The following is a 227,955-nucleotide window of genomic DNA, read 5'->3' on the forward strand; positions in this document are numbered from 1 at the left end:
CCTCCGGCTCCGTGGCCGAGTTCGTCCGCAAGCGGATCGAGGGCGCCGACACCGCCATCGAGCTGAGCGGCAGCAACCTGGGCCTGCACGAGGCGATCAGGACCGTCCGCAAGGGGGGCAGGGTCGTGGCCGGCGGCTTCTACCAGGGCGAAGGCATGGGGCTGCGGCTGGGCGAGGAGTTCCACCACAACCAGGTGCAGCTCGTCTCCTCCCAGATCGGCGGCGTCGCCTCCTGGCTCGCCCACCGCTGGGACGTCGAACGCCTGCAGCGCACGTTCATGGATCTCGTCCACACGGGCGAGGTGGACGTGTCCGGCCTCATCAGCCACGTCGTGCCCGTCGGCAGCGCCCCGGAGGCCTTCGACCTGCTCGACCAGCACCCGTCCGAGGTGCTCCAGCTCGTCTTCGCCTTCGAGGGGGAGACACCGCAAGAGGCGTCAAAGGAGGAGTCACAGTGAAGCTCGCGGCACAGGAGCAGTTGCTGCCCGGCCGTTCCCTGCAGGAGAAGTTCGCGTTCGCGACCGAGGCCGGGTTCGACGCGATCGAGCTGCGCGGCAAGGGGGACTTCCACTTCGCCAACCGCCTGACCGAGCTCAAGCGGGCGCTGGCCGACGGCGTGGTCATGCCGACGGTGTGCGTGGACATGCCGCACTTCATCGGCGACTTCGACCCCGCCAAGCGCACGGACGCGATCCAGCAGCTCAGATCGCAGCTCACGGTCATCGCCGAGCTCGGCGGCATCGGGGTGATGACGCCCGCCTCCTGGGGACAGTTCTCGCGCAGGCTGCCGCCGTTCGAGCCGCCGCGCAGCGCGGAGGAGGACCGCGAGGTGCTCACCGAGGCGCTGGGGGTGCTCGGCGAGCACGCGCAGCGCAACGGCGTGCTGATCATGCTGGAGCCGCTCAACCGCTACGAGAACCACATGGTCAACACGCTCGCAGACGCGGTGTCGTACTGCTCGATGGACTCCATCAAGGTCGTCGGCGACACCTATCACATGAACATCGAGGAGGACGATCCCTGCCGCTCGCTGATCGAGGCGGCCCCCTACCTCGCGCACATGCAGATCAGCGAGTCCAACCGGAACGAGCCCGGGACCGGTCATCTCGACTGGGGCGCGCAGCTGGCCACGCTCGACGCCCTCGGCTATGACGGCTATCTGGCGCTCGAATGCCGCCTGCGCGGTGAGCCGGAGATCGTCCTGCCGCAGACGGCCGCGTTCATCAGGAAGTTCCTATGATCCTCCGCGACGCCGTGCGGGTGCTGGTGGCCAACTGGGACGGCAGCTACACGGTTCCCTCACGGCGTCTCTACCCGCATCAGTGGAGCTGGGACTCCGCCTTCGTCGCGATCGGCAACGCCCGCTGGTCCCCGCGCCGGGCCAGGTCGGAGCTGCTGGCCCTGTTCGGTTCGCAGTGGCGCGACGGCAGGGTGCCGCACATCGCGTTCAATCCCAGGGTGCCCGAGGGCGCCTACTTCCCCGGCCCCGAGTTCTGGCAGTCACGGGCCCCGTCCGGCTCGGCGACCTCCGGCATCGTGCAGCCGCCGGTGCACGCCCTGGCCGCCTGGCGGGTGTACCTGGCCGAGCCGGACCCGACCTTCCTGCGCCGGCTCTATCCCCGGCTGGTGGCGCAGCAGCAATACCTGCGCAACGCGCGGCGCTCTCCCGAGGGGCTGATCTCGATCGTGCACCCGTGGGAGTCGGGCATGGACAACAGCCCGGCCTGGGACGTTCCGCTGGCCGCCGTCGACGCGGGGACCGTCGCGGTCGAGCGCCGGGATCTGGACACCGTCAGCGCCGACGAGCGGCCCACCGACCTGGACTACGAGCGCTACATCGCACTCGCCCGCGACTACCGCGACACCGGCTACCGCCGGGCCGGCGCGTTCTGCGTCGAGGACCCGCTGTTCAACGCCGCGTACGGCGTGGCGGAGCTGACGCTGGCGGAGATCGCGAAGGTGTGCGGCGGCGACCCGGAGCCGCACCTGCGCGAGGCCGCCGCGGTCACCGCGGCCATGGTCGAGCACCTCTACGACGACGGCCTGTTCCATGCCCGCGACGTGCTCACCGGCTGCCCGATCCGCTCCAACAGCGCCGCCGGGCTGGTGCCGCTCATGCTGCCCGACCTGCCGCGCGACCTCGTCAACGCGCTGATCGGCACGGCGCTGGACCGGTTCGGGCTGAAGGACGGCGTGCTGCCCAGCTTCGCGCCCGCCGCGCCGGAGTTCGACCCGGCGCGTTACTGGCGCGGGCCGAGCTGGATCAACCTGACCTGGCTGGTCTGGCAGGGCCTGCGGGAGCGCCGCCCGGACCTGGCGGCCCCGCTGGCCGACGGCATGATCAGGGCGGTCACCGAGTCCGGCTTCCGCGAGTACTTCGACCCGTTCACCCTGCAGGGCCACGGCTGCCGCGACTTCAGCTGGTCAGCTGCGCTCATCCTCGACGTGGTCGCGGAGCACGGCCTGGACGGTATGCCTCCTACGGGCGGCGAGATCGGCCAGGAGCTGGGGGGCCTCGGCGAAGCCGACGACATCGGTGATCAGGTGCTCGCGTAGCAGGTCACCCCGCCGCCTGAGCAGCGCGATCGTCTCGTACGACAGCCGCTCCCGGTCCCAGGCGTGGGCCAGCCCGCGCGGCACCCGGCCGATCTGGGCGCAGCGCAGCGACAGGCCGTTGTGGTGGAACTCCTCACCCAGCCGCACCTCGTCGGCGCCGTCGGTGTAGAAGGCCAGGTCGATCACCGTGCCCTGCGGCCTGAGCAGCTTCAGCGCCAGTGCGAGGGCGCGGGGCCTGCCACGGCACTGGAAGACCACGTCGGCGCCGCGGTCGCTCGGCGCGTGCCGCCAGCGTCGCTTCAGCTCGACGGCCGGGTCCTCGCCGACGGCCAGGGTCCCGGCGCCGAGCGCCTCGGCGATGTCCAGCCTGGCCGGGGTCTCGTCCACGACCACGACCTCCGCCGCACCGTACGCGATGGCGAAGGAGGCGGTCAGCAGGCCGACCACGCCCGCGCCGACGACGGCCACGCGCCGCCCGCGTACCCCGTCGCCGAGGTCCGCGACACCGGATCCGTGCAGGTCGGTGGCCGCGTGCAGCAGCCCGTTCGCGCAGATCGGCCCCATGTGGGCGACGAAGACGCCGAGCATCGGGTCGAGGTCGCCGGGCAGCTCCACGAACCGGTCGTTCATCGGGTCGGCCACGTAACCGGTGCGGTGCCCGTAGGCCATCGCGACCAGCGCGCCCTCGCGCACCGCCCGGGTGCGCGTCTCGACCACCCGGCCCACCTGCATGTACCCGATGCCGCGCACCGGATAGCCGATCGACGGGGTGCCCTCGGCGAACAGCCCGAGCGCCGGATCCCAGGTCGCGGCCAGGTAAGGGTTGCTGCCCTTGACGTAGGTGAGCTCGGTGCCCGCCGAGATCCCGCTGTGCGTGGTGACCACCCGGAACCCGCCCTCGGGCACGGCGCCGAGCTTCTCCTCGACCAGCCTGACCTCGCCAGGCGCCTCTATGCTCAGCACCTCACCCATCGAGCGTCGTCACCGGCTTCCGTGACGCCGCGGACCGCGCCAGGGCGAGCGCGAGCCGGTGGGTCTTCAGCGCCTCCCGGTACGGCACGCGCACATCGGCCTCCTTGCCCTGTACGGCGTCGATGAAGGTCCGATCCACCCGTACCTTCGCCGCGCCGCCGTCCTGCACCGTGGTCTCGCCGTCCACCAGCAGCCGGTCCTCGCTCAGGTCGAGCGAGACGCCCTCGGCATGCACCTCCAGCCCCGCCCGGTGCTTGCGCGCCAGCAGGCTGGTCGCGGCGAGCAGCCCCGCCGCGCCGCCCGCGAACCGCAGCACCGCCGCCGTGGCCCGGTCGACCTCGCCGTCCGTGTCGTTGTCGGCCGGTACGGCATGCACCATCGTCACCTCGCCCACCAGGACTCTGGCCAGGTCGAGGACGTGGATGGCCTGCTCGACCAGCTGGCCGCCCGACATTTCAGGCTTCAGCCACCAGCCGACCGGGGGCACCTTGTCCAGCCAGTGGCCCAGCGCCAGCCGTACCGGACGGTCGCCCAGTACTTCGCGTGCCTGGTCAACGATGTCCAGGTAACGCCAATGGTGTCCGACGGCCGAGGGCAGGCCCCGGCGATCGATTTCATCGGCGATCTTTTCCGCTGTCGTGAGGTCAAGTGAAAGCGGCTTTTCTACAAAAATCGGCAGATTGCATGCTAGAACCTCCTTTTCCGGGTTACCGTGCGCAAAAGGAGGCACACAGACATAGACCGCGTCCAAACCGCCGGCATCCAGAAGGTCGGCATGGCTGTGGTAGGCAGGGGAGCCGTGCCGTGCGGCCAGAGCCCCGGCCCTTCGGGGATCTGTGTCGGCGATTCCCGCGATCACCACGTCGGAGAAACCGGACAGGACATCCGCGTGGCGAGCGGCGACATTTCCGGCACCGATGATGCCGACCCGCGTGATGGGGAACACAGACCGGCTTATCCCACATTTACGGAGAATGAAACAAACATGTTCGAAGATGCATCGTCGGGGCAGATGTCGCCAACCTGACCAGATGAGATCGGGGCTAACCGTATGGAGACAGATCTGCGCGCCTTGGCCAGGGTCCAGGACTGGTACGGACCCCACTCGAGCGTCGCAGCCGAGTGGCCGGTAGAGGCGCTTCTCCGGGCCAAGGGACGGACGACGATCAGCGTCATCTTGCCCGCTCGCGACGAGGAGCGGACGGTCGGCGAGATCGTCACCGTGCTCCGTCGAGACCTCGTCGAGCGGGTGCCGCTCGTGGACGAGATCATCGTGGTCGATTCGAACTCCACCGACGCGACCGCCGCCAGAGCGGCCGCGGCGGGGGCCCGGGTGGTGGCGCAGAGCGCCGTTCTCTCGCATCTGCCGCCGCTGAGCGGCAAGGGAGAGGCGCTGTGGAAGGGGCTGGCGGCCTCCAGCGGGGATCTGATCGTGTTCGTGGACGCCGACCTGCGTAATTTCGGCTCGCACTTCGTCTCCGGGTTGCTCGGGCCGCTGCTCGCCGACAACTCCATCCAGTTCGTCAAGGCCGCCTACGAGCGGCCCTTCACCGGCGCGGACGGGGCGGTGTGGCGCGGCGGGGGCGGGCGGGTGACCGAGCTGGTCGCCAGGCCGCTGATCAACATGTTCTGGCCGGAGCTGGCCGGTTTCGTCCAGCCGCTCGGTGGGGAGTACGCCGCCCGCCGCGAGGCGCTGGAACGGGTCCCGTTCGTCACCGAGTACGGGGTGGAGTTCGGGCTGCTGGTGGACCTCCTGGAGCTGGTCGGGCTGGACGCGATGGCCCAGGTGGACCTGGGCGTGCGGGCGCACGGGCACCAGGCCATGCCCGCCCTCGGCCGGATGGCCGGCCAGATCATGCTCACCGCGTGGTCGCGGCTGGAGCGCCAGGGCCGCGTGCTGTCCGCCACGTCCCCCGACCACCGGCTGCTGCAGTTCGGGCTGGACGGGCAGGTCGACCTGGTGGACATGTCCGTGGCGGAGCGCCCGCCGCTGGCCTCCCTCGCCGTCGAGGACGTGGCATGAACGTCCTGGTGAACGCCGGCCCCTGGCTGCGGGTGCCGCCCCCGGGTTACGGCGGGATCGAGAACGTGGTGGCCACGCTGGTCCCCGCCCTGCGCGAGCGCGGGGTGCGGGTGGTCCTGGCCTCCGTGGGATCGAGCACGCTCGAGGTGGACGAGCTGATCAGCGTCTTCGACGAGGGCCAGTTCGCCGAGCTGCAGAAGCCGTACAACCAGGTGATGGGCCTCGCGCACGCGCACCAGGCCCGCGTGGCGCTCGAAATCGGCCGCCGCGACGACCTCGACCTCGTCCACGACCACCTTGAGGTGGTCGGCCCGGCCGTGCTGTCCGCGCTCGGCGGCCCGCCGGTCCTGCACACCCTGCACTGGGACCTGCGCAAGCACCCCGCCTTCTACGGGGCCTTCCCGCGGTCGATCGCGGTCAACGGCGTCTCGAACTCCCAGCTCGCCCGCGCGCCCGACGCGCTGCGCGCCGCCTCGCTCGGCGCCATCCACCTGGCCACCCCGCTCGCCGACCGCGACGTGCGTGCCGAACGCGGCGAGCACCTCATCGCGATGGGCCGCGTCTGCGGGCTCAAGGGCACACACGTGGCCGCCAGGCTCTGCCAGAAGCTCGGCCTCCCGCTGGTCCTCGCGGGCCCGGTGAGCGGCCTGAACACCCCCGCCGAGCTGGACGCCGTCGCCCAGGACCCGGACCATCCGCTGAACGGCCACCCCGACGTCCGCTACCACGTGCACGCGGTCACCCCCTACCTCGACGGCGACCTGGTCAGATGGGTCGGCTCCGTGGGGGGCGAGACCCGCGACCACCTTTACGCCTCGGCCCGCGCCGCGCTGTTCCCCATCCAGTGGGACGAGCCCGGCGGCACCGCCGTCGTCGAGGCCCTCGCCCTGGGCGTGCCGCCGGTGGGGCTGCGCCGCGGCTGCCTGCCCGAGATCATCGACCACGGCCGGACCGGGTTCCTCGCCGATACCGAGGAGGAGCTGGCCGAGTGGGTGCTGCGGGTGGAGGAGATCGACCCCGAGGAGTGCCGCAGGGAGGCCCGCCGCCGCTTCTCACCGGCCGTCATGGCCGAGCGCTACCTGGAGCTTTACGAGGAGGTCCGCGCGCGGAGGTAAGGAGGTGCGCAGGGGTCAGGAGAACCCGCGCGGCAGCACGGTGACGGGGCACGACGACGCCCGCAGCACCTTCATCGCCAGCTCCCCGAGGAACACCCGGTGCGGCTGCGCGTCCTCGCTGGCCGCGCAGACCAGCAGCTCGCCCGACAGCCACTCAATCGCCTCCAGCGCCGCGGTCACGTCGTGCCCCTCGGCGATCTCCGTCTCGGCCTCGATCCCGCTCGACTCCCATGCCAGTCGTACGGCCAGCGCCAGGTCGTCCCCGAGCCGGCCCGGATCGTCCGTACGCAGGTCGAGCGTGATGAGCCGGAGCGGCACGCCGAGCCGGAGCGCGGCCTGCGCGACCCGCTCGACGGCCTCGTCACACTGCGGGCGGTGGACGTAGGCGAGCGTCAGCCGCGAGGGCTCGGCCGGCGCCCGGTAGCCGGCGGGCGTCAGCATCACCGCCTCGGACGACAGGTGGAGCAGGCTGTCGGACGTCGCCCCGATCGAGATGCGCCCGGCCTGCCCGCCGCCCGCCGAGCCGACCACGATCAGATCGGCCTTGATCCGGCCGGCCAGCACCGACAGCCCGCGACCCGCGCCTCTGCTCTCGAACGCGATGTACTCGGCCGGCACCCCGCCGAGCTCCTCCGCCGCGTGCGCCAGGCCGGCCTGCGCCTCGACCGCCAACCCCGGGCTGCCCGGCGGGTAGATGGCGGCCACCGTGAGCTCGCCACCGGTGACTCGGGTGATCGCGGCACCCAGGGCGAGAGCGTCGCGTCCCCCTGACTCGCCGGTATAGCCGACGACCACGTGCTCTCCGATCACGACTACCTCCCTACCCGCTCCCAACTGGGACCACGCGAGCCTGCCGGACCTCTCCCGAGGGCCTTCGGCTCAAGGTCGGGCGATCTTCCGGACCTTTGGCCTTTAGGGGGAGGCGGCGAGTGGTGATCGTTCGTAGGGTTATGTCCATTGCCCGTTCACGGATTGGACACCTGTTGTACCGCGACATCGTCGACTTCGCCCTCTCCACGCCCGCGTGGCTGCACGTTCTCGCCGAGGAGGGCACCGACGCCGGGCTGTTCCTCTTCGCGGCGCTGTTCGCGTTGTGCTGGTGGCGGGCGAGGAACGCGCCGGCGCGCGAGCTGGCCATCACGATCGCCGGACCCGCCGGTGTGGTGTGCGCGTACGTCCTCAGCGAGGTCGTGAAGACCTTCGTCAGGGAGGACCGGCCGTGCCGGGGCGGGATCCCGACGATCGCCGAATGCCCGCCCCCGAGCGACTGGTCGTTCCCGAGCAACCACTCCGTCATCGCCGCCGGCGCCGCCGGGGCGCTCATCCTGGCCTGGCGCGCTCTGGCCTGGGTGGTGCTCCCGCTGGCGGCGGTCATGGCGTTCTCGCGGGTGTTCGTCGGCGTGCACTACCCGCACGACGTCGCCGCGGGTTTCCTCATCGGCTTGGCGCTGGCTCCGCTGTTCACGCTGCTGCTGGTGGGGGCCGTCACGCCGATGGTACGGCTGGCGCGAAGCCGTCTGTCGCCGCAACGAGCCGACTGACGATGCCCGGCTCGGTGGCGGCGTGCCCGGCGTCGTCCACCACCTCGAACCGCGCCTCCGGCCACGCCCTGTGCAGGTCCCAGGCGGTGGCCATGGGCGTGCACACGTCGTAGCGGCCCTGCACGATGACGGCGGGGATGTGGCGGACGCGGTCCACGTTCGCGATCAGCTGCCCGGCTTCGAACCAGCCCAGATGCGTGAAGTAGTGGTTCTCGATCCGCGCGAACGCCAGCGCCATCTTCTCCTCGCCGAACTCGGCGACCAGCTCGGGATCGGGCCGCAACGTGACCGTGCCGCCCTCCCACCGCGCCCACGCCTTGGCCGCGGCCAGCCGCGCCTCGGGATCGTCGCCCTCCAGCCGGGCGCGGAAGGCGGCGATCAGATCGCCGCGCTCCTCGACGGGGATCGGCGCGACGAACGACTCCCACAGGTCGGGGAAGAGCCGGGACGTGCCCTCCTGGTAGAACCAGCCCAGTTCCTCGGGGCGGAGGGTGAAGATGCCGCGCAGCACCAGCTCGGTGGTCCTGTCCGGATGCGTCTGCGCGTACGCCAGGGCCAGCGAGCTGCCCCACGACCCGCCGAACACCTGCCACCTGTCGATGCCCAGGTGCTCGCGCAGCCGTTCCATGTCGGCGACCAGATGCCAGGTGGTGTTGGCCTCCAGCGAGACGCCCGGGTCGCTGGCATGCGGCAGGCTACGACCGCAGTTGCGCTGGTCGAACAGGACGATGCGATACGCCTCCGGGTTCCACTGGCGGCGGTGCTTGGCGCTGCACCCGCCGCCGGGGCCGCCGTGGAGCATGACGGCGGGCTTGCCGTCCGGGTTGCCGCAGACCTCCCAGTAGATCTGGTTACCGTCGCCCACGTCGAGCAGGCCCGAGTCGTAGGGCTCGATGGCGGGATACAGGGTTCTCATGCGCGCTCCTGTGGTTGATTCTTTCCGGAACTTAGCCGATGGGGCCTGCTCTCGCCTGGTGCCGATCACCGAAGATTAGGGTGAGCGTATGGAGCTGGTGACGATTGATGACATCCGGGACGCGGCTCAGCGCATCAAGCCGGTCGCGGTGCGGACCCCGCTGGTGCCCATGGGGGAGGTCTGGGTCAAGCCGGAGAGCCTGCAGCGGGTCGGGTCGTTCAAGATCCGTGGTGCCTACAACGCCGTCGCGTCGCTGCGGCCCGACGGGGTCGTCACCCACTCCTCCGGCAATCACGGCCAGGCGCTGGCGTACGCGGCCAAGCAGTTCGGAGTGCCGTGCGTCGTCGTGGTGCCCGAGGGGACGCCCGAGGTCAAGGCGGCGGCGATCAAGGGGCACGGCGCCGAGCTGGTCGTCGTACCGCCCGAGCAGCGGATCGTCGCGGCCCTCAAGCTGGCCGAGGAGCGGGAGCTCACCATGGTCCCGCCGTACGACCATCCGGCGGTGATCGCCGGGCAGGGCACCATCGGGCTGGAGATCGTCGCGGACCTGCCCGACGTCGAGGTGGTGGTGGTGCCGGTCAGCGGCGGCGGGCTCGCCTCGGGCATCGCCGCGGCCGTCAAGGCGCTGCGGCCGGAGGCGACCGTGCTGGGCGTCGAACCCGAGCTCGCCGCCGACGCGGCCGAGAGCCTGGCGGCCGGCCGCGTGGTGTCCTGGGAGCCGGCCCGGACCTTCCGTACGATCGCCGACGGGTTGCGGGCCGATCTGTCGGAGCTGACGTTCGCGCACCTGCGGGAGCACCTCGACGGCATCGTCACCGTGTCGGAGGACGAGATCCGCCACGCCATGGGCGACCTGGCCCGCTCGGCCCGCCTGGTGGCCGAGCCGAGCGGGGCGGTCACGACGGCGGCCTACCTGTCGGGCCGCGTCCCCGAGGGCCGGACGGTCCTGGTGCTGTCCGGCGGCAACGTCAACCCGGACCTGTTGCGCCAGGTGATCTAGGAGTCCACTCGTGGCGGGCGAGGTCGTCTAGGAAGTCCACTCATGGCGGGCGAGGAACGACCGGTCTCCGGTGGCGTACTCCTGGAAAGCCCGCTGCACCTCCGCCAGCTCGGCCACCATCGTCCGCGCCAGCGCCTCCTCCTTGTACTCCAGCTCGTAGCCGGGGGAGACCTGGATGAAGTGGCGCCCGAAGTTCACCAGCGTGACGAACGGGTTCTGCGGCGACATGGTGGCCAGCACGTCGTGCACCAGCCCGAGGTCCGGATCGTGGACGATCATCCCGTCACCGGTGTGGAGCTGCATGCCCTCGTAGACGCCGAGCGGCGCTACGTTGTGCACGAGATCGCGCTGCGGGTCGTAGCAGACGAGCCCATGGGCCCGCGCGACGGTGAACACCTGGGCCGACATCTCGTCCATGGTGTCGAGGTCCATCGTCACCAGCACATGTCCCGGATAGACCGTGACCACGCCGGGCAGCTCCTTGGCCACCTCAGGCACCTCGCCCGCGACGGGTTCGGTCTTCTTGACCGCCAGGTAGGCGGCCCGCGCCTGATCCCTGCTGATCGGCGCGGACTCGTCCCAGACCATCAACTCAACGCTCACCCGTTCATCTTGTCGGATTGAGCAGCAGTTGGTGGCACTCACCCCCGCACAAGCGGGAACGCCCACCTTCATGACCGCGTCTAGCGCGGCTTCTCGGACTCCGGAACCAGCTCGGCCGTGCAGTGAGCGCATCGGCGCGCCTCGAGGGGGATGTCACTCAGACATTCCGGGCACTGCCGGGTCGTCGCGGCCTCGTGTCTGTCGAACAGGGTGGTCAGCCGGTTCATCGGCAGCACGATCAGCCAGTAGACCACCGCCGCGATGATCAGGAAGGTGAGCAGGTGGTTGAGGAAGTCGCCGTACTTGAACTGGCTCCCGTTGACGGTGAAGGAGTATTCGGCGAAGTTCGGCTGCCTCCCCCCGGTGACCGCCCCGATCAGCGGGGTGACCAGGTCGACGACCAGCGCTTGCACGAGTCCGCTGAAGGTCGCCCCGACGATCACCGCGATCGCCAGCTCGACGATGTTGCCGCGTAACAGGAACTTCTTGAAACCGCCCATGGCTGGGCTAACTGACCAGCAAGCTGGCCGCCAAACCTGGCGTGGCCAGGCTGAGATATAGCCAGAATGAAGCGGGAGCTAGATGTGGTCGAAATCTCCGGCTTTGATTGCTTCCCGGAAGCTGTCCCATTCTGTCCGAGTAAAAGACAGAATGGGACTTTCTGTAGCTTTGCTGTCCCGCACGAGCACCCTGTCGCCTTGGTTTGCGACTTCGACGCAGTTGCCGTTGTTGCACGAGTACCAAGTCGCCTGCTTGGGAGGGCTCATGCGGCATCACCTGCAAGATCGCCAACGGACGCGGTATCAGGCTATCCTAACTCGCCAATCCGGGCATATTTGACTATTGAGTCAAATGGGTTAAAAGAGAATGCATTTCCGTTGCTGGTGCCTCGCAGGTCAGCTCGTCCGCTTGATCCTGTCGGTGAAGTTCAGCCACTCTTCACCAGTGAATTTCAGGATGGGGCTGTCCTGCAGCTTCGTGTCGCGCACTCCGATGTGATCGCCGGGAAGTAGGGCCACTCCGACGCAGCTGCCGTTGTTGCAGTGCGAAGAGGTCTTCCACTCGCTTGTCATCATGCCTCCCGATGGATGTTGACACCCCATTTACGGGGCTTCGCAGGGGGAATAGGTAGGCGATGGTGGGATGCCGAAGATCAGCAGCGCATGGCCTTCTAGCGTTGCCTGCGTTGCCTTCATGGTACGTGACAGCGGCAATTGCCAGTGGCGTTTTGTCGAGTTCAACCCGATTGAGAGGCAAAGTATCGTGCTTGGGTGTTTATGAGCTTGGAGGACTCTGGGGGAGGGAGCGCCATCGCGCGAAGGTGGTCGAGGACTTCTCGGAATCGAAGCAACTGGCTGGGCTTCTCCTGAAAGAGGTGTCCGGCGATCGTCTCCATGAAGACGGTGTCCGAAAGGTGTGCCCCCTCGTCGAACTCCAGCAGCATGAACGCACTGTCGAAGCCCATATGCGCGCCCACCGTAAAGGGAAGCACCTGGATCGTGACATGCGGTAGCTCGGCCGCTTCGCCCAGGCGCTCCAACTGCTCCTTCATGACGTTCGGGCCGCCGATATGGCGGTGGAGCGCGGACTCGTCGAGCAGTACCCAGTAGCGTGGAGCCCCAACCCGGTGCAGCAGGTCCTGTCGCTTCATGCGGATCTCAACCTGCCGCTGGAGAAGGGCGTTATCGATCAGCGGAACGAAGCCTTTGATCACGGCCCTGGCATAGGCGTCCGTCTGGAGCAGGCCCGGAATGGTGGTCGTCTCGTATTCGGAGATCTTGATCGCCTCGTTCTCCAAGCCGATCACCGGCTCAACGTCAATGCCTTCTCCCTGCTGCCACCAGGCCTGCTCGCGCGCACCACGGGCAAGCTCCATCAGCTCGGTCGCGTTGGATACGCCGTAGAGATTGCACAGGTCGCGGACGTCGCGCAGGCTTGCTCGCCGTTGAGCGGTCTCGATACGGCTGATCTTGGCTGGAGAGCAAAGTAGGTGTCCGGCTACATCGGCGATGCTCATGCTGGTCTGGTGGCGCAACTCGCGCAACCGTTTGGCCAGCTGTCTTTGGCGCAGAGTCGGGTTTGCCATGATCCTCCGCCCACCTGCCGGCGCAGAAAGCGATCACTATCGAGGAGACATCGGACGTCACACAAAAGGCTCAGCAAACTGAGGGCCCTGCCTAAGAAGCTCGGCTTCCATGAGGCCGGCTCATCACCTCGCCTCCTGCGTGCCCTCGTACCAAGATCCTACGGTTCGGACGTTGCTAATGGCATTTTAGTAAGGCAAGCGTCACTGTCACGCTTCATTGGCAATTGCCATATGCACATGGCGATGGCAAAGAATGGGGTATATCACGAAAGAAGCGAAGGAAGGGGCAATGGTCGGATGAGAGTGGTTTTGCCCGGTCCGAGAGGAGGGGGCTCACGACGAAGCTGGACCGGTGTAGCCGCACCGGCCCAGCCGCACGATCACCCGCTGCTGTCAGAGCAAAAGGACGATCCACCATGTATCTTAGCAACAGAGCCGTCATTAGGACGGAGCGTAATCCCGTCCGGCGAACGATGGATACCTTGCTCGGCGTCCTTGACGCCTGGGCGTTCGCCGGGCTGGACGCCAGGGCCAGGGCTCAGGGTTGGCAGGTGCGACGACCCGTGCCCCTCGTGAGGGTCTACCGCAATGCCGCCTTCGACCACTACGTCTGCTGCGCTGCCTGCGCTGGTGAGGGCGAGAGCCGATCTCGAGTCTGCGGCGACTGCCTGGGGTCGGGAAGAACGCGGCGATGATGAGCCTTGGTCTGCTCGACGAGCTGAACCGTGCCACCACCCCCATATCACGGCCGAATCCCTTGGTCGTGCTCTGGTGGTGGCGGTATGAGGTCGCGACGGTCATCTGCCTGCCACTCCTCGCGTACCTGATCGTGGCCTCGTTCTGCCCCATCTCCCTGGCGGTCGTAGCCGTGCCCGCCGTGATCGTCCTCTGGCCGCCCGCGCGGTCAGGGGCGTGGGGGCGGATCCGGTGCGTGGTCACCGCGCACCGGATCCGCGTGGGACTCGTCGAGGCGTACGTCGTCAACAGGAGAGGCAAGATCCCGGTCATCGTGTGGTGCGCGCCGGCGCCGTTCGGGGAGCGCGTCTGGCTGTGGTGCCGGGCCGGGACCACGCCTGCCGCCATCGACCAGGGTCGTGAGGTCATCGCGGCCGCCTGCTGGGCCACCGAGGTGGTCGTCCGGCCGCACGCCGGCAGTCCGCACTGGGTGCTGCTCGAAGTCATCCGGCGGGGCCGTTCCTTCCGAACCCTGCCCGAGAAGGCGCGGCATGCCCGAGGCATGCTGTGAACGTGGGTCGCTCCTGATACCGCGCCGTCAGGGGCGGCCCACCGGCGGAAAGCGTGTTAAGCCGTCTGGGGGGAAGGACCTGTGATCAGCCAGGGCCGGATGCCTCCTTCGAGGCTGGGCTTGTCCGGCGAGGCGAGGGAACGGAACATGGGGAAAGACGGCAAGGGAGCCTCGATGATCGAAATCTGGCCGGGAGACCCCTATCCTCTCGGTGCGACATATGACGGGGCCGGCACCAATTTTTCGCTCTATACGGAGGTCGCGGACAAGGTCGAACTGTGCCTGTTCGACGAGGCCAACGTCGAGTCCAGGGTGCCGCTGACCGAGGTCGACGGGTTCATCTGGCACGGCTATCTGCCGGGCATAGGTCCGGGCCAGCGCTACGGCTATCGGGTCCACGGGCCCTACGAGCCGGCGCGCGGGTTGCGGTGCAATCCGGCCAAGCTGCTGCTCGACCCGTACGCGATGGCGATCGAGGGTGGTGTCACCTGGAACGAGGCGGTGTACGGCTACCCTTTCGGGCAGCCCGACGCACGCAATGACGCCGACTCGGCGCCTTATGTCCACCGCTCTATCGTGATAAATCCGTTCTTCGGGTGGGGGCACGACCGGCCGCCCGCCACGCCGTACCACGACACCGTGATCTACGAGGCGCACGTGCGCGGCCTGACGATCAGCAACCCGAAGATCCCCGAGCACCTGCGCGGCACCTACGCCGCGCTCGGCCACCCGGAGATCATCGACCACCTCACCAAGCTCGGCGTGACGGCGCTCGAACTGATGCCCGTCCACCAGTACGTCACCGACGACCTCCTGGAGCAGCGCGGGCTGTCCAACTACTGGGGCTACAACTCGATCGGCTTCTTCGCGCCGCACAACCGCTACTCCAGCCAGGGGCAGCGGGGAGGTCAGGTGCTGGAGTTCAAGGCCATGGTGCGGGCGCTGCACGAGGCGGGGATCGAGGTCATCCTCGACGTCGTCTACAACCACACGGCCGAGGGCAACCACCTCGGGCCGACGCTGTCCCTCAGAGGCATCGACAACCCCGACTACTACCGGCTGGTCGACGGCGACAAGCGTTACTACCTGGACACCACGGGCACCGGCAACAGCCTGCTCATGCGCTCGCCCCACGCGCTTCAGATGATCATGGACTCGCTCCGCTACTGGGTCATCGAGATGCACGTCGACGGGTTCCGCTTCGACCTGGCCTCGACCCTGGCCCGTGAGCTGCACGAGGTCGACCGGCTGAGCTCCTTCTTCGACCTGGTCCAGCAGGACCCGGTGCTGTCGCAGGTCAAGCTCATCGCCGAGCCGTGGGACCTCGGGCCGGGCGGCTACCAGGTCGGCAACTTCCCCTCACGATGGACCGAGTGGAACGGCCGCTACCGCGACACCATCCGCGACCTGTGGCGCGGGCAGCCCGCGACGCTGCCCGAGTTCGGCTCCAGGTTCACCGGCTCCAGCGACCTCTACCTGGACGACAGCCGCCGTCCCGCCGCCTCGATCAACTTCGTCACCTGTCACGACGGTTTCACCCTCCAGGACCTGGTCTCGTACGACGTCAAGCACAACGAGGCCAACAAGGAGGGCAACCGCGACGGCACCGACGACAACCGGTCCTGGAACTGCGGCGCGGAGGGCCCGGCGGGCCTGGCCATCGAGTCGCTGCGCGAGCAGCAGAAGCGCAACTTCCTGACCACGCTCTTCCTGTCGCAGGGCGTGCCGATGCTGTCCCACGGCGACGAGCTGGGCCGCACCCAGCACGGCAACAACAACGGCTACTGCCAGGACAACGAGCTGACCTGGGTCGACTGGTCCGACGTCAGGGAGAACTGGCTGCTGCTGGAGTTCACGCAGCGGCTGGCCGCGCTGCGCAAGAAGCATCCGGTCTTCCGGCGCAGGCGCTTCTTCTACGGCAAGCCGGTGCGCGGCCTGAACGACATCGCCTGGCTCACGCCGTCGGGGGAGGAGATGACCGACAGCGATTGGAACGTCGGCTACGCCAAGTCGCTGGCCGTCTTCCTCAACGGCGAGGCCATCACCGAGCCCGACCGGCGCGGGCGGCCGATCAGGGATGACTCGTTCCTGCTGCTGTTCAACGCCCACCACGACATGATCACGTTCACGGTCCCCAAGGACTACGGCGAGATGTGGCAGACCGAGATCGACACCGCCATGCCGATCATCCTCGACGTCCGGATGTGCCGAGCCGGGGAAGGGGTCGCGGTGCCTGGTCGCAGCGTACGGGTGCTCCGTCGTGTCTAGGCCGGTCTCGACCTATCGGGTCCAGCTGACGCCCGACTTCGGGTTCGCCCAGGTGGGGAAGATCGCCGCGTATCTGCGGGATCTGGGGGTCAGCCATGTGTACCTGTCGCCGATCCTGCAAGCGACGCCCGGCTCGCTGCACGGCTACGACGTCACGGACCACTCCCGGATCAGGGCCGAGTTCGGCGGCGCCAAGGGGTTTCGCGAGATGGCCGAGCAGCTGGCCGCACAGGATCTCGGCATCGTCCTAGACATCGTGCCCAACCACATGAACACGACCAACGCCCAGCTCTGGTCCGTACTCGCCGAAGGGTCCGCCTCCCCGTACGCCGCCTGGTTCGACATCGACTGGGACGGCGGGAAGGTGGCGCTGCCGGTGCTCGGCGACGGCGTCGAGCCGGTGGTCGACGGCGACGTGCTGCGCTACCACGAGCACGTGTTCCCCCACCCCGGGCACTACCGGCTGGTCGACTGGCGTCAGGGGCCGGGCTACCGGCGCTTCTTCGACGTGTCGACGCTGATCGGGCTGCGGGTCGAGGACCCGGCGGTGCTCTTCGCCACGCACGAGGTGATCTTCTGGCTGCTCGACGAGGGCCTGGTCGACGGGCTGCGCGTCGACCATCCGGACGGGCTGGCCGATCCGCGCGGCTACCTCGAACACCTGCGCGCCAGGTCCGGCGGCGCCTGGACGGTCGTGGAGAAGATCCTGATCGGCGACGAGCGGCTGCCCGAGGACTGGGACTGCGAGGGCACCACCGGCTACGAGGTGCTGAACCGGGTCAACGGCCTGTTCGTCGACCCGGCCGGTGAGGCGCCGCTGGTCGAGCTGTTCACCCGGCTCACCGGCCTGCCCGGCGATTTCCGGCCGGTGGTGGCGGAGGCCAAGCGCGAGGTCATCGAGCTGTTCTTCGGCGCCGAGGTGCGCCGGCTGGCCCGCGCCGCCGGGTGCCCGCCGTCCGCCGTCGCCGAGCTGCTCGCGGCGATGCCGGTGTACCGGGCGTACGTGGTGCCGGGCGAGCCGCCGCCCCCCGCATCGGTGGAGATCGTCGAGCGCGCCGCCGACGCGTGCTCACCCGCCGTGCAACCGTTCGTCCAGCAGGTCCTGTACGGTCCGGCCGACGTGATCACGCGTTTCCAGCAGACCTGCGGGCCGGTGATGGCCAAGGGGGTCGAGGACACGGCGCTGTACCGGTGGTTCCCCCTGGCGTGTCTGAACGAGGTCGGCGGCGATCCGGACCTGTTCGGCGTCTCCGTGACGGACTTCCACGCGTTCTGCCGTGATCTGCGGCCGTACACGATGACCACGCTGTCCACGCACGACACCAAGCGGTCGGAGGACGTACGCGCCCGGCTGTCCGTACTGTCGGAACTGCCCAGTGAGTGGGCGGACGCGGTGGCGGAATGGTCGGCGGCGGTGAGCTTCGATCCGCGGCTCGACTACCTGGCCTGGCAGAACCTGATGGCGGCCTGGCCGATCTCCGCCGAACGGTTCGCCGAATACCTGCTCAAGGCGGCGCGGGAGGCGAAGACCTCCATCTCCTGGATAAATCCGGACCCGGGGTACGAACAGCGGCTTCGCGACTTCGCGGCCGCGGCCGTGAAGCTGCCGGTGGGCGAGTTCACCGAGCGCATCGACGCCTTCGCCATGGCCAACTCGCTCGGGGCCAAGCTCGTCCAGCTGATGATGCCGGGGGTGCCGGACGTCTACCAGGGCAATGAGATGACCGATTTCTCGCTGGTCGACCCGGACAACCGGCGGCCGGTGGCGTTCGGGCGGTCGCCGGTGTCGCGCTGGGACGCGGCCAAGCTCGCGGTGACGACCCAGGCGCTGCGGCTGCGCCGCCGGCTCGATCCTGCGGCACCGTACACACCGCTCCTGGCGGAAGGGGAGGCGGCGGAGCACGCGATCGCCTTCGCCCGCGGTGACGACCCGCCGCGCGCGGTCGCGGTCGCCACGCGGCTGCCCGTCCGCCTCGCCCGCCGCGCCTCTGGAGTACGGACCGCGGACGCGCAGACCCCGGATGTACGGGCTGGGGAGCGGGAGATGCGCCTCGGCTGGGGCGGCACCACGCTGACCCTCCCGACCGGCACCTGGCGCGAACTGCTGACCGGCGGCGTCTACACCGGCCGCGTTCCCCTCGCTCACCTGCTCGCCCGATACCCCGTCGCGCTGCTGGAGAGACATGATCTTTGAGGTGTGGGCTCCGAATGCCACGACCGTGGAGGTCGACCTGGACGGCGTCCTCGACGGACGCCGCGCGATGACCGCCGGTGAGGGCGGCTGGTGGGCGGCCGATCTACCCGAGGCCGGGCATGGGACCCGTTACCGGTACGTACTCGACGGCGAAGGCCCCTACCCCGACCCCCGCTCCCGCCGCCAGCCCGATGGCGTCTTCGGGCCCAGCGCCGTCTACGACCACGCGCGCTACACGTGGGCCGACCACGAGTGGACCGGCCGTGACCTGCGCGGCTCGGTGATCTACGAGCTGCACATCGGCACCTTCACCCAGGCCGGCACGTTCGAGGCGGCCATCGAGAAGCTGCCGCATCTCGTCGAGCTGTGCGTGGACTTCGTGGAGGTCATGCCGGTGGCCCCGGTGCCCGGGGGGCGCAACTGGGGCTATGACGGGGTGGACCTGTACGCGGTCAACGAGACGTACGGCGGCCCCGACGGGCTCAAGTCGTTCGTCGACGCCTGCCATCGCGCCGGCATCGGCGTGCTGCTCGACGTCGTCTACAACCACCTGGGGCCGTCGGGCAACTTCCTGCACCCCTTCGGGCCCTACTTCGCCGGATTCACCGGGAGCTACTGGGGCGAGGCGGTCAATCTCGACGGGCCGGGATCCGACGAGGTACGCCGCTACTTCATCGAGAACGCCCTGCAGTGGCTGCGCGACTATCACATCGACGGCCTGCGGCTCGACGCCGTGCACGCGCTGCACGACAAGCGCGCCACGCACCTGCTGGCCGAGCTGTCGGACCAGGTGGACGCGCTGTCCTGCGCGGTGGGCAGGCCGCTGTCGCTCATCGCCGAATCCGACCTCAACGACCCGTCCATGGTCCGCTCCCTCGACGCGGGCGGGCTGGGAATGACCGCGCAGTGGGACGACGACGTCCACCACGCGCTGCACTGCGCGGTGAGCGGCGAGAGCCACGGCTACTACGCCGACTTCACCGACCTGTCCTCGCTGGCCAAGGCGCTGACCCGGGGTGTCGTACACGATGGCGGCTGGTCGAGCTTCCGCGGCCGTACGCATGGGGCGCCGTTCGCCGGGGTGCCCGGCCACCGGCTCGTCGCCTGCCTGCAGAACCACGACCAGATCGGCAACCGGCCGCTGGGCGACCGGCTGCCCGTCTCCGCGCTCAAACTCGGCGCCGGGCTGCTGCTGACCTCGCCGTTCACCCCGATGCTGTTCATGGGGGAGGAGTGGGGGGCCGGCACGCCGTTCCTGTTCTTCTCCGACCACGTCGACCCGCAGTTGCGGGAGAGCGAAGGCGGGCGCAGGGAGCAGGAGTTCGACGGCTTCGGATACGCCTGGGACGCTCCCGACCCGTCGCGTGAGGAGACGTTCCTGCGCTCCAAGCTCGACTGGGACGAGGTGAAACAGGAGGTCCACTGGTCGCTGCTCTGCTGGTACCGCGACCTGATCGCCCTGCGCAAGGCGCTGCCCGAGCTGTCCGACCCGCATTTCGGCAGCGTCCGGGTGGAGTTCGATCCGGACGGGAAGTGGCTGGTGATGTGGCGGGGCTCGGTCTGCGTCACGGTCAACTTCGGTGCGGACTCGGTGACGTTGCCGGTGTCGGTGGGGGCGGCTCTGCTGGCGTCTGATGAGCCGGTCGCCGGGGGTGGAGATGGGGTTTGGCTGCCTGGGCAGAGCATGGCGATCTTCAGGTCTCCCAGTGGCCAGAAGAGTGGATCTGGATCACCTGCCTGACCATCCTGAAGAGCGGATCTGGATCACTCGGCTGGGCCTTCAGAGGAGTGGGGGTGGGCCACCTGACTGGCCCTTCAGGGGGCGGGTGTGGGTCACCCGTCTTGGTTTTCGGCGGCGGGCCTGGGTCGCTCGTCTGCACCTCCAGAGGAGCGGACTTGGATCATCGTTCTGAACATCGCTGGTCGGTTTGGCATTAGTCCGGCGGCCTGCAGGAGCTCAACGGATGCCGGATGGCGATGGCGGATGTCGGGTGTTCTTTGCCCATAGCCCCAGCTCCATCTGCCAAAACTTATCCCCAGAACGCCGTTCGCCTCCACGCCTCCACCTCCCGATCGCCGATCCTGGTGCCCCACAGCACCCCCGGAGGCTCAAATGAAGATCACTCTCCCCCTGCCTGCCCGTCTGACGTCCCACTTCGTCATCCCCGTCGAGCGCATCCCTTTCGACATCGAGTCGTTCGTGCCATGGCGGGTCGGCAGGCCGTACAGACGGGCGGTGAGCGCGGCCCTGGGCAGCCCGCTCCTGACCATCACCCATCACCGCTCCCCCTGGAGACCGGCCGGTGTCACGCTCGCGATCGAGGAGCGCCACCTGCTCCGCCGAGCCCAGCAGCACGTCGTGGTCTCCTCGACAGCACCTCCGCACGCGCTGCCCACCAGCATCCAGGTGGCCCGCGCGGCGGCGCGCGCGGTGGCGCAGGAGTGCGAGGGGCTGGTCATAGATCCGCTGACCGGCATCACACTGCTCACCTGCGATCGACACACCGACACCCCGACCACTCCCTCGCCCCAACACGGCTTCAGCGGCTTCCAACCGACATCTGGTCCGGCGCCTGGGCGGACCTCTAATCCGGTGCACGGGCCGGTAGCTGGTTCGATGCCCGGGCGAGTAGCCGACCCGACCTCTAGTCCAACCTCTGGCCCGACCCCCGGTCCGGCGCCTGGGCGGGTGGCGGGCCCGACCTCTGGCCAGGTGTCTGGTCCGGTGTCCGGATCGGCCTCTGGGCCGCTCCCCGAATCGGTCTCTAGGCTGGTATCTGGGCCGGTGTCCGAGCCGGTAGCCGGACCGACGCCCGGCTCGGTATCCAGGTCGGTGTCCGGACCGATCTCTGGATCGGCGTCCGGGTCGGTCTCTGAGTTGGCATCTGGGCCGGTATCCAGGTCGGCCTATAGGTCGCTGTCCGGATCGGCTTTCGGGTCCGTCGTCGGCGGACCGGGGTCCCGGGCGGTCGGTGGTCGGCGAGGAGACGACCCGGCTGCCTTTCCGGCAATCGGCGAGTCGCCCGTGTTCCGGCTGGCCGACGACTGGCTGGGCTGGGACGTGCAGGTGCACGGGGACGCCACCTGCCCGCCGTGGGATCCGGCTGACACCGGCGCCTGCGACTGTCTGCGCGTCACCTCCCGGGGACTGCGTCGCTTCGCCCTGCCCGAGATCACCTTGGACGGCGCAGCCTGCGCCCACAGCCTGTGCGCCACGAGTCTGCTCCGCAGAGTGGCACACCACCTCGTCACCGATCACCTGGCCTTCGTCGCGACCCACCCGGACGCCACCGAGCGCTCGATCGACGACCACGTACAAATAGCGACCTCAGCCGGGCACGGCGGCTCGCCATTCACCGTCCACCTCACCCCCTGCGACACCGACCCGACCAGCCACGGCCGCATCGGCCGCATCGGCCGGCTCAAGGTCGCCCCGGTTCCAGGCGCGGGCCAGGTCGCCTACCTCAGGGCCGACCCACCCCCTGGCACAGGCCAGGTCACCCACCTCAAGGTGGGCCCACCGTCGACCTTCGTCGGCTCCCTCAACGACTGGCTGTGCGCCACCCACCGCACCGCCCACGACATGCCGGCCGTCATCGGCTGCGATCTGACAGACCCGTCCCCAGCTCTCGTGGCATAAACCGGCCCACACCTCTCAGGAGGAACCCCGGCATGCGACGTGTCGGCCGTCACCGGCGGCGACCAGACGGACTCGTCCCCACCCTGTGGTGTGGCATAAACCGGCCCACAGGAACCCCGGCATGCGACGTGTGGGCGGTTATCAGCAGTGACCAGATGGACCCGACTCTCAGCCCCTGGCTGTGTGAACCGGCCCACACCCCAACCGGCCCACACCCAACCGGCTCACACCCCAACCGGCCCACACCCCCAGGAGGAACCCCATATGGTCGCCATTCGTAGAACCCATGTGGACGCTTTCGAAGACGTTGACCGTAAATTACGTGAGTCACGCGAGCAGATTCGCCGATTCGACCACCTGACCACCCGGCGGCAGGCGACAGCCGACCAGATCCGGGAGGTCACCAAGGTGACCGACTGGCTGGAGACACAACTGGCCAAAGAGCAGCACGACGTCGCCCGCCTGGAAGGCAGGCTCGGCGGCTTCCTGGCCGTACTCGCGACCCCAGTCGCGGGCTCCAAGGAGGACCGGCTGGCCAGGGAACGAGCCGAAGCCGAGGCCGCATGGGAGCGGCTGCACGGCCAGCGGAGGCGGCTCGACGATCTGACCGCCGACCTGGAGGACACCGACCGCGAGCTGGCCTCGATCGCGGGGGCACACCAGGCGTACGAGAAACTGCTGGCCGACAAGGAGCGGCTCCTGATCGGGCTGGGCAACGAACGCGGTCAGAAGCTGCTCGGCACATCGAAGAAGCTGGCCGACACGCAAGCCGACATCAGGGAACACCTTGAAGCCTGGCAAGCAGGCAAGGCCGCGGGCGAGGCGCTGGGCATCGTCCTGGCGCTGCTGAACAAGGCGCGCGGCGCGTCGACCTGGGACATGCTCGGCGGCGGTGTGCTGGCCGACGTGATCGAACACGGCCACCTGTCGAGCGCGGACCAGGCAGCCTGGCACGCCCAGCGAGCGCTCGACGTCTTCTCCCGCGAACTGGCGGACATCGGGTGGGTCGCCGAACTCCAGATGCCCAAGGTGGACACGCGGTGGTTCGTGGACTCGTTCTTCGACAACATCATCACTGACGCGCTCCAACACCAGCGCATCAACAAGACGCGCGACGCGGTGGCCTCGATCTCCCAATGGGTCGTCGAGACCGTACAGGCATTGGCCGGTCGCACCACGCAACTGGAAGCCCAGCACAGAGCACTGCTGGCGACGCGAGAGCAACTCCTCGCCGGCTGACCCTCTGGCAAGGGCCGGGGGATGGCCGGAGGGGCGAGGTTCGTCAGGTGCGGTCAGCTGATGGCTTCGGCGGCTGTCAGTGCCTCGGTGATGGCGGCCGGGATGTCCAGTACGGGGAAGATGACGTGGCGGATCACCCGGAGACGGTCCACGACCAGGATCAGGCGCTTGAGCCGCAGGGCCTGGCCGGCGCGGAAGGTGGGCAGGCGGAGAGCCGCCGCCAGGCGCAGGTCCATGTCCGAGAGCAGGGGGAACGGGATGTCTTCCGCGGCGGCGAAGGCGGCCTGCTCGTCGGGGCGTTGCGTGCTCACCCCATGGATGGCGATGTCATGGGCGGCGAACTCGGGATGCCTGTCGCGGAAGATACGGTTCTCGAGCGTGCAGCCCACTGCTCCGGGGACTTGATCCCAGCCGGGCGGTAGCGGCGCGGGCAGGCCCGTCGACGGGTACGCGAACAGAACCGTCGCCCGCGCGTCCGCCACGACATCGAGCGACGCCGTTCGCTCGCCGGGGTCGGTCTGGTCGGTGGTGAGTGGTGGACGGCTGATGAGGGCGGGCAGTCGCAGTGGATCCGGGATGTGGGTGCCCAGCAGGGCGTGTACGCGGGCGGCTTCCGGGCTTCGCGGGGCCGCCACCCCCGTGAGAGTGCCGTCGCCGAGGAGCCAGCGGTCCGCCCAGTCCTGCATCGTGATCAGCATAGGCGCCAGTGCCCAGCCCGCGTCCGTGAGCACGTACTCGTACCGCACCGGCCCGCTCTGATAGGGCTCACGAGTCAGCACCCCGTGCTCCACCAGGTGCTTGAGCCGTTCCGTGAGGACTTTGCGGGAAATGCCCAACTCGCCCAGCAGGTCGTCGAACCGGCGGTGGCCGCGGGTCACCTCGCGGACGATGAGCAGGCTCCACCAGTCGCCCATCACGGCGGCCGCCTGGGCGATCGAGCAGTCGGCGTCCTGCGAGCGCAGCTCTCTGATCATTCCCCGACTTTACCGTCAAGTGAGTCTCTGATAGAAACTTAGTCAGTTCCCAAAGGAGACTCATGAGCGTGGCATGGGCGACTCTGAGACGGTCGTGGTTGGTGACCAAGCGGGCCTACCCATGGTCATACTTCATCGGCACCCTGTTGCTGGGTGTCTTCACCATCGGGCTGGCCTACTTGGGGCTGCGGGCCGTGGCGGGCGGGGGGATATCCGCGGAGTTCCGCGGAAAGGCGGGCACCGGCGACTATCTCGGGTACATCGCCGTGGGCGCCGGCGCGTACATGTTCGTCGTCCACGGCATCCTCTGGACCGGCAAGGCGATGATCCAGGAGCAGCGCGAGGGCACCATGGGCGCGCTGCTCGTGGCTCCGGCGCGGCGCCTGCCGTACCTGCTGGGGTTCTCGGCGTTCGCCTTCACCGCGGTGGCGGTCGAGGTGGCGGTGTTGTTCGCGTGGGCGGCCTCGACCCGCTCAGACAGCCGCATGCCGTACGCAAGAGGATCAACCTGATCGCCGGCGGCGAGCGGATGGTCTACGCACGGATGACCGGCCGGGAGAATCTCTGGTACTTCGGCCAGCTCTACGACATCCCCACAAAGGTCCTCAAGCCGCGCATCGAAGAGCTGCTCGCACTCGTCGGTCTGACGAACGCCGCCGCCACCCGTGTCGAACAGTACTCGCGCGGCATGACCCAGCGCCTGTCCATCGCCCGGGGCCTGATCAACGACCCCGACTACCTGCTGCTCGACGAGCCCACGCTGGGTCTCGACGCGCCGATCGCCCGTGACCTGCGCAGGGTCGTCGCCGGGCTGGCCGAGCGGGGCAAGGGCGTCCTCCTCACCAGCCACTACCTGGCCGAGGTCGAGCAGCTCTGCGAGCACGTGTACGTGATCGGCGACGGCCGCCACCTCGCGGCGGGCTCGCCGGCCGAGCTGATGGCCCAGACCGGTTGCCACCGGACGGTCCGGGTCACGGTCACGAACCTGTCGCCACAGATCGAGGCCGCCGTACGGGCCTTCGACAGCCGCGTACGGCTTGCACCGGGCGGGGTGATCGAGCTGAACCATCCGGACGACCTGACCGGGGCGCTGACCACGGCGATCATCGAGGCGGGCGGCGCGCTCGGCGGGCTGGAGATCGTCGAGCCGTCCCTCGAGGACGCGATCCTCGCGCTGAGCGACCGCTCCCTGAAGGTGGTCGCGTGATCGCGCCGCACCCGAGTTGGTCGCCGTGCCGCACGGGGATGGGCGTGACGTCGACATGGTGCCGTCCCCGGATGGGCGCCACCCCGCCGTGGACCCGCGCGGAGGTGGGTGCGGCTCAGTCGTGGGCGGGTGTGGAGCGGGGTGCGGCTCCGGCGTGGTGCCGGACGGAGACCGGCGCCGGCTGTACGGCCTGCGCGCTCGTCGACCGCACCAGCCGGTGGCAGGTGATGACGTGAGGCACGCGGTGAAGGTCATGCGGGCCGAGGCGCTCAAGCAGCATCGCCAGATCTTCGGCAGCAAGCTGGTCCTGTTCTCGATGCTGGTTTGGCCGTTGCTGAAGCTCGCAGAGACCTACTACACGCTCCGGCCGCTGGCCGCGACGCCGGGCATCGCCGAACGCTGGCCGCTCGCCGCCGATCCGGAGCGGCTGCTCGCCTTCCTGGCCACGGGCGCGCTCGGGTTCACGTTCTTCTTCTCGCTGGTGCAGTCGGCCTGGCACTTCTCCTTCGAGCGCCAGACCGGCACGCTGGAGCTCCTCTTCCTGTCACCCGCGAACCGGCTGGTCGTGGTCATCGCCAACGGGTTCGCCGCGCTGGTGCAGAACGCCTGGCTGTTCGCCTGTTTCGCGGTGGCCATGTTCACGCTGCTGGACGTGGTGAACGTGGCCCACCCCGCCATGTACGCGGTGGTCTTCCTGGCCATGCTGGTGCCCGCGGTCGCGTGGGGCGCGTTCCTGAACAGCCTGCTGATCTTCTCCAGGGACGCCGCCTTCCTCTACACGCTGCTGGACGATCCGATGTGGTTCGCCAGCGGGGTGCGGCTGCCGGTGTTCGCGCTGCCCGGCTGGATCCGGGCCGTCGGCTCGGTGCTCCCGCTCACCGGCAGCCTGGCGGTCGTACGTGGTGCGCTGCTCGACGGGCAGGGCCTCGGCGACCTGGCCGGAGAGCTGGCGGGGCTGGCCGTACTGTCCGGAGCCCTGCTGCTCGCGGCGGTCGTCGCGCTCCGGCTGGGAGAGGCACGAGCCCAGCGAACCGGCCAGCTACGCCTCTTCTGAGGTGAACTGGGGCGCCCTGTCAGCGGCTGAGCACCTGCCGGAGCACCCGTTCGAGGGTGGTCGCGGGATCCGGGTCGGCGTACGGCGAGCGCCAGGCGACGTAGCCGTCGGGCCGGATCAGCACGGCGCCACCCCTGTCCACGCCGTACCTCTCCGCCCAGCAGCCTTCGACGTCCATCAGCTCCTCGTCCACCAGCACGCGCGTGAGCTGGATGCGCAGCCGCTCCTTGATCAGCCGCCCCGCGTCCATCCAGGACTGCCCCCCGGGACCGGCGATCAGCACGAAACCGGATCCGAACAGGTCGATGGTCGAGATCAGCTGCCCGTCCCAGTCGAGCGGCACGTGCGGGGCGCGGCTGCCCGGACGCCCGGTCGGTATGCGCGGATCCTCAAGGATCGACCCGTCGTCATCGGGCTCCTCCAGGATCGCCGTCGAGTGGTAGCGGTATCCGATCATGGCGGCCATGGGGTCTTCGAGCGGTTCCGGGTGCTCGGTACGCATCGCGGGAGGCATCCGGTAGCCGAGGTTCGCGAGCTGGGCGTCGGCCGTCAGCGTGCCGATGGGACGGCGTTCGGCGTCGTAGGTGTCGAGGAAATCCGGCCCTGCCTGCCCGGTCGCCACCAGCCAGAGCCGCCACGCGATGTCGCAGCCGTCCTGGAGCGCCGTGCTGCCGCCCTGCCCGCCGGTGGGCGGCATCGTGTGGGCCGCGTCGCCGGCCAGGAACACCCGCCCGCAGCGGTATTGGTCGGCCAGGACGTGCGCCATGGCGAAGGTGGTCTTGTCGAGCACCCGTACGTCGAGGTCGGGCACGCCGGTCGCCACCCGTATCAGCTCGACGCAGCGCTCCTCGGTGAAGTCGTCCTCGCTCTCACCCTTGGCGGGGTCGTAATTGATGCCCAACACATGCATGCCCACGCCCGTGCCGGTCACGATGGCGCCGGTGAAGACCTCGTTCTGCAGGTACCAGAGCGTGACCTCGCGCTCCCGTACCAGCTCCGTCAGGTCGGCATCGAACATGATCGAGCACATCAGCCCCAGCTCGCCCTTACCCGAAGTGGGGATGCCGAGCTGGGCACGGAGCGGGCTGCGGGAGCCGTCCGCGGCGACCACGTAGTCGGCCCGTACGACACTGTCGACGCCGTCGGCCCGGATGACCGCCGTGACCCCCTCGGCGTCCTGCTCCAGTGAGACCAGCTCGGTGGAGAAGCGCAGGTCGGCCCCCAGCTCCTCGGCCTTGGCCCGCAACACCCGCTCGACCTCCGCCTGCGGGGCGCCCACCTGGGGGACGGGCGTGATGTCGGCGAGGAAGGCGAAGTCGTCCTTGTCGCCGGTCACGATCATGTGCGGGTTCGGGTCGGTCAGGTTCGCCGCGATCGCGATGCGCACGCTGTCACCGATGCCCTGCCAGATGTCCCGCAGCGACTGCTCGACCCCGGGCACCGGCCGCAGTAACTCGACGGCTCTGGGGCCCATCCCGAACGCCTTGGGCTGGACCGACGTACTGGGGTGCCGCTCGACCAGCATGACGGGCACGCCACGCCACGCCAGCAGCGCGGCCGCGCTCAGTCCGGCATAACCGCCGCCGACGACAAGAACGGGTACTCGTTCGTGCACTCAACCCACCTCCTGGAACGCGTAGTATCGCGTTGTTGCCGAGCAACACGATATGTCGCGTGTGTGGACGGGTCAAGACATATCTCGAAATGTACTAAGGGCGGGTGCGGCGACGACTGGGAGGTTCGTCACACGACCGTCTCGATCACTGTGACGGTCCGGCGTGGCTGCGTCCTGGCGAACGGCATGATCGGGATGTCGCCCGCGGCCCCCGGATGGCACCCCGCGCCGTTGACGTGCGTGAGCGCGAAGCCTCTTACGCGGGGGGTGTTGTAGGAGTAGCCGTTGGCGCCCGCGGCGTTGGTCTGGTCGCCCGCCGTGTTGGTCGGGCTCCACGAGATCATCCCGAACGGCAGGACGGCGCCGGGATAGGTGTTGCCGCCGTTGGCCGATCCGATCAGCGGATCGACGTGGCGTACGGGATCGGTGACCTTGGCGGGGGAGGAGGTTGCGGCTGCCGGGACGGCGAGGGCCGTGCTGAGCACGGTGCCGATGATCGCGGCGGCGAGCCACGAACGGGGAGAGAACACCTCGTGATCACACCGGCTCACACTAACCGAGCCATGAACGCGCACGTAAGCCCGGAAGTCCGGACAGACAATCCCGGGTGGGTCAGGGGCCGCCTTGCCGGCCGACCCCAGCCACGGCCACCGGTCAGGACAGGTGGCGTTCGAGAGACTCGATCTTGCTGGTCATGCCGTCGGTGACGCCGGCCCTGAGGTCGGCCTTCAGCACCAGGCTGACCCGCGGCGCCACCTCGGCCACCGCGTCCACCGCCCGCTTGACCACCGACATGACCTCGTCCCACTCACCTTCGATGGTGGTGAACATGGCATCCGTCCGGTTGGGCAGCCCGCTCTCCCGCACCACCCTGACGGCGCGCGCGACCGGCTCGGCGACCCCCTCGCCGACGCCCAGCGGCGTGATCGAGAACGCGACGATCAACTCAGTGTCCTCTCAGCTCACAGCTCACTGGCGCACCAGGTCACAGCGCGGGCCACGATGCCGATCGAACAGACGTCGTGGCCCGCACTGGACTCAGGAGTGCTCGTGGTCTTCCTCTTCCTCTTCCTCGCTGGGGCCGTCGGAGGGCTCGACGCCCAGGACGGCCTCGCGCGGCTCGATCTCGTCGATGTGGTCGACGAGCTGCAGGACGTGGTCCGGCTCGATCAGCCACTGCAGGGCCGACGCGCCGGTGTCGTCGGAGTTGACGAGCTCCACCTGCTCGGCCCGCTCTTCCTCGGTGAGGTCGGCGTCGGGGTGGCGGATTTCGGCCAGCGCCGCGGCCTGCAGCGCGTCCACGTCGAGCACCTCGACGGTCAGCTCGACCGTCAGGCGCAGGAACTTCTCGTTATCACTCATGGCGAAGATGCTAGGGCAGCTTCCACTCGACAGGACCGGCGCCTTGCTGAACGAGGAGCTCATTGGCGCGGCTGAACGGCCGGGAGCCGAAGAATCCGTTGCGCGCCGACAGCGGAGACGGGTGCGCGGACTCGATGCGCGGCACGCTGCCGAGCATCGGCGCCAGGTTGCGCGCGTCGCGGCCCCACAGGATCGCGACCATCGGCTTGTCGCGGGCCACCAGCGCGCGGATGGCCTGCTCGGTGACCTCTTCCCAGCCCTTGCCCCGGTGGGAGGCGGGCTTGCCGGGCATCACGGTGAGCACCCTGTTGAGCAGGAGTACGCCCTGGTCGGCCCAGGGGGTCAGGTCGCCGTTGGACGGTCGCGGCAGCCCGAGGTCGGTCTCCATCTCCTTGTAGATGTTGAGCAGGCTGCCGGGCAGCGGCCGCACATCGGCGGCGACGGAGAACGACAGCCCGATGGGGTGACCGGGCGTGGGGTAGGGGTCCTGGCCCACGATCAGCACCTTGACCTCGTCGAAGGGCTGGTTGAAGGCGCGCAGTACATTGGCGCCCGCGGGGAGGTATTGCCGGCCTTCGGCGATCTCATTGCGGAGGAACTCGCCCATGTGGGAGATGCGCTCGGAGACGGGCTCCAGCGCACTGGCCCATCCGGCTTCGACGACTTCGTTCAAGGGACGACTGGCCATGGCTGTTGAGCTTAGCCAGGTCTGGTACGGCTTGCGGTCCGAATCCGGTGGGCCGCCGTACCAGAATGATCACAGCGTGGGCTTGCCCCGCTGGAACAGCCAGTGGTCGAAGAGCGTGCCGAGATCCCGGCCCGAGACCCGCTGGGCCAGGGCGGTGAAGGCGGCGGTGTCGGCGTTGCCGTACTTGTGATCGTTGACCCAGGTCCTGAGGATGGTGAAGAACACGCGGTCGCCGACCGCGCCGCGCAGGACGTGCAGCGTCATCGCGCCGCGCGAGTAGACGGGGTCCCCGAAGAGGCTGGCCGCGCCGCCCGGGTCGGCGGTGGGCGTCTGCCAGAACTTGTCCTCCGGGGCACGGCTGTAGGCCTCGTCGAAGGAGTCCTGGAGCTTCTTGGTGCCCAGCTTGTCCTGCCAGAGCCATTCGGCGTAGGTGGCGAAGCCCTCGTTGAGCCAGATGTCCTTCCAGCGCGTCGGCGTCACGGCGTCGCCGAACCACTGGTGGGCGAGCTCGTGGGAGAGCAGCGGCTCGCTCGGCACTTGGGGGAAGATGGGGCGGGTCTGCGTCTCCAGCGAGTAGCCGACGTCCGACGCGCGGTCGATGATGCCACCGGTCGAGGAGAACGGGTAGGGGCCGAAGAGCGAGCCGAAGTAGTCAAGGATGGGTTTGTGGCGCTTCGCGAAGTCCCCGGCTTTCGCAGCGTTCCGCGGGTCCACGGCGGTGATTACGCGGAAATTTCCGATCTTGGTGTCGGAAAGTTCGAACTTTCCGATGGTGACGGTCGAGAGGTAGCTGGCCATGGGCTCCCTCTCGTTCCACACGTACGTCGTGCGGCCCCCCTGGGACGTCCGCGACACCAGGTCGCCGTTCGCCACCGCGACCCGCGTGCTCGGCACGGTCACCGTGAAGCGGTACGTGGCTTTGTCCGTCATGTGGTGATTGCCGGGATACCAGGACATGGCCCCTTGAGGCTCGTTGGCGTTGAACACCCCGTCATCCGTACGGATCCAGCCGTCGTGTGAGCCGTCCGGGTCGACGACGTACGTCGGCTTGCCGTCGTAGCGGACCACGACGGAGAAGGGGCGCCCGGAGGCCAGCCCGCCGGGCGGGGTGACCACGAGCTCAGGACCGCTGCGCCGGAACGAGGCCGCCGCGCCGTTCACCACCACGGACCGCACGGTCAGGGTGTCGACGAGATCCAGGTCGAAGCGGCTCAGCTCCTGCGTGGCCCGGGCGGTGATCGTCGCCACGCCGCTCAGCCGGTTGGGTCCCGGATCGTAGCTCAGCGCGAGGTCGTAGTGCGCGGCGTCGTAGCCCCCGTTGCCCTGCTGGGGGAAGTACGGATCACCCGCGCCCTCGGCGCCGGCGCCCGCACCGGCGGAGCCGGGGCCAAGAGCGATGAAGGTGGCGACCGCCGCCGCGAGGAGCTTCATGAGTGAATTTTAGGGGCCGTCGGAGAGAGCGTGACGGGCGCCCGCCTGCCCCCCTCGGCAGGCGGGCGCCCATGCCCCCGCACCTGGCCGGCACATGTGGAGCTACTTCACCGAACCGGCCATCATGCCCTGCACGAAGTAGCGCTGGAAGGCGAAGAAGAGGACCAGCGGGATGATCAACGACAGGAAGGCGCCCGACGAGAGGATGTCGACGTTCGACCCGAACTGCCGCATTTGAGACTGGAGCGCCTTGGTCATCGGCTGGTTGTCCGTGTCGGCGAAGACCAGCGCGATGAGCATGTCGTTCCACACCCACAGGAACTGGAAGATGCCGAGCGAGGCGATCGCCGGCTTGCCGAGCGGGAACACCACCCGCACGAAGATCTTCACCTCCGACGCCCCGTCCATCCGCGCCGCCTCCAGCAGGGAGGCCGGGATGCCGACGAAGAAGTTCCGGAGCAGGAAGATCGCGAACGGCAGCCCGAACGCCACGTGGAACAGCACCACGCCGGGGATCGTGCCGAAGATGCCGACGCCGCCGTAGAAGATGGCGACCGGGATCAGCGCGATCTGGATCGGCACGATGAGCAGCCCGACCACGATCAGGAACGACAGGTCACGGCCCGGGAAGTCCATCCACGCGAACGCGTAGGCGGCCATCGCGGCGATCCCGATCACCAGGACCGTGGTCGGCACCGTGATGAACACGGTGTTCCAGAAGGAGGAGGTGAAGCCGCTGGCCAGGAGGTTCTTGTAGTTCTCGATGGTCAGCTCGGCGGGCTTGGTGAAGACGGTCCACCAGCCCTCGGCGCCGTTGACCGCCGGGGAGCGCAGCGAGACGACCATCAGGCCGAGCGTCGGGACCAGCCAGAACAGGCCCAGCAGCACCATCACGACCTGGACGGCGCCGCCGCCGAGACGGTCGACGATGCGCGTGATCACATTCCGGCGGGGCGCGCCCGCATGGACCTCGGCAGGAGCCGAGGCGGTTGCCGTCGTCATGTGTCCTCCCTTCTGAACCGGCGGATATTCATGATCATGAAGGGGAGGACCAGGATGAGCAGGAAGATGGCGAGCGCGCTGCCCAGCCCCTGGTTGTTCCCACCGCCGAACGAGACCCGCCACATCTCCAGCGCGACCACGTTCGACTGCGGCTGGACCGATGGCGGCGCGATGATGAAGACCAGGTCGAACACCTTCAAGGTATTGATGATCATCGTCACGAAGACGACGAGCAGCACCGGCGACAGCAGCGGCACGGTGATCCGGCGGAACACCTGCCACTCCGTGGCGCCGTCGATGCGGGCCGCCTCCAGCGAGTCACGCGGGATGGCCGCCAGCCCGGCCGCGATCAGCACCATGGCGAACCCGGCCCACACCCAGACGAACGCGCCGATGATCGCGGGGGTGATGAGCGTCGGGCCGAGCCAGGTCAGGCCGTGGTAGGACGCCTCGAAGTTCGACTGCGGCAGCCGTACGACATAGGAACCCGCGGCCAGCCCGTCGAAGCGGAAGGAGCCGTCGTCGGCCGTCGTGGCGGTGCCGGCCACCTGGCCGTCCTTGACCGCCTCCACGGTCATGCCGGGCAGGCCCTTCTCGGTGGCGTCGGGCGTGCCGTTCTTGCCGCCGCCGCCCGGGGTGAAGTCGAACCACACCGTTCCGGACAGGGCGTTGCCCGGCGGCGCGGCCTTGGCGGGCTGGGCGGCGCTCGGCATGATGTTCGGCTTGATGCCGACGATCGGGATGAGCACCGGCTGGCCCGACTGGACGGGCTGCTTGGTGACGATCGCGCCCTTGTCCGCCACGACGCCCGACTGGTCGCCCTCGCGGGGTCGCGCGTCCGGGTAGCCCTGGGAGGAGGAGAACGTGTCGTGCACCGTGGTCAGGATGGCGTTGGCGACGCCCTTGCCCGGGTCCTCGTCGTACACGAGCCGGAAGATCACGCCCGCGGCCATCAGCGAGACCGCCATCGGCATGAAGACGATCAGCTTGAACGCGGTCGCCCACTTGATGCGCTCGGTGAGCACCGCGAAGATCAGGCCCAGCGTCGTCACCACGATCGGGGCGACGACCACCCAGATCAGGTTGTTCCTGATCGTGGTGAGCATGCCCGAGTCGGTGAAGATCGTGGCGTAGTTGCCCAGGCCCACGAATCCGCTGCCGGTCGCGTCGAACAGGCTGCGGAAGATCGAGTAGACGATGGGGTAGACCACCCAGATTCCCAGCAGCAGGGCCGCTGGGAGAAGGAAGGCGATCGCGACCGTCGGCGAAGGGCCGAGGCGTCGTTGCGTGCGGGGGGTTTCAGCCGGTCCGGAGGCGGGCCCGCGCGAGGTGTCGTCCTCGCGCGGGGCCTTCGGGCCGTCCACCTTTTCGGTCACGGCCTTACCTCTTACTTCCAGGCCTTCTTGGCCTCATCTTCGAGCTTGGTCTGCGCGCCCTTGATGTCGCTCGGGTTGCGCAGGAAGTCCTGCAGCACCTTCCACTCGCCCTTGCCGTCGGTACCGCCGAAGGCGCTGGGCGCCAGGTCGGACATGTCATAACGGACGGCGTCACCGGCGGAGATGATCGTCTGCCCGAGCTGCTTGGTCAGCGGGTCCGGGTAGTTGTCGGGGGAGACGTTCTTGTTCGGCGACAGGTAACCGGGCAGCTTGGCCCAGATCTCGCCACCCTCCTTGGAGGCGAGGAACTGCAGCAGCGCCATGGCCCCGGGGGTGTCCTTCATCGCGACCGCCACGTCGCCGCCCAGCACGACCGGAGCGGTGTCACCGGCCTTGGGGAACGGGAAGATCTTGGCATCCTCGCCGACCTTGGCGCCGTCCTGCGTCGCCTGGGTGGCGACGAAGTCGGCCTCGATGACCATGGCCGCCTTCTTCTGGCCGAACACCTTGGTCACGCAGGTCGGGAAGTCGGTCTGCAGCGCGCCGGAGCTGCCGTCGAGGACGAACTCCTTCTTGCCCACGATCTGCTGGATCTTCTGCAGAGCCGTGGCGACGCTGGCGTCCGTCCACGGGATCTCGTGCTTGGAGAGCTTGTCGTAGTTGTCCGGACCCGCGCTCGACAGGTAGACGTTCTCGAACAGGTCGGTCAGCGTCCAGCCGGAGGCGCCGCAGAGGGAGAACGGCGCCGTGCCGGAGTCGGCGATCGTCTGGGATGCCTTGACCAGCTCGTCCCAGTTCGTCGGCGGCTGCACGCCCGCGTCCTCGAACGCCGGCGCGCGGTACCAGACCAGCGACTTGTGCGCGGCCTTGATCAGCACACCGTAGGGCTTGCCGTCGGCGGAGCCCAGTTCCTTCCAGTACGGCGTGTAGTTGTTGTCGATCTCCTGGGTGACCTCGGCGGTCAGCGGCTTCAGCGCGTTCTGCTTGGAGTACTGCTGCACCAGGCCCGGCTGCGGCAGGACCGCCACGTCGGGCGGGCTGCCGCCCTGGATGCGCGGGCCGAGGTAGGCACCGGTGTCCTCACCGGTGGAGGCATAGGTGACCGTGGCGCCGGTCTTGTCGGAGAAGGCCTTGAGCACCTTCTCGAAGTTCTTCTGCTCCTCGCCGGTCCACTTGGCGGCGATCTCGAGCTTGACGCCCTGGAGTGTCTTGCCCCCGCCACTCGCCGACGCGGAACCCGACGTTGTGGGCTGGGTGGTCGTCGGCGCGTTTCCGCACGCGGCGACCGCTACCGCGAGCCCTGCCAGGATCGCTGCTGCTCTGGCTTTTCGCATGGCTGCCTCACTGTGTTCTGATGATCTCTTGCAGTTCGGACTTCATGGAGGCCGCGACGTCGTCGGCGGACTCGGTGTAGGGAGGGCTCAGCGCCTTGGCGACCGAGCTGGCGATCACCAGGCTGAGCTGGTTGTAGTTCGCGCTGACCGGCCGCGGCTTGGCGGCGAGGATGCTCTCCTTGAGTACGGGCAGATAGGGGAAGCGCTTGATCAGGGCCGGGTCGTCATAGAGCTCGGTCCACACCGGCGGGAACGAGCCGTCGGTGAGCACCCGCCGCTCGTTCTCCAGGCCCGTGAAGTAGCGGATGAACTCCTGAGCGGTGTGCTGATGCTTGGAGTAGGCGCTGACGGCCAGGTTGACCCCGCCGAGCGTGCTCGACCCCGGGCCGTTGAGCCCGGGAAGCCTGGTCACCGCGAACTTGCTGCCGAGCTTGGCCGTCGCCGGCCCGTACGCGTGGGGCCAGTTGCGGGCGAAGGCCAGCCGCCCTTCCTGGAAGGCCAGGCGGGACTCCTCCTCCTTGTACGACAGCGACTCCTTGGGGATCCAGCCCTCGCGCAGGCCCTGGATGAGGAAGTCCAGGGCGATCCTGGCCTTGGCCGGGTCGAGGGTCACCTCCGTGCCGTCGGGGCTGAGTATCTGCCCGCCCGCCGACTGCACGGCCTCGGAGAAGTTCACGGTCAGCCCCTCGTACGCGAGGAACTGCCCGGCGTAACCCCCGATGTCCCGCTTTTTCGTGACCTCTAGGGCTTTTTCGCGAAGCTCCGCCCAGGTGCGCGGCGGTTTCTTGATCAGGTCCGTTCGGTAGTAGAGGAGGCCGGCATTGCTCGTGTACGGCACCGCCCACAGCTTGTTCTTGTAGACCGCCGTGTCCACGACGGGCGGCAGGAGCCTGTCGAGCGGGAAGAGCCCGCGCTCCAGGGGGATGATCCAGCCGTTCTCCGCGAACTCGGCGGTCCACACCACGTCCAGCCCGAGCACGTCGTAGCGGTTGCTCCGGGCCTGGAGATTGGCCACCATCTGCGCGCGCTGCTCGTCGGCGGCCTCGGGGAGTTCGAGGAGCGTCACCTTCTCGGCCGGGTGGGCCTGGTTCCAGCGATCCAGCAGGGGTTGCAGGTACGCCGTCGTGTCGCGTCCGGTGGCGAAGGTGATCGGGCCGGTGCCGCCCGTGCCGGTATCGCCGCCGACCTCGTCGCCCGTCGCCGCACAACCGGCCGCCAGGGAGACGGCCAGCATGATCGGCAACGAGCGAAGCACCCGATGACCTCCCGGTTCAGAAAGGATTACATTCGTGTTAGGTAGATGCATTTATGTTATGCACACATGTAATCTGGCGGTCAACGGAGTAGCGCGTAACGCATCCGTAACACAAGGGGGAGGTGGGGCTTGCGGTTGCACCTGCTGGCGCTCCTGGCCAAGGAACCTGCCCATGGATACGAGCTCAAACAGGCCCTTGAGCAGACCTTCGGCAGCGCCTATCCCTCCCCCAACATCGGCCAGATCTATGTGACGCTCGGCAGGCTGGAGAAGGACGGCCTGGTCAGAGCCGTCGACGTGGAGCAGTCCAACCGGCCGAACAAGAAGGTCTACTACCTGACGGCCAAGGGCCGCGACGTGCTCACCACCTGGGTGGACGAGCCGACCGAGGGCCCGCGGGTGCGCGACGAGTTCTTCATGAAGCTCGTGCTGGCCCCGCTCACCGGCATCGCCGACCGGATGGCCCTCATCAACCGGCAGCGCCGGCACTATCTTTCGCTCATGAGCGACCTCAACGACCTCCTCTCCCGCACGGCACCCGCCGACAGCGTGGCGGTCCTGCTCATCGAGGGGGCCATGCTGCACCTGCAGGCCGACCTCGACTGGCTGGCACGGTGTCAGGAGGATCTGGCATGAGCGTGATCAAGACCGTCAACCTGGTGAAGATCTACTCCGACGGCGCGGTGCCCGTACCGGCCGTACGAGGGGTGGATCTGCAGGTGGAGCCCGGCGAGTTCGTCGCGATCATGGGGCCGTCAGGGTCGGGCAAGTCGACGCTGGTGCACATGCTCGGCGGGCTGGACACCCGCACCAGCGGCGAGATCTGGCTCGACGAGAAGCGCGTCGACACGCTCTCGGAGAGCGCCTGGGCGCTGCTGCGGCGCAAGAAGGTCGGCTTCGTCTTCCAGTTCTTCAACCTGGTCGCCAACATGACCGTGGCCGACAACGTGGAGCTGCCCGCGCTACTGGCCGGGGCCTCGCCCAGAGACGCCCGCGAACGCCGCCAGAGCCTGCTGGGCGCCCTCAACCTCACCGAACGCGCCGACGCCGCGCCCGGCCAGCTCTCCGGCGGCGAGCAGCAGCGGGTCGCGCTGGCCCGCGCGCTGGCCAACCAGCCGAGCGTGCTGCTGGCCGACGAGCCGACCGGCAACCTCGACAGCCGCAACACCCGCGACGTGCTCCGGCTGCTCAGCGACGTGCACAAGGATGGCCAGACCATCGTCATGGTCACCCACGACGCCCGCGTGGCCGCCCTCGCGGACCGCCTGGTGTCGCTGTTCGACGGCGCGATCGTCGACGACGGCCGGATCGCCCGCAGGCGTACGGGGACGGCCGGCGAGGTGATCGACCTCCGATGAGCTCAGCGAAATGAGCACGGCCAGGGCGGGCAGCCGGTGGATCAGGGCCGACCTGCGGGCCAGGCGGGGCCAGGCGCTGCTCACCGTGCTCGCCGTGGCCGGGATCGTGGCCGCGCTGATCACCGCCGTCACCCTGCTGGAGGACGGCACCAACCCGTGGCGCAGCCTGTTCGCCCAGACCGACGGCGCCCACGTGTGGTTCTACACCAAGGACAGCCCCCAGGTCGCGCTGGGCGGCATCGACGGCGTCACCCAGACCGCGGGCCCCTACAGGTCCGCGCCCGTCACCGTGGTCCAGGACGGCAAGAAGGAGCCCGCGGCGCTGCGCGCGATGCCCACCACGCCGCCCCGGGTGGCGCACCCGGTCGTGGCCGAGGGCCGCTGGCTCGACCCCGCCCAGTCCGACGGCGTGGTGGTCGAGCGCTCCTTCGCCAGGGCGCTGCGGCTCAAGCTCGGCGACGCCTTCTCCATCATCGCGCTGAGCGGTGAGCGCCACACCCTGTACGTACGCGGCATCGCCGACTCCGCCGAACAGGGCTTCTACCCCGAGTGGACGCCCGGCCTGGCCTGGGTGCTGCCTGCGACGCTCGATCGGATCGAGCCCATGCTCGGCCGCAGCGAGTGGGTGACCGGCCTGCGCCTGGCCGACCCCGACGCCACCCAGGTGGTCTCCCAGCGCGTCGTGGTCATGCTGGAGGACCAGCTGCAGCGCGTCTACACCTGGCGCGAGGTACGCGCCGCGATGGAGCTCGACAACCGGCTGCTCGGCACGCTGCTGGCGCTGTTCGGCGTGGTCGGGCTGGTCGCCGCCGCCCTGGCGCTGGCCAACGCGGCCGGCGGGCGGGTGCTCGGCCAGCTGCGCGACCTGGCCACGCTCAAGTCGATGGGCTTCACCAGGGGCCAGCTCGCCCTGCTGCTCCTGGTCGAGCACGGCGCCCTCGGCCTGCTCGGCGTCGGCGTCGGCACGCTCGCCGGATGGGCGGTGACGGTGGCGGTGCTCGGCACGACCTCCGTCGCGCCCGTGCCCGTGCTGGCCATCGTCGGCGGCACTGCGCTGACCGTGCTCGCCGCGGTCGGAGTGCCGGCCTGGCGCGGCGGGCGCACCCCGCCCATCCCCGGTGCCCCCGCGGCGCCGCCGCGCGGCCACCTGTCCCGTCTGGCCAGGCTGGGCCTGCTCGTACGGCTGCCACCCGCGCTCGTCCTCGGCACCCGCGACGCCTTCACCAGGCGGCTGCCCGCGTTCCTGACCGCGTTCGGCCTGGCCGTGCCGATGATGATGATCACGATCGGGCTCGGCGTCTGGGCCACGCTCGACAACTTCCTCAGCCACCCCGAGCAGGTCGGCCAGCACGCCAGCCTGTACGTCCGGCCGGGCAAGCTGGAGGCGGCCGACGCCCAGCGCATCGCCGAGTCCGACAGGGCCGTCCAGAGCGTCTACGCGGGCACCGACGTCAACGCCCTGGCCCCCGGCGCGGCCCGCTCGGTCAGGGTGCGGGCCATCGGCAGCTCGGCCGACCCCTACCCGTTCCCGGTCGTCGAAGGCCGCATGTACGGCCAGCCCGGCGAGGCCGTCGCGGGGCAGGGGCTGCTCAACCTGCTCGGCGCCAGGATCGGTGACCGGATCCGGCTGACCGTCGGCGGCTCGCCGCTGATCGTGCGGATCGTCGGCCGCACGGTGGAGCCGGACCTCGACGGCGAGGTGCTGTCCGTGGGGCTCGACAGCCTGGCGGCCAAGGACTCCGTGCCCCCCGAGTTCTATGCCCTCGCGCTGCGCCAGGGCGCCGATCCGGGCGAGGTGCGCGACAGGCTGCTGGCGACCTCGGGGGAGAGTCTCGACGTGCAGCGGGTGGTCAACCCGGCCGACCGGCTGTCGGTCATCCGGGTGGTGATCGTGGCGCTGATCGCGGTGCTGGCGCTGATCGGCCTGGCGAACCTGCTCACGGCCAGCGCCCTGGGGCTGCGCGACCACGCGTTCGATCTGGCCGTGCTCAAGGCGATGGGGCTGACCCCGCGGCAGGTGATGGCCACCCTGGTGACGGGCACCGGGCTGCTGGTCGTGCTGGGCATCGTGGCCGGCACGGCGGCCGGGGCCTCGGTCGTGACCGGGCTGATCGACCTCCAGGGCTACACCAGCGGGGTCGGGGCGGGCATCGGCCGCCCGCCCTCGGTCCTCACGCTGATCGTCGCCGTGCTGGTCGCCGTGGGCGCGGCGCTCGCGGTCGCGCTCATCCCGGCCCGCCGCGCGGCCCGCGCCCAGGTGCCCGTCACCTCACGCTGAAACGACCTCTTTGTCCTTGATCTCAGGGTCCCCCAGGCCCTTCAGCGCGAACCAGTAGAACCCGTGGCTCGGCAGCGTGAGCAGGTAAGGCAGCTCGCCGATCTTCGGGAAGTGCACTCCGCCCCGCGCCTCCACCGGCGTCATGCCCGTGAAGCGGCGCAGGTCGAGCTCCACCGGCTGGGGATACTTCGACAGGTTGTTCACGCACAGCATGACGTCGTCGCCGTACTCGCGGACGTAGGTGAGCACGCTGTTGTTGGAGGACCACATTTCGGTGTAGGCGCCGAGGCCGAACACCGGGTGGCTGCGGCGGATCTCCAGCATCTTGCGGGTGAAGTGGAGCAGCGAACCCTCGCTGCGCTGCTGCGCCTCCACATTGACCGCCTGGAAGCCGTAGATCGGGTCCATGACCGCGGGCAGGTAGAGACGCCCTGGATCGGCGGAGGAGAAGCCAGCGTTGCGGTCGGGGCTCCACTGCATCGGCGTGCGCACCGCGTCGCGGTCCTCCAGCCAGATGTTGTCGCCCATGCCGATCTCGTCGCCGTAGTACATGACCGGCGAGCCCGGCAGGCTCAGCAGCAGGGCCGTGAACAGCTCGATCCGGTCCCTGTCGTTGTCCAGCAGCGGCGCGAGCCGGCGGCGGATGCCCAGGTAGGCCCGCATGCGCGGGTCCTTGGCGTACTCGCTGTGCATGTAGTCGCGCTCTTCCTCGGTCACCGTCTCGAGCGTGAGCTCGTCGTGGTTGCGCAGGAAGATGCCCCACTGGGCCGTGTCGGGCAGCTTGGGGGTGCGCGACATGATCTCCGAGATGGGCTCGCGCGTCTCCTTCTTGACCGCCATGTAGATACGCGGCATGAGCGGGAAGTGGAAGGCCATGTGGCACTCGTCGCCGCCCACGGTGGGGTCGCCGAAGTATTCGACGACGTCCTCGGGCCAGCCGTTCGCCTCGGCCAGCAGCACCCGGTCGGGGTAGAGGCGGTCGACCTCGGCGCGGACCTTCTTCAGGTACGCGTGCGTCTCGGGCAGCCCCGCGCACGCCGTGCCCTCCCGCTCGAACAGGTAGGGCACCGCGTCCAGCCGGAAGCCGTCGATGCCGAGGTCCAGCCAGAACCGCAGCACCTCCAGCATGGCCTCCTGAACGGCCGGGTTGTCATAGTTCAGGTCCGGCTGGTGGTGGAAGAAGCGATGCCAGTAGTACTGCTTGCGCACCGGGTCGTAGGTCCAGTTGGACTCCTCCGCGCCGATGAAGATGATCGGGGCGTCGGGAAAGCCGGTGGGCTCGTCGGACCACACGTAGAAGTCGCCGTACGGCCCTTCCGGGTCGTGCCGCGACGCCTGGAACCAGGGATGACGGTCACTCGTGTGGTTCATCACCAGGTCGGTGATGATCCGCAGCCCGCGCTCGTGCGCCGACTCGATCAGATGGACGAAATCCCCGAGGTCCCCGAAGTCCGGAAGGATCTTCATATAGTCGGAAATGTCATACCCGCCATCGCGCAGCGGCGACTCGTACAAGGGCAGCAGCCAGAGGCAGTCGACGCCCAGCCATTCCAGATAGCCGAGCTTCTCCGTGAGACCACGCAGGTCTCCGGTGCCGTCGCCGTTGGAGTCCTTGAACCCTCGGACAAGAACTTCGTAGAACACCGCCCGCTTGTACCAGGAGGGGTCTTCCGAGACGAACGCCTCGGAAATCGGCTCCGGAGTTGGGGATGCGTTGATCATATGTCGCTCACAGAAGGAGATGTGGGCAGGACGGAGTCACCGGTTTCCCCGGCGCTAACTAGCTGGTGACCGCGCCGCCTGAGGTCGTCATCCCTGCGAACCTCATGCCCTGAACGGACCGGATTTGTGACCCGGTGCCCGCTTGTGCGGCGCTTACGGGCCGAACACTACCAGCCCGTTGGCTTTCCGGAACCCGCTTGTGCTGTGCTCGATGTAATACCCATGAGATCACTGTGTAACCGTGATGTTACCGAGAGTTCATCAGAAAGGGGACGACACATCGCCGAGATCGTTCTCGAAGTCGCTCAGCCAGAGCCCGAAAAGCACCAGCCCCCGGACCCAGAACCGGTCGTTCCACCCGCTGAACCGGGTCAGCGCGTCGGGGCCGCCCGCGATGACCATGTGCAGCTCATCCGACAGCAGCTCGGGCACCCGCGCGGCGACCGTCTCCAGCATGCGGTGCGCGTACGCCCGCGCGGGAGCGGCCGTGGACCGCAGCGGGACCCGCAGCAACGGCTGCTTGACCACGTTCGTGGACGGCAGGGCCGCCACCCTCGGGTTGGCGGCGTGCAGCACCTCGCGGTAGAAGCGGCCCTTGTCTTTTCGGGCCACCCCTACCGACAGCGCCGCGTCGAAGAAGTCGGGGTGGATGAACGGCGCCGCGAACGACGCCTCGGGCCCGACCAGATTGACCGCCGAGCGGGCGATGCCCCGCACGGTGCGCGTGTGCAGCACCGACAGCGGCAGCTCGGCCCGGTGCCCGTGCAGCATGGAGGTCGCTGCGGCGAACTGCTCGCGCACCGCCTCCTCCATCCAGGCGCCGGCCGCCGCCGACAGGAACGGCTGTGACGGGGCGCCGAGGGTGAGCGACTTCAGCACCGCGGCCGACCGCTCGGCCTGCGAGGTGGCCTCCAGCGCGGCCACGCTCACCATGAAGTTCTTCAGCAGCGGGCCGCCGGCCAGGCCGTCGACCAGCACCCGGCCCGCCCGGTGCACCTCCTTGGCGAACGGGGCGTACCAGGCGTGGTGCGGCGTCAGGTATTCGAGCCGGCGCGCCACCTCGCACGCGTCGCCGGGGTAGGCGTCGGCGGACTGGGTGATCACCCGGTGCGAGATGCCCAGCTCACGGGTGATCGAGCGGGCGAAGGCGATGTCGGTGTCGGTGCCCTCGTCAGGGCTGGTCGTCCAGGACTCCACGTCGAAGCCGCGCGCCCGGGCCACGCTGGCCAGCAGCCGCGAGTCGTAGCCGCCGCTGACCGGCACCAGCAGCTTGCGCCCGTCATAGTCCTTGTAGACCTCGTGCAGCAGCTCGACGATCTCGTGGGCGCTGATCCACGTCTCGTACGGCTCGCGGCGCAGCCAGCGCGGCAGCCCGCGCTCGGTGGCCAGCCGCTCGCCGTCGAACACCAGCGCGCTCGACCCCGGCAGCCGCTTGATCCGCTGGTAGGGCGTCGCCTCGCCGAGCGGGAAGGTCACCTGGATGATCGAGGCCCAGGCCGACCAGTCGATCTCGATCGGGACCAGCGACAGCAACGGCTGGATCAGGGACGAGAAATAGATCGCGTCGCCGTGCCGTACGTAATAGACGTCGACCAGCCCGAGCGCGCCCGCGTGCAGCGTGACCCGCGGGCCGTCGCCGATCAGCCCCGGCACCTCGTACGTCTCGGCGATGGACATCCAGCCGTCGAGAGCCGCGGGCCTGCGCTCACCCCAGGAGAACGCGAACGAGCCCCCGGCGCGGTGGTAGGGCGGCAGCGGCGTCGAGCTGAACAGCGCCGCCTCGGCCGTCTGGAGCGCCGGCCTGACCCGAGGACCCGCGGCGGCGAGCTTGCCGAGTATGACGGTGTCGATCCGGCCGAGACCGCCGCAGACATAGGGTCGCACGTTGAACTGCACCGGATCTCATCCCTTCGAGCTGCTTCCCGCAAAAGAGTATCCTTTGCCGGGCTAGGAATCGGAGGTCTCGGTGAGCACTGAGCTGGAGAGCACTAGGCGAGCGCTGCGTGAGGCGATCGCCCAGGCCGAGCACGCGGCCGAGCTGGCCAGGCTGCTGGACGCGGCCCAGGCGCGGCTCGTGGAGGCCGAGCACCACGCCGCTGAGGCCAAGGCGCTCGCCGAGCGGCTCACCGACGCGGAGGAGCGGCTGGAGAGCGAGCGCGCCGCCGCGGAGAAGCTCCGCAAGGAGCTGGCCGAGCAGCGCTTCCAGGCCGAGGTGGCCAACTGGAAGCTCTCCTCGATCAAGGTGGCCCGCTGGAACCGGCTCGGCGACGCGATCAGGAGCGGAAAGAGCAACCCGGTCCGCCTGGCCAGAGGTCTCAAGGGCGCCGCCAAGCCGGTCAAACGACCCACCGCGCCCAAGCGCAAGCCGGTCGCCGCCGCGGCTCAGGGCAAGGACGAGCGGCCGGGCGCCGCCTACCAGGCCACCACATCGGTGCGTACGCTCAACGGCGCCTCGTTCAAGCTCAAGCCGTTCCGCGTGCCCACCGGGCCCAACACCCGCCCGCACATCACCGCCGCGGTGATCGCCGACCCGCACACCGAGGCGCTGCTGCGCTATGAGTGGCGGCAGACGACCGGCTTCACGCCGCGCGACTTCGCCAGGGTGCTGCCGCTGGAGGTGCCGCACCTGCTCGTGGTCGAGTCGGTCACCCAGGGTCCGTGGGCCGAGGAGATCACCGGCGAGCCGGGCGAGGGGCTCAAGGCCCTGCTGGCCTGGTGCGCCGAGCGGGGCATCCGCACGGTGTTCTGGCACACGCAGGGCGACGTGGCCCCCTACACGGCCGCCGCCGAGCTGTTCGAGCACCGCTTCACCAACGACCTCACCGTGGGCTGGCCGCGCCTGCACTTCGGGGTGCAGCCTCGGGTGCACAACCCGATCCCGCTCTCGGGCGGCCGCATCGACCGGGTGCTCACGCTGGACCAGCTGCTGCCCGAGCACCTGAGCTACCCCGACGTGCTGACCTCCTACCGCTGGCCCGCCGCCGTCGACTGCCCGCCCGGCACCCCGCAGTGGGTGCTGGCCGAGCTCGCGGCCTGCAACACCTCGATCGGCACCGAGCCCGACGCGCGCCGCGCGCACGTGGCCCTGCGCCGCGCCCACGCCACCGGCACGATGTCCGAGCGGACCGACGAGCTGCTGGAGGCCGTCGGCCTGCCCGCCGTACGCGCCACGCTCAACGTCTCGGTGCTGCTGCCCGTGCCCGACTCGGCGCTGCTGGAGCACGCGCTGGCCCAGGTGGCCAGGCAGTCGGGGGTCACGCAGGTGGTGGTGTTCGCCTGGCGCGGGGCCGAGCAGCGCGTCCGCGAGGTCCTGACGGGCGTCGACGTGGTCTTCCGCGACCTCGACCCGGCCGCCAGCACGGGCGCCATGCTCGACCACGGTCTCGACCTGTGCGAGGCCGACCTGGTCGCGGTGATGGACCCGCGCGACGTCTACGGCGCCCACTATCTGACCGACCTGCGCAGGGCGTTCCTGTTCAGCACGGCCGACATCGTCGGCAAGGCCGCCTTCTACGCCCACCTCCGCAAGCCGCAGGCGACACTGCTCAAGCAGCCGGACGCCGAATACTCCTACCTGCCGGAGATCGCCGGCGCCACGCTGCTGGCCCGCCGCAACACGCTCCGCGAGCTCGGCTTCGCCGACCTCACCGATGGGTGGGACGAGGTGCTGATGCGGCAGTGCCGGACGGACGGGATCAAGGTGTTCTCGGCAGACCGGTTCGGTTATGTGCGGGTACGCGAGGAGGACCGGTGGCTGCTGGGGGCCGCCCAACTGGTCGAGTACGGCTCGGCCGAGCCGCACGCGCTCATCTAGCGCGGTGTGTCCACTCCTCCGAAGGGACCCCGCCTTCTTCTGCTCCCCGGAGGGGTGTCCCTCTCGAGGAACGTCAGCCACGACGGGCCGTCGTCTTCCGCTCCCCCGGAGGGGGTATCTCCCCGAGCGACGTCAGCCATGACAGACCGTCACAGGATTGAGACGGTCGTGGGACGGGAGACCACTGTGGCCACCTTCCAGGGCGGTCGCCCCGTGACGCCCGAGCAGCTTGCCGAGGTGCTGGGGGAGCCGCCGGTGCCGGAGGGGACGTGGGAGCGGGAGGCGGTCTACGTCTCGGCCGCCGCGCTCCGTCGCGGCGTGCCCCCCGCCTCACTGGCGGCGCGCGTCTCCGGCGAGGTGCTGGACAACGGCTTTCTGCGGATCGTGGTGGACGTACCGGGAGTACTGGTGGACTCCGTGGAGCCGCTCGACGTACCGGAGGACCTCTGGCCGGATTTCCCCCGCACGTGGGCGAACCCCGGCTTCGTCGTGCGCTACGGCCACGCCCGGGCGGCCGCCGTCCAGCGGTGGGCGCGCGACCTGGACGTCCCGGCCGGTCCCTTCCACCCGGAGCTGCTCGCCGACCCGCGTGACCGGGCCGTGCTCCGCGTGCTGGCCGAGCTGCCGGGTCGGCGGCTGAGCCGGTCTCCGGGGTGGGAGCCCTATCTGGTACGGCTGGCGACGGCGTACCACGACGCCTATGAGCTGGCCCCCCCCGTACCCGTGGGAGACGATCCACCCGCACCGGTGCACACGGCGCGCGTCCGGCTGGCGGCGGCGGTGCTCAAGGTGCTGCCGGGGCCGGAGCGTCTGTGATTGGCAAAATATCCGGCCAAATGGCGAAAAATCGTAAAAATATCCCTCTTGGACCTTGATCGCGTCTCGATACGTGGGCAGCGGGTCCGGGCGGTTCGACGGTTCCGATAGCCTCGTTCGGGTGAGTCGATTCGTCCATCCCGCCGGGGACCGGCACGCAGAGATGCTGCCCCACGAGCGCCCGCCGCTGGCGCCCGCCGACCTCAACCGGATCAATCCCGCGATCTGGCCGCGAACGTCGAGCCGGACCGATGGCGCGCTCACGATCGGCGGCGTGGACGTCCGCGATCTGGCCCGCGACCACGGCACGCCTCTCTACGTGTTCGACGAGGACGACGTGCGCTCGCGCATGCGCGACTACGCCACGGCCTTCGCGGGCTCCGAGGTCCACTACGCCGGCAAGGCGTTCCTGTGCAAGGAGATCGTCCGCTGGCTCCAGGCCGAGGGCCTCGGCCTGGACGTGGCCAGCGGCGGCGAGCTGGCGGTGGCGCTCAGCGTCGGCTTCCCGGCCGCGCGCATCACGCTGCACGGCAACAACAAGTCGGCCGCCGAGCTGTCCAGGGCGCTGGAGGCGGGCGTCGGGCACATCGTCGTCGACTCCTACGAGGAGATCGCCCGGCTCGGATTCCTCGCCGAGAAGCACGGCACGCGGCCCAAGGTCATGATCCGGGTGACGACCGGGGTCGAGGCGCACACGCACGAGTTCATCGCCACCGCGCACGACGACCAGAAGTTCGGCCTGTCGCTCAACACCGGAGCCGCCGCCGAGGCCGTACGCCGCATCCTCGCGCTGCCCGCGCTGGAGCTCGTCGGGCTCCACTCGCACATCGGCTCGCAGATCGTCGACACGGCCGGGTTCGAGGTGGCGGCGCGCCGCCTGGCCACGCTGCTCGTGCAGATCAAGGACGAGCACGACGTGGTGCTGCCCGAGCTCGACCTGGGCGGCGGCTACGGCATCGCCTACGTCGAGGGCGACGAGGCCCCCGACATCAAGGAGATCGCCGACGGCCTGCGCGAGATCGTCACCAAGGTCTGCACCGACGCCGGGCTGCCGGTGCCGAGGCTGACCGTGGAGCCCGGCCGCACCATCGTCGGGCCCGGCGGGATCAGCCTCTACGAGGTCGGGACCGTCAAGGACGTCGAGGGGCTGCGCACGTACGTGAGCGTCGACGGCGGCATGAGCGACAACGTGCGCACCGCGCTCTACGGGGCCGAATACACCGCCGTGCTGGCCAGCCGCGAGAGCTCCGCCGAGCCCATGCTCAGCCGCCTGGTCGGCAAGCACTGCGAGAGCGGCGACATCATCGTGCGCGACTGCTTCCTGCCCGCCGACCTCGCGCCGGGCGACCTGATCGCCGTGGCGGCCACCGGGGCCTACTGCCGGTCGCTGGCCAGCAACTACAACTACCTGCCCAAGCCCGCCGTGGTGTCCGTCACCGACGGCGAGGCGCGCGTCATCGTGCGGGGCGAGACCGAGGACGACCTGTTGAGGGGGCAGTTGTGAAACCGCTGAAAGTGGCCCTGCTGGGCTGCGGGGTGGTGGGTTCGCAGGTCATCCGGCTGATCCACGAGCAGGGCGACGACCTGGCCGCACGCATCGGGGCGCCGCTGGAGCTGGCCGGTGTGGCCGTACGCCGGCTGGGCCGCAAGCGCGACGTCGAGGTGGCCCCCGAGCTCCTGACCACCGACGCCGAGTCGCTGGTCACCCGCGACGACGTCGACATCGTGATCGAGGTCATCGGTGGCATCGAGCCCGCCCGCTCGCTGATCGTGTCCGCCCTGTCCAAGGGCAAGTCGGTCGTCACCGCCAACAAGGCCCTGCTCGCCGAGGACGGCGCGACCCTGCACGAGGCCGCCCGCGCGGGCGGCGGCGACCTCTACTTCGAGGCCAGCGTGGCCGGAGCCATCCCGCTGCTGCGCCCGCTGCGCGAATCACTCGCCGGCGACCACGTCAAACAGGTCCTCGGCATCGTCAACGGCACCACCAACTACATCCTCGACAAGATGGACTCCACGGGCGCCTCGTTCACCGACGCCCTGGAGGAGGCCCAGACGCTCGGCTACGCCGAAGCCGACCCCACGGCCGACATCGAGGGCTTCGACGCCGCCGCCAAGGCCGCGATCCTGGCCGGCCTGGCCTTCCACAGCCGGGTGACGGCGGAAGAGGTGCACCGCGAGGGCATCACCGAGATCACCGCCACCGACGTGGCCTCGGCCAAGGCCATGGGCTACGTCATCAAGCTGCTGGCCATCTGCGCCCGCTCCGACGACGGCCGCTCGGTCGGGGTCCGCGTGCACCCGGCGATGATCCCCCGGACGCACCCGCTGGCCGGGGTGGGGGAGGCGTACAACGCGGTCTTCGTGGAGGCGGCGTCGGCGGGACAGCTCATGTTCTACGGCAAGGGCGCGGGCGGCGCACCGACGGCCTCGGCGGTGCTGGGCGACCTGGTGGCGGTGGCCCGCAACCGCCTGGCGGGCACGCGCGGCCCCTCGGAGTCCACGTACGCGGACCTGCCCGTGCACCACATGGGGGAGACCGTGACGCGCTGCCACGTGGCGCTGGACGTGGCGGACAAGCCGGGCGTGCTGGCCCGGGTGGCGGACCTGTTCGCCAAGCACGACGTGTCGATCCAGACGGTACGCCAGGAGGGCCACGGGGACGACGCCCAACTCGTCATCGTCACCCACCGGGCAACGGACGCGGCGCTGACGGCCACCATGGAGGGGCTGCGCGACCTCGACATCGTGCGGGCGGTGGCCAGCGTGATGCGGGTCGAGGGCGACCTCTGACAAGCATGGTCCTCCCCTTGGGGCGCTTCGCGCTCTGAGGGTCGGGCTGTGTTCTGCCTCCGACCGTGCCCTTCTCCGATCTCTCCAAGCACTCCAAACGAGTCGCCGACGCGCTCGACCGAGTGCACCGGTTGCACATCAAGCGCCGCGACGGCGAAGACCTGTACATCACCACCGCGCAGCACGATCGGGAGCGGGAGGAGACGGCCGACGTCGTGTCTCGCCTGCTTGCCGCACTGGTCGCGAGCGATGAGGGGGCTCGGGCAGTCGAACGTTCTCTACCGGTGGTCTTCCCGTGGGTCCGCCATCTTTCGGTTGGCGAGCGTCAGGAATTCGTCCGTGACATCGTCGACGCCACTCGCGACGTCGTCGATCTCGACGTACATGCCACGTTGCATCGAATTACGGCTGAATGGCGGGCGACTGCCCGAATCCTGGCCGATCCGGCTTTGGCCGCACAGGCGGCCCAGCCCTTGCCCGATGAGGAGCACGGCGAGGTATTCGCACCGTGAGCCCGGTGCTCGCAACCCGCCGTCCCAAGCAGGGCCGATGAGGTCGAGCATCACGAAGTCCCATGGCAGGAGCAAACAGCCCACAACATCTCCGAGGTTTCCCGCGTCGGACTGACTATGACCTCACTCACCGAACGCACGAGCCACCCGAGAACCCGCCGATACCAGACCTGGACCAGCGCCGCCTCCCTGGCCGCCTGCCTGACGGTCGTCCTCGGCGGAGGCGTCGCCAACGCGGCCACCGTGGACAGTGCGGCGGCACAGGCCCCCGCCACCATCGCGGTGAACGCCGCCGACCGGATCGACTGGGCGTCCGTGGTGGAGCCGGCTCTGAACTGCCCCAAACCGGAGCCGCACGCCGCCTGGTACGTCGTGCGCGCTCGCGTGGCGGCCGTCGGCGACCTTACCCGTGATGGCAAGCGTGAGACCGTCGTCGTGTCGTCGTGCCCGAGCTCGACGTCGAGCAATCCCTTGATCGCCTTTGTCTACGACGGAGCCTCCAAGCCCTCGGCTCCGCGCTTGCTCGGGAAACTCGGCAAGAACCGCTACTTCAGGACCCTGAAGGTCGCGATCCGGGGCGGGAGTGTGCACCTGCACGGCAAGGCGATCAGCGACCGGGCCCCCAGATGCTGTCCAGACCTGATCGTCGGCCAGACCTACAGGTGGGACGGCACGCGGTTCCGCAGGACGGCGGACAAGGCGCACCGCACCACGTGACCACTCGACCTGGCCTGCGACCCCTACAAGCCGATCTCACGGACCGGTCGCAGCAGATCGGAACGTCAACCCGAGGTTCCAGGACCCGCCGACTGGTCAGCATCGTCACGGGAGTTGATGCCGGCCTCTCATCGCAGGTCAGAGGGAGATGATCTCCTCACCGAACCTCCACACGAGTTCCTGGCGGATGCGGACGAGGCTGGCGGCGGCCTCGCCCGCCACTGCGCGCTCTACGGCCGTGAGGACCGCCCCCCGTACTGCCCGCCGCTGCGCGTACGGCGGTGACCCTCACGTCCGGGGCACGACTCCGCTGCTGAGGGCGTCGAACAGGCGTTCCAGGCGGGCCCGGTGGTCGTCCGCGACGGTGCCGGCCGGGTCTCCGGCGATCAGGCGCCGGGCGGTCTCCACCAGCACGACGGTGTAGCCGGCGATGAAGAAGGCGGCGAGCAAGGATGCGTCGCCGTCGAAGGCCGGATCGTGTTCGAGCTCGCCGGCGAGGGTCCGCTGGAGGTCGGAGGCGATCTCTCTGGCGCGGGCGACCAGCGCGGGCGAGGCCGCGACGGTCCGGAAGAAGGGGACGGACCCGTCCTTAAGACCGGACAGGGCGTGCCGCTCCTCTAGGAGGCGGAACGCCGTATCGCGCAGGGATTGGAGCACTCCGGCGTCCGGGGCGCGGTCGCGCACCGCTGAGCGCAGGAGCCCGACGGCGTCGACCTCGCGGTCCAGGAGGAGGTCCTCCTTGCGCGGGAAGTGCTTGAAGACCGTCACGGAGGAGACCCCGGCCTCCCGTGCGACCTCGGTGACCGTGACCGTGTCGAATCCGCGTTCAAGGAACAGCCGGGTCGCGACCTCTGAGATCTTCGCGCGCGTCTGCGGCCCGCCTCGCGCTCCGGTCCTGGGCATCCAGTCCCACTTTCTTGTGTCACTTAATTTAGTCAGATAATCTAGTGGTGTGTCCATCGAACAGACCACCGTCATTGTCGCCGGAGCGGGTCCCTGCGGGCCGCGCCACCCCCGCCGCGTCCCGTACGGGGGAGGGGAGGTGACCGGCCCGCACGAGCGGCCGGATCGCCCCGTGCTGGATCGCTCCACAGGCGCGGGTCTCCATGAATGAGATGGCGGCCGGCCGACCCGGTCGTACTCCCCGGTCGCTGCGCGAAGCGTGGGTCGCGTTGGCGGGGCTGTCGGCGGTGTTCCTCTTCGAGATGCTGGACAACTCGATCCTGAACGTCGCCCTGCCCGTGATCGGACGCGAGCTGCACGCCTCGACGACCGCGTTGCAGTGGGTGACGGGCGCCTATGCGGTCGTGTTCGGCGGGTTGATGTTGGCGTTCGGCGCGATCGCCGATCGGTTCGGCCGGCGCCGGATCATGCTGGTCGGGCTGGTCCTGCTCGGCGGGGCGAGCCTGGCGACCGCCGTGGTCACCAGCGCCGAGCAGCTGATCGCCGTCCGGGCGACGATGGGGGCCGCCGCGGCGATGACGACCCCGGGGTCGATGGCGCTGGCGTTCCGGCTGTTCGACGAGGACGGCCCGCGCGTGCGCGCGCTGACCCTCATCTCGACCGTCGGCCTGGTCGGGCTCGCGGTCGGGCCGACGGCGGGCGGCGTGGTGCTGGCGATCGCGCCCTGGCAGGTCCTGCTGCTGGTGAACGCGCCGATCGCCGTGCTCGCGTTCCTCGGCGTACGGTCCGGCATCGCCCCCGACGACCCGGCCGGCCTCCACCGCGACCCCCTCGACGTTCCCGGGATGCTGCTGGGTACGGCGACGATCGTGCTCGCGCTCCTCGCGCCGACGCTGTTCGTGGACGAGGGCGCCGGATCCTGGGCGCCCTGGGTGACCACCGCCGTGGCCGCCGTGTCGGCGATCTGCTTCGTTCTGCGCGAGCGCCTGGCCCGCCATCCGCTGCTCGACCTGAGGCTCCTCGCCCTCCCCCTGGTCTCCAGCGGTCTGGCCTTCAAGGCGGCCACCGGGCTGGCGACCGCCGGACTCGGTTACATGGTGACGCTCCAGCTGCAGCTCGACTGGGGCTGGCCGCCCGCACTGGCCGCCGTCGGGATGCTGCCGCAGGTCGTTGTCCTCATCGCCGGCAGCGCGTTCGTCAACCCGTTCGTGGAGCGCGTCGGCCTGGACCGGGCCACCTGGATCAGCTCAGCGGCGGTCGTGTCCGGCCTCGCCGTCTACGGCCTGCTCGGCCGGTTCGGTTACCTGTGGGTCGCGATCGCGCTCGTCCTCGTGGCGGCCGGGATGCGCGTGGTCGGCGTCGTCGCCGGGTTCAATGTGGTCCGCGGCCTGCCCGAGAACCGGACCACCATCGGCACCGCGCTCGTCGACACCGCCACCGAGGTCACCTCCGGCACCGGCATCGCGGTCACCGGCACCATCCTCGCCGTCCTGTTCACCGGAGACATCGCCACCTCCCACTGGAGCCCGCGGCAGACCGGCGAGTTCCACCGGGCCGTCACCCTCGCGGGCCTCACCCTCACTGTCGTCGCGGCGGCCCTCGTCGGCTGGGGGATCGCCCGCTCCCGGAACGCCGCCGGCGACCAGGCGGCCACTCCCATCGACGACACCGTCCCCCAGGACGCCTGACACCCCCCGCGCCATCATCACTGGCCACAGGGCACTTGGGAGAGCTGAACAGCGCTCCCTTCCCTGGCGAATCTTCCTCTCCCCGAACCGATCCCCCGAACCGATGTCAAGGAGCACACATGACGATCACCCTCCGACCCGGGAGCACCGTGGTGTTCACCGGCGATTCGATCACCGACTGCCGGCGGCTGGAGAGCGAGGACGGCCTCGGGTTCGGCTACCCGCTGCGCATCGCGGGCGAGTGGGGCCTGCGGCATCCGGACCGCCCCGTGACCTGGCTGAACACCGGGATCGGCGGCAACAAGGTGATGGACCTCGAAGCCCGCTGGCAGGCGGACGTGCTCGACGCGCGCCCGGATGTGGTGTCGATCCTCATCGGGATCAACGACATGGGCTGGCACACGCTGGACCCGGAGGGGTATGTGATCCCCGTGGAGGAGTTCGAAGCGGGTTATGACCGTCTGCTCGCGCCCCTCTCCGAGGCGGGCACCGAGCTGATCCTCATCGAACCGTTCCTCCTGCCGGTCCACAGCGTCGTCGAGGCCGGTGTCGCGCGCGTGCTCATCGGAGAGGAAGAGCGAAAGGAATGGCGCGCCGACCTGGACCCGAAGATCCAGGTCGTGCGGGAACTCGCCGGCAAGCACGGCGCCCAGCTGGTTCCCGCCGACGGCATGTTCGCCGAGCTCGCTGCGACGACCGGGCCGGAGTACTGGGCCGCGGACGGCGTGCACCCGACACCGGCCGGTCACGCCGCCCTCGCGGCGGCCTGGCTGCGCCTGGTCTCGTGACCGGGCGCCCACGGTCCCAACGTTCTACGCCGCCCAATTGCCTACTCTGGCAGAGCCGTTCCGTGTCGAGCTGACTGGCCCCGAGGGCCAAACCTGGGCATGGGGCCCAGAAGACGCCGTGCAACGGGTTCAGGGCAGTGCCCTCGACTTCTGCCTTCGAGTCACCCAACGCAGGTCCCGAGCCGAGACCGACCTCACGGCAGTCGGCGAGGACGCCCAGAAGTGGCTTGACATCGCTCGCGCTTTCCTCTGATGAGGCCCCTGAGCGCCTCCGCCGGCCGGCTGGCGTGGTGGCAGTTGATCAAGCGGATGAACTGCGGAAGTAGTGCCCCTTCTCGAGGTCGTCGATGAGTCCGGGCTGGGTCGGCTGCCACCCCAGTAGCTCGCGGGTCAGCGTGCTCGAGGCCGGGCTGTCGGCCGCGAGGAAACCGGCCAGCCAGCTGAAGTGCTCGCCCGCGCTCTCCGGCGAGATGGCGGCCACTGGGATGCCGAGCTGCCGGCCGATCACTTCGGCCACGGTGCGGATCGGCACGCCCTCATCGGCGACAGGGTGCAGCGCCGATCCCGCCGGGGCCTGCTCCAGCGCCAGGCGGAACAGGTGGGCGGCGTCGAGCCGGTGTACGGCGGGCCAGCGGTTGGACCCATCGCCGATGTAGCCGGAGACGCCCTTGGCACGGGCGATGCCGACCAGCGTCGCCATGAAGCCGTAATCTCCTTCGCCGTGCACCGTCGGCGGTAGCCGCACGACCGACGAGCGCACGCCGCGGGAAGCGAGGGCGAGCGTCAGCTGCGCGGTTACCTGACGAGCATGCGGACCGCTGCCCGGCTGCGCCGTATCCGATGCGGGACCACGCCCGTCCTGCTCGGTCGCCACCTGCCCTGGTGCCAGTCCGAGCAGCCCCGAGGCGAGGACGAACGGTCGCTCAGAACCCGCGAGTGCCTCGCCCATGGTCTCGACGGCCCGACGGTCCGCGTCGACGGCGCCCTGGAAGTCTCCAGAGAAGGCGAGGTCGTGCTTGAACGCGAGGTGGATCACGCCGTCCGACGCGTCGGACGCACTCCGCAGGCCGTCGAGATCATCGAGTGTGCCGCGGTGCACCTGCGCCCCGGCCGCGGTGAGGGCGGCGGCCGAGGCGTCCGAGCGGGCCAGCCCGGTGACCTGATGGCCCGCGCCGATGAGCTCGGGAACGACGGCGGAGCCGATCCAGCCGGACGCGCCGGTGACGAAAACGCGCATGAGAAAACCCCCAGGTAAGTCGGCCGTACTGAGTGTGCGGCTGATGTCAGTTGCTGTCATCACCATAGCAAGCATGTCAGTCGCTGTCATCAAGGTACGATCGGTACATGGGGCGATGGGAGCCGAACGCGCGCGGCCGGCTGGTGCAAGCGGCAATGGAGCTCTACGGCGAACGCGGCTACGAACAGACCACGGTGGCCGAGATCGCCAACCGGGCGGGGCTCACGGAGCGTACGTTCTTCCGGCACTTCGCCGACAAGCGCGAGGTGCTGTTCTGGGGCGGAGGCGCGCTGCAAGAGCTCCTCGTGAGCTCCGTAGCCGAGGCCCCTGCTTCCACAGCGCCGATCGACGCCGTCGCCGCAGCCTTTGAGGCCGCCGCCGCCCAGCTTCAGGAGCGCCGCGAACACTCCCGGCAGCGCCAGGCCATCATCGCCGCGAACGCGGAGCTTCGTGAGCGTGAGCTGATCAAACTCGAGTCGTTCGCCTCGGCGCTCGCCGACGCCTTGCGACTGCGCGGCGTCGCGGACACGGCCGCGAGCCTGGCCGCCGAGGCGGGGATCGCGGTCTTCAAGATCGCGTTCGTGCATTGGCTCGCCACCGGCCAGCCGGACTTCCCGCAACTCATCCGAGAATCGTTCGACGAGTTGAAGGCCGTGGCCGCGGGCAAATGAGTGCGCCTGGGTCCACCGCCTGCGGTGGCGCCGGACGGCAGCCTCCCAGACGGATTCGCCGCACAGTGCCGACAGGTCTGGGCCAACCTGGCGGCTGCGCTGGCTCATCACGGGTTGGGCCTGTCCGACCTGGTCAAGGTGACCATGTTCCTGTCAGACAGGGCGTATCGGGAGGAGAACTCCGCCATCCGGCAGGAGGTACTCGGCGGCCACGCCCCCGCTCTGACGGTCATCATCACCGGCATCTACGACGAAGCGTGGCTGTTGGAAGTCGAGGCTGTCGCTGCGCGGTAGATGCCATCGCCAATCCCTCGCTTGCGCCCCGCCATCGGTTACATCGGTGTCTGATGGAGCAGGACGACCCGTCGGCCTTCGGGGCCTCTAATGCCTGGAGAGGGGCAGTCGGACGGGTGGCGGAAGCGGCGCCGGGGCCGGGCTCGCCTGGAACGACTGGATCATCAGGGCTGCGAAGCGGCGCGACGCCGCCACTCTCATCTCGGGTGATTCGGCGCGGATGCCGTCGTTCGCCATGAGCGCCAGGCTGATGTCCTCCAGGACGAAATCTCTCCGCAAGAGGCCTCCTTCCTTCGCGCGCCGCACCAGTTCGAGCAGTTGACGCAGCGTGCGAGCGTGGTCCGCGGCGAAGTCGGCCGCTTGGGGGAGCCGCGAGGTGAATGCGCGGCCGAAGCCTCGGTCGAGGGCGTTCGCCTCCATGAGCCGCTCGATCACCAGGCTGAACCCGCGCCAGGGGTCGCGCGCCGCCATACCCTCCTCCACGATCGCCGAGCAAGAGGCCATCTGCTCGGCGAAGGCCTCGGCCAGCAGCGCTTCCTTGGTCTGGAAGTGCCGGTAGACGGTCGCGATACCGACCTCGGCGCGCCGGGCGATCTCCCGGATCGGCACGTCCAGGCCCTCGGCGGCGAAGGCCGCGCGGGCGACCGCGAGGATGCGTTCGCGGTTGTCGCGGGCGTCCGAGCGGAGCTTCGTTATCACTTGGGCCGTCATCGCTCTCACTTTAGCTAAACGGAGAGGGTGCTCCGTTACGGTCGGCGCATGAGAGCAATTCAATTCACCGAGTACGGCCCGCCCGGCGTTGTGCACGTCGCCGAGGTGGAGGCGCCGCACGCCGGACCGGGCGAGATCCGCATCGCCGTACGGGCCTCCGGGATCTCGCCCGGGGAGACGTACGTCCGCTCCGGGGCGCTGCGTGACATGATGCCCACGACATTCCCGTATCGGACCGGATTCGACGCCGCGGGTGTGGTGGACGAGGTCGGCGACGGCGTCACGGGCGTGAGCATCGGCGACGAGGTGTTCGGCATGGCCGACACGGTCGGGCGCGGTGCCAATGCCGACTTCGCGGTCCTGGCCGCCTGGGCGCCCAAACCGGCCGCGTGGAGCTGGGAGGAAGCGGGCGGCGCCGCAGGCAGTGTCGAGACGGCCACCCGGGTCCTCGACCGGCTCGCGGTCGGTGCCGGCCACACCGTGCTCGTGCAGGGCGCGGCCGGTGCGGTGGGCACCGTCGCCGTCCAGCTCGCGGTCGCCCGCGGCGCCACCGTCATCGGTACGGCGAGCGAGCACAACCACGACTTCCTGCGCTCCCTCGGCGCGGAGCCGACGACGTACGGGACGGGGCTCATCGAACGGGTCCGCGCGCTGGCTCCGGCCGGGGTGGACGCGGTGTTCGACTGCGCCGGAGGGGCGCTGCCAGACCTCATCGCCATCGCCGGTGACACGGCGCGCGTGGTGACGATCGCCGACTTCACCGCGGCGGCCCACGGCGTGCACATGTCGCACAGCGCACCGGCCGAGGAGACGGGTGCGGCCGTGGGAGCCCCCGCCGACCCGCAGGCGGTGCACGGCCTCGCGATCGCGGTCACCCTCGCCGACGAGGGTCGGCTGCGGGTGCCGGTCGCGGCGGCGTTCCCGCTCGCCGAGGCCGCGGCCGCGCACGAACTGAGCGAAAGCCGCCACGCCCGCGGAAAGATCGTGCTGGTGCACTGACTTGTGAAGATCGTGCTGGGGAGCTGATCGGACGCCCGTGGCCGTTCTCGGCAACCGGCCACGGGCCCGATGGGTATCCGGCCCCACGGCGGCGGTGCGCCTGCTCGCAATCCGGCAAATAGTCCACAACCGATCCGAACTCTCACTAAGGTGATCAAGTCAAAGATCAAGGAGGACCTGGTGAAGCAGACGATCGCGCGGCGGATCGGCCGTTCCATGCTGGTGGTGGCGCTGGCGGGAGGTGTCGTGCCGGTTGCCGTCGCGTCTCCGGCGCTCGCCGCGCGGAAGGCGACGCTGGGGCCGTACGGGTACGGCAATCTGAAGCTTGGTATGACCGCCTCCAAGGCCAAGGCGACCGGTCGGATCGTCCACAAATCGGTCGGGGACTCCGCCAGATGTACGGGCTGGGACCTCAAGGAGAACCCGTACGGCAACTACCGGGTGGGGATGTACATCTCCAAGAAGCACGGCGTGTCCATGATCGTCGCGCCCCCTGGCCTGAAGACGCCTCAGGGCATCAGACTCGGCTCCAGCAAGGCGCAGTTGAAGGCCGCCTATCCCGGTCTGCGGCGTGGTCCGGGTGGGTATCCGACCGCTACCGTGCCGGGCAACAAGGCGGCGTTCTACATGTTCTATGTGTCGGACAACAAGGTATCCGGCCTGAGCCTGGTTCTGGCCGAGCAGGACTGCGTCAGGTACTAGCCGCGTCCTTCGCCGAGCAAATGGAGGCGATCGTCCGCTCTATCCTGGGCTTCCGTTTCGGCTGAACGGTCACGGAAGATCGAGGGACCCTTGAAGCAGCGGACTTTCCTCGCCGCCCGCATCGACCAGTGGTCACGCGAGCATCCCAGGATGCTGGATCTGACATTGGCCGGTTTGATGTGGCTGGTTCTCGGCCTGCCGAGTGCTCTTGCGGGGCTGCCGGCCTTTCTCGTCGGCACCGCGGCCATCCTCCCTCTCGCCGTACGGCGGCGCTTTCCGACCGCGGTTCTCGCCTGGCCGGTCGCGGCCTTCGCCGTGCAGCTCATGGTGGTGCCGATTCCGTTGCCGGCCAACGTCGCGCAGGCGATCGTCGTCTATACCGTTGCCGCACACGTCGCGTCCCTGCCGGTCCGCCTGCTCGCCCTCGGTGCCGCGCTCGGCGGCAGCGTGCTCGCCGGCTTCCGGTGGAGCGTCCCCCCTGAATACCTGACAAACGTCCTCAAGAACGCTGTGTTCCTGGGGATCCTGTTTGTGCTGGTCTGGGTCATCGGTAATCTCGTCCGCGGCCGTCAGGCCAACATGCGCGCTGCGTGAGGCGAGTGCCCGGCTCGAGGAGAGCCGGTTGCAACGCGAGCGGTTCGTCGCGCAGCGGAAACGTGTGGTCGCGGCACGGGAGATTCACGACATCCTCGCCCACTCGCTCACCGTCGTGATCGTGCAGGCCGACGGCGCCGAGTACGCCCCGCGGTGGCGAGCAGGCACACGCCGGCGGTGGTGGCGATCGTGAGCGGCCAGGTTCGCAGGCCGAGCCGGCCCATGCCGAGCCGGCGCCATCCGTCTCTGGAGTATCCCTCTCGCGTGACGACGAGCATCATCGCCAGGACGACGAGCAAGGGCGATAAGGCGAGGACGAGCCCATCGGCGATATTGGCGGTGCCCAGCGAGATCGTGAGCGCCAGGACAATGAAAACGATCGAAGTGGCGCGATCGGAGAGCCGTTCGTACACGGGCAGACCTTCCTTCGGGGAGTTGGCCTGGCCCAGTGTTCAAGAACGCGTCACCGCCGCCATCCACCCGCGGTCCGAATTTCGATCCGGCCTTCCCCCCACGGGACTAGCACCTCAGGTCGGCCCACACCACGCGATGGCCCGCTGAATTGACGAACGTCCCCCAGTTTCCGCCGGACAGTTCCCGCACAATGTGAATGCCTCGCCCCGACTCGGTCTCCAGAGACGGGCACGGGGGAGCATGCGGTTCGGACGCGAACGCGCCCGGGTCGGTGACCTCAATGCGCAGAAAGCCGGGGCCGCGACTGGCGATTACCGTGACCCATTCGCGGTGTACGCCGCCCTCCACGTGAGTGCAGGCGTTCGTGACCAGCTCGCTGACGACCTGTTGTGCGTCAAGCAGTACGGGATGACCGGTCGTGAGCCACCACGTAACGGCGGCCCGGGCCTGCTTGGGAGCCTTGTCGCCACGGCGTAGCCTGGTCGCTCCGATGAGCGTTACCGCCTCTGTTCGCATGAGCATGAAATCCCCGAGTTTGTCCTGTTGCTACGTTTGTCGCCCGCACACAAGATCGCTTTTCTGGCGTATGAGCCAGCCTCAATTCACGCGGATGTCTCTCGAAAGTCACCTCTCACGGTGGCAGCGAACGGCTACGTTAAGTGAGAGATCGGCGGGACAATCACCGCACAGATTGGGCGCATGTTGTGTGTGTCGGCCTGTGTGATTTTGTGGCGACAGAACGGCGGAGGTGCTTGGTGAGCGTTGATGAATGGGACCCGGACGCTGGACCGCTGGCTCGGTTCGGATACGAGTTGCGGAAATTCCGTATCGACAAAGGGATCACCATCGACCAACTCGCGAACAGGGTCGGTTTCAGTCCGAGCCTCGTCGGTAGCGTCGAGCGGGCCGCCAGAAACCCGAGCAAGGACTTCACCGAGCGTTGTGAGGAGGCGCTGGGCCTGTCCGGCGAACTTCTCGCCCGCTGGCCGAGCATAAGCCGGGAACGAAGCCCCAAATGGTTCCGGCCGTGGCTGGAGATCGAGCAGGGTGCCACGGCCTTGCGGACGTGGGAGCCGCTTATCGTCCCCGGGTTGCTTCAAACCACCGATTACGCGCGCGCCATTTTCAACGGTAAGCCAGGTACAACACCCGAGCAGGTGGAAGAGGCGCTGGCAGCGAGAATGGAGCGGCAAGCCATCCTTGCACGCTCGAAACCGCCGATGTTCCGGGCTGTTCTGGATGAAGGAATCCTGTACCGTCCAGTTGGAGGCGAGACGGTGACTCGCCTCCAGTTCGAACACCTCATCGTATTGGCTGAAAGCACGCGAATCACCATTCAAGTGCTTCCCTACTCCGCCCTGTCCACCACTGGCCTCCTTGGTGGGTTCATGCTGGCGCAAGGCAACGGAATGCCGGACGCCGCCTATCTTGAGTCGGCTGGACAAGGCCAAGTGCGAGACGCCCCGGACGAGGTTGCCGCGCTTAGCGTTAGGTATGACGCGATATGCGCGGAGGCGCTTCCCCAGCATGTGTCGCTCAAGGTGATCAAAGAGAGACTGGTGACAGCATGGAGCTGAACGAGGAACTGAGGACCGCTGTGTGGCGTAAGTCCTCATTCTCCGGTGACAACGGCGGAAACTGCATCGAGGTCGCTCCGCTGAGCGGTGGCCGGGTCGCGATGCGGGACACCGAGCGTCCCGACCTGGAGCCGTGGGTGGTCAGTGGTTCAGTCTGGGCCGCCTTCGGCAAGGGCTGGCGAAACGGCGAATTCGACTTTTAGCAGACCTTTCTAAACGGCTGGTCGGGCAGGTAGCGGTTCCATTCGGCCTCGGTCAATGATCGTCCGGCCCGTACGCACACTGCCTTCATCAGGGGTTCCATCGCCATGGGCAGCCGGGTCAGACGGCCCGCCCTGCCCATGGCCCGAAGTTCGGTGGAGTCGGCGGAGAAGGCGATCGATCGCGCGTCGTCCGGAAGCTGGATCTCGGGCCCGATCCGCCGGCTCAGTCGTACGTCCCAGACGGTCAGCGACTTCTGCTGGGACGCGAACGCGAACAGCCGGTCGTCGGCGGAGAACGCGGCGGTCCACGCCGCCTGCCCTGCCCGCAGCCAGTCGCCGACCTGCGCGCCCGTGCTCGTGTCCCATATGCCCACCTTGCCGGCGAAGTTCGCCGCGACCAGCTTGAGATCGGCGCTGAACCAGACCTCCTCCGCCGTACCGGAGAACAGGAGCCTCGGCCCGAACGCTCGCCCGGACTCGAGGTCGACCAGGCGCAGCAGGCTCGCGTCCAGGCCGATGAGACGTCCGTCAGGGGCTACCGTCCAGCCGAGCAGGCGTGGCCTGGTCACCTGCTTGAGGCGTCGGCCGCCGGGGACCTGCCAGAGCGTGAAGGTCTTCTCGCCGGCCGTCCAGAGCCCGGCCGGGGCCAGGAGCGCACCGTCCGAACCGTCGGGAATGGGGATTTTCGCCAGCTCGCGCCGGGTGGCGGTGTCCCAGACGGTGACGTCGTCGCTGCGTTTGATCGCCAGCCGCCCGCCGTCCCGGCTGAAGGAGAGGTCGGCGTCGTAGCTCTGGAACGCCCCTGCCTCGAAGTCCCTGCCGTTCAGCGTGATCTTGGTGGAGTCCAGCGTGTGGGTGGCGAGGAGCCTGCCATCGGCGCTGAACTGTACCTCGTCCAGGACGTCTTCCCCGGTGAAGTACGGCCGGAGCGTGACGACCGTGTCCTCGCTCAGGTAACGCAGCCCGGTCGGGCCGAAGGCGACCGCGGACACCGAGGCCACCATGTCGCGTTCGAGCATCAGCGGTTCGTCGGCGTTCAGGCGGTAGAGCCTGATCGTCGAGCCGAACCCCGCGAGCACCTTGCCGTCCGGGCTGAACACCGGCACCGCCATGCTCTCCCAGTCCGAGATCGTGGTGATCTCCTTGCGAGAACGGGTGTCGAAGACGATGAGGTCGGTGTTGCCGCCGACGGCGAGCATCCGTCCGTCGCGGCTGAACGCCGAGAAGGGGAGGCAGCCGGAGCAGATGCCGGGAAATCCTGGCTGTTCCTTACCTGACGGGAGCGCCCAGCGCTGGTTTCCGGCCACGGCGTAGTCGCCGCCCGGGTGGATCGCGGCCCTGGCGAGCGTGGGCAGCATGGTCGTCTTTCCGGTACGCGGGTTGTAGACGGTCTTCCCCTGCCCCCAGTCGATGATGAGCAGGCCGCCGCTGAAGCTGAGCTCCAGGTCGCCCATGTCGGAGGCGGGCATGTGCAAGCCCAGGGGCTTGCCGCCGGCCAGGTCCCAGAGCCTGACGCTCTTGCTGTCGCCGACGGCCAGCAGCCGCCCGTCCTCGCTGACCGCGGCCTGGCGCAGGGGCGTGGCGGTCAGGCCGAGTCCGGTGAAGCCGCCTGTCCGCCTGCCGGACGACACGTCCCACACCCTGACCTCGTCGGGGCTGACGCTGATCAGCGACCGGCCGTCGGCGGTGAGGGCGCGCACCACATCGGGGCCGGTGTCCGGGTCGCGAAAGGCGGCGCCGCCCTGGTCGGCGACCGAGGCGAACAGGCTCGACCGGGCCTCGGCCGTAGGGGACAGGCGCCCGGCCGTGGCGCTGAGCAGCATGCCCAGCACAGGGTCCGCGCCTCTCACGGTGTCGGCCAGTCCGGCCAGTCGCGCGGACTCGGCCGTGTCGCGCTGCTCGGCGAGCCTGACGCTCTGTAGTACGGCCAGACCTCCCGCTATCAGGGCCAGCGCAAGGAGCACGGCCAGGCCGAGGGACAGGAACCGGGTCCTGCGAGATCGGCGCCTGGCGAGCGCGGCGGCCGCCGAGAGGAAGTCCCGTTCGCCGGGCGTGAGAGTGATGTTCCGGCGCTCGGCCGCGGCCCAGCGCAGCGCGTCGTCCAGCGAGCTGCCGTGGAACAGGTCGGCGTCCCGGCGCCCGTGCTCCTGCCAGCGTTCGGCGGCCGTCCAGATCTGGCGGTGCACGACCAGGCCGTCCCGGTTCGTGGCGATCCAGGCGCGCAGCCGGGGCCAGGCCAGGGGGAGGGCCGGGCGCAGCAGCCGTACCGGATCCCCTTTCGAGACCAGGTACGTGAACGCGTCCAGCACTCGCTCGATGCCGTCAGGGAGCTCTGACCTGCGGAGTTCGCGCAGCGCCAGCTCGTCCTTGGCCGTCACCGTGACCAGCCGCAGGAACAGCTCGGGGACCAGCTCCTTGTCGGCCGGGGACAGCGCGGCGTAGGCGTCCTCGGCGATGACACCGAGCGCGGGGTCGTCGGCGGCGACCCCGACCCGCTCGCCGTCGGCGGCGGCGATCCCGATCCGCCGGCCGTCGCCGGCGCCCAGGGCCAGCAGCCGCGGGGTGTCGAGGACGCCGTCGCCGTTGACCAGGCCGAGCAGCAGTTCGCGCGCGGTGGGGCGGTCGGCCGGTTCCTTGGCCAGCGCCGCGCCCACCAGATGGCGCAGCGAGTCGGGCAGCACGGCCAGGTCGGGTTCGTGGGAGAGCACCCGGTGCATGACCGCGCCCAGGGCCCCCGCGGTGAACGGGTCCTCGCCGGTGGCGGCGTACAGGATGACCGCGCCCCAGGCGAACACGTCCGCGGCCGGCCCCGCCCGCTGTCCCGAGAACACCTCCGGCGCCATGTAGTTGGGCGTGCCCGCCACCACTCCCGAGGCGGTGAGCGACATCTCCAGCGTGCGGGCCACCCCGAAGTCGATCACCCGGGGCCCGTCGGGGCCGAGCAGCACGTTGTCGGGCTTGAGGTCACGGTGTACGACGCCCGCGTCATGGATGGCGGTCAGCGCGGTGGCGATCGCCGTGGCCAGCCGGTGCAGGTCGTCGCCACGGAACACGCGCCCGGCCTTGCGCAGGCTCGGGCCTTCGACGTACTCGCTGACGATGTACGGCCTGGACCCTTCGAGATGGACGCCGAGCACTCTGGCGGTACAGAACGAGGCCACCCGCTGCGTCGCGACCGCTTCCTTGGCCATGCGACCGCGCAGCTCGGCCTGGTTGGCCGGGTCACCGTGCAGCACCTTGACCGCGACCCTGACGCCCGCCGGATCGTAGGCCTCGTAGACGATCCCCTGGCCGCCTGCCCCGATCCGGGCGGCCAGCCAGTATTCGCCGAGCCGCTGCGGGTCCCCGTCGACCAACGTGCTTCCCATGTCCGGTTGGACTACGGGTCCGACCGGATGGTTGCGGGGCGGCTTGACTTAAACCCGTGTTCAGGTAGGAGCCTGTTCGCTATGACGGAACACAGCGAAGAAGTGCTCGACAGCCCGACCGACTGGGTGGCCGACCACATCCGCCGATACGTGGAGACGGACGGCCGGGACGGCCACATGTACCAGGAATGGCCGACGCTGCTGCTCAGCACCCGCGGCCGGAAGTCCGGCAAGTTGCGCCGGACGGCCTTGATCTACGGGCAGGACGGTGACCGTTACCTGCTGGTGGCCTCCAACGGCGGGTCCGACAGCCATCCGGCGTGGTATCTCAACCTGGTCGCCGATCCCGAGGTGACGGTGCAGGTGCTCGCGGACGTTTTCACCGCCCGAGCCCGTACGGTCACCGGTGCCGAGAGGCCGTCGCTGTGGCGGATCATGGCGTCGGTGTTCCCGCTCTATGACGATTACCAGAGCAAGGCCGAGCGAGAGATCCCCTTGGTGATCCTGGAGCGCTGAGCATCGACCCCCTCGCGGAGGCTTACGCCGGTCTGGCCAGCCGGGCGAAGGACAGGACGACGACGGTCGACAGGAGCCAGCCCAGCATGCTGGCCAGGTTCAGCAGCGTAGAAGTAAGGGTGCCCGCTGAGCTGCGCGTCTCGGCGTACCAGGTGGCGCGCTGGCCCAGCGAGAGGAGCGGGATGACAGTGTCCACCGTGTAGAAGACGGGGTCGAAGCAGCGTACCTGGCCGTCGCCGCATGGCCCGGGCCGGGCGGCGAGCCGGGCCGGCGTCGCGGTGCCGTCCGTCGCCGCCGCCGTCCCGTTCACGGTGACCAGGCGGCCGTCGACCGCGTACACGTTGCCGCGGGGGTCGGTGGCGCGCAGCGTCTGCTGGACCGCGGGAGTCAGCATCATGACGCCGACCAGGGCGAGCAGGGCGCCCAATAACCACAAGGTACGCCCCGGACGGTAGCCGTAGCCGACGGTGACCCCGTACAGAAGATCCCGTACGTCGCGAAGCCGGCGGCGCGGTGAGCGACCGCCCGGTGGCCGCTCCTGCCTGGCCCGCTTGCGCTGCTCGATGAGCAGGCGCTCGGCCTCGGCGGGATGGCCGTGCTGGCGGAACACCCTGGCCGCCTGCTCGTACGGTCCCGCGTCGAACGGCACCATGGCGCGCAGCCAGTCGCGACGCGTCCGCCAGTCCCAGGGGCCGTCGAACCGGTCGTACACGAATCCGGCGATCGCCGAACGCCGCGGCCACCTGGCCGGGTCGTCGGCGAGCACGGTGGTGACCGCGCCCGTCAGATCCACCGATGCCGGGACGTCCTTCCAGCGCAGGTGCATGCCGCCGCGGACCGTCGCCGACACCGCCTCGATCCCCTCGGTGAAGGTGCCGTCCGCGCAGTCGAGCCGCCCTTCCACGACGCACCGGTTCAACGACACGCGGCCGTGGGCGGTGAACCCGCCGGTGAGCTGTATGGACCCTCTGACCACCACCCGCTGGAGCGAGAGCGCCTCGCCATCGGGGTTGTGCAGCCGGGCTCCGTGGGCGTCGATGAGGTCGCCGACGGTCGCCGAGCGGAACCGCAGCCTGCCACCCGTGGTCTCCACGTCCCGCAGATCCACCGCGCTGTCGACGACCACGCCCCCCGCTGAGATGAGCGAGCCGTTCTCTGGCCCGCTCCACCGGGTTCCCCGGAGGATGAGGGATCCCTTGATGTGGGCCCCAGACAGCTTCAGCATGCCCTGGACCGCCACTCCCTCTTCGAAGACGAGATTCGACCGCAGCTCGGCATTCGTCAGATCGAGGGCGCGCCCGCCGGCGACGGCGAACTCGCACCCCTTACGGATCTGGATGGTGCTGAAGGACCCCATGGACAGATCCACGCCGCCGCCGAACCGGCACTCGCCTTCGACGCTGAGATCTCCGCCCACGAAAAGGCCCGGACCGTTGATCGCGGTCCCGCCGCCGCGCAGGCTGGAGTAGCCCGCACCTGTGACCGTTTCGCCGGGTTCGAAGTCGGCGTTGCGGATGAGGAACTTACCGGCGACCTTGGCGTTGCGCATGGTGAGGCGGCCGCCGATCAGCGGACGGCGGCCCGTCTGGTCGTCGATGAGGAAGACGCTGCCGCCGATCTGGGCATCACCCAGATCCAGGGCCAGCCCGCGATCCGGCCGGGTCAGCCGGGCGCCGGTCAGGTCCAGCGAGCCCGCCAGCTCGATGCCGAGGAGCCGCATCCCGCCGCGCGCCTCGAACCCGTGCAACAACCGGATCGTCCCGCCGACCCGCATCCGGTCCGCCTGTACGGCCCGCATGTCGGCGTCGATGACAGTGTCCAAGCAGATCAGACGGCCGCCGATCTCCGACTCGCACAACCACACCGCCGCACTGCAGGAGGTGCTGGCCGAGGTCCACAGGCCGCCGCTGATCCGCGACCTCGACAGGTCCACATCGCGCCGCACCCGCAGCCCGTTGGCGAGAATGCCGGGCACCCTGCAGCCGTCCAGCACCAGCAGATGCAGTTCGGCGCCGTCCAGGGCGAGCGGACGGTCGAACACGCAGTTCACGAAGCGCAGCGGAAAGGGCACCTGCATGCCGCTCAGGTCGAGGTCACCGGCGATCCTCGCCCCCTCGATGGCCAACCCACGCGGGTCGATGTCCGCGCTGCCCCGCCGGCACAGCTCACGTAGCAGGCGGCTCTGGACGACGAACTCCTCGCCGTCCTGCGCGCGAAGGACCTGACCGGTGGCACAGGCCCGGAATAAGGCTGCCTCATCAAGCATGTGATGAGCCTATTGAGCTTCTTCAAAGGCCCGGTCCAAACGGCCGATGCGTCTGTTGCGGTGATTGCTGCCTTCGTCGCTTGGACTTCGCTGCCCCGGCCGGGCTGAACCGTCCCGTGATTCGTGTGGGCATCTGTCACTGGGATTCTCAGGGCCAGGACAGGGTGTTATATGCATCGCATACTGGGGCGATGGAGTCCTGGGAGTTCGGTCGGACGGTGCGTCGCTGGCGTGACCGGGTGGAGCCGGAAGTGGTAGGGCTGCCGACGAGCAGCCGGCGCCGCGCAACCGGCCTGCGGCGAGAGGAACTGGCTGGGCTCTCCGGCATCTCGACTGACTACCTGACCCGGCTCGAGCAGGGACGGGCGACGTCCCCCTCCCCTCAGGTGGTCGAGGCGTTGGCCCAGGCACTGAGGCTCTCCGACACCGACCGCGCACTCCTCTTCGAGCTCGCCGGCCATCGAACTCCTGGTCGAGGTGTCGTGCCGGCGCGGCTCACCGCCAGCGTGCAGCGCCTCCTCGACCGGCTGGCGGACACTCCGGTGGCCGTCTACGACGCGACCTGGACTCTCCTGGCCGCCAACGCCCCTTACGACGCGCTCATGGGCCTGACGACGGGGTGGCACGGCGTTGAGCGCAACGCGCTCTGGCGCAACTTCGTCGGTCCCGGCAATCGAGTCGTTCACTCGCCGCGGGAAGAGGCGGAGCTCCTGGCGGGACAGGTGGCCGACCTACGTCGCACGGCCGCACGGTACCCGGCAGACCGTCAACTACGCGCGCTGATTCAGCAGCTCATCGCCCACAGCCCACACTTCGCCGAACTCTGGGAGCGTGATGATCCTGGGCCGGACCAGGAGCCGTCCAAGCGCAAGCTGGTCGACCACCCTGCGGTCGGACCGATCAACCTCGACTGCGATGTCCTCTTCGTCGCCACCGATGACGTGAGACTCATGGTCTATACCGCCGAGCCCGGCACCGAGGATGCCGAGCGCCTGGCTCTCGCCGTCGTCCTGGGCAACCAGCAGTTGGTCGAGTAGATACGACGGCGGCCCAGGCCGGCTGATGCTGGCTCTGGCAGTCCTACGAAAACCGGACGACTGGTTGGCCCGAGGCGACTGCCCAAGGCTTGTGGGATGATTCAAGAGAACCCGCACAGCACGTCGCCCGACCGGGCGTGGATCATCACTGGGCCGACGTCTGGCATCGGCCGGCGTACCGCTTTGGAGATGGCCGATTACGGCACTGTCGTGCTCGTCGGCCGAGACCGGGGGCGGCTCGGCGGGGTCGAACGGGAGATTTCTGCGATGGGCGGCCGGGCAGCCTCGGTCGTCGCTGACTTCTCCGACATCGCGAGCGTACGGCGCGCGGCCTCGGAAATCGTCGCCCTCGGCCTGCCGATCGCCGGCTTGCTCAACAACGCCGGCATCATGCCGCTTGAGACCCGTACAACGTCGCACGGTTGGGACCTGACGTACACCACCAACCACCTCGGCCCCTTCGCGTTCACCGAGGCGCTGCTCCCTCATCTGCCGGACGGCACCCACGTGGTGTTCGTATGTTCCGCCGTCGAGGACCCCGAGCGTCGGCCCGCCGTCGTTGCCGGCTTCCGTGGCAGTCGCTACATCTCCGCCGAGGCCAGCGCTCGTGGCGAGTGGGAACCGGGCGGGGCGTCGCGACCCGGTCTGGATGCCTACGCGACCTCGAAGCAAGGCAACCTCGCCACGGTCCTGACGTTCGCACGTGAGACCCCCCGGCTGCGCTTCAGCGCGGTCGAGCCAGGCTTCAGCCCTGGCAGCGGCCTCGGACGGGACGCGGGCACCGTGGCTGTGTTCGTGTCGAGGTACGTCCTGTCGCCGATCGCCCCCCTCGTCAAGTACTGGAGTACCCCGAAGCGAGCCGCTCGGATGATCACTCGAGTCCTCACCGACGCCACGGCTGTCACCGGCGTCTATTACGACGAGAACGGCAAGCCGATGGTCGGCTCAGTTCAGGTGAACGACCCTCAGTTCAGCGACCGGGTCGTCGCCGAGACGCGTGCTCTGCTCGCCACCGTCCCGACCGCCGAGTGACACTGGAAGCGCTCGTGTGCCAGCACCTGACCGTTGCCCGGGTAACTACACCCCGGATTGTGATGAGCCTGCAAAGCGCCCGTATAGAGGTTCGAGATCGCGCAGGAATCGGACTTCGGTTATTTCGCTGTCCATCCACTCCGGCCCACGGGGCGGGGAGCTCGAGGGGCGGCAGCCCCTCGACGGGGTTTGGGGCGCAGCCCCAATAGACACAGTCTGAGCCCTGAAGGCGCGAAGCGCCTCCCATCGGCGAAGGCGATGCAGTTTGGGGTCAGCTGTCGGGGAAAGCCAGGTTGCGGACCCGGCGGACGGCGCGTTTGAGTACCGTGCGGTCCTGGGCCCTGGACAGGCGGACCGCCTCGCGGCGCCACGACTCGGCCTTCTCGCGCCACCGTTCCGCGTCCCTGCGGCCCTTGCCCGCCTCCCTGCGGAGCTGGGCGAGTTCGGCCTGCATGAGGGCGGTGCGTTTGCGCAGGCGGGTGAGCTCCTTCTCGTACTGGGCCGTGACGCGGTCCAGCTCCGGGACGGGGCGGCGGCGTGGCGGGTAGATCGGGGGGCGGCGGGTGAAGCCCCAGGTGTCGCCGTCCACCCATTCCAGGCCGAAGACCTCGTCCAGGATGGTGTCCAGGTGCTCGCCGGGGCGGGCCACCAGGGTGGCGCGGGCGAGGGCGGCGGTGCGTTCGAGTCTGGCCACGGTGACGCCCTGGTCGGTTTCGTCGAGGGCGACGCAGAGGGCGCCGCCGTCGTGCTCTTCCAGGTGGCCGACCAGGCGTTCAAGGGTGTCGCGAGCCGGGACCCAGCCGGGCGGGATGAGGAGGCGGAACGGTGACACGACACCGGAAAGGTCCGAGGCCAGCCGTACCCGGGGGTCGTGTTCGAAGGTGGCGTGGATGAGGCGGAGGTCTAGGTCGGGGTCGCGGAGCGGGGAGCGGCGGTCGTCGCCCAGCGCCGACCAGGGGCCGGTGATGGTGATCGCGACGTCCGGCACCGAGCCGGCCAGCAGGGCGTCGACCGTCGCGCGGACGTCCTCGTAGCCCGCCGCGGGGACGACTGCGTCCACGTACGGGACGAGCCACTGCCGGCCCGGGTCCGTGCGCAGGTAGCGCCGGTACGGTACGCGGTCCGCCACGTAAGGGTCGTTGTACCGCTTCAACGACAGGAAATCACGCATGGCCGTCGGCAGCCCGATGTGCCACGCGCGCGAGTCCGGGTCCGGTACGTACACCGCGCCCGCCTGCGTGAGCCGGTAGCCGAGCTCCGTGTCCTCCGCCAGCACCAGGGAGGTGTCCAGGCCGCCGATCGAGCGCAGCAGCGAGGCGGGGTAGGAGGCGGTGGCGCCCACGTGGATGCGGGTGGCCAGGGAGTTGGGGGCGGTGCGCAGGCCGTCGTGGTCGAGGATGATCTTCTCGGCCCAGTCGTGGCGGTGCGGGGAGAGGGGGAACAGCTTGTCCTCGTGCCCGTCCTCCAGCGCCTGGCGCACCTCGCCGGGGGTGGGCAGCACGTCGCCGGCGGTGAAGTCGATCCAGCCCAGCACGACCAGGTACGGCGCCAGGTGGTGCCAGCGGAGCTGGGCCTCGACGTGGTGGCGATGGGGCACCATGTCGGCGTCCAGCACGAAGACGATCTCGCCCGTGGCGGCGTCGACGCCGGTCTGGACGGCCCAGGCCCGGCCCCAGCCGCCGGGCGGGCTGGTGATGAGGCGGGTACGCGCCGGGACGAGCTCGGGCAGGCGCACCGGCACCGCGCTGCCGTCGTCCACGACGATGACGTCCATGAGCTCGGCCGGGTAGCTCTGCGCCGACAGCGCGGCCAGCGTGAGGTCGAGGGTCTCCTGGCGGTCGTGGGCCGGGATGACGACCGTGACGGTCAGCTCGGGTGTCCACTGGCCGAGGAGGGGCGGGGTGAGCACCCCGTAGTCGTTGCGGCGGATGCGAGGGACTGGCGAGCCACCCGAGGCCCCGGCCCCATCCGGCCGGGGCATGTGCCCGCCGGCAGCGGTAGGAGGAGTCACGGTAGTTCCATGAGGGTGCTGGGGTGGAAGCCGCGCCACTGGTTCCTGTTGCGCTGCAGGAACGTGCCGATCGGCTCTTGCCAGGTGTGGTTGGCGGCGGGGCCGCGGCGCAGGATGTAGCCGAGCCCGTGCGTACGGTAGATCTGCCCGCCGGCCGCCTGCAGCGCCTCCTGGAACTGGGTGTCGACCGACCGGCGCAGCGGCCGGAAACCGCCCACCGCCTGGAACGCCGAGCGCTCCACCAGGATCGTGCCGCCCGCGACGAAGCTGGTGATCTGCTCGGTGATCTGCCTGCGGTGCACGGTGACGTCGATCGACGACAGGTAGACGAACTCCGGCACGGTGCCCACCACCTGGGCCCCCGAGTAGGAGTGCGCGAGCAGCAGGTCGGTCAGGAAGTCGGGGCCGTACCAGTCGTCGTCGTCCATCTTCAGCAGGAACGAGCCCGAGGCCCGCGCCGCCGCGTCATTGAGCACCTCGCCGAACACCGCCTGGTGGTCTGCCTCCAGGACGGTCAGCGGGCCGTCGAAGGCGGCGATGGCCGCGGCCACGTCCGGATGGCCCTGGGGCACGCCGTGCAGGGCGAGGATCACTTCGAGCTGGGCGCCGCGCTGCCGGGCGACCTGGTCGAGCGCGAACCCGACCATGTCGGTGCGGCGGGTGGCCAGCAGTACCGAGGTCAGCGGGGGAGCGGGGGCGGGGGCGCCGAGCTGCTCCCAGCGGGCCGCGACGCCATGGGTGCGCAGCGCCTCGCGGCGTAGCCGGATGCTGTGCTCCTCGCGGCGGAGCTCGTCGGAGAGGTCGGGGTCGGCCGTCAGCAGCCGGGCGAGCTCGTCGCCGAGTGCGCCCGCCCAGCGCGGCACCGTGTCCGCGATCAGCGGCACGCCGGCCGCGGCCAGGCCCGTGAGCACGCGGACGGCGGCGAGGGGGCCGCTGTGGGCGTGATGCCAGTCGATCTCCACGCCGCGCAGCTGCCTGAGCCTGCCCACGTCGGCGTCCGTGACACCGCCCGACTCGGCGAACGCCGTCACCACCTTCCCGTCGAGCACGACCGACCAGCGGCCGTCGCGCTCCACCAGGGACGCCAGGCCGCGTGACGGGGTGGTGACGAAGCCCTGCGGGTTCACCAGCCGCTCGTCGACCGGCGGGATCATGGACGGCTGACCGAGCACGTCGGGGTCGGCCAGGGACAGCCCGGCGCCGCCGGGACGGCCGAGCTGCTCCCAGCTCGCGGACCGTGCGGTCGGCCGCTCGATCGGCGTCTGCGACCCGGACCAGCCGGCCACGGCCGTGTCGCCCGTGCCCTCCTCGGATCCGGCAGCTGATCCGGAAGCCGTTCCGGAAGCTGTTTCGGAGGCGGCGCGTGTGCCCGAAGCGGCGAGTGTTCCGGAAGCGTCGACAGTGCGGAGCACGACGTCGCTGCCCGGCGCGCCGACCCGTTCCGGCACCGGCCCGGTCACCTCGGCGGGTGTCGCGTTCGGATCACCGGGGCGCCAGGCCGCCGCGCCGACGCCCGCGATCGCCGCCGCCGGTGCCGTGATGACGTCGAGCCGGTGCCCGGCGAACGCCCGGGCCGTCGCGGTCACCGTACGGCCGGCGGGCGTGGGCGCCGAGAACCGCGCGTCCACCACCCACACCCGGTCCTTCGGCCGGTAGACCCGCAGATCCGTGAGCGAGCGCCAGCGGTGCGCGGGCGTCGGGGTGGGCACGGGGGCCGGGTGGGAGGCGGGCGTGTCGAGCACGGCCACGACCACCCGCCGGGCCTCCGGCAGCAGCTTGTGCAGTGTGGCGGCCCGGCGCAGGTCTGCGGGGGTACGGGCGAGCACGAGCACCTCGTGCACCCGTTCCGTGTCCGCCGACGGCTCCAGCAGGTCCCGGTCCAGGTCCACGGCGGTGATGTCGTGCTCGACCCCGGCGAGGAAGACCCGTGCCTCGGGCATCTCGGCCAGCAGCTCGCGGATCATCCGGCGCTCCGCAGGTGCCTGATGAGCGAGGTCAGCGGTCCGGTGGCGGTGGTGTCGGGGGCGGGATCGGCCGACAGCCGGTCCACCTCGGCCGACAGCCGGTCGATCTCGGCCCGCAGCTCCTTCACCTCGGCCTGCCGCTTGCCGGCCAGCGCCCGCCACTTGGCGGGGTCTCCGGCCAGCGGCTCGGCCTGGTCCTCCGTGGCGAAGCCGTACTCGGCCCCGCTCACCCAGACCGACCCGAACATCTCGTCCACCAGGTCGTCGGTCTCCCCGTGGAACAGGGCCGCGCGGGAGAAGGCCGCGGTGCGCTCCAGCCTGGCGGTCACGACCCCGGTCTCGGCCTCGGCGAGCGCGGCGCAGACGAGTCCCAGCGTGTCCTGCTCCGCCAGCCGTACGAGCCGGGACAGCGTGTCGGCGCCCAGCACCCAGCCGGACGGGAGCGTCAGCAGGAACGGGGCGGGGGCGGCCGAGTCGGGGGCGGCCGTCACGAACGTGACGCGCGGCTCGTTCCGGTAGAGATTGTGGATGAGGCGCAGGTCGAGCAGCGGGTCGTCGAGGCTGTCGCGGCGCTCGTCGGTCAGCTTGTCCCAGGGGCCGACGATCGCCACGGCCGTGTCGGTGATCGTGCCGGCCAGCGCGGAGTCCACGCCGGCGCGCGTCTCCTCGTAGCCGGTCGCCGCCACGACGATCTGGACGTACGGCACGAGCCAGCGGCGTCGCGGATGGCCGCGCAGCCAGCGCAGATCGGGGATCAGATCGCCGAGGAACGACCAGTTGTGCCGGTGTACGTCCTTCTCGCGGCGCATCACGGTGGACTGCCCGACGTGCCAGGCACGCGCCTGCTCGTCGGGGATGAACACCGCCCCGGCCTGGGCCAGCCGGTAGCCCAGCTCGGTGTCCTCGGCCATGTTCAGGGTGCGGTCGACGCCGCCCGCGTCGCGCAGCAGGTCGGCGCGTACCGAGGAGGAGGCGCCGGTGTGCAGCAGGTACGCGCTCGAACCCGCGTCCTTGAGCATCCTGGTCGACTCCAGGGTCACGCGGGTGTACTCGGTCCGGGTGCCCTCCTCGCCCAGCGCCGCCACGAACCGGGTGTCGCCGATCACCACGGCGTGGTCGATGAGGTGGTGCCAGCGCATGTGCGCTTCCAGGTGGTCCGGAGCCAGGACCATGTCCGCGTCGAGCCAGTGGATCACGTCGCCGGTGGCGGCGAGCCGGCCGGTCTCCCGGGCCGCGCCGCGTCCCCAGCCTTCGCTCACCCGGACGACCCGGACTCCGGGCAGGTCGATGGGCGGCTGGCTGCCGTCGTCGGCGACGACGACCTCGACCAGTCGGGCCGGATAGGTCTGCTCGGCCAGCGCGGCCACGGTCCGGGCGAGGGCCGGCGCGCAGTTGTAGGCGGGGATCACCACGGAAACGGTCAGCGCGGGCTGCCAGGCGCCGATGGCCGGCGGCTCCAGAGTTCCCCAGTCGTTGTGCCTGATCCGCGTCATACCGGGTCCTTGGCCAGCGCGCGGACCTCCTCGCGCAGCTCCTCCACCTCTCGCGCCCGCGTCATGGCGTTGACCCGGTCCTCGCCCAGCGAGGCCAGGATCGCGCCGAGGTCCTCTTCGCGCCGCGTGGCCGACTGCTCGATGGCCTCGGTCAGGCGGTCCAGCCGCGTCTCGATCCGCTTGAGCGCGGTGGCGGTCTTGGCCAGCTCGGCCTCGTGCTTCTTGGCTCGCAGGTCGATGCGCTGGGCCTTGCCGTCGAGGCGTCGTACGGTCAGCACGAGCACGGCGAGCCCGGCCAGCGTGACGGCGAACGCCCCCGAGGCGGCGGCGGCGCCGAGCGTGAGCAGATCGGTGAGGACGAGCAGCACGAGCACGGCGACGGCCAGAACTCCGAGGATTGCGGCGGTCGCTGCCAGTCGGCGGGGCGAGAACATCCGCGCATACCTTTCGTAGTCATGACGTATCAGGTGGCAATGGGATATTGACACCTTAATAAACATTCGCCACTACCGTGCCATAGCTTCCTGGACAAAAACTGGGAGGATCCTGCTAGTTCAGCTCACATCGCCGTCCTCACCGGCATCCACATCTAAGGTGAACTCAACATCTCAGATGGTGTCAGACCGGCGTAAGGTAGGCGCCGACTGAGTCCTCGTCGGTCAAGGAGCACCATGTCCGTCACCCCCTGCGGCTTCGCGCGTACGCCGGAGAAGGGGCTCGCCCGCCTGCATTGGAGTGAGGGCCGCCCCGCCGCGCTGCCCGGGGCCTTCACCGGGTGGGCCGTCGACGGCCATGAGCCCGACGTGCCGTCGCTGCGCCCGCTGCGTGGCCTGGAGATCGAGTGGCCCGATCACGAGGTGCCGCTCGCCGGGCTGGTCCGGCTGGCGGCGGCGGGCGTGCCGCTGACCGCCGACGACGCCCCCGCGTGGGTCCCCGCGGAGCTGGCGGCGCTGCTCACCGACCGCGACTGGCTCGCTCACACCGGGACCGGCCCGAGGTCGCTGGCCGACTTACGCCGCGAGGAGCACAGCGTCCGGCTGCGCCGCCTGACCCACCGCCTGCCGCCCTCGCGTACGCCCCGGATCAGCGTGGTCATGTCCACCAGGCGCCCGGCGCTGGTCGCCGGGGCGCTCGCGCAGATGGCCCGGCAGCGCGACACCGACATCGAGGTGCTGCTGGGCCTGCACGGTGTCCCCTTCGAGCAGGTACGGCAGGCGGTCGAGAGCTGCCCCCTACCCGTGACCTGGGTCGAGGCCCCGGCCACGACGCCCTTCGGCGAGGTGCTGAACGAGGCCGCGGCCCTGGCGGCCGGCGACTACGTGGCCAAGTGGGACGACGACGACTGGTACGGCCCCGACCACCTCGCCGACCTGATCATGGCGGCGTCCTATTCGGGGGCCGACATCGTCGGCACGACGGCCGAATTCTTTTACCTGGAGCCGTTGCACGCCACGATCAGGCGCACCACGTTCGCCAGTGGCGCCGCTTATCCGAGCGAGGTCTCCAGCGATCATGTGGCAGGTGGCACGATTCTCGCCTCCAGAACGATATTTCAGGACTTAGGCGGATTTCCGGCCCAGCCGCGGGCGGTGGACCGGGACTTCCTCAAGGCCGCCCAGGCGGCCGGGGCGAGCATCTACCGCACCCACGGCCTCGGCTACGTGCTCCGGCGCACGCTGAGCGACCAGCACACCTGGCAACTCCCGCTCGCCCACTTCCTGAAGGTCGCCACGAACCAGTGGCGCGGCTTCCGCCCGAGCCTGCTGCTGGAAGCGGCATGAGCGCTGAGCCTGTTCCTGGGAGTGGCACGAGTGCCAAGTCTGCTTCTGGAAGCGGCACGAGGGTTCGCGGCAACGATTACCGGATGCTCGAACCGCCGGAGACCTACACGCCCAGGCTGCGGGTCAGCGTGGTCGTGCCCGCGTACGGCGGCCAGGACAAGCTCGACCTGGCGCTGGCCGGGCTCGCCCGGCAGACCTACCCCGCCGGGCTGATCGAGGTCATCGTCGTCGACAACGGCAGCTCCCCGCCCCTGCGGCTGCCGGCCGAACGCCCAGAAGGCACCCGGCTGATCGTCTGCCACGAGCCGGGCCGGGCCGCCGCGCGCAACGCCGGGCTCGCCGAGGCCACCGGCGACGTGATCCACTGGCTCGACTCCGACGTCGTGCTCACTCCCGGCTCGATCGAGGCGCACATGCGCTGGCACCATGCCGCGCCCTATCTGGCCGTGACCAGCTACATCAGGTTCACCGAGGCGCCGATTCCCGCCGAGCTGCCCGACGACCTGGAGAAGGCCTTCGAGCCGGCCGAGCCGCACGCCTGGATCATCGACCTCATCGAGCGGACGAACGGCCTCACCGACAACACTCAGCGCCCCTTCAGCCTGCACGTCGGCGGCGCGACCTCGGTCAACGCCCGGCTGGTCGCCGCCGCCGGGACGATGGACGACGAGCTGATCCTCGGTCAGGACACGGAGATGGGTTACCGGCTCTACCAGGCCGGGGCCGTGTTCGTACCGGAGCCCAAGGCCCGCGCCTACCATCTCGGGCCGACCATGCGGATGCGTGACCAGCGGCCCATCGACCGCGTGAGCTACGCGTTCGTCGCCGACCGCATCCCCGCCTACCGGTGGCTCCGCTCGCACCCCTCCCGCCAGTGGAAGGTCCCGTACGTCGCCATCGTCGTCGACGGCACCGCCGGCTACGACCAGGTACGCGCCACGGTCGACGCCCTGCTGGCGGGCACCCTGCTGGACCTGTCCATCGTCGTGGTCGGTCCCTGGGACTCCCTCGGGCGCGAGCGCCGGGCCCCGCTGAAGGACCCCGACCTCGACCTGATGCTGGTCCACGGCCACTATCTGCACGAGGGCCGGGTACGGCTCGCGGTCTCCGGCGAGGTCGACCCGGGCGTGCCGTACGTGCTGCGGCTGCCCGCCGACTGGGTGCCGGGGGAGGACAGCGTGGCCAGGCTGCTCGACCTGGCCCGCGCCGAAGGGCTGGGGCTGGTGAACGTGCTGCTCCACGAGTCCAAGGACGGCGTCGTGGCCGCCCGCCTGGAGCGCGCCTCCTCCTTCGCCCGTGCGCGGATCGTCGTACGCCCGGGCGAGGAGCTCGACGACGCGGTGGACGACGTGGCGGGCGTCGCGTGGGTGGAGGGCGAGACGTACGGGTTCGCCGAGGAGGCGGCGGAGCTGCTCGGCCGCCGCAGCGCCTACCGGGCCAGGCTCAAGGCGGAGGCCGACGCGGCGCGGCTGGCCAAGGAGGCCGAACGGCTGCGCGCGCAGGTGACCAAGTGGCGCGACGAGGCGGGGCGCTGGCGCAAGAGCGCGGTCGAGCTGCGGCGCGACGTCAGCACGCTGCGCCGTCAGCTGGCCGCCGCCAACCGCGCCCAGCAGAGCATGCGGGTCCTGCTGGCCACCACGGTCAAGCGCGCTCTGGGCAAGAGGCTGCGCGGCTAGCGTCCTGGGCGAGCGGCTGCGCGGCGAGCCGGGCGGGCGAGCCGCTCCCCGCTTGGCTGGGACTCCTGGCTCAGCTGGGCCGGAGCGCCGACTTGAGACGGCCCAGGAGGGTCCGTTCCTCGGTGGCGGGAACCGTGACGATCGGCGGTAGCGGCGCGGCGGGCTTCTGAGGCGCCGCCTTCTGGGCCGTGGTCTTCTCGCCTGCGGGTTTCGGTTGCGGGGCCGGGGGCCAGTAGCGGTCTGGGTCCTCGTGCCGTACGCCGTGCGTGGTCTGGATGATCTCGTCGAGATCGTCGCCCGGGGCGGCGAGCAGCAGGGCGCGGCCCAGGGCGGAGGTGCGTTCGAGGCGGGCCGTGCGGCCGTCGGGCAGGTCCACGACGAGCACGCCCGTCAGGTCCTTCTGCACCGTCTCGATCATCCGCTCCAGCGTCACCTTGTGCAGCGCCACCTCGACCGGTCCCCGGTAGCGGAACGGCGCGGGCGCCGGCGTCGGGGCCGCCTCGTCGATCAGCCGGATCCGGTCGTCGTGGGCGAACAGGTCGCGCATCAGCCGCATCTCGAAGAGCGGGTCACTGAGCACGGCCCGCCGCCCGTCGTGCAGCCGCGCCCACGGACCCACCAGCGTCACCACGACGTCCTGAAGCCTGCCGTCGAGCGCCGCCGCAACCGCCTGCCGTACGACCGCTTCCGAGGTGTCCGTGACGTCCAGGACGATCTCGACGTACGGCACGAGCCAGCGGCGGCCCTGGTCCTTGCGCAGGTCGCGGCGGAGCGGAATCCGGTGCGCCAGGTACGGCTCGACGGCTCGCACGGCGCGGTCCCGGTCACGGTGCTGAGCGGGCAGCCCGAGATGTACGGCCTGTGCTTCCATGTCCGGGATGAACACGACACCGTGCATGGCCAGCCGGTAGGCGAACTCGGTATCCTCTCCGCGCACGACGGTCGGGTCGAGGCCGCCCACGGCGTGGAAGACCTCCCGGGGAAGGGCGAAGGTCGGCCCTGTGCACACGTGGTAGGGATTGCGGCTCTTGCGGAGCCTGTCGGTCTTGGCGATCGTCGCCTCGGTGGAGCTCGACACGCCGGACGCCAGGTCGAACACGTCCCCCAGGTGTCCCGCCCGGAAGACCTGCTCGGCGGTGAGCGTCGGCACCTGGACGAAGCGCTTCATCCCGATCGTGACGAGATAGTCGGTCACGTGGTGCCAGCGGGCCAGGGCCTCGATGTGCTCGCGGCAGGCCACCATGTCGGCGTCGAGGCGCTGGATGATCTCGCCGTCGGCGGCCTTGGCGCCGGTGTTGACGGCGTTCGAGATGCCCCAGCCGGTCGTCACCGGGACGATCCGGGTGTTGACCGGCCGCAGTTCCGGCAGCCGGATCGGCGGCTCGCTGCCGTCGTCCACGACCAGGACCTCCATGAGATGGTCCGGGTACGTCTGAGCGGCCAGCGCGGCCAGCGTCAGCTCCAGATGGGGCCCGCCGTGCGCGGGTATCACCACGCTCACGGACAGGGCCGGTGACCAGGTGCCGAGCTCCGGCGGCGACAGCGGAGAATAGTCGTTCTGCGTCATGGCAGGACGCGCGTTCATGGTGGTGACCCCCCTGCCCGGGGACCTTACCGGGAGATGCTGAGAATTTCCTGAATTATGGGTTGTTGCAGCCACTGCTCGGCGGCCCGGGACTCGACTCCGTGAACACCGCCGGGACCCCGTACACTCGGTGCCCAAGACCGCAGGTAGGGAGTCAATATGAGCAGGTCGTGGCGTGGCCTCATCGAGGAGTACCGAGAGCGTCTTCCGGTCACCACGAAGACGCCCGTCATCACGCTGCTGGAGGGCGGCACGCCGCTGGTGCCCGCGCACCGCGTCTCCGCGCTGACCGGGTGTGACGTCTACCTCAAGGTGGAGGGCGCCAACCCGACGGGCAGCTTCAAGGACCGCGGCATGACCATGGCCATCAGCAAGGCCGTCGAAGAGGGTGCCAAGGCGGTCATCTGCGCCTCCACCGGCAACACTTCGGCCTCGGCCGCCGCCTACGCCGTACGCGCCGGGCTCACCTGCGCCGTGCTGGTGCCGCGCGGCAAGATCGCGATGGGCAAGCTGGCCCAGGCGCTCGTCCACGGGGCCACGCTGCTCCAGGTCGAGGGCTCGTTCGACGATTGCCTGGAGATGACCCGCAAGCTGTCGTCCAGCTACCCGATCGCGCTGGTCAACTCGGTCAACCCGTTCCGGCTGCAGGGCCAGAAGACGGCCGCGTTCGAGATCGTCGACACGCTCGGCGACGCGCCCGACATCCACTGCATCCCGGTGGGCAACGCGGGCAACATCTCGGCCTACTGGATGGGCTACCGCGAATACGCCGCCGACGGGATCGCCACCAAGGCACCGCGCATGTTCGGCTTCCAGGCCAGCGGCGCGGCACCCATCGTCAACGGCGGGCCCGTCGCCCACCCGCACACGATCGCCACCGCCATCCGCATCGGCAACCCCGCCTCCTGGCAGCTCGCCACGGCGGCGCGCGACGAGTCCGGGGGCGCCATCGAGTCGGTCACGGACCGGCAGATCGCGGCCGCGTACAAACTGCTGGCCCAGGAGGAGGGCGTCTTCGTCGAGCTCGCCTCGGCGGCCAGCGTCGCCGGTCTCCTTCAGGCGCACGCGCAGGGGCTCATCGCGCCCGGGCAGCGCATCGTCTGCACGGTCACGGGCAACGGCCTCAAGGACCCTGACTGGGCGATCGCCGGCGCGCCGGCCCCGGTCACCATCCCCATCGACGTCCACGCCGCCGCGGCCGCCCTCAACCTGGGCTAGGCACTCCGGGGCTCTCGTACGGAGCATTCGGGCGCATGCCGGACTGTGCGGTGTGCGCCTCTGCTTTGCCATACGGGGATGCATTGCCGTACGGATGCTTTGCCGTACGGAAAACAGGCCCGTCGCCGCTGAAGGCGGCGGGGGAAAGATCAGGCGAATGAGCACCGTTGACATCCGTGTGCCTGCCACGTCGGCGAACCTGGGCCCCGGCTTCGACACCCTGGGCCTGGCCTTGGGCCTGTACGACGAGGTCCGGGCCACGCTGACCGGTGAGCGGGGCGTCCACGTCACCGTCGAAGGACAGGGCGAGGGTGAGCTCGACCTCGGCGAAGGACACCTGGTCATCAAGGCCATGCGCAGGACGTTCGACCGCATGGGGGCCGCCCAGCCCGAGGGCATCCGGCTGCACTGCCTCAACCGCATCCCGCACGCCCGCGGCCTGGGCTCGTCCTCGGCCGCGATCTGCGCGGGCATCCTGGCCGCCCGAGCGCTGGCCCGGCCCGACGAATCGGAAAGCTCGCGTACGGACTCCGCACCGCGTACGGAAACCGGCGACGGAGGGCCGCACGCGGCCGGATTCTCCGACGGATACGGCCTTACCGACGACGAGGTGTTCGCGCTGGCCACCGAGATGGAAGGGCATCCGGACAATGTCGCGCCATGCCTGGCCGGAGGCTTGACGATTGCGTGGACCGACCACTCCGGATCACCGCGTATGGTGAAACTGCTCCCGGATGTGCGCATCCAGCCTGTCGTGTTCGTTCCGGCGACGCGCCTGGCCACGGAGACCGCACGGGGGTTGTTGCCGAAGGACGTGCCCCACAAGGACGCCTCTTTCAACGCCGGCAGGGCTGCGCTGCTGATCGCGGCGCTGACCCAGCGGCCGGAGCGCGGGCTGTTGCTCGCCGCCACCGAAGACCGACTTCACCAGAAATACCGTGCGCCTGCGATGCGGGCCAGTGCGGATCTGGTAGAACGTCTCCGTGCAGTGGGCGTGCCTGCGGTCGTTTCGGGAGCAGGTCCCACAGTTCTTGCGTTTTCGACACCGGATTCGCAGGATTTGATCGCGCCAGAAGTGGGTAATGACTGGCACATCCAGCTTATGGACGTCGACCCAGTTGGTGCGAACGTTCAGTTCCCCGAGACACGCTGATGCCTCTTTAGACCTTCAGGGAATAGCCGTGTGCGCTGGTGATGTTAGGCTGATAGCCGCACCAGATGCCCCCTTGTTGGGTGCGTGCTTGTCAGCCACACATCGCTGCATCATGCTGCACGTCGCGAGGCGTGTGCAGCGCGGCTGTCTCCCCGGAATCCGTTGCCTCCGGTTGGCCCACACCCGGTTGGCCCAACGTGAGGCGGCGACGACGGGGGTCTGCGCGTTCGAATCACCTCGACATCTGGCTGGCGACAGCAATCTGAGGGGTGTCATCCACGCGTCACTGTCCTGTGGCCGCTTGGACGCGCCTCTCCCCAAGAGTGGCGGTCGTCCCCAGCGGCGGCCGAAGATCGCAACGTGCACCCCGACCCGGTCTGTCCCGCCGGATCGCAAGCACCTCCGGGACGCCCGGCAGAACAAAACCGGCGCCCGACCCCTGGGAAGGACCTTTAGTTGAGCGACACCACCGAACTCCTCTCCGACGCACCAGGCTCACCTGCGCAGCCCGCGTCCGGCGACACCCCCACCCGCGCCGCGGCTAAGCCGCGCGCGCGTCGCTCCGGCACCGGCCTGTCCGCCAAGGTGCTGCCCGAGCTGCAGAAAATGGCCGCTGAGCTGGGCATCAGCGGCACCGGGCGCATGCGGAAGAGCCAGCTCATCGCGGCCATCCAGGAGAAGCAGGGTGGCGGCACCGGAGAAGGCGCACCCGCTGCCGTAGCCGAGGCCCCGGCCGCCGCCGACGCGGCGCCCGCCGCGGAGCGGCCCACCAGGGCACGCCGGGAACGTTCCCGCCCCAAGACCGTTGAAGAGCCCGTCGCGCAGGCTCCCGAGCCGGTGGCCGCGGCCCCCGAGCCCGTGGCCGCCGCCCCGGCAGAGCCGGTCGTGGAGCAGGCCCAGCCCGTCGACACCCAGCTCGACCCGCGTGGCGACCGTGGTGAGAGCCGCCGTGAGCGGCGCACCAGAGGCGAGCGCCGTGACCGTGGCGACCGTGGCGGCAGCGACCGTACCGGCAACGACCGCGGTGAGGGCGGCCGTGGCGAGAGTGGCCGTGACGGCCGCGACAGCCGCGATGTTCGCGACAGCCGTGACTCTCGTGATGTTCGTGACCGCGACTCTCGTGATGTTCGTGACGGCCGCGATGGCCGTGACAACCGTGACAACGGTCGTGACGGTGGCCGTGATGGCGGTCGCGTGGACCAGCGTGAGCGTGTCGCCGACGGCGGCCGCGGCGGTGACCCGCGTGGCGGCAACGACCAGCGCGGTGACCAGCGCGGCGACCCCCGCAACGATCAGCGGGGCGACTCGCGCAACGATCCGCGCGGTGGCGGCGACGACGACGACCGCGGCGGTCGTGGCAGGCGGGGCCGGTTCAGGGAGCGCAACCGCGGCCGTGGCCGTGAGCGCTTCGAGAGCAACGAGCCCGTGATCGGCGACGACGACGTACTCATCCCGATCGCCGGCATCCTCGACATCCTCGACAACTACGCGTTCGTCAGGACGAGCGGCTACCTGCCCGGCAGCAACGACGTCTACGTCTCGCTCGCCCAGATCCGCCGCAACGGCCTGCGCAAGGGCGACGTCATCACCGGCGCCGTCCGGCAGCCGCGCGACGGCGAGCGCCGCGAGAAGTTCAACGCCCTGGTCCGCCTCGACACCGTCAACGGCATGGACCCGGAGCAGGCCCGCAACCGGCCCGACTTCAACAAGCTCACGCCGCTCTACCCGCAGGACCGCCTGCGCCTCGAGACCGAGCCGAACATCCTCACCACGCGGATCATCGACCTCGTCTCGCCGATCGGCAAGGGCCAGCGCGGCCTCATCGTCTCGCCGCCCAAGGCCGGTAAGACGATGGTCCTCCAGGCGATCGCCAACGCGATCACCCGCAACAACACCGAGTGCCACCTGATGGTCGTGCTGGTGGACGAGCGGCCTGAAGAGGTCACCGACATGCAGCGGTCGGTCAAGGGCGAGGTCATCCACTCGACCTTCGACCGTCCCGCCGAAGACCACACCACGGTCGCCGAACTCGCCATCGAGCGGGCCAAGCGCCTGGTGGAGCTGGGCCACGACGTGGTCGTGCTGCTCGACTCGATCACCCGCCTCGGGCGCGCCTACAACCTCGCGGCTCCCGCGAGCGGGCGCATCCTGTCGGGTGGTGTCGACTCGACCGCGCTCTACCCGCCCAAGCGCTTCTTCGGCGCCGCCCGCAACATCGAGAACGGCGGCTCGCTGACGATCCTCGCCACGGCCCTGGTCGAGACCGGGTCCAAGATGGACGAGGTCATCTTCGAGGAGTTCAAGGGCACCGGCAACATGGAGCTCAAGCTCAGCCGCTCCCTGGCCGACAAGCGCATCTTCCCCGCGGTGGACGTCGACGCGTCCAGCACCCGTAAGGAAGAGATCCTCATGGCCAAGGACGAGCTCCAGATCGTCTGGAAGCTGCGCCGGGTGCTCCACGCGCTCGACATGCAGCAGGCGCTGGAGCTGCTCCTGGAGAAGATGAAGGAGACCAAGTCCAACGCCGAGTTCCTCCTGCAGGTCCAGAAGACCACGGTGAGCAACGACCGCGACTGACGCTGGTAGAGGGGGCGGCGGAGTTCTTCTCTGCCGCCCCCTTTTCTCTTGTACGGCCTGCATCCCGGGCCTGACGTGGGGTCGAGTGCCTCTGGGGACACGGCCGCCGCCTTCCACGGGGCGGCCGGCCACGACGGACTTCCGCTAGGCCGGAGGGGCGCCCTCCGGAGGGTCACCTGCCACGCCGGACCGTCTTCGTCCTCTCCCCTGGAGGGGATATACCTCGTTGGGGACCTCGGCCACGATGGACCGTCCTTTTCCTCCCCCGGAGGGGGTAGACCTGCAAAGGACCCCAGCCACCCACCGACCGTCACAGGGACCGAGGCGGTCGTGTGACGGACCACCCGGGGAAACCAATGGGGTCGCCCCACCAGAGGCACAGCCGCTGACCCATAGCGGGCGGCCCCGCTGTGACGAGGACGAGACGTTGGGATCGGCCACTGGGGTTAACCCCACCTCAGGACGGAAGTCCGCCACATTCTCTGCGGCCGGTTGGACGGGCACCCTTGATGGCATGGTTACTGTGCCGTTGAGGGAGCGCGTGCCGTGGGGGCCCCGGGGGCCCATTGGCGTTGTGGTGGATCCGACCACGTGGCGGGCCGTGCCCTACATGCTGGTCAGTCTGGCCTTCGGGGTCGGCTGGTTCGCCGTGCTGGCCGTGGCGGTGCCGTTCTCCGTCGCGTTGGTGATCCTGTGGGTGGGCATCCCGCTGGTGCTGCTGACCATGTTCACGTGGCGCGGAGCGGCGATGCTGGAGCGCCGGGTGCTGTGGGCCGCGCTGGGCGTACGGATCGCCGATCCCTACCGCACCCGGCCCGAGCGGGGGATCGGCGCCCATGTGGGGTGGTTGTTCAAGGATCCGGCCACCTGGAAGGACCTCGGCTATCTGCTGCTGCTGTTCCCGCTGAGCCTGGTGGAGTTCGTGGTGTCCGCCGTGTCATGGGTGGGGACCATCACGCTGATCGCCGCGCCCTTCTGCTACGCGCAGGGTGAGGCGCTGCGGTTCGGTGACGTTCTGGTCATCGACAGCTGGCCGGGGACGGTGCTCGGCACGATCTTCGGCTTCTGCATGCTGGCCGTGACCGCCTATGCCGTACGCGGGATGGCCTGGCTGCACGGCACGCTGGCCGTGGTGCTGCTCAGCGGGAGCGAGGAGGAGCGGCTGCGGGCCAGCAGGGCCAGAGGCATCGACGCGGCCGAGGCGGAGCGCCGCAGGATCGAACGCGACCTGCACGACGGCGCCCAGCAGCGGCTGCTGTCCGTCGCGGTGGACCTCGGCCGGGCGCAGGCCAAGCTCGACCACGCCCCGGAAGAGGCCAGGCTGCTGATCGCCCAGGCGCACAGCGGCACGAAGGCCGCGATCGCCGAGCTACGCGACCTGGCCAGGGGCATCCATCCGGCCATCCTGAGCGACCGGGGGCTCGACGCGGCGCTGTCCGGGCTGGCCGCCCGCGCGCCGGTGCACGTGGACGTGGTGGTCGAGCTCGACACGACCGACGAGCGGCCGCCCCCGGCCGTGGAGAGCATCGCCTACTTCATCGTGGCCGAGGCCCTGGCCAACATGGCCAAACACTCGGCCGCCACCGAGGCGTCCGTGCGGGTGGCCAAGGAAAACCGGCAGGTGCTCGTCGACGTGTGGGACAACGGCATCGGCGGCGCCCTGGTCAGCGCGGGCGGCGGCCTGGCGGGGTTAGCCGACCGGGCGGCCACCATAGACGGGGTGCTCGTCCTGCACAGTCCCGTCGGCGGTCCCACCCTCGTGCGCGCGGAGTTGCCCTGTGAGTGGTAGGCATTGCACATGCGCGTGGTCATCGCCGAGGATTCCGTACTGCTCCGCGAGGGGCTGGCCCGGCTGCTCGCCGACGGAGGCATCGAGACCGTCGCGGCGGTCTCCGATGGGCCGTCCCTGATCACCGCGGTCAAGGAGCATGGGCCCGACCTGGCGATCGTCGACGTCCGGATGCCGCCGAGCCACACCGACGAGGGCCTGCGCGCCGCGTTGAAGCTACGGGCGACGCGGCCGGACTTCCCGATCCTGGTGCTGTCGCAATACGTCGAGGAACGCTACGCCGGCGAGCTCATCGGCCCGGCCGTCGGCTACCTGCTGAAGGAGCGGGTGGCCGACGTGGCCGAGTTCCTGGAGGCCGTGCGGCAGGTGGCGGCGGGCGGCACGGTCATCGATCCCGAGGTGGTGATGCAGCTCCTCAGCAGGCAGCGGCGTGGCGCCCCGCTCGACACGCTCTCCCGGCGCGAGCGCGAGGTGCTGGCGCTGATGGCCGAGGGCCGCTCCAACACGGCCATCGCCGCCCGGCTGGTCGTCACCGAAGGGGCCGTGGAGAAGCACATCTCCGGGATCTTCGCCAAGCTGGCCCTCGGGCCGGCGCCCGAGGACCATCGGCGAGTGCTCGCCGTGCTCACCTATCTGGGCCGGTGACTATCTGACCGCCTACCTGACGTCCACGAACTCCTGCGGCGACAGCGCGCTGCGGGTCTTGCTCGTGCCGGGCGCCTTGACGCGGAAGTAGCCGTCCTTCTTCATGGTGAAGGAGCCGGCGTACTTGCCGGTCGAGTTCGTCTTCACGAAGCGCAGCAGCTTGTACGTCTTGGTGCCCTTGGTCTTGAAGTAGACCTCCAGCTTCTTCTTCGGGTACGCCTTGGAGCCGCGATAGACCTTGCCGGAGACCGTGGCGGAGGCGCCCTGGCGTACCATGGCCGGGGCCTTGATCGTGACCCTGACCTTGGCCTTCTTCGAGGCGCCGCCCGCCGGGGCGACGACGGTGAAGGAGCTGACGCCCTTGAGCGACTGGCCGCCGCGGTTGGCGTACACCTCCAGCGTCCAGTCGCCCGGAGGCGTGTCGTCGCTGAAGAAGGTGCTGCCGCGGTAATAGCCGTCGGAGCCGCGCTCCAGGTCGCCCAGGTCGTACGACTCGTTGGACTCCTCGCTGATGAGTTTGGCGGAGACCGAGTCCGCATCGGTCACCGAAGCCTTCACCGAGACCTTGACGTCCTTGCCCTTGACCAGGTGCACCGGGTTGGGCGTGACGCCGCCGCTGGTGATGCCCTGCTTGCCGGAGACATTGAGGACGAAGGCGTTGCTCCCGGTGCCCGAGGCACGCGGGACACTGACGTTCAGCTTCCACTCGCCGGCGGGGTCGTCCCTGCCGATGCCGAACCTGCCGGTGATCGTCGTCTCCGTGGCCTTGGTCGCCGGAGACGGCCGGAAGTCGAAGTCCACGTCCCGTCCCGACTTACCGGGGGGAGTGATGCTGCCGGTGACGGCCGCCGTGACGGTCGCCGGGTCCTTCAGCCTGAGGGTGACGCTGACCTCGATGTCCCGGTCGACCGGGATGAACGCGTCCGACGTGGCAGCCCCGTTGAAGTCGCTTCCAGCACTGGCCGCTTGCGCGGCCGAGAGGTTCACGCATCCGAGGAGAAGCGCGGCCCCCGTAGCGGTCGCGAGTAGCGACCGCAGCCTCTTCTTCATCTGATCGCATTCCTTTTGGGATAAAAGTAATGGTTTGTGCGCGGGAGCCTAGTGTGACGAGAGTGAGTCCGCTATAAGGTTCCGGGAATGCCCGGTGGCCTGGGACGGTTACAGCATCTGGCACACTGGTAGCTGACCCGCAGCGGTTCCGGCTCCCGCCCGCGTTTGATCGCGACTTCTGGCGACCCGGCGACCGCACCTCGAAAGGACAGCAATGAAGCCCGACATCCACCCCGCCTACAACGTGACCCAGGTGTCCTGCACCTGCGGCAACACGTTCACCACCCGCAGCACCGCCAAGAACGGCGTCATCCACGCCGACGTGTGCTCGGCCTGCCACCCGTTCTACACGGGCAAGCAGAAGATCCTCGACACCGGCGGCCGGGTCGCGCGCTTCGAGAAGCGCTTCGGCAAGAAGTCCTCGGGCAACTAGCTTCACCGACGCCGACCCGGACGCACTCACGTGCGCCGGGTCGGCGTTCTTGGTGAAGAGACCGTTACACCCCAGACGAAGGACGCACGGTGAATCTCGACGAGTTGCTCAAGGAGTATTCCGAGCTGGAGCTGCAGCTCGCCGATCCCGCCGTGCACGCCGACCAGAACAAGGCCCGCACTCTCGGCAGGCGCTACCGGCAGCTGACCCCGATCGTGGGCACCTACCGGGAGCTGACGTCGGCCCGCGAGGACCTGGTCGCGGCCAAGGAGCTGGCGGGCGAGGACGAGGGCTTCGCCGCGGAGGCGGCCGAGATCGAGGAGCGCATCCCGCGCCTCGAGGAGCGGCTCAAACACCTGCTCATCCCGCGTGATCCCAACGATGACAAGGACATCATCATGGAGATCAAGGCGGGCGAGGGCGGTGAGGAGTCCGCGCTGTTCGCCGGCGACCTGCTCCGGATGTATCTGCGTTACGCGGAGCGGCTCGGCTGGAAGACCGAGATCATCGACACCCAGCACTCCGACCTGGGCGGCTACAAAGACGTCACGGTCGCGATCAAGGCCAAGGGTGACGAGGGCGTGTGGTCCAGGCTCAAGTTCGAGGGCGGCGTACACCGTGTGCAGCGGGTGCCCGTCACCGAGTCGCAGGGCCGTATCCACACCAGCGCCGCGGGCGTGCTCATCTACCCCGAGGCCGAGGACGTCGAGGTCCAGATCGACCCCAACGAGCTGCGCATCGACGTCTACCGCTCCAGCGGCCCCGGCGGCCAGAGCGTCAACACCACCGACTCCGCGGTCCGGATCACCCACCTGCCCACGGGCACCGTCGTCTCCTGCCAGAACGAGAAGAGCCAGCTCCAGAACAAGGAGTCGGCGCTGCGCATCCTGCGCGCCCGGCTGCTGGCCATCGCCCAGGAGCAGGCCGAGGCCGCCGCGCAGGCCGAACGCAAGTCGCAGGTGCGCACGGTCGACCGTTCCGAGCGGGTTCGCACCTACAACTTCCCGGAAAACCGCATCTCCGACCACCGAGTCGGCTTCAAGGCGTATAACCTCGACCAAGTTCTCGACGGCGAGCTCACCGCCGTCACCCAGGCCCTCATCGACGCCGAAATGGCGGAGAAGCTCGCACAACACTCATGACATTTCTGCTGGACGAAATCGCCCTCGCCACCGCACGGCTGGCCGAGGCAGGTGTGCCCTCACCGCGTACGGACGCGGAGGAGATCGCGGCATTCGTCCACTCCGTGCGCAGGAGTGAGCTGCACACGGTCAAGGACGCCGACTTCGACGCGCTCTTCTGGGAGGGCGTCGCCAGGCGCGAGGCCCGCGAGCCGCTGCAGCACATCACCGGCCACGCCTATTTCCGCTACCTGGAGCTCGCGGTCGGGCCCGGCGTGTTCGTACCACGGCCCGAGACCGAGGTCATGGCGGGCTGGGCCATCGAGACGCTGCGCGCGATGGACGTCGCCGCCCCGCTGGTCGTCGACCTCGGCACCGGCTCGGGCGCGATCGCGCTGTCGATCGCCCAGGAGGTCGCGCTCTCCGAGGTGCACGCCGTCGAGGTCGACCCCGGCGCGTACGGCTGGGCCAAGCGCAACATCTCCGAACACGGTCAGGGCCGCACCCACCTGCACCCGGACGACCTGGCGGAAGCCCTGCCCGAGCTCAACGGCAAGGTCGACCTGGTCATCTCCAACCCGCCCTACATCCCGCCGGGCGCGATCCCACGTGACCCCGAGGTACGCGACTACGACCCCTCGCGGGCCCTCTACGGCACCGGGGACGACGGTCTGGGCGAGGTACGCGCCGTCGAACGGACCGCGCGCCGCCTGCTGCGCCCCGGTGGCTGGGTCTCCGTCGAACACGCCGACGAGCAGGGCAGGGCCGTCTACCTGACGTTCCCCGAGGACAACGGCTGGCGGGACGTACGGCTGCGGCAGGACCTGACCCGCAGGGACCGCTTCGTCACGGCCAGACTCGGCCAGGACTAGGATGCACGCGAGCGGCGCGGCCTTCTCCTGACGGCGAGAGGTCGCGAAGCGACCGAATGAGGAAGGGGGAGCCTCGAGAGCGCCGCTCCCCGCCGAGCGGAGCGAGGCGATAAGACCGTGGGAAGACGCTTTGACTGCACGGACATGGAGCAGCGGGCCGAGGGCCTGACGGAGGCCGCCTCCGCCGTACGCCGCGGCGAGCTGGTGGTACTGCCGACCGACACGGTCTACGGGATAGGCGCCGACGCCTTCACACCCGCGGCGATCACCGCCCTCCTTGAGGCGAAGGGACGTGGCCGCGACATGCCGCCGCCGGTCCTCGTCGGCACCGTCAGGGCGGCCAACGCCCTGGTCGACGACCTGGGACCGTACGGTCAGGACCTCATCGACGCCTTCTGGCCCGGCCCGCTCACGCTCGTCTGCAAGGCCAACCGGGCGCTGTCCTGGGACCTGGGCGAGACCAAGGGCACGGTCGCGCTGCGCATGCCCCTCCACCCGGTCGCGCTCGATCTGCTGAAGGAGACCGGCCCGATGGCCGTCTCCAGCGCCAACCGCTCGGGCGCCCCGGCGGCCGTCACGGCGGCGGAGGCCGAGGAGCAGCTGGGCGAGTCGGTCGCGGTCTACCTGGACGGCGGCAAGACGACGGACAACACGCCGTCCACGATCCTCGACCTGACCACGGCGGTGCCGCGGATGCTCAGGCGGGGGGCGATCCCGGTGGAGAAACTACGCGGCATCATCGGCTACGTCGCCACGGACGACTGACCCCCTGGTCTGTCGGCTTGGTCTGTCCGCGCGGCCCGTCCATAGGTGTCGTTCGCCTGGTTTGTCCGGCGGGTCCGCACGGCCGAATCAGGCCTGTTGGTCTGGTCGGTCCGGCTGCGCGGCCCGGTCCGTCTGTCCGTCTGTTCGTCTGCCTGGTTTGTCTGGCGGGCCTGTTCGGTCTGCCCACCTGGCCGCCCGGTCCGTGCGCCCCGCCCGGCAGTACGCCTGCTCGCGCCACCCTGTCGGTCCGGCCAGGCCTATCCGGCCTGTCTGGTCTGCTCGTCCGGCCGGTTGGTGCATTCGTTCGTACGGTCGGCGTTCGTACGGTCAGCGATCGGCGTGTACGGCTTGGGAGAGACGGCTGACGTATACCGTCTGATTATCCCGGCTGCGGCGATGCCATCAGGCCCTTACGGTGAAGTCCGGAGCGGCGAGACGTCCGGGAGTGACCCATGGGCAAGTTCGACGGCATGGATCCCAAGCTGGTCCGCGATCTGCTGGCCGAGGTCAAGCGCGCGGTCACGCAGATGCGGTCGGTCGAGGGCCGTGTCGGGCAGGTCATGAGCGGGGCGGGTCTGGCCACCCAGACCACTCATCGGCCGGTCCAGGTGGCCGACGCCGCCGAGGTGATGGTCCGCGACGTGACGGCCCGGCTCGGGCTGCTGGAGAAGAAGGCCGATCACCCGCGGGTGGGGGATCAGGCCAAGGATGCCGCGCCGACGGTGGGCAGTGACGCCAAGGACGGCGACGAGCCCAAGAAGGACCGAGGCGACGAGCGGTCCAAGTACGAGAACCCGCGCGTCGACGACGGCACCCCTGCCGACAAGCCGGACGCCAAGACGGGCGAGGACAAGCCGGACGCGAAGACGGGCGAGGACAAGCCCGATGCCAAGGCGTGCGATGACGACAAACCGGATGCCAAGACCGGTGAGGACAAGCCCGACGCCAAGACGGGTGACGACAAACCGGATGCCGACGTCACCACGCCCGACACCGGTGACGAGCCCAAGGACGACGACATCGCCAGCAGGCGAGATCGCGGCGCCGACTCCGACAGCGGGATCATCGACACCCCGGCCAAGGACCATCCCGACGACTCCGACCCGCACAAACCGCGGGTCATCGTGGTCGACGGCGTCAAGGTGCTTCAGGTGCCCATCGATCCGCCCACGGCCGAAGAGTTGCGGGCGCTGCTTGACGACATCGAGAAGGTACAGCCCGCCGAGATGCCCTCGGTCTCCGGCGACGCGTCCACACACAGCACGCACGGCACGCACGGCACGGACGTCAACACCTGGGCCAACGACGGCAGCGACGTGGTGTCCATCGACGCCAAGCCGCTGGATCCCGGCGCGGTGTCGGCGGTGGCGGACCACGCGCGCGACATCCAGCCGGCCGAGATGCCGAGGGTGGAGGTCCCGCCGGGCGAGTACGGCACGGGCGAGTGGGCACCCAGGCACATCAGCCCAGACGGCCAGCCGGGGACGATCGACCCCGGCAACATAGCCGCATCCACGGGCCACACCCCAACAACGGGGGATATAGCCTCCGTAACCGGCACGCCGTCCATAGACGACATATCGGATTCGACAGCGGACACGGCCGCGACGGCCCAGACGGCCGACTCCGCCCCGACGACCCCGACCACGGATTCCACCGCGACTACCGACTCCACCGCGAGGGCGGACTCACCCACGGCTACGACCGACACCGGCGAGTGCCAGGCGACGGACACGGGAACGCGCTCGACCGGCGACGGGTCGGTTGTCAGGCCGACGGATCCGCCGGGTCAGCAGGTTCCGGATCACAGGGCGGGTGATGCGACGCCGACCAACCCCTCAGGCCAGCGGGCCACGGATGTCTCGATGCCCACTGTCGGTGAACCGGTCGTGATTCCGCCTACCGAGCCGTCAGTGGATCAGGGCGGCTCCACCACGCCGCCCGCCACCGACGGCGCGACGCCCCCGTCCGCCGACACCTCCACCCGCGACACCACCGCTACGACCGTCTACGCGGCGCAAGGGGCCGATGCCGGTAAGTGGGCCGGCGACGGCAGTGACGTCGTCTCCATCGACGTGAAGCCGCTGGACCCCGAGGTGCTCAGGACTCTGGTCGAACACGCCCGTGACGTTCAGCCCATGGACATGCCGGGCGTGCAGGTCCCGCAGGGCGAGTACGGCAAGGGCGAGTGGGCGCTCAGAGACATTCAGCCAGATGGGCCTCCCGGCACGATCGAGCCGGGGACCCACGAGAGGAGCGTGTGATGTACCTGGACCCGCCCGCCCCTCAACCCCGCCAACCGGGCGAGAACCCGCCCGTCAACGGCAACGGAAACCCCCTGGAAGCCCACCCAAGGGCCTGGGAGTTCAATCCCGAGTACCAGCGCCTGGTAACCGCCTGGCAGACCGTCCTACCCCTGCTGGAGAGCCTCACAACGGCCCTTGACAAGGCGTACCAGCTTGCGAAGAGCCCGCAGACGTGGGATGCCCCCGTGGGCACCCGTTACGTCGAGGACATCGGCGCGTGGCGCTCCAGGCTCGCCCTCTACCGCCAGGCCGTGCTCACGTCGATCAGCGAGGAGGCCGCCGACACGCCTCGCTGGGTGCCCAGCGCGATCGGCGCTCCCCACGCGTTCTCCTGACCGCCCGATCGGCCGCCCGGCTGACCGGTCCACTTACCGCTGCACCGTTCGCTCCACTGGGCCGCTGAGGCCATCGCCCGACTGGCCACCCTCAGCGGCCGCTCGGCTGGCCGCCTCATCTTGGGCGGCTGTCCCAACGGTTCCCCGGGTGTTTCGTCACACGACCGTCTCAATCTCTGTGAGGGAGTGTGGTGATTGGGGTTCCTAGGAGAGGTGTCCTCTGCGGGGATGCGGAGGATGTGCGGTTCGTGGTGTTTGGGGGCCTGCGAGGGGGGTCCCCTGCCAGGGAGCTGAAGAGGTCGGTCTGGGGGTCCCTCGGAAGGAGATGCCGACGTTTGGGCAGTGGAAGAAAACGGTCCGTCGTGGTTGTGATCCCCGTCAGGGAGACGAAGAACGGGTGCCCGGCGAACGCTCGCAGACGTCCCACTGGCCGCCCCCTGACTACCGGACCCCCTGGGGCCATGGGAAAAACGGACAAAGCGCCGTACAGTGGGAGAATGGGTGTACCGCCCTACTACGGTCCCGACTTCGGGCGGCTCCAGCGGCAGGACCCCGAGCTGGCTCAGGTGCTGCTCGACGAGCTGGAACGGGTCCGCGGCGGTCTCCAGCTGATCGCGAGCGAGAACCTCACCTCCCCGGCGGTCCTCGCCGCCCTGGGGTCCACCCTCACCAACAAGTACGCCGAAGGCTACCCCGGCAATCGCTACTACGGCGGCTGCGAGGTCGTCGATCGGGCGGAGCGGCTGGCGATCGAGCGGGCGCGCAGGCTGTTCGGTGCCGAGCACGCCAACGTGCAGCCCCACTCGGGAGCCTCCGCCAACCTCGCGGCGTACGCGGCCCTGCTGCAGCCCGGCGACACCATGCTGGCCATGGACCTGTTGCACGGCGGTCATCTCACCCATGGCTCGAAGGTGAACTTCTCGGGAAGATGGTTCGACGTCGTGTCGTACGGGGTGCGGCGTGACACCGAACTCATCGACTACGACGAAGTGCGGGACCTCGCGCTGCGGCATCAGCCGAAGGTGATCGTCTGCGGTGCCACCTCCTACGCCCGGCTGATCGACTTCGCCGTCTTCCGCGGCATCGCGGACGAGGTGGGTGCCTGGCTGCTCGCCGACGTGGCGCATCCGATCGGGCTGATGGCGGGTGGCGCCATCCCGTCCGCCGTGCCGTACGCGGACGTGGTCACGTACACCACGCACAAGGCGCTGCGCGGACCGCGCGGGGGCGGCATCCTCTGTACGGCGGAGCTCGCCGCGCGGATCGACCGGGCGGTGTACCCGTTCATCCAGAGCGGCCCCCTCATGCACGCCGTGGCGGCCAAGGCGGTGGCGTTCGGCGAGGCGCTGCGGCCCGAGTTCGGCGAGTACGCCAAGCAGGTGGTCGCCAATGCCCAAGCCCTGTGCGACTCGCTGGCGGCCGAGGGGATGCGGCCGGTGTCGGGTGGCACGGAGACGCATCTGATGCTCATCGACCTGCGCGAACTGGGCGTGTCGGGCGCCGAGGCCGAGCGGCGGTGCGCCGCGGCGGGGATCACGCTGAACCGCAACGTGATCCCGTACGATCCGGAGTCTCCGGCCGTGACGTCCGGGATTCGTGTCGGCACGCCGTGCCTGACCACTCAGGGGATGGGGCCCCAGGAGTTGAAGGAAGTGGGGGCCCTGCTCGTGCGTGCCGTACGCCATCCCGGCACTGCGGCCGAGGTCAAGGGCCAGGTGACAGCCTTGTTGACGGGCTTCCAGCCATATGACAGCCAATATTAAGAGCCAAAATTAAGCTGGTGTGTGTCGATTTCCGGTCACAGCCGGTCGGAGCATCCAGGAAACTAGGTCCGTGCGCGAATACCTGTTCATGGCGCTCATTGCGGCAGCGGTGACGTATCTGCTGGTCCCGCTGGTGCGCCGCTTCGCCATCCGTATCGGCGCCATGCCCGAGGTCCGCGAACGCGATGTGCACACCACGCCGACGCCGAGACTGGGCGGTCTGGCCATGTACGGCGGGCTGGTCGTCGGGCTGCTGGTGGCCAGCGAGCTGACCAACACCGGCAAGGTGCTGAGCGAGGCAGAGGGCAACCCGGTGCTGGCGTTGATCATCTCGGGCGGGCTCATCACGTTGACGGGGTTCCTCGACGACTGGTGGGGCATGGACGCCTTCATCAAGCTGGCCGGCCAGATCGCGGCCGCCGGCGTGCTCGTCTGGTTCGGCCTGCGGCTCACCTACATCCCGCTGCCGAAGGACTGGGGCGGCTCCACCAGCCTCGACTACACGCTGAGCACCATCATCACGATCATGGTCGTGGTGGTGGCGATCAACGCGGTCAACTTCGTCGACGGCCTCGACGGCCTGGCGGCGGGCATCGTCTGCATCGCGGGCATGGCCACCTGGGCCTACTCGATCTTCCTCAAACAGAGCATCAGCGGCGACCGCATCGCCACCACGGCGGCCATCGCCGCCATCCTCATCGGCTGCTGCCTGGGATTCCTGCCGCACAACTTCCATCCCGCGAAGATCTTCATGGGCGACACCGGGGCGATGCTCATCGGGCTCGTGCTCGCCTCCTCGATCGTCACCGTGACGCCGGTCGACCCGTCGGTCATCGAGGGCATGAACCGGGTGCCGGTGCTGCTGCCGCTGCTCGTGCCCGCCGCGGTGCTGGTGCTCCCGCTCATCGACCTGATCACCGCCGTCGTGCGGCGCACCTCGCACGGCATGTCGCCGTTCGCGCCCGACCGCGGTCACCTGCACCATCGCCTGCTCGACATCGGCCACTCCCACCGCCGCACCGTGCTGATCATGTACGCGTGGACGTTCCTGTTCGCGTTCGGCATCGTCGCGCTGTCCACGATCGGCGTGCCCATCCTGCTGTTCCCGGTGGTCATCCTGCTCGCGCTCGGCGTGCTGGTCCTGATGGCCGCGCCGCGCTGGCGGGGCAGGGGCGGTCTCCACTCCCGCGGCAGGTCCGACGACGACGGCCCGCCCACCGGCCCCATGCCGCCGATCGTGCCGGAAGCCGAGGTCAGGCGGCAGGCTCCGCCCCCCATGGGCCCGCCGCCCGGCCCGTCGCAGGAGCGCGCGAGCGCCGCGGCGAAGCCGGTCATTCCTGCCGTTCCAGGCCGTTCATGATCGCGAACTAGAAACGGCAGGTAAAAGCGGTCTTCAGTGAGCTTGTGATATCTTTCACGAGCAGGGGCCCCCAATGCGCCGGCTTTGGGGGTAGCAAACGCTCGCTTGATAACATGCTTACTGGAGCACCGATGCAGGCCAACGACGTGCGCGTACTCAAGAGTGCCGCGATCCCCACCCTCGCGGTTGGGGTGGTCGCCGTGGTCGTGGCCCTGCTCCTGTCGGGAGCAAAGGGAGCGCTGGGCGCCGCCATCGGCACTGCGCTCGTCGGTGTCTTCTTCAGCATCAGCGTGGTGGCCGTCTCCTACGCGGCCCGAGTTTCCCCGCAACTGATGGCCATCGTCGCGATGGTGAGCTATCTCGTCAAAGTCATCGCCATCATGGCGATGCTGGCGGCCTTCGGCGACACTACGGCGTGGAACTCCAAGGCTTTCGCCTGGTCCGTCGTGGTGGGCACGCTCGTCTGGACCGCCTTCGAGGTCCGGGCGTTCATGAAGACAAAAATGCTTTATGTCGACCCTGAAGCCAAGGTCCCGGGGAACGGTGGCCCATGAGGCTGGTAAAGGGATGGGGTCCGATATGACTAGTCCTCTACTTGCCTGCTATCGTCGGCCCCGCGATGAGCGAACAGGAACGCCGACCGGAAGACGACGGTCAGGACTTCGCCAACGCCGCATGGTCGATCCCCAGCTACCTGCTCGCCGGGATGGCGATCTACGGCGGCGGCGGCTGGTTGCTGGACCGTTGGCTCGACACGTCCGCGTTCTTCCCTATAGGCGTCGTCCTGGGGATCGTACTGTCCGTGTACCTGGTCTACCGCAAGTACGGTCGCTAGCCGCACGGCGCGACCACTTCGCTGAGGAAACCCTTGTGATCCGCTACGACGTTGAAGGGAACGCCGCGTGAGTGCGCTGACGGTCCTCGCCGACGATCAGTTCAAGGCGCCGTCGCCTGATGAACTGTTCACTTTCGCCCCCATCATTCCCGGGGTGGACTGGTTCACCAAGCCGGTTCTTCTCGCGATCCTCAGCTCGATCGTCGTGATCGGCTTCTGCTGGGCGGCCTTCGCCAATCCGAAGATCGTGCCACGGGGCGTCCAGAACGTTGCCGAATACGGCTACATGTTCGTCCGCGACCAGGTCGCCCGGCCCTTCCTGGGCAAGGACGCCGACCGGTGGATGGGCCTGCTGCTGACGCTGTTCTTCATGGTCTTCCTGTGGAACATCATGGGCGTCATCCCGCTGCTCCAGTTCCCCGTGGCCTCGCACATCGCCTTCCCGGCCGTGCTCGCGATCTCGATCTACGTGCTGAAGGTCTACCTGGGCGTCAAGCACCAGGGCGCGATCGGCTACTTCAAGAACATGATGTTCCCGCCGGGACTGCCCAAGCCGATCTACGTGCTGCTGTCGCCGATCGAGTTCCTGTCGAACATGATCATCGCGCCGTTCACGCACGCGGTCCGACTGTTCGCGAACATGTTCGCCGGCCACATGCTCCTCGCATTCTTCAGCATGGTGGGCTTCTGGTTCCTGTTCGAGAAGCTGACCCCGCTGGGCGCCCCCGTCGGCGTCATCGGTGTGATCATGACCATCATCTTCACCGGCTTCGAGATCTTCATCCAGTTCCTGCAGGCGTTCCTGTTCGCCATGCTGGCGTCGATGTACATCGGCGGAGCACTTCACGCAGAGCACTGAGAACTACCCCATACCGGAATATCCATGACCGGTGGAGACACCGCTTCACCGGCCGTCCAGTAAAGGAATACAGCAATGAGCGTTCTCGCTGAGGTCTCCGGCAACGTCACCGCCATCGGTTACGGTCTCGCCGCCATCGGCCCCGGCATCGGCGTCGGCATCATCTTCGGTCAGGGCGTGCAGGCCATCGCGCGTCAGCCCGAGGCCTACGGCCTGATCCGCCAGAACATGCTCCTCGGCTTCGTCCTCACCGAGGCCCTCGCCCTGCTCGGTCTGGTCGCGCCGTTCATCTTCCAGAACATCTGACGGCCAGAAGAATCCCTGACGAAAGGCTGCATCCATGAACAAGGCAGCTACGCTCCTCGCCGCGGAGGAGGGTGCCAATCCCCTCATCCCGCACACATTCGAGCTCGTCGTCGGTATCTTCTCGTTCTTCGTCGTCCTCTTCGTAGTCGGTAGGCTGCTCGTCCCCCGCATCCAGAAGACGCTGGCCGAGCGGACCGAAGCTATCGAAGGCGGCATAAAGAGAGCGGAAGACGCTCAGGCCGAGGCCCTCAACCTGCAGAAGCAGTACCGCGAACAGCTGGCCGAGGCCAGGCAGGAAGCGGCTCGTCTCCGTGAGGAGGCTCGCGAGCAGGCCGCGGAGATCCGTGCGGAGCTCCGCGAGGAGGCGCAGGCCGAGGCCCGCCGTCTCGTCGAGGCGGCGCACGCCCAGATCGAGGCGGACCGGCAGGCGGCGTTCGCCCAGCTCCGTACCGAGATCGGCCGTCTGTCGACCGACCTGGCCGGCCGCATCGTCGGTGAGTCCCTTGAGGACGAGGCCCGGCAGAGCCGCGTCATCGACCGGTTCCTCGACGAGCTGGAGCGCTCGGACGCACAGGCGGTGCGGTGAGCAGCCAGATGAGGGGCCTCAGCAAGGACTCGCTCGCCGTGGTCGAGGAGCGGTTCAACGCTGTGGCGGGCTCGGCGGACCTGGGCCGGCTGGCCGAGGACCTCAACGCGATCGCGGACCTGGTGGACCGCGAGCACGGACTGCGCCGGGCCCTGTCGGACCCGGCCAGGCCCGGCGCTCAGAAGGCGCAGGTCATCCGGAATCTGCTCGAGGGCAAGGTCAGCGCGGCCGCGCTCGCCACGGTCGAGGCCGCGGTCGAGGTCAAGTGGTCGCGCGCCGGAGACCTGGCAGACGTGCTCGAACGGCTCGGCGTCGTCGCCGCGGCCGCGGAGGCCGAGGCGCAGGGCAAGCTGGACGACGTGGAGGACGAGCTCTTCCGCTTCGGTCGGATCGTCGCCGCCAACCCCGATCTCCGCCGGGGCCTCACCGACGCGGCCGCTCCAGAGGAGGGCAAGCGGCAGCTGCTGCAGGACCTGCTCGGTAGCCGTGTCGCCCCCACCAGCCTGCGTCTGATCACGCAAGTGGTCGTACATCCTCGTGGGCGTAGCCTGGAGGCAGGCCTCGAGGAGTTCAGCCGGCTGGTGGCGCAGCAGCGCCAGCGCCTCGTCGCGACGGTGCGCACCGCGGTCGAGCTGACCGAGGAGCAGAAGCAGCGCCTCACGGCGTGGCTGCGCGCCTCTTACGGTCGCGACGTGCACATCAACGTCGAAGTGGATCCCCGAGTGCTCGGTGGTTTCTCGGTCCGCATCGGCGACGAGATCATCGACACCACCATTGTGGGACGAATCGAAGAAGTCCGCCGCCGGTTGGCCGGCTAGGGCGATAGAGGAGACAGAGAAGAGATGGCGGAGCTTACGATCCGGCCGGACGAGATCCGGGACGCGCTTGAGCGCTTCGTCCAGGCGTACGAACCGGAAGGCGCCGCGCGCGAGGAGATCGGGACCGTCGTCGACTGTGGCGACGGCATCGCCCATGTCTCCGGCCTTCCCTCGGCGATGGCGAACGAGCTGCTCGAGTTCGAGGACGGCACGCGCGGCCTGGCACTCAACCTCGACACCCGCGAGATCGGTGTCGTGGTCCTGGGCGACTTCAGCAGTATCGAGGAGGGCCAGACGGTCCGCCGGACGGGCGAGGTCCTGTCCGTGCCCGTCGGTGACGGCTTCCTCGGCCGCGTGGTCGACCCCCTCGGCAACCCGCTCGACGGCAAGGGCGCCATCGAGTCCGAGGGCCTGCGCGCCCTCGAGCTCCAGGCCCCGTCGGTCGTCCAGCGGCAGCCGGTGAAGCAGCCGCTGCAGACCGGCATCAAGGCGATCGACGCCATGACGCCGATCGGCCGTGGCCAGCGCCAGCTGATCATCGGTGACCGTGGCACCGGCAAGACCGCGATCGCCGTGGACACCATCATCAACCAGCGCGACAACTGGGCGTCCGGTGACCCGGACAAGCAGGTGCGCTGCGTCTACGTCGCGGTCGGCCAGAAGGGCTCGACGATCGCCCAGGTGCGGGCTCGTCTCGAGGAGGCGGGCGCGCTCGAGTACACCACGATTGTCGCCGCTCCGGCGTCCGACCCCGCGGGCTACAAGTACATTTCGCCCTACACCGGTTCCGCCATCGGGCAGCACTGGATGTACCAGGGCAAGCACGTTCTCATCGTCTTCGACGACCTGACCAAGCAGGCCGACGCCTACCGCGCGGTCTCGCTGCTGCTGCGCCGTCCGCCGGGCCGTGAGGCCTTCCCGGGCGACGTCTTCTACCTCCACTCCCGCCTGCTGGAGCGCTGCGCCAAGCTCTCCAACGACATGGGCGCGGGGTCGATGACCGGTCTGCCGATCATCGAGACGAAGGGCAACGACGTCTCGGCGTTCATCCCGACCAACGTCATCTCCATCACCGACGGGCAGTGCTTCCTGGAGACCGACTACTTCAACGCCGGTATCCGCCCCGCCATCAACGTCGGTATCTCGGTCTCGCGAGTCGGTGGCTCGGCGCAGATCAAGGCGATGCGGAAGGTCGCGGGCACGCTGCGTCTGTCGCTGTCGCAGTATCGCGACCTGGAGGCCTTCGCGGCCTTCGCGTCCGACCTCGACGCGGCGTCCAAGGCTCAGCTGGAGCGCGGTCAGCGCCTGACCGAGCTGCTCAAGCAGGCCCAATACTCGCCGTTCTCGGTCGAGCGCGAGGTCGTGTCGGTCTGGGCCGGCACCACCGGTGAGCTCGACGAGGTGCCGGTCGAGGACATCCGCCGCTTCGAGTCGGAGTTCCTGGACTACCTGCAGAGCAAGCACAAGGGCGTCTTCGACAGCATCCGCGAGACCAACGATCTGCTGGACGACACGGTGACCGTCCTCAAGGACGCCATCACGGAGTTCAAGAAGTCCTTCACCACCTTCTCCGGCGACCTCCTGATTCAGGACGAGCCGGTCGCGCCGCTCGAAGAGGGCGAGGTCGGCCAGGAGAAGATTCGCAAGGTCGTCCGCTCGGCGGAGAAGAAGTAGCCCATGGGTGCCCAGCTAAGGCTGCTGCGGCGGCGGATCAAGTCGGTCAAGTCGACCGCCAAGATCACCCGCGCTCAGGAGCTCATCGCCTCTTCGCGGATTGTGAAGGCGCAGATGCGGATGCAGGCGGCGCTGCCGTACGAGCGTGAGATCACTCGCGCCGTCACCGGCGTCGTCAGCAACGCGTCGAGCGTCGACCATCCGCTGACCGTGGCGAAGGACAATCCCACCAAGGCGGGCGTGCTCGTCGTCACCAGCGACAGCGGGTTCTGCGGCGGCTTCAACGCCAACGTCCTGCGCGAGGCCGAGGCCCTGCGCGGACTGCTGAAGAGCCGCGGGCTCGAGGTCATCCCGTTCGTCACCGGCCGTAAGGGTGTCACCTGGCACTCCTTCCGCAACCGGACGATGGGCGGGCAGTGGGTCGGCTTCTCCAGGAAGCCCGCCTACAGCGACGCCAAGGAGATCGCCGAGCTGCTGATCGAGTCGTTCAAGGACGAGAACGGGATCGACGAGATCCACATCGTCTCGACCGAGTTCGTCTCGATGCTCACGCAGAACGTCGTGGTCAAGCGCATTCTGCCGCTGGAGGTCGAGGAGACCGAGGCGAGCGAGAGCGACGCGATCCCGCCCTACTTCGAGTTCGAGCCCACCGCGGCCGACGTACTCGAGTCGCTGCTGCCGCGTTACGTGGAGTCCCGCATCTTCACGGCGCTGCTGGAGTCGGCGGCTTCAGAGGAGGCCGCGCGTCGCCGCGCGATGAAGTCCGCCACGGACAACGCCAACGAGCTGATCCGCGTGTTCACCATGCAGATGAACCAGGCTCGTCAGGCGGAGATCACCCAGGAAATCAGCGAGATCGTCGGTGGCGCCAACGCGCTCGCTGACGCCGCAGCGGGGAAAGAGTGAAATGACTGCAGAGGCTGTTGAGACCGTTGAGACCCCCGCGGCCGGTGTCGGCCGCGTGGCTCGGGTCACAGGGCCCGTCGTCGACGTGGAGTTCCCCGTCGAGGCGATGCCCGACATCTACAATGCGCTTACCATCGACGTCACCCTCGGTGGCGACACCAAGCTGCTGACCCTCGAGGTCGCCCAGCACCTCGGTGACAACATCGTCCGGGCCATCTCCATGCAGCCCACCGACGGCGTGGTCCGGGGTGCGGCCGTCACCGACACCGGCTTGCCGATCTCGGTGCCCGTCGGCGACGTCGTCAAGGGTCACGTGTGGAACACGCTCGGCGAGTCGCTGGACGTGCCGACCGCTTCTCTCAAGATCGACGAGAAGTGGGGCATCCACCGGCCGTCGCCGCCGTTCGACCAGCTCGAGTCGCGCACCGAGCTGCTCGTCACGGGCATCAAGGTCATCGACCTGCTCACGCCGTACGTACAGGGTGGCAAGATCGGCCTGTTCGGCGGCGCGGGTGTGGGCAAGACCGTCCTCATCCAGGAGATGATCCGCCGGGTCGCCCGCAACTTCGGTGGCACCTCGGTGTTCGCCGGCGTCGGCGAGCGCACCCGTGAGGGCAACGACCTCTGGCTGGAGATGGAGGAGGCGGACGTCCTCAAGGACACCGCGCTCGTCTTCGGTCAGATGGACGAGCCGCCGGGCACCCGTCTGCGGGTCGCCCTGTCGGCGCTGACGATGGCGGAGTACTTCCGCGACGTGCAGAAGCAGGACGTGCTGCTCTTCATCGACAACATCTTCCGCTTCACGCAGGCCGGCTCCGAGGTGTCCACCCTCCTCGGCCGTATGCCGTCGGCCGTGGGTTACCAGCCCACGCTGGCCGACGAGATGGGTGTGCTCCAGGAGCGCATCACCTCGACGCGTGGTCACTCGATCACCTCCATGCAGGCGATCTACGTGCCCGCCGACGACATCACCGACCCGGCCCCGCACAACGCGTTCGCGCACCTCGACGCGCAGACCGTGCTCTCCCGGCCGATCTCGGAGAAGGGCATCTACCCCGCGGTGGACCCGCTCGACTCCAACTCCCGCATCCTCGACCCGCAGATCGTGGGCGAGGAGCACTACGCGGTGGCCCAGGAGACCAAGCGGATCCTGCAGAAGTACCGCGAGCTCCAGGACATCATCGCCATCCTCGGTATCGACGAACTGTCGGAAGAGGACAAGGTCACCGTCCAGCGGGCCCGCCGTATCGAGCGGTTCCTGTCGCACCCGATGTACGCCGCCGAGGCGTTCACCGGCCAGCCCGGCGAGAACGTGCCGCTGGAGGAGACCATCCGCTCCTTCAAGGGCCTGTGCGCGGGCGAGTACGACCACCTGCCCGAGCAGGCGTTCTTCATGGTGGGCGGCATCGACCAGGCCATCGCCAAGGCCAAGGAACTCGAGCGCTGATCGCCCGCGGTGGGGGTAGGGCGCGAGCCGTACCCCCACTCCTGTCCGGAAAGGAGCCTACGTGGCGAAGCTACGAGTAGGCGTTGTCTCGCCCGAGCGTGAGATCTGGTCGGGCGAGGCCGACATGGTGATTGCCAAGACCGTGGACGGCGAGATCGGTATTATGCCGCAACACGCACCTGTGCTCGGCGTCCTCGTCGAGGGCGGCGTGCTGCGCGTGAAGCGGGAGGGCAAGGGCGACCTGGTCGCGGCGGTCCACGGCGGATTCATCTCCGTGGCCGACGACGAGGTGTCCGTGCTCGCCGAGGTCGCCGAGCTCGGCTCGGAGGTCGACATCGCGGCAGCCCGTGACGCTCTCGAACGGGCGCAGGCCTCCATCGAGGCCGACCAGGCGGACGCCGACGCGGCCGTCGAGGCCAAGCGTGCCAAGGCCCGGCTGCGCGCGGCCGGCGAAGAGGTCTAGTTCTTTGAGGTCTAGTTCTTTGATGCGGGTTTGATGCAAGGGGGCGGCTTGGTAGCGACGGTTCTCATCTGTGTGCTGCTGGTCGCCGTCCTGGTGGTGTTGCGCGGGCTCCTGGTGGTGCGCTCCCGGGGGAGCGTGCCCTGCCGCCTGCGTGTGGGCGACCACGGCTGGCAGCGCGGGGTAGCCCGCTACGCCGACGGGGAGCTCCATTGGATCCCGCTCATAGGTCTGCGACTCAGGCCCCGCCACGCGATCGCGAGGCGGGGCCTTGTCGTTTCCTCGCGGCGGGAGCTGGACAGTGGTTTCTACGCCGTGGACTGTTCGGGGACTACGCGGGACATCTCGCTGGCGATGAGTGCGGACGCCTTGACCGGATTTCTCGCCTGGCTTGAGTCCGCGCCGCCGAGCGCTTATCTGGACGTCGCCTAGACCCCGTTCGTGACGGTCTGTGGTGGCTGGGGTCCTTCTGGGAGTTACCCCCTTCGGGGCATCGGGCTAGCGGGTGCCGCCTGGTTTCCAGAGGATCTCGTTGCCCGCGTGGGCGACCCTGCACAGGATGAACAGCAGGTCTGACAGGCGGTTGAGGTATCTGGCCGTCAGCGGGTTCATGTCCTCGTGCGCTTCCAGGGCCGCCCATGTCGTACGTTCGGCGCGCCGGACGGTGACCCTGGCCACGTGCAGCCCGGCTATCGACGGGTCGCCGCCGGGGAGGATGAAGCTGCGCAGCGGCTTGAGCTGCTCGTTGAACTCATCGCACCGCGCCTCCAGCCAGTCGATGTAGGACTGCTCGACCCTCAGCGGCGGGAACTCCGGGTTGTCCTTGACCGGTGTCGCCATGTCGGCACCCACGTCGAAGAGCTCGTTCTGGACGCGGATCAGCACTGCCGTCAGCTCCATCGGCAGTGTGCCGTGCGACAGGGCCAGGCCCAGGTGCGCGTTCGCCTCCTCCACATCCGCGTAGGCCGCCAGGCGGAGGTCGGTCTTGGCGGCGCGGCTCATGTCGCTCAGAGCGGTCGTGCCGTCGTCTCCGGTGCGGGTGTAGATCCGGGAGAGGACGACCGGCTTGTCCTTGTCGGCACGCGTCATGAGGTCAGCGTAATGACAAAAGTCACTCGAAACGGACGCGGGGCGCATACGGCGTCGGTGATTTCCACGACTACCAGCGCTGATCGCCACCCGCGACGATGGCTTGCATGATGAAGGAGAGAATCTGATGCTCGAGATCAGCGAGCTGCGCAAGCGCTTCGCCGGGGGGCCGGACGCGCCGGAGGGCAAGGTGGCCCTCGACGGGATCAGCTTCGCCGTACGGCCGGGCGAGATGTTCGGGTTCGTCGGCGCGAACGGCGCCGGCAAGACGACCACCATGCGGATCGTCATGGGTGTGCTGCAGCCCGACGAGGGCTCGGTCAGCTGGCAGGGCCGGCCGCTGGAGTACATCGGCCGGCGGCGGTTCGGCTACATGCCCGAGGAGCGGGGGCTGTACCAGAAGATGCGGGTCGCCGAGCAGGTCGAGTACTTCGGCCGGTTGCACGGCATGGGCGCCGCGGCGGCCAGGACGGCGGCCGGCGACCTGCTGGAGCGGCTGGGCCTGACCGAGCGCCGGGGTGACGCGGTAGAGGCGCTGTCGCTGGGCAACCAGCAGCGCGTGCAGCTAGCGGTGGCGCTGGTGCACGATCCCGAGGTGCTGGTGCTCGACGAGCCGTTCTCCGGGCTCGACCCGATCGCGGTGGACGCGCTGGCCACGGTGTTGCAGGAGCGGTGCCGCGGGGGCGTGCCGGTGATCTTCTCCAGCCATCAGCTGGAGCTGGTGGAGCGGCTGTGCGACTCGGTCGGCATCGTGTCGGCGGGCCGGATGGTGGCCAGCGGCACGGTCGGCGACCTGCGGGCGGCGGAGAACCGTACGCTCCGCGTCGTGGTGCGCGACCCGGCGCCCGGGTGGGCCGACGGCCTGCCCGGCACCGTCACCGTCACCGGCGACCGGCACGTGCTGCTCACCACCGACGGCGACGACCAGGAGATCCTGCGCCGCGCCATGAAGGCCGGGCAGGTCGAACACTTCGGTGCCGAGCAGCCGACCCTGACCGAGATCTTCAAGGAGGCCGTGGCGTGAACAGCGTGATCCTGGTGGCGCGGCGCGAGATCACCACCCATATCCGGACGAAGGCATTCGTCATCGGACTGCTCATCACCGCCGTGCTGGTAGGGGCGGTGGCGTTCGCGCCGAAGATCCTGGGCGGCCCCGACTCGTACAAGATCGGCGCCGTGAACTCCCAGGAACTGCCGCTCAAGGCGGCCGCGCCGGACGCGGAGTTCGAGTGGCGCACGTTCCCCGACGAGGCGGCGGCCAAGAAGGCGGTGCTCGACGGCGATGTGGACGCGGCGCTGGTGAACAACACCAAGGTGCTCACCGACGGCGAGATCGACTCCCAGCTCGGTGTGCTGCTGCAGAGCACCAACCGAGAGCTCAAGCTGGGCGCCGCGGGCGTGTCGATCCCACCGCTCCAGATGGTGTCCGTGGGCGCCGACACCCGCTACCAGTCCGCTAGGACCGGGATCGCCGTGGTGCTCGTCCTCGTGCTCTTCATGCTGATCATCGGACAGGTCATGATGGTCGCCATGGGAGTGGTGGAGGAGAAGGGCAGCCGGATCGTGGAGATCCTGCTCACCTCGGTCCGGCCGTGGCAGCTGCTCGCCGGCAAGATCATCGGCCTGGGCGCGCTCGGCCTGATCAACCTCGTCACGATCCTGGTGGTCGGCGTGTCGGCCTCGGTCGTTTCGGGCATCGCGGTGGACTTCCCGCCGGGCCTGCCGGGGATCGTGGCGGGAGTGCTGCTCTGGTTCGTGCTCGGCTACGCCTTCTTCGCCACGCTCGCCGCCGCGCTCAGCTCGCTGGTCTCCCGCCAGGAGGAGGTGAGCAACGTGATGTCGCCCCTGACCATGCTGATCATGGTGACCTACTTCGGGGCCTTCTACGCCACCACCGACCCCACCGGGACACTGGCCAAGGTCGCCTCGCTCGTCCCGCCGTTCTCCTCGATGGTCATGCCGGTGCGGATGGCCGCCGCCGACGTGCCGCTCTGGGAGATCGGGCTGTCGACGGTGCTGATGCTGCTCGCCGTGGCGGGGGTGCTGTCCTTCGGCGCGAAGGTGTACGAGCGGGCGGTGCTGCGGACCGGGGCCAGGATCAAGCTCGGCGACGTGCTACGCGCGAAATAGATGGACCCGAAACAGGTGGACGCGAAATAGATGGATGCGATCAGGCGGGCGCGGCGCATCTCCCTGTGCGTGCTGAACTCCATGATCGTGATGACGTGGGTCGGCGTCGCCCTGGCGACCCTCGGCGGCCTCGCCATGGGCACGCTCTCCTGGCTGCGCATCGTGCCCGCGATGATCGCCTTGATCGTCTTCACCTGGCTCTTCCTGCGCATCACCCGCGCCGTCCTGGAGCGCCGCTACCTCACGAGAGAGGTGGTGGCGGCCGGCGCTCTCGCCGTCCTCGCCGCGGCGTTGGGGGGCGCCGACCCGTTCGGATGGGGCTTCGGGCTGCTGGCCTGGGTGTCCGTGGCGCTGATCAATATCCGCGTGTGGGCGGCCGTGGGCCTGGCAGTGGGTACGGCCGTGGTCGGCACCGGGCTGGGCGTCGTCACCCTCCTCATGGGACAACCCCTCCAGTCGATCCTCGTTCCGTACGACGATGGGGCGGTCTTCGCCCTGGGATTCGTCTACGCGATCATGTGCGCCCTGCTGCCGCCGTCCAACCGGTTCTGGGCGTGGATTTACACGCTGGCCGTACAGGCTCACGAGGGCAGGGAGGCGCACACCCGGCTGGCGGTCGCGGAGGAGCGGCTGCGCTTCGCCAGGGACCTGCACGATCTCGTGGGGCACCAGCTCTCGGCCATCGCGGTCAAGACCGAGCTGGCCGTACGGCTGTCGGCCGCCGACACCGTCGCCGCGAAGGCGGAGATGGTGGCGGTGAACACACTGACCAGGACGGCGCTGCGGGAGCTGCGCCAGGCGGTGCGCGGCTACCGCGAACTTGACCTGAGCGCCGAGCTGAATAGCGTGAAGGGCGTGCTCGAAGCGGCCGGCGTCCGCTGCGAGCTCCGATTGCCCTACCGTGATCCGCCCGGCGGCGTGGCGCCCGTGTTCGCCTACGCGGTCCGCGAGGCGGCGACGAACGTGCTCAAGCACAGCACGGCCTCGTTCTGCGAGATCACGCTCCGCTTCACCGAGGAGGAGGCGGAGCTGAGCGTACGCAACGACGGGGTGGTCCGCCATCAGGTGTCCGACGTGGGCAGCGGCCTGACGGGCATGGGGGAGCGGCTGGCGGACATCGGCGGCAAGGTGACGGCCCGTCCCACAGGCGATGGGGAGTTCCTTCTGCGAGCGGTTGTGTCACTTCCGCTCCGTGGGTAGGGGGAACGGTGCCGGGTTCAGCTCGGCGGACGCCCTGCGGAAGGGTATGAATACGCCGCGTGAGGTGTGCGGCGTGACTGAGGAGGTGGCATGCGCGTCCCGGGCAATCCCAAGGCCCAGGTGGTGCGGATCGGAGCGCGGCTCGACGCGGGCACGTCGGCGGGGGTGCGGGAACGTCTGCACGACGCGGTCGACTCCGGCGAGGGCGACCTGATCCTCGACCTCTCCGAGCTGGAGATGATCGACGCCACCGGCCTCGGAGTGCTCGTGGGCACGCATCGGCGCGCGCTCAGCGTGGAACGCCACCTCGTTCTTCGGGGGGTGCCGCCGCGGGTCATGCGGGTCCTGGCGGTGACCCGGCTGAATCGGGTCCTGCGTGTAGAGGTTCAGGCAGCCGCGGTGGCCTGAAGCGGCGCCCGGCGGTGTTCGGGAGTGCGCCGGGATGTCGCGAAATATAGGGGCGGGCAGCGATCAGCCGCTGCTCGCCCTCTTTTTCCCGGCCATACTCCCACACGCGGTAGTAGTTTCCCGAACGCAGATATCGCCTCTTTAGCGTGGGGATTATCGCCTTACCACATCGCCATATAAACACGAACCGTAATCAGTGCCTCACGGCGAACCGAGGGATCTGCCGAAGATGTGTACGGCCACACCGACCAGTTCGTCGATGGACGGCGGCTCGTCCGACAGCAGCCATTCGATGAGCAGCTCTTGCAGCGCTCCAATAACCCCGAGCGCCACCAGACGCCGATTCGGCTCCGCGGGCAGCGGGAATTCCGCCGACGCCTCCTCGACAAGACGGGCGAAGGACTCGACGGCCCGCTGCCGGGAAGCGGTCAGAACGTCGCCCGACCTGCGTACCTCAAGGTGCATGATGCGGGCGCGACGCCAGTCCGCCGTGGCGAACTCGATATACGCGCGAATCCCGGCCCGCACCCTGTCGTTCAGGGTCGCAGGCGCCTCTTGTAACGCCTTGGCCACAACGGCGAGGCTTTCCTCCACGCACCGCTCGTGCAGCGCCTGAAGAAGTTCCTCACGGCCGCCGAAACATTCGTAGAAGGCGCGGTTCGAGATCCGGGCCTCCGAGCACAGCCTTTCGATGGTCGTCGCCACGAAACCTGGCTTCGCGTATAGCGTGTAGGCGGCTGTCATCAGCCGCTCGCGTCTGTCCGCCAGCCTTTGCTCAGCCGACATTCCCCGGTAAGACCGGTTCACATTCCACCCGTCCAACATGATCGTGGCCCCCAGAGCACACAATTATGGACGGATGATCCGTTTTGGGAAAGAGCATATACTTTATCTCTTACGTCGGCCGTGCAAGAACGTGACAAGCCTGATCAGCCGCTCAAGCTCAGCGGGCCCTCTGCTGAACGAGGTCAGGTTCATGCCGGGCATCGCGAAGCGTTGGCGGCTGATCGCTTTGGGCCTGGCGAACTCCCGCAATCCGTCGGCTCCATGGATGCGGCCGAAGCCCGAATCGCCGATTCCGCCGAACGGCAGCGCGGGCACTCCGGCGAACGAGATGACCGAGTTGACGGCCGTCATTCCGGTACGCATCAGCCGCGCCAGCTCGGTCGCCCGGCGCGCGTTGCGCGAGAACACGGTGCTGGCCAGCCCGTATGCCGAGGCGTTGGCCAGCTCCAGCGCCTCCCGCGCGTCGCGGGTGCGCCGTACGGTGATGGTCGGGCCGAACGTCTCCTCGCGCACCGCGGGGGAGTCCTCCGGCACGTCCTCGACGATCACCGGGTCGACGTACGGAGCGCGCACCGAGTCGGGACCACCTGTCACGACTTTTCCGGACTTGGTGGCGTGGTCGATGTGGCGCCGGATGATGTCCAGCTGGCCCGGCATGGTGATCGGCCCATAGTCCTCCCCGGCTTTGACCGTGGCGACCCGGGCCGACAGCTCGCGCATGAAAGGTTCATAGACCGCGTCCACGACGTACACCCGCTCGACACCCACGCACGTCTGCCCGGCGTTGGACATCGCCCCCCACAGGCAGGCGTCGGCGGCGGCCTTCAGGTCGGCGTCGGCGTCGACGATGAACGCGTCCTTGCCGCCGCACTCGGCCACGATCGGCGTCAGGTTCTCGGCGCAGGCCGCCATGACCCGCTTGGCCGTGGCAGTAGAGCCGGTGAACGCCACCTTCTTGACCCGCGAGTCTTTCGCCAGCAGCGCGCCCGTCTCCCCGAGCCCGGTCACGGTCTGGAACACCGGCTGCTCCGGCACCGACTCGGCGAACAGCTCCGCCAGCCGTACGCCGACGCCGGGAGTGAGCTCGCTGGGCTTGAACACGACCGCGTTGCCGGCCGCGAGCGCGTACGCGATCGAGCCCATCGGCGTGAAGACCGGGTAGTTCCACGGCCCGATCACGCCGACCACGCCCAGCGGCAGGTATTCGAGCGTGGCGGCCAGGTTGAGGCCGATCATCCCGGTCGAGACGCGGCGCCGCCCCAGGACCTTGGCCGCGTTGCGGGCCGCCCAGTCGAGGTGCGTGATCGCCAGCACCAACTCCAGCGTGGCGTCGCCGACCGGCTTGCCCGTCTCCTCGTGCACGAGCCCGGCCAGCTCCTTGAGGTGCTGGGTGAGCACGGCCTTGTAGTCGAGCAGGCGGCGCCTGCGCTCGGCGGGGGTCAGCCCGGCCCACCAGGTCGCGGCCTGCTCGGCCCGGCCGACGGCCGCGCGCACGCCGTCGGCGGACTGCTTCGGGTGACTTCCGACGACCTCGCCGGTCGCCGGGTTCAACGAGTCGAACGTCAGCGTGGTCATGGCGTCACCCTAGACCGGTAAGCCATCACTTACCAGCTCAGGGCGTCTCCCGCCACATGCCCCACATGGGCGGCCCGTCGGGGAGCCGGAACTCTTCGGTGAGGTGGAATCCGTACTTCTCGTAGAGGGGCACGTTGGACTCCTTGCTGCTCTCCAGGTAGACGGGCAGCCCGGCGCACCTGGCCAGACCGGCCCGCAGTAGCGCCCCGCCCACGCCGCCGCCCCGCACTTCGGGCAGCGTGCCGATCTGCGCCAGGTACCAGTGCGGCTCGGCGGGCCGGTGCGCGGCGAGCGTCTCCTCCAGCGCCATGCCGTAGGACACCCGCTCGCCCATGGCCTCGACGAAACCGGGGAGGCCGGCCTCGTCCGGCTGGTGACCTGGCGGATCCCAGAGCGCGGCCCCCACCATCGCGCCCTCGGCGTCGTAGGCGACCTCGGTGATCGCGTGACTGTAGCGGGCGAGTGTGGTGAACATCAGCGCCGTGCCCGGATCGTCCGGCAACAGCCACCTGATCACCGGGTCGTCGTGGAACGCCCTGGCCAGCACCTCGCCGGCCAGTTCGGTGACGTCCGGGTCCGCGACGAGTGCGAGGTCCATGGCTCAGCCCTCCGCCAGCCAGTTTCCGTGGAAGCCGGTCGGGACCCGCTGGGGCAGCCGGATCGACGCCACGTCCGACAGGTCGGTCGCGTCGAGCACCAGCAGCTCGGAGCTGCCGCCCGTGGTGACCACGGACAGCAGCCAGCCCTCGTCCTCGGCCCGTGCCCCCTCGGCCGCCACGAACACCGCCTCGCCCGTGTCGTCGCCGGTCTGCCTGACCTGCGCCGACCCGGTCCGGTGGTCGTACTTGACGATGGAGTCGCGGCCCACCGTGTAGAGGTAGCGGCTCGCGCGGCCGAGCAGGGAGTCGTTGAACGTGGGGAACTCGACGCCCCGATCGTCCCGCGCCTCCTCCTTGACCGAGCCGGTCGCCGGGTCGAGCGTCCACTGGTGCAGTGCCGCGGCGACACTCGTGGCCGCGTGCCTGGCCGGGTCGCCGGTGTTGCCGATGCGCGCCCAGACCTGGGTGAAGGACTCCCGCGAGTAGCGGGCGCCGTTGAGCACGATCCGGCCGTCCGCGTCCTCCCATGCGTTGCCGACGTGGAAGACGTAGCACGGGTCGACCTCGAACCACTGGGTCGGGCCGCCCTGCCTGGGCGTCACGCCGATCCGCGCGCCGTATCCGTCGTCCCAGGCGTACGGCATGCCGCCCGCGCGCCCGGCCTCGAACACGAAGGGCAGGTCGAGCCAGAGCAGGTAGTGCTCGGTGACGGAGAAGTCGTGCATCATCGTCGACTTCGGCACCTCGATCTCCCGGCTCTCCACCAGCTCGCCGCCCGCCGACAGGCGGTGGTAGGTGAGGTACGGCGGCGCGTAGCCGTAGCCGAAGAAGTGCAGCTCGCCGGTGGCCGGGTCCTCCTTGGGATGCGCGGTCATGGCCGTGGTCAGCCGCCCGCCGAAGTCGCACGGGCCGACCGTGGCCAGCTCCGGCGTCATCTCGTACGGCAGGCCGTTCTCGACGAGCGCGAAGATCCGGTCGGCGTGCCTGATCACCGAGGTGTTGGCCGTGACCGCGGCCAGGTCGACGCCGCGCTCGCCGATGAAGGTCGCGTCATCGGTGAACTTCTTGGTGCGGACCCACCGGTTTCGGTACCACTCCGCCCGGCCCCGGTCGATCCGTACGCCGTGCAGCATCCCGGCGCCGCCGAACCAGTGGCCGGGATCGTCGCCCGGCTTTGGATTGGGTCCGTTGCGGAAATATCGCCCGGTCAACTCGGCGGGCAGGGCGCCGGAGATGGGGAGGTCATACGCCTCGGTCTCGTCGGATACGGGGGCGAGGTTGCCGCTCAGGTAGAAGGGCGTCGTCATATCACGCTCCAATCTTGATAGGTCAAAACTAGAATGTCTAGTCGTGACATGTCAACACAGGAACGTCGCTGGTGTTCAGAAGAGCGTGGGGTTCTCCGGTTCGATCCCGCGCAGCGCGTCGTAGTCGAGCGTGACGCAGTGAATGCCTCGGTCGGCGGCCAGCACGCGGGCCTGGGGCTTGATCTCCTGGGCGGCGAAGACGCCGCGGACCGGGGTCAGCAGCGGGTCGCGGTTGAGCAGCTCCAGATAGCGGGTCAGCTGCTCGACGCCGTCGATCTCGCCGCGGCGCTTGATCTCGACCGCCACCGTCGCGCCGAGCGCGTCGCGGCAGAGGATGTCGACCGGGCCGATCGCCGTCATGTACTCGCGGCGGACCAGCGTGTAGCCGGCGCCCAGGGTCGTGATGTGCTCGGCGAGCAACTCCTGAAGGTGCGCCTCGACGCCGTCCTTGATCAGACCGGGGTCGACGCCGAGCTCGTGGCTGGAGTCGTGGAGGACCTCGGCCATCGTCAGGACCAGCTTCTCGCCGGACTTGCCGTGGGTGACGGTCCAGGTCTCGCCGTCCTCCTTGAGCTTGCACGGCGGGTTCATCCAGTTGAGCGGCTTGAAAGCCCGGTCGTCGGCGTGGATGGACACGCTGCCGTCCGCCTTGATGAGAATGAGCCTCGGCGCCATCGGCAGGTGAGCCGTGAGCCGTCCGATGTAATCCACGCTGCATCGCGCGATGACCAGCCGCATGACGGCCAACCCTACCGGCTCTGGAAAACTGGACGCATGGCGTTCGCGATGGTGGGAGTGGCCGCCCCCGGCCCAAGGGGTGCGGGGGCCGGCGAGATGTCCGTACGGGCGGAGCCATTCGTACGGGCGGAGCCATTCGTACGGGCGGAGCCATGAGCCCGCGCCGCGCCCGCCGCAGGGAGTCGTCCCGCCCGCTCGGCCTGCCCGGAGGCATGGAGCGGGTCGAGGAATGGCCGGACGGTGACTGGAAAGTACGCATGCTCACCGGCTCCTCCTCGACCAAGGACTACCGCTGCCCCGGCTGCGACCAGGAGATCCGCGGCGGCCAGCCGCACCTGGTGGCCTGGCCGAGCTGGAGCGGCGGCGACGACGAGCGCCGTCACTGGCATCCGGCGTGCTGGCGAAAGAGACTGGATCGCGGCCCCGGCCGCAGCCGCTACTGAGCGGCCCGCCCCCCCCCCCCGCCCCCCCCCCGGGCCCGCCAGCGGCGGCCCCGCCCCCCCCCCCCCGCCCCCCGCGGGGGCCCCGCCCCCCCCCCCGCGACCAGCCCCCCAGGGGCAAGATCACACTGAAGGGACCGACCTTGGAGATTCGCGCGGCGACGGTGCTGCCCGCCCGGCGAGAGCCGATCGAGTTGCACACGGCCGACGGCCAGACCCTGGTCGGGGAGCTGGCCCTGCCCCTCGACCGGCCCCCCGTGGCGACGCTGGTCACCTTCCACCCGCTGCCCACGCACGGCGGGTTCATGGACAGCCACGTCTTCAAGAAGGCCGCCAACCGCCTGCCCGCCTTGGCCGACGTGGCCGTGCTGCGCTTCAACACGCGCGGCACCTCCTCCGAGCGCGGCACCTCCTCCGGCACCTTCGACGGAGGGGAGGGGGAGCGGTTCGATGTGGCGGCGGCGCTGGAGTACGCCGAATACCACGACCTGCCGCACGTGTGGGCGGTCGGCTGGTCGTTCGGCACCGAGCTGACGCTGAAGTGGGCCCGCGACCCGCTCGTGGAGGGCGCCATCCTCCTCTCACCGCCGCTGCACCGGGCCACGGACGAGGACCTGGACGCGTGGGCCGAATTCGGCCGGCCGCTGGTGGCGCTGGTGCCGGAGTTCGACGACTACCTGCGGCCCGAGGAGGCCAGGCGGCGGTTCGCGCGGGTGCCGCAGGCCGAGGTCATCGGGGTCGACGGGGCCAAGCACCTGTGGGTGGGTGAGCCGTACGTACGCGTCGTGCTGGACCAGATCGTCAGCCGGGTGAACCCGGCCGCGGCTCCGCTGCCCGTCGACGCCTGAGGTTGGCGATTATTTTCGGACATCGTGTAGTTCTTGATGAAATCCGCCGAAAGATCTAGACGAATCGTCTATCCCGGGTGACAATCCGATCGTCAATTGAAGATCGCAGAGACGCCGGGCGGGCCTGACCTGCGTGGCGTCTCTGGCTCGGCAGCGGCGAGGGTGGATGCGCGTAGTTCGTGGTCTGGTCGTGGTGATGTTGGCGGGGGCGGTAGTGGCAGGCCCCCTTGATCATCTGGACGCCGTCGCCAGCGCGCGACACGAGAGCACGGACACCACCCTTCGAGAACAGAGCACGCACGGGGTCCCCGAGGAGAGGTCCGCTCTCGCGCTGGCCCGCCGGGACAGCCGGCCGGTCGAGGTGGAGGCGATGCGCACCGAGACGCGCCAGGTCTTCGCCCAGCCGGGCGGCACCCTCCTCATGGAGCAGTACGCGCGGCCGGTACGCGTCCGCCAGGCGGGCGGCTGGGTGGCCGCGGACCCGGCACTCCGGTTTCAGCCGGACGGGACGATCGCCCCGGTCGCCACATCGGTGGACCTCCGGTTCTCCGGCGGGGGCGGCGCGCCGCTCGCCCGGATGGCCCGCGGCGGCAAGGCACTGGAACTCAACTGGCCGGGGCAGCTGCCCAAGCCGACGCTGAGCGGTGACACCGCGACCTACGCCGAAGTGCTCCCCGGCGTGGACCTCCAGGTGAAGGCGGACGTCGACGGCTTCTCGCATCTCCTGGTGGTCAAGTCGCGGGCGGCGGCCGAGAACAAGGTCCTGACCGAGCTGAGCTTCCCGATCTCGACCACCGGCCTGTCGATGAAGTCCACCGAGGGCGGCAACCTCGAAGCCAACGACGCGAACGGCGGCACGATCTTCACCGCCTCGCCGCCGATGATGTGGGACTCCTCCGGATCCTCGGCCGCGCGCACGTCGGCCGCAGGGGAGGGCTCACCTGCGGAGGCCCGGCACGAGGTGATGGGCCTGCGGCTCGTGGGCAAGAAGCTGATGCTCAAGCCGCACCGCGGCATGATCGAGGACCCGGCGACCCGCTATCCCGTCTACCTGGACCCGTTCTTCTCGGCGGCCCGGGGCGCGTGGACCTCCGTGTGGAGCAACAACCCCACCTCCAACTTCCTGAACGCCAACGACGTCGCCAGGGCGGGACACGTCCCCGGGCAGACCAACCGCTCGTTCTTCCAGATGAGCACCGGCACGGCCATCCACGGCAAGCAGATCCTCAAGGCGACGCTGCGGACGTACGAGACGTGGTCCTACTCGTGCACCAAGCGGCCGGTCGAAGCCTGGTCCACCGGTGCGATCAGCAAGACCACCACCTGGAAGGTCCAGCCGGCGTGGAACAGGATGCTGTCCACCGTGAACGTGGCGAAGGGCTGGGGATCGGCCTGCCTGCCGGGCGGTGTGGAGTTCGACGTCACGTCCATGGCGGCCGAGGCGGCCACGAAGAAGTGGTCCACGATGACGATCGGGCTCCGGGCCACGGACGAGGCGGACAACTACGGCTGGAAGAAGTTCAAGAACAACCCCAGCCTGGTGATCGAGTACAACTCGCTGCCGTCCGTTCCTGTCGCGGCGGACGTGTGGTCCGACCCGGGAGGCGGCTGCGTCTCCGGCGACGCGCGGCCGGTCATCGGCGGCGCGACGCCGAAGCTGTGGGCCAAGCTGCGTGACGTCGACAACTCGGTCAAGGGCCGGTTCGAGTGGTCGACCGCGGCCGGGGTGAAGGTCGGCGAGTACGTCACCGGGCTGCAGAGCACGGGCAGCGCCTTCTACGCGCAGGTTCCCGCGGGCGCCTACGCCGACGGCTCGGTGATCCGCTGGCGGGTCCGCGCCGAGGACGGCAAGGCCACCAGTGAGTGGGGCCCCTGGTGCGAGGCCACGGTCGACGCCTCCGCCCCCGGCAAGGAGCCGGGCGTGACGTCGCCGCAGTACCCCGAAGGCGGCTGGAACGACGGCGTCGGCCGGGCCGGCTCCTTCACCTTCACCCCCAACGGCGTCTCCGACGTCGCCACCTACGTCTACGGGCTCGACACCACGCCGAAGGCGGAGGTCGCGGCCGGTCAGGCGGACGGTACGGCGACCATCCAGCTGACCCCGCGGCACGACGGCCCCAACGTGCTGTCGGTACGCAGCAAGGACCGCGCCGGACAGCAGGGCCCGATCCGTACCTACCTGTTCAACGTCAACGCGGGCACCGGCCCCGACGGCCACTGGGCACTCGACGAGGGCCAGGGCACTGTGGCCGCCGACCGTACGAGCGCCCACCACGCCACCCTGTCCGGCCAGGCCACCTGGACGACCGGCAAGACCGGACTGGGCCTGCGGCTCGACGGGACGAGCGGCCAGGCGCAGACCAACGGCCCCGCCGTGTCCACCCAGCGCAACTTCACCGTCACCGCCTGGGCGCGGCTGACCAGCACGAACGCCACCGCGACCGCGGTCAGCCAGGGCGGTAGCCGGGCCGGTGGCTTCGCGCTGCAGTACTCCAAGGCCGACGACCGCTGGGCGCTGAGCCGTACCGTCGCGGACGCCGACGGGGCGCAGAACGTGCGCGCGCTGTCTGCGGCGGCGCCGAGACTCGGCGAGTGGACCCACCTCACCGGCGTCTACGACGCGGCGGCCAGGGACCTGTCCCTGTACGTCAACGGACGGCTGGAGTCGACGGTCCCGTTCACCCAGCCGTGGGACGCGACCGGGGCGCTTGCCATCGGCAGGGGGACGGTCAACGGGGCGGCGGCCGAATTCTGGCCCGGCGACCTCGACGAGGTCCGGGTCTACGGGCGGGCCATGTTCGCCGACGAGGTCGCCGACCTGGTGAACAGCGCCGCGACGCTGGTCGGGCACTGGAAGCTGGACGAGGAGTCCGGCACCACCGCCGCCGACTCCTCCGGCAAGGGCTCGGCCGCGATGCTGGCCGGCGCCGCGAACTGGGGTGAGGGCTGGCTGGACGGCGCGCTGGGGCTCGACGGGGTCACCGGCCACGCGCAGGCCGGCGCGCCCGCCGTCAACACCAAGGCCGGGTTCACCGTCGCGGTCTGGACGCAGCTCGACTACCTGCCCACCCGCGACGCCGCCGCGGTCTCCCAGTCCGGCAGCCGGGCCAGCGGCTTCCAGCTCGGCTTCGACAAGGAGCAGGGACGGTGGGTGCTCGGCATGGCCGCCGCCGACACCGACGCCGCCGCGCTGGTGCGCACGCGGTCCGACGCCGTACCCGCGCCGATGGAGTGGACCCATGTGGCCGGGGTCTATGACCCGCTGCAGGGCGAGCTGCGCGTCTACGTCAACGGCCGCCTGTCGACCAGCACCATCACCGACCACGTAAGCGCGTGGAACGCCACCGGCCCGCTCCAGCTGGGACGGGCCAAGACCGCGGGCGTCTTCGCCGGCTACTGGCCGGGGACCGTGGACGACGTCCGCACCTATGACGGTGTGCTCAACGCCGAACAAATCTCCCAACTAGCCGCCCAGTAACCCCCCATATAGACCGGGAGAGGTCGAAATGGATCAACCGAGCGAGTTAGACCTGCCTGAAGCCCACTGGAATCGTTTACAGCAACCTGCGAAACGGTCGTCGTGGCCCCGCCGGCTGGCGGCCACACTGACCGTGGTCATGGTCTCGACGCTGGTGTCGGGGATGCCCGCCCAGGCCGCGACCCGTTCCGCGCCGAACGTGCAGAAAGAGACGCCGGTAAGCGGGAAGAAGGTCCCGGTGCTGCCGGCGCTGGCTGATCCGGCGCAGAAACAGGCGTGGAAGGCGCCGCCTGGCACGACCTGGCCCAAGGCGCAGACGGTCGAGCTGACCACGACCGGCGACGCGCAGGCCAGATCGCTCGGCGCCGACACCTTCCCGATCCGCCTGGCCGCCCCCAAGTCCGGTACGAAAACAGCCAAGGCGGCCGCGTCTCCCACCCCCGCCCGCGTCGAGCTGCTGGACCCCGCCCAGACCCAGCGGGCCGGCCTGCTCGGCCTGGCCCTGCGGGTGTCACCAGGGCAGGGACTGACTGCCAAGAGCGGGAAGACCCGCCTGGCCATCGACTACTCGGGCTTCCGCTACGCCTCCGGCGGCGACTACGGCGCCCGGCTGCGGCTCGTCCGGCTGGACGAGTGCGTACTGACCGCCACCGCGACCGGCTGCCCGCAGCCGCAGCCGGTGCCGGGCGACAACGACACCAAGGCGGGCACGCTGACCGCCGACGTGGACATGCCGGCGATGTACGCGCTGGCGGCGGCCCCTTCGGGCTCGTCGGGCGACCACGGGTCCACCTCGCTCGCCCCCTCGGCGCAGTGGAGCGTCGGCGCCCAGTCCGGCGACTTCAGCTGGGGTTACGAGCTGCGCGCGCCGCCCGCGCTGGGCGGCGACGAGCCGGACCTGTCGATCGACTACTCCTCCCAGAGCGTGGACGGCCGCACCGCCTCCACCAACAACCAGCCCTCCTGGGCCGGTGAGGGCTTCGAGCTGAACCCCAGCGGCTACGTCGAACGCCGCTACAAGTCCTGCATGATCGACGGCAAGAAGACCGGCGACCTGTGCTGGGACCAGGACAACGCGACGCTCTCCCTCGGCAACTCGGCCGTCGAGCTGGTCAAGGACGCCACCACCAAGCAGTGGCGGCCCAAGCGCGACGACGGCACCCGGATCGAATACCTCACCGGAGCGGTGAACGGCGACAACAACGGTGAGTACTGGCGCGTCACGACCGAAGACGGCACCCAGTTCACCTTCGGCCTGAACCGCCTGCCCGGCTGGGCCACCGGCAAGCCGGAGACGAAGTCGGTCCAGACCGTCCCGGTGTTCGGCAACAACAGCGGCGAGCCCTGCTACTCCAGCACCCCGGCCAACGCCTGGTGCCAGCAGGCCTACCGGTGGAACCTGGACTACGCGGTGGACACCCACGGCAACGCCACCACCTACTGGTACGCCCTGGAGAACAACTACTACGGCCGCAACATGAAGCCCGAGCTGGGCACGCTGTACGCGCGCAGCGGCTACCTCACCCGCATCGACTACGGCTACCTGCAGAACGAGCTGTTCACCAAGGCGCCCGCGGCCCGCGTGGTCTTCGACGTGGCCGAGCGCTGCCTGCCCAGCGGGACGATCACCTGCGCCGCCGACCAGCTCAAGAAGGAGACCGCGAGCAGCTGGCCGGACGTCCCGTTTGACCAGATCTGCGACTCCGGCGTGAAGTGCACCGACCGCCTGTCGCCGACCTTCTTCACGCGCAAGCGGCTGGCCAAGGTCACCACCCAGGTGGTCAACACCGACACCGCCAAGTGCGGGGGCGCGCAGTACTGCCCGGTGGACTCCTGGACGCTGACGCACCAGTTCCCCGCCACGGGTGACGGCCTCAGCCCGTCGCTTTGGCTGGCGTCGATCCAGCAGAGCGGCCATGTGGGCGGCACGATCACGCTGCCCAAGATCACCTTCACCGGTGTCCAGCTGCCCAACAGGGTGGACGCCAACGAGGGCCGCGCCCCGCTGGTCAAGTGGCGCGTACAGGCCGTCAACAACGAGAGCGGCGGCGAGCTGCGCGTCAACTACGCCCCGGCCGACTGCAAGCCGGGCGATCTGCCGGCCGCCGACAAGAACACCAGGCGTTGCTTCCCGCAGCGCTGGGCCCCGCAGAACGAGGCCGAGGTCACCGACTGGTTCCACAAGTACGTGGTGACGCAGACGGTGGAGGCCGACCGGGTCGCGGGCTCGCCGAACGTGGTCACCGACTACGAGTATCTGGACGGCGGCGCCTGGCGCTACGCCGAGAACATCCTCGTCAAGCCCGAGCACCGCACGTGGTCGGACTGGCGCGGGTTCGGCCGGGTACGGGTGCGCGAGGGCGACGGCCAGGACACCAAGCGCACGCTCACGGAGTTCAGGTACTTCCGCGGCATGGACGGCGACCGTCAGGCCGACGGCTCCAAGCGCAGCGCGCAGGTCGTGGACACCGAGGGCGGCAAGCTGGACGACCTCGACCAGCTTGCCGGGTTCGAGCGCGAGGAGATCCTCTACGACGGCGACGGCGGGTCCATCCTGACCGCGACCGCCGAGGAACCGTGGTCACTCAAGACCGCCGAGTCCACGCAGGGCGGCGTCACCAAGACCGCGTACGCGGTCGAGCCCAAGTCGATGATCACCCGCACCGCGTTGAGCGGCGGCAAGTGGCGGCGCACCGGCGAGGAGCGCGCGTACGACGCCAAGGGCCTGCTGACGCAGGTGGAGGAGAAGGGGGACCTGGCCAGCGCCGACGACGACCAGTGCACCCGCTACACCTACGCCCGCAACGACACGGCCTGGATGATCGACTACACCAGCAGGATCCAGAAGGTCGCCGCCGGCTGCGGCACCGGCGTGTCCGCGCTGGCCGCCGGTGACGTGATCTCCGACCAGCGGGTCCAGTACGACGGCAAGGCGTACGGCCAGGCACCGAGCAAGGGCGACGTGACCGCGGTCCAGCTCGCCACCGGTGACGGCACGACGACCACCGACAGCACCCACACCTACGACACCTACGGCCGCGAGACCAGCGAGACCGACGCGGTCGGCACCAAGTCCGTGACCACCTACACCCCGGCCGCGGGCGCCCCCGCGACGGAGATCAAGGAGACCAACCAGCTCGGCCACGTCGACCGCACCCTGCTCGAACCGGCCTGGGGCGAGCCCGTCGCCGAGATCGACGCGAACAACCGCCGCATCGACATGGAGCACGACGCGCTCGGCCGCCTGATCAAGGTCTGGCAGCCCGACCGGAGCAAGGCGTCCGGCCAGTCGCCGAACACCGAATACTCCTACCTGATGCGCAACGACGGCCCCAGCGTCGTCACCACGAAGACGCTGCGCGCGGACGGCGGCTACACCACCAGCCACGAGCTGTACGACGGCCTGATGCGCGAGCGCCAGACCCAGGAGCCCGCGCCGCGCGACGACCAGACGCAGGACCCCGCGCTGCGTGACGGGCGCACGATCACCGACACCGTCTACAACTCGCTCGGCGAGGCGGCCAAGTCCAACACCGGCTACTTCGCCACCGGAACGCCGTCCACCGAGCTGCTCGCGGTGGCCGACGCCGACGTGCCGACCCAGGTCGTGTCGTCCTTCGACGGCGCGGGCGACGTCAACGCCCAGGTCCTCAAGGCGAAGGGCGTGGAGAAGTACCGGGTCAGCGCCACGCAGGAGGGCGACCGGATCCACGTGACGCCGCCGCCGGGTGGCACCGCGACGACCCGCATCGGCGATGCCGACGACCGCCTCATCGAGCTGCGCCAGTACAAGGGCGCGACCCCGACCGGCGAGTACGAGTCCACCAAGTACACCTACGACCCGGCCGGACAGCTGTCCACCGTGACCGACCCCGCGGGCAACGTGTGGCGCCACCACTACGACCTGCGCGGACGGGAGATCAAGACCGAGGACCCCGACAAGGGCGTCACCTCGATGACCTACAACGACGCCGACGAGCTGGTCACCACCACCGACGCCCGCGGCAAGACCCTCTGGTACGGCTACGACGAGCTGGGCCGCAAGAAGGAGCTGCGTGACGGCTCCGCGACCGGTCCGCTGCTCGCCGAGTGGAAGTACGACGAGCTGGCCAAGGGGCACATGAACGCCAGCATCCGCTACGCGGGCGGGCAGGCGTACAAGGCGGAGATCAACGCCATCGACACGAGCTACCGCTCGCTGCGCCAGACCGTCACCGTCCCCGAGCGGGAGGGCAAGCTGGCCGGTTCGTACGTGCTCAACACCCGCTACACGCTCGACGACCAGGTCCAGTCCGTCAGCTTCCCCGCAGGTGGCGGCCTGGCGGAGGAGTCGGTCGTCTACTCCTACGACGAGCTGAGCCAGCCGACCAAGGTCACCGGCCTGTCGTCGTACGTGACCGCGACCCGTTACTCCAAGCTGGGCGAGACCCTGCAGTACGAGCTGGGCACCGGAGGCAAGAAGACCTGGCTCACCTACACCCACGACGAGGCCACCCGCAGGCTGACCAGGATGCGGCTGGACAGGGAGAGCGCGGCGGCCACCGATCTCGACCTCAACTACACCTACGACGCCGTGGGCAACGTCACCAAGATCGCCGATCGGGCGGGCGGCCAGGACACGCAGTGCTTCAAGTATGACCATCTGCGCCGCATGACCTCGGCGTGGACGGCCACCGACGACTGCGCCAGCGGCACCCCGCAGTCGGACAAGATCGGCGGTGTGGCCCCCTATGCGACCAGCTACACCTACGACGCCACCGGCAACCGGACCAAGGAGACCAAGCACGCCTGGGGCGGCGCGGCCGAATCCGTCCGCACCTCCACCTACCCGGCGGCCGGCGGCAAGCAGCCGCACGCGCTCCAGAGCGTCGGGGCGGACGTGTTCGCCTACGACGAGGCGGGCAACACCACCAGGCGCAAGGTCGGCAACTCGGACCAGAGCCTGGTCTGGGACGCCGAGGGCAACCTGGAGTCGGTGACAGAGGCGGGCAAGACGACCTCGTTCGTGTACGACGCGGACGGCGAGCGGCTGCTCCGCAAGACCACGACCGACGCCACCCTGTACGTCGACGACATGGAACTGCGCTTCGACTTCGCCAAGGACGCGGTCGAGCAGACCCGCTACTACACCATCAACGACCAGCCCATCGCGGTCCGCACGCCGGACAACCAGGTCTACTTCCTGGCCAACGACCACCAGGGCACCGGTCAGGCCGCGGTCAACGCCGGCACCGGCGAGCTGGCCATCAGGAGGATGACGCCGTTCGGCGAGGACCGGGGATCGCCACCACCGTGGTGGCCCGGCCAGCGCGGCTTCGTCGGTGGCGGCAACGATCCGACGACCGGGCTGGTCCACCTCGGGGCCCGCGAGTACGACCCGAAGAACGGCCGCTTCATGTCGGTCGACCCCATCATCGACGAGGAGGACCCGCAGCAGCTCAACGCCTACGCCTACGCCAACAACAGCCCCGTCACCATGAGCGACCCCGACGGGCAGCTGTTCTGGATCGCCGTCGGCATCGCGGCCAGGATCGCGGCGCGGATCATCGCCAGGAAGCTGGCCCAGGCCGCGGCCAGGCGAGCGGCACTCGCGGCGGCACGGGCGGCGGCCAGACGCGCGGCCATCGCGGCGGCCAAGCGCCGCGCGGCGGCGCTGGCCAGGAAGAAGGCCCTGGAGCTGGCCAAGAAGAAGGCCGCGGCGGCGGCCAAGAAGAAGGCGCTGGCGGCGGCCAGGAAGAAGGCGGCCGAGAAGGCCAAGAAGGCCGCGGCGGCGGCGGCGAGACGACGGGCCGCGGCGGCGGCGAAACGGCAGGCCAGAAGGGAGGCCGCGGAAGCGGCGGCGAAGAGGCGGGCCGCGGCGGCGGCCAGGGCGCGAAACCACCGGGCCGGCCGGCTCCCGCGCGGGATCCAGCAGGCGCGGCAGCGTCCGGCGCACCGGCCGACCAGCCAACGGGCGGTACAGCGGCAGTCGCCGCCCAGGGCGAGCCGGCAGCCGGCACAGCCAAGACCGAGCCAGGTCTATCGCAACGACGGCACCACCCAGCCGACCCAGTCCTACACCGTCTACGGCAACGGCCGGATGTACCCCGAAGGCCGGCCGCCGACGAACCTCCCGGCGCGCGGCGGCTCCGGACAGGCAGAGAAACAGCTCTGGCGGAATGAGGAGATCGAGTTGACCAGGAGGTCCGGCGCGATCGCCGAACTGGGCGCCCGAAGCCAGAAGATCGTGGACAACGTCATCGACACGATCGACACCATCCTGGGCGGCTTGGGTTAGCACTCTGTTCAGCCGATGATGGACCGGCGCGGGGCTCTCGCAGCTCCGCGCCGGTGGCGTTCCCGGACCCCGGTCCATAGAATCTTGTTCGGTTCCGAGGCGGGGAGGCCCCCATGGGCGCGTTCGATCTCAGCGGTAAGCAGGCTCTGGTCACCGGCGCGTCGAAGGGGATCGGGCGGGCCATCGCGCTGGCCTACGCCGAGGCGGGGGCCGACGTGGCGCTCGTGTCCCGCTCGGCCGACTCTCTGGCCGAGGTCGCCAAGGAGGTCGAGGCGCTGGGCCGGCGCGCCGTCGTCCTGCCCGCCGACCTCACCGACCGCGACGCGGCCGTGGGCGCCGTGGCGGGGGCGATCGACGGGCTTGGCCACCTCGACATCGTCGTCAACAACGCCGGTGGGTCGAACTTCCTCGTCGAGTTCAAGGATCTGCGGCTGTCCGGCTGGGACAAGATCATCCGGCTCAACCTCGACTCGACCATGGCCGTCTGTCACGCGGTGGCGCCCCACCTGCTGGGCCGGGGCGCCGGCTCGGTCATCAACGTGGCGTCGGTGGCGGCGCTGGGCGCGCCCTTCCTCGCCTCCTACGCGGCGGCGAAGGCGGGGGTGGTGGCGCTGACCAAGACCCTGGCCGTGGAATGGGCGCGGGCCGGGGTGCGGGTCAACGCCCTGTGCCCGGGGTGGACGGCCACCGGCCTGAATCGGAACCTGTGGGAAGATGCCGCGGCGAACGAGGCGACGGTGTCCAGTGTCCCGATGCGCCGTTGGGGGACAGTGGAGGAAATGGCCCATCCAGCAGTTTTCCTGGCTAGTCCGGCTTCTGCCTATATGACGGGTCAGGTGCTGTTCATCGATGGGGGCGCGACGGCCATCGGGTAGGGCGGCGATGGTCAAGAAAGCGCACGTCACGGCGCTCAGCCGGGGAAGCGGACGAGCGTTTCCCTGGAGGGGCCCTGGCCGTGTATGGCGGGTGGGGCCGGCCACTGCCAGCCGTAAAAAAGACTGGTATTACAGAAAGCGGTCAGCACGGCGGCGAATATCGGCATAAGCCGTGCAGTGATTGTCGGGGCGAAGAGGTCTACCGTATCGTCCGTGCAGCTTTACACGAGATCAGCCGGTACGGGACTCCCGGTCGTACTGCTTCACGCCTTTCCGCTCTCGTCGGCCATGTGGCTGGCGCAACGGGAGGGGTTGGCCAGGTCATGCCGGGTGATCACGCCTGACCTGCGCGGCTTCGGGGGGTCGCGGCTGGGGGAGGAAGAGCCGTCGGTCGAGGTGATGGCCGACGACGTCGCCAGGTTGCTCGACGGAGAGGGGATCGACCGGGCGGTCGTCGGCGGCCTGTCCATGGGCGGCTACGTGACGATGGCGTTCTGCCGTCGCCATCCCGACCGGGTGCTGGGCGTGATACTCGCCGACACCAAGGCGAGCCCGGATCCCGAGCCCGCCCGCGCGAACAGGGAGCGCATCGCCCAGGCGGTCCTGTCCGACGGCAGCGCGGTGCTCGTGTCCGAGGTGCTGCCCGCACTGATCGGGCCCACCACCAAGGAGCGCCGGGCCATGGTGTTCGGGCGGGTCAAGGGGCTCGTGCAGTCGGCTCCGCCCGGCGCGGTGGCGTGGGCGCAGCGGGCCATGGCCGGGCGGCCCGACTCCTTCGACACTCTGGCCGCGCTGAAGGTGCCGCTGCTGGTCGTGGTGGGGGAGGAGGACGAGCTGGCGACCGTGGCCGACGCGGAGGCGATGGCGCGGGCCGTACCCGATGGCCGGCTGGAGATCATCCCGAAGGCCGGGCACCTGTCGGCGGTCGAGCAGCCGGAGGCGTTCAACGCGGCCGTGGCGGAGTTCCTCGACACCGAACTCGGCGGCGCCACCCGACCTCGCTGACGGCCCGCACCGCGTCCGACGCCCGCACCGCGTCCGACGGCCCGCACTGCGTCCGACGGCCCGCACTGCGTCCGACGGCCCGGCCTGTGTCCGTCGGCCCGCAGCGGGCCGACGGGCGGTCAGGCGCGGGCTTGGCGGGGGAGGACGAACTCGCGGATGATCAGCGCGATGGCGGCCGCGACCGGGATGGCCACCAGCGCGCCCACGATGCCGAGCAGCGCGCCGCCGAACAGGGCGGCGATCACCGTGACCGCGGGCGCCACGTCCACGGAGCGCTTCATGACGCGCGGGTAGATCAGGTAGTTCTCGACCTGCTGGTAGATCACGAAGAACACCGCGCACGCGATCCCCACGGGCAGCGACTGGAGCAGCCCGACCCCCGTCACCAGCACCGCTCCGATGGTGGCGCCGACGAGCGGGATCAGGTCCGTGAGCGCGACCACCAGCGCCAGCGCCAGCGCGTACTTCACGCCCACGATCGACAGGAAGATCCAGGTCAGCACGCCCGCGATGACCGAGATGAGGACGTTGCCCGCGACATAGCCGCCGATGCCGTCGAGAATCTGCTCGGTGATCTCACCGGTCCGCTCCCGCCGGGAGGCCGGGACCAGCTTGAGCATGTACGACTTGATGGTGTGCAGGGAGCCCAGGAAGTAGAGCATGAGCACCAGCAGCGTCACCGTGGTGAACACGCCGTCCAGCACCACCAGCCCCGCCCCCACGACCCCGCTGGCCAGCGAGGGCCCCAGCTCGCTGGTGACGAACGTGGCCAGCTTCGGCAGGATCTGGTAGTCGGCGTCGAGCTGCCGGAGCGTCGGATGGTTGCTGAGCTCGGTCACGTAGCCGGGCACGGCCGCGATGAACTCGGCCAGCTGCTTGCTCACCGGCGGCACCACGGCCAGCCCGAACAGCGCGAACGCCACGATCACCCCGGCGAACACGATCGAGATCGCTCCCCGCCTGGCCAGCCCGCGCCGCTGCAACGCTTCCACGGCCGGGTTCAGCCCGACCGCCAGGAACATCGCCACCACGATCAGGACGATCACGCTCAACGAGCTGACGACCATCTGCGCGATCGCGATCGCGGTCAGCACGCCCAGCCCGCCGATCAGCCCGAACGTGAACGGCCCCCGGGACAGCGGCAGCGCGTACGGCGGGGGCTTGGCGACGTCCGCCACGGCAGGGGATTCGGCTTCTGCTGACACGGGGGACTCCTGGGGATTGCGACAAACCACGGCGGTCATGGACACATGCCGTCCGGAACAACAAAGAGAGCCTAGCGACCCCAAGGTCACCAGGCTCTCTTCAGCCGTCAGCCCACCCCCGTGTAGTCGGTCGTGTGACGGCTACTCCTGCCACCACTCCGCGTCGTCCTCGCCCTTGGCCTCCGCCTTGGCGGCGGCCGGTGCGGGCTGGGCGGCGGGCTTGTCGCCGACCGGTGCCGGTGCCGCGATCGCCGGCTTCGGCGGAGCCGCCGTGACGGCGGGCTCGGGCTCCATGCCCGGCAGAGCGGCGCCACCGAGCAGCTGGCGCAGCTGCGCCAGGTGGCTGGTGATGCTGTCGCGCTGGCGGGTGAGCTCGTCGACCTGGCGCTGCATCGCGCTGCGCGTGCGCTCGGCGTCGTTCTTCGCCTCGGTCACTATGGTGTCGGCGCTGGACTTGGCCTCGGCGACGATCGTCTCGGAGCTCTTGCGGGCGTTGGCGACCAGCTGCTTGGCGTGCAGGTCGGCCTCGCGCCTGGTCTGGTCGGCCTGCTGGGTGGCCTTCGTGGCCCGCGACTCGGCCGTGGCCGCGCGCTGCTCGGCCTCGGCGACCAGCTTCTGGGTGTTGGCCTGCGCGGTGGCGTGGCGCTCGGCCTCCTGGCGCTCGGCCTCCTCGCGCCGCGACGCGAGCTGGATCTCGAACTCCGCCTCGTCCTGCGCCCGCTTGGCCTCGGACTCCTCCAGCACCCGCTGAGCCTGCGCCCGCATCTCGTCGGCCTGCCGCTTCGCGGTGGTCAGCACCTCGTCGCGCTCGCGCTTGGTCGAGGCCCGCAGCTGCGCCACTTCGCGCTCGGTCGTCGTGCGCAGCTTGGCGATCTCACGCTCGGCGTCGGCGCGCTTCTCCGCCACCTCGTGGTCGGCGGTGGCCCGCAGCTTGGCGACCTCGCGCTCCGTGGTGTTGGTCAGCTCGTCGGCCAGACGGCGAGCGGTCGAGCGGGTCTCCTCCGCGTCGCGCTCGGCGCTGGTGCGCATCTCGTCGCTCTCACGCGTCGCCTGCGCCCGCTTGTCGGCGGCCTCGGCCTCGGCGGCGGCCCGTACGTCGGCGGCCTCGACCTTGGCGGCGGCCTTGATCTCGTTGGCCTCGGACCGCGCGGCCTGGACGAGCTCGGTGGCCTGCTCTTCGGCCAGGCGCAGCAGTTGCTCGATGCGGGCGCCGAGACCGGAATAGGTCGGGCGCTCCTGCTCCTGCAACTGGCGCTGGGAGTCGGATAGATCGCGCTGCAGGGACGTCACCTGCTCGCGGGACTGGCGGAGCTCACCGTCGAGCTGCTTCAGATGATCGTGGACCTGATGGCGGTCATAACCACGCAGCACGACGTCGAACTCGCGTGCTGGGGCATCCTCGAAGAAATTGTTGAGCTGGGCGTCGATGTCGGACTGCATGGAGGCTCGATCCTGGGTTGTCGAGACGGCTACACGGGCCGGACGGGGGGTTCGGGACAGCCGAGCCAGGAGCCTGTGCCTCGCGGCAGGCGCCTTGTCCGGTGGAAAGCCAGCGTACTCCGCCAGTGCCGCCTGAGAAGCCCCGTCCGACTATCTGCGTGACTAGTTACATACGAGCAGTTTTGGGGTTTGCTGGGGACTCGGCGGCCTGTACGAGCTCAGTGAGCATTCCTCCCACGTCCTTGGGGTGCACAAACGCGATCTCCGACCCCATCGAGCCGTGTCGCGGGCGCTCATCGAGCAGCCGCACGCCCTTGCCCGCCAACCGATCCATCGTCTCGGCCACGTCCGGCACGCCGAACGCCACGTGATGCACCCCCTCGCCCCTCTTCGCCAGGAACTTTCCCACCGGCGTGTCAGGGGACAACGGCTCCAGCAACTGAATGTAGGAGCTCCCACCGGCGCCATCGGCGATGTGGAGCATGGCCTCCCGGACCCCCTGCTCCTCGTTCACCTCGCGCGCCACGACGGTCAGCTCGAACGTGTCCGAGAATAGCGCGATCTTGGCGTCGAGGTCGTGACAGGCGATACCGATGTGGTCGATCCGCATGAACATGTGTGGCCTGCCTCCATAGCGAGCTTGCACCTACTCGTGGGTATGGTGTCAAAGAACCCCTCACGTGCACAGGAGGCCGTCGCCATGTCTGGGTCCGTCATCGTAGCCGGAGCTCGTACGCCGATCGGCAGACTGCTCGGTGCCCTCTCCGGGCTGCCCGCCGTGGAGCTCGGGGGCATCGCCATCAAGGCCGCCCTGGAACGCGCCGGCGTGTCGCCGGAGGACGTCGAATACGTGATCATGGGCCAGGTGCTCCAGGCGGGCGCCGGCCAGATCCCCTCCCGCCAGGCCGCGGTCAAGGCGGGCATCCCCATGACCGTCCCCTCGCTCACCATCAACAAGGTCTGCCTGTCGGGGCTCGACGCCATCGCCCTGGCCGACCAGCTCATCCGCGCGGGCGAGTTCGACATTGTGGTGGCGGGCGGCATGGAGTCGATGACGAACGCGCCGCACCTGCTGCCGGGCATGCGCAAGGGCGTCAAGTACGGCGGCGCCGAAGTGCTCGACTCGATGGCGCACGACGGGCTGTTCTGCTCCTTCGACCAGTGCGCGATGGGCGAGTCCACCGAGCGCTACAACGCCCGGCTGGGCATCGGCCGCGAGGAGCAGGACGAGGTCTCCGCCCGCTCGCACCAGCTGGCCGCCGCGGCCACGAAGAACGGCGTGTTCGAGGACGAGATCGTGCCGGTGGAGATCCCGCAGCGGCGTGGCGAGCCGGTGGTGGTCAAGGAGGACGAGGGCGTTCGCGGCGACACCACCGTGGAGACGCTGGCCCGGCTGCGGCCGGCGTTCGCCGCCGACGGCACGATCACGGCCGGTTCGGCCTCGCAGATCTCCGACGGCGCCTGCGCCGTGGTCGTGATGTCCAAGGCCAAGGCCGAGGAGCTGGGGCTGCCCTGGCTCGCGGAGATCGGCAGGCACGGCAACGTGGCGGGGCCCGACACCTCGCTGCAGTCGCAGCCGGCCAACGCCATCAAGCAGGCCCTGGCCAAGCAGGGCCTGAGCGTCGGCGACCTCGACCTGGTGGAGATCAACGAGGCGTTCGCCAGCGTGGTGCTCCAGTCGGCCAAGGAGCTGGGCCTGCCCCTCGACCGGGTCAACGTCAACGGCGGCGGCATCGCGCTCGGCCACCCGATCGGCGCCTCGGGCGCCCGCATCGTGCTCACGCTGGCCCACGAGCTGAAGCGCCGGGGCGGCGGCCTGGGCGCGGCCGGGCTGTGCGGCGGCGGCGGTCAGGGCGACGCGCTCATCATCCGCGTACCCGCCTAGACGCGTCCTTCGCATACGCGGAAGGGGTGAGAGCTCGGCTCTCACCCCTTCGGCTTACGGAGGTAGGTAGGCCCGGCCGCGAGGGAGGTTGCGGCCGGGCTTCTTGGCGGTGGTCATGAGGAGAGGAATCTGGCGAACACCGAGCGGTGACGACGCTCGGCCTTCTGTCCCTTCAGCGCCTCGCGTACCCGGCGGTGCTCAGCCGCGGCCTCGCGCAGCTCGTCCGCGTGGTTCTTCATGACGACGTATTCGAGTTCGGCGTTCATCCGAATGCTCCCGTGTTCTTTCGGTTCTCTTCCCTGGCACTTTCAAGATTGCTCCTAAGGCCCCTGCCGCCACATCGGGCGGATGCCCTATCTGTGGTCTTAGGGCGACATGAGGAGATACCTAGGGCGCCGGTCGGAGGACCTAAGGCACTTAGGGCTGGTCGGCGAACTTCACCGTCACCTTGGTGAACCCGAGCGACTTGAGCATCCCTTCGAGCATGGCCTTGGTGTTGGTGTCGGCGCGCGCCCGCAGGTCGCTGGCCGCCGCGGCTTCGGCGATCTTGGTCTCGGCCAGGACGTACAGCTCTCGCTGGTCGTCCGGAGACGACGACAGGAAGCCCTGTACGCGGTCCAGCAGCCCGCGCTGCTGGGCGAAGACGTAGGAACGCCGGTTGTCGAGGTTCGGCTTCTCCAGTTGCGCGCGGGGCAGGCGGATCGTGGCCTCCTTACGGTCCTTCGAGACCGTCACGCCGTTGGCCGCCATGGCGGAGAAGTCGACATAGGCGTCCACGTTGCCCGCTCCCACGAACAGCGTGCGGCTGCCCTTGATGGCGTCGGGCAGGAAGCGGGCGTCCTTCTCCAGGTCGACCACGACCTGGAAGTTTCCGGTCGCCGCCTCGAACCGGCTCAGGTCCTTGATGGACTGCAGGAGCACCGGCTGGCTGCGGTCGATGGTCTGCTCACCGAACGGGTTGAGCCAGGTCCAGGCCAGGCGGCCGCCGACCACGAGCAGAACCGTCACGACCAGGAATCCGGCCAGATATCGCCACCTGCGGCGCCGCTGCGGGGTGACCGCCGGGGGCGCCGTTTGGGAAGTCGTCATGCCGGTTGACTACCCGACGATCGATCATCATTGCCAGCTTTTAGGTGACATCTCCGATCCCCAGTCGGCAGACCCCTCATCGTCGCTGGGGTTCGGATAGACCGGATAGACCTGTGGCGAGCCCGTCGAGGCCGCCACCGGAGCCGCTGCGGCCCCCGCGGGCCCGCCGCCGAAATGGGTGCTCGACAGCTTGCACGCCTGGAAGTCGCTGAAGAACATGCGCAGCCACTCGCGCCGCTGGTGCTCGCTCAGCCCGGAGAACCAGGCCGCCGCGTACTGGTGCTCCGGCAGCGGCCCGCCCGGCAGCGGCTCGCCGCGGAGCCAGGCCACCACGATCTCGCGGTAGCCGCCGGCGGGCGTGTCGGGGCACTTGGCGGCCAGCGACTCGACGTACTCGTACACGGCCTCGTCGGCGAAGCCCGCCGACAGGTCCGGCACGTGGATCTGCGCGAGCCCCGCGGATGGCTGCAGGGGCTCTTCCAGCGGCCGTTGTTCGACCCGGGTGAACCCGGCGGGCGTGCCCGCCAGCCTCGAAGCGATCTTGGTGAAGGCCGCGCCCAGCTCGGTCAGGCCCGCGCGCATGCCCGGATGCAGGCAGACCGTGATCGGCCAGTCCTGGCAGCTGTAGGCGATCCCCTGGGCGGCGGCGGGCTTGGTCGCGCCCAGCAGCCGGGCCACCCCCGTGCCCGCGGCGAGCACGGCCAGCAGCGCGCACGCCAGCACCAGGGCCTGCCTGGTCACCACCGCCGCCCAGCCGAGCAGCAGCGCCGCCGCGATGCCCAGCAACCAGACCGTCTGGTCGAGGAACGCCGTGCCGCCGAGCCCCTGGAACAGGTCGTACGGCTCGCCCGTGCCGGGCGCCAGCTTGTCGGCCCAGCCCCGGCCGCCGGCCAGCCAGCTGAACAGCCCGTAGCAGGCCAGCCCGGCCAGCGGCGGCGTGTAGGCCCTGGGCAGCAGCCAGCCCGTGATCCACCCGATCACCGAGTAGAGGGCCAGCCCGGCCATGCCCACGCCGAGTCCGGCCAGGCTCAGCCGCCCCGACTGCTCGGTGAGCACTGTCTTGATGGCCAGCACCAGCACGGTCGCGCTGAACGAGCCCAGCACCACCACGACGATCGCCAGCGGGGCCTTCAGCGCCCGCCAGGTCGTCAGTGAGCGGCCGCGCAGCGCTCTGCGCTTGCGCATCGCCACCCACGCGGCGAAGGCGGCGGCCACGGGCCCGGTCAGCCGGAGCGAACCGATGACCGCGGCCACGATATTTTCCCACGCGTCTACGCCAGGAATCAGGACGCTCCACGCCGCGAGCAAGCCGAGCGCAAGGAGCACGGCAACCGTGACGGCCGCGCTCTGCTTCAACTCCTCACGTGAAACGCCCGCGTGCTCACGCACCCGTTTTTCCATTGAAGATCACCAAGCACCCCCCGTGCTCCGTGTCGGCGCGGCGGAAGCGATTCGGTTCAGGCCGGTCCCCACGGCGAGTGAACTTGGCTTCCGCGTCACCATCGATGCGAGAACCATAACGGAGCGTGATGATTGACGTCCGGATTCTTGGTCAAGCCGTGAGTCCGATCGCTCTCCGTAACCATACTAATCAGGACGAGCGGCGCGCTACCGTAGCGCTGTGTCGCAGCCCAAGCCGCTCAATCTGCCGTTCGATCCCATCGACCGCGCCGCGGAGACCTGGCGCGCTCACTTCGGGGCCTCCTCCGCCATGGCCGCCGTCACTTCGATCATGAGAGCCCACCAGATCCTGCTGTCGCAACTCGACTCGCTCCTCAAGCCGTACGAGCTGACCTTCGCCAGGTACGAGGCCCTGGTGCTGCTGACCTTCAGCAGGGCCGGCGCCCTTCCGCTGTGGAAGATCGGCGAGCGGCTCATGGTGCATCCGACGAGTGTGACCAACACCATCGACCGGCTGGAGAGGTCGGGATTCGTCTGCCGGATGCCCAATCCGCAGGACGGCCGCGGGGTGCTCGCCGAGATCACCGACGCGGGACGTGAGGTCGTACAACGGGCCACGGCCGATCTGATGGCGGCGGACTTCGGTCTCACCATGTACGGCGAGGACGAGCTGCGGCAGCTCTTTGACCGGCTGCGCACGCTGAGGGTGGCGGCGGGTGACTTCTCCGCGGCGTCCATGCGGCAAGATGAGGAGCATGGCGGACTTCTCTAGGCCTGGGTCGCTCTACGGAGCCGTTGATCTGGGCGCGCGAAAGCAGGCACTCGAGGCACAGTCCCGGCGGGAGGCCGGGGGTCCCCAGGCGGCCGCGTCAGGCTCGATCGTCGACGTGACCGAGGAGACGTTCACTACCGAGGTCATCGACCGCTCGATGAGCGTGCCGGTCGTCCTCGACCTCTGGTCTCCACGTGCTCCCGGCAGTGCCCAGCTCAGCCCGGTGCTGGAGAAAGTGGTCGGCGACATGGGCGGCCGGGTGATCCTGGCCAAGGTCAACGTCGACGGCAGCCCGCAGATCGCGCAGGCGCTGCGGGTGCAGGCGGTGCCCACCGTGCTGGCCATCTTCCAGGGACAGGCGGTCACCGGCTTCCAGCAGGTGCTGCCCGAGCAGGAGGTGCGCCGCTGGCTCGACGAGCTGATGGGCGCCGTCGAGCAGTTCTACCAGGCCAACCCCGACGCCCGGCCGGCGGAGGTGGGGGAGCAGCAGGACGAGCCCGCGGGCCCGCCCGCCGACCCCGACGTGCTGGCCGCCGAGGAGGCCGTCGACAAGGGCGACCTCGACGCCGCCGAGGCCGCCTACCAGCGGTTGCTGGCCCGCTCGCCGGCCAACGAGGACGCGAAGATGGGGCTGGCGGGCGTCGGCCTGATCAAGCGGACGGCCGACGTCGACCCGGCCGACGTGCAGCGTCGCCTGCAGGACCCGGCCGACATCGACGCCCAGCTGCTCGCGGCCGACCTGGAGATGCTGTCGGGCGCGATCGACGAGGCGTTCGACCGGATCATCGGCGTGGTCAAGCGCACCTCGGGTGACGACCGGGACAAGGCCCGGCGCCACCTGCTCGGCCTGTTCGACGCGCTACCCGCCGAAGACCCATCTTTGGCCAAGGCACGTAGAGCTTTGTCCAACGCGCTGTTCTAACCTGGACATATGCGGGTCGTCACGATCTCGGCGACATACGGCACGGCCGGTAGCCACATAGGCCCGGCCGTGGCCGAACGCCTGGGCGTGCCCTTCGTCGACCGGGCCATCCCCAGCGCCGTCGCCGAGGAGCTCGGCTGCACGCTGGAGGAGGCGCTGGCCCACGACGACCGGGCCGAACACGGCCTCGGCAGGCTGCTGTCCGGCGCGATGCGGCTGCCGACGGTCACCTTCGGCGGCGTCGACATGTACGTCCCCGGCGCGATGCCGATCGCGCAGGAGGAGTTCGTCCGCCGTACCGAACGCCTGCTCGTGGACACGGCGCGGGACCGGGGCGGGGTCTTCCTGGGCAGGGCGGGGGCCCTCGTGCTCGCCGACCATCCCGGCGCGCTGCACGTCCGGCTCGACGCTCCGCTGAAACGCCGGGTGCGGCAGACCGCCACGCTGGGCGAGCTCAGCGAGCGCGAGGCGCGCAAGATCGTCGAGGACAACGACCGCGCGCGCACGGCGTACGTACGCCACTTCTACCGGGCGGATCCGGGGGATTCGTCCCTATATCACCTTGTTATTGATAGTACGAGCATTCCTGTGGCGACGTGCGTAGATTTGATCGCGACGGCGGCCGAGGCACTGGACTGACCGAACCCGCCCTACCATGGGATAACTTCTTGGTCAGTCCCGAAGGAGCAATTGACGTGGCGACCGTCCCTAGTGTCTCGTACTCCATCACCGTGCGGCTTGAGGTGCCCGCAGGCGGCAAGGCCGTCAGCCAGCTCACCCACGCCGTAGAGTCGGCGGGTGGTGTGGTCACCGCGCTCGACGTCACCAACGCGGGCCACGAGAAGCTGCGCATCGACGTCACCTGCGCGGCCAGGGACACCGACCACGCGCAGGCGATCGTCGACCAGCTCGAATCCGTCGACGGCGTGGTCATCCACAAGGTCTCCGACCGCACCTTCCTCATGCACCTCGGCGGCAAGATCGAGATGGTGTCGAAGGTGCCGCTGCGCAACCGCGACGAGCTGTCCATGGCCTACACCCCCGGTGTGGCGCGCGTGTCGATGGCCATCGCGCGCAACAAGGAGGACGCGCGGCGCCTGACCATCAAGCGCAACACGGTCGCCGTCGTCACCGACGGCTCCGCCGTGCTCGGCCTGGGCAACATCGGCCCGGAGGCGGCGCTGCCGGTCATGGAGGGCAAGGCGGCCCTGTTCAAACGCTTCGCGGGCATCGACGCCTGGCCGATCTGCCTCGACACGCAGGACGTCGACGAGATCGTCCGCACGGTCCAGGTCATCGCGCCGGGCTTCGGCGGCATCAACCTCGAGGACATCGGCGCGCCGCGCTGCTTCGAGGTCGAGCGGCGGCTGCGCGAGCTGCTCGACATCCCGGTCTTCCACGACGACCAGCACGGCACCGCCATCTGCGTGCTGGCCGCGCTCACCAACGCGCTGCGCGTGGTGGGCAAGCCCATCGAGGGCGTCAAGATCGCTATGGCGGGCGCGGGCGCGGCGGGCAACGCGGTGCTGCGCCTGCTGCTCGCGGCGGGCGCGCGCAACGTCGTGGTCTGCGACTACCTCGGCGCCGTGCACAAGGGCCGCGACGACCTCGACGAGTCGCTCCGCTGGATCGCCGACCACACCAACGCCGAAGGCTACTCGGGCGACCTGCGCGGGGCGGTCAAGGGCGCCGACGTGTTCATCGGGGTGTCCGCGCCGGGCATCCTGACCGGCGACGACATCGCCACGATGGCCGACGGCGCGGTGGTGTTCGCCCTGGCCAACCCGGAGCCCGAGGTGTCGCCCGACGACGCCCGCGAGCACGCGGCCGTGGTGGCGACCGGACGCTCCGACTATCCCAACCAGATCAACAACGTGCTGGCGTTCCCGGGCGTGTTCCGCGGCCTGCTCGACGCCCAGGCGACCGAGGTGAGCCAGGAGATGCTGCTGGCCGCGGCGCACGCGCTCGCGGCCGTGGTGTCTCCGGAGGAGCTCGGACCCAACTACATCGTGCCGAGCGTGTTCCACCCGGACGTGGCGACGGCGGTGGCCGCCGCCGTCCGCGACTCGGCGGGCGGCCGGGCGAGGGGCTTTACAGAAGCCTAATAAAGATCATTTTCTTTTACGGCAAGCCGCTCCCACCGCCACCCGCCGACCGGGGTTGAGGGCCTCCAGGAAGACGGCCGCTGACCGGTGCGTGGCCGGGCGCCGTTACGGCGTCCTCTGGGCCGGTGGCGGCACTTTCGGGATCGCCGGGATGATGCGGTAGTCCGCCCGGAGGGTGAGGTTGGGGGTCGGCCCGGAGGGTGAGGCTGGGCGTCGGCCGCGCTGTCGCCCGCGGGGTCGGTGACTGGGCCCTGGCGCCCGCCTCGTCGAAGACGTTCAGCGGCCGGCTAACTTCGTGACGTCATGAAGGGTCTTCCCTTCTGATCGCGCTGTGGGCGGCCATGGCCAGGACCAGGGTCGCGTTGATCAGGACCGCGGTCATCACTCCTTGCAGGATCGTGCCCATGGCGGCCGTCGCTATCGCGCTCATGATCGGGATGCCCATGGTGATGCCGACCTGCTGCGTCATGGTGGCGAGGCCCGTGGCCAGGCCCTGCTCCGAGCCGGGCAGGCCCGAGGTGGCGGTCACCATGAACGCGACGATCGCCAGCATGTTGCCGATGCCGCCGACGAAGGTGGCCACCAGGAGGAGCCAGATCCAGCCCGCCTCCGGGCCGAGCAGAGCCAGCGCCGCCGTCGCCGCGGCCTGCACCGCGAAGCCGGTCGCCAGTGTCCTGCGGTTGCCGAGGCGGGACAGCACGCGCGGGGCCGCGAGCCCGCCGAGTACCGTGCCGAGCCCGAGCACGCCGAACGCCAGCCCCGTGGCCAGGGGCGAGTAGCCGAGGACCTTCTGCAGGTAGAGGGTCATGAGGAAGACCAGCGAGGTCTCCGTGGCGAACGCGACCAACCCCGCCAGGTTCCCCCACTTCACCGAGGCCCTGGCCAGGATCGTCACCGGCACCAGCGGTGCCTGCGCCCGCCGTTCGACGAACCAGAATGCGAGCAGCAGCCCCGCCCCCGCCAGCAGCCCGCCAATCGCGGCCGGGTCGGCGAAGCCGTGTTCACCCGCGCGGGTGAGCCCGTACACCAGGGCCAGCAGGCCCGTGGTCACCGTCACCGCGCCCGGCAGGTCCATCTTGGGCCGGTCCGCGAGGCGGCTCTCGGCGGGCAGGGCCGGGGCGGCGGCCAGGACGGCGAGCGCGACCGGCACGTTCACGAAGAACGCCCACCGCCAGCTCAGCAGATCGGTCAGCAGCCCGCCCAGGATCGCGCCGGAGGTGAAACCTGCCGACATCAGTGCCCCGTTCAGCCCCAGCGCCCGCGCCCGCAGCGGCCCTTCGGGAAACGAGGTGGTCATCAGCGCCAGGGCGGCCGGGGTGACGGCGGCGGTGGCCAGCCCTTGGGCCACCCGGGCGACCAGGAGCATGCCGTGCGAGGTGGCCAGCCCGCCGGCCAGCGAGGAGAGCCCGAGCAGCGCCATCCCGCCCAGGAACAACCGGCGCCGCCCGAACAGGTCCGCGATCCGCCCGAACAGCAACGTGAACCCGGCTGCCGCGAGCGCGAACGCGGTCGCCACCCACTGCAGGTCGGCCAGTTCGAACCCGAGTCCGGCGCCGATCACCGGCAGGGCGACGTTCAGGATGGAGAAGTCGACGGCGAGCATGAACTGGGAGCCGAGCAACAGCACCAGGACCAGCCGCTGCCGCCCGGTCATCCGGACGGCCTGCAAGGTCACGGTCATGTCATCCCCCTAATGGGTCTCTAGTTCCGTTAAGATGAGGATGACGCTAGCACGCTAAGGAGCCTTAATGGAACAGGATTCCCGTTTGGCGGGAACGGTGCGCCCCGGCGGCCGCACGGCCCGGGTCCGGGCGGCGGTTCTGGAAGCGACCCAGGACGAGCTGGTGCTCCACGGCTTCCACGGCCTCAGCATGGACGCGGTGGCCGCCCGGGCGGGCGTCGGGAAGACCACGGTCTACCGCCGCTGGGCCGGTGCGGCGGGCTTGGTGGCCGATCTCATGACGGAGCTGGCCGACCAGTCCGCCGCGCACGCGGACACCGGCAGCATCGAGGAGGATCTGCGGGCCAACGCCCTGAGTGTCCTGGCCGCCATCACGGACGAACGCCTGGGCGCCACGCTGCAGGCCGTCATCGCGGCGGCCACCTGCGACAAGGAGGCGGCGGCCGCCCTGAGCACCTTCTACGAGCGCCGGATCAGGGAGTGGGGCAAATCTGTCGACCTGGCGATCCGGCGCGGCGAGCTCCCGGAGGGCACGGACGGCCACGAGGTCATCCGGGCGATCTCGGCCCCCCTCTACTACCGCCTGCTGGTCACCAAGGAGCCGGTGGACAAGGCGACGGCCGAACGGTCGGCGACGCGCGCTCTGGTGGCGGCTCGCAACGGGGCGTTCATCGATTGACGACCTTGCCGGTCGCCTCGCAGTAGTTGATCAGGCGCGGGATCAGGTCCGTGCGGGATCAGGTCGTCCGGGGTCGGGTTGTATGGGGGTCAAGTCGTACGGGATCAGAAGGACCCGCGTGGCCAGATGGAGCTGTACCACCAGAAGACCGCGCCGGTGAGGAGCAGTCCACCCGCCGTCGCGAGTTTGGCGAGCAGGTCGGTCGGCGGGCCCGTGCGGGGAAGATGGCGGCCCGTCCGGGGGAGGTGGCGGCCCGTACGGGGGAGGTGGCGGCTCTGGTGCCCGGGGCAGGTGTTCCGTACCCGGGTCGAGTCGATCAGCGTGTCGGGGTGGCCGGCGGTGACCGAGAACGCCTCGATCTCCATGCTGTGGCCCCGGCCGACGTGGATCTTCCTGGTCACCGACTTGCGGGCGGGGATGGAGCCGGTGGCGACGCTGGCCGAGTCGGCCTTGAGGTCGAAGCGGGCCAGCTGCCGGGTCTGGTTGCGCAACGTGACCAGCGTCTGCCCGCTCCTGCAGTCGGGCCGCCCGGCGGACATCGTGAACGGGTCGCCGGGATCGGACGCCCCCGCCCAGGCCCCCACCGTCGCGGGGAGGAGCAACCACGCGCCGAGCGGCAGGAGGGCGAGCGTGCGACGGTTCGCGATGCGCATTAGCTCCTCCCGAGCCCGCAGGATGGCGATCTTTGGTACCTATAGTGCCCGTATGACTACAGAAAGTAACATCCAGGTGGTGGGGGAGCGAGATGTGGGGTTGACCCTTCATGATGGAGGTATGGCGGAAGCGATCTACGTCGGCGGTTTACTGGTGGCGACGCCGCTTCTCGACGACCCCAACTTCCGTCGTAGCGTCGTGCTGATCCTCGAACACGACCTCGACGGCGGCACTCTCGGCGTAGTGCTGAACAGGCCGAGCGACATCTCGGTGACGCAGGTGCTGCCGGTGTGGGACCCGCTGGTGACCGGGCCGCCCGTGCTGTTCGAGGGTGGTCCGGTGCAGACCGACAGCGCGCTGGCGCTGGCCGCGGTGCCGAGCGGCGAGGAGCCGCTGGGCTGGCGCAGGCTGCACGCGGGCACGCCCGCCGTCTCCCGCCTGGGCACCGTCGACCTGGACGCGCCGCCCGAGATCCTGCAGGGCGAGATCGCGCAGATGCGGATCTTCGCCGGTTACGCCGGCTGGACGTCCGGGCAACTGGCGAGCGAGATCGCCGAAGGAGCCTGGTACGTCGTCGACTCGGAGGTGGGCGACACCTTCCACACCGACCCCGGCTCCCTGTGGCGGAACGTCCTGCGGCGGCAACCGGGCGAACTGGCCTTCGTGGCGACCTGCCCGGACGACCCGACGCTGAACTAGCCGCACTGACGACGGACGTTCGCCGCGCGGGTCATCCCCCTATGGGGCCCCTGCCATGACGGACCGTCTACTTCCTCGCTCCGGGAGGAGTGTCCCCCGAAGGGCCCCGAGCCGCGACGGGCCGCCGAGGGAACCCGTGCGATCACCAGACGTCCGTGGTCGGTGCGGCTACACGTCCCAGCCGGGGCGGAAGGCGTTCTGGGCGAGTTCGAGGGTCTTCTCCATGCGGTCCACGAGTATCCGCATGTCCGGTACGTCCGGCTGCGGGCAGTCGAACCCGACCCGGAGCGTCGACATCGCGAACGCGACGATAAGGTGCGTACGCTGATCCGTGGTCACGTCGACGCCGCTACGGGCGGCGATCTCGACGGCCAGGCGGCGCTCCGTCTCCGAGCCTCTGGCGACGGACAGGCCCACCAGGCGCGGATTCTCCTCCAGAAGCCGCCGCAACTTCAGGAATCTCGCCGTGTCCTCGGGTGTTGAGTCCTCCATGTCGTGCGCGACCGCGCGCACCGCGTGGATCATCGAGGTGAACGGGGGTTCGTCGGCGGGGCGGCTCCGCAGCGTCTCCTGCATGATCTCCTCGCCCTGGTCGTGGTACCACAGCACGAGATGGTCCTTGCTGGTGAAGTAGCGGAAGAACGTCCGCGGGGAGATCTCGACCGACCCCGCGATCTGGTCCACGGTGGTCGAGTCGTACCCTTGTTCGAGGAACAGGTCGAGCGCGGCGTCGAGGATCGCCAGGCGCGTCTTCTCCTTCTTGCGTTCCCTTAGACCCACTTGCGTCACTCCCTAGAAACCTTCCTGTCATAGTGTGCCATAAGTCATAGTCCGACAAATAAAACTCGTTTGTCATCTGTCATGGACTGCCATAGATTACCTGAGGCTTAAGTGACTTATGCCCCGTTATGGGGCGGCATTGAGGGGGACTTCATGGCTCACGCGAGGACGGTCGACGCGCCGTCGTCGCCCGGCCCCAGGGAGACGGGGACCGGGGGCGGCAACCCATGGCTGGTGCTTCTGGCGGTCTGCCTGGGCGTCATCATGGTGATGCTCGACGGCACAGTGGTCGGCATCGCCAACCCGTCCATCCAGCACGATCTGGGCGCTTCGCTGTCCGATCTGCAGTGGGTGACCAGCGGTTACCTGCTGGCGCTGGCGGTGTTCCTGATCACGGCGGGCAAGCTCGGGGACCTGTTCGGACACAAGCGGGTCTTCCTGATCGGCGTCGCGGGGTTCGCGCTCTCCTCGATCGGCATCGGCCTCAGCCAGCAGTTGTCGGACATCGTTCCGGGCCTGTCGCCGGTCGGCGCGCTGATCGCTCTGCGCGTGCTGCAGGGCCTGTTCGGTGCCCTGCTTCAGCCCGCCGCCCTTGCTCTGCTGCGCGGTGCCTTCCCTGGTGAGAAGCTGAACGCGGCCATGGGCGCCTGGGGCGCCATCATCGGCCTGTCCAGCGCGGCCGGCCCGATCGTGGGCGGCGTCCTGGTCGAGAACGTCAGCTGGCAGTCCGTCTTCTTCATCAACGCGCCGGTCGGGATCATCGCCCTGGTCCTGGGCATCTTCCTCATCAAGGAGAACCGCATCCCGTCGCTGGCCAGGATCGACTGGCTCGGTGTGGTGCTGCTGTCGGGCGCGATGTTCGCGCTCGTCTGGACGATCATCAAGGCCCCCGAGTGGGGCTGGGGCGACAGCACGACGCTCGCCTTCATCGCCGGGTTCGTGGTGCTCATCGCCGCCTTCATCTTCTGGCAGAGCAGGGCCAAGGAGCCGCTGGTCCCGTTGTCGCTGTTCAAGAACCCGTCCATCTCCATCGGCACGGTGCTGATGATGATGGTGGCGTTCGCCATGTTCGGCGCGATGTTCTTCCTCGGCTTCTTCTTCCAGGGCGTTCACGGTCTGAGCCCGCTGGAGGCGGGCCTGCGCATGCTGCCGATGAGCGCCGGCATGATCGTGGCCTCGCCGCTCGCCGGCATGATGATCGGCAGGGTCGGCCCGAAGATCACGATGGCCACCGGCCTGCTGATCACCGCGGCCGCGATGTTCCTCATGTCGCAGCTGAGCATCGACGCCTCGTTCATCCAGAGCGGCATCCCGTTCGTACTGCTGGCGTTCGGTCTCTCGCCGGTCTTCGTCGGCGCCACCGAGATCATCGTGGGCAACGCCCCGATCCAGCTCAGTGGTGTCGCGGGCGGTCTGCAGCAGTCGGCCATGCAGGTCGGCGGCGCGCTCGGCACCGCGATCCTGGGCGCCGTCATGGCGTCCGAGATCTCCAGCAAGCTGCCCGGCTACCTCGGCCCGGCGGCCAAGGGGATCCCGGTGGAGCAGTTGTCGCTGCTGGAGAAGGCCGCCGCGTTCGGCGGGCTCCCGGCCGGCACCCCACAGCAGCTCCAGCAGTTGGTGGGCGGGGCCGTGCACAACGCGTTCATGGACGGCATGCACCTGGCCTTCCTGGTCAGCACCTGCGTGGCGATCCTCACCGCGATTCTGGCGCTGTTCGTCAAGAGCGGCCGCAAGACCGAGGGCGCGCCGGTGCACATGGGCTGAGCCTTCTTGTCATCCGTACGGCCCTCGCCTGGTGGCGGGGGCCGTACGCGTGTCCAAGGGGTGGGCGGAACGATCTCGGCCGGGAAGACGCGCTCGGAGGCGGGCATAGACTCGGTGGCGTGAGCACGAAGATCCTCCCTGAGCAGGAGACCACCCCGCGGACGTCGCATGGCGACGGCGATCATGAGCGGTTCGCGCACTACGCGGACAAGCACAAGATCACCGAGAGCATGGTAACCGGCACGCCGATCCGGGCCCTGTGCGGCAAGGTCTGGGTGCCCAGCCGCGATCCCAAGAAATACCCGGTGTGCCCCGAGTGCAAGGAAATCTACGAGGGGCTGCCGTCGGGCGGCGACGACAACAACGAGTGAGTGTTGATCACGTGTGATCACCCACGGTAGAGCTACGGTCTGCATGCGAACCTACTCATACCGTAACGGGGGATTGCATGGCCCGGCGCGCGACTGCCGTCTCGTTGGCATGCCTGCTCGCGGCCGGGCTCACACCGCCGCTCCGTCCCGCCTCCGGGGCGCGGGCCGTACCTGACTGCTCGGCTCCGGACTCGCCGCGTGAGGTGGGTCTGAGCGCGGCCCACGATGGCCCCGCGGCCCGCGATGACAGCGTGTCCGGTGCGGCTCGCGAAGGCGTGTCCGGTGCGGCCCAGGAGGGCGCGTCCGGGGTGGCCTACGACGGTGGGGCTGGTGGGGCGCGCAGGCCGGTTTCGGGGCAGGGGGATGATCCGCGGTCCTCGGGGCCGCGGCAGCCCAGGCTGCGGGATGTGGAGCAGGTGCTGACCGAGCTCGCCCAGCGGCTCGCCGGGGTGACGGTCCCGGACGAGGTCATCGTTCCTACCTGGGTGCACGTACTCACCGATGGCGTCAGGCGGGCCTCCAACGCCGACGTCAGGGCGCAGATCGACGCGCTCAACTCCGCCTACAGCGGCGCGCTGGGCGGCGCCGCCACCGGGGTGCACTTCCGCCTCGACGGCATCTCGGTCAAGGAGGACGCCTCCTGGTTCATCGACCCGATCGGCAACGAGCGCGCCATGAAGTCCGCCCTGCGCCGCGGCGGCCCCGAGACCCTGAACCTCTACATCGGTCAGCTGGGCGACCTCGTCCTCGGCTTCTCCACCTACCCCTACTGGTACGGGGAGAGCCCCACCCTCGACGGCGTCGTCATCGACTGGCGCAGCCTGCCCGGTGGCGCGCTGGTCAACTACAACCGGGGCTACACCGGCGTACACGAGATCGGCCACTGGCTCGGTCTGTTCCACACTTTCGAGAACGGCTGCGCGTACCCGGGCGACGGCATCACCGACACCCCGCCCGAGGCCAAGCCCACGGAAGGCTGCCCCGACTTCAAGGAGACCTGCGCGGAGCGGGGCCCGGACCCCATCCACAACTACATGGACTACGCGCATGACCGGTGCATGTGGGAGTTCACGGCTGAGCAGGCGAAACGCATGCACCAGATGTGGGCCGTCTACCGGGGCCGCGGCTCGCTGTCCGCCCTCTGACGGGGCGTCGCGCGGGCATGTGCGTTGCTATGGCGTGTACGTCGTGTTGACCTGTGTGTGCCCTTGGCCTGGGCGTGGCCTTGGCATGTGTGCCGCGCTGGCTGGTGCGTCGTCCTGAAATAGCGGCACAACTAGGATGTTTGGGTGACAGCACCGAAGGCACTCGACACTCCGTACGATCAACCTCGCATCTTCGGTTCGGCTTATCGAACGGCCACGATCGGCATCCTGCTGGTGATCACGCTGATCGCCTTCGAGGGCATGTCGGTGAGCGTCGTCATGCCGGTCATCTCCCAGCAACTCGACGCGCTCGACCTCTACGGCCTGAGCTTCTCGGCCTTCCTCATCGCCAGCCTGTTCGCGAACGTGGTGTCCGGGCTCTGGTCGGACCGGCGGGGTTACACGATGCCGTTCCTGCTCGGAGTGGTGCTGTTCGTGGTCGGGATGGGGCTGGCGGGGGCGGCGTCGACCAAGGTGCTGTTCCTGGCCGCGCGGGGCGTGCAGGGGCTCGGCGCGGGATGCACGATCGTCGCCGTGTACGTGATGATCGCCCGGGTCTATCCGGCCGACGTGCGGCCCAAGGTGTTCGCGGGACTGTCGGCGGCGTGGGTGGTGCCCGCCATGGTCGGGCCGGCCGTGGCGGGGTTCGTGGCGGACACGTTGGGGTGGCGGTGGGTGTTCTTCGGGATCATCCCGCTCGTGGTGCCCGCCCTGGTCATGCTGGTCCCCGCCCTGAACAAGCCCGCCCACGAGCCGAACGCCTCTCACGCCTCCGAGGACTCGGGCGAGTCCTCGGAGTCGCGCACCTCTGAGCATGCCGGCGCGTCCCACGCCTCCGGGGACACGGGCTCGGCCGACTTGCCGGACTTGCCCGGCTCATCCGGCTCGTCTGGGGCGGGTGGGGGATCGGTGGAGGGGGCGCGTTCCAGGCCGTTCGCGATGACCGTGGCCGCGACCGCCGCGGCCGGTGGGGCGGGCGTGCTGCTGTACGGCGTGGACAAGCTTCATGTCTCGCCGGTGCCGAGCGCCGCCGCGGTCCTGGTCGGGCTGGCCTGCCTCGGGTACGGCCTGGCCAAGCTGCTGCCGCCGGGCGCGCTGCGCTTCAGCCGGGGGCTGCCGACCACGATCATGATGCGCGGCCTGTTCTCGGCGGCTTTCTTCGGCGTGAACTCCTTCATTCCCCTCGCCCTCCAGCAGGTCAAATCGTTCGGCCCCACGGCGGCGGGCATCGCGCTCACGACCGGGGCCCTCGGCTGGTCGACCGGGTCCTACCTGCAGAGCAGGCGCTCGGTCGAGCCGCACAGGCGGATCCGGATGGGAGCCGCCTGCGTCATGGCGGGGGTGTTGCTCGGGCTGCTGTCGGTCCTGCCCGGGGTCACCGGTTGGGTCGCGGTGCCGGCGTGGATCGTGGCGGGGTTCGGGATGGGCACAGGAATGACCACGGTCAGCGTCACGGCGCTCAAGCAGTCGCCGGTCAATGAGCAGGGGGCCAACTCCGCCGCTCTTTCCGTGACGGACATGCTGGGTTCCGCGCTGGCGGTTGGTGTCGGTGGCGCGTTGATCAACGTCATCGGGCACAGCCCGGGGATGATCGCGCGGGGCTTCGTAGTCATCTGCTGTCTGATGTCGGCCATCTCCCTCGGCGCGACCCTTCTCGCCTCTCGCACTCGTTCCGGCTGACCCGGTTCAAAGGTGATTCTTTTCCCTCCTGTCACAGCGATCACGGAACGCCGGACCCGCGCGGGCAGGAGTGATAGGACAGCGGGCAGGAGGTGTCATGGAGGACGATCGCCGCGTTTGGCCGCCGGGCTCGGGCGCCAGGCACCGCCGCACACCTTCTGACCCTCCGTCCGACGACACCGAGCCTCAGGGGTCATCTGACCCCCAGCCCGAGGGGTCATCTGGCACGGAGTCCCAGTGGTCATTCGACACGGCGCCGCACCGGTCGCCGGACACGGCGCCACAGCGGTCGCCGGACGCAGCGCCGCATCGGTTGTCCGACACGGCGTCTCAGAGGTCGTCCGACACGGCGAGGTCGTCCGATACGGCGTCTCAGGGGTCGCCGGACGCGGTGCCTCAGAGGTCATCTGGTACGGCGCCTCAGCGGCGCGAGGTGGCACCGAGTCCGGGGCGCAGGGGCGGGGATCCGTACCCGCGGGTCGGGCGGCGGGAGCCCGTACGCGATGACGGGTACTCGCGGCGCGGCCCTCTGCGTGAGGACGGGGCTCCACGGGGCCCCCTGCGCGAGGGCGGAGCCGCGCGGGACCCTCAACCCGATGGCGGGGCCACGCGGGACCCTCAACCCGATGGCGGGGCCACGCGGGACCCGCTGCGCGATGGCGGGGCCGTGCGGCGAAACCCCATGCGCGAGGACGGGTCCTCACAGCGGGACCCCGTATCTGAGGATCGGGCGGCGCGGCGAAATTCCCTGGCCGGGAGGCTCGGGTGGGTGCGGCGGGGGGCTGCAGACGACGATGATGAGGTCGGCGGGGGGTATTCGTGGCACGGAAGAGGAGATCCCGAGGGCGAGGAGGGGGACGAGCCGGAGGATCTCTGGAATCCGCGGTTGTGGCGCACCGCCGGGCGAGGGCTCGAGCGGGACGACGGCGATCCGCAGGTGCCCTGGGAGTCCCTGCCCCCGTCCGCCCGCCACTACGGCGTGCCCGCCGATCCCGGCCTTTCGGGGCGGGTACGGGGGCGCCGGTGGCGGCGGCCTGCCGGGGCGGTGCTCGCCGGGCTCCTGGCCACCGGTCTGATCGCGGCGCTGGTCATGGTCGTGCTGCGGCTGGTCGTTCCAGCGCCCGCGACGGCGCGGCTGAGCGACTCCCGGGCGGGGGTGACGATCACGTTGCCGGCCGGATGGCAGGCGGCCGGGGTGCCGCCTGTGACCGGATTCACTTCGGCTGTCCGGAGCGACGGTGCGCTCGTCATGGCCAGGCCGGTCGCCGAGTCCGTGGCCGATGTGACAAAGGCCACCAAGGACGCGGCGGAGCTGTACTCCAGGCTGCTGCTCAAAGGCGACAAGGTCGACATCGTGGAGGACAAAGTCCTCCCACAAGGACACACGCGTGCGCTACGAGCGCAATACCAGGATGTGGCGAACACACCCGCCTACCTCCGTGTCACACTCCTCAACCGGGACGGCAAGGCGGTGCTGCTCGTCGGCCTGCTCCAACCCGAAGAAACCACCCGAAGGCAGGCGCTCGACGCGGTGATGTCGAGTGTGCGATAAGCCCCGTACGCCCCTTAGCACGCAAGGATGAGCTTGGCCAGGATCCCCGGTGCACGGCACGTCTTGTCGGTGGGCCCGATTACTCTTGGGTCACTGTGAGACAGCGAAGCACACGAACCCCAGAGGTGATGCGGTGAGCACCTTCGCCGCATCCCACCTTTCGCCTTCCTACCCCGACCGCGCCGCATGGGGCACCGCCCCCAAGCTGCGTGCCTGGCAGCAGGAGGCGTTCGACCTGTATTTCAGGCGCGAGCCGCGTGACTTCCTCACCGTGGCGACGCCGGGCGCGGGCAAGACGACCTACGCCCTGCGCATCGCCAGCGAGCTGCTCGCCAACGGGGTGATCCGGGCGATCACCATCGTCACCCCCACCGAGCACCTCAAGCGCCAGTGGGCCGACGCCGCCGCCAAGGTCGGCATCGGCATCGACCCCGAGTTCAAGAACAGCCAGGGCGCCACCTCCCGCGACTACACCGGCGTGGCCGTGACCTACGCGCAGGTCGCCATGCACCCCGCCCTCCACAGGGCGCGCACGGAGGCCCGCAAGACGCTGGTCATCTTCGACGAGATCCACCACGCGGGCGACGCCAAGTCGTGGGGCGACGGCATCCGTGAGGCGTTCGAGCCGGCCACCCGCAGGCTCCAGCTCACCGGCACGCCGTTCAGGTCCGACGACAACCCGATCCCGTTCGTCGGCTACGAGGAGGACACCGAGGGGCTCAAGCGCAGCGTCTCCGACTTCTCCTACGGCTACGGTCCGGCCCTCGACGACGGGGTCGTCCGGCCGGTCATCTTCCTGGCCTACTCCGGGGAGATGAAGTGGCGCACCCGCGCGGGCGACGAGCTCGCCGCCACGCTGGGCACGCCGCTGACCAAGGACCAGCTCTCCCAGGCCTGGCGCGCCGCGCTCGACCCCAAGGGCGACTGGATCCGCCAGGTCATGGAGGCCGCCGACCGGCGGCTGACCGAGGTGCGGCGCGGCGTCCCCGACGCCGGTGGCCTGGTCATCGCGACCGATCACGAGGCGGCCCGCGCCTACGCCCGCCACCTGCGCAACATCTCCGGCGAGGGCGCCACCGTCGTGCTCTCCGACGATCCTGGGGCGTCTAACAAGATCAAGCAGTTCGCCGCGTCCGGTGATCGCTGGCTGGTGGCGGTCCGGATGGTGTCCGAAGGCGTCGACATCCCGCGGCTGTGCGTGGGGGTCTACGCCACCTCGACCTCCACGCCGCTGTTCTTCGCCCAGGCGGTCGGCCGCTTCGTACGGGCCCGCAAGCGCGGTGAGATGGCCTCGGTGTTCCTGCCCTCGGTGCCGACCCTCATGGGCCTGGCCAACGAGATGGAGCTGGAGCGCGACCACGTGCTCAACCGCCGTCCGCCCGAGGACGGGCTGGACGACAGCCTGCTCGAACAGGCCAACAAGAAGAAGGACAATCCAGACGTCCTCGGTGACGAGCTGCCGTTCGAGATGATGGAGACCTCGGCGACGTTCGACCGGGTGCTGTACGACGGCGGCGAGTTCGGCACCGGGGCGGAGGTCGGCTCGGCGGAGGAGGAGGATTTCCTCGGGCTGCCCGGCCTGCTGGAGCCCGACCAGGTGGCCACGCTGCTGCGCAAGCGGCAGTCGGACCAGCAGGCGGCCAAGGCCAAGAAGGCCGAGAGCGCACCGCCCGCGCTGGCGCCGCACGAGCAGATCGCCGAGCTGCGGCGGGAGCTCAACGGCCTCGTAGGCGCCTGGAACCACCGCACCGGCCAACCCCACGGCGTCATCCACTCGGACCTGCGCCGGGCGTGCGGCGGGCCGCCGATCGCCCAGGCCACCGCCGCCGAGATCCAGGAGCGGATCGCCAAGATCCGCCAGTGGGCCACCCAGCGGCGCTAGGACAACCGCCCCGGCGAGGGGGTTCCCTCCTCGCCGGGGGCCCAGTCCGACGTGCTCCCCGCCAGGCGACCCCGAGCCGCTAGGACGACCCAAGCCGCCGGGCGACCCCGAGCCGCCGGGCGACCCCGAGCCGCCCGGTGACCCCAAGTCGACGTGATAGGGATCTTCGCGATCCGGTGGCCGTGGGCCCCGAAAAGTGTCACGGTTAGGACACGGCAGCGAAGAGCCTGCTCATGGCGGTGCCGGGCGCCGATCCAGAGGTCAGTACGCGATGCGATCGGTCACACCGCGGTGACCGTTCGTCAGACGCCCAGCCGCACCGGCCATGGCCCACGATGGCTGCCTCGGGATATACAGAAGGATTTCCTCCATGTCAGCTGGGGCCACGGGCAGATCGACGTTCGCCGTCACTTCTGGCCTCTCGGGGAACGCCATCATCACCCGGCTGAACGGCGATCTCGACGCCGGGGCGGTGCCCGTCTTCCGGGAGCATATGGAGCGCATCTGGGCGCACTCGGCGACGCCTGTCCTGATCATGGACCTTCGGGAGATCACCTTCTGCGACTCCCTGGGGATGAACGAGCTGGTCGAGGTTCTGCAGCGGTGCGAGGCCAGGGGGACCCGGTTGCTGCTGGGCGGGGTTCAGGGGGTCATGGGGCGGGTGCTGTTCATCACGGGGCTGCGGCACGCGTTCGAGGTCTACGACGACCTGGACGAGGCGCTGCGGCAGGGCTCCGTCATCTCATAGGACGTCGGCCCTTGGTCACGACTGGAGTGCCAGGGCGGCCGTCGGTCGCCGCCGGGGTCCCGAGACGGTCCTCGGTCGCGGCCGAGGTGCCAGAACGGTCGGCTGGGATGCGGTGACCGGTGCGGCCGTCGACCGGGCTGAGCCGCGCGGGGGCGGGCGGGTCGAGCGGCACTCGCAGCGAGGCGGCGCCCCCGACGACGCGTACGGGCACCGTACGCGTCCCCTTGCCCTCACCGGCCGATGGCCCTTCGCGGATCCAGACGCGCAGCCCGCGCCCCTTGGGACGGAGCGTGACCTGCGCCGTCGCGCACTCGTCGGGCGCCGCGGGCCAGGACAGCGTGAGATCGTCGCGCGCGCCGCTCAGCCGGGCCGTCTGAGGCATCGGCGTACGCGCCGCGCAGGCCATCGAGAACACGCTCGGCGGCGCCTCATGGGCGACGACCGCGGCATCCCGCTCCTCGGCGGTCATGGCGACCGTGGCCGCCTCCAGCAGTGCCAGGGTCACCACAGCCCCGACCCTGGCTCCGTTGCGCCCGCGGACGAGCACCCAGAGGCTGAGCGGGGCGAGCAGCAGCCAGGCGAGGCCGAGGGAGAAGGTGAGCATGGGGAACCTCACACCGGGACGAAGTCATATCGCTCTCCGTGGCTGGGTGGGAGCGGAGAGCGTTCGCCTTCTGGATATCACATGACCGCAGCGTCGCGCATCGCGTACTCTTCGTGGCCGACAGCGGCGTGCGTGAAAAAGGCCGGCGTACGTGCGAAAGTCAGCGGACGGACGGCGTGCCCTGCAGGACGGCGCCCGCGGCCCGCAGCTCCGCCAGCGCGCGGTCCGTGGTCTCCCGCGCCACCCCGGCCGTGAGGTCGAGCAGCACGCGTACGGCCAGCCCGTGCTCGACCGCGTGGAGCGCCGTGGCGCGGACGCAGTGGTCCGTGGCGATCCCCACCACGTCCACCTCGCTCACTCCGTGCTCGTCCAGCCAGGCGGCCAGCGACACGTCGTCACCGGAGGCGCCCTCGAACCCGCTGTACGCGGCGGCGTGGGCGCCCTTGGAGAAGACCTCCTCCACCGCCGAGACGTCGAACGCCGGATGGAAGTCCGCCCCCGGCGTGCCCGCGACGCAGTGCGAGGGCCAGGTCGTCACGTAGTCGGGGGTGTCGGAGAAGTGGCCGGCCGGGTCGATGTGGTAGTCGCGGGTGGCCACCACGTGGTCGTAGCCGTGGTCGTCCACGTAGCGGGTGATCGCGGCGGCCACCTCGGAACCACCCGCCACGGGCAGGCTGCCGCCCTCGCAGAAGTCGTTCTGCACGTCCACGATGATCAGCGCGGTCCCCATACGAAGCACCCTACGTCAGGAGAACTCCGTAGCGATCGCCGCGTACCCCCTGCCAAGGTGCAGCGCCTCCTGGGGCAGGCGTGCGATGGTCTCGGCGTGTCGCTCGCGGGCCGCGGTCAGCGGCTCCCTGCCGATGACCTCGCCGTCTCGTACGAGCTGGTGCAGCAGCGGCACGCCGCCCTCCGGCGCCTGCCCCGACGTGGTGATCAGCTCGGTGTCGGCGTGCCCGGTCTCGTCGAACAGGCGGTAGGACTCCTTGCGCCCCCCGCGCGACGGCTTGCCGACCGACCGCTTGGCGACCGGCTCCATGACGCCCGCCGCGGTCTCGCGCGCCACCAGCTTGTAGACCAGCGCGGCAGTGGGCACGCCCGAGCCCGTCACCAGCGAGGTGCCCACGCCGTAGCCGTCGACGGGGGCCGCGGCCAGGGCGGCGATGGCGTACTCGTCCAGGTCGGAGGTGACCACGATGCGCGTGTTGAAGGCGCCGAGCGCGTCGAGCTGCTCGCGCACCTCCTGCGCGGCCGCCGCCAGGTCGCCCGAGTCGATCCGCACCGCGCCCAGCTTGGTGCCGGCCAGCTCGATCGCGGTGCGGACCGCCTCGGCCACCTCATAGGTGTCGACCAGCAGCGTGGTCTCCGGGCCGAGGGAGGCGATCTGGGCCGCGAACGCCGCCCGCTCGGAGTCGTGCAGCAGCGTGAACGCGTGCGCCGCCGTACCGGCCGTCGGGACGCCGTAGACGCGCCCGGCCATCAGGTTGGAGGTGGAGGCGAACCCGGCGATGTAGGCGGCGCGGGCGGCGGCCACGGCGGCCCACTCGTGCGTACGGCGCGAGCCCATCTCGATGATCGGACGGTTGCCCGCCGCGTTCGTCATCCGGGAGGCGGCGGAGGCGATGGCGCAGTCATGATTGAGGATGGAGAGGGTCAAAGTCTCCAGGAGTACGGCCTCGGCGAACGTGCCTTCCACCACCATGATCGGGGAGGCGGGGAAGTAGACGTCGCCCTCGCGGTAGCCATAGACGTCTCCGGAGAACCGGTAGCCGGCGAGGAAATCGAGGGTCGCCTCGTCGACCACCTCGTTCTCCCGCAGATAGGTCAGCTCTTCGTCACCGAAACGGAAGTTCTCCAGCTCGTCGAGGACACGTCCCGTCCCGGCGACAACCCCGTAGCGCCGTCCGCCCGGTAGATGCCGGGCGAACACCTCGAAAACCGCCCGCCGGTGGGCGGCGCCGCTCCGCAGTGCCGCCTGGAGCATCGTCAGTTCATAGTGATCTGTGAGCAACGCAGTGCTCATGGTCATTGCCACGACTCGAAGACTACGGCCGGGGTAGGGCAGGATGGGGGATGTGGGTAGCACTGCTCCAATGGCCGTCGAGCGTCCGTCAACGGACGTCCGGCCCGACCTGCCATGGGTGACGATCGTCTGGAACGACCCGGTCAACCTCATGTCCTACGTGACGTACGTCTTCCAGACGGTGTTCGGCTACTCCAAGGAGAAGGCCGAGAAACTCATGATGGACGTGCACAAGAAGGGCAAAGCCGTCGTGTCCAGCGGCACCCGGGAGGAGATGGAGCGCGACGTGCAGATCCTCCACTCCTACGGGCTGTGGGCGACGGTCCAGCCGGATTCGGTCAAGTGAGGCGGCACACGTGAACTCGGGGTTCTCGACGCGGGAGGGCGGCGGCGTCATCGCGGAGTTCGAGGCGGCGGAGGTGTCGATCCTGCGCTCGCTGGTCACCCAGGTGCTCGGCCTGGTGGCGCCGGGCGAGACGGGTGACGACCCGCTGGAGCGGGCGCTCGGGATCGGCATCGGGGCCGGCTCGGCGCCGTCCGATCCGGTGCTGGCCCGCCTGTTCCCCTCGGCCTACCAGGACGAGGAGGAGGCGGCGGAGTTCCGCCGCTACACCGAGGCGACGCTGCGCGACGGCAAGCGCGCCGACGCGCAGACCATGCTCGACAGCGCCCGGCCGGGCCGCAGCGAGCTGACGCCCGAGCAGGCCCAGGCGTGGCTGCGCTCGCTCAACGACGTGCGGCTGGCCCTCGGCACCAAGCTCGAGGTCACCGAGGAGATCCACGACGAGATCGCCACCATGTCCGAGGACGACCCCCGCTACCCGGCTTACGTCACCTACGACTGGCTGACCTACCTGCAGGACACCCTGGTCCGGGCCCTCTGGTAATTTCCGGACATGCTGACGATCTCGCAGGAACTCGTGGACAAGATCGTTGCCCACGCGCGGGCCGACCACCCGGACGAGGCGTGCGGCGTGATCGCGGGACGGGACGGAGTGCCCGAGCGGTTCGTCCCGATGGAGAACGCCGAGCGCTCGCCCACCTTCTACCGCTTCGACTCGATGGAGCAGCTGCGCGTCTGGCGCGAGATGGACGACCGCGACGAGGTGCCCGTCGTGATCTACCACTCCCACACGGCGACCGAGGCCTACCCCTCGCGCACCGACGTGACCTATGCCTCCGAGCCGGACGCCCACTACGTTCTGGTCTCGACGAGGGACGAGGACGAGACGGAGTTCCGCTCGTACCGGATCCTCGATGGGGCGATAACAGAGGAAGAGGTAAGGTTCGTACCATGATGGTCCGGCCGGTGCAGAGCTACCTCTTCGCGCATACCCCGGCTGTCGTCGTCTACGACTGTCGCTGATCAGGAATCCGTGTTCAGCCGTCGGCGTTGCTGCCGATGGGACGACGACCTGACCCGAGGAGACTGACCGCGATGGCCATCGAGGTTCGCATTCCGACCATCCTTCGTACGTACACCGCCGGCGCCAAAGCCGTCGACGCCGAGGGCGCCACCCTCGACGAGCTGATCAGCAACCTTGAGTCCCTGCACCCCGGGATCAAGGACCGCCTGGTCGACCAGGGCAACCTGCGCCGCTTCGTCAACGTCTACCTCAACGACGAGGACGTGCGCTTCCTCGGCGGCCTCGGCACGCCGGTGTCCGACGGCGACACGGTGACCGTGCTGCCCGCCGTCGCCGGCGGGTGACATGCGCTTCGAATCATTGATCGACTCGGTCGGGCGCACGCCGCTCGTCGGCCTTCCCCGGCTCTCGCCGTCGGCGGAGGTACGCCTCTGGGCCAAGCTCGAAGACCGCAACCCGACCGGGTCGATCAAGGATCGGCCCGCGCTCTGGATGGTCGAGCAGGCCGAGAAGGACGGGCTGCTCACACCCGGCTGCACGATCCTGGAGCCCACCAGCGGCAACACCGGCATCTCCCTGGCGATGTCGGCCAAGCTCAAGGGCTACAAGCTCATCTGCGTCATGCCGGAGAACACCTCCGAGGAGCGCCGCCAGCTGCTGCGCATGTGGGGGGCGGAGATCATCTCGTCCGCCGCGGCGGGCGGCTCCAACGAGGCCGTGCGGGTGGCCAAGGAGCTCGCGGCGGAGCATCCGGACTGGGTGATGCTCTACCAGTACGGCAATCCGGCCAACTGGCGCTCCCACTACGAGTCGACCGGCCCTGAGATCCTTGAGGACCTGCCCACCGTGACCCACTTCGTTGCCGGGCTCGGCACGACGGGGACGCTCATGGGCGTGGGGCGCTTCCTGCGCGAGCGCGTGCCCGGCGTGCGGATCGTGGCCGCCGAGCCGCGTTACGGCGAGCTGGTCTACGGGCTGCGGAACGTGGACGAGGGGTTCATCCCGGAGCTCTACGACGAGTCCGTGCTCACCACGCGGTTCTCGGTGGGCTCGGCCGACGCGCTGCGCCGTACCCGGGAGCTGCTCGCCGCTGAGGGGATCTTCGCCGGGGTGTCCACCGGGGCGGCGCTGCACGCCGCTCTGGGCGTGGCCGCCAAGGCGGTGAAGGCGGGGGAGAGCGCCGACGTCGTCTTCGTGGTCGCCGACGGAGGCTGGAAGTACCTGTCCACGGGCGCCTACGAAGGCACCCTGGACGAGGCCGAGCACCGCCTCGAAGGCCAGCTCTGGGCCTGACAGTTGACCGCATGACAGTGGCCGCCCCCACAGGGAGGCGGCCACTTGTGTTCGTGCTAGTTGAACAGGACCCGTAGCGAGAAGGTGGCCTCGGTGGCGGTCTGCTTGCCGCTCATACCGACCGCCTTCAGGACCTGGGCGTTGGCCTTGTCGTCGCCCTCCATGCTCGACAGGTAATACTTTTCGACCTTGTCGAGGTCCACGAACAGGGCGAAGGTGGCCTCGTCGCCGTCCGGGACCGCGGTCTTGAAGGTCTCGCTCTCGCCCAGCGTGCCGTCCCCGGCCAGTGCCTTGGCGTACTCGTCGGTGGTCGCCACGGTGAACGTGCCGTCACCCGCGACCTTGGCGAGCTGGGGAGCGGGCTGGCCGCTGGACGTCATGGCCTTCTGGATCTTGTCGTACACGGCCTGCGCCTTGGCCGGGTCCGTCGTGATGCGGACGCCGCCCTTGATCTTGTCGCTGTCCAGGCCCTCGGAGTCGACCGCGAGGGTCAGGTTCTTGCCGAGGATCGTGGCCAGGTCGTCGGGCAGCTGCAGGCCGTAGGTCTGCTTGGCCTGGTCGATGAACTGCTTGAACTGGGCCCCCGCGGGCGACGCCGCGACGGACTGCTCGATCTCGGCCCACTTCTTGGTGATGATCTGGTCGAGGCCCGAGTAGGACAGCGCGCCCGCGGTGGTGGCGGGGAGCGCCGACAGCTTGGTGGGCTCCAGATCGCCGTCGACCATGCCCTCGGCGCCCCGAACCACGCCGGCCAGCTCGGCGTAGGAGCTGTCGAAGCGGAGCGCTCCGGCGAACCTGGCGTTCTTGACCTGCTCGAGCGCCTTGGCCTGCTCGCTCGACTTGTCGGTCAGGGCCAGCTCGCCGACCTTGCCGAGGTGCGCCCAGTACGACAGCACGCCCTGCTCGCCGAGCGCGTTGAAGTCGTCGTTGAAGTCGGCGTTGTCGGCGAGGCTGGTGGTCTCGGCGGCGTACTTGTCGGCCAGCGACTGGCTGGAGGTCACCAGCGCGTAGTCGTCGCGGAAGGCCACGCCGAACTTCTCCTTGCCCATCAGCTTGGTGATGCCCGCCTTGGCCTGCGCCTCGTCCTTGACCTGGACGGCCACGGCGTAGTCGGGCTCCTTGCCGCCCGACGGGACGATGGCCAGGCCGATCCGGCTGCCCAGCCAGGGGTCGACGTCCTTGGCGAAGTCGACCTTGGACAAACCGCCGTCCTGCGCCAGGTCGAAGAGCGCCTGGCGCGGGTCGTCACCCTTGAAGGTGTCCTTGGTGACGGTGAACTTCCTGGCGATCTGGAACAGCGCCACCTTCTGGTTGGCCGCCGGGTCCAGGTCGAGCCGTACATAGGCGATCGAGCTGGCGGGCAGCACCTCGTGCGGCTGCGTGCCGCCGCCGCCGATCGCGCCGACCGCCCAGACCGCGCCGCCGCCCAGCAGAACCACGGCCAGCGCCGAGGCGATGGCGATGATCCAGCCCTTGCGGCTCTTCTTGGCGGGCTCGGCGGGGCCGAAGCCCTCGGGGCCCTGCTGCTGCCAACCGGCCTGGGCGTACTGGTCCTGCTGTCCGTAGGACGCCTGCTGCCCGTACGCCTGCTGCCCGTGCTGCGGGGCGTACTGGGGGGCCTGCTGTCCGTACGAAGGCGGCTGCTGCCCATATTGGGGCTGTTGCTGACCATATGGCTGCTGGCCGTATGAGGGCTGTTGCCCGTACTGGGGGGCCTGCTGGCCATAGGACGCCTGCTGCCCGTACGCCTGCTGTCCGTGCTGCGGGTCGTACTGGGGCTGCTGGTAGGACTGCTGCGGAGGATACGGCTGGCCCTGTGATGACAATGGCGTTGTCGGTGGGTTCTCGGGCTGCTGCTCCTGGTTCCAGCGGTACGCCGTCGTCCGATTCGGATCCTGGCCACTCGGGGGATTATTAGCAGACATCACTCAACTCACAATGTGGACTCATGACCACAAGGACGGTAGCTGATGTTGCTAGACGGACGCTTGCAATGTACTTAGACCCGTGAGAGTTCCTTTCTGGAAGTGCTGATGTGCACCTCTCCGCCGCTGTGATCGGTGACACTCGACCACGGGACGAAAGTGGATCCCACATAGAGCACCCGCGCCAGCGCCCGGGAGAACCAGCCCCAGCGGCCGTGCAGGTCGCGGGTCAGGCAGAGCAGCGGCCGGCGGTGGGCCGAGACCACCAGGCCGTAGACGCTGGCGCTCTGCTGCAGCTCGCCCCTGTGCTTGATCACGCGGATGTCGACGACGTGGCCGACCCACACCCCGTTGGGGTCCCAGACCGACTGTCCGATGAGCTCGGTAACGCTTCCCATGATCGAACTGTCTCAGCGAGAGGGCGTTTTCGCAGGTAGGCACGCTGATGGTCCGATGCTCTGGGTCTGCAATACACTGTGTGGCTACTAGAATATAGTTCCGGATTGATTCGAGGGCGGGACCGATGACCAAGTTCGACGAGGCCACGCAGGCGATCCGGGTCGATGAGACCACCTACGACGTCTGCCTCGACCCCGGCTATGTGATCGGTGGCCCGCTCAACGGCGGCTACCTGCTGGCGGTGATCCTTCGCGCGGTCGTGGACGCGTCGCCGTTCGAGCACCCGGTGAGCACGTCCGCCCAGTTCCTCAAGGCGCCCGTGCCCGGCCCCGCCCGGGTGCGGATCGAGCAGCTCAAGGCGGGCAGGACGGCCGCCTTCACCCGGGCGACGCTCATCCAGGACGGGGTGGCGCAGATCGAGAGCCTGATCACCACGGCCACGCTGCACGACGTCGAGCCCACGTACGCCGATAAATCCATCCATGTCATGCCACGGCCGGAAGAATGCGCCAAGCTGCCCGAGCCCAAGCCCGAGTCCAACATGACGCTCAACGCCCGGATGGAGCTGCTCTTCGACCCGCCCACGATCGGCTGGCTGACCGGCGAGCCCAGCGGCCGGCCCGAGTCCAGGGCGTACTTCAGGATGGCAGAGCCCCAGGATCCCGACCCCTACGTGCTCGCGCTGGCCGTGGACGCGCTGCCGCCCGTGGTGTTCTCGGCCGGGGCGCGGGGCTGGGCGCCGACCGTGGACCTCACCTGGCACCTGCGGGCGCTGCCCGCCCCCGGTTGGCTCACGCTGATCGGCAGCGGCCGGCTCATCTCGGACGGCTGGTTCGACGAGGAGGTCGAGGCGTGGGACTCCGAGGGCAGGCTGGTCGCCCAGTGCCGCCAGCTCGCGCGGGTGGGCCGCGGCTGACGCGCGGACTGTGGGCAGCTGGTGGGCCGTGGGTGACGCGCGGACTGTTGGCCGTGGGGTGAGACGCGGACTGTGAGCATTCTTACGCAGTGAGAATGTCGCAGGTCGCCTACCCTCTAAAGGTGCCGGACGCGAGCATCGGGATCTTCGACAGCGGGGTGGGCGGGCTGACGGTCGCCAGGGCGATCATCGACCAGCTGCCCCATGAATCCATCACCTATGTGGCCGACACGGCCCGCCAGCCCTACGGGCCGAAACGCCTGGCCGAGGTCCGCGCCTACGCGCTGGAGGTGATGGACCACCTCGTCGAGAACGACGTCAAGATGCTCGTGATCGCGTGCAACAGCGCCAGTGCCGCCGTGCTGCGCGACGCGCGCGAGCGTTATGACGTGCCGGTCGTCGAGGTGATCCAGCCCGCCACCCGGCGCGCGGTGCGCGCCACCCGCACCGGCAGGGTCGGTGTGATCGCCACCAGGGCGACCATCGAGTCCATGGCCTATCACGACGCCTTCACCGCGGCTCCCGACGTACAGCTCACCGGCGTGGCCGCCCCACGCCTGGTGGAGTACGTCGAACGCGGAGAGACGGCGAGCGAGGAGCTCATCGAGGTCGTGCGCGACTACCTGGCCCCCATCAGGGCGGCCGGGTGCGACACGCTGATCCTCGGCTGCACCCATTACCCGCTGCTCACCGGCGCGATCTCCTATGTCGCCGGTGACGGGGTGACGCTCGTCTCCAGTGCCGACGAGACGGCCAAGGACGTCTACCGCATCCTGCACGACCGTGACATGGCGGCAGGGAGCGAGGCCACCCCCCGGCACCGCTTCCGCGCCACAGGCGACTCCTTGCTCTTCGCCCGGCTCGGGCGACGCTTCCTCGGCCCGGAGATCGATGCGGTCGAAGTCACACCAGTGGGGGGTACTACCTCTAACGGGAGGCCCACATGAAGGTGACCATCATCGGCTGTTCGGGGAGCTTTCCCGGCCCCGACAGCCCCTCGTCCTGCTATCTCGTCGAGGCCGAGGGGTTCAGGCTGCTCCTCGACTTCGGCAACGGGTCCCTGGGCGTGCTTCAACGCCATATCGGGCTCTACGACGTGGACGCCATCTGCCTGAGCCACCTGCACGCCGACCACTGCCTCGACATGTGCGCCTATCACGTGGCCCGGACCTACGGACCGGCCGCGCCGTACGCCAAGGTGCCCGTCCACGCGCCCGCCGACGCGCCGCGCCGCCTGGCCGCCGCCTACGGCATGCCGGAGGAGCCGGGACTGGAGACGGCCTTCGACTTCGTACCGCTCGCACCGGGCCCGTTCGAGGTCGGGCCGTTCACGGTGGTCGCCGGTCAGGTCAACCACCCGGTCGAGGCGTACGGCTTCCGCGTCACGCACGGCGGCCGGAGCCTGGCCTACTCGGGCGACACCGGCGAGTCCGCCGAAGTGGTGCGGCTGTCCGCGGGCGCCGACCTGATGCTGTGCGAGTCGTCGTTCCTCGACCAGCCGGAGCTGCCCACCGACCTGCACCTGTCGGGCCGCCAGGCCGCCGAGCACGCCGCCAAGGCCGGGGTGGGCCGGCTGGTGCTCACCCACCTCGTCCCCTGGAACGACCAGCAGCGGATCCTGGACGACGCCTGCCGGGGTGGCTACGGCGGCCCGATCGACCTGGCCCGCAGCGGGGCCGTCTACGACCTGGCCTGAGCACTGCCTCGCTACGACTTGGCCCGAACCTGTGAGAAGTCCCGCAGACGCGGCAGCGGCGAGAACATCAGCGGCAGGAACGACAGCAGCCGCGCTCCCATGAACACCCAGAGGGCCTCTCGCACCCCGATGTGCTGAGCCACGATGCCGCCGAGTAACGCGCCCAGCGGCATCGTGCCCCAGACGATGAACCGGACCGTCGCGTTGACCCGCCCCAGCATGCGCTCCGGCGTGACGGTCTGCCGGTAGGTGAGCTGGCCGACGTTGTAGATGATCGCGCCCCACGAGAGCGCGATCGAGGCGATGACGAACAAGGAGACCCGCCAGTCGGCCTGCGTCATGGGCAGCAGCAGGCCGAAGGGCGAGGTGACGGCTATGGCCAGCCAGGTCATCCTGGCGGTGCCGTACCTGCCGAATAAGCGGCTCCCGGTGAGACCGCCGAGCAGCCCGCCGACCGCGCCCGACATGAGCAGCACGCCGATCAGGCCGGGCGGCAGCCGGACCACGTCGGCCAGGAACAGCACGGACAGGCTGACCACGGCGCTCAGACTCAGGTTCGTCGCCGCGGTCGTGGCGACGATCATCCGCAACAGCCGGTCGCGCCAGACGAACCTGAGCCCCTCGGCGATGCCCTGGCGCATCGGCGGGCGTTCCTCGGCGACCGGCGCCTGGTCGGGCGTCTTGATGGCGCTCAGGAAGACCAGTGAGCCCAGTGCGGCCAGCGCCGTGGCCAGCATCGTGCGCGAGGCGCCGATCAGCTGCACGAGCGCGCCGCCCAGGCTGGGACCGGCGAGCGAGCCGCCCGACCGGACGAACTCGAGCTTGGAGTTGCCGTCGCTCAGACGGTCTCTGCTCACCAGCTCCGGCAGGTAGGTCTGGTCGGCGACGTCGTTGAAGACCTGGGCGGTGCCGGCCAGCAGCGCCACCACGTACAGCATGCCGACCGACAGCAGACCGAGCGCGTCGCTGACCGGGATGCTCGCCAGCAGCAGGCACCTGACCAGGTCGGAGGTCACCATCACGCGGCGCCTGCGCAATCGGTCGACCCAGACCCCCGCGGGCAGGCCGATCGCGAGGAACGCCGCCGTCTGCAGCGCCGAGAGCACGCCGACCTCCAGCGGTCCGGCGTGCAGAGCCAGCACGGCGACCAAAGGGAGCGCCACACGGGAAATGTTGGCGCCGAGTTCGTTGGCCACGTGCGAACTGAGGAACCGGAGAAAGTCAGGGTTTCGCAACACCCCCGTTGTCATTGCGTAAGGATCCATGTGTCGGACACATTCGGTCAAGAGCGTTGCGGCGCGGAGATAGGGTGATCTGCATGTCGCGACAGGATGGCCGAAACCCCGACCAGCTCCGCCCCATCACCATTACCAGGCAATGGATTACCCATGCCGAAGGCTCGGTGCTGGTGGAGTTCGGCGGCACCCGGGTCCTGTGCGCCGCATCGGTCCAGGACAGCGTGCCGCGCTGGCGGCGGGGGAGCGGTCAGGGCTGGGTCACGGCCGAGTACGCGATGCTGCCGCGCGCCACCAACACCCGCAACGACCGCGAGTCGGTCCGCGGGAAGATCGGCGGGCGCACGCACGAGATCTCCCGGCTGATCGGCCGCTCCCTGCGGGCCTGCGTCGACTACAAGGCTCTGGGCGAAAACTCCGTCCTGCTCGACTGCGACGTCCTGCAGGCCGACGGCGGCACCAGGACCGCCGCGATCACCGGCGCCTACGTGGCGCTGGCCGACGCCGTCGCGTGGATGCGCGAGCGCCGGATGTGCCCCGGCGAGCCGCTGGTCGACTCCGTGGCCGCCGTCTCGGTCGGCGTGGTCGGCTCGGTCCCGATGCTCGACCTCTGCTACACCGAGGACGTTGCCGCCGAGACCGACATGAACGTGGTGATGACCGGCGCCGGCAGCTTCGTCGAGGTGCAGGGCACCGCCGAGGGCGCGCCGTTCGACCGCGCCGCGCTCAACCAGCTCCTCGACCTGGCCGTCACCGGCTGCGAGGAGCTCACCCTGATCCAGCAGGAGGCGCTGGGAGCATGAGGATCGTCCTGGCCACCCGCAACGCGGGCAAGATCGCTGAGCTGCGCCGGATCCTGTCGGGGTTCGACATCGTGGGGCTCGAGGAGTTCCCCTCGATCGGCGAGGTGGCCGAGACCGGCGTCACGTTCGAGGACAACGCCCTGCTCAAGGCGCACGCTGTGGCGCAGGGCTCGGGGCTGCCCGCGGTGGCCGACGACTCGGGCCTCTGCGTCGACGTGCTCAACGGCATGCCCGGGGTGTTCTCGGCCCGCTGGTCGGGGCGCCACGGCGACGACAAGGCCAACCTCGACCTGCTGCTGGCGCAGATCTCCGACGTCCCCGCCGACAAGCTGAGCGCCCACTTCGCGTGCGCGGCCGCGCTGGCACTGCCGTCGGGGGAGTGGCGCGTGGTCGAGGGCACGCTGGCGGGCCACCTGGTCACGACTCCCCGCGGCACCAACGGGTTCGGCTACGACCCGATCCTGGTGCCCGAGGGCGAGACCCGCACCGCGGCCGAGCTCTCCGCCGACGAGAAGGACGCCATCAGCCACCGGGGCCGCGCCTTCCGCGCCCTCGCCCCGATCGTCCGCGACCTCATCGCGAGCTGACGTGACCGTCGAGAGCTGACGTAACCATCGCGTAAGAACAGTCGGCCGCCAGAGGCGTAGCGTCAGAACTGTGCAGAACAACGATGTGATGCCGGCCTGGGCCGGGGCACTGGCGGGAGTGGTGGCCGGCGCCGTGGCGCTCGGCGTCGCGCAGCTCGTCGCCGGGGTGCTGAAGCCCGCCGCCTTTCCCGTGGTGGCCGTGGGCAACGTGGTCGTGGACAACACGCCCGCGTGGCTCAAAGAGTTCGCCATCAGCAACTTCGGCTCGAACGACAAGACCGTGCTCATCGCGGGTGTGCTGGTGGTCCTCACGCTGGTGGCCGCGGTCATCGGGGTGCTGGCGCGGCGGCGGGTCGCGTACGGGCTGGTGGGGCTCGGGGTGTTCGGCGTCGTGGGCATCGCGGCGGTGGTGACCAGGCCGGGCGCGGGAGCGCTCGACGTGGTGCCGACCGTGGTGGGGGTCGGCGTCGGGGCGTGGGCGCTCACGTGGCTGCTGGCGCGGAGCGTGCGGAGGTCGTACGGGGACACGCCGACGACCTCGGGCTCGTCGGCTACGGGCGCGAGGGCGGCGGCTTGGTCGGCTTCGGGCACGGGGGCGGCTTCGCGGGCTTCGGGGGCTTCGGTTGCCGAGCCTGGTGGCGGCGGATCCTCCATTGAGTCTCCGGGCTCTCCGGGGATTCCCGGTGATGAGGCTGAGCGGCCTGCCGTGATGCGGACCGGGGCGGAGCCGTACGTGTTCGACCGGCGGCGGCTGCTCGGCGGCGTCGCGGGCGGTGTGGTGGTCGCGGGGGCCGCCACGCTGGCTGGGCGGGTGCTCGGGGGTAGGCAGACGGCGGAGACCGCCCGGGTGGCGGTCGCGCTGCCCAGGCCCAGCGTGGCGGCCAAACCGCTGCCCCAAGGAACGGATTTCGGTATCCGCGGCCTCTCCCCATTCGTCACGAAAAATCAGGACTTCTATAGGGTCGATACCGCGCTCATCGTGCCGCATGTCGATCCCCGGCAGTGGAGTCTGCGCATCCACGGGATGGTGGACCGGCCGGTCGAGATCACGTACGCCGACCTGCTGAAGCGTCCCCTCACCGAGTCGTACGTCACGCTGACCTGCGTGTCCAACGAGGTCGGCGGCGAGTACATCGGCAACGCCCGCTGGCTCGGCGTCCGGATGGCCGACGTGCTGCGCGAGGCGGGCCTCCAGTCCGGCGCCGACATGCTGCTGTCCACCTCCGACGACGGCTTCACCGCCGGAACCCCGGTCGACGTGGTGATGGACGGTCGCGACGCGCTGTTCGCCATCGCGATGAACGGCGAGGCCCTGCCCGTCGAGCACGGCTTCCCGGTACGCCAGGTGGTGCCCGGCCTCTACGGGTACGTCTCGGCGACCAAGTGGGTGGTGGACCTCAAGGTGACCCGGTTCGACCAGGACGAGGCGTACTGGACGCCGCGCGGCTGGTCCGCCAAGGGACCCATCAAGACGGAGTCCCGCATCGACCTGCCCAAGCCGGGCGCGTCGGTGACGGCGGGCCGTACCACGATCGCGGGGGTGGCCTGGGCGCAGCACACCGGGATCGACGCGGTGGAGGTGCGCGTCGACCGGGGCGAGTGGCGGCAGGCGAAGCTGGCCCAGGTGCCGGGCCCCGACACGTGGCGTCAGTGGTCGCTCGACTGGGACCTGACCTCCGGCAAGCACACGATCGAGGTCCGGGCCACGGACGCGGCGGGCCGTACCCAGACCGAACAGCAGGCGCCGCCGGCGCCGGACGGCGCGAGCGGCTGGCACGCCATCCAGGTCAACGTCACCTGAGCGCGGCCCTTCTCCCTGTTTGCGCAGGTACGGCGGGTAGCCGGGACCGCCAAAACTTGCTGACTTCCCCTCCTCGGGATGGCTCGTCGCCCTACGATCGGTCGTCGAGCCATGACAGGAGGCAGGACGTGTTCCGCGACCGCAAGTCCAGCGTGCGGTGGGTCCTTCCCGAGGGGCATTACGACCCTGTGGTGGGTGACGGGGTCAGGTGGCGCGACTATGAGCGCGCCGCCGACTCGGACCTACTCGCCTCCCCCCTCTCGACCCCGGCCCCGCCCTCTTCCACCCACCTATCGCCTAACTCGCCGTCGTCGGGCCGCCCACCGTCTGGCCCGCCGTCTTCGGGCGGCCTATCGCCTTCCTCAGGTCGGCTATCGCCCAGCTCGCCGCCTTCCGGCAGCCCATCGACGTATTCGGGCCGTCCGTCGCCGAGCTCGATGGCTTCGGGCGGTCCAGCGCCCGCCTCGCCCTCTCCCGCCCACTCATCGCCCGACTCACCACCCGAATGGCCAGGGACTCCGTGGGGCGCCTCACTGACCGCACTATCGGGTCCGTCGACGGGACGGTCGGCGGCGCAATGGCCGACCCCGATGGAACGGTCCACAGCGCGGTGGCCGGCCCCGCCGGAACGGTCGGCCGTGGTTGGGGAGTCGACCGTCGCTGGGAAGTCGGCGGTGGCTGGCGGATCGGCCGGAGCTGGGGGGTCGGTTGAGCAGCGGGCCACTCCGTCGGCTGGGGAGTCGGTCGCGCCGTGGGCCGACCCGTCTGGTGCTCCGCCTGGCACGTCGTCGAGTGCCCACCCACCCACGCCCTCGGCCGGTTCCGCGTCCGTACGGTCGGCAGCCTCGCGGGGCGCCTCATCGGTCGGGCGGCACGGCGCGCCTGCCTCCCGGCACTCGGCGTCGAGCGGTGTGCCGGGTGGCATGGCGCAAGCGGGGGAATCAGCGGTGGCCCACGGGCCCGCGCCCGCGAGTGGCTCGGTGGCCGAGAGCGGCCGGGTGCCCGGGAGCGGCCTGGTGTCCGACGGCGGCGCGGTGTCCACGAGCGGCTCGGTCCCCTGGGGCGGAACGGCGTCTCGGAGCGGCGCGGTCTCTGAGAGCGGCTCGCTGCCCGGTGGTGGCGCGGTGTCTCGGAGCGGATCGGTGCCCGAGAGCGGCCGGGGGTCCTCTGCGTCTGAGGGCGGCGCGGTCTCTGGGAACGGCCTGGTCTCCGGACGTGGCTCGGTCTCCAGGAGCGGCGCGGTGGCCGGGAGCGGCGCGGTGGCCGAGGCGGTGTCTCGGGGTGGGTCGGTGCCCGGGAGTGACTTGGACTCCGGGAGTGGGTCGGACTCGGCAGGTGGCTCGGCGTTCGTGGAAGGCGCAGGGGTTGCCAGCGGCGGGGTCGGCGGTGGCGGGGTCAGCGGCGGTGCGGGTGGGCCGGGCGCTGGGATGACGGGTGGGGCCGGGATGTTCGGGGGGTCGGCGGCGGCCATTTTGGGGCTCTCGCCGGACAGCGCTTTGCCGGGCTCAGGGGTTGGAGCGGTTGGGTCGCAGGGAGCCGGGGCGGGATCGGCTGGGCGGCAGGCGACCGGGACCAAAGGTCCTGGTTGGCAGGGGATCGGGATCGAGACGGCTGGGCGGCAGGGGACTGAGGCCGAAGGCTCTGGTCGGCAGGGTGCCGGGACCGGAAAACCTGGGTGGCAGGGGATCGGTGCGGGGGCGGCTGGGTGGCAGGCGGTCGCTGAGCGGGATTGGTTCGATCGGTCGCATCGGCCGCCGAGGTTGGTCGGTTACCGGCCCTACGGGGTGCCTGGAGGGCTGGTGAAGCCCGACGCTCAGGTGGAGCACGATCTGGCGCTGGCGATTCCGCTAGGTACGCGGTTTCCCGATCCGCGCGGCACGTGGGTCAGGCTGATCAACGGCGGTGGTCCGGCCGATGACCCGTTTCGGGCGTCCAACGCCGCCGACTGCGCGCTGGCCGTACTGTCCACCTGGCACGGCGAGCCTGCTGCGGCGGCGCCGAGGGTGCCGGAGTACGACCGGATCGGCCGGCCGCAGCTCACCGGTGAGGCCGGGGGTACGGGGCGGATCGAGCGGTGGGTGGGGCAGCGATTCCAGTATCTGGGGCAAGGGCGGCACGCCTACCCGATGGTGGCGCGGCGGCTGTTGGAGGCGGGCCACGGGGCGGCGGCCGTGATCGTGGTGCGCTGGCCCGGCGGCGGGTCTCATGCGTGGAACGCCGTCAACTCGGGCGGCGAGGTGATCTGGATCGATGCCCAGCGGGGTCACATGGCCGTTGAGCCGCCCTATACAACCGTGACCGGGGTGTTCTGTGTGATCGTTGACAGGCAGGGGCAACCGGGATGAATCTCGAGCAGGCCAGGGCGCTGGCGGAGGAGTACTTCAACGGGGCGCGGCGGGTGGACGATTCCGTCTCGGTGGGGATTTATGGGTTCAATGAGGGCTATGTCGCTTGGGTGCGAGAGCCTGATCTCGACGACCCGGCCACCCTGCCCAGTACGGTCGGCGGGGGCTGCATCGTGATCGACAAAGTGTCCGGTGAGGTGGTCACCCGGCCGCTCCTCGATCCGGAAACGGTTGCCGAGCTCTGGCCCGGCCGTACCCCTCGCTGATCGGCCGTACCCGGACGAGCGGGGGCCGGGGTGCGGGACGGCGAGGGATGCGGCTCGCCGCCCCGCATGGTTTCCTATCCGGAAATTGTCGTCTTTATCGTGATTTGTCGGTGTTTATCCGGTTGCTAGTGAGCCCACGATCGACGCCCGAGCCGCCCGCCGCGCCGGTAGTACCGCGGCCAGCACCCCGGCCAGCCCCGACAGCACCACGAACAGCGTGATCTGTCCCACCGGCACCACGAACCAGGCACCATCGATCATCGCCCGCATCGCCGCCCACCCGAACACGCCGCCGAGCACCACCCCGACCACCGCCCCGATGAGCCCGAGCACCAGCGCCTCCACCGAGAGCATCCGCCGCAGCTGTGACCTGGTCAGCCCGAGGGCCCGCAGCAGTGCCGACTCCCTGGTCCGCTCATGTACCGACAGCGACAGCGTGTTGGCGATGCCTAGCAGCGAGATCAGGATCGCCAGGCCCAGCAGCCCGGTGATGATCATCAGCAACATGTCCAGCGTGTCGTCGAACTGCCCCCGCACCTCCGTCGCGCTCGTCACCTGGACCATCGGGTAGGCCGCCGTCGCCGCGTCCACCACCTTGCGCGCCTGGGCGGGGGGCACGCCGTCCTTGATGTTCACCATCAGCCGCGTGTCGGGTAGCCGGCCGAAGTACTCCTCGAAGGGCTGCTCGGCCACGGTGAACATCGGCAGGGACGCATCGCCCGAGAGAACGGCGACCACCCGCAACGTGACGGTCCCGCCCTTGGGGGTCCGCACCGCCACTGTGCCGCCGACCCGCAGCCCGAACTGGTTGGCCGCGGGGACGGCCACCGCGACCTGCCCCGGCTCCAGCCGGTCCAGCGAACCGGACCGTACCTCCGGCTTGAAGGGGCCGTTGAAGGTGCCGACCCGCACCGAATCGCCGGAGCCGGAGATCTTGGCCTTGGCCGCGCGGATCTGGACGACCGAGGCCAGTTCCGGACTGCGCCGCAGCGCGTCGGCCACCGGCCGGGGGACGGCGGCGTCGCGCTCCTGGGGGGCCACCAGGTAGTCGATCGGGAACTGGTTGTCGAGCTTGGTCGTCATCGTCTCCCGCGTCGAGGCGGTGACCACCGAGATCAGCGTCATGAGCGTCACGCCGATGGTCAGCGCCACGGTCGTGGTGGCGGCCCGGCGGGGATTGCGTCCGGAGTTGTCCACGGCCAGCCGTCCCGGCACGCCGAACAGCCTGGCCGGGATCCAGCCGATCAGCGCGCTCAGCGGCTTGACCAGCACCGGTCCGAGGATGAGCACCCCCAGGAAGGTCAGCGCGCCACCGCCCATGACGACGAAGAGCGGCACCATCTGGCCCGGCTCCATCCCCAGCGCCCCGTAGCCGGCCGCGCCGAGCCCGGCGATGAGGAAGAGCGCGGCGAGGACCACGCGTACGACGCCGGTACGGAACGTCTGCTCCTCCACCTGCATGCCCAGCGCCGCGATCGGCGCGACCCGGGTGGCGGCCCGCGCGGGCAGCAGGGCCGCCCCCACGGTGACCAGCAGGCCGAGGCCCAGCCCGCTGAGCACCATGACCGGGGTCAGCGCGATGGCCGCGTTCGTGGGCAGCGGGGCGTCGAGCGCGCCCAGTACGGCCAGCGTGGCCGCCCCCAGGCCGTAGCCCGCGAGCAGGCCGAGCGCGGACGACAGGAGGCCGACGGCGGTGGACTCCAGCACGATCGAGCCGAACACCTGCCCGCGCGTGGCGCCGATGCAGCGCAGCAGCGCCATCTCCCTGGCCCGCTGCGCGACGAGGATGTTGAAGGTGTTGTAGATGACCAGCGCGGCCACCAGCATGGCCACCAGGCCGAACAGCAGCAGGCCGGTGGTCAGCGACTCCATCTGGATGCCCGCCTCGGCCGCCAGGCCCTTGGCGAGCTCCGCGCCCGTCTTGACCACCGCTCCCGCTCCGGCGGCGGCGGCGACCGCCTGCTTGAGCCCCGCGCCGTCGCCCGCGATGTCGATCTCGGCGAAGCCCTTGGCGCCGGTCATCCGCTGAGCCGTGGCCGGGGTGAAACCGACCGCGCCGGTGTAGGCCAGCGTCTGGTCCAGGCCGGTGTCCATGACGCCGACCAGCCTGAACCGCTGCTCGCGGTGCCGGGAGTCGAGCACGGTGATCGTGTCGCCGAGCTTGAGGCCCTGGGCCTTGGTGGTGTTCTTGTCGAGCACCGCCGCCTGGTCGTCGGACCCGGGGCCGGTGCCGCTGAGTATGGTGGTGCGGCCGAGCCGGCCGGTCACGATCGAGACGGCCGTGGTCGGCGCGTTCCCGACCACCTTGCCGTCCTTGCCCAGCAACGGCGCGCTGCCGCGGATCAGCCCTTGTGCCTCCAGCACGCCGGACAGGCCGCGCACCTGGTCGAGCAGGCGTTCCGGCAGCGCCCCCTCGTGGTCCTCGGGCAGTACGGCCAGGCCGACCTTGTCCGCCTCGGCCGTGGCCTGCTGCGACAAGCCGGCTTTGACGGTGTCGGTCAGCACGAACGTACCGGCGATGAAGCCGACGCCCAGCGTGATCGCCAGCGAGGTGAGCAGCAGCCGCAGTTTGTGCGCGCGCAGCCCGGCCAGAGTCGTCCTCAGCAACTCAGGCCTCCAGCTTCATCAGCGTGTCGAGCACCGACTGCGGCGAGGGCGCGCTGATCTCGCTGACCAGCTCGCCGTCGCGCAGGAACACCACGCGGTCGGCGTACGCCGCGGCCACCGGGTCGTGCGTGACCATGACGATGGTCTGGCCGAGCTCGCGTACGGACGTGCGCAAGAACGACAGCACCTCGGCGCCGCTACGCGAGTCGAGGTTGCCCGTCGGCTCGTCGGCGAAGATCACCTGAGGCTTGCTGATCAGCGCCCTGGCCACGGCGACGCGCTGCTGCTGGCCGCCGGACAGCTCGGTCGGCTTGTGGGCGAGCCGGTCCCGCAGGCCGACCGTCTCGATGACCCGGTCGAACAGCAGCCGGTCCGGCTGGCGGGCGGCGATCTCCAGGGGCAGGCGGATGTTCTGCTCGGCGGTCAGCGTCGGCAGCAGGTTGAACGCCTGGAAGATGAAGCCGATCCGCTCGCGGCGCAGCAGCGTGAGCTGTTTGTCGTTGAGCCCGGTGAGCTCCACGTCGCCGATGTGCACGGTGCCGGAGGTCGCGGTGTCGAGCCCGGCCAGGCAGTGCATGAGCGTGGACTTGCCGGAACCGGACGGGCCCATGATCGCGGTGAACGCGCCCGTCGCGAAGGCGACGTCCACACCGCGGAGGGCATGGACCTGCGCGTCGCCCTGGCCGTACACCTTGGTCAGCGCTCTGGCCACCACCGCCTCGGGGGCCTGCCGGCGGGTATCGGTGAGGGTCACGTTCACTCCTTGTCGTCTGCGGGAACGTGACCAACCTAGGAGCGGAAAATGCAGGAAATATGGGCCCCGAGGAGGGGTTTTGTGTAGGTCCTGAGATGACCCGGGTCAGCCTTTCGTCTGACGTGTCGGGACCACCAGGCCCGCCTCGTACGCGTAGACCACCACCTGGGCGCGGTCCCGCAGCCCCAGCTTGGCCAGCACCCGGCCCAGGTGCGTCTTCACCGTGGCCTCCGCCACCTCCAGCCCGGCGGCGATCTCCATGTTGGACAGGCCGCGGGCCACCATGAGCAGCACCTCGCGCTCGCGCGGCGTCAGCTCTGACGCGGCCGCGAGCTCCTCCGTCGGCAGCTGTGCGGCGAACTTGGTGAGCATCCGCTTGAGCGTGCTCGGCGCCACGACGGCGTCGCCCGCGTGCACCGACCTGATCGCGGTCAGCAGGTCGGCCGGCGGCACGTCCTTGAGCAGGAAGCCCGAGGCGCCCGCCTTGACCGCCGCGAAGGCGTACTCGTCGAGGTCGAAGGTGGTCAGGATGAGCACCTTCGGGCCGTCGATCCGCCGGGTCGCCTCCACGCCGTCCATCCTCGGCATGCGTACGTCCATGAGCACCACGTCCACCTCGACGTCGCGCAGCACCTCCAGCGCCCGCACCCCGTCACCGGCCTCGGCGACCACCTCGATGTCGGGCTGGGCGCCCAGCACCATCCTGAACCCGGCGCGCAACAACTCCTGGTCGTCGACCAGCATCACCCGGATCACTATGCCGCCCTGGTGTCCGGCACCGGCAGCCTGGCCAGCACCTCGAACCCGCCGCCCGATCTCGGCCCGGCCGCCACCTCTCCGCCGTACATGCCGACCCGCTCGCGCATCCCCACCAGCCCGTGCCCGTCGGGGCTGCGTGGTGCCGCCGCGCCCCTGCCGTCGTCGGTCACCCGCACGACCAGCTCGCGCCCGGCGTACCGCAGCTCGACCAGCGCGCGGACGCCGGGGCCGCCGTGCTTGAGCGCGTTCGTCAGCGCCTCCTGCACGATGCGGTAGACCGCGAGCTGCTGCCCCTCGGGCAGCTCGCCCGGCGGCCCGCCGACCCGCAGCCGCGCGGGCACGCCCGCGCCGCGCACCAGCTCCTCCAGCTGCGCGAGGCCCGGCTGCGGCGTGTAGTCCGTCCCGTCGGACCCCTCTTCCCGCAGCACGCCGACCAGCCTGCGCATCTCGGCGAGCGCCTCGCGCCCGGTCTTGGAGATGGTGTGTACGGCCTCCCGCGCCTGGTCGGGGTCGCTGTCGATGGCGTACCCGGCGCCGTCGGCCTGGACCACCATCACGCTGACGTTGTGGGCCACCACGTCGTGCAACTCCCTGGCGATCCTGGTGCGCTCGGCCGCGGCCGCCATCCGGGCCTGCTGGTCGCGCTCGCGCTCGGCCCGTTCCGCCCGCTCCTCCAGGCTCTCCAGATAGCGGCTGCGCGTCCTGGCGTACAGGCCGGTCAGCCAGACCGTCACGACGAGGATCGAGCCGCTGAAGAAGATGCTGAACGTCGGCGTCTGCCAGCGCACGATGACCATGAACACGCCGAGCTCGGCCACCAGGCCCGAGGCGATCGCCCAAGGGAACCCGCACCGGAAGGCCACCGAGTAGAGCGCCACCAGCACCGCGATGTTGGCCGGCATCGGATCGATCTTGGCCAGCCACTGCCCGAAACAGGCCAGTGAGAGGATCGTGAAGACGGTCAGCGGCCGGTCCCGCCGCCACAGCAGCGGGACGATCAGCACCGCGCAGAGCCCGAGGTAGCCGCTCACCCCGACGTACAGATTGCCGTTGTCGAACGGGCCGTTCTCCCCGTACGGCACGGCCATGAACAGGCAGAACACTGCCAGCGGCGCCACCCGGAGGGCGTCCATGAGCCTGCCATGGCGCCCTGACCATCCCATTACCCTGCCGAACACATCATTACGATACGGAGGCTTTGGCATGGGTTTGTCAGTCTGGAGGGGGAGGTTCGGCTACGACTCAGGTCTTACATCAGCCTTACGGGACATAGGGCACTCTTGTCGTTGGGAGCGCCCTTACGGGCGAGTAAAGGGAGATCGTGATGGCGGATCATGATCGTGATGCCGGGTCGCGTGGCGAAGAGGAAGCGCCACGCGACCCGACCCCTGGAGACCGGCCCGCCGCTCCCCCCGACGCGGAAGCGGCGACCACCCGGGTCTCGGGCCCGCCGCCAGGAAGCGGGTGGGCGACAGCGGCTCCGCCACCACCACCTCCGCGCTCTGACAGCTTCCGCGACTTCTTCCGGCTGAAGCCCACGCAGATCATCGGTGCCGGCCTGATCGGGCTGATCATCGGCGGCGTGCTCGGGGGCGGCGCCGTGGCGGTGATCAGCGGCATGGTCCACCGAGGCGACACCGCGCGCGTCTACTGGCAGGACTGGGAGCGCTATCCCGGCTACCAGGACTGTCGTCCGGGCCCTTACGGGAGTTACTGCCGGCGGCTGCCGCCGTACCCCGGTCCGTATCAGGTGCCCGCGACTCCGTATCCGTTGCCCACGGTGGTGCCTACGATGATGCCCCCCAGCGTCATGCCCACGCCGATGCCCACCAAGACCGGTTAAGGCGCCCGCAGCCCGGATCCGCGATCCAGGACCAGCAGATCGTGCTGCGCGGCCAGGAACCCGGCGTGGAACCGCGTACGGGCCCCCAGCCGCTCGCACAGCTCCTGCACCCGCCGCTGCACCGTACGCGGGCTGAGACCGAGCTGCCGCGCGATAGCGTCGTCCTTCATCCCCACCGCCAGCAGGGCGAGCACCTCGGTGTCGCCCGGCTGCGGCCACACGTCCCGCTCGATGTGCGCGGCCGGGTCCGCTGACAGCCGCAGCGGCACGGCCGCCTGCCACAGCACCTCGAACAGCCCGACGAGCGCGTCGAGCAGCGCCGACGGATGGACGACCAGTGCGCTCTCCACCGCCCGGTCCTCATCGGACACCAGCGGCAGCATGGCTGTACGGCCGTCGGCGATGGCCAGCTTGACGGGCACCTGCCCCAGCCGGGCCTGCTCGCCGTCGGCGATCGCCTGCCGCGTGTGCGCCAGCATGCCGGGCTCCTCGAACGCCAGCGGTCCGTAGATGCCGCGGACGGCCGGGCCCTGGTGGGCGGCGCGCTGCTGGTTCTCCTGATCGTCCAGGATGTCGACCGCGTACGGCGGGCGCACCAGCACGAGCATCTCGGCCGTGACGCTGCGTTCGAGCTGGAGATAGCGGCGGGCGACGGCGTAACGGCCGGTCACCACCTCCAGCACCTCCTCGGGATGCGGTCCGGTGCGGTCGGCCACCTCGGTGGCGAGCAGCGCCGCGGCGGCCCGGCTGTGCGTGATCTCCTCCTGGCGGCGGGCCACCAGCACGTCGATGGCGATGTTCGGCGGCGTGGCGATCAGCCGTAAGGGTCGGCCGGCCACCCGGGAGATCAGCCCGAGGTCCTCCAGCCTGGGCAGCATCCGGCGGATGGCGGCGGCGGACGCGCCGGTCTCGGTGGCCAGCTGGCTCAGCGTCGCGGGCCCGTGGCGGAGCAGCGCCCGATAGGCCGTCTCCTCGGCGACGCTGACCCCGAGGCCCTCCAGCAGCCGCCGTTGCGCCATGCCCGCCCCCATCGTCCGGTCGTCCCGAACGGGAGCGTAGCCCAGGCGGGTTTACGACAAGTCGGGATCTCGCCAGACGAGACCTATAGACCGGAACGCCCCCAGGTCACTAGGAATTGGGCCGGTACATTTCTCGCCTTCTGGAGGTGGCCGATGAGGCCCAGGCGTTGGACAGCGGTGGCCGCCTCCCTGGCGGTGGCCGCGGTCACCACGATGACCGGCACGGGCGTACGGGCCGACGATGCTCCCGCCCTCGTACCGAACCCCGCCGAGCACGGCTACGACCTCACGCTGATCACCGGCGACCAGGTGCACGTCGCCGTCGCCGCCGACGGTCGTCAGAAGGCGAGCGTCACGGCCGCCTCGCGCGGGGACGGGCCGCCGGCCGGGTTCCGGATCACCGAGGACGCCGGGCAGCTCACCGTCCTGCCCAGAGACGTGGAAGGGCTGGTCCCCGGCCGCCTCGACCCCGAGCTCTTCAACGTGACCGCCCTCGCCGCGCAGGGCTACACCGACGCGCGGTCGGACGCCATCCCCCTCATCGTCACGTACGGGAAACAGAGCGCCATGCCGGCCGTCCCCGCGCTGAAGGCGGTCCGCACGCTGGAGAGCATCGGCGGCTCGGGCGTCCGGCTGGCCAAGAGCGCGGCGCGGGGCTTCGGCGGTGACCTGTCCGCGCTGGCCGCGGGCCGTACGAAGAGCCCGCTCGACGGCGTCACCAAGATCTGGCTCGACCGCAAGGTGGAGCCGGCGCTGGACCGCAGCGTGCCGCAGATCGGCGCGCCGGCCGCGTGGTCGGCGGGCTACGACGGCGCGGGCACGACGGTCGCGGTCCTGGACACCGGCGTCGACACCGGGCACCCGGACCTGGCGGGGAAGGTCGCCGACGAGCGCGACTTCACCGACAGCGGCAGCGCCACCGACGAGTTCGGGCACGGCACGCACGTCGCCGACATCATCGCGGGCAGCGGCGCGGCCTCCGGCGGCTCACGCAAGGGCGTCGCGCCCGGCGTCAAGCTGCTCAACGGCCGGGTCCTGGACGCCAACGGCGAGGGACTCAGCTCGTGGATCATCGACGGGATGGAATGGGCGGCGGGGGAGAAGCACGCCGACATCGTGAACATGAGCCTGGGCGACCCCAGCCCCGGCGGGCCGCTCACCGACGCTCTGGGCGAGCTGTACGCGGGCTACGGAACGCTGTTCGTGGTGGCCGCGGGTAACAGGGGCTGTGAAGCCTGCGTCGGCAGCCCCGGAGACGCCCCCGCGGCGCTGACCGTCGGCGCGGTCGACGGCCAGGACCGGCTGGCCGACTTCTCCAGCTTCGGACCCATCGGGCTGGAGCGCGCGGTCAAGCCCGACATCACCGCTCCGGGCGTCGGCATCGTCGCGGCGCGGGCGAAGGGCACCTCACTCGGCGAGCCGGTGGACGAGCACTACACCCGCCTGTCCGGCACCTCCATGGCCACCCCGCACGTCGCCGGGGCCGCCGCCCTCCTGCGGCAGTCACGCCCCGGCATCTCGGCCGGGGAGCTGAAGGCCCTGCTCATGGGTACGGCCAAGCCCCTGCCCGGCATCCCGGTGGACAAGCGGGGCACCGGCCGGGTGGACGTGGCCGCGGCGCTCGGGGAGCCGGTGCTGGCCGCCCAGGGCCCGGTCGACTTCGGGCTGTCCGAGGTGTCCGCCGGCCGGCCGGTGACCCGCGAGGTCACCTACCGCAATCCCGGCAAGACCCCGGTCACCCTCGGCCTGGCCACCGGCGGCCCGTTCAGCGTCTCGCCCGCCGGGCTGTCCCTGCCCGGCGGCGCGCAGGGCGCGGTCCGGCTCACCCTCGACCCGGCCAAGGCGCAGGCGGGGCGGCAGCGCGCGGAGCTCGTCGCGACACCGAACCAGGGGCCGCCGATCCGTACCTCGCTGACCGGCAACGTCGAGGTGAAGCGGGTCCGGCTGCGGGTGAGCGGGATCGCCAGGGACGGCCGCCCCGCGCAGGCGTACGCCACCGCGCTGAACGTGGACGACGGGACCCGCGACGGCCGCGAGATGCCCGGGGACCCGGTGCGGCGATGCGAGAGCGACCCGGGCGCCTCGTGCGTGCTGGTGCCGCCCGGCACCTACTCCGTGCTCGGCGTCATCAACACCCTGCGCCCATCGGTCGACAGCATGTCCTACGCCGACCGCGGCACCGTGCTCAACCTGAGCTTCACCGGGGAGCCCGAGCTGAAGGTCACCGGTGACACCAAGGTCGTGCTCGACGCCCGCAAGGCGGTCGAGATGCGGGTCGACACGCCCGACCACGTGACCAAGCGGAACCGGGGCACGGCGACCAAGCTCATCTGGACCCGCGCGCCCGCCAAGGGCACACCGCTCACCGAGACGGTCCTTCAGGACGAGAGCGCCGACGAGACGTACTACCTGCAGCCCACCAAGCGCGTCACCAAGGGCCGGTTCGCCCTCGCCACCCGGTGGCACCTGGAGGCCCCCGCCATCACCCTGCGGACCGCCGGGCTGGAGCTGAACCCCGACTACGTCGACCCCGTCTGGTTCAGCGACGTGTCGGCCGACTTCCCCCGCCTCGACGGCTCCGCGCTGCTCCTGGCCGTGAACGCCGGGACCGGCACACCCGCGGACCTCAAGGGTCGCGACCTGCGCGGCAGGCTCGCACTGATCCGCCGCACGGCCGACCTGACGGTCGCCGCCCAGTCCAACGCCGCCGCGGCGGCCGGGGCCCGGATGGTCGCGGTCTACGGGGACCTGCCCGTGTCCGAGAGCGGGGTGAAGCTGAAGGTCCCGACCGTCGCGCTCACCGGCCAGGAGGGCGCCCGGCTGGCCGAGCGGCTGCGCGGGCTGCCGGTGCCCGTCCTGGCCAAGGGCATCGTGGCCAGCCCGTACGTGTACGACCTGTACCTCACCGAGGAGGGCAGGATCGGGGACCGGCCCGACCACACCCTGCGGGCGAGGTCCCTGGCCCGGGTGGACTCGGACTTCTTCAGCCAGCTCGCCGACGACGTGACGCTCTCCGAGAGCCGCTTCGGCTGGCAGCCGTGGGAGACCACCTCCTGGGACACCGGCCGGCCCGTCCCCCGTACGCCGCGCGACCGGGTCGACTACCTCACCGCCGGTTCCGGGGTGCGCTGGAGCAGCAGCATGGAGACGCCGGAGCGGCCGTACAACTACACATGGGAGCACGACCGCGCGCACATCGGCCTCGTGGGCCCCGACGACGCGCCCTTCCGGGCCGGGGAGCGGATCGGCCGCACCTGGTTCAAGCAGCCGCTGCTGCCCGGCCCCGATACGGTCCGGCCGCTGCGCAGGCAGGGCGACCTGCTCCAGGTCGACATGTGGGGGCTCATCGACGCGGGGCGGAACACCGGCGTCGCCCAGACCGAGAACTTCGAGACCGGCATGAAGACCGGCTGGCGGTTGTACCAGGGGGACACGCTGCTGGCACAGACCGAGCGGCGCCCCCAGGGGACGCTGCTCCTGCCGGCCGCCGCCGCCACGTATCGGATGGAGTACGACGTCGAGAACCGCGCCGCCTGGGCCCGGCTGTCGACCAGGACGAAGACGGCGTGGACGTTCCCGTCGCAGCACGACGCCGGTTCGGGCACGACGGTCCCGCTGCTGCTCGCCGACTATGACGTGGCGACGGACCTGAAGAACCAGGCCGCCTCGCCGCGGCTCGGCCTGACCCTGCGCCACCAGGACGGCGCGGCGGCCGCCCCGATCAAGGACGTGTCGCTGGAGGTGTCGTACGACGACGGCGCCTCGTGGCGCGCGGTCCGGCGGCTCACCTCGAAGGGGAACGGCGCCTACGAGGCCACGCTGGACCGGCCGCGGTCGGCCGAAGTCGTCTCGTTGCGTCTCAAGGCCACCGACACGCGCGGGGCGAGCCTGTCACAGGAGGTGATCAGGGCGTACGCGCTGAGGTAGCCGAGGTGCGGGCGGGGGGACTCGAACCCCCACAGTGTCGCCACCAACAGGACCTAAACCTGCCGCGTATGCCATTTCGCCACGCCCGCGCAGCCCCTGCCAGAGCGGGCCTGAGCCGAGTTTAGCGTCCCGGCAGTGCGCTGGGGGCCCGTCGCGCGACGGGCCCCTTTCCGGTCAAGCCAGCCCGAGCTTCTTCTTCAGGCTCGCCACGTGACCGGTCGCCTTCACGTTGTAGAGGGCCTGCTCGATCTTGCCGTCGGCGTCGATGACGAAGGTGGAGCGGATCACGCCGACGATCTCCTTGCCGTACAGCTTCTTGGGGCCGTAAGCCCCGTACGCCTTGTGCACGTCGAGTTCGGGGTCCGACAGGAGCGGGAAGGTGAGCGAGTCATGCTCGGCGAACTTGACCAGCTTGGCCGTCTTATCCTTCGACACGCCGAGCACCACGAAACCCTCGGCGGTCAGCTGGCCGAGGTTGTCGCGGAAGTCGCACGCCTGCTTGGTGCAGCCCGGCGTCATCGCGGCAGGGTAGAAATAGAGGATCACCCGCCGGCCGCGGTAGGTCTCGAGGGAGACGGTCTCGCCGTCGGCGGCGGGAAGCGTGAACTCGGGCGCGGCGTCGCCGGGCGCGAGCTTGGTTTCGGTCATGGGGCCCTCCAGAGTTCGTCGTGCAAAACCTACCGGCCTGCCCGGAGTGCCGTGCGGGTCGCCGACCTGACAGACTGATCAGCGAAGAGCGCTTCATCGATCACCGGGCGGAGCTCGCACGGAGCGCGGCCGAAAGGAGAGTCATGGCTGACACCGATCCCGACGAGCTGGAGCGGCGGATCGCGCGGACGCGCGCGGAGTTGGCGGACACGGTGGACGCCATCGCCGACCGGGTGAGCCCCAAGCGGGTCGCCGAGCGCACGGTGGCCGACGTGAAGACACGGGCGAACAACCTGGTGGCCTCGGTGGGCGACGCGCTCGGCGTGACGCAGCGCCCCGTCGAGTACGCCGACGACCCGGACCGGCTGTGGGCCGAGGAGCAACCCAGCCTGGCGCCGGTGCTGATCGGCGTGGGCGTCGTGCTGGTGGTCGGCGCGGCCATCACCCTCTGGCGCCGCCGTCGCCGCCGCTTCTAGCCCGTCCTTCCGCTCCCCCGGAGGGGTATCCCCCTGGGGGCACCAGCTACGAGGGAGGGGTATCCCTCCCAAAGGACACCAGCGTCAGAGGAATGTCCGTCCCTCCCCCCGGTACGTCGGCGCTGTCTCCACGACGGTGTCGCCTTCGACGAGGTGCAGCTCGCTGAAGCGCTCGCACATCTCGCCCGCCTTGGCGTGCCTGAACCAGACCCGGTCGCCCACCCGCAGATCCTGGGCCGCCTGACCGAGCAGCGGCGTCTGCACCTCGCCCGCGCCCTCGTCGCGCGTGTAGCGGAGCCCCGCGGGCAGGTACGGCTGCGGCAGCAGGCTCGTCCCCGGCCGCCCGGAGGCCAGGTAGCCGCCCCCCAGCACCGTCACCGCGCACGGCCCCGGCCGGCGCACGACCGGGAGCGCGAACAGCGCGGCCGGGCGGCCGGTGAAGTTGCGGTAGAAGTCGAAGAGCCGGGGATGGAAGAACCCAGAGCCCGCTGCCACCTCGGTGATCGCCTTCTCCCGCACGGTCCGCTCGACGGAGCCGGTGCCGCCGCCGTTGACGAACTCCAGGTCGCAGAGCTGCCGGACGGCGTTCACGAGGCGGCCGCGGCGCAGGACCAGCTCGCGGGCCGACAGGCGCTGCATGATCCGGATGGCCCGGACCAGCGCCGCGTTGCCCGGCTGATCGTCGCCGACCCCCGCGATCTGTCCCTCGTACGCCATCAGACCCGTCAGGCGGAAGCCGGGCCGCTTGGCGATGTCGGCGGCCAGGTCGGCGGCTTGCTCGGGCTCGCGGATCGTGGAGCGCAGGGTCCCCGCCCGGAATCTGCCGCCCAGAGCGACATATCCCGCGTCGAGGTCCATCGACAACCGGATCTCCGACCGTGAACGGACCGCCGCAACCGCGTCGTCGACGTAGTCGAGATGGTCGGCGGCGTCGATGGTCAGCGTGATCTCGGCGGCCGCCCGCGCGTCCCCGGCCAGCGCCGCGAGCGCCTGCCTGTCGGCCGTCGGGTAGGCCACGAGCACGTCGGTGAATCCCCGCTCGACCAGCCAGAGCGCCTCGGGCAGCGTGAAGGCCATGATGCCGTGGAAGCCGTCCATGGCCAGGATGCGTTCCATGACCGAGCGGCAGCGGATCGACTTGCTCGCCACCCGGATCGGCTTGCCGGCCGCCCGCCGTACGAGATCGGCCGCGTTGGCGCGCATGGCCGCGAGATCGAGGATCGCCAGCGGCGGCTCGAGCGCTCTGGTCGCACTGTCATAGCGGCGGAGATCGTTCATAAAGGCATCTTAACGACATATCGGGCAAATGAATATGAGGGCGGTTCATCTTACTTGCGGTCCCCGTAATGATCCTGCAAACTGGCGGCGAGGGCATGGTCCGGGCGATGCCCGATCCGTGTACCTGTGGCGTTGTGACCACCCTCCAGCAGATACTGTCCGGCGCCGGGATCGTCGCCCAGGAGAGCCCGCTGCGCAGGTCTGGCCGGGTGCTCAGACCGGCGCGGACGCCCGCGGGGATCGTCGTGGCGCTCACGCTGACCACCGGGCTGTGGCTCGCCGCCGCCGAGGTGGTCTCCGCCCTGCTGGGCAGGCCGCTCGGCTGGCTTCCGGTGTCCGACCTCCTCGACCTCGCGGCCCATCGCGCCTGGGGGCAGCTGACGCTGCCCGCCCTCGTGACCATGGCCGTGGGGGTCGTGATGTTGCTGCTGGCCGCCGTACCCGGCCGGTGCCGGCTCGTACCGGTCGAGACGTCGGATCCGCTGATCGTCATCGGCATCACCAGGGCCGGCCTCCGCCGTACGCTGCGGGCCGTCGCCCAGGAGGTCGACGGCGTGCAACGAGCGCGGGTACGGCTGCGCAGGCGGACGATCGAGGTCATGGTCATCACCGGCCCGGAGAGCTCCGGCTCGATGCTCAAGCAGGTCGGCACCGCGGTCGGTGACAGGCTGGCGGGCGTGGGCACCCTGGCCGCGGGCGAGGTCGTCGTGCGACTGCGCCGGAGGGGGTTGTGATGCGGCGGCACGCGGGCGACCGGAAGGGGCTGTGATGCGGCAGTACGCGGGCAACCGGATCGGCCTGGCCGTGGTCGGCGGGCTGCTGCTGCTCCTGGGCGGCTACGCCTGGCTGCGCGGTAAGGACAAGCTGCCGGGTCTGTCGCCGCGCGCCAAGGTGCTGCCGGACCACACCGCCAAGCTCGTCGCCGACCAGGTCTGGGCCTTGTGGCTGGTGGCGCTGGTCATGCTGGTGCTGGCGCTGGTCACGTTCCGCTGGCTGCTGCTCTGCCTGGGGTGGGGCCGCCGCGGGTTCCGTAGCGGCACGGGCACGGCCATGCTCTGCATCGGCCTGAAGGACGTGGAGGGCCTCACCCGGGTCAGCGCCCGCGTGGTCGGGGACGCCGCCCGCCTGCGCATCTCCCTCTGCTGCCCCGCCTCGGCCGACGTCGGCGCGGTGGTCCACAAACTGGACAAGGAGATCGTCAGCCGGATCCGCAGGGAGGTCCGTGACGACGAGGTCGGCGCGGTGGTCCGGGTCCACGTCCGCCGCTGACGGCGCCCCTCAGTCCGCCGGTAGCGCCGCCCGGCGCGGCGGCTCGTACGGTAGTGCCGTGCGGTCGGCGGTGTCGAGGGACTGAACGTCCGGCCCGGTCGAGCCCCCATATGTGGCGATCTTGTACTCGACCGCCGTGAGGGAGAGGGTCAGCTCGCGGATCCGGCGGCGGATGGTGTCGCGGTGCTCGATCAGCAGGTCGAGCCGCTCGGGTGTGGTGTGCTGCCCGGCGTCGACGAGCGAGATGTAGTGCTGCAGGTCGCGCATCGGCATGCCGGACAGCCGCATCCGGGTGAGGAACACCAGGCGCCGCACCGCCTGGGCGTCGTAGACGCGATGACCGTTGCCGTCGCGGGCCACCTCGACCAGCCCGGCCCGCTCGTAGTAGCGCAGCGTGTGGGGCGAGATGTCGAGCAGGTCGGCGACCTCGGCGATCGTCATCGACTCGGGCACGTCGGCCAGGTCGGTGAGGCGGTGGATCGCCTCGACCGACAGCGGGCCGTCGTCCCCGAGCATTTCGAGCGCCCTGGTCATCAGTTCGTCGGTGGCCATGACAACCAGCTTAAATCGGCCGTACTGAGGCCGGGACGCCCTCGAAGTCGGCGCTGCGGGAGGTCTCGGCCCACCGCTCGACCTCGTCCAGGCCACGCCGGTACGCGCCCGAGATGCGCTCGACCGCCTCGCGCCCGAGCGGCAACCGCAGCGGCACCTCGTCACTGTGCGCGAGGGACACGATGATCTCGGCCGCCCGCGCCGGGTCGCCTTCCTGGCGGCCGTCGGCCCCCGCCATGTCCGCGCGAACGTTGGCCAGCAGGTCACGGTAGGTCTCGGATTCCTCGACGAACTCCAGCACGTCGTTGGCGTGGAAGTCGGTCCTGAACCGGCTGGGCTCGACGATCATCACCCGGATCCCGAGCGGTGCGACCTCCCCGGCCAGGGCTTCGGACCAGCCTTCGAGGGCGAACTTCGACGCGGAGTACGCCGACACGCCGGGGAAGGACATCCGCCCACCCTGGCTGCTCATCTGCACGATCGTGCCGGTGCCCCGCGCGTGCATCGCGGGCAACGCCGCGCGGACGAGCGCGGCCGGGCCGAACAGGTGCAGGTCCATCAGCTCACGCAGTTGCGCGTCGCCGATCTCCTCGACCGCGCCGACCATGCCCCGGCCCGCGTTGTTGACGAGTACGTCGAGCTGCCCGAAGTGGTCGAGGGTGTCGCGTACGAGGTCCGCGGCGGCGGTGGTGTCCCGGACGTCGAACGTCGCGATCAGGCAGTCGTCCGGGTAGGCGGCCTTCAGGTCGGCCACGCTCTCGGGCCGGCGTACCGCCGCCACCACGTGGTCGCCCGCCGCGAGCGCCGCCTCCGCGAGTGCGCGGCCGAGGCCGCGGGACGCGCCGGTGATGATCCAGGTCTGTGTCTGTGTCTGTGTCGTCATGTCGGCGACGCTATGGCTTCGAGCGCGCTCGAACGCAAACCCGCTTCGAGCGCGCTCGAACGCAAACCCGCTTCGAGCGCGAACCCGCTTTGAACGAGAACGCGCTCGGGCGCGAGCGCGAGCGCGCTGCAGGTCAGCACTCGATGACGTTGACCGCGAGGCCGCCGCGTGAGGTCTCCTTGTACTTGTCCAGCATGTCCCGGCCCGTGTCACGCATGGTCTTGATGGCCCGGTCCAGGGCGACGAAGTGCTGGCCGTCGCCGCGCAGGGCGATGCGGGCCGCGGCGATGGCCTTGATGGAGGCCACCGCGTTGCGCTCGATGCACGGGATCTGGACCAGGCCGCCGACCGGGTCGCAGGTCAGGCCCAGGTTGTGCTCGATGCCGATCTCCGCCGCGTTCTCCACCTGTTCGGGCGTGCCGCCCATGACCTCCGTGAGGCCCGCGGCGGCCATGGAGCAGGCCGAGCCGACCTCGCCCTGGCAGCCGACCTCGGCGCCCGAGATCGAGGCGTTCTCCTTGAACAGGACGCCGATGGCCGCCGCGGTGAGGAAGAAGCGGACGATGCCGTCGTCGTCGGCGTGCGGAATGAAGCGGGAGTAGTAGGTCAGTACGGCGGGGATGATGCCGGCGGCGCCGTTCGTGGGGGCGGTGACGATGCGGCCGCCCGCGGCGTTCTCCTCGTTGACCGCCAGCGCGAACAGCGACACCCAGTCCATGGCGTGCAGCGGGTCGGTCTTCGGCGACTCGGTCTGCAGGCGGCGGTGGAGGCGGTTCGCGCGGCGCTTGACCTTGAGGCCGCCCGGCAGCACGCCCTCCTTGGCGATGCCGCGCTCGACGCACTCGCACATGACCTGCCACAGATGCAGGATCTGCGCGCGGATCTCGGCGGCGGAGCGGCCGAACGCCTGCTCGTTCTCCAGCATCAGCGCGGAGATGGACAGCCCGGTGTTGGAGCAGTGCTTGAGCAGTTCGTCCCCGGTCGTGAAGGGGTAGGGCAGAACGGTGTCGTCGGGCTTGATGCGGTCGGCGCCCGTGGCCTGCTCGTCCACCACGAAGCCGCCGCCGACCGAGAAGTAGACCTTCTCGCGCAGTTTCTCGCCCGATTCGGAGAAGGCGGTGAAGCGCATGCCGTTCGGGTGTTCGGGCAGGGAGATCTTGCGCTCGAAGACGAGGTCCTCGCCTACGACGAAGGGGATCTCGTGCGCGCCGTAGAGCCGGACCGTGCCGGACTCGCGCATCGCGGCCAGGCGCCCGTCGATGGAGTCCACGTCGACCAGCTCGGGCTTCTCGCCCGACAGCCCCAGCAGAACGGCCTTGTCGCTGCCGTGGCCCTTGCCGGTCAGGCCGAGCGAGCCGTACAGGATCGCCTCGACGCGGGCCGTACGCGCGAGCAGGTCGTCGTCATGCAGACCACGGGCGAATTTGTGCGCGGCGGCCATGGGACCGCCGGTGTGCGAGCTCGACGGGCCGATGCCGATCTTGAACAGGTCGAAGACGCTGATCGCCATTGATGGGCGCCCTTCAGAAAGGCCGGGGCCCGGCAGGACCCCGGCGGGTGGGTCAGGACTCGCCTGAGGTGAGCGCCGAATACTCCTCGGCGGTGAGCAGGTCCTCGGGGTCGCCTTCCACGCGCACGCGGAACATCCAGCCATCGCCGTAGGAGTCGCTGTTGGCCAGCGACGGATCGTCCACGACGGCCTGGTTGACCTCGACGATCTCGCCGCCGACAGGGGTGTAGATCTCGCTGACCGACTTGGTCGACTCGACCTCACCTACGGAGTCGCCCGCCTCGACGGTCGAGCCGACCTCCGGAAGCTGCACGAAGACGACATCACCCAGCGCCTCGGCCGCGTAGGCCGTGATGCCGATGGTCACGGTGATGCCGTCGTCGAGCCCGGCCACCCACTCGTGCTCCTTGGTGTAGCTCAGCTCGTCTGGGATGTTGCTCACTTGTTCCTCCTGTAAAAGGGCAGCTCAATGAGGTCCATAGGTTCATGGCTGCCCCGGATGTCCACGGCCAGACCTGCGTCGGCCCCATTGTCGACGTAGGCCATGGCGATGGGCTTACCCAGGGTCTGGGAGGGCGCCCCGCTGGTGACCTCGCCGACGACGGCGCCGTCCTTGGTCACCGGGTATCCGTGGCGCGGCACCCGGCGACCCCGCGCGACCAGTCCGACGAGCCGGCGCCGCGGCGGCGTGTCCTTGACCGCCTCCAGCGCCGACCTGCCGACGAAGTCGCCCGGCTTGTCGAATTTCACCACTCTGCCCAGCCCCGCGTCGAACGGGGTCAGCTCGACGCCGAGCTCGTTGCCGTACAGCGGCATGCCCGCTTCGAGCCTGAGCGTGTCACGGCTGGACAGACCCGCCGCCCGGAGCTCGTACGGCCGCCCTGCCTCGGTCAGCGCGTGCCAGAGCGGCACGGCGTCCTGGTTGGCCACGAACAGCTCGAACCCGTCCTCGCCCGTGTAGCCGGTGCGCGCGATGAGCGCCTGCCGCCCGTCGACCAGCCCGGGCAGGCCCGCGTAGTACTTCAGCCCGGCGAGGTCGGCGTCGGTGAGCGTGACGAGGATCTCCTGCGCGCGCGGTCCCTGTACGGCGATCAGCGCGTACTGCTCCGAGCGATCCTCGACCACCGCGTTGTACGACTTGGCACGATTTTTCAGCTCTTCCCCGACTTTTTCATAGTTGGAGGCGTTAGCCACCACCATGAATTCCTCGTCCCCGAGCCGGTAGACGATCAGGTCGTCCAGCACCCCACCACGCTCGTTCACGATCATGGTGTAGCGGGCCCGGCCGGGCGCGAGCGCCGACAGGTGTCCGACCAGCGCGTAGTCGAGCGCCTGGCCCGCCTGAGGCCCGGTCACGAAGATCTCGCCCATGTGGGAGAGGTCGAACAGCCCGGCCGCCTGGCGGACGGCGTTGTGCTCGGCGGACTCGCTGCCGTAGCGGAGTGGCATCAGCCACCCGGCGAAATCAGTCAATGTCGCGCCGAGGCTCTCGTGGATCTCTCGGAGCGGTGTAGGACGTGACATATGCGCACCTCAGGGCAGGATCGGATGCCAGACATCCTCCCCCTCTGTCATGGGTGCCTGAGAGCTTCGCCCGTAATTTGCCGGACTTTCACCTTCGGCGAGGCCGCCAGGCCTGCTTTCCAGAGGACACCTCGTCCGTGCGGTCCTTTGCCTTGAGAGGTTCGCGGGGAGGGCTTGCTCCTTCAGGGGACCTGGCCGGATGCCAGGACACTCTCCCGCACGGTTTCGTCGGTGATGTCGGCAAGCCTAGTGCTGTTATGGGGGAGTTGTCGCGTGCGGATCCGGCCGCTTGGGGACAAAAGCACTGCGCCGGGGTGCGGCTCAGCAGGCGGCGACGAGCGTCTCGAACAGCGCGCAGTCCTTCGCCGCCTCCGGATGCCACTGCACGGCGATGGCGAACGCACGGGAGTCCAGCTCCACCGCCTCGATCGTGCCGTCGTCCGCGACGGCGGACACGGTGAGGCCGGGCCCGAGCCGGTCGACGGCCTGGTGGTGGTAGTGCGGCACGGCCACCGGCTCGGGGCCGAGCGCCTTGCCGACGCGGGTCCCCGCGACGGGCCGGACGGGCAGGTGGCCGAACTCGCCGGGTGCGGGGGAGTGTCCGATGTGTCCCACCACGTCGGGCAGATGCTGGTGCAGGGTCCCGCCGAGTGCGACGTTGAGCACCTGCATGCCCCGACATATCCCGAGATAGGGCAGGTCGGCCTCAAGAGCCGCCTCGATCACCGCGAACTCCGCCGTGTCCCGAAATTTCCGAATGTAGCCGGTCTGCTCGTGCGGCTCCTGGCCGTACCGCTCGGGCGAGACGTCACCACCACCGGCCAGGATCAACCCGTCCAGCCGCGCCACCAGCCGCGCGGGCGACCCGGCGGGGGGCAGGATCACCGGCTGCCCGCCGGCCCGGACCACCTGCTCCACATACATGTACGGCAGCAGGGCGACCGGCATCTCCCACACGGTGTAGCGGGCAGGCTCGACATAGGACGTGATCCCGATGACGGGTCGCTCCACGACTTCCCTTCCTACAGAGGCGTGACGTACGCGCCCGAGATGCCCCCGTCGACCAGGAACTCCGAGCCTGTGATGAAGGAGGCGTCGTCGCTGGCCAGGAACGCCACCGCCGCCGCGATCTCGGACGCCTCGGCGAAGCGCCCCACCGGCACGTGCACCAGGCGGCGCGCGGCCCGCTCGGGGTCCTTCGCGAACAGCTCCTGCAGCAGCGGCGTGTTGACCGGCCCCGGGCACAGCGCGTTCACCCGGATCCCCTCGCGCGCGAACTGGACGCCGAGCTCGCGCGACATTGCGAGCACCCCGCCCTTGGAGGCCGTGTAGGAGATCTGCGACGTCGCCGAGCCCATCACCGCCACGAACGACGCGGTGTTGATGATCGAGCCCTTGCCCTGCCGCTGCATGTACGGGATCGCGTGCTTGCAGCAGAGGTAGACGCTCGTCAGGTTCACCTCCTGCACCCGGCGCCACGCCTCGATGCCGGTCTCCAGGATCGAGTCGTCCTCGGGCGGCGAGATGCCCGCGTTGTTGAAGGCGATGTCGACGGAGCCGTAGGTGTCGAACGCCGTCCGGAACATCCGCACGACGTCCTCCTCGCTGGTCACGTCGACCTTGACGAAGAGGCCGCCCACCTCGGAGGCGGCCTTGGTGCCCGCCTCCTCGTCGATGTCGGCGCAGACCACCTTGGCGCCCTCTTCGGCGAACCGCCGCGCGGTGGCCAGGCCGATGCCGCCGCCCGCCCCGGTGATCACGGCGACGCGGTTGTGCAAACGCTGCATGTGTGTCACTCCGTTGAGATGAAGACGTTCTTGGTCTCGGTGAACGCCATGAGGGCGTCCGGGCCCAGCTCCCGGCCGAGGCCGGACTCCTTGAATCCGCCGAACGGCGTCCAGTGGCGGACCGAGGAGTGCGAGTTCACCGACAGCGCGCCCGCCTCCACGGCCCGCGCGACGCGCAGCGCGCGGCCGACGTCGCGGGTCCAGATGGAGCCGCTCAGGCCGTACGGCGTGTCGTTGGCGATCCGCACCGCCTCCGCCTCGTCCGCGAACGGCACCACCGACACCACCGGCCCGAAGATCTCCTCGGTGAACGCCCGGTCGGTGAGCGCCGGCGTCAGGACCGTCGGCGGGAACCAGAACCCCTTGCCCTGCGGGCAGTCGCCCTGCGAGTACGGCGGGCCGTCGATGAAGCCACGCACCCGTTCCAGATGTTCGGCGCTGATCAGGGGGCCCATCTCGGTGCTCTCGTCGAGCGGGTCGCCGACTCTGACGTTCTGTACGGCCGGCAGCAGCAGCTCCAGGAACGCGTCGTAGACCTCCGCCTGCACCAGGACCCTGGACCGGGCGCAGCAGTCCTGGCCGGAGTTATCGAAGACCGCATACGGCGCTGTTTTCGCCGCTTTTTCCAGATCCGAGTCCGCAAACACGATATTTGCGGACTTGCCGCCCAGTTCGAGGGTTATCCGCTTTACCTGGGTTGCCGCCTTGGCGGCGATCTCCTTGCCCACCTCGGTCGAGCCGGTGAACACGATCTTGGCCACCCGCGGATGCTCGACCAGGCGGGCCCCCGCGACCTCCCCTGCCCCAGGCAGCACCTGGAGCACCCCCTCGGGGAGGCCCGCGGCGAGGGCCAGCTCGGCCAGCCTCAGCGCGGTCAGCGGGGTCCATTCGGCGGGCTTGACGATCACCGTGTTGCCCGCGGCAAGGGCCGGGGCGACGCCCCAGCTCATGATGAGCATCGGGAAGTTCCAAGGCACGATCACGCCCACCACGCCCAGCGGCTCCTGGAAGGTGATGTCCACGCCGCCGGGCACCGGGATCTGCTTGCCGTGGTTGCGCTCGGGGGCGGCGGCGTAGAAGTGCAGCACGTCGCGTACCGCGCCCGCCTCCCAGCGGGCGTTGCCGATCGGGTGGCCGGAGTTCGTGAGCTCCAGCAGGGCCAGCTCCTCCCGGTGCTCGTCCACCAGGTCGGCGAAGCGGCGCAGCAGCCGCGCCCGGTCTCCGGGCGCCACGTCGCGCCAGCCCTCATAGGCCCGCCTGGCACGCTCCACGGCCCGGTCGACCTCGGCCGCGTCGGCCATCTCCACGTCGGCGAGGACTTCCTCCGTCGCCGGATTGACGATCTGCATCCTGCTCACATCCGCTCGAAACCCCGGAACAGCTCCCAGTCCGTGACAGCCGCGTCGAAGGCGGCCAGCTCGATCCGGGCGTTGTTCGCATAGTGCGCCACCACGTCGTCGCCGAACGTCTCACGCGCCAGCTTCGACCCCTCGAACAGCGCCAGCGCGTCCCGCAACGTGTGGGGCACGGTCTCGGCGCCGGAGTCGTAGGCATTGCCCCCGAACGCGTCCTCCAGCGGCAACTCCTCGTCGATGCCGCGCAGCCCGGCCGCGATCAGCGCCGACACCGCGAGGTAGGGGTTCACGTCGCCGCCCGGCACCCGGTTCTCGATGCGCAGCGATTCCCCGTGGCCCACGAGCCGGAGCGAGCAGGTGCGGTTGTCCACGCCCCACTTGACGGCCGTGGGGGCGAAGCTGCCGGGGACGTAGCGCTTGTAGGAGTTGATGTTCGGGGCGTAGAAGAGGGTGAGCTCGCGCATGTGGGCCAGCTGCCCGGCGATGAAGCGGGCGCCGAGCTCGGACAGCCCGTGGGGGCCGTCGCCCGCCATCACCGGGTCGCCGTCCACGCTCCGCAACGAGATGTGGATGTGGCAGGAGTTGCCCTCGCGCTGGTTCGGCTTGGCCATGAAGGTGATCGACTTGCCCTCCTGAGCCGCGATCTCCTTGGCGCCGTTCTTGTAGATGGAATGGTTGTCGCAGGTCTTCAGCGCCTCGTCGTAGCGGAAGGCGATCTCGTGCTGGCCCAGGTTGCACTCGCCCTTGGCGGACTCGACGTACAGACCGGCTCCCTCCATCTCCCGCCTTATCCGGCGAAGGAGGGGTTCGATGCGGGCCGTACCGAGGAGGGAGTAGTCGACGTTGTAGAGGTTCGCGGGGGACATGTCGCGGTACGCGCGCTTCCACGCGTCCTCGTAGCTGTCCTCGTACACCACGAACTCCAGCTCGGTGCCCACGAAGGCGGCCAGGCCGCGGTCGGCGAGCCGGGCGAGCTGCGCGCGCAGGATCTGCCGCGGCGAGGCGGTCACGTCGTCGCCGTTCTCCCAGGTCAGGTCCGCCATGAGCATGACGGTCCCCTCCTGCCACGGAACCCACCGCAACGTGGAAATATCGGGCTTCATCACGAAATCGCCGTAGCCGCGGTCCCACGACGACATCGCATAGCCGTCGACCGTGTTCATGTCCACGTCCACGGCGAGCAGGTAGTTGCAGCCCTCCGAGCCGTGTCCCAGCACCTCGTTCAGGAAGTAACGCGCCGACAGGCGCTTGCCCTGCAGCCTGCCCTGCATGTCGGCGAGCGCGAGCAGCACGGTGTCGACCCGTCCGGCGGCCACCTCGTCACGCAGTTCGTCGATGGACAGCGGTCCGGGCTGTGGAAGACCTCGCTCGCTCACGGAAGTTCGCTCGCTTTCCCGCTAATTGGGCTACTGTTAGACCATTGATGTGCATACGGGGATCGCTTGTCAAGACCTGAGGACACGTTGGACGACTCGGCGCGGTTGATGACGGTGTTACGGCCGGTCAGGGCAGGAAACGCCTTCGAGGAGACGGTAGAACGGCTGCTCCAGGCGATCAAGCTCGGCGTGGTCGCGCCCGGCCGGAAACTGCCGCCGGAGCGCGAGCTGGCCGTCCAGCTCGGCATCAGCCGGGTGACGCTGCGGGAGGCGATCCGGGCGCTCCAGGACGCGGGCTACCTCGACGTACGGCGCGGCCGCTACGGCGGCGCGTTCGTCACCTACGCCCCGCCCCCTCCGGAGAGCGGTGACCTGCGCAGGGTCGTGGCCGACATGGGCACGGCCGACCTCACCGACGCGCTGACCTTCCGCATGGCGGTCGAATGCGGTGCGGCGGCGGTGCTGGCGGCGGCCACCCTGACCGACGACCAGCGCGCTCTCCTGCGCGGCCGGCTCGCGGCGCTCAACAAGGCGGGCATCGAGGACTACCGGCGGCTGGACACGGCCTTCCACCTCTCGATCGCCGAGCTGACCGGCTCCGCCCTGCTCGCCACCGCCTGCGCCGACGCCCGCCTGCGGGTCAGCGACCTGCTCAACGCCATCCCCATGCTCCAGGTGAACCTCGACCACTCCGCCCGCCAGCACGAGGCGATCGTGGCGGCCATCCTGGCGGGCGACCCTGAAGGGGCCCGCCGGGCGGTGGCGGAACATCTGGAGGGCACGGCGGCGCTGCTGCGCGCGTTCCTGTCCTGAGTCCGTTTCCCACCCCAGATGGTCAAGGGAGGACGATTGGCCTCGTAGCATCGTTTTCAAGGTCATGGGGAACTGGTTCGAGCTGAGCATTGTCGACACAGGACGGCTGCCGCTGTTCTGTTTCTTCGTCGCGCTCATCGGCGCCTTCGTGGCCACCCGCGTCAACGTGCGGCTGATCAGGGCGAAGGTCGGGTGGTTCCGCAACGTCAACGTGGGCGAGATGCACATCCACCATGTGGTGTTCGGGGTCGTGCTCATGCTGATCGGCGGGGTCACCGGGCTGATCGTGTCCTCGGCGTCGCAGGTGGCCTACGCCGCGGCGGCCGCCGTCTTCGGCATCGGGTCGGCGCTGGTGCTGGACGAGTTCGCGCTGATCCTGCACCTGCACGACGTGTACTGGGAGGAAGAGGGCCGCACCTCGGTCGACGCGGTGTTCATCGCGGTCGCGATGACGGGGCTGCTGCTCACCGGGCTCCGGCCGCTGTCCTTCGACTACGGGACCCCGGTCAATCCGGGTGCGCTGCTCGTGGCGAACATGCTGCTCGCCGTGATCACCCTGCTGAAGGGGAAGATCTGGACCGGGATCGTGGGCCTGTTCGTGCCCGTGCTGCTGCTGGTGAGCGCCGTGCGGCTGGCCAGGCCGGGGTCACCGTGGGCCCACCTGTTCTACCAGAAGCGGCGGTCACGGAAGCTGGCCACGGCCGCGCACCGGGAGGAACGGTGGCGCCGGCCGGTGATCAGGGCCAAGATCGCCGTCCAGGAGTTCGTCTCGGGGCGGCACGACCTGCCCTCCACCCGGCGCGGACGCCGGCAGATCTAACCCGCGCTGTAGACGGGTTCGTCCCAGTCGATGTGGTGCTCGTAGATCCAGCGGCTCGGGTCGTTGCCGGTGCGGGCCATCTGTTTCATGGCGAGGCTTATGATCAGGTCGCGGGGCACCCGGGCGACGGGACTGAGTGTCTTCCAGCCGCTGGTGCGATTGCCCTGCGCGACGACGCGTTCCACGCGCTCGCGCCGTAGCCGCTCGTAGGCGGCGAACGCGGTGGCGATGTCCGGGCTGTCCCGCAGGCACTTGGCCAGCACGACGGTGTCCTCGATGGCCATGGCCGCGCCCTGCCCGATCGAGGGGGCGGTCGCGTGGGCCGCGTCGCCGATGATGATCATCCGGTCGTCGTGCCACTTCGGCACGGTCGGCACGTCGTAGGTGCTCCAGCCCGCGAAGATCTCGCCGGTCGCCGCGATGATGTCCGCGGCGGGTCCGCGGTCGTGCCGGAACAGGTCGATCAGCCGGGACCGCCACTGCTCGGGGGGTGATCGCGGCCAGCTCGGCGGGGGTGGGCTCGGTAGCCTGAGCCGGATTCGCCGCCCACCACACCTCGCCGCTCGGATGCGTCGTGTGGGTGAAGAAGCAGCGCTTGCCGAAGATCGCGTTCATCGTGCCCGGCTCGCAGCCGGTGGAGACGTCGCGGGCGTAGCCGCCGGTGTTGAGCAGCCCGGCGTAGCGCGCGTCCGGGGCGTCCGGGTCGATGATCTCGCGGGTACGTGACCGCAGACCGTCCGCGCCGACCAGCAGATCACCGCGGACCAGTGTGCCGTCGGCGAACCTCGCCAGCACCCCGTCGCCGGTGCTCTCGGCGTCGACGAGCCGCTTGTCGTACTCGACGCGCACGCCGGATCGGACGGCCAGCTCGCGGGCGGTCGACGCGGGCGCCTTCGACTATCCGGCGGAGACCGCCGAGCCGGAGCGGCGTTTCGACTACTCCTTCGGCCTCGCCCGGATCCTGGACGGCGTGGACACGCTCATCCGTCAGCGCGGCGGCGCCGGGGCGAGCTAGAGCATGGGCAACCCCAGGTGCGGTGGCCCTGGGGCGGGCTAGAGCGCGATGGCCGAGCGGAGGGCCAGGCCCGCGCCCAGCAGCATCACCATGCCGGCCGTGCCCAGCGGCGCCAGGGCGGACAGCCGGGCGGCCAGGCCCCGTCCCCGTGAGGCGCGGCGTTCGAGGCGGTCGACGAGCTTGACCAGCAGCAGGCCCGTCACGGTAAGCGTCGCCGCCATGCCGATGCCGTACGCGGTGACCAGCGCCACCCCGAACCAGGTACGACCCAGCCCGATCGCCCCCAGCAGCACGATGAGCGCCGACGGGCTCGGCACCAGCCCGCCCGCCACCCCCATCCCCAGCAGCCCGGCCCGCGTCGAGCGCTCGCGCCCATGCCCGTGACCGTGCCCATGGCCATGGCCATGGCCATGCCCGTGACCGTGACCGTGACCGTGACCGTGGCCATGTCCGTGCCCGTGATCGGTGGTGCGGCGGGTGGACAGGAGCAGGCGCAGGCCGATGAAGGCGATCAGCAGGCCGCTGGCCACCCCCAGCCACCCCAGCACCGACTCCCCGGCGAGCGCCGTGAACGCGCTCAGCAGCAGCCCCACCACCAGCACCCCGACCGTGTGCGTGGCCGTCACCGTGGCCCCCACGACCAGGGCGTCACGCGGCCGTCCGCGCCGCCCGGCCAGGTACGCGGCCATGATCGTCTTGCCGTGCCCGGGGATCAGCGCGTGCCCGGCCCCGAGGAGCATGGCCAGCGCCACAGCCAGCAGCCCGAGCGGCACGGTCAGCGAGTCGGCGCCGACCAGGCCGGTGAAAGTCCGGTCCAGCGCCGCCAGCGCGTCCCCGATCGGCCCGCCGACGCTGATCGTGCCGAGCCCGGAAGGCGTGCCGCCGGAGCCGGGGGAGCCGCCGGACAGGGCGGAGGCGGCGCCGCCGACGGTGACGGCGGCCGTGCGCTGGTCGAGCGGGTCGGCCAGGAGGTCCTGCGGGTACCTGCGCAGCTCGTCGCTCACGCTGACCGACGGCACGGACGACCGGGTCAGCCGTACCCCGTCACCGACGGCGGTGATCTCGCGCCAGCCGATCCGGTCCTGCTCGAACGCGTCGGTGAAGGACACCGCGCCCGACACCCGGGCCTCGGCGACCAGCCCGCAGGTCAGGCGGCTGGTCTGCAGGCCGCCCTGCCCCGGCGCGTAGGCGAACGCCGAACGCGACACCCGCCACGGCACCGCCGTGCCCCGCACGGTGAGCCGCTGGGCGGCGGCCAGCGCGGCGCAGGTCCTGGCCGCGTACGAGCCGTCCACGCCCGGTTTCGCCTGGAGCGTCGGCAGCTCCGCCGCGTCCACGACCGCCTCGTTCTCCACCCGGTCGGGCCGCAGGCGCAGCCCGTTGTAGTGGTTGACGGTGAAGTTGCCGAGCGGATGCCTGGCCGCCGTCTCCGCCTGCGCCGCGGTCGTGAACAGGATTGACACGCCCATCGACAACAGCAGGCCCACGAGCAGGCCGAGCCGGAGCACCCTCATGAGAACCTCGCCAGTGCGGGCAGGGACGGATCGAAGCCCGGGGGCACGCGCGCGGGCCTGCCGAGCGCGCGCTCGATCCGGGCGCGGTGGTAGCCGAGCAGCGGGTTGCGCCAGCCGGTGGAGGTGGCCTTCTTCGCGTACGGCAGGGCCTCGCGCGGCTTGCCCGCCTTGAACAGCGCCCAGCCGAGCGCGTCGGCGGCGACGAGGTTGGGGCTGCGCGCGTACTCGGCCCTGGCATGCCGTACGGCCAGCGCCGGGTCGCCGTGATCGGCCTCGAACTCGGCCCAGGTGAGGTCGTCCCGCACCCCGGCGGCCCGCAGCAGCCTCCGCTGGGCCTCCAGCAGGGTCCAGTCCGGTTTCAGCCCCGCCTTGATCCGGGTCTCGCCCTGCTCGATCAGGTACTGGGACAGCGGCAGCCGCTCGACCACCCGCTGATAGAGATCGAGGGCCTCGGCCGTCCGCCCGCCGAGCGCCGCGACCCTGGCCTGTCCGGCGAGCGCGGGGGTGTAGGCGGGGTAGGCCTGGAGCGCCTTGGCGTACCAGCCGCCGGCCGCGGCCAGGTCGCCCGCATGCAGGGCCAGCTCGCCCAGGTAGTAGCGGGTGTAGGCGACGTCGGCCGGGGTGTAGGCGTCGTTCTGGGCGTACTCCAGGAACTTGCGGGCCCCCGTCCGGTCGCCCCGCAGCTCGGCCGAGTAGGAGGCGCGGGCGAACGACGCCACGCCGGGACGCAGCCCCATCATCCTGTCCACGGCCTTCGAGGCGCCGCTCAGGTCGCCGAGCTGCGTCTTCGCGTCGGCCAGTACTCCGTGCGCCGCCGCGCTGTAGGGGTTGGCGCCGATGGCCCGCCGCGCCAGCCGTACCGCGTCGGCGAACTCGTGGCGGCCGGCGGCGAGCGCCGCCTGGCCGGTCAGGACCGCGTCGTCTGCGGGGTTCAGCCTGGCGGCGGTGGCCAGGGCGCCTTGGGCCTTGGTGTAGTACGACGGGTCGCCGGTGACCCTGGCCTGGTCGACGTACTCCAGGCCGAGCTGGGCCCAGCCGCGGTAGTCGCCGGGCAGGCGCTTCAGGCGGGCCTGCAGCGTCTCCGTGAAGGTCGCGGCCTGCGTGGTTCCAGTAGAGGTCGCCGGCGGGGCGTAGACGGCGTAGGCCGTGACGGCCAGCGCGCCGGCCACGACGAGGCCACCGGCAAGGGCGAGGGATCGCATCCAAGGCTCCGGAGATCGGAAGGGGTCGGCGCGGACGGGTCGAGGGCCGGCCGGCCCTGACGGGGGACAAGGCCGGCCGGCCGTGGTCGCGGCGGGAGTTTGGGAGACGGGCCCGCCGCGGAGGGGACCGGCCGGCCCGGAGAGGAGGCCGGCCGGTCGGGGCTCACCGCTGGTTCACAGCCACGTTGCTGGGCAGCGGGATGTACGGGAACGACTCCAGGATGGCCTTGTCGTTCTTGTCGACCTTGTCCGTCAGACCTGGGACGAGCTTGCCGGTCACCGCGGCACCCGCCACGGCCTGCAGCGAGATGTCCACGACGTCGTCGGACAGGCGGCGGCCGTTCGGGAAGCCCGCCAGGTCACCGGCCAGCACGCCGAGCCGGTTGGGGTCCTTGGCCGGTGGGACCGCCATGTTGAGCCGCAGCATCTCGGCGGGCCGCAGCCGGCCGGCGTCCTTGTTGAGGGTCTGCGAGTTCAGGTCGGCCTTGATCGGCCCGTTGCCCTTGGCGATGCCGGTCAGGAAGATCTCGACCAGGTCGCCGCGCGGGGTCGGCGGCGCCTTGATGCCGTAGATGCCCTCCAGCAGCCTGGCCACCTCGGGGTCGGTGACGCGCTTGACCACGGCCGGGATGTCGGCGTCCTTGGCCGGGGGAAGCGAGTTGAACGCGTCCTTCAGACCGGCCGGCATCACGACCTCGTTGACCAGCGGGTTGCCCAGGCGCGAGACCTGGACGTAGCCGTTCGGGCGCCACTTGTCCGTGGTGGACCAGATGCCGACCACCGGGTTGCGCCGGGCGTCGCCCCGCAGCGCCAGGTCGTGGGCGGGCACCTGGACGGCCAGGGTGCTCACGTTGTAGCCCTTGGTGGTGTCCTGGCCGACCTCGGACAGGTTGCCGCCGTAGAGCAGGTCGAACACGCGCAGGTCCAGGAAGAACGCCTCGTCGGACTGGCCGGCGTAGGCCTTGCCGCCGTTCGGGAGGCTCTTGAGGGACTGGGCGCGCAGCGTGCCGTAGTCGGGCATCGAGGCGGGGCCGACGTTGCTCGGCGCGACGATGCCGTCCGAGATGAGCGTCCGGCTGCCGCCCTCGGTGATCCGCTTGAGCGTGTAGTGCTGGCGGAAGAGCAGGTTCTCGTCGTGGAGCGAGGTGACGGGCCCGTTGTTGTACAGGAACGTGGCGTTGCCGCGCCGGTCCTCATCGCGGAAGGTCCACTGGTACGTGATGTCGGGCCGGGCGTCGCCGTCGTTGTCGATCTTGATGTTGTAGCGGGACTTGGTGTCGAACGTGTAGAAGTTCGGCCCGCCCTGCGGCTCCTGGAACGGGATCCAGTTGGCCAGCAGCGTCACCGTGTCGGCCTTGTCGGGGCTGACGAACGCGTACACGTCGGTGTTGTCGTTACGCGGGTCCCCCGCGATCATCGGCGCCTCGCGGTGCGAGGAAGCGTCGCCGGAGTCGGTACGAAGCACAGCGAACGAGGAGGCGGTCAACGCCGCCGCGACGCCCAGTCCGACTAGAGCGCGCCGGTTGATCCGGAGCTCCATGTTCGGTCCTTTCGAGAGAGCTGATCGTGATCGAGAGGTTCCGGCCGGGTTCCTCGACGGCGTATTCGTGGCAACTCCGCGAACGGATGTGTCTTCTCCTCCTCGAGAATGAGACGTCAACGAAAGTTGACATACTTAGGTCGTCAATTTAAGTTGACGGGTGCGGATCGCGATCCGCCGTTCGTTGGGATTTTCGGGATATATCTCGAGAGGAGACACGGTGATCAGAGAGCTGCTCGCCTACATGCGCCCGCACAGGAAGATCTTGGTGCTTGGGGGGTTACTCGGCCTGGTCGGCTCGGCGGCGGGCCTGGCGATGCCGTTGCTGGCCAAGTACGTGGTGGACGCCTTCGGTGAGAACCAGTCGATGGCCGGGCCGTTGCTCGGGCTGACCGTGGCGGTGCTGGTCGGGGCGGTGGTGTCGGCCCTGGGCACGTACCTGATGGAGCGCACCGGCGAGGGCATCGTGCTGGGCGCGCGGCGCCGGCTCATCGACCGGATGTTCCGGCTCAAGGTCGCCGACGTGGACCGGCTCAAGCCCGGCGACCTGCTGTCGCGAGTGACCGGTGACACGACGTTGTTGCGGGCCGTACTGACCAACGGGGTCGTGAACTCGATCGGCTCGGTGTTCATGCTGGCCGGCGCGATCATCATGATGGCGACCATGGACGGCGTGCTGTTGCTGGTCACGCTGCTCGTGGTGGTGGTGATCGGCGGGCTGACCGGGCTGGTGATGCCCAGGATCCAGCTGGCGCAGAAGCAGGCCCAGGAGGCCGTCGGCGAGATGGGCGCGGTGCTCGACCGGGCGCTGCAGGCGTACCGGACGGTCAAGGCCAGCGGCGCGGAGGAGCGCGAGATCGCCGTCGTCGGGGGCGCCGCCGTGCGGGCTCGCGACCGAGGGCTGCAGGTGGCCGGGTGGACCTCGCTGGCCGGGGTGGCGACCTGGATGACGGTGCAGATCGCCTTCCTGTGCGTGCTGGCCGTGGGCGGGGCGCGGGTGGCCTCGGGCGTGCTGGAGGTCTCGTCGCTGATCGCGTTCCTGCTCTACCTGTTCTACCTGGTCGCGCCCATCGGGCAGATCGTCGAGGGCATGGTGCAGTTGCAGCAGGGCCTGGCGGCGATGAAGCGGATCAAGGAGATCGAGGACCTGCCCGCCGAGCCCGTCGGCACCCCGGTTCCGGCGGCCCTCGTCGGGGTGCGGCCGGCGGGGGTGCGGTTCGACGACGTGGTGTTCCGGTACGGGGACGACCGGCCGATCGTGCACGACGGGGTCAGCTTCGAGGTGCCGCCGGGCGGGCTGACCGCGCTCGTCGGGCCGTCGGGCGCGGGCAAGTCGACGGTGTTCGCCCTGCTGGAGCGCTTCTACGAGCACCAGGACGGCTTGATCACGGTCGACGGCCGGGACATCCGCGACTGGCCGCTCGCCGAGCTGCGGGCCACGCTGGGCTATGTCGAGCAGGACGCGCCCGTGCTGGCGGGCACGCTCAAGGAGAACCTGCTCTTCGCCGCCCAGGACGCCAGCGAGGAGGAGCTGCGGCGCGCGATCGTCCGCACCCGCCTGGACGACCTGGTGGCCAGGCTGCCCGAGGGGCTTGAGACGGCCGTGGGACACCGGGGCGTACTGCTGTCGGGCGGCGAGCGGCAGCGGGTGGCGATCGCCAGGGCGCTGCTGCGCAAGCCCAGGCTGCTCCTGCTCGACGAGGCCACCTCGCAGCTCGACGCGGTCAACGAGCTCCGGCTGCGCGAGGTCATCGCCGAGGTGGCCGCCGAGACGACCGTCCTCGTCATCGCCCACCGGCTGTCTACGGTGACCAACGCGGACCGGATCGTGGTCATGGAGGCGGGCGGTGTCCGGGCGGTCGGCACCCATGACGAGCTGGTGGGCCAGGACGACCTCTACCGCGAACTGGCCGCGACCCAGTTCCTGGTGAGCTAGTCCCGTCTTCCGAGCGTGCCGCCCCTTGGCGGGCCCAGCCCTGTCTGGGTGGCGGCACGGCGAGTGATCGAGTCCGGCACGTCCCGGCTCCCTCCGGTGAGGAACCCCCGCCGACGACGTCCTCCGCTGGCGGCTTCCTCCTCTGCGAGAGCACCGCCGGCGGCTCCCTCCCCTGAAGGACCTCCGCCGAAGTGCGGCGGGGGAGGGAGCGGCGACCGCTGGGAGTGACGTGCGGAGTACTCTGCGAGTGACATGGGTGAATATGGTCATTCATTGCTCGCACCGTGCACCCCACAAGGCACGACGATCGGGCCATCCTGGAGCTGTTCCCCGACAACGAGCCGCCGACCAGGTGGATCCGTCTGGCGCGAGAGGGATGAGAAGTCGGACAGATGGTGTTGGAGCTGCTGTGACAGGTGGATACCACAGTGGTCTCGACGGGCTCCTCGATGGGCGACGGCTCTCTCCGGTGCAGCGGCGGATCGCCCACTACCTGTCCGAGCATCTCGACGAGGCGATCTTCCTGTCCAGCGTCGAGCTGGCCGAGCGGTCAGGGGTGAGCCAGCCGTCCGTGACCAGGTTCGCCATGGTGCTCGGCTTCGCCGGCTATCCGGAGCTGCGGCAGGCGCTGCGTCCGCTGGTGCTCGGCGGGCCGCCGGAGGAGAGCCTGCTCGAGGGCGCCATCGACAGTGAGATCCGTAACCTGGCGGTCGTCAGGGAGCGGCTGGCGGGCCTGCCCCTGAAGGAGCTGGGGGAGTCGCTGGCCGCCACCGAGCCGCTCCCGGTGCTGGGGCTCCGGGTCTCCTGCGGGCTGGCCACCACCTTCGCCTACTACGCGCGGCGGATCCATCCGGAAGTGCGGCTGCTGACCCACGGCGGCTCCGAGCTGATCGACGGGCTGCACGCCGCGCGGCGGGCGGGCGCGGAATGGCTGCTCGCCGTGGTGCTGCCGCGCTATCCGGCCGAGGTCATGCACGCCCTGGAGTACGCCGAGAAGCTGGGGCTGCGGATCGCCGCCATCTGCGACAAGGCCGCTTTTCCCGCCGAGGTGGTGCTCGACGCGCCGGTGGGGGATCGGCTGGTGTTCGACTCCCACGCGGCGCCGCTCACGCTGGCCATGGCCCTGGTCGAGGCCATGGCCGACGCGGCGCCGCTGCGTACTCAGGCCCGGCTGGAGGAGTACGAGCGGATGACTGACGAGACCGGCACGTTCGTGACCGGCGATCTCCCCTGATCGGTCCCGGCCCGACCGGCTAACCGGCGATCCGGCGTAGTGAGCGCACCGACCAGGTCACGGTCAGCGTGGCCAGCACCAGCATGACCGCGAACGCGATCGGGATCGACACGTCGGTCAGATTCCCCGCGAACAGCGCCCGGCCCGCCACCACCGGGTGGTACATCGGATTGAACACGGCCACCTTCCGCATCCACTCCGGCGCCAGCGTCATCGGCAGCAGCGCCCCCGACAGCAGCATGACGGGCAGGGCGAAGAACTGCATGATCTGCGCCATGCCGTTCTCGTCCCGCAGCGACAGCGCCAGGCCGTATCCGATGCCGGAGGAGAACAGGCCGGTCACCGCGATGAGCACCACCATGATGGCGAGGCCGGGCAGGCTGGCGCGCATGCCCATGACCAGCGCGATCACGATCACCACGACCGACTGGAGCATGAGCACGACCCCGTCGCGGAGCGTGCGGCCGAGCACGATCGACGGGCGCCACGCGGGGCTGACCGCGATGCGCTCCAGGACGCCGCTGCGCAGCTCGTAGAGCATGCCGTAGCCGACGCCGATCGCCCCGAACAGCGCGGTGATCACCAGCATGCCCGGCGCGAAGCTGGTGAGCTGCGCGGAGATGGGCTGCCCGGCGGCGCCCGCCACCAGCGGGCCGAACAGCAGCAGGTACACCACCGGCTGGACGATGCCGAACAGCGGCCAGATCGGGTTCCTGAACGTGTTGCGCAGCTCGTACACCAGGAACAGCAGCGTGTGGCGGATCATGCGGCGGCTCCGGTGTCGCGCAGGGACCGGCCGGTCTTGGCCAGGAAGACGTCGTCGAGGGTGGCGCGGTCGAGCGCGATCGAGGACAGGGCGAGGCGCTGCTCCTCCAGCGCCCGCAGCAGCGTGGGCAGGGTGTGCTCGCCGTCGTCGACGTACACGCGCAGCACGTCGTCGTCGACGCGCGTCTCGCGGGCGTACGGTTTGAGCGTCTCGGCGGCCCGGTCCGGCTCGTCCAGCCGGAGCGTGACGACGTCGTCGGCGACCTCGCGCTTGAGCGCGCCCGGTGTGCCCTCGGCCACCACCAGGCCGTGGTCGACGATCACCAGCCGATCGCACAGGGCGTCGGCCTCGTCGAGGTAGTGGGTGCTGAGCAGCACGCTGGTGCCGAGCTCGCGCAGCTGCCTGATGCGGTCCCAGAGGTTGGCCCGGTTCTGGGGGTCGAGCCCGGTGGTGGGCTCGTCGAGGAAGAGCAGCGGCGGGCTGTGCACCAGCCCGAGCGCGATGGCCACGCGCCGCTTCTGGCCGCCGGAGAGTGTACGGCCGGGCCGGTCGGCGATCTCTGTCAGGTCGAACCTGGCGAGCACGTCGGCCGTGGCCCCGGCTGGGTCGGGCACGCTGTGGATCTTCGCGGCCATGATGATCTGTGCCCGTGGCGTGGTGCTTTCCTCCACCCCGCCTGCCTGGCTGACGTAGCCCAGGTTGCGCCGGACGGCGCCGGGCGCCTTGAGCAGGTCGTGCCCGGCGACGGTGGCCGTGCCGGCGTCGGGCGTGATCAGCGTGGCGAGCATTCTGATCGTGGTCGTCTTGCCGGCGCCGTTCGGGCCGAGGACGCCGAAGATCTCGCCCTTGCCCACCTCGAGGTCGACACCGCGGACCGCTTCCACGGTCTGGGTGCCCTTCCTGCTCCTGGTGGTGAATGTCTTGCGTAAGCCGTGCGCGTCAATGATCATGGGGCTCCTCAGGGGAGTTCGTCGTTCTCCACTCTGATGACCGCCTTCTCCGCCCAGTCGAGCTGCGCGGTGAGCATGGCGACGGTCAGGTGAAGGTTCTCGTCGATGTGCTTGGGGGCGCCGTAGCGCTGTTTGACGCCGTAGGCGCCGCTTATCGCATCGATGGACATCCTGAGCTGCCGGATCCTGCCGTCGAGTGAGTCGAGGATCTCCTGCTTGGTCAGGCGGTCCATGAACGTGAGTGCCACTTGGAAGGGGTCGATGATGGGTTTGACCTCGTACCAGTTCTGAAGCAGCAGGCGGTGGAACTCCATGCGGCCCGCCTCGGTGATCTGGTAGACCGTCTTGCCGCCTTTGCCGCTCTCGACCACCTCAAGCAGGCCCTCTTCGGCCATCTTGCCCAGCCCGTGATAGATCGAGCCGAACGCCACGTTGGCCCAGTGCTCCGCGCCCATCACATCCAGCTGCCGGCGGACCTGATATCCGTTGAGCGGCTTGTCGAGCAGGCAACCGAGGACGAGCACACGGGTCGAAGAAGACATATTCAAGTTTGTAGTCAAATTTGAACCCATGTCAAGGTCATAAACTGAGCCGCATGACTGAACGACCGATCGCGCTGGTCACCGGCGCCTCCCGCGGTGTGGGCGAAGCGATTGCCAGGGCGCTGGCGCCCACGCACCACGTCATCCTCGGCGGCCGCGACCGCGACGCGCTGGCCGCCCTCGCGGCCGAGTTGCCCGACGCCAGAGCGTGGCCGGTCGAGCTGACCGAGGTCACCGAGGCCGACGCGGCGGGCGTCGAGCGGCTCGACCTGCTCGTGCACAGCGCCGGGATCGGCCTGCTCGGCAAGGTCGCGGAACTCACGACCGACGTGTGGCGCAGGACGATGGAGCTCAACGTGATCGCCGTCGCCGAGCTCACCCGGCTGCTGCTGCCCGCCCTCAGAGCGGCCGGCGGTCACGTGGTCTGCGTCAACTCCGGCGCCGGGCTCCGGGCGAACCCCGGCTGGGGCGCCTACGCGGCCAGCAAGTTCGCGCTGCGAGCCTTCGCCGACGCGCTGCGCCAGGAGGAGGCCGAGCTCAGGGTGACCACCATCTACCCGGGCCGGGTGGACACCGACATGCAGCGCGGCGTCCGTGAGCACGAGGGCGGCGACTACGAGCCGGACAAATACCTCAAGCCCGAGTCCGTGGCCCGCGCGGTGCTGGCCGCCGTCAACGCCGGGCCCGACGCGCACCTGACCGAGCTCACGCTGCGGCCCAGCGCGGGCCCGGTCAACTGAATGGATTCATTCACTACAGTGTCCTCATGCGAGGCGGGGGTCGTCGCTCTCGCGAACGTTCTGGAGGACCTGTGTCGGTGACCTACTGGTGCGAGCACGCCTGGCTGCCCGACGGCGTCCGCGAAAGCGTGCTCATCAGGGTCGACGGGACCCGGGTCGCCGACGTGACGCAGGGCGACCCCGACGGCGCCGAATGCCTGGCGGGCCTGACGGTGCCCGGCCTGGCCAACGCCCACTCCCACGCCTTCCACCGGGCGCTGCGCGGCATCACGCAGGCGGGGGCGGGCGACTTCTGGACCTGGCGCGAGCGGATGTACGAGGTGGCCGCGGCGCTCGACCCCGATCGCTACCTCGCGCTGGCCAGGGCCGCCTACGCGGAGATGGCGCTGGCGGGGGTCACCTGCGTGGGGGAGTTCCACTACCTGCACCACGCGCCGGGCGGCCGGCCCTACGACGACGCGAACGCGATGGGCCACGCGCTCATCCAGGCCGCCCGAGAGGCGGGCCTGCGCATCGCGCTGCTCGACACCTGCTACCTGACGGGTGGCATCGGCACGGGCGCGGCGGCCGGTGGCGGCACGAGCCTGGTGGGGGCGCAGGTGCGCTTCGGTGACGGGGACGCCGACCGGTGGGCGGGCCGGGCCGAGGAGCTGGCCGCCGCCTACAAGGGGCAGCCCGACGTGGAGATCGGCGCGGCCGTCCACTCGGTGCGGACCGTGCCGGCGGAGCAGATGCCGGTGGTCGCCGAGTTCTCCCGCCACCACGCGGCGCCGCTGCACGCGCACGTCTCCGAGCAGCGGGCCGAGAACGCCGCGTGCGTGGAGATGTACGCGGCCAGCCCGGTGCAGGTGCTGCACGAGCGGGGCGTGCTCGGGCCGCGCTCCACCGCCGTCCACGCCACCCACCTGAGCGACGTCGACATCGAGCTGCTCGCCCAGTCGGGCACGCACATCTGCATGTGCCCCACCACCGAACGCGACCTGGCCGACGGCATCGGGCCCGCCAGGACGCTGTTCGACCGCGGCGCGCCCATCACGCTCGGCTCCGACAGCCATGCCGTCGTCGACCTGTTCGAGGAGGCCCGGGCGGTCGAGCTGGACGAACGGCTGGCCAGCGGCGAACGCGGCCACTGGCGCGCCGACGAGCTCCTGACCGCCGCCACGGCCGCCGGCCACACCTCGCTGGGCTTCCCGGACGCAGGACTGCTGGTGCCGGGGGCCTGGGCGGACCTGGTCTCCGTACGCCTCGACTCGGTCCGTACGGCGGGCGCCGGTGGGGTGGAGGCGGTGGTGTTCGCGGCGACGGCGGCCGACGTGCACGCGGTGATCTCAGGTGGCCGGCGCGTCGTGTCGGACGGACGGCACACGCTGGGCGACGTGGGCGCCATGCTGACCGAGGCGATTGGACGGGTTCGATGACCTCTGTACTGTTCGACGGGATCAAGCTGCTCTACACCGGGGATCCGGAGCGCGAGGAGATCGAGGACGCGGCGCTGGTCGCCGAGGACGGCCTGGTCACCTGGGTGGGTCCGGCGGAGCGGGCGCCGGACGCCGACGAGCGGGTGGACGCCGGGGGCCGGGCCGTCATCCCGGGGTTCGTGGACAGCCACGCGCACCTGGTGTTCGCCGGCGACCGGACGCACGAGTTCCAGGCGCGCATGTCCGGCGTGCCCTACACCGGTGGCGGCATCAGGACCACGGTCGCCGCCACGCGCGCGGCCTCCGACGCGGAGCTGGCGACGAGAGCCGCCGCCCTGGTCGGCGAGATGCGGGCGCAGGGCACCACGACCGTGGAGATCAAGAGCGGCTACGGGCTGACCGTCGAGGACGAACGGCGCTCGCTGGAGATCGCCACCGGGCTGACCGACGAGACCACCTACCTCGGGGCGCACGTGGTGCCCTCGGGCATCGCGGCCGACGACTACGTGGGGCTCGTCACCGGCGAGATGCTGCGGGCGTGCGCGCCGTACGCCAAGTGGGTGGACGCCTTCTGCGAGCGCGGCGCCTTCGACGGCGACCAGACCAGAGCGGTGCTGGAGGCCGGGATCAAGGCGGGGCTGCAGGCCAGAGTGCACGCCAACCAGCTCGGCGAGGGGCCTGGCGTGCGGATCGCCTGCGAGCTGGGCGCCGCCTCGGCCGACCACTGCACCCACCTGACCGCCGCCGACGTCGACGCGCTGGCCGCCTGCGCCCCGAAGGACGCCCCCGGCACCGTGGCGACGCTGCTGCCCGGCGCCGAGTTCTCCACCCGCTCGCCGTACCCTGACGCCAGGAGGCTGCTCGACGCGGGGGCGGTCGTCGCGCTGGCCACCGACTGCAATCCCGGCTCCTCCTACACCTCGTCGATGGCGTTCTGCGTGGCGCTGGCCGTGCGGGAGATGGGCATGACGCCGCTGGAGGCGATCAGGGCGGCGACCCGTGGCGGGGCCCGCGCGCTGCGGCGTACGGACGTAGGCTGGCTGCTACCGGGAGCCCGCGCGGACCTCGTCGTGCTCGACGCTCCTTCCTACGTGCATCTCGCCTATCGGCCGGGTGTTCCCCTCGTTCACCAGGTGTTTCTCGGTGGTCTCCTCCTTTAGGAGGACATCCAGAACCGTCCCCTGGTCGTAGCCCTTTAGGGAATCTTTGCATCTGGCCGGACGTTGGCCGGATAAGAACGTAGCTGCGGAACGAGGTGCCTGGGGATGGCAAGGCCTACGGGGAGTCGCACGCAGGAGCAGCACGTCGCTGATCGCGATCTGCTGGGGACCTACCTGGCGGAGATCGGGCGGGTCCCGCTGCTGACGGCGGAGGAAGAGGTGGAGCTCGCCAAGCGCATCGAGGCGGGCCTCTTCGCCGAGCAACTGCTCGACAGCGGGGGTGCGGAGCCGCGCATCGGTGACGCGGCCGATGAGGAGCTGGAGCGCGTCGCGATCTCCGGCCAGCGGGCGAAAGACGAGTTCATCCAGGCCAACCTGCGCCTGGTGGTGGCGGTGGCCCGCAAATACTCGGGGCGCGGGATGCCGCTGATCGACCTGGTCCAGGAGGGGAACCTGGGGCTGGTCCGGGCGGTGGAGAAGTTCGACTACAAGCGGGGCTACAAGTTCTCGACGTACGCCACGTGGTGGATCAGGCAGTCCGTGGGCCGGGCCATCCACGAGCAGGCGCGGCCGGTGCGGCTGCCCACCCACGCGGGTGAGCAGATGACCAGGCTGATGCGGGTGCGCCGGGACATGCTGGCCGAGTTCGACGTCGAACCGACCGACGAGGACCTCGCCGGGATCCTGGAGCTGCCGATCGAGCGGGTCAAGGAGCTGCGCCGCTGGGCGTCCGACCCGGTGTCGCTGCAGCTCGGCGTGGGCGACGAGGACGAGACCGAGCTGGGCGACATGATCGCCGACGAGACCTGGGCCGACCCGGAGCAGCAGGCGATCGACATCCTGGAGCGCGAACGGCTCGACCAGTGGCTCACCGACCTCGAAGGTGACACGCGCGACATGCTGCGCTGGCGCTACGGGCTGGTGGACGGCCGCGAGCACACGCTGACCGAGGTGGGCGAACGCTACGGCATCGGACGCGACCGCGCCCGCCGCATCGAACGCGACGCGCTCGCTCGCCTCCGGAAGATGGCCACCGCGGCGGCTTGACAAGCAGTTTCTTTTACGGCAGAGCACGGTGGGCCCCACCCACCGTGCTCGGTTGCCGTCTGTCCAGGGGCACGCTCCTCCGGTGGAGCGGGCTGAGCGCCGTGACGTGCGCACTCTTGGCCCCGTCCGTGGATTGAGCTGATCGCCGTGCTCTCTACGGGCAATGCAGGATGCGCCGGAGGAACTCCTCGACCGCCGCCTCCGCCGTTTCACGGGAGCCGCCTCTGGCGACCAGCAGGGCGCTCTCGTTGATCGCGGCCAGCAGCATGTGAGCGTGCAGGTCCAGGAAGTCGGCGGGGATCGCGCCCGTGGTGCGCAGCGCGCCCTTCAGCATGCCGAAGGAGTAGCGCTCCTCCATCGCCCGCCACTTCTCCCACCCCAGCACCGACGGCGCGTCGATCAGCACGATGCGCTGGATCACCGGGTCGCCAGCGAGCCTGATCCAGGCCAGAACGCCGGCCCGAAGCGACTCGGCGGGGTCGGTGATGCCCGCGACCGCCTCGACGATCTTGGCGCCGATCCCCGCCTCGGTCGCCTCCAGCACCGCCTCGAACAGCGCGTCCTTACCCGCGTAGTGGTGGTAGAGGGCGCCTCTGCTCAGGCCCGACTCCTGGAGGACCGCCTCGATCGAGGTGCCCTCGTAGCCGTGCTCGGCGAACAGCCGCGTGGCGATCGCGAGGAGCTGGTCGCGGGTGGCCGCGCCGCGTTCCGCCTTGAGGTTCATGGAACCACTGTAGAAGCGGACCTCTGCCCGCAGGCCATAGACAAACCGACAGTCGGTCTGTAATTTCATATACCGACAGTCGGTTTTTAATCTAGGCATGAGGACACAAGATCATGAACGACATCAGTTACGTGGACGTCGGCGACGGACCGGTCGCCCTGTTCGTGCACGGCGTAGGCACCAGCTCCTACCTCTGGCGCAACGTCATCGCCGAGCTGCGCGACGAGCGCCGGTGCGTGGCGATCGACCTGCCCCTGCACGGCGGCAGCGCGCCGCGCGACGATCTCTCGATCCCCGCGCTGGCCGAGGCGGTGGAGGAGCTCTGCGCCGAGCTCGGGCTGGATCAGGTCGACCTGGTCGCCAACGACACGGGCGGCGCGGTGGCGCAGGTCTTCGCCGTACGGCACCCGGAGCGGCTGCGCTCACTCACGCTCACCAACTGCGACGTCCACACCAACACGCCGCCGGAGACCTTCCAGCCCACGGTCGACCTGGCCGCCCGGGGCGAGCTCGCGCCCTTGACCGTTGCCCTGCTGGACCAGCCGGAGCTGCTGGCCCGGACGGCGCTCGGCGACGGCTATGAGCGCATCGACGATCCGGCGGACCTGGTCGAGCACTACCTGCGGCCGATCTTCGACAAGCCCGATGGCGGGCGGGCCTTCGAGCGGCTGCTGACCTCGATCGACGCCAAGGACATGATCGCGATCGAGCCGCTGCTCACCGTGCTGGCCGTGCCGACCCTGGTGGTGTGGGGGACCGGCGACGTCTTCTTCGACGTGAGCTGGGCCCGCTGGCTGCGCGACACGATCCCTGGCGTCAAGGAGATCGTGGAGATCGAGGGCGGGCGGCTGTTCTTCCCCGACGAGCGGGCCGGCGAGCTGGTGCCGCACCTGCGCCGGTTCTGGGGCTGATCAGGCGAGCGGGGCCAGATACTTGTCCAGGTCGTCGAGGATCCCGCCGGCGGCCGTGACGCCGATGCCGAGCATCCACACCTCGTCGTCCACGTTGTGGGCGTTGCCCGACTTGACCGCCCCGAGGTTCTTCCAGAGCGGGCCGCCGGTCACCGCCGCCTGACTCTTGGCCGCCGCCTGGCCGTACGCGGTGTAGAAGACGGCGTCGGCGTCGGCCTGGGCGATGTTCTCCTGGCTCAGCTTGCCGAAGCGCTTGTCCTGCTGCGTGGCCAGCATCTGCGTCTCCGGGCGGGGGATGCCGGCGTCGCCGACGACGATGCCGCTGAACGACTCGGGGCCGTACATCCGGATCTCCGTCGGCATGAAGCGGACGATGCTCACCTTCAGCTTCGCGTACTTGGCGCCGACCTGCTTGGCCCGCGCCTCGTAGGCCGACAGCAGCCCGGCCGCCTGGTCCTTCTTGCCCAGGGCCTCGGCGTCGAGCAGGAAGTTCTGCTTCCAGGTGACGCCGACCTTCTCCGTGAACACGGTCGGGGCGATCTTGCTGAGCTTGTCGTAGAAGGCCGCCTGCCGGAACTTGGTGCCGAGGATGAGGTCCGGCTTGAGCGCCATGATGGCCTCGATGTTCGGCTGCTGAAGGGTGCCGACCGCCTTGGTCGCGGACAGCGCCGAGCCGAGGTACTTCGGCCACGCCTGGCTCTCGGTCGCCTGGGCCGCGCCCACGGGGGCCAGGCCCAGCGAGACCATCGTGTCGAGTTTGTCGGTGTCGAGAACCACGACCCGCTTCGGCGCCATCGGCACCTTCGTCTGGCCCATGGCGTGGGTGACCGTCCTGGTCGGCCCCGCCTGCTGGGGAGTGGTGGAGGTGCCGCAGGCGGCGAGCACGAGAAGGGGCAGCAGGAACGCCAGACGCATTGGGGGATCCCTTGATCGATTAGGTTAGGCAAGCCTAAGTCTATGCCTGAATATTCGGAACGCGCGGTCCGAAACATGGACGAAACACCAGTGGGACGAGATTCACGAATGTGAAACACACCCGGTCGAGCCACGAAACGCCGGGCGAACACGCTGTGGCCACACGTCACATGTAAGGAGGGTCGCGTCGTGAAGATCGACAGCGGCACGACGGCCTGGATGCTAGCGGCCACCGCGCTGGTGCTGCTCATGACACCAGGGCTCGCGTTTTTCTACGGGGGCATGACCAGGGCCAAGAGTGTCCTGAACATGATGATGATGTCGTTCGTCAGCATCATCACCGTCACCATCGCCTGGGTGCTCTACGGGCACTCGCTGGCGTTCACCGACAACAGCATGTCGTGGCTGAACAACTTCGTCGGTGGTCTCGACGCCCTCGGGCTGCAGAGCCTGGTCGAGACGGCCACCAAGCCCGACGGCACCGGCATGCCCAGCCTGGTCTTCTCGGCCTTCCAGCTGACGTTCGCCATCATCACCGTCGCCCTGATCAGCGGTGCCATCGCCGACCGGGCCAAGTTCGGCGCCTGGGTGCTGTTCAGCTTCATCTGGGCGAGCATCGTCTACTTCCCCGTCGCCCACTGGGTGTGGGGCACCGGCTGGCTGAACGCCCTGGGCATCGAGGACTTCGCCGGCGGCACGGTAGTCCACATCAACGCCGGTGCCGCGGCGCTGGCGCTGGCCCTGGTGCTGGGTAAGCGCAAGGGCTGGCGCAAGGAGCCGATGCGGCCGCACAACCTGACACTGGTGCTGCTCGGTGTGGGCCTCCTGTGGTTCGGCTGGTTCGGTTTCAACGCGGGCTCCGAGCTGGCGGTCGACGGCACGGCCGGCCTGGCGTTCATGAACACCCAGATCGCCACCGCCGTCGCGGCCGGCGCCTGGATCGTGGTGGAGAAGCTGCGCGACGGCCACGCCACCAGCCTCGGCGTCGCCTCCGGCGCGGTCGCCGGTCTGGTCGCCATCACCCCCGCCTGTGGGTTCATCGACCCCTGGGCCGCGATGCTGCTCGGCCTGATCGCCGGCGCGGTGTGCGCCTACGCGGTCGGCCTGAAGTACCGCTTCAACTTCGACGACTCGCTCGACGTGGTCGGCGTGCACCTGGTGGGCGGCGTGATCGGCGCCGTCTCGCTCGGCTTCCTGGCCGTGTACCCCTTCCTGGACCAGCAGAACAAGGGCCTCTTCTACGGCGGCGGCTTCACCCAGCTCGGGCTGCAGGTGCTCGGCCCGATCGCGATCGGCGGTTACTCCTTCATCGTGACCTGGGTCATCGGTAAGATCATCGACAAGACGATGGGCTTCCGCATCCCGGTCGAGGACGAGGTCACCGGCATCGACGTCACCACCCACGCCGAGACGGGATACGACCTCGGCACGGTCCACGCCTCGGGCGTGAGCTCCCCGAACGGCCCTCTGGCCCCGGTAACCAAGAAGGTGGAAGCATGAGGCTCATCACCGCCGTCATCAAGCCGTTCAAGCTGGACGACGTGAAGGCCGCCCTCGAACAGTTCGGCGTCAAGGGCATGACGGTCAGCGAGGCGAGCGGCTACGGCCGACAGCGCGGCCACACCGAGGTCTACCGCGGCGCCGAATACCAGGTGGACCTGGTCCCCAAGGTGCGCCTCGAGGTGCTGACCGAGGAGGAGGACGCCGAGGACGTGATCGATGTCATCGTCAAGGCGGCCCAGACAGGCAAGATCGGTGACGGCAAGGTCTGGTCCGTCCCGGTCGACACGGTGATCCGGGTCCGCACCGGAGAACGGGGTCCAGAGGCCCTGTGAGGGGTGAGGCTCGTACTTACGCCGCGGCCCGCAAGGAGCGGGCCGCGGACACTGACCGCTGGCTCAAAGACCTCTTCCGCACGGCGAGTGACGGCGAGCACGTCGCACTGGTCGCCGTGGGGAGCCTGGGGCGCGGCGAGCTGGCCCCCGGCAGCGACCTCGACCTCGTCCTCCTGCACAACGGCAGGGACGACGTGGCGCGGATCGCCGAACGCGTCTGGTATCCGATCTGGGACTCCGCCGTCGGCCTCGACCACTCGGTGCGAACCGTGGACGAGGCCGTGGCGGTCGCCCGCGACGATCTCAAAGCCGTGCTGGGCCTCATCCAGGCCAGGCACATAGCGGGCGATCCCGAGCTGACGAAGAAGGCCAGGGAGTCCGTGCTCGCCGAGTGGCGCGCCGACTCCCGCCGCCGGCTCGGCGAGCTGCGTGAGGCGGCGGACCGGCGCGCTCAGGTCAGCGGCGAGCTGGCCTTCCTTCTCGAACCCGACCTCAAGGACGGCCGCGGCGGCCTTCGCGACGTCCAAGCCATGCAGGCCGTGGCAGCGGCCTGGGTCGCCTCCGCGCCCGGTCCCCGGGCGCGTGAGGCTTATGAGTTCATCCTCGACGTACGCCACGCCCTGCACATCGTCACCGCGCGGAGCGCCGACAGGCTCGTGCTCCAGGAACAGGAAGCCGTCGCCGGGCTGCTCGGGCTGCTCGATGCCGAGGCGCTGATGCGCAGGCTCGCCGAGGCGGGCCGGACGATCTCCCACGCCTTCGACGCCACGTGGCGCACGGTTGACAGGCTGGTGTCGGGACCGGCTCCACGGGGACGCCGACCGCTGGCTGACGGCGTGGTCGAGCACGGCGGTGAAGTGGTGCTCGCCCGTGGCGTCGACCCGCGCAAGGACCCGGTCCTGGTGCTGCGTGCCGCCGCCGCGGCGGCCGACTCGGGGCTGCCGCTCGCCCCCGCCACCATGTCCGTTCTGGCCGCTCAGTCGCCTCCGATGCCCGTGCCGTGGCCCGAGGAGGCCCGTGATGCGCTGGTGTCCATCCTGGGCGCGGGCCGGGCCGCCGTTCCGGTCTGGGAGGAACTTGACCAAGCGGGCATTTTGGTCAGGCTGCTTCCTGACTGGGAGCGCGTACGGCACCGTCCGCAGCGCCACCCGATCCACCGGTTCACCGTCGACCGGCACCTGATCGAGGCCGCCGCCAACGCCGCCAGCCACACGCGCGAGGTTTCCCGCCCCGACCTGCTGCTGATCTCGGCGCTGCTGCACGACATCGGCAAGGGCTGGCCCGGTGACCACTCGGTGACCGGCGAGGTCGTGGTCCGCGACATCGGGACCCGCATCGGCCTGCCCGCCGCCGACGTCGAGACGCTCGCCACCGTCGTACGCCACCATCTGCTGCTGCCCGAGACCGCGACCCGCAGGGACCTCGACGACCCCGTCACGATCGAGAAGGTCGCCGGCACGGTCGGGTCGCGCGAGGTGCTGGACCTGCTCGCCGCGCTGGCCGTCTCCGACGGGCACGCCACCGGCCCGGCCGCCTGGAACGCGTGGAAGGCCGGGCTCGTCGCCGACCTCGTACGCCGCGTCCGCTCCGTGCTCTCCGGCGCGCCGCCGCCCAAGCCGCCCAGCCTCTCGGCCGAGCAGGCCGCGCTGGCCCGGCACGGCGGCGCCGCCATCCGCGTCCATGGGGGAGCCGTCACGGTCGTCGCCCCCGACCGGGCCGGGCTCCTGTGGAGCGCCGCCGGCGTACTGGCCGCGCATCGCTTGATCGTCCGCTCCGCCTCGTCCGCTGCCGCCGGTTCCACGGCGGTGATCGAGTTCTCCGTCATCCCCGAATACGGCTCGCCGCCGGACCCCGCCACTCTGGAGGCCGATCTCCGTCTGGTCCTTGCTGGGCGTCTTGACATCGAGCAGCGTCTTGCCCGCCGTACGAGGTCTATGAGACCCCCTCGCGTTCCTGTCGCTCCACCCCGTGTCACCTTGGTAGACGATGCCTCCGCGACCGCTACCGTGGTCGAAGTCAGGGCCCATGACAGACCGGGACTCCTGTGGCGCATTGGACGGGCTTTCGGCGAATGTGGTCTTGACGTGAGGGCCGCTCGCGTGGAGACTCTCGGCGCGGAGGCGGTGGACGTCTTCTACGTGGTCGATCGTGCCGGACGGCCCCTCAGCGACGGCGCCCAGCGGACCCAAGTCCGCGATCAGGTGCTTGCGGCGCTTCGATAACCAACAGCACACATGAGTTACGGGTATGTTTTGCAGCGACGTGCCCGTTTTGCCGGGAAAGTCGGTTGCTTTACCTAGTGGACGGGCTGAACCCGCCGACGGAACGGGATGATTGAGGGGTAGCGGAAGCAGTGACTACGGGGAACTCTGAAGGCGGCCAAACCGCCAGGCAGGCCCGCGGAAAGCGGCTGCTGCCCCGGCTGGGGCTGCGTAACTGGCGCGTGAGATGGCGTCTCACCGCGCTGGTCCTCGTTCCCACCATGGCGGGGGTCGTGCTCGGGGGAGCGCGCGTGGTGGGCTCGGTCCAGAGCATCGGCGACTACGACCGCACGGCGCTCGCCGCGGAGCAGGCCGGTCACATCCGCGACCTGGTGCAGGCGCTCGGGCTGGAGCGTGACACCGGCGGCTGGCTGGCCGCCTCCAGCAAGGTGCGCAAGAAGCTCACCGAGCCGTACAAGGAGCGCAAGGCGAAGGTCGACGCGCTGGTCAAGACCGTGCAGGCCGACATGGCGGTCATGGACGAGTCCTACGGCGACCGCGTGCTCAACGCGGTCAAGCGGGCCCGCTACGACTTCAACGTCCTGAACAGGACCCGCAGCGAGGGCCAGAAGGACACCACCCGCTACGACTCGCTGCTCGACACGCTGCTCAAGCTGCACGACGAGCTGAGCCTGCTCAGCGACGACTCGCAGATCATCGGCCAGTTCCGCGCGCTGAGCGCGCTGGCGCGCGCGAAGGAGGAGGTGTCCAAGCAGCGTGTCCAGCTGCTCAAGGGCTACTACAACTCCGCGAGCGTGGACGCCAAGGAGGTCGAGCGGTTCATCGCCTCCAACGCCAGGCAGCGCGCGGAGATCGCCTCCGTCGGCCAGGAGGCCGGACCGGTCGTCGGCCTCGCGCTGTCGAAGGCGCTGACGGCGCCCGAGTACTACAACACCGAGCTGACCAAGGCCCGCGCCATCACGCTCGCCGCCGGCAAGGCGCCGGGCGTCAGGATCAGGGACGACCTGCTCGCCCAGACCGACCGCAAGAAGCCGGCGCCGGACCAGTGGTTCGACGACAACGCCACCGCCATCGACATCCTGCACTCCATCGAGGTCGACCTGAGCCAGAAGGTGGCGCTGCGCAGCCAGGAGCTACGCGACTCCGAGACCCGAAACGCGATCATCGCCGGTGTGCTCATCGTCGCGCTGCTGCTGCTCGTCCTGCTGTTCACCGTCGCGATCGCCCGCTCGATGGTCACGCCGCTGCGCCGCCTGCGCACCGAGGCCCTGGAGATCGCCGGGTTCCGGTTGCCCGACGTGGTGCGCAAGCTCCGCGTCACCGGTGACGCCCCCGCCGACGTCCGCCCGATCGAGATCGAGGGCGACGACGAGATCGGCGACGTGGCCAGGGCCTTCGACCAGGTGCACCGCCAGGCCGTACGGCTGGCGGGCGAGGAGGCCGACCTCCGCAGCAACATCAGCTCGATGTTCGTCAACCTCTCGCGCCGCACCCAGACGCTGGTCGAGCGGCAGATCTCGCTGATCGATGGCCTGGAGAAGGGCGAGCAGGACGGCGCCCGCTTGGCCGACCTGTTCAAGCTCGACCACCTGGCCACCCGCATGCGGCGCAACTCGGAGAACCTCCTGGTCCTGGCCGGGCACGAGGCCACCCGCAGGCGCAGCCAGCCGGCCAAGCTGGTCGACGTGGTCCGCGCGGCGCTGTCGGAGGTCGAGGGCTACGAGCGCGTGCAGGTCAAGGTGCACCGGGCCACCTCGGTGCTCGGCAGCGCCGCCAACGACCTCGTCCACCTGGTGGCCGAGCTGGTCGAGAACGCCATCCAGTTCTCCCCGAACAACTCCAACGTCGTGGTGTCGAGCAGCCTCATCGAAGGCGGCGGCGCGCTGCTGTCGGTGAACGACGTCGGCATCAGCATGACCGAGGACGAGCTCGCCGAGGCCAACCGCCGCCTGGCCGAGCCGCCGGTCGTGGACGTGTCGGTGTCGCGGCGGATGGGCCTGTTCGTGGTCGGCCGGCTGGCGCTGCGCCACGGCATCCGGGTCCAGCTGCGCAAGGGCGAAGGCGCCGGGCTGATCGCCATGGTGCTGCTGCCCCCGTCGCTGATCCCCGACGGCTCCCGGCCACCGCTGCCCCAGCGGCCCGCGTTCGGCGCCGGCACGCCGCCGAACGGCATGCCCGCGAACGGCGCGCCTGCGGCCACGCCGACCAACGGCGTGCCCGCGCCCAACGGCACGTTCCGGTCGTTCGCCAGCTTCGACTCCTTCGACACCGGCGCCGGGGCATCGCGTCCCCCCTTCACGGCCGACACGGACGGCGGGGCCCACCGGCCGTCCTTCGACTCGGGCAACTACCCGTCGTACCCGAGCCAGTCGCCGTCGTACCCCGACCCGGGTCAGCCGCCGTCGTATCCCACTCCGGACCAGGGAGCGCGGTCGCCCGGCCGGGCGTATCCGGCGCAGCCGCCGGCGTCCGGGCCGCGCTATCCGGCCCAGCCCCCGGCGTACCCCAGCCAGGAGCGCACCGGCTCCTTCCCCTCCTACCCCGGTCCCGGCTCTGATGGTGCGTTCCAGACGCCCTACAGCACCGGTGAGCCGCGCAGGCAGGACGCTCCGCCGTCGGTGGACGTCTCGCCCATGGAGCCCGGCCAGGAGGAGTTCCTGCCCATCTTCGCCGCCGTGGAATCCGCCTGGTTCCGCCGGCCGACGGAAGAGCGGGCACCGGATTCGCCGAGCCGGGATGAGTCGACCCCCACACAAGCCATACTCTCTGTGGAGGATTCGTGGCGAAACCCCGCTGACGCCGGTTGGCAGGCGGCGGCCGCCGCGAGCGATCCCAGCCTTGGGGGCACCACGTCCTCGGGGCTACCCAAGCGCACTCCCAAGGCGAACCTGGTTCCTGGTACGGCCGGCCAACCGCAGCAGTCGCAGCGGCAGGCCCCGATGCCACCGGTCTCCGCCGAGCGATCGCGCAGCAGGTTGGCGAGCTTCCAGCAGGGAGTACGCCGGGGTCGTGCGGAAGTACGTGGACAGGAGGAACAACAGTGATTGAGCGTCCTGCCGGGGAGGGCGAGTGACCACCCTTAGCCATGAGGCCCACAGGTTCGACTGGCTGATCACCGACTTCGTGCGGAACACGCCCGGAGTCGCGCATGCCGTCGTCGTCTCGGCCGACGGCCTCTGCCTGGCCAGCTCCGAGGGCTTCCCGCCGGACCGCGCCGACCAGCTCGCCGCGGTGTCCGCGGGCCTGCTGAGCCTGACGGTGGGCGCGTCCCGGGTGTTCGAGGGCGGCTCCGTGTCGCAGACCGTCGTCGAGATGCAGCGCGGGCTGCTCGTCGTGATGGCGATCAGCGACGGCTCCGTCCTGACCGTGTTGGCGGGGATCGACTGCGACATGGGACTGGTGGCGTATCAGATGACGCTGCTCGTCGACCGGGCGGGCCAGGCGCTGACGCCGGCCCTGCGCGCGGAGCTTCAGGCGGCCAGGACGCGGTGATGCAATGGAACTGATGGGGGAGGGCCGTGTACGGCGTTGACGGAACCGGGGACGATGAGCCCCTGTTCCGTCCGTACGCGGTGACCGGCGGCCGCTCAGAGCCGCGTTACCACCTGGCGATGGAGACGCTGATCTCGTCGATGTCCATACCGGATGACGAGATGTCCATGCTCACTCCCGAGCAGGAGGCCATCATGCAGCTCTGTCGTACGTTCCGGTCGGTCGCCGAGATCTCGGCCCTGCTCCGCGTCCCGCTGGGCGTGGCTCGAGTGCTCGTGGCGGACATGTCCGACGAAGGACTTGTCCGCCTGCACCAGCCACGTCTCAGCGAGGGACAGCCAGACCTCAATATGCTCGAAAGGGTGCTCAGTGGACTTCGCAGGCTCTAGCCCCGGCCTCACGTCGACGAAGATCGTCGTCGCGGGCGGGTTCGGCGTCGGCAAGACGACGTTCGTGGGGGCGGTGTCCGAGATCCTGCCGCTCACCACAGAAGCGGTCATGACCGACGCGTCCGCGGGCATCGACGACCTCGGCATGACGCCGAACAAGCAGACGACGACCGTCGCCATGGACTTCGGGCGCGTGTCGTTGGACCGTGACCTGATCCTCTACCTGTTCGGCACGCCCGGACAGCACCGGTTCTGGTTCATGTGGGACGACCTCGTGCGCGGCGCGATCGGCGCCGTGGTGCTGCTCGACACGCGGCGCCTGGCCGACAGCTTCCCGGCGATCGACTACTTCGAAGAGGCCAAGCTGCCGTTCGTGGTGGGCGTCAACGGCTGGGAGGGCCAGTTCCCGCACTCGGAGGAAGAGGTGCGCGAGGCGCTGGCGCTGTCGTCGAACGTGCCGATCGTGCGTACGGACGCGCGGCACCGCGAGTCGGTGAAGGGGACGCTGATCTCCCTCGTCGAGCACGTCGTTCGCCTACGTGCGGCGCCCGTCTCCTAGCGGGCATCATGGGGATCGCGCTCGCGGCCGCTGCCGTGGTGCTCGGCGTGGCCGTCTGGTGGGCCCGCCGTGTCTTCATCTCCGGCTCGGTCGGCTCATCTGACCCGGTTGCGGCCGGGCACGGGGCGGGGTGGGCGGCGCGGCTGGACGAAGAGGCCGCGACTGCGCTGCTGGAAGGTCTGAGGGCCTACGCCGACGCGGGGAACGCGGTGGACATGGGCGGGGAACGCGGCGTCCTGACGGTCTTCGAGCCGCCGCGGCTCATCTCGCTCGACCTGCTCGCCGGCCGGTTCGCCGCCCGGGGGCCGGAGGCCATGCACGATCCGCAGACCACGGTCGGCGCGCTGCTGGCCGGGTTCCTGGCCGTCGAGGAGCCGGGGGTGCTGCACCTGCGCCCAGGTTGGGCGGATGGCGAGGGCTTCGCCGCCAGGGTGCGCGCGATCGTCCGCTCCGAAATCGCCGTGCCGGATGGAGGCGCCCTGGGTGTGCTGGGGATCGCCGTGCCGGGTGACGACGGGCGGCCCGGCACCACGCTGCTGCTCGACCTGGCCCGAATCCGTGACCAGTACGACGAGTCGCGGGCCCGGCAGCCGGGGGCGCCCGACGAGGTGGTGCTCCGCAGCGTGCTGACGAGCGCGATCGCCAACGGCGGCCCTGGCCTGACCTGGACCGTGCCACCTACGGAACGGCAACTCGGCAACGCGCTCGCCACCGTCGGCCTGCCTGAGCGCCGCGCCGCACCCGCCGTCAAGCAAGCGGCCGACCACTAGCGGAACCGGCCGTGCCGGGGATCGTCAGGCCGATCCGGCGTCCCTTCCGGAGCGTGGCCTGCTAGGCCGATCCGGCCCGTCGGGTGATCAGGGCGTCGATGCCGTCCAGGACGCGTTCGAGGCCGAACTCGAAGGCGTGCTCCGCGCTGTAGGCGCCGCCCAGGGCCTCCGCCGCGGCCTGGCCGACGCGGGAGGCCGTGGGCCAGCGCGACGCGTCAGAGATTCGGCTGAGGAACGGGGCGTGCGCCGCCCACCACTGCTCGTCCGTCAGCCCGGTCTGGCTCTCCGCCTGCGCGGCCTCCACCGCCCCCCTGGCCGTGCCGTGCACGAACCCGGTCACCAGGGTGATCACCGAGTCCATCTCCACGTCCGTCAGCCCGATGCCCTCGACGGCGCGCAGCTCGTAGTCGTACTTGGCCGTGGTGTTCGGTCCCAGCACCGGGCGGCTGATCGCCACTTGCAGGAGCCAGGGGTGGCGGTGGTAGAGGGCCCAGTTCTCCTTGGCGATGAGCGTCAGCCTGCTCCGCCAGTCGCCGGGAACGTCCTCCGGCCTGGCCGTCTCGCCGTACACGGTGTCGAGCATGAGGTCGAGCAGCTCCGGCTTGCCCGGTACGTACGTGTAGAGCGACATCGTGCCGACGCCCAGCCGCTCGGCGACGCGGCGCATCGACAGTGCCGGGAGGCCGTCGGCGTCGGCCACCTCGATGGCGGCACGGACGATCCGGTCGACGCTCAGGTCGGGCTTGCCCTTGCGGCTGGTCCGCTCGCTGGTGCGCCAGAGCAGGGCCAGGCTGCGTGCCGGGTCGCCCTTGCCGGAGTACTCGATGGTCACCTCCGTACGGTACACCGTACGGTTGCGGGCTTGAATCGTATACTGTACGGTACAACGTACGGAGTTTAGGGAGGCGCCATGGCGGCGGTAATCGCACAGAGCCTGCGCAAGGCGTACGGCAAGAAGACGGCCCTTGACGGCTTCGACCTGGAAGTGGCCGAAGGCACGGTCTGCGGGCTGCTCGGCCCGAACGGCGCGGGCAAGACCACGGCCGTCCGCATCCTCACCACGCTCCTGCGCCCGGACGGCGGCCGCGCGGAGGTGGCCGGGTTCGACGTGGCGGCCCGCCCCCGGCTGGTACGGCGGAGCATCGGCCTCGTCGGCCAGCACGCGGCGGTGGACGAGGTGCTGACCGGCAGGCAGAACCTGGAGCTGTTCGGCCGCCTCTACCACCTGGACGCCCGCGCGGCCAGGGGACGGGCCGCCGAGCTGCTGGACGCGTTCGACCTGGAGCATCCGGGCCCCGTCAAGGAGTATTCGGGCGGCATGCGGCGCCGGCTCGACTTGGCGGCCGGCATGATCCTCTCCCCGCCCGTGCTCTTCCTCGACGAGCCCACCACGGGGCTCGACCCGCGCAGCCGGGGCGAGGTGTGGAAGGCGGTGCGCGCCCTCGTCGCCACCGGCACCACGGTGCTGCTCACCACCCAATACCTGGAGGAGGCCGACCAGCTCGCGGACCGCGTCTCGGTCATCGACGCCGGCCGGGTCGTCGCCGAGGGCACGCCGGGCGAGCTCAAGTCCAAGCTCGGCGGCGACCGGCTCGACGTGGTCGTCAGGGACGCGGCGCGGCTGGCCGAGGCCGCCGGGATCGTCGGCCGGGCGGCCGCCGGGCCCGCCGAGTTCGACGAGGACACCCGTCACGTGAGCGCCCCGGTGAGCGAGCGGGTTCAGGCGCTCACGGCGGTCCTGACGGCGTTCTCGGCCGCGGGCATCGAGGCCGAGGACGTCGCGCTGCGCAGGCCGACACTCGACGAGGTCTTCCTGAGCCTCACGGCCGCCTGAAACCCTTCGACGTCAGGAGTTCCCACATGACTGAACTGGCAATGGACCCGCCGCTCACCCGGCTGCGCTGGGCGCTGGCCGACGGGTGGTCGGTCGCGCGGCGTGACCTGATCCACTGGATCGCCCAGCCCATGACGATCGTGTTCGGGGTCGCGTTCCCCGTGGTGATCACCCTGGCGTTCGGCTACCTGTTCGGCGGCGCGGTGGACGTGCCGGAGGGAGCCGGCTACTTCGCCTTCCTCATGCCCGGCATGTACGGCATGACGATGCTGTTCGGACTCGGTGCCACCATGGTCGCGATCACCACCGACCTCTCCCGTGGCGTGACCGACCGGTTCCGGTCCATGCCGATGGCCCCCTCGGCCGTCCTCATCGGCCGGGCCGTCGCCGACCTGCTCAACTCGGTGCTGGTCCTGGCGGGCCTGCTGGCCTGCGGCTTCGCGGTGGGCTGGCGCCCGGACAGCCTGGGTGGAGCGCTCGGGGCCGTGGCACTGCTCCTGCTGTTGCGCTTCGCCCTGCTGTGGGTGGGGATGTACCTGGGCCTGGTGACCAAGGACCCGGGGGCGGTGACGGTCATCCAGACGCTGGAGTTTCCGATCGGGTTCCTCTCGAACGCCTTCGTCGCCCCGGCCACCATGCCGGGCTGGCTGGGCGCCGTCTCCGAGTGGAACCCTCTGTCGTCGACCGTCGCGGCGGCCAGGGAGCTGTTCGGCAATCCCGGCTGGGGCGGCGACTCATGGGTTGCCCAGCACGCGGTGACGATGGCGATCGTCTGGCCGCTGGCGATCACCGCCGTCTTCTTCGTCCTGTCGGTCCGCCGCTACCAGCGCCTGGACCGGTAGCGCGGTAGCCACCATGGTTCCCTGGGTGTTTCGTCACGCGAGTGACGGTCCGTCGGGGCTGGGGTCTCTTTTGAGGGATGTCCCTGTCACGGAGCGTGGCGGTAGAACTCGATGGGTTCGGGCGGCAGGGGCGTGTTGCCGAGCACGAGGTCGGCCGCCTTCTCGGCCAGCATCATCACCGGCGCGTAGATGTTGCCGTTCGTGACGTAGGGCATGGCCGAGGCGTCCACCACGCGCAGCCCGTCCAGGCCGTGGACGCGCATGGTCGCGGGGTCCACGACGGCCAGCTCGCCGGTGCCCATCTTGCAGGTGCACGACGGGTGCAGCGCGGTCTCGCCGTCCCTGGCCACCCAGTCGAGGATCTCCTCGTCGGTCTGTACGGCGGGCCCCGGCGAGAGCTCACCGGCGTCCAGGCCGGCCCAGGCGGGCTGGGAGAGAATGGCGCGGGCATGCCTGACGGCCTCCACCCACTCGCGCCGGTCCTGGTCCGTGGACAGGTAGTTGAAGCGCAGCGCGGGCTTGCGCCGGGGATCGGCCGACCTGATCCGCACCGAGCCGCGGGCGTCGGAGTACATCGGCCCAATGTGCACCTGGTAGCCGTGGCCGCCGGCGGGGGCGGAACCGTCGTAGCGGATCGCGATCGGCAGGAAGTGGAACATCAGGTTCGGGTAGCGGACCTGGTCGTTGGAGCGGATGAAGCCGCCGGCCTCGAAATGGTTGGTGGCGCCGGGGCCGCCGCGCAGGAAGAGCCAGTTCGCGCCGATGAGGGGCCGGCGCCACAGCGCCAGCGACGGCTGCTGCGACACCGGCTCGGCGCAGGCGTGCTGGACGTAGACCTCCAGGTGGTCCTGGAGGTTCTCGCCCACGCCCGGCAGGTCGTGGACCACGTCGATGCCCAGCGGTTCGAGCAGCGCCCGCGGGCCGACGCCCGACAGCTGCAGCAGCTGCGGGGAGTTGATGGCGCCGCCGCACAGGATGACCTCGCCCGCGGGGATGCGCCGGCCGTCGCAGATCACGCCGACCGCGCAGGTGCCCTCGAAGACCACCTTCTCCACGAAGGCCCGGGTCCTGACCGTGAGGTTGCGGCGATGCCGTACGGGATGCAGGTAGGCGCGCGCGGCGCTCAGCCGGCGGCCACGGAAGACGTTGCGGTCGAAGGCGGCGAAGCCCTCCTGCCGGAAGCCGTTCACGTCGTCGGTGAGCGGATGCCCGGCCTGCTGGACGGCCTCGAAGAACGCCTCGAAGAGCGGCCCCTTCGCGGGACCGCGCTCCAGCATCAGCGGCCCGTCGTCGCCGCGGAACTCCGAGCCGGGGTCGGCCAGGCAGTGCTCCATCCGCTTGAAGTACGGCAGGCAGTGCGCGTAGTCCCAGCTCTCCATGCCCGGATCGGCGGCCCAGCGCTCGTAGTCCAGCGGGTTGCCGCGCTGGAAGATCATGCCGTTGATGCTGCTGGAGCCGCCGAGCACCTTGCCGCGGGCGTGGTAGACGCGCCGGTCGTTCATGTACGGCTCGGGCTCCGACTCGTACTTCCAGTCGTAGAACCGGCTGCCGATGGGGAACATCAGCGCCGCCGGCATATGGATGAACACATCCCAGGAGTAGTCGGGCCGGCCCGCCTCCAGCACCAGCACCGACACCGAAGGATCGGCGCTGAGCCGGTTGGCCAGGGCGCACCCGGCCGACCCGCCGCCCACGATGACGTAGTCGAACCTCAACGGGGGATCCAGTCCTTCCACACGATCTTGTTCTCGTCGACCCACTTCTTGGCGGCCTCGTCGGCGGTCATCTTGCCGTTGATCATGTCACTGGCGACCGCGTTCTGGTTGTCGTTGCTCCAGGTGAAGTTGCGGACCAGCTCGTACGCCGGGCCGCCGGTCTCGGCGAACCTCCTGCTCACGATCTTGTCGAGCAGGTACGGCGGATAGTCGCAGGCGACCTTGGTGGCCGCGGCGTCGCAGCCGATGGAGTAGGCGGGCAAATTGATCTTGACGAGTTTGACCTTGGTGAACAGCCATTGGGGTTCGTAGAAATACATCAGCACCGGTGTGCGGTTCTTGGTCGCCACCTGTGCCGCCTTGATCAGAGCGTCCTCGCTGCCGGAGTAGATCACCCGGTAATCGAGGCCGAGGTTCTTCACGAGCGCCTCGTCATTGGTGACGAACGACGGGTCGCCGTCGAGTACCTGACCGGAATTTCCAGATTTAGCGGTCCGAAAAAGGCTCGAATACTTGTTCAAGCTCCGCCAGCTGGTGATGTCCGGATATTTCTTGACCATCCACTCGGGCACGTACCATCCGATCACGCCTTTGTTTCCGGTGAGACCAGCGGAGAGCGCGACCTTCTTGTCCTCGATGTACTCCTTCTTAAGATTGTTGTGCCCCCAGTTCTCGACGATCACGTCGACCTGGCCGGTCTCGAAGCCCTTCCAGGAGTCCTCCTCCTTCATCTTGCGCTTCTGGACCTTGTACCCCAGCTCGTGTTCGAGCAGGTAGGCCAGTACGGCGGCCTGGGCCTCGTAGCCCACCCAGCCGTGCACGTCGATGTGCACCGTGCCCTTCGCCGCGGCGGCGGGCGACGGCGCCCCGCTGGAACAGGCCGTCAGCAGCAGGGCCGCCATCAGCGGCCCGGCGATCGTCTTGGTACGCGTGTGAGGCATGAGAGGCTCCACGACCGCGGCCCGCCCGGGGCCGCGGTCAAGAGGGGTTAAGACGGTTTACTTGGGGATCCACGCCTGCCACTTGGCGGTGTTGGCCTCGACCCACTTCTTGGCGGCCTGCTCGCCGGTCATACCCGCGTTGGTCATGTCGTTGGCGACGGCGTTCTGGTCCTCGTTGGTCCAGCTGAAGTTCTTGACCAGGTCGTAGGCCTTGCCGCCGGTGTCGGCGAACTTCTTGCTCACGATCTTGTCGAGGTCCAGCTCCGCGTAGTCGCAGGCGACCTTCTTGGGGTCGCTGTCGCAGCCCTGGGTGTAGGGGGGCAGGTTGACGCGTACGAGATCGACCTTGTCGAACAGCCAGTGCGGCGTCCAGAAGTAGAACAGCAGCGCCTTCTTCTGCTCCTGCGCCTGGGTCGCCGACTTGAGCAGGGCCGCCTCGCTGCCGCCCGTGACCACCTTGAAGTCCAGTTTGAGGTTCTTGACCAGGGCCTCGTCATTGGTGACGTAGCTGGGGTCGCCGTCGAGGAGCTGGCCCTTGCCGCCGGACTCCGAGGTCTTGAACAGACTGGCGTACTTGTTCA

213 protein-coding genes, 1 tRNA gene, 1 pseudogene and 2 riboswitches (2 of these 217 running past the window's edge) are annotated in these 227,955 nt (G+C 69.8%); of the genes and pseudogenes, 128 read left to right on the forward strand and 87 right to left on the reverse strand.

What is annotated here, in order from left to right:
• From LDL49_RS07915 to LDL49_RS59095, 3 genes and pseudogenes are all read left to right on the forward strand, one after another.
• Positions 1-458: the final stretch of a zinc-binding dehydrogenase gene (locus LDL49_RS07915; RefSeq protein WP_225290277.1), read on the forward strand. 607 nt of this gene lie to the left of the window's left edge; 458 of the gene's 1,065 nt are visible here — the last part of the coding sequence; its start codon lies off the left edge, out of view; it ends in the stop codon at positions 456-458.
• Positions 455-1,240, forward strand: a complete 786-nt coding sequence (locus LDL49_RS07920; protein ID WP_225290278.1) for a sugar phosphate isomerase/epimerase family protein — start codon at positions 455-457, stop codon at positions 1,238-1,240. Before LDL49_RS07915 ends, LDL49_RS07920 begins: the two co-directional genes overlap by 4 nt.
• Positions 1,237-2,415, forward strand: a pseudogene (locus LDL49_RS59095) (MGH1-like glycoside hydrolase domain-containing protein); the annotation flags it as partial. The gene LDL49_RS07920 and the pseudogene LDL49_RS59095, both read left to right, overlap by 4 nt.
• A 9-nt stretch (positions 2,416-2,424) precedes the next feature.
• On the opposite strand, the gene LDL49_RS07925 reads toward LDL49_RS59095, so the two are convergent.
• Together LDL49_RS07925 and LDL49_RS07930 are read right to left on the reverse strand one after the other, a co-directional pair.
• Positions 2,425-3,528: a zinc-dependent alcohol dehydrogenase gene (locus tag LDL49_RS07925; RefSeq protein WP_225290279.1), complete on the reverse strand. Its 1,104-nt coding sequence runs from the start codon at positions 3,526-3,528 to the stop codon at positions 2,425-2,427.
• Complete coding sequence (locus LDL49_RS07930; protein WP_225290280.1) at positions 3,521-4,633, reverse strand: Gfo/Idh/MocA family protein; 1,113 nt, start codon at positions 4,631-4,633, stop codon at positions 3,521-3,523. Before LDL49_RS07930 ends, LDL49_RS07925 begins: the two co-directional genes overlap by 8 nt.
• On the opposite strand from LDL49_RS07930, the gene LDL49_RS07935 reads away from it, so the two are divergent.
• Positions 4,580-5,551 (forward strand): glucosyl-3-phosphoglycerate synthase, encoded by a 972-nt coding sequence (locus tag LDL49_RS07935; protein WP_225290281.1) that lies wholly within the window; start codon positions 4,580-4,582, stop codon positions 5,549-5,551. The two genes, LDL49_RS07930 and LDL49_RS07935, sit on opposite strands and share 54 nt — an antisense overlap.
• On the forward strand, positions 5,548-6,666 hold the full coding sequence (locus tag LDL49_RS07940; RefSeq protein ID WP_225290282.1) for a glycosyltransferase: 1,119 nt from the start codon (positions 5,548-5,550) through the stop codon (positions 6,664-6,666). Before LDL49_RS07935 ends, LDL49_RS07940 begins: the two co-directional genes overlap by 4 nt.
• Positions 6,667-6,681: 15 nt before the next feature.
• On the opposite strand, the gene LDL49_RS07945 is transcribed toward LDL49_RS07940, so the two are convergent.
• On the reverse strand, positions 6,682-7,476 hold the full coding sequence (locus LDL49_RS07945) for a universal stress protein (protein WP_225290283.1): 795 nt from the start codon (positions 7,474-7,476) through the stop codon (positions 6,682-6,684).
• Between the two features lie 173 nt (positions 7,477-7,649).
• On the opposite strand from LDL49_RS07945, the gene LDL49_RS07950 reads away from it, so the two are divergent.
• Positions 7,650-8,207: a phosphatase PAP2 family protein gene (locus LDL49_RS07950; RefSeq protein WP_225290284.1), complete on the forward strand. Its 558-nt coding sequence runs from the start codon at positions 7,650-7,652 to the stop codon at positions 8,205-8,207.
• Here the strand turns inward: LDL49_RS07950 and pip are convergent.
• Complete coding sequence (pip, locus tag LDL49_RS07955) at positions 8,152-9,123, reverse strand: prolyl aminopeptidase (RefSeq protein ID WP_225290285.1); 972 nt, start codon at positions 9,121-9,123, stop codon at positions 8,152-8,154. The two genes, LDL49_RS07950 and pip, sit on opposite strands and share 56 nt — an antisense overlap.
• 88 nt (positions 9,124-9,211) lie before the next feature.
• On the opposite strand from pip, the gene LDL49_RS07960 reads away from it, so the two are divergent.
• A complete protein-coding gene (locus tag LDL49_RS07960; protein WP_225290286.1) occupies positions 9,212-10,123 on the forward strand; it encodes a threonine ammonia-lyase in 912 nt (303 codons plus the stop codon).
• A gap of 27 nt (positions 10,124-10,150) precedes the next feature.
• Here the strand turns inward: LDL49_RS07960 and LDL49_RS07965 are convergent, their stop codons facing one another.
• The 5 genes from LDL49_RS07965 to LDL49_RS07985 form a co-directional block, all read right to left on the reverse strand.
• Complete coding sequence (locus tag LDL49_RS07965) at positions 10,151-10,726, reverse strand: hypothetical protein (protein WP_225290287.1); 576 nt, start codon at positions 10,724-10,726, stop codon at positions 10,151-10,153.
• Positions 10,727-10,806: 80 nt separating this feature from the next.
• Positions 10,807-11,226 carry a large conductance mechanosensitive channel protein MscL gene (mscL, locus tag LDL49_RS07970; protein ID WP_225290288.1) on the reverse strand — a complete coding sequence of 140 codons (420 nt, stop codon included), beginning with the start codon at positions 11,224-11,226 and terminating at the stop codon, positions 10,807-10,809.
• Positions 11,227-11,304: 78 nt separating this feature from the next.
• On the reverse strand, positions 11,305-11,493 hold the full coding sequence (locus tag LDL49_RS07975) for a DUF397 domain-containing protein (protein ID WP_225290289.1): 189 nt from the start codon (positions 11,491-11,493) through the stop codon (positions 11,305-11,307).
• Positions 11,494-11,622: 129 nt separating this feature from the next.
• Positions 11,623-11,802, reverse strand: a complete 180-nt coding sequence (locus LDL49_RS07980; protein ID WP_225290290.1) for a DUF397 domain-containing protein — start codon at positions 11,800-11,802, stop codon at positions 11,623-11,625.
• A gap of 161 nt (positions 11,803-11,963) precedes the next feature.
• Positions 11,964-12,812: a helix-turn-helix domain-containing protein gene (locus LDL49_RS07985; RefSeq protein WP_225290291.1), complete on the reverse strand. Its 849-nt coding sequence runs from the start codon at positions 12,810-12,812 to the stop codon at positions 11,964-11,966.
• Positions 12,813-13,503: 691 nt separating this feature from the next.
• On the opposite strand from LDL49_RS07985, the gene LDL49_RS07990 reads away from it, so the two are divergent.
• The 4 genes from LDL49_RS07990 to treZ all read left to right on the forward strand — a co-directional run bounded on the left by LDL49_RS07990 (position 13,504) and on the right by treZ (position 20,261).
• Positions 13,504-14,058 (forward strand): hypothetical protein, encoded by a 555-nt coding sequence (locus LDL49_RS07990; protein ID WP_225290292.1) that lies wholly within the window; start codon positions 13,504-13,506, stop codon positions 14,056-14,058.
• Positions 14,059-14,232: 174 nt separating this feature from the next.
• Entirely contained in the window at positions 14,233-16,326 is a 2,094-nt protein-coding gene (gene glgX, locus LDL49_RS07995; RefSeq protein WP_225290293.1) for a glycogen debranching protein GlgX, read from the forward strand.
• Entirely contained in the window at positions 16,319-18,520 is a 2,202-nt protein-coding gene (gene treY, locus LDL49_RS08000; protein ID WP_225290294.1) for a malto-oligosyltrehalose synthase, read from the forward strand. Before glgX ends, treY begins: the two co-directional genes overlap by 8 nt.
• A 1-nt stretch (position 18,521) precedes the next feature.
• Complete coding sequence (gene treZ, locus LDL49_RS08005; RefSeq protein ID WP_308016091.1) at positions 18,522-20,261, forward strand: malto-oligosyltrehalose trehalohydrolase; 1,740 nt, start codon at positions 18,522-18,524, stop codon at positions 20,259-20,261.
• A 536-nt stretch (positions 20,262-20,797) separates the two neighbouring features.
• Here the strand turns inward: treZ and LDL49_RS08010 are convergent.
• A complete protein-coding gene (locus tag LDL49_RS08010; RefSeq protein WP_225290296.1) occupies positions 20,798-20,980 on the reverse strand; it encodes a hypothetical protein in 183 nt (60 codons plus the stop codon).
• 565 nt (positions 20,981-21,545) lie between these two features.
• On the opposite strand from LDL49_RS08010, the gene LDL49_RS08015 reads away from it, so the two are divergent.
• Together LDL49_RS08015 and LDL49_RS08020 are read left to right on the forward strand one after the other, a co-directional pair.
• Positions 21,546-22,160 (forward strand): hypothetical protein, encoded by a 615-nt coding sequence (locus tag LDL49_RS08015; protein ID WP_225290297.1) that lies wholly within the window; start codon positions 21,546-21,548, stop codon positions 22,158-22,160.
• Positions 22,161-22,448: 288 nt separating this feature from the next.
• The gene (locus LDL49_RS08020) at positions 22,449-23,399 is read left to right on the forward strand and encodes a hypothetical protein (RefSeq protein ID WP_225290298.1); all 951 of its coding nucleotides are present in this window, start codon (positions 22,449-22,451) and stop codon (positions 23,397-23,399) included.
• A gap of 53 nt (positions 23,400-23,452) precedes the next feature.
• Here the strand turns inward: LDL49_RS08020 and LDL49_RS08025 are convergent, their stop codons facing one another.
• Positions 23,453-24,373, reverse strand: a complete 921-nt coding sequence (locus LDL49_RS08025) for a winged helix-turn-helix transcriptional regulator (protein WP_225290299.1) — start codon at positions 24,371-24,373, stop codon at positions 23,453-23,455.
• 62 nt (positions 24,374-24,435) lie between these two features.
• On the opposite strand from LDL49_RS08025, the gene LDL49_RS08030 reads away from it, so the two are divergent.
• From LDL49_RS08030 to LDL49_RS08045, 4 genes are all read left to right on the forward strand, one after another.
• On the forward strand, positions 24,436-24,885 hold the full coding sequence (locus tag LDL49_RS08030) for a hypothetical protein (protein WP_225290300.1): 450 nt from the start codon (positions 24,436-24,438) through the stop codon (positions 24,883-24,885).
• Positions 24,828-25,580 (forward strand): ABC transporter ATP-binding protein, encoded by a 753-nt coding sequence (locus tag LDL49_RS08035; RefSeq protein ID WP_225290301.1) that lies wholly within the window; start codon positions 24,828-24,830, stop codon positions 25,578-25,580. Before LDL49_RS08030 ends, LDL49_RS08035 begins: the two co-directional genes overlap by 58 nt.
• Positions 25,581-25,651: 71 nt before the next feature.
• On the forward strand, positions 25,652-25,816 hold the full coding sequence (locus LDL49_RS08040; protein ID WP_225290302.1) for a hypothetical protein: 165 nt from the start codon (positions 25,652-25,654) through the stop codon (positions 25,814-25,816).
• Positions 25,813-26,634 carry an ABC transporter permease gene (locus LDL49_RS08045; protein ID WP_225290303.1) on the forward strand — a complete coding sequence of 274 codons (822 nt, stop codon included), beginning with the start codon at positions 25,813-25,815 and terminating at the stop codon, positions 26,632-26,634. Before LDL49_RS08040 ends, LDL49_RS08045 begins: the two co-directional genes overlap by 4 nt.
• 19 nt (positions 26,635-26,653) lie before the next feature.
• Here LDL49_RS08045 and LDL49_RS08050 read toward each other — a convergent pair whose 3' ends face one another.
• From LDL49_RS08050 to LDL49_RS08095, 10 genes are all read right to left on the reverse strand, one after another.
• Entirely contained in the window at positions 26,654-28,249 is a 1,596-nt protein-coding gene (locus tag LDL49_RS08050) for an FAD-dependent monooxygenase (RefSeq protein WP_225290304.1), read from the reverse strand.
• A 128-nt stretch (positions 28,250-28,377) separates the two neighbouring features.
• On the reverse strand, positions 28,378-28,779 hold the full coding sequence (locus tag LDL49_RS08055; RefSeq protein WP_225290305.1) for a hypothetical protein: 402 nt from the start codon (positions 28,777-28,779) through the stop codon (positions 28,378-28,380).
• Between the two features lie 124 nt (positions 28,780-28,903).
• Positions 28,904-29,194, reverse strand: a complete 291-nt coding sequence (locus LDL49_RS08060; RefSeq protein WP_225290306.1) for an MTH1187 family thiamine-binding protein — start codon at positions 29,192-29,194, stop codon at positions 28,904-28,906.
• Between the two features lie 93 nt (positions 29,195-29,287).
• On the reverse strand, positions 29,288-29,611 hold the full coding sequence (locus tag LDL49_RS08065; protein ID WP_225290307.1) for a hypothetical protein: 324 nt from the start codon (positions 29,609-29,611) through the stop codon (positions 29,288-29,290).
• 10 nt (positions 29,612-29,621) lie between these two features.
• Complete coding sequence (locus LDL49_RS08070) at positions 29,622-30,299, reverse strand: uracil-DNA glycosylase (RefSeq protein WP_225290308.1); 678 nt, start codon at positions 30,297-30,299, stop codon at positions 29,622-29,624.
• A 69-nt stretch (positions 30,300-30,368) separates the two neighbouring features.
• Entirely contained in the window at positions 30,369-31,730 is a 1,362-nt protein-coding gene (locus LDL49_RS08075) for a M1 family metallopeptidase (protein ID WP_225290309.1), read from the reverse strand.
• Between the two features lie 102 nt (positions 31,731-31,832).
• The gene (locus LDL49_RS08080; protein ID WP_225290310.1) at positions 31,833-32,732 is read right to left on the reverse strand and encodes a carbohydrate ABC transporter permease; all 900 of its coding nucleotides are present in this window, start codon (positions 32,730-32,732) and stop codon (positions 31,833-31,835) included.
• The gene (locus LDL49_RS08085; protein WP_225290311.1) at positions 32,729-34,108 is read right to left on the reverse strand and encodes an ABC transporter permease; all 1,380 of its coding nucleotides are present in this window, start codon (positions 34,106-34,108) and stop codon (positions 32,729-32,731) included. Before LDL49_RS08085 ends, LDL49_RS08080 begins: the two co-directional genes overlap by 4 nt.
• An 11-nt stretch (positions 34,109-34,119) precedes the next feature.
• On the reverse strand, positions 34,120-35,442 hold the full coding sequence (locus LDL49_RS08090; protein WP_225290312.1) for an ABC transporter substrate-binding protein: 1,323 nt from the start codon (positions 35,440-35,442) through the stop codon (positions 34,120-34,122).
• Positions 35,443-35,449: 7 nt separating this feature from the next.
• A complete protein-coding gene (locus LDL49_RS08095) occupies positions 35,450-36,697 on the reverse strand; it encodes an ABC transporter substrate-binding protein (RefSeq protein ID WP_225290313.1) in 1,248 nt (415 codons plus the stop codon).
• Between the two features lie 129 nt (positions 36,698-36,826).
• On the opposite strand from LDL49_RS08095, the gene LDL49_RS08100 reads away from it, so the two are divergent.
• From LDL49_RS08100 to LDL49_RS08110, 3 genes are read left to right on the forward strand one after another with little or no spacing between them, the layout of a single operon-like run.
• Positions 36,827-37,333 carry a PadR family transcriptional regulator gene (locus LDL49_RS08100; protein ID WP_225290314.1) on the forward strand — a complete coding sequence of 169 codons (507 nt, stop codon included), beginning with the start codon at positions 36,827-36,829 and terminating at the stop codon, positions 37,331-37,333.
• Complete coding sequence (locus LDL49_RS08105; RefSeq protein WP_225290315.1) at positions 37,330-38,055, forward strand: ABC transporter ATP-binding protein; 726 nt, start codon at positions 37,330-37,332, stop codon at positions 38,053-38,055. Before LDL49_RS08100 ends, LDL49_RS08105 begins: the two co-directional genes overlap by 4 nt.
• A 10-nt stretch (positions 38,056-38,065) precedes the next feature.
• On the forward strand, positions 38,066-40,333 hold the full coding sequence (locus tag LDL49_RS08110; protein ID WP_225290316.1) for an ABC transporter permease: 2,268 nt from the start codon (positions 38,066-38,068) through the stop codon (positions 40,331-40,333).
• On the opposite strand, the gene treS is transcribed toward LDL49_RS08110, so the two are convergent.
• Together treS and LDL49_RS08120 are read right to left on the reverse strand one after the other, a co-directional pair.
• The gene (gene treS / locus LDL49_RS08115; RefSeq protein ID WP_225290317.1) at positions 40,325-42,055 is read right to left on the reverse strand and encodes a maltose alpha-D-glucosyltransferase; all 1,731 of its coding nucleotides are present in this window, start codon (positions 42,053-42,055) and stop codon (positions 40,325-40,327) included. The genes LDL49_RS08110 and treS overlap by 9 nt on opposite strands.
• 261 nt (positions 42,056-42,316) lie before the next feature.
• Positions 42,317-43,951: an asparagine synthetase B family protein gene (locus tag LDL49_RS08120; RefSeq protein ID WP_225290318.1), complete on the reverse strand. Its 1,635-nt coding sequence runs from the start codon at positions 43,949-43,951 to the stop codon at positions 42,317-42,319.
• 70 nt (positions 43,952-44,021) lie between these two features.
• Here LDL49_RS08120 and LDL49_RS08125 point away from each other — a divergent pair, with 70 nt between their 5' ends.
• The 6 genes from LDL49_RS08125 (at position 44,022) to LDL49_RS08150 (ending at position 50,704) form a co-directional block, all read left to right on the forward strand.
• Positions 44,022-45,869: a hypothetical protein gene (locus tag LDL49_RS08125; RefSeq protein WP_225290319.1), complete on the forward strand. Its 1,848-nt coding sequence runs from the start codon at positions 44,022-44,024 to the stop codon at positions 45,867-45,869.
• Between the two features lie 168 nt (positions 45,870-46,037).
• The gene (locus tag LDL49_RS08130; RefSeq protein WP_225290320.1) at positions 46,038-46,685 is read left to right on the forward strand and encodes an anticodon-binding protein; all 648 of its coding nucleotides are present in this window, start codon (positions 46,038-46,040) and stop codon (positions 46,683-46,685) included.
• 121 nt (positions 46,686-46,806) lie between these two features.
• Positions 46,807-48,189, forward strand: coding sequence for a diaminopimelate decarboxylase (gene lysA / locus LDL49_RS08135; protein WP_225290321.1), 1,383 nt, complete (start codon positions 46,807-46,809; stop codon positions 48,187-48,189).
• Positions 48,186-49,475 (forward strand): homoserine dehydrogenase, encoded by a 1,290-nt coding sequence (locus LDL49_RS08140; RefSeq protein WP_225290322.1) that lies wholly within the window; start codon positions 48,186-48,188, stop codon positions 49,473-49,475. The genes lysA and LDL49_RS08140 overlap by 4 nt, the downstream gene beginning before the upstream one ends.
• A 65-nt stretch (positions 49,476-49,540) precedes the next feature.
• A complete protein-coding gene (locus LDL49_RS08145; protein WP_225290323.1) occupies positions 49,541-49,987 on the forward strand; it encodes a hypothetical protein in 447 nt (148 codons plus the stop codon).
• Between the two features lie 117 nt (positions 49,988-50,104).
• A complete protein-coding gene (locus tag LDL49_RS08150; RefSeq protein ID WP_225290324.1) occupies positions 50,105-50,704 on the forward strand; it encodes a hypothetical protein in 600 nt (199 codons plus the stop codon).
• 288 nt (positions 50,705-50,992) lie between these two features.
• On the opposite strand, the gene LDL49_RS08155 is transcribed toward LDL49_RS08150, so the two are convergent.
• On the reverse strand, positions 50,993-51,607 hold the full coding sequence (locus LDL49_RS08155) for a TetR/AcrR family transcriptional regulator (RefSeq protein WP_225290325.1): 615 nt from the start codon (positions 51,605-51,607) through the stop codon (positions 50,993-50,995).
• A gap of 203 nt (positions 51,608-51,810) precedes the next feature.
• Here LDL49_RS08155 and LDL49_RS08160 point away from each other — a divergent pair, with 203 nt between their 5' ends.
• The 3 genes from LDL49_RS08160 (at position 51,811) to LDL49_RS08170 (ending at position 54,336) form a co-directional block, all read left to right on the forward strand.
• Positions 51,811-53,295 carry an MFS transporter gene (locus LDL49_RS08160; protein WP_225290326.1) on the forward strand — a complete coding sequence of 495 codons (1,485 nt, stop codon included), beginning with the start codon at positions 51,811-51,813 and terminating at the stop codon, positions 53,293-53,295.
• Between the two features lie 119 nt (positions 53,296-53,414).
• The gene (locus LDL49_RS08165) at positions 53,415-54,083 is read left to right on the forward strand and encodes an SGNH/GDSL hydrolase family protein (RefSeq protein WP_225290327.1); all 669 of its coding nucleotides are present in this window, start codon (positions 53,415-53,417) and stop codon (positions 54,081-54,083) included.
• Positions 54,084-54,120: 37 nt separating this feature from the next.
• Positions 54,121-54,336, forward strand: coding sequence for a hypothetical protein (locus tag LDL49_RS08170; protein ID WP_225290328.1), 216 nt, complete (start codon positions 54,121-54,123; stop codon positions 54,334-54,336).
• 48 nt (positions 54,337-54,384) lie between these two features.
• On the opposite strand, the gene LDL49_RS08175 is transcribed toward LDL49_RS08170, so the two are convergent.
• Complete coding sequence (locus LDL49_RS08175; protein ID WP_225290329.1) at positions 54,385-55,320, reverse strand: SDR family oxidoreductase; 936 nt, start codon at positions 55,318-55,320, stop codon at positions 54,385-54,387.
• Between the two features lie 107 nt (positions 55,321-55,427).
• Here LDL49_RS08175 and LDL49_RS08180 point away from each other — a divergent pair, with 107 nt between their 5' ends.
• Positions 55,428-55,991, forward strand: a complete 564-nt coding sequence (locus LDL49_RS08180) for a TetR/AcrR family transcriptional regulator (protein ID WP_225290330.1) — start codon at positions 55,428-55,430, stop codon at positions 55,989-55,991.
• Between the two features lie 24 nt (positions 55,992-56,015).
• Positions 56,016-56,285 carry a RidA family protein gene (locus tag LDL49_RS08185; protein ID WP_225290331.1) on the forward strand — a complete coding sequence of 90 codons (270 nt, stop codon included), beginning with the start codon at positions 56,016-56,018 and terminating at the stop codon, positions 56,283-56,285.
• 87 nt (positions 56,286-56,372) lie between these two features.
• Here the strand turns inward: LDL49_RS08185 and LDL49_RS08190 are convergent, their stop codons facing one another.
• Positions 56,373-56,996, reverse strand: a complete 624-nt coding sequence (locus LDL49_RS08190) for a TetR/AcrR family transcriptional regulator (protein ID WP_225290332.1) — start codon at positions 56,994-56,996, stop codon at positions 56,373-56,375.
• 48 nt (positions 56,997-57,044) lie between these two features.
• Here LDL49_RS08190 and LDL49_RS08195 point away from each other — a divergent pair, with 48 nt between their 5' ends.
• From LDL49_RS08195 to LDL49_RS59100, 4 genes are all read left to right on the forward strand, one after another.
• Positions 57,045-57,995: an NADP-dependent oxidoreductase gene (locus tag LDL49_RS08195; protein WP_225290333.1), complete on the forward strand. Its 951-nt coding sequence runs from the start codon at positions 57,045-57,047 to the stop codon at positions 57,993-57,995.
• 150 nt (positions 57,996-58,145) lie between these two features.
• A complete protein-coding gene (locus tag LDL49_RS08200) occupies positions 58,146-58,697 on the forward strand; it encodes a hypothetical protein (RefSeq protein ID WP_225290334.1) in 552 nt (183 codons plus the stop codon).
• Positions 58,698-58,787: 90 nt separating this feature from the next.
• On the forward strand, positions 58,788-59,291 hold the full coding sequence (locus LDL49_RS08205) for a DUF7134 domain-containing protein (protein WP_225290335.1): 504 nt from the start codon (positions 58,788-58,790) through the stop codon (positions 59,289-59,291).
• Positions 59,292-59,355: 64 nt separating this feature from the next.
• Complete coding sequence (locus LDL49_RS59100; protein ID WP_225290594.1) at positions 59,356-59,484, forward strand: histidine kinase; 129 nt, start codon at positions 59,356-59,358, stop codon at positions 59,482-59,484.
• A gap of 326 nt (positions 59,485-59,810) precedes the next feature.
• Here the strand turns inward: LDL49_RS59100 and LDL49_RS08215 are convergent, their stop codons facing one another.
• Positions 59,811-60,227 (reverse strand): ATP-binding protein, encoded by a 417-nt coding sequence (locus tag LDL49_RS08215; protein ID WP_308016092.1) that lies wholly within the window; start codon positions 60,225-60,227, stop codon positions 59,811-59,813.
• 233 nt (positions 60,228-60,460) lie between these two features.
• Here LDL49_RS08215 and LDL49_RS08220 point away from each other — a divergent pair, with 233 nt between their 5' ends.
• Positions 60,461-61,282, forward strand: coding sequence for a helix-turn-helix domain-containing protein (locus tag LDL49_RS08220; protein WP_225290336.1), 822 nt, complete (start codon positions 60,461-60,463; stop codon positions 61,280-61,282).
• Entirely contained in the window at positions 61,273-61,485 is a 213-nt protein-coding gene (locus LDL49_RS08225) for a DUF397 domain-containing protein (protein WP_225290337.1), read from the forward strand. The genes LDL49_RS08220 and LDL49_RS08225 overlap by 10 nt, the downstream gene beginning before the upstream one ends.
• Here the strand turns inward: LDL49_RS08225 and LDL49_RS08230 are convergent.
• Positions 61,482-64,853: a WD40 repeat domain-containing serine/threonine protein kinase gene (locus tag LDL49_RS08230; RefSeq protein ID WP_225290338.1), complete on the reverse strand. Its 3,372-nt coding sequence runs from the start codon at positions 64,851-64,853 to the stop codon at positions 61,482-61,484. The two genes, LDL49_RS08225 and LDL49_RS08230, sit on opposite strands and share 4 nt — an antisense overlap.
• A gap of 81 nt (positions 64,854-64,934) precedes the next feature.
• Here LDL49_RS08230 and LDL49_RS08235 point away from each other — a divergent pair, with 81 nt between their 5' ends.
• Positions 64,935-65,369 carry a nitroreductase family deazaflavin-dependent oxidoreductase gene (locus tag LDL49_RS08235; RefSeq protein WP_225290339.1) on the forward strand — a complete coding sequence of 145 codons (435 nt, stop codon included), beginning with the start codon at positions 64,935-64,937 and terminating at the stop codon, positions 65,367-65,369.
• A 22-nt stretch (positions 65,370-65,391) separates the two neighbouring features.
• On the opposite strand, the gene LDL49_RS08240 is transcribed toward LDL49_RS08235, so the two are convergent.
• On the reverse strand, positions 65,392-67,635 hold the full coding sequence (locus tag LDL49_RS08240; RefSeq protein ID WP_225290340.1) for a hypothetical protein: 2,244 nt from the start codon (positions 67,633-67,635) through the stop codon (positions 65,392-65,394).
• Between the two features lie 191 nt (positions 67,636-67,826).
• On the opposite strand from LDL49_RS08240, the gene LDL49_RS08245 reads away from it, so the two are divergent.
• Together LDL49_RS08245 and LDL49_RS08250 are read left to right on the forward strand one after the other, a co-directional pair.
• Positions 67,827-68,672 (forward strand): helix-turn-helix transcriptional regulator, encoded by an 846-nt coding sequence (locus tag LDL49_RS08245; protein WP_225290341.1) that lies wholly within the window; start codon positions 67,827-67,829, stop codon positions 68,670-68,672.
• Between the two features lie 96 nt (positions 68,673-68,768).
• Positions 68,769-69,704, forward strand: coding sequence for an SDR family NAD(P)-dependent oxidoreductase (locus tag LDL49_RS08250; protein ID WP_225290342.1), 936 nt, complete (start codon positions 68,769-68,771; stop codon positions 69,702-69,704).
• A 271-nt stretch (positions 69,705-69,975) separates the two neighbouring features.
• Here LDL49_RS08250 and LDL49_RS08255 read toward each other — a convergent pair whose 3' ends face one another.
• The 4 genes from LDL49_RS08255 to LDL49_RS08270 are packed head-to-tail and all read right to left on the reverse strand — an operon-like array spanning position 69,976 to position 75,606.
• Positions 69,976-71,715 (reverse strand): glycosyltransferase family 2 protein, encoded by a 1,740-nt coding sequence (locus LDL49_RS08255; RefSeq protein ID WP_225290343.1) that lies wholly within the window; start codon positions 71,713-71,715, stop codon positions 69,976-69,978.
• A complete protein-coding gene (locus LDL49_RS08260; protein WP_225290344.1) occupies positions 71,712-73,679 on the reverse strand; it encodes a glycosyltransferase in 1,968 nt (655 codons plus the stop codon). The genes LDL49_RS08255 and LDL49_RS08260 overlap by 4 nt, the downstream gene beginning before the upstream one ends.
• Entirely contained in the window at positions 73,676-75,172 is a 1,497-nt protein-coding gene (locus tag LDL49_RS08265) for a glycosyltransferase family 2 protein (RefSeq protein WP_225290345.1), read from the reverse strand. The genes LDL49_RS08260 and LDL49_RS08265 overlap by 4 nt, the downstream gene beginning before the upstream one ends.
• Positions 75,169-75,606, reverse strand: a complete 438-nt coding sequence (locus tag LDL49_RS08270; RefSeq protein WP_225290346.1) for a hypothetical protein — start codon at positions 75,604-75,606, stop codon at positions 75,169-75,171. The genes LDL49_RS08265 and LDL49_RS08270 overlap by 4 nt, the downstream gene beginning before the upstream one ends.
• Positions 75,607-75,843: 237 nt before the next feature.
• Between LDL49_RS08270 and LDL49_RS08275 the strand changes: the two genes are divergently transcribed.
• Together LDL49_RS08275 and LDL49_RS08280 are read left to right on the forward strand one after the other, a co-directional pair.
• Positions 75,844-76,953 (forward strand): glycosyltransferase family 2 protein, encoded by a 1,110-nt coding sequence (locus tag LDL49_RS08275; protein WP_225290347.1) that lies wholly within the window; start codon positions 75,844-75,846, stop codon positions 76,951-76,953.
• Between the two features lie 83 nt (positions 76,954-77,036).
• On the forward strand, positions 77,037-78,629 hold the full coding sequence (locus LDL49_RS08280; RefSeq protein WP_225290348.1) for a glycosyltransferase family 2 protein: 1,593 nt from the start codon (positions 77,037-77,039) through the stop codon (positions 78,627-78,629).
• A gap of 70 nt (positions 78,630-78,699) precedes the next feature.
• Here LDL49_RS08280 and LDL49_RS08285 read toward each other — a convergent pair whose 3' ends face one another.
• Positions 78,700-80,214, reverse strand: a complete 1,515-nt coding sequence (locus LDL49_RS08285) for a glycosyltransferase family 2 protein (RefSeq protein WP_225290349.1) — start codon at positions 80,212-80,214, stop codon at positions 78,700-78,702.
• Between the two features lie 159 nt (positions 80,215-80,373).
• Between LDL49_RS08285 and thrC the strand changes: the two genes are divergently transcribed.
• The 5 genes from thrC (at position 80,374) to LDL49_RS08310 (ending at position 87,596) form a co-directional block, all read left to right on the forward strand.
• Positions 80,374-81,432, forward strand: a complete 1,059-nt coding sequence (thrC, locus tag LDL49_RS08290) for a threonine synthase (RefSeq protein ID WP_225290350.1) — start codon at positions 80,374-80,376, stop codon at positions 81,430-81,432.
• A 157-nt stretch (positions 81,433-81,589) separates the two neighbouring features.
• Positions 81,590-82,585, forward strand: a complete 996-nt coding sequence (gene thrB / locus LDL49_RS08295) for a homoserine kinase (protein ID WP_225290351.1) — start codon at positions 81,590-81,592, stop codon at positions 82,583-82,585.
• Positions 82,586-83,041: 456 nt separating this feature from the next.
• Positions 83,042-85,162 carry a transcription termination factor Rho gene (rho, locus tag LDL49_RS08300; protein WP_225290352.1) on the forward strand — a complete coding sequence of 707 codons (2,121 nt, stop codon included), beginning with the start codon at positions 83,042-83,044 and terminating at the stop codon, positions 85,160-85,162.
• A gap of 577 nt (positions 85,163-85,739) precedes the next feature.
• Entirely contained in the window at positions 85,740-86,951 is a 1,212-nt protein-coding gene (locus tag LDL49_RS08305) for a sensor histidine kinase (protein ID WP_225290353.1), read from the forward strand.
• Positions 86,952-86,960: 9 nt separating this feature from the next.
• Positions 86,961-87,596, forward strand: a complete 636-nt coding sequence (locus tag LDL49_RS08310) for a response regulator transcription factor (protein ID WP_225290354.1) — start codon at positions 86,961-86,963, stop codon at positions 87,594-87,596.
• A gap of 12 nt (positions 87,597-87,608) precedes the next feature.
• On the opposite strand, the gene LDL49_RS08315 is transcribed toward LDL49_RS08310, so the two are convergent.
• A complete protein-coding gene (locus tag LDL49_RS08315; protein ID WP_225290355.1) occupies positions 87,609-88,646 on the reverse strand; it encodes a hypothetical protein in 1,038 nt (345 codons plus the stop codon).
• Positions 88,647-88,860: 214 nt separating this feature from the next.
• On the opposite strand from LDL49_RS08315, the gene rpmE reads away from it, so the two are divergent.
• From rpmE to LDL49_RS08410, 19 genes are all read left to right on the forward strand, one after another.
• Positions 88,861-89,079, forward strand: a complete 219-nt coding sequence (gene rpmE, locus LDL49_RS08320; protein ID WP_225290356.1) for a 50S ribosomal protein L31 — start codon at positions 88,861-88,863, stop codon at positions 89,077-89,079.
• A gap of 89 nt (positions 89,080-89,168) precedes the next feature.
• Positions 89,169-90,221 carry a peptide chain release factor 1 gene (prfA, locus tag LDL49_RS08325; protein ID WP_225290357.1) on the forward strand — a complete coding sequence of 351 codons (1,053 nt, stop codon included), beginning with the start codon at positions 89,169-89,171 and terminating at the stop codon, positions 90,219-90,221.
• Complete coding sequence (gene prmC, locus LDL49_RS08330; RefSeq protein WP_225290358.1) at positions 90,218-91,072, forward strand: peptide chain release factor N(5)-glutamine methyltransferase; 855 nt, start codon at positions 90,218-90,220, stop codon at positions 91,070-91,072. Before prfA ends, prmC begins: the two co-directional genes overlap by 4 nt.
• 117 nt (positions 91,073-91,189) lie before the next feature.
• Positions 91,190-91,837: an L-threonylcarbamoyladenylate synthase gene (locus tag LDL49_RS08335; protein ID WP_225290359.1), complete on the forward strand. Its 648-nt coding sequence runs from the start codon at positions 91,190-91,192 to the stop codon at positions 91,835-91,837.
• Positions 91,838-92,289: 452 nt separating this feature from the next.
• Entirely contained in the window at positions 92,290-94,101 is a 1,812-nt protein-coding gene (locus tag LDL49_RS08340) for a hypothetical protein (protein ID WP_225290360.1), read from the forward strand.
• A complete protein-coding gene (locus tag LDL49_RS08345; RefSeq protein ID WP_225290361.1) occupies positions 94,101-94,478 on the forward strand; it encodes a hypothetical protein in 378 nt (125 codons plus the stop codon). Before LDL49_RS08340 ends, LDL49_RS08345 begins: the two co-directional genes overlap by 1 nt.
• Before the next feature lie 497 nt (positions 94,479-94,975).
• Complete coding sequence (gene glyA, locus LDL49_RS08350; RefSeq protein WP_225290362.1) at positions 94,976-96,241, forward strand: serine hydroxymethyltransferase; 1,266 nt, start codon at positions 94,976-94,978, stop codon at positions 96,239-96,241.
• A 70-nt stretch (positions 96,242-96,311) separates the two neighbouring features.
• Positions 96,312-97,601, forward strand: coding sequence for a glycosyltransferase family 4 protein (locus tag LDL49_RS08355; protein ID WP_225290363.1), 1,290 nt, complete (start codon positions 96,312-96,314; stop codon positions 97,599-97,601).
• Positions 97,602-97,732: 131 nt separating this feature from the next.
• On the forward strand, positions 97,733-98,155 hold the full coding sequence (locus LDL49_RS08360; protein ID WP_225290364.1) for a Cg1360 family ATP-synthase-associated protein: 423 nt from the start codon (positions 97,733-97,735) through the stop codon (positions 98,153-98,155).
• Between the two features lie 65 nt (positions 98,156-98,220).
• Complete coding sequence (locus LDL49_RS08365; RefSeq protein WP_214641702.1) at positions 98,221-98,436, forward strand: AtpZ/AtpI family protein; 216 nt, start codon at positions 98,221-98,223, stop codon at positions 98,434-98,436.
• A 67-nt stretch (positions 98,437-98,503) separates the two neighbouring features.
• Positions 98,504-99,295, forward strand: a complete 792-nt coding sequence (atpB, locus tag LDL49_RS08370) for a F0F1 ATP synthase subunit A (protein WP_225290365.1) — start codon at positions 98,504-98,506, stop codon at positions 99,293-99,295.
• A gap of 75 nt (positions 99,296-99,370) precedes the next feature.
• Positions 99,371-99,601 (forward strand): ATP synthase F0 subunit C, encoded by a 231-nt coding sequence (atpE, locus tag LDL49_RS08375; RefSeq protein ID WP_225290366.1) that lies wholly within the window; start codon positions 99,371-99,373, stop codon positions 99,599-99,601.
• Positions 99,602-99,635: 34 nt separating this feature from the next.
• Complete coding sequence (locus LDL49_RS08380) at positions 99,636-100,187, forward strand: F0F1 ATP synthase subunit B (protein WP_225290367.1); 552 nt, start codon at positions 99,636-99,638, stop codon at positions 100,185-100,187.
• A complete protein-coding gene (locus tag LDL49_RS08385; RefSeq protein WP_308016093.1) occupies positions 100,184-101,005 on the forward strand; it encodes a F0F1 ATP synthase subunit delta in 822 nt (273 codons plus the stop codon). The genes LDL49_RS08380 and LDL49_RS08385 overlap by 4 nt, the downstream gene beginning before the upstream one ends.
• 24 nt (positions 101,006-101,029) lie before the next feature.
• Positions 101,030-102,679: a F0F1 ATP synthase subunit alpha gene (gene atpA / locus LDL49_RS08390; RefSeq protein WP_225290368.1), complete on the forward strand. Its 1,650-nt coding sequence runs from the start codon at positions 101,030-101,032 to the stop codon at positions 102,677-102,679.
• Between the two features lie 3 nt (positions 102,680-102,682).
• Positions 102,683-103,585, forward strand: coding sequence for a F0F1 ATP synthase subunit gamma (locus LDL49_RS08395; protein WP_225290369.1), 903 nt, complete (start codon positions 102,683-102,685; stop codon positions 103,583-103,585).
• A 1-nt stretch (position 103,586) separates the two neighbouring features.
• Entirely contained in the window at positions 103,587-105,032 is a 1,446-nt protein-coding gene (gene atpD / locus LDL49_RS08400) for a F0F1 ATP synthase subunit beta (RefSeq protein ID WP_225290370.1), read from the forward strand.
• Between the two features lie 61 nt (positions 105,033-105,093).
• Positions 105,094-105,495, forward strand: coding sequence for a F0F1 ATP synthase subunit epsilon (locus tag LDL49_RS08405; protein WP_225290371.1), 402 nt, complete (start codon positions 105,094-105,096; stop codon positions 105,493-105,495).
• Between the two features lie 48 nt (positions 105,496-105,543).
• Positions 105,544-105,924, forward strand: coding sequence for a DUF2550 domain-containing protein (locus LDL49_RS08410; protein ID WP_225290372.1), 381 nt, complete (start codon positions 105,544-105,546; stop codon positions 105,922-105,924).
• Between the two features lie 66 nt (positions 105,925-105,990).
• Here LDL49_RS08410 and LDL49_RS08415 read toward each other — a convergent pair whose 3' ends face one another.
• Complete coding sequence (locus LDL49_RS08415; protein ID WP_225290373.1) at positions 105,991-106,581, reverse strand: cob(I)yrinic acid a,c-diamide adenosyltransferase; 591 nt, start codon at positions 106,579-106,581, stop codon at positions 105,991-105,993.
• A 127-nt stretch (positions 106,582-106,708) separates the two neighbouring features.
• On the opposite strand from LDL49_RS08415, the gene LDL49_RS08420 reads away from it, so the two are divergent.
• The 4 genes from LDL49_RS08420 (at position 106,709) to LDL49_RS08435 (ending at position 110,319) form a co-directional block, all read left to right on the forward strand.
• Positions 106,709-107,605 carry an ABC transporter ATP-binding protein gene (locus tag LDL49_RS08420; protein ID WP_225290374.1) on the forward strand — a complete coding sequence of 299 codons (897 nt, stop codon included), beginning with the start codon at positions 106,709-106,711 and terminating at the stop codon, positions 107,603-107,605.
• Entirely contained in the window at positions 107,602-108,711 is a 1,110-nt protein-coding gene (locus tag LDL49_RS08425) for an ABC transporter permease (RefSeq protein ID WP_225290375.1), read from the forward strand. Before LDL49_RS08420 ends, LDL49_RS08425 begins: the two co-directional genes overlap by 4 nt.
• Positions 108,712-108,741: 30 nt before the next feature.
• Entirely contained in the window at positions 108,742-109,911 is a 1,170-nt protein-coding gene (locus LDL49_RS08430) for a sensor histidine kinase (RefSeq protein WP_225290376.1), read from the forward strand.
• A 90-nt stretch (positions 109,912-110,001) separates the two neighbouring features.
• Positions 110,002-110,319 carry an STAS domain-containing protein gene (locus tag LDL49_RS08435; protein ID WP_225290377.1) on the forward strand — a complete coding sequence of 106 codons (318 nt, stop codon included), beginning with the start codon at positions 110,002-110,004 and terminating at the stop codon, positions 110,317-110,319.
• A gap of 201 nt (positions 110,320-110,520) precedes the next feature.
• On the opposite strand, the gene LDL49_RS08440 is transcribed toward LDL49_RS08435, so the two are convergent.
• From LDL49_RS08440 to nucS, 5 genes are all read right to left on the reverse strand, one after another.
• Positions 110,521-111,144, reverse strand: coding sequence for a TetR/AcrR family transcriptional regulator (locus tag LDL49_RS08440; protein ID WP_225290378.1), 624 nt, complete (start codon positions 111,142-111,144; stop codon positions 110,521-110,523).
• Positions 111,145-111,207: 63 nt separating this feature from the next.
• Positions 111,208-112,680, reverse strand: coding sequence for an aldehyde dehydrogenase family protein (locus tag LDL49_RS08445; protein ID WP_225290379.1), 1,473 nt, complete (start codon positions 112,678-112,680; stop codon positions 111,208-111,210).
• Between the two features lie 37 nt (positions 112,681-112,717).
• The gene (locus LDL49_RS08450; RefSeq protein ID WP_225290380.1) at positions 112,718-113,278 is read right to left on the reverse strand and encodes a GNAT family N-acetyltransferase; all 561 of its coding nucleotides are present in this window, start codon (positions 113,276-113,278) and stop codon (positions 112,718-112,720) included.
• Positions 113,279-113,281: 3 nt separating this feature from the next.
• Complete coding sequence (locus LDL49_RS08455) at positions 113,282-114,586, reverse strand: carotenoid oxygenase family protein (protein ID WP_225290381.1); 1,305 nt, start codon at positions 114,584-114,586, stop codon at positions 113,282-113,284.
• A gap of 75 nt (positions 114,587-114,661) precedes the next feature.
• Positions 114,662-115,324: an endonuclease NucS gene (gene nucS, locus LDL49_RS08460; RefSeq protein ID WP_225290382.1), complete on the reverse strand. Its 663-nt coding sequence runs from the start codon at positions 115,322-115,324 to the stop codon at positions 114,662-114,664.
• 152 nt (positions 115,325-115,476) lie between these two features.
• Between nucS and LDL49_RS08465 the strand changes: the two genes are divergently transcribed.
• The 6 genes from LDL49_RS08465 to LDL49_RS08495 all read left to right on the forward strand — a co-directional run bounded on the left by LDL49_RS08465 (position 115,477) and on the right by LDL49_RS08495 (position 128,247).
• The gene (locus LDL49_RS08465) at positions 115,477-115,767 is read left to right on the forward strand and encodes an Rv1322 family protein (protein ID WP_225290383.1); all 291 of its coding nucleotides are present in this window, start codon (positions 115,477-115,479) and stop codon (positions 115,765-115,767) included.
• 140 nt (positions 115,768-115,907) lie between these two features.
• Positions 115,908-116,612 carry an alpha/beta hydrolase gene (locus LDL49_RS08470; RefSeq protein WP_225290384.1) on the forward strand — a complete coding sequence of 235 codons (705 nt, stop codon included), beginning with the start codon at positions 115,908-115,910 and terminating at the stop codon, positions 116,610-116,612.
• 166 nt (positions 116,613-116,778) lie between these two features.
• On the forward strand, positions 116,779-120,090 hold the full coding sequence (locus LDL49_RS08475; RefSeq protein ID WP_225290385.1) for a LamG-like jellyroll fold domain-containing protein: 3,312 nt from the start codon (positions 116,779-116,781) through the stop codon (positions 120,088-120,090).
• Positions 120,091-120,229: 139 nt separating this feature from the next.
• Positions 120,230-126,367 (forward strand): RHS repeat domain-containing protein, encoded by a 6,138-nt coding sequence (locus tag LDL49_RS56745; RefSeq protein WP_263654716.1) that lies wholly within the window; start codon positions 120,230-120,232, stop codon positions 126,365-126,367.
• Positions 126,368-126,480: 113 nt separating this feature from the next.
• Positions 126,481-127,242 carry an SDR family NAD(P)-dependent oxidoreductase gene (locus tag LDL49_RS08490; RefSeq protein WP_225290386.1) on the forward strand — a complete coding sequence of 254 codons (762 nt, stop codon included), beginning with the start codon at positions 126,481-126,483 and terminating at the stop codon, positions 127,240-127,242.
• Between the two features lie 213 nt (positions 127,243-127,455).
• Positions 127,456-128,247 (forward strand): alpha/beta fold hydrolase, encoded by a 792-nt coding sequence (locus tag LDL49_RS08495; RefSeq protein WP_225290387.1) that lies wholly within the window; start codon positions 127,456-127,458, stop codon positions 128,245-128,247.
• A gap of 119 nt (positions 128,248-128,366) precedes the next feature.
• Here the strand turns inward: LDL49_RS08495 and LDL49_RS08500 are convergent, their stop codons facing one another.
• The 3 genes from LDL49_RS08500 to mce form a co-directional block, all read right to left on the reverse strand.
• Complete coding sequence (locus tag LDL49_RS08500; RefSeq protein ID WP_225290388.1) at positions 128,367-129,452, reverse strand: AI-2E family transporter; 1,086 nt, start codon at positions 129,450-129,452, stop codon at positions 128,367-128,369.
• Between the two features lie 141 nt (positions 129,453-129,593).
• A complete protein-coding gene (locus LDL49_RS08505) occupies positions 129,594-130,892 on the reverse strand; it encodes a DivIVA domain-containing protein (RefSeq protein ID WP_225290389.1) in 1,299 nt (432 codons plus the stop codon).
• A 166-nt stretch (positions 130,893-131,058) separates the two neighbouring features.
• The gene (gene mce / locus LDL49_RS08510; protein WP_225290390.1) at positions 131,059-131,508 is read right to left on the reverse strand and encodes a methylmalonyl-CoA epimerase; all 450 of its coding nucleotides are present in this window, start codon (positions 131,506-131,508) and stop codon (positions 131,059-131,061) included.
• 84 nt (positions 131,509-131,592) lie between these two features.
• Here mce and LDL49_RS08515 point away from each other — a divergent pair, with 84 nt between their 5' ends.
• Entirely contained in the window at positions 131,593-132,777 is a 1,185-nt protein-coding gene (locus LDL49_RS08515; RefSeq protein ID WP_225290391.1) for an acetyl-CoA C-acetyltransferase, read from the forward strand.
• Positions 132,778-132,890: 113 nt separating this feature from the next.
• On the opposite strand, the gene LDL49_RS08520 is transcribed toward LDL49_RS08515, so the two are convergent.
• The 3 genes from LDL49_RS08520 to LDL49_RS08530 all read right to left on the reverse strand — a co-directional run bounded on the left by LDL49_RS08520 (position 132,891) and on the right by LDL49_RS08530 (position 135,255).
• A complete protein-coding gene (locus LDL49_RS08520) occupies positions 132,891-133,043 on the reverse strand; it encodes a hypothetical protein (RefSeq protein WP_225290392.1) in 153 nt (50 codons plus the stop codon).
• A gap of 151 nt (positions 133,044-133,194) precedes the next feature.
• Positions 133,195-133,866, reverse strand: coding sequence for a DUF4230 domain-containing protein (locus LDL49_RS08525; RefSeq protein ID WP_225290393.1), 672 nt, complete (start codon positions 133,864-133,866; stop codon positions 133,195-133,197).
• Between the two features lie 27 nt (positions 133,867-133,893).
• Positions 133,894-135,255 carry a hypothetical protein gene (locus LDL49_RS08530; RefSeq protein ID WP_225290394.1) on the reverse strand — a complete coding sequence of 454 codons (1,362 nt, stop codon included), beginning with the start codon at positions 135,253-135,255 and terminating at the stop codon, positions 133,894-133,896.
• A 232-nt stretch (positions 135,256-135,487) separates the two neighbouring features.
• Here LDL49_RS08530 and LDL49_RS08535 point away from each other — a divergent pair, with 232 nt between their 5' ends.
• Genes LDL49_RS08535 through LDL49_RS08550 form a run of 4 tightly spaced genes read left to right on the forward strand, consistent with a single transcriptional unit; the run spans position 135,488 to position 139,066 of the window.
• A complete protein-coding gene (locus tag LDL49_RS08535; RefSeq protein ID WP_225290395.1) occupies positions 135,488-136,039 on the forward strand; it encodes a MarR family winged helix-turn-helix transcriptional regulator in 552 nt (183 codons plus the stop codon).
• Complete coding sequence (locus LDL49_RS08540) at positions 136,023-136,961, forward strand: tetratricopeptide repeat protein (RefSeq protein ID WP_225290396.1); 939 nt, start codon at positions 136,023-136,025, stop codon at positions 136,959-136,961. Before LDL49_RS08535 ends, LDL49_RS08540 begins: the two co-directional genes overlap by 17 nt.
• A 9-nt stretch (positions 136,962-136,970) precedes the next feature.
• Positions 136,971-137,600, forward strand: coding sequence for a cytidylate kinase-like family protein (locus LDL49_RS08545; RefSeq protein ID WP_225290397.1), 630 nt, complete (start codon positions 136,971-136,973; stop codon positions 137,598-137,600).
• 56 nt (positions 137,601-137,656) lie between these two features.
• Entirely contained in the window at positions 137,657-139,066 is a 1,410-nt protein-coding gene (locus tag LDL49_RS08550) for an NAD-dependent malic enzyme (RefSeq protein WP_225290398.1), read from the forward strand.
• Between the two features lie 301 nt (positions 139,067-139,367).
• On the opposite strand, the gene LDL49_RS08555 is transcribed toward LDL49_RS08550, so the two are convergent.
• Complete coding sequence (locus LDL49_RS08555; protein ID WP_225290399.1) at positions 139,368-140,747, reverse strand: MFS transporter; 1,380 nt, start codon at positions 140,745-140,747, stop codon at positions 139,368-139,370.
• A gap of 67 nt (positions 140,748-140,814) precedes the next feature.
• Between LDL49_RS08555 and LDL49_RS08560 the strand changes: the two genes are divergently transcribed.
• Positions 140,815-141,426: a TetR/AcrR family transcriptional regulator gene (locus LDL49_RS08560; protein WP_225290400.1), complete on the forward strand. Its 612-nt coding sequence runs from the start codon at positions 140,815-140,817 to the stop codon at positions 141,424-141,426.
• Between the two features lie 104 nt (positions 141,427-141,530).
• On the opposite strand, the gene LDL49_RS08565 is transcribed toward LDL49_RS08560, so the two are convergent.
• On the reverse strand, positions 141,531-142,079 hold the full coding sequence (locus LDL49_RS08565) for a hypothetical protein (protein ID WP_225290401.1): 549 nt from the start codon (positions 142,077-142,079) through the stop codon (positions 141,531-141,533).
• Between the two features lie 121 nt (positions 142,080-142,200).
• Between LDL49_RS08565 and LDL49_RS08570 the strand changes: the two genes are divergently transcribed.
• Positions 142,201-142,779, forward strand: coding sequence for a YqgE/AlgH family protein (locus tag LDL49_RS08570; RefSeq protein ID WP_225290402.1), 579 nt, complete (start codon positions 142,201-142,203; stop codon positions 142,777-142,779).
• 168 nt (positions 142,780-142,947) lie between these two features.
• Here LDL49_RS08570 and LDL49_RS08575 read toward each other — a convergent pair whose 3' ends face one another.
• On the reverse strand, positions 142,948-143,559 hold the full coding sequence (locus LDL49_RS08575) for a TetR family transcriptional regulator (RefSeq protein ID WP_225290403.1): 612 nt from the start codon (positions 143,557-143,559) through the stop codon (positions 142,948-142,950).
• A 153-nt stretch (positions 143,560-143,712) separates the two neighbouring features.
• Here LDL49_RS08575 and LDL49_RS08580 point away from each other — a divergent pair, with 153 nt between their 5' ends.
• The 7 genes from LDL49_RS08580 to LDL49_RS08610 all read left to right on the forward strand — a co-directional run bounded on the left by LDL49_RS08580 (position 143,713) and on the right by LDL49_RS08610 (position 152,701).
• On the forward strand, positions 143,713-145,323 hold the full coding sequence (locus LDL49_RS08580) for an MFS transporter (protein ID WP_225290404.1): 1,611 nt from the start codon (positions 143,713-143,715) through the stop codon (positions 145,321-145,323).
• A gap of 119 nt (positions 145,324-145,442) precedes the next feature.
• On the forward strand, positions 145,443-145,694 hold the full coding sequence (locus LDL49_RS08585) for a DUF3039 domain-containing protein (protein WP_225290405.1): 252 nt from the start codon (positions 145,443-145,445) through the stop codon (positions 145,692-145,694).
• A gap of 77 nt (positions 145,695-145,771) precedes the next feature.
• On the forward strand, positions 145,772-146,839 hold the full coding sequence (locus LDL49_RS08590; protein WP_225290406.1) for a zinc metalloprotease: 1,068 nt from the start codon (positions 145,772-145,774) through the stop codon (positions 146,837-146,839).
• A 144-nt stretch (positions 146,840-146,983) separates the two neighbouring features.
• Positions 146,984-148,519: an MFS transporter gene (locus LDL49_RS08595; protein ID WP_225290407.1), complete on the forward strand. Its 1,536-nt coding sequence runs from the start codon at positions 146,984-146,986 to the stop codon at positions 148,517-148,519.
• Positions 148,520-149,405: 886 nt separating this feature from the next.
• Positions 149,406-150,071 carry a hypothetical protein gene (locus LDL49_RS08600; RefSeq protein WP_225290408.1) on the forward strand — a complete coding sequence of 222 codons (666 nt, stop codon included), beginning with the start codon at positions 149,406-149,408 and terminating at the stop codon, positions 150,069-150,071.
• 133 nt (positions 150,072-150,204) lie between these two features.
• A complete protein-coding gene (locus tag LDL49_RS08605; protein ID WP_225290409.1) occupies positions 150,205-151,953 on the forward strand; it encodes a DEAD/DEAH box helicase in 1,749 nt (582 codons plus the stop codon).
• 370 nt (positions 151,954-152,323) lie between these two features.
• Positions 152,324-152,701, forward strand: a complete 378-nt coding sequence (locus LDL49_RS08610) for an anti-sigma factor antagonist (protein WP_225290410.1) — start codon at positions 152,324-152,326, stop codon at positions 152,699-152,701.
• Here LDL49_RS08610 and LDL49_RS08615 read toward each other — a convergent pair.
• The 3 genes from LDL49_RS08615 to LDL49_RS08625 form a co-directional block, all read right to left on the reverse strand.
• Positions 152,691-153,305, reverse strand: a complete 615-nt coding sequence (locus LDL49_RS08615; protein ID WP_225290411.1) for a hypothetical protein — start codon at positions 153,303-153,305, stop codon at positions 152,691-152,693. The genes LDL49_RS08610 and LDL49_RS08615 overlap by 11 nt on opposite strands.
• Positions 153,306-153,465: 160 nt before the next feature.
• Positions 153,466-154,035, reverse strand: a complete 570-nt coding sequence (locus LDL49_RS08620) for a nicotinamidase (protein WP_225290412.1) — start codon at positions 154,033-154,035, stop codon at positions 153,466-153,468.
• Between the two features lie 15 nt (positions 154,036-154,050).
• Entirely contained in the window at positions 154,051-155,334 is a 1,284-nt protein-coding gene (locus tag LDL49_RS08625; RefSeq protein WP_225290413.1) for a nicotinate phosphoribosyltransferase, read from the reverse strand.
• A 64-nt stretch (positions 155,335-155,398) separates the two neighbouring features.
• On the opposite strand from LDL49_RS08625, the gene clpS reads away from it, so the two are divergent.
• The 5 genes from clpS to LDL49_RS08650 all read left to right on the forward strand — a co-directional run bounded on the left by clpS (position 155,399) and on the right by LDL49_RS08650 (position 157,988).
• Complete coding sequence (clpS, locus tag LDL49_RS08630) at positions 155,399-155,674, forward strand: ATP-dependent Clp protease adapter ClpS (protein WP_372454859.1); 276 nt, start codon at positions 155,399-155,401, stop codon at positions 155,672-155,674.
• Between the two features lie 10 nt (positions 155,675-155,684).
• Complete coding sequence (locus LDL49_RS08635; protein ID WP_225290414.1) at positions 155,685-156,215, forward strand: DUF2017 domain-containing protein; 531 nt, start codon at positions 155,685-155,687, stop codon at positions 156,213-156,215.
• Positions 156,216-156,224: 9 nt separating this feature from the next.
• Positions 156,225-156,626, forward strand: coding sequence for a M67 family metallopeptidase (locus tag LDL49_RS08640; RefSeq protein ID WP_225290415.1), 402 nt, complete (start codon positions 156,225-156,227; stop codon positions 156,624-156,626).
• 140 nt (positions 156,627-156,766) lie between these two features.
• A complete protein-coding gene (locus LDL49_RS08645) occupies positions 156,767-157,039 on the forward strand; it encodes a MoaD/ThiS family protein (RefSeq protein ID WP_225290416.1) in 273 nt (90 codons plus the stop codon).
• 1 nt (position 157,040) lies between these two features.
• A complete protein-coding gene (locus LDL49_RS08650) occupies positions 157,041-157,988 on the forward strand; it encodes a PLP-dependent cysteine synthase family protein (protein ID WP_225290417.1) in 948 nt (315 codons plus the stop codon).
• A gap of 56 nt (positions 157,989-158,044) precedes the next feature.
• Here LDL49_RS08650 and LDL49_RS08655 read toward each other — a convergent pair whose 3' ends face one another.
• Positions 158,045-159,814, reverse strand: a complete 1,770-nt coding sequence (locus tag LDL49_RS08655) for a DUF3352 domain-containing protein (RefSeq protein WP_225290418.1) — start codon at positions 159,812-159,814, stop codon at positions 158,045-158,047.
• A gap of 173 nt (positions 159,815-159,987) precedes the next feature.
• Complete coding sequence (locus LDL49_RS08660; protein ID WP_225290419.1) at positions 159,988-160,311, reverse strand: hypothetical protein; 324 nt, start codon at positions 160,309-160,311, stop codon at positions 159,988-159,990.
• A 125-nt stretch (positions 160,312-160,436) separates the two neighbouring features.
• Here LDL49_RS08660 and LDL49_RS08665 point away from each other — a divergent pair, with 125 nt between their 5' ends.
• The 3 genes from LDL49_RS08665 (at position 160,437) to LDL49_RS08675 (ending at position 162,924) form a co-directional block, all read left to right on the forward strand.
• Entirely contained in the window at positions 160,437-161,228 is a 792-nt protein-coding gene (locus tag LDL49_RS08665; RefSeq protein ID WP_225290420.1) for a thioesterase family protein, read from the forward strand.
• A gap of 122 nt (positions 161,229-161,350) precedes the next feature.
• Entirely contained in the window at positions 161,351-162,175 is an 825-nt protein-coding gene (gene murI / locus LDL49_RS08670) for a glutamate racemase (RefSeq protein WP_225290421.1), read from the forward strand.
• Positions 162,172-162,924, forward strand: a complete 753-nt coding sequence (locus LDL49_RS08675; RefSeq protein ID WP_225290422.1) for an MBL fold metallo-hydrolase — start codon at positions 162,172-162,174, stop codon at positions 162,922-162,924. The genes murI and LDL49_RS08675 overlap by 4 nt, the downstream gene beginning before the upstream one ends.
• An 11-nt stretch (positions 162,925-162,935) precedes the next feature.
• Here LDL49_RS08675 and LDL49_RS08680 read toward each other — a convergent pair whose 3' ends face one another.
• Positions 162,936-164,189, reverse strand: coding sequence for an MFS transporter (locus LDL49_RS08680; protein ID WP_308016094.1), 1,254 nt, complete (start codon positions 164,187-164,189; stop codon positions 162,936-162,938).
• 53 nt (positions 164,190-164,242) lie between these two features.
• Between LDL49_RS08680 and rph the strand changes: the two genes are divergently transcribed.
• From rph to LDL49_RS08705, 5 genes are all read left to right on the forward strand, one after another.
• On the forward strand, positions 164,243-164,962 hold the full coding sequence (gene rph / locus LDL49_RS08685) for a ribonuclease PH (protein ID WP_225290424.1): 720 nt from the start codon (positions 164,243-164,245) through the stop codon (positions 164,960-164,962).
• Complete coding sequence (gene rdgB / locus LDL49_RS08690; protein ID WP_225290425.1) at positions 164,959-165,549, forward strand: RdgB/HAM1 family non-canonical purine NTP pyrophosphatase; 591 nt, start codon at positions 164,959-164,961, stop codon at positions 165,547-165,549. Before rph ends, rdgB begins: the two co-directional genes overlap by 4 nt.
• A 70-nt stretch (positions 165,550-165,619) precedes the next feature.
• Positions 165,620-167,350: a molybdopterin-dependent oxidoreductase gene (locus tag LDL49_RS08695; protein WP_308016095.1), complete on the forward strand. Its 1,731-nt coding sequence runs from the start codon at positions 165,620-165,622 to the stop codon at positions 167,348-167,350.
• 1,799 nt (positions 167,351-169,149) lie between these two features.
• Entirely contained in the window at positions 169,150-169,695 is a 546-nt protein-coding gene (locus LDL49_RS58265; RefSeq protein ID WP_225290426.1) for a toxin glutamine deamidase domain-containing protein, read from the forward strand.
• Positions 169,692-169,961: an SUKH-4 family immunity protein gene (locus tag LDL49_RS08705; protein WP_225290427.1), complete on the forward strand. Its 270-nt coding sequence runs from the start codon at positions 169,692-169,694 to the stop codon at positions 169,959-169,961. Before LDL49_RS58265 ends, LDL49_RS08705 begins: the two co-directional genes overlap by 4 nt.
• 114 nt (positions 169,962-170,075) lie before the next feature.
• On the opposite strand, the gene LDL49_RS08710 is transcribed toward LDL49_RS08705, so the two are convergent.
• The 4 genes from LDL49_RS08710 to LDL49_RS08725 all read right to left on the reverse strand — a co-directional run bounded on the left by LDL49_RS08710 (position 170,076) and on the right by LDL49_RS08725 (position 175,286).
• Positions 170,076-172,568 (reverse strand): ABC transporter permease, encoded by a 2,493-nt coding sequence (locus LDL49_RS08710; protein WP_225290428.1) that lies wholly within the window; start codon positions 172,566-172,568, stop codon positions 170,076-170,078.
• A 1-nt stretch (position 172,569) separates the two neighbouring features.
• Complete coding sequence (locus LDL49_RS08715) at positions 172,570-173,322, reverse strand: ABC transporter ATP-binding protein (protein ID WP_225290429.1); 753 nt, start codon at positions 173,320-173,322, stop codon at positions 172,570-172,572.
• A 105-nt stretch (positions 173,323-173,427) separates the two neighbouring features.
• Positions 173,428-174,078, reverse strand: a complete 651-nt coding sequence (locus LDL49_RS08720; RefSeq protein WP_225290430.1) for a response regulator transcription factor — start codon at positions 174,076-174,078, stop codon at positions 173,428-173,430.
• Positions 174,078-175,286: a sensor histidine kinase gene (locus tag LDL49_RS08725; RefSeq protein ID WP_443689877.1), complete on the reverse strand. Its 1,209-nt coding sequence runs from the start codon at positions 175,284-175,286 to the stop codon at positions 174,078-174,080. The genes LDL49_RS08720 and LDL49_RS08725 overlap by 1 nt, the downstream gene beginning before the upstream one ends.
• 119 nt (positions 175,287-175,405) lie before the next feature.
• Here LDL49_RS08725 and LDL49_RS08730 point away from each other — a divergent pair, with 119 nt between their 5' ends.
• Positions 175,406-175,924 (forward strand): hypothetical protein, encoded by a 519-nt coding sequence (locus LDL49_RS08730; RefSeq protein ID WP_225290432.1) that lies wholly within the window; start codon positions 175,406-175,408, stop codon positions 175,922-175,924.
• Here LDL49_RS08730 and LDL49_RS08735 read toward each other — a convergent pair.
• Complete coding sequence (locus LDL49_RS08735) at positions 175,921-176,943, reverse strand: helix-turn-helix transcriptional regulator (RefSeq protein WP_225290433.1); 1,023 nt, start codon at positions 176,941-176,943, stop codon at positions 175,921-175,923. The two genes, LDL49_RS08730 and LDL49_RS08735, sit on opposite strands and share 4 nt — an antisense overlap.
• A 153-nt stretch (positions 176,944-177,096) precedes the next feature.
• Between LDL49_RS08735 and LDL49_RS08740 the strand changes: the two genes are divergently transcribed.
• On the forward strand, positions 177,097-180,870 hold the full coding sequence (locus tag LDL49_RS08740; protein WP_225290434.1) for a S8 family peptidase: 3,774 nt from the start codon (positions 177,097-177,099) through the stop codon (positions 180,868-180,870).
• 6 nt (positions 180,871-180,876) lie between these two features.
• Here the strand turns inward: LDL49_RS08740 and LDL49_RS08745 are convergent.
• Both LDL49_RS08745 and bcp read right to left on the reverse strand, forming a co-directional pair.
• A tRNA-Leu gene (locus LDL49_RS08745) sits at positions 180,877-180,959 on the reverse strand.
• Between the two features lie 85 nt (positions 180,960-181,044).
• Positions 181,045-181,518 carry a thioredoxin-dependent thiol peroxidase gene (bcp, locus tag LDL49_RS08750; protein ID WP_225290435.1) on the reverse strand — a complete coding sequence of 158 codons (474 nt, stop codon included), beginning with the start codon at positions 181,516-181,518 and terminating at the stop codon, positions 181,045-181,047.
• A gap of 143 nt (positions 181,519-181,661) precedes the next feature.
• Between bcp and LDL49_RS08755 the strand changes: the two genes are divergently transcribed.
• Entirely contained in the window at positions 181,662-181,994 is a 333-nt protein-coding gene (locus LDL49_RS08755; RefSeq protein ID WP_225290436.1) for a DUF3618 domain-containing protein, read from the forward strand.
• An 84-nt stretch (positions 181,995-182,078) separates the two neighbouring features.
• Here LDL49_RS08755 and LDL49_RS08760 read toward each other — a convergent pair whose 3' ends face one another.
• The gene (locus LDL49_RS08760; RefSeq protein WP_225290437.1) at positions 182,079-183,272 is read right to left on the reverse strand and encodes an amino acid deaminase/aldolase; all 1,194 of its coding nucleotides are present in this window, start codon (positions 183,270-183,272) and stop codon (positions 182,079-182,081) included.
• Between the two features lie 68 nt (positions 183,273-183,340).
• Here LDL49_RS08760 and LDL49_RS08765 point away from each other — a divergent pair, with 68 nt between their 5' ends.
• Positions 183,341-184,006 (forward strand): DUF6286 domain-containing protein, encoded by a 666-nt coding sequence (locus tag LDL49_RS08765; RefSeq protein ID WP_225290438.1) that lies wholly within the window; start codon positions 183,341-183,343, stop codon positions 184,004-184,006.
• Between the two features lie 34 nt (positions 184,007-184,040).
• A complete protein-coding gene (locus tag LDL49_RS08770; RefSeq protein WP_225290439.1) occupies positions 184,041-184,541 on the forward strand; it encodes a hypothetical protein in 501 nt (166 codons plus the stop codon).
• A gap of 9 nt (positions 184,542-184,550) precedes the next feature.
• On the opposite strand, the gene LDL49_RS08775 is transcribed toward LDL49_RS08770, so the two are convergent.
• From LDL49_RS08775 to LDL49_RS08820, 10 genes are all read right to left on the reverse strand, one after another.
• Positions 184,551-185,093, reverse strand: coding sequence for a MerR family transcriptional regulator (locus LDL49_RS08775; protein WP_225290440.1), 543 nt, complete (start codon positions 185,091-185,093; stop codon positions 184,551-184,553).
• Positions 185,094-185,103: 10 nt separating this feature from the next.
• Positions 185,104-185,976, reverse strand: coding sequence for an SDR family NAD(P)-dependent oxidoreductase (locus tag LDL49_RS08780; protein WP_225290441.1), 873 nt, complete (start codon positions 185,974-185,976; stop codon positions 185,104-185,106).
• Positions 185,973-186,116, reverse strand: coding sequence for a hypothetical protein (locus LDL49_RS08785; RefSeq protein ID WP_225290442.1), 144 nt, complete (start codon positions 186,114-186,116; stop codon positions 185,973-185,975). The genes LDL49_RS08780 and LDL49_RS08785 overlap by 4 nt, the downstream gene beginning before the upstream one ends.
• Entirely contained in the window at positions 186,110-187,486 is a 1,377-nt protein-coding gene (locus tag LDL49_RS08790; RefSeq protein ID WP_225290443.1) for an L-serine ammonia-lyase, read from the reverse strand. The genes LDL49_RS08785 and LDL49_RS08790 overlap by 7 nt, the downstream gene beginning before the upstream one ends.
• 52 nt (positions 187,487-187,538) lie before the next feature.
• Positions 187,539-187,928, reverse strand: coding sequence for a glycine cleavage system protein GcvH (gcvH, locus tag LDL49_RS08795; protein ID WP_225290444.1), 390 nt, complete (start codon positions 187,926-187,928; stop codon positions 187,539-187,541).
• Positions 187,925-189,010, reverse strand: a complete 1,086-nt coding sequence (gene gcvT, locus LDL49_RS08800) for a glycine cleavage system aminomethyltransferase GcvT (protein ID WP_225290445.1) — start codon at positions 189,008-189,010, stop codon at positions 187,925-187,927. Before gcvT ends, gcvH begins: the two co-directional genes overlap by 4 nt.
• A 34-nt stretch (positions 189,011-189,044) precedes the next feature.
• Positions 189,045-189,140: riboswitch (glycine riboswitch) on the reverse strand.
• Positions 189,141-189,238, reverse strand: a riboswitch (glycine riboswitch).
• 93 nt (positions 189,239-189,331) lie between these two features.
• Complete coding sequence (locus tag LDL49_RS08805) at positions 189,332-190,021, reverse strand: gamma-glutamyl-gamma-aminobutyrate hydrolase family protein (protein WP_225290446.1); 690 nt, start codon at positions 190,019-190,021, stop codon at positions 189,332-189,334.
• A gap of 11 nt (positions 190,022-190,032) precedes the next feature.
• A complete protein-coding gene (locus LDL49_RS08810; protein ID WP_225290447.1) occupies positions 190,033-190,797 on the reverse strand; it encodes a 3-oxoacyl-ACP reductase in 765 nt (254 codons plus the stop codon).
• Positions 190,798-190,802: 5 nt separating this feature from the next.
• Complete coding sequence (locus LDL49_RS08815) at positions 190,803-192,146, reverse strand: aldehyde dehydrogenase family protein (protein WP_225290448.1); 1,344 nt, start codon at positions 192,144-192,146, stop codon at positions 190,803-190,805.
• A 5-nt stretch (positions 192,147-192,151) separates the two neighbouring features.
• A complete protein-coding gene (locus tag LDL49_RS08820; RefSeq protein WP_225290449.1) occupies positions 192,152-193,528 on the reverse strand; it encodes a glutamine synthetase family protein in 1,377 nt (458 codons plus the stop codon).
• A gap of 108 nt (positions 193,529-193,636) precedes the next feature.
• Between LDL49_RS08820 and LDL49_RS08825 the strand changes: the two genes are divergently transcribed.
• Both LDL49_RS08825 and LDL49_RS08830 read left to right on the forward strand, forming a co-directional pair.
• Positions 193,637-194,341 carry a FadR/GntR family transcriptional regulator gene (locus LDL49_RS08825; RefSeq protein WP_225290599.1) on the forward strand — a complete coding sequence of 235 codons (705 nt, stop codon included), beginning with the start codon at positions 193,637-193,639 and terminating at the stop codon, positions 194,339-194,341.
• 64 nt (positions 194,342-194,405) lie between these two features.
• Positions 194,406-195,161, forward strand: coding sequence for a hypothetical protein (locus LDL49_RS08830; RefSeq protein WP_225290450.1), 756 nt, complete (start codon positions 194,406-194,408; stop codon positions 195,159-195,161).
• Here LDL49_RS08830 and LDL49_RS08835 read toward each other — a convergent pair.
• On the reverse strand, positions 195,158-195,538 hold the full coding sequence (locus tag LDL49_RS08835) for an FAD-dependent monooxygenase (RefSeq protein WP_308016096.1): 381 nt from the start codon (positions 195,536-195,538) through the stop codon (positions 195,158-195,160). The two genes, LDL49_RS08830 and LDL49_RS08835, sit on opposite strands and share 4 nt — an antisense overlap.
• Before the next feature lie 392 nt (positions 195,539-195,930).
• Here LDL49_RS08835 and LDL49_RS08840 point away from each other — a divergent pair, with 392 nt between their 5' ends.
• Positions 195,931-196,176 carry a hypothetical protein gene (locus LDL49_RS08840; RefSeq protein WP_225290451.1) on the forward strand — a complete coding sequence of 82 codons (246 nt, stop codon included), beginning with the start codon at positions 195,931-195,933 and terminating at the stop codon, positions 196,174-196,176.
• 38 nt (positions 196,177-196,214) lie between these two features.
• Here the strand turns inward: LDL49_RS08840 and LDL49_RS08845 are convergent, their stop codons facing one another.
• The 3 genes from LDL49_RS08845 to LDL49_RS08855 form a co-directional block, all read right to left on the reverse strand.
• A complete protein-coding gene (locus LDL49_RS08845) occupies positions 196,215-197,690 on the reverse strand; it encodes a nickel/cobalt transporter (protein ID WP_225290452.1) in 1,476 nt (491 codons plus the stop codon).
• Positions 197,687-198,892, reverse strand: a complete 1,206-nt coding sequence (locus LDL49_RS08850) for a tetratricopeptide repeat protein (protein WP_225290453.1) — start codon at positions 198,890-198,892, stop codon at positions 197,687-197,689. The genes LDL49_RS08845 and LDL49_RS08850 overlap by 4 nt, the downstream gene beginning before the upstream one ends.
• A 163-nt stretch (positions 198,893-199,055) precedes the next feature.
• Entirely contained in the window at positions 199,056-200,432 is a 1,377-nt protein-coding gene (locus tag LDL49_RS08855; protein WP_225290454.1) for a DUF4331 domain-containing protein, read from the reverse strand.
• Positions 200,433-200,676: 244 nt separating this feature from the next.
• Between LDL49_RS08855 and LDL49_RS08860 the strand changes: the two genes are divergently transcribed.
• Together LDL49_RS08860 and LDL49_RS08865 are read left to right on the forward strand one after the other, a co-directional pair.
• A complete protein-coding gene (locus tag LDL49_RS08860) occupies positions 200,677-202,368 on the forward strand; it encodes an ABC transporter ATP-binding protein (RefSeq protein ID WP_263654825.1) in 1,692 nt (563 codons plus the stop codon).
• Between the two features lie 409 nt (positions 202,369-202,777).
• Positions 202,778-203,602, forward strand: coding sequence for a MurR/RpiR family transcriptional regulator (locus LDL49_RS08865; protein WP_225290456.1), 825 nt, complete (start codon positions 202,778-202,780; stop codon positions 203,600-203,602).
• A 19-nt stretch (positions 203,603-203,621) separates the two neighbouring features.
• Here LDL49_RS08865 and LDL49_RS08870 read toward each other — a convergent pair whose 3' ends face one another.
• From LDL49_RS08870 to LDL49_RS08880, 3 genes are read right to left on the reverse strand one after another with little or no spacing between them, the layout of a single operon-like run.
• Positions 203,622-204,368, reverse strand: coding sequence for an ABC transporter permease (locus LDL49_RS08870; RefSeq protein ID WP_225290457.1), 747 nt, complete (start codon positions 204,366-204,368; stop codon positions 203,622-203,624).
• Positions 204,365-205,318, reverse strand: a complete 954-nt coding sequence (locus LDL49_RS08875; protein WP_225290458.1) for an ATP-binding cassette domain-containing protein — start codon at positions 205,316-205,318, stop codon at positions 204,365-204,367. Before LDL49_RS08875 ends, LDL49_RS08870 begins: the two co-directional genes overlap by 4 nt.
• Positions 205,319-205,326: 8 nt before the next feature.
• Positions 205,327-205,860: a PadR family transcriptional regulator gene (locus LDL49_RS08880; RefSeq protein ID WP_225290459.1), complete on the reverse strand. Its 534-nt coding sequence runs from the start codon at positions 205,858-205,860 to the stop codon at positions 205,327-205,329.
• Between the two features lie 53 nt (positions 205,861-205,913).
• Here LDL49_RS08880 and LDL49_RS08885 point away from each other — a divergent pair, with 53 nt between their 5' ends.
• From LDL49_RS08885 to LDL49_RS08900, 4 genes are all read left to right on the forward strand, one after another.
• Positions 205,914-206,600 carry an SDR family oxidoreductase gene (locus tag LDL49_RS08885; protein WP_225290460.1) on the forward strand — a complete coding sequence of 229 codons (687 nt, stop codon included), beginning with the start codon at positions 205,914-205,916 and terminating at the stop codon, positions 206,598-206,600.
• A 71-nt stretch (positions 206,601-206,671) separates the two neighbouring features.
• Positions 206,672-208,018, forward strand: coding sequence for a formimidoylglutamate deiminase (locus LDL49_RS08890; protein WP_225290461.1), 1,347 nt, complete (start codon positions 206,672-206,674; stop codon positions 208,016-208,018).
• Positions 208,015-209,178 carry an imidazolonepropionase gene (hutI, locus tag LDL49_RS08895; protein ID WP_225290462.1) on the forward strand — a complete coding sequence of 388 codons (1,164 nt, stop codon included), beginning with the start codon at positions 208,015-208,017 and terminating at the stop codon, positions 209,176-209,178. The genes LDL49_RS08890 and hutI overlap by 4 nt, the downstream gene beginning before the upstream one ends.
• Positions 209,179-209,283: 105 nt before the next feature.
• The gene (locus LDL49_RS08900) at positions 209,284-210,225 is read left to right on the forward strand and encodes a sigma-70 family RNA polymerase sigma factor (protein ID WP_225290463.1); all 942 of its coding nucleotides are present in this window, start codon (positions 209,284-209,286) and stop codon (positions 210,223-210,225) included.
• 154 nt (positions 210,226-210,379) lie between these two features.
• Here LDL49_RS08900 and LDL49_RS08905 read toward each other — a convergent pair whose 3' ends face one another.
• Complete coding sequence (locus tag LDL49_RS08905) at positions 210,380-210,949, reverse strand: TetR/AcrR family transcriptional regulator (RefSeq protein WP_225290464.1); 570 nt, start codon at positions 210,947-210,949, stop codon at positions 210,380-210,382.
• A 113-nt stretch (positions 210,950-211,062) separates the two neighbouring features.
• Here LDL49_RS08905 and LDL49_RS08910 point away from each other — a divergent pair, with 113 nt between their 5' ends.
• A complete protein-coding gene (locus LDL49_RS08910) occupies positions 211,063-211,860 on the forward strand; it encodes an alpha/beta fold hydrolase (protein ID WP_225290465.1) in 798 nt (265 codons plus the stop codon).
• Here the strand turns inward: LDL49_RS08910 and LDL49_RS08915 are convergent, their stop codons facing one another.
• The gene (locus LDL49_RS08915) at positions 211,861-212,775 is read right to left on the reverse strand and encodes an ABC transporter substrate-binding protein (protein WP_225290466.1); all 915 of its coding nucleotides are present in this window, start codon (positions 212,773-212,775) and stop codon (positions 211,861-211,863) included.
• Between the two features lie 189 nt (positions 212,776-212,964).
• Here LDL49_RS08915 and LDL49_RS08920 point away from each other — a divergent pair, with 189 nt between their 5' ends.
• The 8 genes from LDL49_RS08920 (at position 212,965) to LDL49_RS08955 (ending at position 222,042) form a co-directional block, all read left to right on the forward strand.
• On the forward strand, positions 212,965-214,275 hold the full coding sequence (locus LDL49_RS08920; protein WP_225290467.1) for an ammonium transporter: 1,311 nt from the start codon (positions 212,965-212,967) through the stop codon (positions 214,273-214,275).
• Positions 214,272-214,610: a P-II family nitrogen regulator gene (locus tag LDL49_RS08925; RefSeq protein ID WP_184756141.1), complete on the forward strand. Its 339-nt coding sequence runs from the start codon at positions 214,272-214,274 to the stop codon at positions 214,608-214,610. The genes LDL49_RS08920 and LDL49_RS08925 overlap by 4 nt, the downstream gene beginning before the upstream one ends.
• Positions 214,607-216,832 carry a [protein-PII] uridylyltransferase gene (locus LDL49_RS08930; RefSeq protein WP_225290468.1) on the forward strand — a complete coding sequence of 742 codons (2,226 nt, stop codon included), beginning with the start codon at positions 214,607-214,609 and terminating at the stop codon, positions 216,830-216,832. Before LDL49_RS08925 ends, LDL49_RS08930 begins: the two co-directional genes overlap by 4 nt.
• A gap of 221 nt (positions 216,833-217,053) precedes the next feature.
• Complete coding sequence (locus tag LDL49_RS08935) at positions 217,054-219,876, forward strand: sensor histidine kinase (protein ID WP_225290469.1); 2,823 nt, start codon at positions 217,054-217,056, stop codon at positions 219,874-219,876.
• A 25-nt stretch (positions 219,877-219,901) separates the two neighbouring features.
• Complete coding sequence (locus LDL49_RS08940) at positions 219,902-220,324, forward strand: roadblock/LC7 domain-containing protein (RefSeq protein ID WP_214641598.1); 423 nt, start codon at positions 219,902-219,904, stop codon at positions 220,322-220,324.
• Positions 220,325-220,350: 26 nt separating this feature from the next.
• A complete protein-coding gene (locus LDL49_RS08945; RefSeq protein ID WP_225290470.1) occupies positions 220,351-220,713 on the forward strand; it encodes a DUF742 domain-containing protein in 363 nt (120 codons plus the stop codon).
• Entirely contained in the window at positions 220,694-221,272 is a 579-nt protein-coding gene (locus tag LDL49_RS08950) for a GTP-binding protein (RefSeq protein WP_225290471.1), read from the forward strand. Before LDL49_RS08945 ends, LDL49_RS08950 begins: the two co-directional genes overlap by 20 nt.
• An 8-nt stretch (positions 221,273-221,280) precedes the next feature.
• Positions 221,281-222,042, forward strand: a complete 762-nt coding sequence (locus LDL49_RS08955) for a hypothetical protein (RefSeq protein WP_225290472.1) — start codon at positions 221,281-221,283, stop codon at positions 222,040-222,042.
• Positions 222,043-222,103: 61 nt separating this feature from the next.
• Here the strand turns inward: LDL49_RS08955 and LDL49_RS08960 are convergent, their stop codons facing one another.
• Positions 222,104-222,874 carry a TetR/AcrR family transcriptional regulator gene (locus LDL49_RS08960; protein ID WP_225290473.1) on the reverse strand — a complete coding sequence of 257 codons (771 nt, stop codon included), beginning with the start codon at positions 222,872-222,874 and terminating at the stop codon, positions 222,104-222,106.
• 78 nt (positions 222,875-222,952) lie between these two features.
• On the opposite strand from LDL49_RS08960, the gene LDL49_RS08965 reads away from it, so the two are divergent.
• Positions 222,953-223,876, forward strand: coding sequence for an ATP-binding cassette domain-containing protein (locus tag LDL49_RS08965; RefSeq protein WP_225290474.1), 924 nt, complete (start codon positions 222,953-222,955; stop codon positions 223,874-223,876).
• A gap of 26 nt (positions 223,877-223,902) precedes the next feature.
• Positions 223,903-224,718, forward strand: a complete 816-nt coding sequence (locus LDL49_RS08970) for an ABC transporter permease (protein ID WP_225290475.1) — start codon at positions 223,903-223,905, stop codon at positions 224,716-224,718.
• Positions 224,719-224,804: 86 nt separating this feature from the next.
• Here the strand turns inward: LDL49_RS08970 and betA are convergent, their stop codons facing one another.
• The 3 genes in view from betA to LDL49_RS08985 are tightly spaced (at most 57 nt apart) and all read right to left on the reverse strand, a layout consistent with a single transcriptional unit that may run on beyond the window.
• Positions 224,805-226,433 carry a choline dehydrogenase gene (betA, locus tag LDL49_RS08975; RefSeq protein ID WP_225290476.1) on the reverse strand — a complete coding sequence of 543 codons (1,629 nt, stop codon included), beginning with the start codon at positions 226,431-226,433 and terminating at the stop codon, positions 224,805-224,807.
• Positions 226,430-227,374, reverse strand: coding sequence for an ABC transporter substrate-binding protein (locus LDL49_RS08980; RefSeq protein ID WP_225290477.1), 945 nt, complete (start codon positions 227,372-227,374; stop codon positions 226,430-226,432). Before LDL49_RS08980 ends, betA begins: the two co-directional genes overlap by 4 nt.
• A gap of 57 nt (positions 227,375-227,431) precedes the next feature.
• Positions 227,432-227,955, reverse strand: the 3' portion of a protein-coding gene (locus LDL49_RS08985) for an ABC transporter substrate-binding protein (RefSeq protein ID WP_225290478.1). It continues 445 nt past the right edge of the window; only the last 524 of its 969 coding nucleotides appear in the window; its start codon lies off the right edge, out of view; the stop codon is at positions 227,432-227,434.

This window comes from Nonomuraea aurantiaca (assembly GCF_020215705.1).
In the GTDB taxonomy this organism is placed as follows: Bacteria; Actinomycetota; Actinomycetes; order Streptosporangiales; family Streptosporangiaceae; genus Nonomuraea; species Nonomuraea aurantiaca.

Excerpts from the sequence above, each read along its gene's own strand:
- glgX (WP_225290293.1), top strand. The coding sequence starts at position 14,233 with ATGATCGAAATCTGGCCGGGAGACCCCTATCCTCTCGGTGCGACATAT.
- LDL49_RS08380 (WP_225290367.1), top strand. The coding sequence starts at position 99,636 with ATGAACAAGGCAGCTACGCTCCTCGCCGCGGAGGAGGGTGCCAATCCC.
- LDL49_RS08680 (WP_308016094.1), bottom strand. The coding sequence starts at position 164,189 with ATGGATCCTTACGCAATGACAACGGGGGTGTTGCGAAACCCTGACTTT.
- LDL49_RS08215 (WP_308016092.1), bottom strand. The coding sequence starts at position 60,227 with ATGCTCATGCGAACAGAGGCGGTAACGCTCATCGGAGCGACCAGGCTA.
- LDL49_RS08625 (WP_225290413.1), bottom strand. The coding sequence starts at position 155,334 with ATGACCATGAGCACTGCGTTGCTCACAGATCACTATGAACTGACGATG.
- LDL49_RS08270 (WP_225290346.1), bottom strand. The coding sequence starts at position 75,606 with ATGTTCTCGCCCCGCCGACTGGCAGCGACCGCCGCAATCCTCGGAGTT.
- LDL49_RS08430 (WP_225290376.1), top strand. The coding sequence starts at position 108,742 with ATGGATGCGATCAGGCGGGCGCGGCGCATCTCCCTGTGCGTGCTGAAC.
- LDL49_RS08180 (WP_225290330.1), top strand. The coding sequence starts at position 55,428 with ATGGGGCGATGGGAGCCGAACGCGCGCGGCCGGCTGGTGCAAGCGGCA.
- LDL49_RS08010 (WP_225290296.1), bottom strand. The coding sequence starts at position 20,980 with ATGACCAGCCCCTCGCACTCCTGCGCCACCGCGCGCGCCGCCGCGCGG.
- LDL49_RS07985 (WP_225290291.1), bottom strand. The coding sequence starts at position 12,812 with ATGGCAAACCCGACTCTGCGCCAAAGACAGCTGGCCAAACGGTTGCGC.
- LDL49_RS08310 (WP_225290354.1), top strand. The coding sequence starts at position 86,961 with ATGCGCGTGGTCATCGCCGAGGATTCCGTACTGCTCCGCGAGGGGCTG.
- rdgB (WP_225290425.1), top strand. The coding sequence starts at position 164,959 with ATGAGGATCGTCCTGGCCACCCGCAACGCGGGCAAGATCGCTGAGCTG.
- LDL49_RS08770 (WP_225290439.1), top strand. The coding sequence starts at position 184,041 with ATGCGGCAGTACGCGGGCAACCGGATCGGCCTGGCCGTGGTCGGCGGG.
- LDL49_RS08155 (WP_225290325.1), bottom strand. The coding sequence starts at position 51,607 with ATGCCCAGGACCGGAGCGCGAGGCGGGCCGCAGACGCGCGCGAAGATC.
- LDL49_RS08875 (WP_225290458.1), bottom strand. The coding sequence starts at position 205,318 with ATGATCATTGACGCGCACGGCTTACGCAAGACATTCACCACCAGGAGC.
- LDL49_RS08570 (WP_225290402.1), top strand. The coding sequence starts at position 142,201 with ATGGCGGAAGCGATCTACGTCGGCGGTTTACTGGTGGCGACGCCGCTT.
- LDL49_RS08760 (WP_225290437.1), bottom strand. The coding sequence starts at position 183,272 with ATGAACGATCTCCGCCGCTATGACAGTGCGACCAGAGCGCTCGAGCCG.
- LDL49_RS08230 (WP_225290338.1), bottom strand. The coding sequence starts at position 64,853 with ATGGGAAGCACGTTGGTCGACGGGGACCCGCAGCGGCTCGGCGAATAC.
- LDL49_RS08435 (WP_225290377.1), top strand. The coding sequence starts at position 110,002 with ATGCGCGTCCCGGGCAATCCCAAGGCCCAGGTGGTGCGGATCGGAGCG.
- LDL49_RS08925 (WP_184756141.1), top strand. The coding sequence starts at position 214,272 with ATGAGGCTCATCACCGCCGTCATCAAGCCGTTCAAGCTGGACGACGTG.
- LDL49_RS08245 (WP_225290341.1), top strand. The coding sequence starts at position 67,827 with ATGGAGTCCTGGGAGTTCGGTCGGACGGTGCGTCGCTGGCGTGACCGG.
- glyA (WP_225290362.1), top strand. The coding sequence starts at position 94,976 with ATGGGTGTACCGCCCTACTACGGTCCCGACTTCGGGCGGCTCCAGCGG.
- LDL49_RS08900 (WP_225290463.1), top strand. The coding sequence starts at position 209,284 with ATGGCAAGGCCTACGGGGAGTCGCACGCAGGAGCAGCACGTCGCTGAT.
- LDL49_RS08735 (WP_225290433.1), bottom strand. The coding sequence starts at position 176,943 with ATGGCGCAACGGCGGCTGCTGGAGGGCCTCGGGGTCAGCGTCGCCGAG.
- LDL49_RS08885 (WP_225290460.1), top strand. The coding sequence starts at position 205,914 with ATGACTGAACGACCGATCGCGCTGGTCACCGGCGCCTCCCGCGGTGTG.
- LDL49_RS08160 (WP_225290326.1), top strand. The coding sequence starts at position 51,811 with ATGAATGAGATGGCGGCCGGCCGACCCGGTCGTACTCCCCGGTCGCTG.
- LDL49_RS08040 (WP_225290302.1), top strand. The coding sequence starts at position 25,652 with ATGGGCGCCACCCCGCCGTGGACCCGCGCGGAGGTGGGTGCGGCTCAG.
- LDL49_RS08110 (WP_225290316.1), top strand. The coding sequence starts at position 38,066 with ATGAGCACGGCCAGGGCGGGCAGCCGGTGGATCAGGGCCGACCTGCGG.
- LDL49_RS08275 (WP_225290347.1), top strand. The coding sequence starts at position 75,844 with ATGTCCGTCACCCCCTGCGGCTTCGCGCGTACGCCGGAGAAGGGGCTC.
- LDL49_RS07925 (WP_225290279.1), bottom strand. The coding sequence starts at position 3,528 with ATGGGTGAGGTGCTGAGCATAGAGGCGCCTGGCGAGGTCAGGCTGGTC.
- LDL49_RS07980 (WP_225290290.1), bottom strand. The coding sequence starts at position 11,802 with ATGATGACAAGCGAGTGGAAGACCTCTTCGCACTGCAACAACGGCAGC.
- LDL49_RS08175 (WP_225290329.1), bottom strand. The coding sequence starts at position 55,320 with ATGCGCGTTTTCGTCACCGGCGCGTCCGGCTGGATCGGCTCCGCCGTC.
- LDL49_RS07975 (WP_225290289.1), bottom strand. The coding sequence starts at position 11,493 with ATGAGCCCTCCCAAGCAGGCGACTTGGTACTCGTGCAACAACGGCAAC.
- LDL49_RS07935 (WP_225290281.1), top strand. The coding sequence starts at position 4,580 with ATGGAGACAGATCTGCGCGCCTTGGCCAGGGTCCAGGACTGGTACGGA.
- LDL49_RS08855 (WP_225290454.1), bottom strand. The coding sequence starts at position 200,432 with ATGGAGCTCCGGATCAACCGGCGCGCTCTAGTCGGACTGGGCGTCGCG.
- LDL49_RS08830 (WP_225290450.1), top strand. The coding sequence starts at position 194,406 with ATGGGGAACTGGTTCGAGCTGAGCATTGTCGACACAGGACGGCTGCCG.
- LDL49_RS08285 (WP_225290349.1), bottom strand. The coding sequence starts at position 80,214 with ATGAACGCGCGTCCTGCCATGACGCAGAACGACTATTCTCCGCTGTCG.
- atpA (WP_225290368.1), top strand. The coding sequence starts at position 101,030 with ATGGCGGAGCTTACGATCCGGCCGGACGAGATCCGGGACGCGCTTGAG.
- LDL49_RS08790 (WP_225290443.1), bottom strand. The coding sequence starts at position 187,486 with ATGGCGATCAGCGTCTTCGACCTGTTCAAGATCGGCATCGGCCCGTCG.
- LDL49_RS08440 (WP_225290378.1), bottom strand. The coding sequence starts at position 111,144 with ATGTTGGACGGGTGGAATGTGAACCGGTCTTACCGGGGAATGTCGGCT.
- LDL49_RS08705 (WP_225290427.1), top strand. The coding sequence starts at position 169,692 with ATGAATCTCGAGCAGGCCAGGGCGCTGGCGGAGGAGTACTTCAACGGG.
- LDL49_RS08340 (WP_225290360.1), top strand. The coding sequence starts at position 92,290 with ATGGGCAAGTTCGACGGCATGGATCCCAAGCTGGTCCGCGATCTGCTG.
- LDL49_RS08850 (WP_225290453.1), bottom strand. The coding sequence starts at position 198,892 with ATGCGATCCCTCGCCCTTGCCGGTGGCCTCGTCGTGGCCGGCGCGCTG.
- rpmE (WP_225290356.1), top strand. The coding sequence starts at position 88,861 with ATGAAGCCCGACATCCACCCCGCCTACAACGTGACCCAGGTGTCCTGC.
- LDL49_RS08980 (WP_225290477.1), bottom strand. The coding sequence starts at position 227,374 with ATGCCTCACACGCGTACCAAGACGATCGCCGGGCCGCTGATGGCGGCC.
- LDL49_RS08150 (WP_225290324.1), top strand. The coding sequence starts at position 50,105 with ATGACCTCACTCACCGAACGCACGAGCCACCCGAGAACCCGCCGATAC.
- LDL49_RS08540 (WP_225290396.1), top strand. The coding sequence starts at position 136,023 with ATGGCGGACTTCTCTAGGCCTGGGTCGCTCTACGGAGCCGTTGATCTG.
- LDL49_RS08880 (WP_225290459.1), bottom strand. The coding sequence starts at position 205,860 with ATGTCTTCTTCGACCCGTGTGCTCGTCCTCGGTTGCCTGCTCGACAAG.
- mce (WP_225290390.1), bottom strand. The coding sequence starts at position 131,508 with ATGTTCATGCGGATCGACCACATCGGTATCGCCTGTCACGACCTCGAC.
- LDL49_RS08315 (WP_225290355.1), bottom strand. The coding sequence starts at position 88,646 with ATGAAGAAGAGGCTGCGGTCGCTACTCGCGACCGCTACGGGGGCCGCG.
- LDL49_RS07990 (WP_225290292.1), top strand. The coding sequence starts at position 13,504 with ATGATGAGCCTTGGTCTGCTCGACGAGCTGAACCGTGCCACCACCCCC.
- LDL49_RS08565 (WP_225290401.1), bottom strand. The coding sequence starts at position 142,079 with ATGCGCATCGCGAACCGTCGCACGCTCGCCCTCCTGCCGCTCGGCGCG.
- rph (WP_225290424.1), top strand. The coding sequence starts at position 164,243 with ATGTCGCGACAGGATGGCCGAAACCCCGACCAGCTCCGCCCCATCACC.
- LDL49_RS08905 (WP_225290464.1), bottom strand. The coding sequence starts at position 210,949 with ATGAACCTCAAGGCGGAACGCGGCGCGGCCACCCGCGACCAGCTCCTC.
- atpD (WP_225290370.1), top strand. The coding sequence starts at position 103,587 with ATGACTGCAGAGGCTGTTGAGACCGTTGAGACCCCCGCGGCCGGTGTC.
- LDL49_RS08080 (WP_225290310.1), bottom strand. The coding sequence starts at position 32,732 with ATGACGACGGCAACCGCCTCGGCTCCTGCCGAGGTCCATGCGGGCGCG.
- LDL49_RS08065 (WP_225290307.1), bottom strand. The coding sequence starts at position 29,611 with ATGAGTGATAACGAGAAGTTCCTGCGCCTGACGGTCGAGCTGACCGTC.
- LDL49_RS08240 (WP_225290340.1), bottom strand. The coding sequence starts at position 67,635 with ATGCTTGATGAGGCAGCCTTATTCCGGGCCTGTGCCACCGGTCAGGTC.
- LDL49_RS08070 (WP_225290308.1), bottom strand. The coding sequence starts at position 30,299 with ATGGCCAGTCGTCCCTTGAACGAAGTCGTCGAAGCCGGATGGGCCAGT.
- LDL49_RS08560 (WP_225290400.1), top strand. The coding sequence starts at position 140,815 with ATGGAACAGGATTCCCGTTTGGCGGGAACGGTGCGCCCCGGCGGCCGC.
- LDL49_RS08615 (WP_225290411.1), bottom strand. The coding sequence starts at position 153,305 with ATGCTCACCTTCTCCCTCGGCCTCGCCTGGCTGCTGCTCGCCCCGCTC.
- bcp (WP_225290435.1), bottom strand. The coding sequence starts at position 181,518 with ATGACCGAAACCAAGCTCGCGCCCGGCGACGCCGCGCCCGAGTTCACG.
- LDL49_RS08970 (WP_225290475.1), top strand. The coding sequence starts at position 223,903 with ATGACTGAACTGGCAATGGACCCGCCGCTCACCCGGCTGCGCTGGGCG.
- LDL49_RS08730 (WP_225290432.1), top strand. The coding sequence starts at position 175,406 with ATGGCGGATCATGATCGTGATGCCGGGTCGCGTGGCGAAGAGGAAGCG.
- LDL49_RS08235 (WP_225290339.1), top strand. The coding sequence starts at position 64,935 with ATGACGGAACACAGCGAAGAAGTGCTCGACAGCCCGACCGACTGGGTG.
- LDL49_RS08740 (WP_225290434.1), top strand. The coding sequence starts at position 177,097 with ATGAGGCCCAGGCGTTGGACAGCGGTGGCCGCCTCCCTGGCGGTGGCC.
- LDL49_RS08610 (WP_225290410.1), top strand. The coding sequence starts at position 152,324 with ATGTCAGCTGGGGCCACGGGCAGATCGACGTTCGCCGTCACTTCTGGC.
- LDL49_RS08645 (WP_225290416.1), top strand. The coding sequence starts at position 156,767 with ATGGCCATCGAGGTTCGCATTCCGACCATCCTTCGTACGTACACCGCC.
- LDL49_RS08725 (WP_443689877.1), bottom strand. The coding sequence starts at position 175,286 with ATGCCAAAGCCTCCGTATCGTAATGATGTGTTCGGCAGGGTAATGGGA.
- LDL49_RS08825 (WP_225290599.1), top strand. The coding sequence starts at position 193,637 with ATGACGGTGTTACGGCCGGTCAGGGCAGGAAACGCCTTCGAGGAGACG.
- LDL49_RS08445 (WP_225290379.1), bottom strand. The coding sequence starts at position 112,680 with ATGACCACGCTGACGTTCGACTCGTTGAACCCGGCGACCGGCGAGGTC.
- LDL49_RS08025 (WP_225290299.1), bottom strand. The coding sequence starts at position 24,373 with ATGATCAGAGAGCTGCGCTCGCAGGACGCCGACTGCTCGATCGCCCAG.
- LDL49_RS08075 (WP_225290309.1), bottom strand. The coding sequence starts at position 31,730 with ATGAAGCTCCTCGCGGCGGCGGTCGCCACCTTCATCGCTCTTGGCCCC.
- LDL49_RS08105 (WP_225290315.1), top strand. The coding sequence starts at position 37,330 with ATGAGCGTGATCAAGACCGTCAACCTGGTGAAGATCTACTCCGACGGC.
- LDL49_RS07960 (WP_225290286.1), top strand. The coding sequence starts at position 9,212 with ATGGAGCTGGTGACGATTGATGACATCCGGGACGCGGCTCAGCGCATC.
- LDL49_RS07940 (WP_225290282.1), top strand. The coding sequence starts at position 5,548 with ATGAACGTCCTGGTGAACGCCGGCCCCTGGCTGCGGGTGCCGCCCCCG.
- LDL49_RS08475 (WP_225290385.1), top strand. The coding sequence starts at position 116,779 with ATGCGCGTAGTTCGTGGTCTGGTCGTGGTGATGTTGGCGGGGGCGGTA.
- LDL49_RS08860 (WP_263654825.1), top strand. The coding sequence starts at position 200,677 with ATGCGCCCGCACAGGAAGATCTTGGTGCTTGGGGGGTTACTCGGCCTG.
- LDL49_RS08280 (WP_225290348.1), top strand. The coding sequence starts at position 77,037 with ATGCTCGAACCGCCGGAGACCTACACGCCCAGGCTGCGGGTCAGCGTG.
- clpS (WP_372454859.1), top strand. The coding sequence starts at position 155,399 with ATGGCCGTCGAGCGTCCGTCAACGGACGTCCGGCCCGACCTGCCATGG.
- prmC (WP_225290358.1), top strand. The coding sequence starts at position 90,218 with ATGACATTTCTGCTGGACGAAATCGCCCTCGCCACCGCACGGCTGGCC.
- LDL49_RS08650 (WP_225290417.1), top strand. The coding sequence starts at position 157,041 with ATGCGCTTCGAATCATTGATCGACTCGGTCGGGCGCACGCCGCTCGTC.
- LDL49_RS08190 (WP_225290332.1), bottom strand. The coding sequence starts at position 56,996 with ATGACGGCCCAAGTGATAACGAAGCTCCGCTCGGACGCCCGCGACAAC.
- LDL49_RS08965 (WP_225290474.1), top strand. The coding sequence starts at position 222,953 with ATGGCGGCGGTAATCGCACAGAGCCTGCGCAAGGCGTACGGCAAGAAG.
- LDL49_RS08505 (WP_225290389.1), bottom strand. The coding sequence starts at position 130,892 with ATGCAGTCCGACATCGACGCCCAGCTCAACAATTTCTTCGAGGATGCC.
- LDL49_RS08810 (WP_225290447.1), bottom strand. The coding sequence starts at position 190,797 with ATGCAGCGTTTGCACAACCGCGTCGCCGTGATCACCGGGGCGGGCGGC.
- LDL49_RS08525 (WP_225290393.1), bottom strand. The coding sequence starts at position 133,866 with ATGACGACTTCCCAAACGGCGCCCCCGGCGGTCACCCCGCAGCGGCGC.
- mscL (WP_225290288.1), bottom strand. The coding sequence starts at position 11,226 with ATGGGCGGTTTCAAGAAGTTCCTGTTACGCGGCAACATCGTCGAGCTG.
- LDL49_RS08345 (WP_225290361.1), top strand. The coding sequence starts at position 94,101 with ATGTACCTGGACCCGCCCGCCCCTCAACCCCGCCAACCGGGCGAGAAC.
- LDL49_RS08555 (WP_225290399.1), bottom strand. The coding sequence starts at position 140,747 with ATGACCGTGACCTTGCAGGCCGTCCGGATGACCGGGCGGCAGCGGCTG.
- LDL49_RS08675 (WP_225290422.1), top strand. The coding sequence starts at position 162,172 with ATGAAGGTGACCATCATCGGCTGTTCGGGGAGCTTTCCCGGCCCCGAC.
- atpE (WP_225290366.1), top strand. The coding sequence starts at position 99,371 with ATGAGCGTTCTCGCTGAGGTCTCCGGCAACGTCACCGCCATCGGTTAC.
- LDL49_RS08845 (WP_225290452.1), bottom strand. The coding sequence starts at position 197,690 with ATGAGGGTGCTCCGGCTCGGCCTGCTCGTGGGCCTGCTGTTGTCGATG.
- LDL49_RS56745 (WP_263654716.1), top strand. The coding sequence starts at position 120,230 with ATGGTCTCGACGCTGGTGTCGGGGATGCCCGCCCAGGCCGCGACCCGT.
- LDL49_RS08620 (WP_225290412.1), bottom strand. The coding sequence starts at position 154,035 with ATGGGGACCGCGCTGATCATCGTGGACGTGCAGAACGACTTCTGCGAG.
- LDL49_RS08395 (WP_225290369.1), top strand. The coding sequence starts at position 102,683 with ATGGGTGCCCAGCTAAGGCTGCTGCGGCGGCGGATCAAGTCGGTCAAG.
- LDL49_RS08780 (WP_225290441.1), bottom strand. The coding sequence starts at position 185,976 with ATGACGACACAGACACAGACACAGACCTGGATCATCACCGGCGCGTCC.
- LDL49_RS08360 (WP_225290364.1), top strand. The coding sequence starts at position 97,733 with ATGCAGGCCAACGACGTGCGCGTACTCAAGAGTGCCGCGATCCCCACC.
- LDL49_RS08520 (WP_225290392.1), bottom strand. The coding sequence starts at position 133,043 with ATGAACGCCGAACTCGAATACGTCGTCATGAAGAACCACGCGGACGAG.
- LDL49_RS08250 (WP_225290342.1), top strand. The coding sequence starts at position 68,769 with ATGATTCAAGAGAACCCGCACAGCACGTCGCCCGACCGGGCGTGGATC.
- LDL49_RS08590 (WP_225290406.1), top strand. The coding sequence starts at position 145,772 with ATGGCCCGGCGCGCGACTGCCGTCTCGTTGGCATGCCTGCTCGCGGCC.
- LDL49_RS08815 (WP_225290448.1), bottom strand. The coding sequence starts at position 192,146 with ATGCAGATCGTCAATCCGGCGACGGAGGAAGTCCTCGCCGACGTGGAG.
- LDL49_RS08910 (WP_225290465.1), top strand. The coding sequence starts at position 211,063 with ATGAACGACATCAGTTACGTGGACGTCGGCGACGGACCGGTCGCCCTG.
- LDL49_RS08165 (WP_225290327.1), top strand. The coding sequence starts at position 53,415 with ATGACGATCACCCTCCGACCCGGGAGCACCGTGGTGTTCACCGGCGAT.
- LDL49_RS08545 (WP_225290397.1), top strand. The coding sequence starts at position 136,971 with ATGCGGGTCGTCACGATCTCGGCGACATACGGCACGGCCGGTAGCCAC.
- LDL49_RS08420 (WP_225290374.1), top strand. The coding sequence starts at position 106,709 with ATGCTCGAGATCAGCGAGCTGCGCAAGCGCTTCGCCGGGGGGCCGGAC.
- LDL49_RS08870 (WP_225290457.1), bottom strand. The coding sequence starts at position 204,368 with ATGATCCGCCACACGCTGCTGTTCCTGGTGTACGAGCTGCGCAACACG.
- LDL49_RS08415 (WP_225290373.1), bottom strand. The coding sequence starts at position 106,581 with ATGACGCGTGCCGACAAGGACAAGCCGGTCGTCCTCTCCCGGATCTAC.
- LDL49_RS08365 (WP_214641702.1), top strand. The coding sequence starts at position 98,221 with ATGAGCGAACAGGAACGCCGACCGGAAGACGACGGTCAGGACTTCGCC.
- pip (WP_225290285.1), bottom strand. The coding sequence starts at position 9,123 with ATGAGAACCCTGTATCCCGCCATCGAGCCCTACGACTCGGGCCTGCTC.
- LDL49_RS08090 (WP_225290312.1), bottom strand. The coding sequence starts at position 35,442 with ATGCGAAAAGCCAGAGCAGCAGCGATCCTGGCAGGGCTCGCGGTAGCG.
- nucS (WP_225290382.1), bottom strand. The coding sequence starts at position 115,324 with ATGCGGCTGGTCATCGCGCGATGCAGCGTGGATTACATCGGACGGCTC.
- LDL49_RS08265 (WP_225290345.1), bottom strand. The coding sequence starts at position 75,172 with ATGACGCGGATCAGGCACAACGACTGGGGAACTCTGGAGCCGCCGGCC.
- thrB (WP_225290351.1), top strand. The coding sequence starts at position 81,590 with ATGAGCACCGTTGACATCCGTGTGCCTGCCACGTCGGCGAACCTGGGC.
- LDL49_RS08665 (WP_225290420.1), top strand. The coding sequence starts at position 160,437 with ATGACCAAGTTCGACGAGGCCACGCAGGCGATCCGGGTCGATGAGACC.
- treS (WP_225290317.1), bottom strand. The coding sequence starts at position 42,055 with ATGATCAACGCATCCCCAACTCCGGAGCCGATTTCCGAGGCGTTCGTC.
- LDL49_RS08755 (WP_225290436.1), top strand. The coding sequence starts at position 181,662 with ATGGCTGACACCGATCCCGACGAGCTGGAGCGGCGGATCGCGCGGACG.
- LDL49_RS08915 (WP_225290466.1), bottom strand. The coding sequence starts at position 212,775 with ATGCGTCTGGCGTTCCTGCTGCCCCTTCTCGTGCTCGCCGCCTGCGGC.
- LDL49_RS08465 (WP_225290383.1), top strand. The coding sequence starts at position 115,477 with ATGAGCCCGCGCCGCGCCCGCCGCAGGGAGTCGTCCCGCCCGCTCGGC.
- LDL49_RS08515 (WP_225290391.1), top strand. The coding sequence starts at position 131,593 with ATGTCTGGGTCCGTCATCGTAGCCGGAGCTCGTACGCCGATCGGCAGA.
- LDL49_RS08455 (WP_225290381.1), bottom strand. The coding sequence starts at position 114,586 with ATGACGACGCCCTTCTACCTGAGCGGCAACCTCGCCCCCGTATCCGAC.
- LDL49_RS08765 (WP_225290438.1), top strand. The coding sequence starts at position 183,341 with ATGATCCTGCAAACTGGCGGCGAGGGCATGGTCCGGGCGATGCCCGAT.
- LDL49_RS08225 (WP_225290337.1), top strand. The coding sequence starts at position 61,273 with ATGGAGCTGAACGAGGAACTGAGGACCGCTGTGTGGCGTAAGTCCTCA.
- hutI (WP_225290462.1), top strand. The coding sequence starts at position 208,015 with ATGACCTCTGTACTGTTCGACGGGATCAAGCTGCTCTACACCGGGGAT.
- LDL49_RS08030 (WP_225290300.1), top strand. The coding sequence starts at position 24,436 with ATGAGCGTGGCATGGGCGACTCTGAGACGGTCGTGGTTGGTGACCAAG.
- LDL49_RS08450 (WP_225290380.1), bottom strand. The coding sequence starts at position 113,278 with ATGGACCTCGCACTCGTCGCGGACCCGGACGTCACCGAACTGGCCGGC.
- LDL49_RS08955 (WP_225290472.1), top strand. The coding sequence starts at position 221,281 with ATGGGGATCGCGCTCGCGGCCGCTGCCGTGGTGCTCGGCGTGGCCGTC.
- thrC (WP_225290350.1), top strand. The coding sequence starts at position 80,374 with ATGAGCAGGTCGTGGCGTGGCCTCATCGAGGAGTACCGAGAGCGTCTT.
- gcvT (WP_225290445.1), bottom strand. The coding sequence starts at position 189,010 with ATGTCACGTCCTACACCGCTCCGAGAGATCCACGAGAGCCTCGGCGCG.
- LDL49_RS08660 (WP_225290419.1), bottom strand. The coding sequence starts at position 160,311 with ATGGGAAGCGTTACCGAGCTCATCGGACAGTCGGTCTGGGACCCCAAC.
- LDL49_RS08580 (WP_225290404.1), top strand. The coding sequence starts at position 143,713 with ATGGCTCACGCGAGGACGGTCGACGCGCCGTCGTCGCCCGGCCCCAGG.
- LDL49_RS08775 (WP_225290440.1), bottom strand. The coding sequence starts at position 185,093 with ATGGCCACCGACGAACTGATGACCAGGGCGCTCGAAATGCTCGGGGAC.
- LDL49_RS08640 (WP_225290415.1), top strand. The coding sequence starts at position 156,225 with ATGCTGACGATCTCGCAGGAACTCGTGGACAAGATCGTTGCCCACGCG.
- LDL49_RS08195 (WP_225290333.1), top strand. The coding sequence starts at position 57,045 with ATGAGAGCAATTCAATTCACCGAGTACGGCCCGCCCGGCGTTGTGCAC.
- LDL49_RS08260 (WP_225290344.1), bottom strand. The coding sequence starts at position 73,679 with ATGATCCGCGAGCTGCTGGCCGAGATGCCCGAGGCACGGGTCTTCCTC.
- LDL49_RS08490 (WP_225290386.1), top strand. The coding sequence starts at position 126,481 with ATGGGCGCGTTCGATCTCAGCGGTAAGCAGGCTCTGGTCACCGGCGCG.